This window comes from Streptomyces sp. NPDC102360 (assembly GCF_044766085.1).
Taxonomy (GTDB): domain Bacteria; phylum Actinomycetota; class Actinomycetes; order Streptomycetales; family Streptomycetaceae; genus Streptomyces.
On record NZ_JBIWLG010000002.1, the window covers coordinates 1 to 230,686 of the forward strand.

At 71.0% G+C, this 230,686-nt stretch carries 200 protein-coding genes, 1 tRNA gene, 2 pseudogenes and 1 riboswitch (1 of these 204 cut by a window edge); of the genes and pseudogenes, 67 read left to right on the forward strand and 136 right to left on the reverse strand.

Annotated elements, in window-relative coordinates:
* The 7 genes from ACIRHA_RS09635 to ACIRHA_RS09665 all read right to left on the reverse strand — a co-directional run.
* Positions 1–6,902: beta-ketoacyl synthase N-terminal-like domain-containing protein (locus ACIRHA_RS09635; protein ID WP_403842256.1), on the reverse strand; the 6,902-nt coding region annotated here is incomplete at its 3' end.
* A gap of 127 nt (positions 6,903–7,029) precedes the next feature.
* Entirely contained in the window at positions 7,030–7,932 is a 903-nt protein-coding gene (locus ACIRHA_RS09640) for a 3-hydroxybutyryl-CoA dehydrogenase (protein WP_403842258.1), read from the reverse strand.
* Positions 7,929–8,927: a 3-oxoacyl-ACP synthase III family protein gene (locus ACIRHA_RS09645; RefSeq protein ID WP_403842260.1), complete on the reverse strand. Its 999-nt coding sequence runs from the start codon at positions 8,925–8,927 to the stop codon at positions 7,929–7,931. Before ACIRHA_RS09645 ends, ACIRHA_RS09640 begins: the two co-directional genes overlap by 4 nt.
* 31 nt (positions 8,928–8,958) lie before the next feature.
* Positions 8,959–10,320: a crotonyl-CoA carboxylase/reductase gene (gene ccrA, locus ACIRHA_RS09650; protein ID WP_403842263.1), complete on the reverse strand. Its 1,362-nt coding sequence runs from the start codon at positions 10,318–10,320 to the stop codon at positions 8,959–8,961.
* A 334-nt stretch (positions 10,321–10,654) separates the two neighbouring features.
* Positions 10,655–11,752 carry an HAD family hydrolase gene (locus tag ACIRHA_RS09655; RefSeq protein WP_403842265.1) on the reverse strand — a complete coding sequence of 366 codons (1,098 nt, stop codon included), beginning with the start codon at positions 11,750–11,752 and terminating at the stop codon, positions 10,655–10,657.
* Positions 11,753–11,951: 199 nt separating this feature from the next.
* Positions 11,952–13,115, reverse strand: coding sequence for an acyl-CoA dehydrogenase family protein (locus ACIRHA_RS09660; RefSeq protein ID WP_403842267.1), 1,164 nt, complete (start codon positions 13,113–13,115; stop codon positions 11,952–11,954).
* On the reverse strand, positions 13,112–14,047 hold the full coding sequence (locus tag ACIRHA_RS09665; protein WP_403842269.1) for a ScbA/BarX family gamma-butyrolactone biosynthesis protein: 936 nt from the start codon (positions 14,045–14,047) through the stop codon (positions 13,112–13,114). The genes ACIRHA_RS09660 and ACIRHA_RS09665 overlap by 4 nt, the downstream gene beginning before the upstream one ends.
* Before the next feature lie 247 nt (positions 14,048–14,294).
* On the opposite strand from ACIRHA_RS09665, the gene ACIRHA_RS09670 reads away from it, so the two are divergent.
* Positions 14,295–14,933: a ScbR family autoregulator-binding transcription factor gene (locus tag ACIRHA_RS09670; RefSeq protein WP_403842271.1), complete on the forward strand. Its 639-nt coding sequence runs from the start codon at positions 14,295–14,297 to the stop codon at positions 14,931–14,933.
* A 331-nt stretch (positions 14,934–15,264) separates the two neighbouring features.
* Here ACIRHA_RS09670 and ACIRHA_RS09675 read toward each other — a convergent pair whose 3' ends face one another.
* The 5 genes from ACIRHA_RS09675 to ACIRHA_RS09695 all read right to left on the reverse strand — a co-directional run bounded on the left by ACIRHA_RS09675 (position 15,265) and on the right by ACIRHA_RS09695 (position 20,453).
* Complete coding sequence (locus ACIRHA_RS09675; RefSeq protein ID WP_403842273.1) at positions 15,265–16,875, reverse strand: tyrosine-type recombinase/integrase; 1,611 nt, start codon at positions 16,873–16,875, stop codon at positions 15,265–15,267.
* A 168-nt stretch (positions 16,876–17,043) separates the two neighbouring features.
* The gene (locus tag ACIRHA_RS09680) at positions 17,044–17,520 is read right to left on the reverse strand and encodes a helix-turn-helix domain-containing protein (RefSeq protein ID WP_403842276.1); all 477 of its coding nucleotides are present in this window, start codon (positions 17,518–17,520) and stop codon (positions 17,044–17,046) included.
* Positions 17,517–18,803: a DNA cytosine methyltransferase gene (locus ACIRHA_RS09685; RefSeq protein ID WP_403842278.1), complete on the reverse strand. Its 1,287-nt coding sequence runs from the start codon at positions 18,801–18,803 to the stop codon at positions 17,517–17,519. Before ACIRHA_RS09685 ends, ACIRHA_RS09680 begins: the two co-directional genes overlap by 4 nt.
* Positions 18,790–19,770, reverse strand: coding sequence for a TRM11 family SAM-dependent methyltransferase (locus ACIRHA_RS09690; protein ID WP_403842279.1), 981 nt, complete (start codon positions 19,768–19,770; stop codon positions 18,790–18,792). The genes ACIRHA_RS09685 and ACIRHA_RS09690 overlap by 14 nt, the downstream gene beginning before the upstream one ends.
* Entirely contained in the window at positions 19,767–20,453 is a 687-nt protein-coding gene (locus ACIRHA_RS09695; RefSeq protein ID WP_403842281.1) for a hypothetical protein, read from the reverse strand. The genes ACIRHA_RS09690 and ACIRHA_RS09695 overlap by 4 nt, the downstream gene beginning before the upstream one ends.
* Before the next feature lie 480 nt (positions 20,454–20,933).
* On the opposite strand from ACIRHA_RS09695, the gene ACIRHA_RS09700 reads away from it, so the two are divergent.
* From ACIRHA_RS09700 to ACIRHA_RS09745, 10 genes are all read left to right on the forward strand, one after another.
* Positions 20,934–21,749 carry a hypothetical protein gene (locus ACIRHA_RS09700; RefSeq protein ID WP_403842283.1) on the forward strand — a complete coding sequence of 272 codons (816 nt, stop codon included), beginning with the start codon at positions 20,934–20,936 and terminating at the stop codon, positions 21,747–21,749.
* A 330-nt stretch (positions 21,750–22,079) separates the two neighbouring features.
* Entirely contained in the window at positions 22,080–22,454 is a 375-nt protein-coding gene (locus ACIRHA_RS09705; protein ID WP_403842286.1) for a pilin, read from the forward strand.
* A 404-nt stretch (positions 22,455–22,858) separates the two neighbouring features.
* A complete protein-coding gene (locus tag ACIRHA_RS09710) occupies positions 22,859–24,412 on the forward strand; it encodes a hypothetical protein (RefSeq protein ID WP_403842288.1) in 1,554 nt (517 codons plus the stop codon).
* Positions 24,409–25,362 (forward strand): PrgI family protein, encoded by a 954-nt coding sequence (locus ACIRHA_RS09715; protein WP_403842291.1) that lies wholly within the window; start codon positions 24,409–24,411, stop codon positions 25,360–25,362. Before ACIRHA_RS09710 ends, ACIRHA_RS09715 begins: the two co-directional genes overlap by 4 nt.
* Entirely contained in the window at positions 25,359–27,242 is a 1,884-nt protein-coding gene (locus tag ACIRHA_RS09720; RefSeq protein ID WP_403842294.1) for a VirB4 family type IV secretion system protein, read from the forward strand. The genes ACIRHA_RS09715 and ACIRHA_RS09720 overlap by 4 nt, the downstream gene beginning before the upstream one ends.
* Positions 27,239–29,632, forward strand: a complete 2,394-nt coding sequence (locus tag ACIRHA_RS09725; RefSeq protein ID WP_403842296.1) for a type IV secretory system conjugative DNA transfer family protein — start codon at positions 27,239–27,241, stop codon at positions 29,630–29,632. The genes ACIRHA_RS09720 and ACIRHA_RS09725 overlap by 4 nt, the downstream gene beginning before the upstream one ends.
* 61 nt (positions 29,633–29,693) lie before the next feature.
* Positions 29,694–30,683: a replication-relaxation family protein gene (locus tag ACIRHA_RS09730; protein ID WP_403842299.1), complete on the forward strand. Its 990-nt coding sequence runs from the start codon at positions 29,694–29,696 to the stop codon at positions 30,681–30,683.
* Entirely contained in the window at positions 30,680–31,615 is a 936-nt protein-coding gene (locus ACIRHA_RS09735) for an NlpC/P60 family protein (protein WP_403842301.1), read from the forward strand. Before ACIRHA_RS09730 ends, ACIRHA_RS09735 begins: the two co-directional genes overlap by 4 nt.
* Positions 31,612–32,505 carry an extensin gene (locus ACIRHA_RS09740; protein WP_403842303.1) on the forward strand — a complete coding sequence of 298 codons (894 nt, stop codon included), beginning with the start codon at positions 31,612–31,614 and terminating at the stop codon, positions 32,503–32,505. Before ACIRHA_RS09735 ends, ACIRHA_RS09740 begins: the two co-directional genes overlap by 4 nt.
* Before the next feature lie 264 nt (positions 32,506–32,769).
* Positions 32,770–33,660, forward strand: a complete 891-nt coding sequence (locus ACIRHA_RS09745) for a MarR family transcriptional regulator (RefSeq protein WP_403842306.1) — start codon at positions 32,770–32,772, stop codon at positions 33,658–33,660.
* A gap of 260 nt (positions 33,661–33,920) precedes the next feature.
* Here ACIRHA_RS09745 and ACIRHA_RS09750 read toward each other — a convergent pair whose 3' ends face one another.
* From ACIRHA_RS09750 to ACIRHA_RS09850, 21 genes are all read right to left on the reverse strand, one after another.
* Positions 33,921–34,298 (reverse strand): hypothetical protein, encoded by a 378-nt coding sequence (locus ACIRHA_RS09750; protein WP_403842309.1) that lies wholly within the window; start codon positions 34,296–34,298, stop codon positions 33,921–33,923.
* Positions 34,299–34,654: 356 nt separating this feature from the next.
* On the reverse strand, positions 34,655–35,038 hold the full coding sequence (locus tag ACIRHA_RS09755; RefSeq protein ID WP_403842312.1) for a hypothetical protein: 384 nt from the start codon (positions 35,036–35,038) through the stop codon (positions 34,655–34,657).
* Between the two features lie 96 nt (positions 35,039–35,134).
* The gene (locus ACIRHA_RS09760) at positions 35,135–35,626 is read right to left on the reverse strand and encodes a hypothetical protein (protein ID WP_403842314.1); all 492 of its coding nucleotides are present in this window, start codon (positions 35,624–35,626) and stop codon (positions 35,135–35,137) included.
* Positions 35,627–35,735: 109 nt separating this feature from the next.
* Positions 35,736–36,458 carry a DUF317 domain-containing protein gene (locus ACIRHA_RS09765; protein ID WP_403842317.1) on the reverse strand — a complete coding sequence of 241 codons (723 nt, stop codon included), beginning with the start codon at positions 36,456–36,458 and terminating at the stop codon, positions 35,736–35,738.
* 67 nt (positions 36,459–36,525) lie between these two features.
* Positions 36,526–37,011, reverse strand: coding sequence for a hypothetical protein (locus tag ACIRHA_RS09770; RefSeq protein WP_403842320.1), 486 nt, complete (start codon positions 37,009–37,011; stop codon positions 36,526–36,528).
* 196 nt (positions 37,012–37,207) lie between these two features.
* A complete protein-coding gene (locus ACIRHA_RS09775) occupies positions 37,208–39,034 on the reverse strand; it encodes a hypothetical protein (protein WP_403842322.1) in 1,827 nt (608 codons plus the stop codon).
* A gap of 125 nt (positions 39,035–39,159) precedes the next feature.
* Positions 39,160–40,230: an AAA family ATPase gene (locus ACIRHA_RS09780; protein WP_403844383.1), complete on the reverse strand. Its 1,071-nt coding sequence runs from the start codon at positions 40,228–40,230 to the stop codon at positions 39,160–39,162.
* A gap of 858 nt (positions 40,231–41,088) precedes the next feature.
* Positions 41,089–44,004 (reverse strand): BTAD domain-containing putative transcriptional regulator, encoded by a 2,916-nt coding sequence (locus tag ACIRHA_RS09785; RefSeq protein ID WP_403842324.1) that lies wholly within the window; start codon positions 44,002–44,004, stop codon positions 41,089–41,091.
* A gap of 56 nt (positions 44,005–44,060) precedes the next feature.
* The gene (locus ACIRHA_RS09790; RefSeq protein WP_403842326.1) at positions 44,061–44,513 is read right to left on the reverse strand and encodes a pilus assembly protein TadG-related protein; all 453 of its coding nucleotides are present in this window, start codon (positions 44,511–44,513) and stop codon (positions 44,061–44,063) included.
* Entirely contained in the window at positions 44,510–44,941 is a 432-nt protein-coding gene (locus tag ACIRHA_RS09795; RefSeq protein WP_403842329.1) for a TadE/TadG family type IV pilus assembly protein, read from the reverse strand. The genes ACIRHA_RS09790 and ACIRHA_RS09795 overlap by 4 nt, the downstream gene beginning before the upstream one ends.
* Positions 44,938–45,324 (reverse strand): TadE family protein, encoded by a 387-nt coding sequence (locus tag ACIRHA_RS09800; RefSeq protein ID WP_403842331.1) that lies wholly within the window; start codon positions 45,322–45,324, stop codon positions 44,938–44,940. The genes ACIRHA_RS09795 and ACIRHA_RS09800 overlap by 4 nt, the downstream gene beginning before the upstream one ends.
* Before the next feature lie 24 nt (positions 45,325–45,348).
* Positions 45,349–45,552 (reverse strand): hypothetical protein, encoded by a 204-nt coding sequence (locus ACIRHA_RS09805; RefSeq protein WP_403842334.1) that lies wholly within the window; start codon positions 45,550–45,552, stop codon positions 45,349–45,351.
* A 78-nt stretch (positions 45,553–45,630) separates the two neighbouring features.
* Positions 45,631–46,530: a type II secretion system F family protein gene (locus tag ACIRHA_RS09810; protein ID WP_403842337.1), complete on the reverse strand. Its 900-nt coding sequence runs from the start codon at positions 46,528–46,530 to the stop codon at positions 45,631–45,633.
* Positions 46,527–47,468, reverse strand: coding sequence for a type II secretion system F family protein (locus ACIRHA_RS09815; protein WP_403842340.1), 942 nt, complete (start codon positions 47,466–47,468; stop codon positions 46,527–46,529). Before ACIRHA_RS09815 ends, ACIRHA_RS09810 begins: the two co-directional genes overlap by 4 nt.
* Positions 47,465–48,814: a CpaF family protein gene (locus ACIRHA_RS09820; RefSeq protein ID WP_403842343.1), complete on the reverse strand. Its 1,350-nt coding sequence runs from the start codon at positions 48,812–48,814 to the stop codon at positions 47,465–47,467. The genes ACIRHA_RS09815 and ACIRHA_RS09820 overlap by 4 nt, the downstream gene beginning before the upstream one ends.
* A complete protein-coding gene (locus ACIRHA_RS09825; RefSeq protein ID WP_403842345.1) occupies positions 48,811–49,668 on the reverse strand; it encodes a hypothetical protein in 858 nt (285 codons plus the stop codon). The genes ACIRHA_RS09820 and ACIRHA_RS09825 overlap by 4 nt, the downstream gene beginning before the upstream one ends.
* Positions 49,665–50,225: an SAF domain-containing protein gene (locus tag ACIRHA_RS09830; protein ID WP_403842347.1), complete on the reverse strand. Its 561-nt coding sequence runs from the start codon at positions 50,223–50,225 to the stop codon at positions 49,665–49,667. The genes ACIRHA_RS09825 and ACIRHA_RS09830 overlap by 4 nt, the downstream gene beginning before the upstream one ends.
* 223 nt (positions 50,226–50,448) lie before the next feature.
* Positions 50,449–51,006: a hypothetical protein gene (locus ACIRHA_RS09835; protein ID WP_403842349.1), complete on the reverse strand. Its 558-nt coding sequence runs from the start codon at positions 51,004–51,006 to the stop codon at positions 50,449–50,451.
* A 332-nt stretch (positions 51,007–51,338) separates the two neighbouring features.
* A complete protein-coding gene (locus tag ACIRHA_RS09840) occupies positions 51,339–51,713 on the reverse strand; it encodes a hypothetical protein (protein ID WP_403842352.1) in 375 nt (124 codons plus the stop codon).
* Positions 51,714–52,174: 461 nt separating this feature from the next.
* Positions 52,175–52,666, reverse strand: coding sequence for an ATP-binding protein (locus ACIRHA_RS09845; RefSeq protein WP_403842356.1), 492 nt, complete (start codon positions 52,664–52,666; stop codon positions 52,175–52,177).
* Positions 52,663–52,818, reverse strand: a complete 156-nt coding sequence (locus ACIRHA_RS09850) for a hypothetical protein (protein WP_403842359.1) — start codon at positions 52,816–52,818, stop codon at positions 52,663–52,665. Before ACIRHA_RS09850 ends, ACIRHA_RS09845 begins: the two co-directional genes overlap by 4 nt.
* 198 nt (positions 52,819–53,016) lie before the next feature.
* On the opposite strand from ACIRHA_RS09850, the gene ACIRHA_RS09855 reads away from it, so the two are divergent.
* A complete protein-coding gene (locus ACIRHA_RS09855; RefSeq protein ID WP_403842361.1) occupies positions 53,017–53,223 on the forward strand; it encodes a helix-turn-helix domain-containing protein in 207 nt (68 codons plus the stop codon).
* 117 nt (positions 53,224–53,340) lie between these two features.
* Here ACIRHA_RS09855 and ACIRHA_RS09860 read toward each other — a convergent pair whose 3' ends face one another.
* The 10 genes from ACIRHA_RS09860 to ACIRHA_RS09905 all read right to left on the reverse strand — a co-directional run bounded on the left by ACIRHA_RS09860 (position 53,341) and on the right by ACIRHA_RS09905 (position 64,359).
* Positions 53,341–54,201, reverse strand: a complete 861-nt coding sequence (locus ACIRHA_RS09860) for a phosphotransferase enzyme family protein (protein WP_403842364.1) — start codon at positions 54,199–54,201, stop codon at positions 53,341–53,343.
* Positions 54,191–54,631: an NUDIX pyrophosphatase gene (locus ACIRHA_RS09865; protein ID WP_403842367.1), complete on the reverse strand. Its 441-nt coding sequence runs from the start codon at positions 54,629–54,631 to the stop codon at positions 54,191–54,193. Before ACIRHA_RS09865 ends, ACIRHA_RS09860 begins: the two co-directional genes overlap by 11 nt.
* A gap of 37 nt (positions 54,632–54,668) precedes the next feature.
* A complete protein-coding gene (locus ACIRHA_RS09870; RefSeq protein ID WP_403842370.1) occupies positions 54,669–55,742 on the reverse strand; it encodes a hypothetical protein in 1,074 nt (357 codons plus the stop codon).
* Positions 55,743–55,748: 6 nt separating this feature from the next.
* Positions 55,749–57,434 carry an HAD-IA family hydrolase gene (locus tag ACIRHA_RS09875; protein ID WP_403842372.1) on the reverse strand — a complete coding sequence of 562 codons (1,686 nt, stop codon included), beginning with the start codon at positions 57,432–57,434 and terminating at the stop codon, positions 55,749–55,751.
* Complete coding sequence (locus ACIRHA_RS09880; protein ID WP_403842374.1) at positions 57,431–58,444, reverse strand: Gfo/Idh/MocA family protein; 1,014 nt, start codon at positions 58,442–58,444, stop codon at positions 57,431–57,433. The genes ACIRHA_RS09875 and ACIRHA_RS09880 overlap by 4 nt, the downstream gene beginning before the upstream one ends.
* Before the next feature lie 52 nt (positions 58,445–58,496).
* Positions 58,497–59,201, reverse strand: a complete 705-nt coding sequence (locus ACIRHA_RS09885) for an SDR family oxidoreductase (protein WP_403842376.1) — start codon at positions 59,199–59,201, stop codon at positions 58,497–58,499.
* On the reverse strand, positions 59,198–59,989 hold the full coding sequence (locus ACIRHA_RS09890; RefSeq protein ID WP_403842379.1) for an aminoglycoside phosphotransferase family protein: 792 nt from the start codon (positions 59,987–59,989) through the stop codon (positions 59,198–59,200). The genes ACIRHA_RS09885 and ACIRHA_RS09890 overlap by 4 nt, the downstream gene beginning before the upstream one ends.
* 119 nt (positions 59,990–60,108) lie before the next feature.
* Entirely contained in the window at positions 60,109–61,470 is a 1,362-nt protein-coding gene (locus ACIRHA_RS09895; RefSeq protein WP_403842381.1) for a hypothetical protein, read from the reverse strand.
* Entirely contained in the window at positions 61,454–63,412 is a 1,959-nt protein-coding gene (locus tag ACIRHA_RS09900) for a sugar phosphate nucleotidyltransferase (protein ID WP_403842383.1), read from the reverse strand. The genes ACIRHA_RS09895 and ACIRHA_RS09900 overlap by 17 nt, the downstream gene beginning before the upstream one ends.
* A gap of 248 nt (positions 63,413–63,660) precedes the next feature.
* Positions 63,661–64,359, reverse strand: a complete 699-nt coding sequence (locus ACIRHA_RS09905) for an HAD family hydrolase (RefSeq protein WP_403842386.1) — start codon at positions 64,357–64,359, stop codon at positions 63,661–63,663.
* 93 nt (positions 64,360–64,452) lie between these two features.
* Between ACIRHA_RS09905 and ACIRHA_RS09910 the strand changes: the two genes are divergently transcribed.
* Positions 64,453–65,226, forward strand: a complete 774-nt coding sequence (locus ACIRHA_RS09910; RefSeq protein WP_403842389.1) for a multiprotein-bridging factor 1 family protein — start codon at positions 64,453–64,455, stop codon at positions 65,224–65,226.
* Positions 65,227–65,230: 4 nt separating this feature from the next.
* On the forward strand, positions 65,231–65,698 hold the full coding sequence (locus ACIRHA_RS09915; protein WP_403842391.1) for an NUDIX hydrolase: 468 nt from the start codon (positions 65,231–65,233) through the stop codon (positions 65,696–65,698).
* 28 nt (positions 65,699–65,726) lie between these two features.
* Here ACIRHA_RS09915 and ACIRHA_RS09920 read toward each other — a convergent pair whose 3' ends face one another.
* Positions 65,727–66,296, reverse strand: coding sequence for an HD domain-containing protein (locus ACIRHA_RS09920; protein WP_403842394.1), 570 nt, complete (start codon positions 66,294–66,296; stop codon positions 65,727–65,729).
* Positions 66,297–66,547: 251 nt separating this feature from the next.
* On the opposite strand from ACIRHA_RS09920, the gene ACIRHA_RS09925 reads away from it, so the two are divergent.
* The 5 genes from ACIRHA_RS09925 (at position 66,548) to ACIRHA_RS09945 (ending at position 69,669) form a co-directional block, all read left to right on the forward strand.
* Positions 66,548–66,871: a WXG100 family type VII secretion target gene (locus tag ACIRHA_RS09925; protein WP_403842396.1), complete on the forward strand. Its 324-nt coding sequence runs from the start codon at positions 66,548–66,550 to the stop codon at positions 66,869–66,871.
* Between the two features lie 7 nt (positions 66,872–66,878).
* A complete protein-coding gene (locus tag ACIRHA_RS09930; protein ID WP_403842399.1) occupies positions 66,879–68,120 on the forward strand; it encodes an EndoU domain-containing protein in 1,242 nt (413 codons plus the stop codon).
* A 119-nt stretch (positions 68,121–68,239) separates the two neighbouring features.
* A complete protein-coding gene (locus tag ACIRHA_RS09935) occupies positions 68,240–68,545 on the forward strand; it encodes a hypothetical protein (protein ID WP_403842402.1) in 306 nt (101 codons plus the stop codon).
* A 186-nt stretch (positions 68,546–68,731) separates the two neighbouring features.
* Positions 68,732–69,262 (forward strand): hypothetical protein, encoded by a 531-nt coding sequence (locus ACIRHA_RS09940; RefSeq protein ID WP_403842405.1) that lies wholly within the window; start codon positions 68,732–68,734, stop codon positions 69,260–69,262.
* Between the two features lie 185 nt (positions 69,263–69,447).
* Positions 69,448–69,669 carry a hypothetical protein gene (locus ACIRHA_RS09945; RefSeq protein ID WP_403842407.1) on the forward strand — a complete coding sequence of 74 codons (222 nt, stop codon included), beginning with the start codon at positions 69,448–69,450 and terminating at the stop codon, positions 69,667–69,669.
* A gap of 78 nt (positions 69,670–69,747) precedes the next feature.
* Here the strand turns inward: ACIRHA_RS09945 and ACIRHA_RS09950 are convergent, their stop codons facing one another.
* The 9 genes from ACIRHA_RS09950 to ACIRHA_RS09990 form a co-directional block, all read right to left on the reverse strand.
* Positions 69,748–70,443 (reverse strand): hypothetical protein, encoded by a 696-nt coding sequence (locus ACIRHA_RS09950; protein ID WP_403842410.1) that lies wholly within the window; start codon positions 70,441–70,443, stop codon positions 69,748–69,750.
* 262 nt (positions 70,444–70,705) lie between these two features.
* Entirely contained in the window at positions 70,706–72,325 is a 1,620-nt protein-coding gene (locus ACIRHA_RS09955; RefSeq protein WP_403842412.1) for an N-6 DNA methylase, read from the reverse strand.
* Positions 72,322–73,761 (reverse strand): restriction endonuclease subunit S, encoded by a 1,440-nt coding sequence (locus tag ACIRHA_RS09960; RefSeq protein WP_403842415.1) that lies wholly within the window; start codon positions 73,759–73,761, stop codon positions 72,322–72,324. Before ACIRHA_RS09960 ends, ACIRHA_RS09955 begins: the two co-directional genes overlap by 4 nt.
* Positions 73,758–77,360 carry a DEAD/DEAH box helicase family protein gene (locus ACIRHA_RS09965; protein WP_403842417.1) on the reverse strand — a complete coding sequence of 1,201 codons (3,603 nt, stop codon included), beginning with the start codon at positions 77,358–77,360 and terminating at the stop codon, positions 73,758–73,760. The genes ACIRHA_RS09960 and ACIRHA_RS09965 overlap by 4 nt, the downstream gene beginning before the upstream one ends.
* A gap of 400 nt (positions 77,361–77,760) precedes the next feature.
* Complete coding sequence (locus tag ACIRHA_RS09970; protein WP_403842419.1) at positions 77,761–78,477, reverse strand: UPF0158 family protein; 717 nt, start codon at positions 78,475–78,477, stop codon at positions 77,761–77,763.
* A 63-nt stretch (positions 78,478–78,540) separates the two neighbouring features.
* On the reverse strand, positions 78,541–80,874 hold the full coding sequence (locus ACIRHA_RS09975; RefSeq protein ID WP_403842422.1) for an ATP-dependent RecD-like DNA helicase: 2,334 nt from the start codon (positions 80,872–80,874) through the stop codon (positions 78,541–78,543).
* Between the two features lie 190 nt (positions 80,875–81,064).
* Positions 81,065–81,520 carry a hypothetical protein gene (locus tag ACIRHA_RS09980; RefSeq protein WP_403842425.1) on the reverse strand — a complete coding sequence of 152 codons (456 nt, stop codon included), beginning with the start codon at positions 81,518–81,520 and terminating at the stop codon, positions 81,065–81,067.
* Positions 81,521–81,543: 23 nt separating this feature from the next.
* Positions 81,544–82,575: a DUF6192 family protein gene (locus ACIRHA_RS09985; RefSeq protein WP_403842428.1), complete on the reverse strand. Its 1,032-nt coding sequence runs from the start codon at positions 82,573–82,575 to the stop codon at positions 81,544–81,546.
* Between the two features lie 1,068 nt (positions 82,576–83,643).
* Positions 83,644–83,717, reverse strand: a tRNA-Pro gene (locus tag ACIRHA_RS09990).
* A gap of 312 nt (positions 83,718–84,029) precedes the next feature.
* On the opposite strand from ACIRHA_RS09990, the gene ACIRHA_RS09995 reads away from it, so the two are divergent.
* Complete coding sequence (locus ACIRHA_RS09995) at positions 84,030–84,680, forward strand: transketolase (RefSeq protein WP_403842431.1); 651 nt, start codon at positions 84,030–84,032, stop codon at positions 84,678–84,680.
* 106 nt (positions 84,681–84,786) lie between these two features.
* Positions 84,787–85,743 carry a transketolase family protein gene (locus tag ACIRHA_RS10000; RefSeq protein ID WP_403842434.1) on the forward strand — a complete coding sequence of 319 codons (957 nt, stop codon included), beginning with the start codon at positions 84,787–84,789 and terminating at the stop codon, positions 85,741–85,743.
* On the opposite strand, the gene ACIRHA_RS10005 is transcribed toward ACIRHA_RS10000, so the two are convergent.
* From ACIRHA_RS10005 to tdh, 8 genes are all read right to left on the reverse strand, one after another.
* Positions 85,682–87,019 carry an MFS transporter gene (locus ACIRHA_RS10005; protein ID WP_403842437.1) on the reverse strand — a complete coding sequence of 446 codons (1,338 nt, stop codon included), beginning with the start codon at positions 87,017–87,019 and terminating at the stop codon, positions 85,682–85,684. The two genes, ACIRHA_RS10000 and ACIRHA_RS10005, sit on opposite strands and share 62 nt — an antisense overlap.
* Positions 87,020–87,119: 100 nt before the next feature.
* Positions 87,120–87,479: an MmcQ/YjbR family DNA-binding protein gene (locus tag ACIRHA_RS10010; RefSeq protein ID WP_403842440.1), complete on the reverse strand. Its 360-nt coding sequence runs from the start codon at positions 87,477–87,479 to the stop codon at positions 87,120–87,122.
* A 77-nt stretch (positions 87,480–87,556) separates the two neighbouring features.
* Complete coding sequence (locus ACIRHA_RS10015; protein ID WP_403842443.1) at positions 87,557–88,513, reverse strand: alpha/beta fold hydrolase; 957 nt, start codon at positions 88,511–88,513, stop codon at positions 87,557–87,559.
* A gap of 115 nt (positions 88,514–88,628) precedes the next feature.
* The gene (locus ACIRHA_RS10020) at positions 88,629–89,210 is read right to left on the reverse strand and encodes a GNAT family N-acetyltransferase (RefSeq protein WP_403842445.1); all 582 of its coding nucleotides are present in this window, start codon (positions 89,208–89,210) and stop codon (positions 88,629–88,631) included.
* Positions 89,207–89,809 (reverse strand): helix-turn-helix domain-containing protein, encoded by a 603-nt coding sequence (locus tag ACIRHA_RS10025; protein ID WP_403842448.1) that lies wholly within the window; start codon positions 89,807–89,809, stop codon positions 89,207–89,209. The genes ACIRHA_RS10020 and ACIRHA_RS10025 overlap by 4 nt, the downstream gene beginning before the upstream one ends.
* 133 nt (positions 89,810–89,942) lie before the next feature.
* Positions 89,943–90,845: a LysR family transcriptional regulator gene (locus ACIRHA_RS10030; RefSeq protein WP_403842451.1), complete on the reverse strand. Its 903-nt coding sequence runs from the start codon at positions 90,843–90,845 to the stop codon at positions 89,943–89,945.
* Positions 90,846–90,906: 61 nt separating this feature from the next.
* Complete coding sequence (locus ACIRHA_RS10035; RefSeq protein WP_403844385.1) at positions 90,907–92,097, reverse strand: glycine C-acetyltransferase; 1,191 nt, start codon at positions 92,095–92,097, stop codon at positions 90,907–90,909.
* Between the two features lie 177 nt (positions 92,098–92,274).
* Positions 92,275–93,309, reverse strand: coding sequence for an L-threonine 3-dehydrogenase (gene tdh / locus ACIRHA_RS10040; protein ID WP_403842453.1), 1,035 nt, complete (start codon positions 93,307–93,309; stop codon positions 92,275–92,277).
* 297 nt (positions 93,310–93,606) lie between these two features.
* Here tdh and ACIRHA_RS10045 point away from each other — a divergent pair, with 297 nt between their 5' ends.
* Together ACIRHA_RS10045 and ACIRHA_RS10050 are read left to right on the forward strand one after the other, a co-directional pair.
* A complete protein-coding gene (locus ACIRHA_RS10045; protein ID WP_403842456.1) occupies positions 93,607–94,146 on the forward strand; it encodes a hypothetical protein in 540 nt (179 codons plus the stop codon).
* 150 nt (positions 94,147–94,296) lie between these two features.
* On the forward strand, positions 94,297–95,724 hold the full coding sequence (locus tag ACIRHA_RS10050; RefSeq protein WP_403842459.1) for an amino acid permease: 1,428 nt from the start codon (positions 94,297–94,299) through the stop codon (positions 95,722–95,724).
* A gap of 36 nt (positions 95,725–95,760) precedes the next feature.
* On the opposite strand, the gene ACIRHA_RS10055 is transcribed toward ACIRHA_RS10050, so the two are convergent.
* From ACIRHA_RS10055 to ACIRHA_RS10085, 7 genes are all read right to left on the reverse strand, one after another.
* Entirely contained in the window at positions 95,761–96,357 is a 597-nt protein-coding gene (locus tag ACIRHA_RS10055) for a GAF domain-containing protein (protein WP_403842462.1), read from the reverse strand.
* Positions 96,354–96,950 carry a GTP-binding protein gene (locus ACIRHA_RS10060; protein ID WP_403842465.1) on the reverse strand — a complete coding sequence of 199 codons (597 nt, stop codon included), beginning with the start codon at positions 96,948–96,950 and terminating at the stop codon, positions 96,354–96,356. The genes ACIRHA_RS10055 and ACIRHA_RS10060 overlap by 4 nt, the downstream gene beginning before the upstream one ends.
* Positions 96,928–97,299, reverse strand: a complete 372-nt coding sequence (locus tag ACIRHA_RS10065; RefSeq protein WP_266722432.1) for a DUF742 domain-containing protein — start codon at positions 97,297–97,299, stop codon at positions 96,928–96,930. Before ACIRHA_RS10065 ends, ACIRHA_RS10060 begins: the two co-directional genes overlap by 23 nt.
* A gap of 2 nt (positions 97,300–97,301) precedes the next feature.
* Positions 97,302–97,736 (reverse strand): roadblock/LC7 domain-containing protein, encoded by a 435-nt coding sequence (locus tag ACIRHA_RS10070; RefSeq protein WP_351334716.1) that lies wholly within the window; start codon positions 97,734–97,736, stop codon positions 97,302–97,304.
* Positions 97,737–97,921: 185 nt separating this feature from the next.
* Complete coding sequence (locus ACIRHA_RS10075) at positions 97,922–100,156, reverse strand: sensor histidine kinase (protein WP_403842469.1); 2,235 nt, start codon at positions 100,154–100,156, stop codon at positions 97,922–97,924.
* Between the two features lie 364 nt (positions 100,157–100,520).
* Positions 100,521–101,057, reverse strand: a complete 537-nt coding sequence (locus tag ACIRHA_RS10080) for a hypothetical protein (RefSeq protein ID WP_403842471.1) — start codon at positions 101,055–101,057, stop codon at positions 100,521–100,523.
* Between the two features lie 129 nt (positions 101,058–101,186).
* The gene (locus ACIRHA_RS10085) at positions 101,187–101,780 is read right to left on the reverse strand and encodes a helix-turn-helix domain-containing protein (RefSeq protein WP_403842474.1); all 594 of its coding nucleotides are present in this window, start codon (positions 101,778–101,780) and stop codon (positions 101,187–101,189) included.
* 120 nt (positions 101,781–101,900) lie between these two features.
* On the opposite strand from ACIRHA_RS10085, the gene ACIRHA_RS10090 reads away from it, so the two are divergent.
* Positions 101,901–102,620: a class I SAM-dependent methyltransferase gene (locus tag ACIRHA_RS10090; protein ID WP_403842477.1), complete on the forward strand. Its 720-nt coding sequence runs from the start codon at positions 101,901–101,903 to the stop codon at positions 102,618–102,620.
* A gap of 130 nt (positions 102,621–102,750) precedes the next feature.
* On the opposite strand, the gene ACIRHA_RS10095 is transcribed toward ACIRHA_RS10090, so the two are convergent.
* Positions 102,751–103,935, reverse strand: coding sequence for an MBL fold metallo-hydrolase (locus tag ACIRHA_RS10095; RefSeq protein ID WP_403842480.1), 1,185 nt, complete (start codon positions 103,933–103,935; stop codon positions 102,751–102,753).
* 241 nt (positions 103,936–104,176) lie between these two features.
* Between ACIRHA_RS10095 and ACIRHA_RS10100 the strand changes: the two genes are divergently transcribed.
* Genes ACIRHA_RS10100 through ACIRHA_RS10115 form a run of 4 tightly spaced genes read left to right on the forward strand, consistent with a single transcriptional unit; the run spans position 104,177 to position 110,368 of the window.
* Positions 104,177–105,334: an acyl-CoA dehydrogenase family protein gene (locus ACIRHA_RS10100; protein ID WP_403842483.1), complete on the forward strand. Its 1,158-nt coding sequence runs from the start codon at positions 104,177–104,179 to the stop codon at positions 105,332–105,334.
* The gene (locus ACIRHA_RS10105) at positions 105,331–106,989 is read left to right on the forward strand and encodes a 5-guanidino-2-oxopentanoate decarboxylase (protein ID WP_403842486.1); all 1,659 of its coding nucleotides are present in this window, start codon (positions 105,331–105,333) and stop codon (positions 106,987–106,989) included. The genes ACIRHA_RS10100 and ACIRHA_RS10105 overlap by 4 nt, the downstream gene beginning before the upstream one ends.
* On the forward strand, positions 106,986–108,239 hold the full coding sequence (locus ACIRHA_RS10110; protein WP_403842488.1) for a Glu/Leu/Phe/Val dehydrogenase dimerization domain-containing protein: 1,254 nt from the start codon (positions 106,986–106,988) through the stop codon (positions 108,237–108,239). Before ACIRHA_RS10105 ends, ACIRHA_RS10110 begins: the two co-directional genes overlap by 4 nt.
* Positions 108,236–110,368, forward strand: a complete 2,133-nt coding sequence (locus tag ACIRHA_RS10115; RefSeq protein WP_403842491.1) for an acetate--CoA ligase family protein — start codon at positions 108,236–108,238, stop codon at positions 110,366–110,368. The genes ACIRHA_RS10110 and ACIRHA_RS10115 overlap by 4 nt, the downstream gene beginning before the upstream one ends.
* A gap of 31 nt (positions 110,369–110,399) precedes the next feature.
* On the opposite strand, the gene ACIRHA_RS10120 is transcribed toward ACIRHA_RS10115, so the two are convergent.
* Positions 110,400–111,995 carry an APC family permease gene (locus ACIRHA_RS10120; RefSeq protein WP_403842494.1) on the reverse strand — a complete coding sequence of 532 codons (1,596 nt, stop codon included), beginning with the start codon at positions 111,993–111,995 and terminating at the stop codon, positions 110,400–110,402.
* A 233-nt stretch (positions 111,996–112,228) separates the two neighbouring features.
* Between ACIRHA_RS10120 and ACIRHA_RS10125 the strand changes: the two genes are divergently transcribed.
* Positions 112,229–112,867 carry a TetR family transcriptional regulator C-terminal domain-containing protein gene (locus ACIRHA_RS10125; protein WP_403842496.1) on the forward strand — a complete coding sequence of 213 codons (639 nt, stop codon included), beginning with the start codon at positions 112,229–112,231 and terminating at the stop codon, positions 112,865–112,867.
* Positions 112,868–112,909: 42 nt separating this feature from the next.
* Here ACIRHA_RS10125 and ACIRHA_RS10130 read toward each other — a convergent pair whose 3' ends face one another.
* Together ACIRHA_RS10130 and ACIRHA_RS10135 are read right to left on the reverse strand one after the other, a co-directional pair.
* Positions 112,910–113,692 carry an SGNH/GDSL hydrolase family protein gene (locus ACIRHA_RS10130; RefSeq protein WP_403844388.1) on the reverse strand — a complete coding sequence of 261 codons (783 nt, stop codon included), beginning with the start codon at positions 113,690–113,692 and terminating at the stop codon, positions 112,910–112,912.
* 230 nt (positions 113,693–113,922) lie between these two features.
* On the reverse strand, positions 113,923–114,705 hold the full coding sequence (locus tag ACIRHA_RS10135; RefSeq protein ID WP_403842499.1) for a peptidoglycan DD-metalloendopeptidase family protein: 783 nt from the start codon (positions 114,703–114,705) through the stop codon (positions 113,923–113,925).
* Between the two features lie 3 nt (positions 114,706–114,708).
* Positions 114,709–114,879, reverse strand: a riboswitch (cyclic di-AMP (ydaO/yuaA leader).
* 383 nt (positions 114,880–115,262) lie between these two features.
* On the opposite strand from ACIRHA_RS10135, the gene ACIRHA_RS10140 reads away from it, so the two are divergent.
* Positions 115,263–116,060 (forward strand): tyrosine-protein phosphatase, encoded by a 798-nt coding sequence (locus ACIRHA_RS10140; RefSeq protein WP_403842502.1) that lies wholly within the window; start codon positions 115,263–115,265, stop codon positions 116,058–116,060.
* Positions 116,061–116,142: 82 nt separating this feature from the next.
* On the opposite strand, the gene ACIRHA_RS10145 is transcribed toward ACIRHA_RS10140, so the two are convergent.
* The 22 genes from ACIRHA_RS10145 to ACIRHA_RS10250 all read right to left on the reverse strand — a co-directional run bounded on the left by ACIRHA_RS10145 (position 116,143) and on the right by ACIRHA_RS10250 (position 140,941).
* Positions 116,143–118,662 (reverse strand): ABC transporter permease, encoded by a 2,520-nt coding sequence (locus ACIRHA_RS10145; protein ID WP_403844391.1) that lies wholly within the window; start codon positions 118,660–118,662, stop codon positions 116,143–116,145.
* Positions 118,662–119,492, reverse strand: coding sequence for an ABC transporter ATP-binding protein (locus ACIRHA_RS10150; protein WP_403842505.1), 831 nt, complete (start codon positions 119,490–119,492; stop codon positions 118,662–118,664). Before ACIRHA_RS10150 ends, ACIRHA_RS10145 begins: the two co-directional genes overlap by 1 nt.
* Positions 119,493–119,634: 142 nt before the next feature.
* Positions 119,635–119,802, reverse strand: a complete 168-nt coding sequence (locus tag ACIRHA_RS10155) for a DUF6126 family protein (RefSeq protein WP_327660349.1) — start codon at positions 119,800–119,802, stop codon at positions 119,635–119,637.
* Positions 119,795–120,448, reverse strand: coding sequence for a helix-turn-helix domain-containing protein (locus ACIRHA_RS10160; protein WP_403842507.1), 654 nt, complete (start codon positions 120,446–120,448; stop codon positions 119,795–119,797). The genes ACIRHA_RS10155 and ACIRHA_RS10160 overlap by 8 nt, the downstream gene beginning before the upstream one ends.
* 129 nt (positions 120,449–120,577) lie before the next feature.
* The gene (locus ACIRHA_RS10165; protein ID WP_403842510.1) at positions 120,578–121,963 is read right to left on the reverse strand and encodes an aspartate aminotransferase family protein; all 1,386 of its coding nucleotides are present in this window, start codon (positions 121,961–121,963) and stop codon (positions 120,578–120,580) included.
* A gap of 22 nt (positions 121,964–121,985) precedes the next feature.
* The gene (gene dxs, locus ACIRHA_RS10170) at positions 121,986–123,875 is read right to left on the reverse strand and encodes a 1-deoxy-D-xylulose-5-phosphate synthase (protein ID WP_403842513.1); all 1,890 of its coding nucleotides are present in this window, start codon (positions 123,873–123,875) and stop codon (positions 121,986–121,988) included.
* A 33-nt stretch (positions 123,876–123,908) separates the two neighbouring features.
* A complete protein-coding gene (ispG, locus tag ACIRHA_RS10175; protein ID WP_403842516.1) occupies positions 123,909–125,072 on the reverse strand; it encodes a flavodoxin-dependent (E)-4-hydroxy-3-methylbut-2-enyl-diphosphate synthase in 1,164 nt (387 codons plus the stop codon).
* Between the two features lie 7 nt (positions 125,073–125,079).
* Complete coding sequence (gene hpnH / locus ACIRHA_RS10180; RefSeq protein ID WP_403842519.1) at positions 125,080–126,102, reverse strand: adenosyl-hopene transferase HpnH; 1,023 nt, start codon at positions 126,100–126,102, stop codon at positions 125,080–125,082.
* Between the two features lie 6 nt (positions 126,103–126,108).
* Positions 126,109–126,765, reverse strand: coding sequence for a 1-hydroxy-2-methyl-2-butenyl 4-diphosphate reductase (locus tag ACIRHA_RS10185; protein ID WP_403842522.1), 657 nt, complete (start codon positions 126,763–126,765; stop codon positions 126,109–126,111).
* A complete protein-coding gene (gene shc / locus ACIRHA_RS10190) occupies positions 126,765–128,771 on the reverse strand; it encodes a squalene--hopene cyclase (RefSeq protein WP_403842525.1) in 2,007 nt (668 codons plus the stop codon). Before shc ends, ACIRHA_RS10185 begins: the two co-directional genes overlap by 1 nt.
* A gap of 101 nt (positions 128,772–128,872) precedes the next feature.
* On the reverse strand, positions 128,873–129,988 hold the full coding sequence (locus tag ACIRHA_RS10195) for a polyprenyl synthetase family protein (RefSeq protein WP_403844393.1): 1,116 nt from the start codon (positions 129,986–129,988) through the stop codon (positions 128,873–128,875).
* Positions 129,989–130,038: 50 nt separating this feature from the next.
* Complete coding sequence (gene hpnE / locus ACIRHA_RS10200) at positions 130,039–131,484, reverse strand: hydroxysqualene dehydroxylase HpnE (protein WP_403842528.1); 1,446 nt, start codon at positions 131,482–131,484, stop codon at positions 130,039–130,041.
* Positions 131,481–131,654 carry a DUF6380 family protein gene (locus ACIRHA_RS10205; protein ID WP_385768160.1) on the reverse strand — a complete coding sequence of 58 codons (174 nt, stop codon included), beginning with the start codon at positions 131,652–131,654 and terminating at the stop codon, positions 131,481–131,483. Before ACIRHA_RS10205 ends, hpnE begins: the two co-directional genes overlap by 4 nt.
* On the reverse strand, positions 131,654–132,616 hold the full coding sequence (gene hpnD, locus ACIRHA_RS10210) for a presqualene diphosphate synthase HpnD (RefSeq protein WP_403842531.1): 963 nt from the start codon (positions 132,614–132,616) through the stop codon (positions 131,654–131,656). Before hpnD ends, ACIRHA_RS10205 begins: the two co-directional genes overlap by 1 nt.
* A complete protein-coding gene (gene hpnC, locus ACIRHA_RS10215) occupies positions 132,613–133,515 on the reverse strand; it encodes a squalene synthase HpnC (protein ID WP_403844395.1) in 903 nt (300 codons plus the stop codon). Before hpnC ends, hpnD begins: the two co-directional genes overlap by 4 nt.
* A gap of 434 nt (positions 133,516–133,949) precedes the next feature.
* Positions 133,950–134,735, reverse strand: a complete 786-nt coding sequence (locus ACIRHA_RS10220; protein WP_403842534.1) for an ABC transporter ATP-binding protein — start codon at positions 134,733–134,735, stop codon at positions 133,950–133,952.
* On the reverse strand, positions 134,728–135,657 hold the full coding sequence (locus tag ACIRHA_RS10225; protein WP_403842537.1) for an ABC transporter permease: 930 nt from the start codon (positions 135,655–135,657) through the stop codon (positions 134,728–134,730). The genes ACIRHA_RS10220 and ACIRHA_RS10225 overlap by 8 nt, the downstream gene beginning before the upstream one ends.
* 51 nt (positions 135,658–135,708) lie before the next feature.
* Complete coding sequence (locus ACIRHA_RS10230; protein WP_403844397.1) at positions 135,709–136,581, reverse strand: glycosyltransferase family 2 protein; 873 nt, start codon at positions 136,579–136,581, stop codon at positions 135,709–135,711.
* Between the two features lie 17 nt (positions 136,582–136,598).
* Positions 136,599–137,378, reverse strand: a complete 780-nt coding sequence (locus ACIRHA_RS10235; RefSeq protein ID WP_403842541.1) for a CDP-alcohol phosphatidyltransferase family protein — start codon at positions 137,376–137,378, stop codon at positions 136,599–136,601.
* Positions 137,356–138,423, reverse strand: a complete 1,068-nt coding sequence (locus tag ACIRHA_RS10240; RefSeq protein WP_403842544.1) for an iron-containing alcohol dehydrogenase family protein — start codon at positions 138,421–138,423, stop codon at positions 137,356–137,358. The genes ACIRHA_RS10235 and ACIRHA_RS10240 overlap by 23 nt, the downstream gene beginning before the upstream one ends.
* Entirely contained in the window at positions 138,411–139,163 is a 753-nt protein-coding gene (locus ACIRHA_RS10245) for a phosphocholine cytidylyltransferase family protein (RefSeq protein ID WP_326018009.1), read from the reverse strand. Before ACIRHA_RS10245 ends, ACIRHA_RS10240 begins: the two co-directional genes overlap by 13 nt.
* Positions 139,160–140,941 carry a DUF5941 domain-containing protein gene (locus ACIRHA_RS10250; RefSeq protein WP_403844400.1) on the reverse strand — a complete coding sequence of 594 codons (1,782 nt, stop codon included), beginning with the start codon at positions 140,939–140,941 and terminating at the stop codon, positions 139,160–139,162. Before ACIRHA_RS10250 ends, ACIRHA_RS10245 begins: the two co-directional genes overlap by 4 nt.
* A gap of 505 nt (positions 140,942–141,446) precedes the next feature.
* Between ACIRHA_RS10250 and galE the strand changes: the two genes are divergently transcribed.
* The 3 genes from galE to idi all read left to right on the forward strand — a co-directional run bounded on the left by galE (position 141,447) and on the right by idi (position 144,361).
* Entirely contained in the window at positions 141,447–142,430 is a 984-nt protein-coding gene (gene galE, locus ACIRHA_RS10255) for a UDP-glucose 4-epimerase GalE (protein WP_403842547.1), read from the forward strand.
* Between the two features lie 168 nt (positions 142,431–142,598).
* Entirely contained in the window at positions 142,599–143,540 is a 942-nt protein-coding gene (locus ACIRHA_RS10260) for a cation diffusion facilitator family transporter (protein WP_403842550.1), read from the forward strand.
* 227 nt (positions 143,541–143,767) lie between these two features.
* Positions 143,768–144,361 carry an isopentenyl-diphosphate Delta-isomerase gene (gene idi, locus ACIRHA_RS10265; RefSeq protein WP_403842553.1) on the forward strand — a complete coding sequence of 198 codons (594 nt, stop codon included), beginning with the start codon at positions 143,768–143,770 and terminating at the stop codon, positions 144,359–144,361.
* On the opposite strand, the gene ACIRHA_RS10270 is transcribed toward idi, so the two are convergent.
* The gene (locus tag ACIRHA_RS10270) at positions 144,327–144,863 is read right to left on the reverse strand and encodes an ATP-binding protein (protein WP_351334874.1); all 537 of its coding nucleotides are present in this window, start codon (positions 144,861–144,863) and stop codon (positions 144,327–144,329) included. The two genes, idi and ACIRHA_RS10270, sit on opposite strands and share 35 nt — an antisense overlap.
* 241 nt (positions 144,864–145,104) lie before the next feature.
* Here ACIRHA_RS10270 and ACIRHA_RS10275 point away from each other — a divergent pair, with 241 nt between their 5' ends.
* Positions 145,105–145,860 carry an enoyl-CoA hydratase/isomerase family protein gene (locus ACIRHA_RS10275; RefSeq protein ID WP_403842556.1) on the forward strand — a complete coding sequence of 252 codons (756 nt, stop codon included), beginning with the start codon at positions 145,105–145,107 and terminating at the stop codon, positions 145,858–145,860.
* A gap of 3 nt (positions 145,861–145,863) precedes the next feature.
* Here the strand turns inward: ACIRHA_RS10275 and ACIRHA_RS10280 are convergent, their stop codons facing one another.
* Both ACIRHA_RS10280 and ACIRHA_RS10285 read right to left on the reverse strand, forming a co-directional pair.
* On the reverse strand, positions 145,864–146,484 hold the full coding sequence (locus tag ACIRHA_RS10280) for a DJ-1/PfpI family protein (RefSeq protein ID WP_403842558.1): 621 nt from the start codon (positions 146,482–146,484) through the stop codon (positions 145,864–145,866).
* Between the two features lie 87 nt (positions 146,485–146,571).
* Positions 146,572–147,525: a GlxA family transcriptional regulator gene (locus ACIRHA_RS10285; RefSeq protein ID WP_403842561.1), complete on the reverse strand. Its 954-nt coding sequence runs from the start codon at positions 147,523–147,525 to the stop codon at positions 146,572–146,574.
* Between the two features lie 115 nt (positions 147,526–147,640).
* On the opposite strand from ACIRHA_RS10285, the gene ACIRHA_RS10290 reads away from it, so the two are divergent.
* The 3 genes from ACIRHA_RS10290 to ACIRHA_RS10300 all read left to right on the forward strand — a co-directional run bounded on the left by ACIRHA_RS10290 (position 147,641) and on the right by ACIRHA_RS10300 (position 151,323).
* The gene (locus tag ACIRHA_RS10290; RefSeq protein ID WP_403842564.1) at positions 147,641–148,516 is read left to right on the forward strand and encodes a hypothetical protein; all 876 of its coding nucleotides are present in this window, start codon (positions 147,641–147,643) and stop codon (positions 148,514–148,516) included.
* Positions 148,517–148,696: 180 nt separating this feature from the next.
* Positions 148,697–148,828 (forward strand): LPFR motif small protein, encoded by a 132-nt coding sequence (locus tag ACIRHA_RS10295; RefSeq protein ID WP_267068424.1) that lies wholly within the window; start codon positions 148,697–148,699, stop codon positions 148,826–148,828.
* A gap of 77 nt (positions 148,829–148,905) precedes the next feature.
* Entirely contained in the window at positions 148,906–151,323 is a 2,418-nt protein-coding gene (locus ACIRHA_RS10300) for a Tex family protein (RefSeq protein WP_403842567.1), read from the forward strand.
* A 78-nt stretch (positions 151,324–151,401) separates the two neighbouring features.
* Here ACIRHA_RS10300 and ACIRHA_RS10305 read toward each other — a convergent pair whose 3' ends face one another.
* Both ACIRHA_RS10305 and ACIRHA_RS10310 read right to left on the reverse strand, forming a co-directional pair.
* A complete protein-coding gene (locus ACIRHA_RS10305) occupies positions 151,402–153,039 on the reverse strand; it encodes an ABC-F family ATP-binding cassette domain-containing protein (RefSeq protein WP_403842569.1) in 1,638 nt (545 codons plus the stop codon).
* Positions 153,040–153,110: 71 nt separating this feature from the next.
* The gene (locus ACIRHA_RS10310) at positions 153,111–154,151 is read right to left on the reverse strand and encodes an oxidoreductase (protein WP_403842572.1); all 1,041 of its coding nucleotides are present in this window, start codon (positions 154,149–154,151) and stop codon (positions 153,111–153,113) included.
* 76 nt (positions 154,152–154,227) lie between these two features.
* On the opposite strand from ACIRHA_RS10310, the gene ACIRHA_RS10315 reads away from it, so the two are divergent.
* Positions 154,228–155,169 (forward strand): NAD(P)/FAD-dependent oxidoreductase, encoded by a 942-nt coding sequence (locus ACIRHA_RS10315; protein ID WP_403842575.1) that lies wholly within the window; start codon positions 154,228–154,230, stop codon positions 155,167–155,169.
* A 282-nt stretch (positions 155,170–155,451) separates the two neighbouring features.
* Here ACIRHA_RS10315 and ACIRHA_RS10320 read toward each other — a convergent pair whose 3' ends face one another.
* The 3 genes from ACIRHA_RS10320 to ACIRHA_RS10330 form a co-directional block, all read right to left on the reverse strand.
* A complete protein-coding gene (locus ACIRHA_RS10320) occupies positions 155,452–157,080 on the reverse strand; it encodes a BCCT family transporter (RefSeq protein ID WP_403844402.1) in 1,629 nt (542 codons plus the stop codon).
* Between the two features lie 135 nt (positions 157,081–157,215).
* Positions 157,216–158,505 carry a M14 family metallocarboxypeptidase gene (locus tag ACIRHA_RS10325; RefSeq protein WP_403842578.1) on the reverse strand — a complete coding sequence of 430 codons (1,290 nt, stop codon included), beginning with the start codon at positions 158,503–158,505 and terminating at the stop codon, positions 157,216–157,218.
* A 26-nt stretch (positions 158,506–158,531) separates the two neighbouring features.
* Complete coding sequence (locus ACIRHA_RS10330) at positions 158,532–160,508, reverse strand: Xaa-Pro dipeptidyl-peptidase (RefSeq protein WP_403842580.1); 1,977 nt, start codon at positions 160,506–160,508, stop codon at positions 158,532–158,534.
* A 228-nt stretch (positions 160,509–160,736) separates the two neighbouring features.
* Between ACIRHA_RS10330 and ACIRHA_RS10335 the strand changes: the two genes are divergently transcribed.
* Complete coding sequence (locus ACIRHA_RS10335; RefSeq protein ID WP_403842583.1) at positions 160,737–162,209, forward strand: M1 family metallopeptidase; 1,473 nt, start codon at positions 160,737–160,739, stop codon at positions 162,207–162,209.
* A 36-nt stretch (positions 162,210–162,245) separates the two neighbouring features.
* Here the strand turns inward: ACIRHA_RS10335 and ACIRHA_RS10340 are convergent, their stop codons facing one another.
* Positions 162,246–163,709, reverse strand: coding sequence for an MFS transporter (locus ACIRHA_RS10340; RefSeq protein ID WP_403842586.1), 1,464 nt, complete (start codon positions 163,707–163,709; stop codon positions 162,246–162,248).
* Positions 163,710–163,916: 207 nt separating this feature from the next.
* On the opposite strand from ACIRHA_RS10340, the gene ACIRHA_RS10345 reads away from it, so the two are divergent.
* Positions 163,917–164,573, forward strand: coding sequence for a TetR/AcrR family transcriptional regulator (locus ACIRHA_RS10345; RefSeq protein ID WP_403844404.1), 657 nt, complete (start codon positions 163,917–163,919; stop codon positions 164,571–164,573).
* Positions 164,574–164,644: 71 nt separating this feature from the next.
* Here ACIRHA_RS10345 and ACIRHA_RS10350 read toward each other — a convergent pair whose 3' ends face one another.
* From ACIRHA_RS10350 to ACIRHA_RS10360, 3 genes are all read right to left on the reverse strand, one after another.
* Positions 164,645–165,514: an oxygenase MpaB family protein gene (locus ACIRHA_RS10350; RefSeq protein ID WP_403842589.1), complete on the reverse strand. Its 870-nt coding sequence runs from the start codon at positions 165,512–165,514 to the stop codon at positions 164,645–164,647.
* A 51-nt stretch (positions 165,515–165,565) separates the two neighbouring features.
* Entirely contained in the window at positions 165,566–165,865 is a 300-nt protein-coding gene (locus tag ACIRHA_RS10355) for a hypothetical protein (protein WP_403842592.1), read from the reverse strand.
* A gap of 77 nt (positions 165,866–165,942) precedes the next feature.
* Positions 165,943–167,415 carry an amino acid permease gene (locus ACIRHA_RS10360; protein ID WP_403842595.1) on the reverse strand — a complete coding sequence of 491 codons (1,473 nt, stop codon included), beginning with the start codon at positions 167,413–167,415 and terminating at the stop codon, positions 165,943–165,945.
* Between the two features lie 293 nt (positions 167,416–167,708).
* On the opposite strand from ACIRHA_RS10360, the gene ACIRHA_RS10365 reads away from it, so the two are divergent.
* Positions 167,709–168,413 (forward strand): MerR family transcriptional regulator, encoded by a 705-nt coding sequence (locus ACIRHA_RS10365; RefSeq protein WP_403842598.1) that lies wholly within the window; start codon positions 167,709–167,711, stop codon positions 168,411–168,413.
* A gap of 18 nt (positions 168,414–168,431) precedes the next feature.
* Here the strand turns inward: ACIRHA_RS10365 and ACIRHA_RS10370 are convergent, their stop codons facing one another.
* Genes ACIRHA_RS10370 through ACIRHA_RS10385 form a run of 4 tightly spaced genes read right to left on the reverse strand, consistent with a single transcriptional unit; the run spans position 168,432 to position 174,218 of the window.
* On the reverse strand, positions 168,432–170,615 hold the full coding sequence (locus tag ACIRHA_RS10370) for a 3-hydroxyacyl-CoA dehydrogenase NAD-binding domain-containing protein (RefSeq protein WP_403842601.1): 2,184 nt from the start codon (positions 170,613–170,615) through the stop codon (positions 168,432–168,434).
* Between the two features lie 34 nt (positions 170,616–170,649).
* Positions 170,650–171,864, reverse strand: a complete 1,215-nt coding sequence (locus ACIRHA_RS10375; RefSeq protein WP_403842604.1) for an acetyl-CoA C-acetyltransferase — start codon at positions 171,862–171,864, stop codon at positions 170,650–170,652.
* A gap of 45 nt (positions 171,865–171,909) precedes the next feature.
* The gene (locus ACIRHA_RS10380; RefSeq protein ID WP_403842607.1) at positions 171,910–173,052 is read right to left on the reverse strand and encodes an acyl-CoA dehydrogenase family protein; all 1,143 of its coding nucleotides are present in this window, start codon (positions 173,050–173,052) and stop codon (positions 171,910–171,912) included.
* Between the two features lie 8 nt (positions 173,053–173,060).
* The gene (locus tag ACIRHA_RS10385; protein ID WP_403842609.1) at positions 173,061–174,218 is read right to left on the reverse strand and encodes a CaiB/BaiF CoA transferase family protein; all 1,158 of its coding nucleotides are present in this window, start codon (positions 174,216–174,218) and stop codon (positions 173,061–173,063) included.
* A 244-nt stretch (positions 174,219–174,462) separates the two neighbouring features.
* Between ACIRHA_RS10385 and ACIRHA_RS10390 the strand changes: the two genes are divergently transcribed.
* Positions 174,463–175,644, forward strand: a complete 1,182-nt coding sequence (locus ACIRHA_RS10390) for a saccharopine dehydrogenase family protein (RefSeq protein ID WP_403842612.1) — start codon at positions 174,463–174,465, stop codon at positions 175,642–175,644.
* Here ACIRHA_RS10390 and ACIRHA_RS10395 read toward each other — a convergent pair.
* From ACIRHA_RS10395 to tatA, 5 genes and pseudogenes are all read right to left on the reverse strand, one after another.
* Positions 175,616–176,338 carry an endonuclease V gene (locus tag ACIRHA_RS10395; RefSeq protein WP_403842615.1) on the reverse strand — a complete coding sequence of 241 codons (723 nt, stop codon included), beginning with the start codon at positions 176,336–176,338 and terminating at the stop codon, positions 175,616–175,618. The two genes, ACIRHA_RS10390 and ACIRHA_RS10395, sit on opposite strands and share 29 nt — an antisense overlap.
* A gap of 10 nt (positions 176,339–176,348) precedes the next feature.
* Positions 176,349–177,408: pseudogene (locus tag ACIRHA_RS10400) on the reverse strand (acyltransferase family protein).
* The gene (locus ACIRHA_RS10405) at positions 177,405–177,986 is read right to left on the reverse strand and encodes a TerD family protein (RefSeq protein WP_403842617.1); all 582 of its coding nucleotides are present in this window, start codon (positions 177,984–177,986) and stop codon (positions 177,405–177,407) included. Before ACIRHA_RS10405 ends, ACIRHA_RS10400 begins: the two are co-directional and overlap by 4 nt.
* A 97-nt stretch (positions 177,987–178,083) precedes the next feature.
* The gene (locus ACIRHA_RS10410) at positions 178,084–178,659 is read right to left on the reverse strand and encodes a TerD family protein (protein WP_403842620.1); all 576 of its coding nucleotides are present in this window, start codon (positions 178,657–178,659) and stop codon (positions 178,084–178,086) included.
* A 53-nt stretch (positions 178,660–178,712) separates the two neighbouring features.
* Positions 178,713–178,874: pseudogene (gene tatA / locus ACIRHA_RS10415) on the reverse strand (Sec-independent protein translocase subunit TatA); the annotation flags it as partial.
* A gap of 113 nt (positions 178,875–178,987) precedes the next feature.
* Between tatA and ACIRHA_RS10420 the strand changes: the two are divergent.
* A complete protein-coding gene (locus ACIRHA_RS10420; RefSeq protein WP_403842623.1) occupies positions 178,988–180,487 on the forward strand; it encodes an LCP family protein in 1,500 nt (499 codons plus the stop codon).
* A gap of 10 nt (positions 180,488–180,497) precedes the next feature.
* Here the strand turns inward: ACIRHA_RS10420 and mgtA are convergent, their stop codons facing one another.
* The 7 genes from mgtA to ACIRHA_RS10455 all read right to left on the reverse strand — a co-directional run bounded on the left by mgtA (position 180,498) and on the right by ACIRHA_RS10455 (position 188,372).
* Positions 180,498–183,134, reverse strand: coding sequence for a magnesium-translocating P-type ATPase (mgtA, locus tag ACIRHA_RS10425; protein WP_403842625.1), 2,637 nt, complete (start codon positions 183,132–183,134; stop codon positions 180,498–180,500).
* Positions 183,135–183,249: 115 nt separating this feature from the next.
* Positions 183,250–183,612, reverse strand: coding sequence for an ArsR/SmtB family transcription factor (locus tag ACIRHA_RS10430; protein ID WP_403842628.1), 363 nt, complete (start codon positions 183,610–183,612; stop codon positions 183,250–183,252).
* 68 nt (positions 183,613–183,680) lie between these two features.
* On the reverse strand, positions 183,681–184,232 hold the full coding sequence (locus ACIRHA_RS10435; protein WP_403842631.1) for an MSMEG_1061 family FMN-dependent PPOX-type flavoprotein: 552 nt from the start codon (positions 184,230–184,232) through the stop codon (positions 183,681–183,683).
* A 76-nt stretch (positions 184,233–184,308) separates the two neighbouring features.
* A complete protein-coding gene (locus tag ACIRHA_RS10440) occupies positions 184,309–185,124 on the reverse strand; it encodes an ABC transporter permease (RefSeq protein WP_403842634.1) in 816 nt (271 codons plus the stop codon).
* 12 nt (positions 185,125–185,136) lie between these two features.
* The gene (locus ACIRHA_RS10445; protein ID WP_403842638.1) at positions 185,137–186,045 is read right to left on the reverse strand and encodes an ABC transporter permease; all 909 of its coding nucleotides are present in this window, start codon (positions 186,043–186,045) and stop codon (positions 185,137–185,139) included.
* 1 nt (position 186,046) lies between these two features.
* Positions 186,047–187,261 (reverse strand): ABC transporter substrate-binding protein, encoded by a 1,215-nt coding sequence (locus ACIRHA_RS10450; RefSeq protein ID WP_403842641.1) that lies wholly within the window; start codon positions 187,259–187,261, stop codon positions 186,047–186,049.
* Between the two features lie 28 nt (positions 187,262–187,289).
* The gene (locus ACIRHA_RS10455; protein ID WP_403842644.1) at positions 187,290–188,372 is read right to left on the reverse strand and encodes an ABC transporter ATP-binding protein; all 1,083 of its coding nucleotides are present in this window, start codon (positions 188,370–188,372) and stop codon (positions 187,290–187,292) included.
* A 58-nt stretch (positions 188,373–188,430) separates the two neighbouring features.
* On the opposite strand from ACIRHA_RS10455, the gene ACIRHA_RS10460 reads away from it, so the two are divergent.
* From ACIRHA_RS10460 to ACIRHA_RS10485, 6 genes are all read left to right on the forward strand, one after another.
* Entirely contained in the window at positions 188,431–188,571 is a 141-nt protein-coding gene (locus ACIRHA_RS10460) for a hypothetical protein (protein ID WP_403844520.1), read from the forward strand.
* Positions 188,572–188,808: 237 nt separating this feature from the next.
* Complete coding sequence (locus ACIRHA_RS10465) at positions 188,809–189,168, forward strand: SsgA family sporulation/cell division regulator (RefSeq protein ID WP_327666043.1); 360 nt, start codon at positions 188,809–188,811, stop codon at positions 189,166–189,168.
* Positions 189,169–189,463: 295 nt separating this feature from the next.
* Positions 189,464–191,113, forward strand: coding sequence for an ABC-F family ATP-binding cassette domain-containing protein (locus ACIRHA_RS10470; RefSeq protein WP_403842647.1), 1,650 nt, complete (start codon positions 189,464–189,466; stop codon positions 191,111–191,113).
* 98 nt (positions 191,114–191,211) lie between these two features.
* A complete protein-coding gene (locus ACIRHA_RS10475; RefSeq protein ID WP_403842650.1) occupies positions 191,212–193,518 on the forward strand; it encodes an ATP-binding cassette domain-containing protein in 2,307 nt (768 codons plus the stop codon).
* 77 nt (positions 193,519–193,595) lie between these two features.
* On the forward strand, positions 193,596–194,372 hold the full coding sequence (gene ddaH, locus ACIRHA_RS10480; RefSeq protein WP_403842653.1) for a dimethylargininase: 777 nt from the start codon (positions 193,596–193,598) through the stop codon (positions 194,370–194,372).
* Between the two features lie 94 nt (positions 194,373–194,466).
* Complete coding sequence (locus tag ACIRHA_RS10485) at positions 194,467–195,444, forward strand: acyl-ACP desaturase (RefSeq protein WP_403842656.1); 978 nt, start codon at positions 194,467–194,469, stop codon at positions 195,442–195,444.
* Between the two features lie 15 nt (positions 195,445–195,459).
* Here ACIRHA_RS10485 and ACIRHA_RS10490 read toward each other — a convergent pair whose 3' ends face one another.
* The gene (locus tag ACIRHA_RS10490; protein WP_326018084.1) at positions 195,460–195,702 is read right to left on the reverse strand and encodes a WhiB family transcriptional regulator; all 243 of its coding nucleotides are present in this window, start codon (positions 195,700–195,702) and stop codon (positions 195,460–195,462) included.
* 149 nt (positions 195,703–195,851) lie between these two features.
* Entirely contained in the window at positions 195,852–196,643 is a 792-nt protein-coding gene (locus ACIRHA_RS10495) for a VOC family protein (protein ID WP_403842660.1), read from the reverse strand.
* Between the two features lie 246 nt (positions 196,644–196,889).
* On the opposite strand from ACIRHA_RS10495, the gene ACIRHA_RS10500 reads away from it, so the two are divergent.
* Positions 196,890–198,110: a glycoside hydrolase family 64 protein gene (locus ACIRHA_RS10500; protein ID WP_403842663.1), complete on the forward strand. Its 1,221-nt coding sequence runs from the start codon at positions 196,890–196,892 to the stop codon at positions 198,108–198,110.
* Between the two features lie 21 nt (positions 198,111–198,131).
* Here the strand turns inward: ACIRHA_RS10500 and ACIRHA_RS10505 are convergent, their stop codons facing one another.
* A complete protein-coding gene (locus ACIRHA_RS10505; RefSeq protein WP_403842665.1) occupies positions 198,132–199,754 on the reverse strand; it encodes a GMC family oxidoreductase in 1,623 nt (540 codons plus the stop codon).
* A gap of 76 nt (positions 199,755–199,830) precedes the next feature.
* The gene (locus ACIRHA_RS10510) at positions 199,831–201,303 is read right to left on the reverse strand and encodes a purine-cytosine permease family protein (RefSeq protein ID WP_403842668.1); all 1,473 of its coding nucleotides are present in this window, start codon (positions 201,301–201,303) and stop codon (positions 199,831–199,833) included.
* 73 nt (positions 201,304–201,376) lie between these two features.
* On the opposite strand from ACIRHA_RS10510, the gene ACIRHA_RS10515 reads away from it, so the two are divergent.
* Together ACIRHA_RS10515 and ACIRHA_RS10520 are read left to right on the forward strand one after the other, a co-directional pair.
* On the forward strand, positions 201,377–202,000 hold the full coding sequence (locus tag ACIRHA_RS10515) for a TetR/AcrR family transcriptional regulator (protein WP_403844407.1): 624 nt from the start codon (positions 201,377–201,379) through the stop codon (positions 201,998–202,000).
* 138 nt (positions 202,001–202,138) lie between these two features.
* A complete protein-coding gene (locus ACIRHA_RS10520) occupies positions 202,139–203,764 on the forward strand; it encodes an amidohydrolase (RefSeq protein ID WP_403842671.1) in 1,626 nt (541 codons plus the stop codon).
* A gap of 6 nt (positions 203,765–203,770) precedes the next feature.
* Here ACIRHA_RS10520 and ligD read toward each other — a convergent pair whose 3' ends face one another.
* Entirely contained in the window at positions 203,771–204,814 is a 1,044-nt protein-coding gene (gene ligD, locus ACIRHA_RS10525; protein WP_403842674.1) for a non-homologous end-joining DNA ligase, read from the reverse strand.
* A gap of 93 nt (positions 204,815–204,907) precedes the next feature.
* On the opposite strand from ligD, the gene ACIRHA_RS10530 reads away from it, so the two are divergent.
* On the forward strand, positions 204,908–205,972 hold the full coding sequence (locus ACIRHA_RS10530; protein WP_403842677.1) for an ATP-dependent DNA ligase: 1,065 nt from the start codon (positions 204,908–204,910) through the stop codon (positions 205,970–205,972).
* 50 nt (positions 205,973–206,022) lie between these two features.
* Positions 206,023–206,940 carry a DUF3048 domain-containing protein gene (locus ACIRHA_RS10535; protein ID WP_403842680.1) on the forward strand — a complete coding sequence of 306 codons (918 nt, stop codon included), beginning with the start codon at positions 206,023–206,025 and terminating at the stop codon, positions 206,938–206,940.
* Positions 206,941–207,169: 229 nt separating this feature from the next.
* Here ACIRHA_RS10535 and ACIRHA_RS10540 read toward each other — a convergent pair whose 3' ends face one another.
* Positions 207,170–207,634, reverse strand: a complete 465-nt coding sequence (locus ACIRHA_RS10540) for a MarR family winged helix-turn-helix transcriptional regulator (protein ID WP_403842683.1) — start codon at positions 207,632–207,634, stop codon at positions 207,170–207,172.
* 234 nt (positions 207,635–207,868) lie between these two features.
* On the opposite strand from ACIRHA_RS10540, the gene ACIRHA_RS10545 reads away from it, so the two are divergent.
* The 8 genes from ACIRHA_RS10545 (at position 207,869) to ACIRHA_RS10580 (ending at position 215,468) form a co-directional block, all read left to right on the forward strand.
* A complete protein-coding gene (locus ACIRHA_RS10545; protein ID WP_403842686.1) occupies positions 207,869–208,624 on the forward strand; it encodes a CoA transferase subunit A in 756 nt (251 codons plus the stop codon).
* Complete coding sequence (locus ACIRHA_RS10550; protein WP_403842689.1) at positions 208,624–209,280, forward strand: CoA transferase subunit B; 657 nt, start codon at positions 208,624–208,626, stop codon at positions 209,278–209,280. Before ACIRHA_RS10545 ends, ACIRHA_RS10550 begins: the two co-directional genes overlap by 1 nt.
* Entirely contained in the window at positions 209,277–210,494 is a 1,218-nt protein-coding gene (locus ACIRHA_RS10555) for a thiolase family protein (RefSeq protein WP_403842692.1), read from the forward strand. The genes ACIRHA_RS10550 and ACIRHA_RS10555 overlap by 4 nt, the downstream gene beginning before the upstream one ends.
* Positions 210,495–210,528: 34 nt before the next feature.
* The gene (gene pcaH / locus ACIRHA_RS10560) at positions 210,529–211,302 is read left to right on the forward strand and encodes a protocatechuate 3,4-dioxygenase subunit beta (RefSeq protein ID WP_403842695.1); all 774 of its coding nucleotides are present in this window, start codon (positions 210,529–210,531) and stop codon (positions 211,300–211,302) included.
* A gap of 6 nt (positions 211,303–211,308) precedes the next feature.
* Positions 211,309–211,917 (forward strand): protocatechuate 3,4-dioxygenase subunit alpha, encoded by a 609-nt coding sequence (gene pcaG / locus ACIRHA_RS10565; protein ID WP_403842698.1) that lies wholly within the window; start codon positions 211,309–211,311, stop codon positions 211,915–211,917.
* Positions 211,914–213,230, forward strand: a complete 1,317-nt coding sequence (pcaB, locus tag ACIRHA_RS10570; RefSeq protein ID WP_403842701.1) for a 3-carboxy-cis,cis-muconate cycloisomerase — start codon at positions 211,914–211,916, stop codon at positions 213,228–213,230. Before pcaG ends, pcaB begins: the two co-directional genes overlap by 4 nt.
* 242 nt (positions 213,231–213,472) lie before the next feature.
* Positions 213,473–214,591, forward strand: a complete 1,119-nt coding sequence (gene pcaD / locus ACIRHA_RS10575; protein WP_403842704.1) for a 3-oxoadipate enol-lactonase — start codon at positions 213,473–213,475, stop codon at positions 214,589–214,591.
* Between the two features lie 64 nt (positions 214,592–214,655).
* Positions 214,656–215,468 carry an SDR family NAD(P)-dependent oxidoreductase gene (locus ACIRHA_RS10580; RefSeq protein ID WP_403842707.1) on the forward strand — a complete coding sequence of 271 codons (813 nt, stop codon included), beginning with the start codon at positions 214,656–214,658 and terminating at the stop codon, positions 215,466–215,468.
* A gap of 16 nt (positions 215,469–215,484) precedes the next feature.
* Here ACIRHA_RS10580 and ACIRHA_RS10585 read toward each other — a convergent pair whose 3' ends face one another.
* A complete protein-coding gene (locus ACIRHA_RS10585; RefSeq protein ID WP_403842710.1) occupies positions 215,485–216,141 on the reverse strand; it encodes a hypothetical protein in 657 nt (218 codons plus the stop codon).
* 96 nt (positions 216,142–216,237) lie between these two features.
* A complete protein-coding gene (locus ACIRHA_RS10590; RefSeq protein ID WP_403842713.1) occupies positions 216,238–218,928 on the reverse strand; it encodes an ATP-binding protein in 2,691 nt (896 codons plus the stop codon).
* Positions 218,929–219,161: 233 nt separating this feature from the next.
* Between ACIRHA_RS10590 and ACIRHA_RS10595 the strand changes: the two genes are divergently transcribed.
* Positions 219,162–220,238 (forward strand): DUF2510 domain-containing protein, encoded by a 1,077-nt coding sequence (locus ACIRHA_RS10595; protein ID WP_403842716.1) that lies wholly within the window; start codon positions 219,162–219,164, stop codon positions 220,236–220,238.
* A gap of 153 nt (positions 220,239–220,391) precedes the next feature.
* On the opposite strand, the gene ACIRHA_RS10600 is transcribed toward ACIRHA_RS10595, so the two are convergent.
* A complete protein-coding gene (locus ACIRHA_RS10600; protein WP_403842719.1) occupies positions 220,392–221,024 on the reverse strand; it encodes a TetR/AcrR family transcriptional regulator in 633 nt (210 codons plus the stop codon).
* A 101-nt stretch (positions 221,025–221,125) separates the two neighbouring features.
* Between ACIRHA_RS10600 and ACIRHA_RS10605 the strand changes: the two genes are divergently transcribed.
* Entirely contained in the window at positions 221,126–222,091 is a 966-nt protein-coding gene (locus ACIRHA_RS10605) for a phosphatase PAP2 family protein (protein WP_403842722.1), read from the forward strand.
* Positions 222,088–223,029, forward strand: coding sequence for a hypothetical protein (locus tag ACIRHA_RS10610; RefSeq protein ID WP_403842725.1), 942 nt, complete (start codon positions 222,088–222,090; stop codon positions 223,027–223,029). Before ACIRHA_RS10605 ends, ACIRHA_RS10610 begins: the two co-directional genes overlap by 4 nt.
* A gap of 22 nt (positions 223,030–223,051) precedes the next feature.
* On the opposite strand, the gene ACIRHA_RS10615 is transcribed toward ACIRHA_RS10610, so the two are convergent.
* From ACIRHA_RS10615 to tgmA, 3 genes are read right to left on the reverse strand one after another with little or no spacing between them, the layout of a single operon-like run.
* Positions 223,052–224,500, reverse strand: coding sequence for a carboxylesterase/lipase family protein (locus tag ACIRHA_RS10615; RefSeq protein WP_403842728.1), 1,449 nt, complete (start codon positions 224,498–224,500; stop codon positions 223,052–223,054).
* Between the two features lie 53 nt (positions 224,501–224,553).
* Positions 224,554–225,573: an ATP-grasp ribosomal peptide maturase gene (tgmB, locus tag ACIRHA_RS10620; protein ID WP_403842731.1), complete on the reverse strand. Its 1,020-nt coding sequence runs from the start codon at positions 225,571–225,573 to the stop codon at positions 224,554–224,556.
* A 13-nt stretch (positions 225,574–225,586) separates the two neighbouring features.
* Complete coding sequence (gene tgmA / locus ACIRHA_RS10625) at positions 225,587–225,778, reverse strand: putative ATP-grasp-modified RiPP (RefSeq protein WP_403842734.1); 192 nt, start codon at positions 225,776–225,778, stop codon at positions 225,587–225,589.
* Between the two features lie 308 nt (positions 225,779–226,086).
* On the opposite strand from tgmA, the gene ACIRHA_RS10630 reads away from it, so the two are divergent.
* Positions 226,087–226,926: a hypothetical protein gene (locus ACIRHA_RS10630; RefSeq protein ID WP_403842737.1), complete on the forward strand. Its 840-nt coding sequence runs from the start codon at positions 226,087–226,089 to the stop codon at positions 226,924–226,926.
* A 71-nt stretch (positions 226,927–226,997) separates the two neighbouring features.
* On the opposite strand, the gene ACIRHA_RS10635 is transcribed toward ACIRHA_RS10630, so the two are convergent.
* Positions 226,998–227,636, reverse strand: coding sequence for a DUF1345 domain-containing protein (locus ACIRHA_RS10635; RefSeq protein ID WP_403842740.1), 639 nt, complete (start codon positions 227,634–227,636; stop codon positions 226,998–227,000).
* A gap of 147 nt (positions 227,637–227,783) precedes the next feature.
* Here ACIRHA_RS10635 and ACIRHA_RS10640 point away from each other — a divergent pair, with 147 nt between their 5' ends.
* On the forward strand, positions 227,784–229,001 hold the full coding sequence (locus ACIRHA_RS10640; protein ID WP_403842744.1) for a PucR family transcriptional regulator: 1,218 nt from the start codon (positions 227,784–227,786) through the stop codon (positions 228,999–229,001).
* A 12-nt stretch (positions 229,002–229,013) separates the two neighbouring features.
* Here the strand turns inward: ACIRHA_RS10640 and ACIRHA_RS10645 are convergent, their stop codons facing one another.
* On the reverse strand, positions 229,014–230,686 hold the 3' portion of the coding sequence (locus tag ACIRHA_RS10645; protein WP_403844410.1) for an FUSC family protein. Its footprint extends 49 nt past the window's final position; 1,673 of the gene's 1,722 nt are visible here — the last part of the coding sequence; its start codon lies beyond the right edge, outside the window; the stop codon is at positions 229,014–229,016.

Genomic DNA, 230,686 nt, shown 5'->3' on the forward strand with positions numbered 1-230,686 from the left:
CCCGCGAACACCCCATCCGTGTCCAGCAACTCCACCGCCATCCCCGCCCACTGCGAACCCTGACCAGGGAAAACAAACACACGACGACCGGAAGGTTCCGCCGTTCCCGTGACCGCGCCGGGCGCCGACCTGTCGTCGGCGACGGCGCGCAGCGCTGACGCCAGCTCGACGGGGTCGTGCCCCACGGCCACCGCACGGTGGTCGAAGACCGCCCGTGACACCGTCAGCGCGTGGCCGGCAGCCTCCAAGGGCAGACCGTCGTCCACCGCCGCGGCCAGTCGGGCGGCTAGCTCGCGCAACGCCGGCCCGGTCTTCGCGGACAGCACCAGGGGCAGTGTGGACGCCTCCCGCCCGGCGGTCGCGTCGGTCTCGGCGAACTCCACGGCACCCGGGGCCTGTTCGAGGATCACGTGGGCGTTGGTGCCGCTGATCCCGAAGGAGGAGATACCGGCCCGGCGCGGCCGGCCGGTCTCCGGCCACGGCCGCTGCTCGGTCAGCAACTCCACCGCACCGGCCGACCAGTCCACGTGCGTCGAGGGGGCCTCGACATGCAGGGTGCGCGGCAGCACACCGTGCCGCATCGCCTGGACCATCTTGATCACACCGGCCACACCGGCCGCGGACTGCGTGTGTCCGATGTTGGACTTCACCGAGCCGAGCCAGAGCGGCCGGCCCTCGGGACGGTTCTGCCCGTACGTGGCCAGCAGCGCGCCCGCTTCGATGGGGTCGCCGAGCCGGGTGCCGGTGCCGTGCGCCTCGACGGCGTCCACGTCCGCGGCGGCGAGGCCCGCATCGGCCAGCGTCTGCTGGATGACCCGCTGCTGGGCGGTACCGCTGGGAGCGGTCAGGCCGTTGCTCGCACCGTCCTGGTTGATCGCGGAGCCGCGGACGACCGCGAGCACCCGGTGGCCGCGCCTGCGGGCCTCCGAGAGCCGCTCGACGAGCAGCACGCCGACGCCCTCCGACCAGCCTGTGCCGTCGGCCGCGTCGGAGAAGGACTTGCAGCGTCCGTCCGCCGACAGCGCCCGCTGGCGGGTGAGTTCGACGAAGATGCCGGGCGTCGACATGACGGTCACGCCACCCGCGACGGCCATCGTGCACTCACCCTCCCGGATCGACCGGCAGGCCATGTGGAGGGCCACCAGCGACGCGGAGCACGCGGTGTCGACGGTGATCGCGGGGCCTTCAAGACCGAAGGTGTACGCGACCCGGCCCGAGGCGACGCTCGGCGTGCTGCCGGTCATCAGGTAGCCCTCGGTGGCCTGCGTGCCTTCGTCGAGACGGGGCCCGTAGTCCTGGAACGTGGTGCCGACGAACACGCCGGTGCGGCTGCCGGCCAGCGACTTCGGGTCGATCCCGGCCCGCTCGAAGACCTCCCACGATGCCTCCAGGAACAGCCGCTGCTGCGGGTCCATCGCCAGCGCCTCGCGCGGATTGACGCCGAAGAACTCGGCATCGAAGCCGGTCGCGTCGAGGAAGCCGCCCTCACGCACGTAGTGCTTGCCCGGGGTGTTGCCCTCGGGGTCGTACAGCTCCTCCAGGTCCCAGCCGCGGTCGATGGGGAAGGCGCCGACCAGGTCGGCACCGTCCGCGACGGCTCGCCACAGCTGCTCGGGGGTGTCGACACCGCCGGGGAAGCGGCAGCTCATCGCCACGATCGCGATGGGGTCGTCGTCCTCGTCCGGGACATCGGCGAGCTGTCGGGGCTGAAAGGCCGGGTCGGCCGGCTCCCGGTCGTCTGCGGGCGCTCTGCCCGTACGCTCCCACAGGTGGCGTACGACGGCGTCCGGGGTCGGGTGGTCGTAGACCAGGGTTGTCGGCAGGGCGAGACCGGTCCCGGTCACCAGGAGGTTGCGCAGCTCCACGGTCATGAGGGAGTCGAAGCCCAGGTCCTTGAAGCTGCGTGCCATGTCGACTCCCGCCGCCGAGCCGTACTCCAAGACGGCGGCGACGTGACCGCGGACCAGCTCCGTCAGCGCGGCGAGTGCCTCGGCCTCCGTCAGACCGGCCGTCAGTGAGGCCGCGGCGGACGTCTCGGTCCGCACCGCCGGCCGGTGGGCGGCCGGGAGGAACGCGGAGAGGGGGGTGGGGCGCCGTTCGGCGACGGGGGAGAATCCGCGGAGCACTGTCGGGACGGTCTCCGGTCTCTGCGCGCCGGAGAGCGCGCCGCGGTCCGGGCACACTGCCACCACTAGGGCGGCGGGGACGCGCGGGGCAAGGTCGAGCAGGGACAGTCCTTCCGCGACGGGCAGCGGGAGCACGCCAGCGGGGGCATCGGCGCCGTCCCCTTCCCACGGCCCCCAGACCACGGCCTGCGCGGCGCCACCCGAGGCCTGACGGCGCGTGGCGAGGGCGTGGGCGAACGCGCCGGCGGCGCAGTCGGCCCCGTCGGGCCCGCCCAGGACCGTATCGGCCGAGGTGAGCAGGACGAACGCGGACAGGGAGCGGTCCCGGGTCAGTTCGTCGAGGTGTACGGCGGCGGCCGTGCGTGCCCGCACATCCGCCTCGGGGCCAGCCGCGGCCACATCATGCACCACCGCCGTCAGGGGACGGTCCGCCGGGATCTCCGCGAGGAGGCGGGACAGGGCGTGCCGGTCCCCGAGGTCGCACGGGGCGGGTACGGCCTGCGCGCCGAGTGCGCAGAGACCGTCCACGGTCTCCGCGCTCCAGGTACCGGCGAGGACCAGGTGGCGCACCTTGTGCTCGGTCACGAGGTACCGGGCCAGGGCCGCGGACCGGCCGTCGGCCGAGCCGGTGACCAGGACGCTGCCGCCGGTCTCCCACACGGGGACGGAGGCGGCCGGCGGCAGGGCGCGCACCAGCCGCGGTGCGACGATCCGTCCGCCGCGCAGCGCCAGTTCCGCCTCGTCGCTGCCGAGGACCGACGGCACGGCCTGGAGGGAGTCCCCGGCCGCGCCGAGGTCGAGCAGCCCGATCCGTCCCGGGTGGGCGTGCTGGAGCGAGCGCACCAAGCCGCATACGGCGCCGGAGACGGGATCGGGCAGGAGTCCGTCGTCGCCCGTGGTTACGGCGGACCGGGTGACCACGACGAGCCGGGCCGCCGAGGACCGCTCGTCGGCGAGCCAGCTGGCCACCGCTTCGCCCGTCCGCGCCGCGGCGGCGGCCACGGCGTCGGCCACGGCGGCCCCGGTGGCGTCACCGGTGTCGTCGGGGCAAGTCAGCAGGACGATGTCCGGTGCCTGGCCGTCGGCGGTGACGCAGTTGAGCAGGCTCTGCATGTCTGGCAGGTGGGTGACGCCGCTGTGCCCGATCGTCAGCGCCAGCGAGAGGCCGAAGGTATCGGGGCCGACCAGGGCGACCCTGCTCTGTGCGGCCTGCCGCGGGACGGGGACGGGGTGCCAGTCGAGGCGGTACAGCGCGTCCCGGGCGGCGGTGCGGGCGGCGCGGACCTGCCGATCGGTGACCGGTCGCAAGGTGAGGGAGCCGATCCGGGCGACCGGCTCGTCGGCGCCATCGGTGAAGGTCAGGGCGTAGGTGGCGTCACCGGCCGGGATGATCCGTACGCGCAGGGCTGTCGCACCGGTGGCGCGCACTTCGAAGTCCTGCCAGTGGGCTGCCAATTCGCCCGTCGGGGCGACCAGGCGCAGGGCGCGGTCGACGAAGGCGGGGTGCAGGGCGTAGCGGGCGGCGTCCTCGTGTTCCTGCTCGGTGAGTTCGATCTCCGCGAGGAACTCGGCGCCGATCGACCAGGCCGCACGGACGCCGTCGGGCGCGGGAAGCCGATGGGCGTCGTCGAGCGGTACAGCCGTGTCGTTCGCCGATGGGCCCGACGGAAAGGAACTCTGAAGAATCGATCCCTCGACGAGGGTGCCGTCGGCATGCCGGGTCCAGACGGTTCCCGGGAGCTCGTCGTCGGGACGGGTATGCACGGTGACCCGGCGTGCGCCGGCCTCGTCGGGCGCGGCGACGACGACCTGGACACGGAACGCGCTGTCCCGCGGCAGCGCCGGCGGGGTGTCGACGGTCAGTTCTCCGACCCGGCCCGCTCCCACGGCGGCACCGGCCTGTCGGACCAGTTCGGCGAGTGCCGCGGCGGACAGCAGTCCGGTCTCCTCCCAGCCGGGGGCCTCAGCCGTCAGCCGCCCCGTCAGCAGGACACGGTCGGAGCCGGCGTCGTCCACCACCGCGCCGAGCAGCGGGTGGTGCAGTGCGGCGAGTCCGGCCGCAGCCACGTCCGCACGGCCGACACGGCCGGCCTCGCGGAGCCAGTACCGCTCGCGTTGGAAGGCGTAGGTCGGGAGGGGAACTCGGCGCGCGACGGCGCCCGGACCCGTGATGACCCGCTCCCAGGCCACGGTCGCGGCGCCGGCCGTGTGGAGTTCGGCGACCGCCGCGAGCAGCGTGCGCGGTTCCTCCCGGTTCCGGCGGGCGGCCGGCACCAGGAGGGTGTCGGAGATGAGGCAGTCGCGGCCCATCGCCGTGAGTACGGCGTCCGGGCCGATCTCCAGGTAGGAGGTGGCCCCCAGCCGTACCAAGGCGCGCATGCCGGGCAGGAAGAGGACCGCCTCACGGACGTGCCGCACCCAGTGGTCGGGCGTGGCGATCCGCGCCGGGTCGGCGGCCTCGCCGGTCAGGTTGGAGACGAGGGGGATGCGGGGCGGCCGGTAGCCGATGCTCTCCGCGATCTCGCGGAACTCGGCGAGCATCGGGTCCATGAGCGGCGAGTGAAAGGCGTGGCTGACCTGGAGGCGCTTGGTCTTCCGGCCCCGCTGCCCCCAGTACTCCGCTACGGCGAGGACGGCGTCGGTCTCTCCGGCCACGACGGTCGAAGCGGGTCCGTTGACGGCGGCCACGGAGACGAGCCGGGCGTCGCCCAGGGAGCTTCGCACCTCCTCCTCCGATGCCTGCACGGACACCATCGCGCCGCCCTCGGGCAGCGCCTGCATGAGCCGGCCGCGGGCCGCCACGAGCCGGGCGGCGTCGGGGAGCGTCAGCACCCCGGCGACATGTGCGGCGGCCAGCTCTCCAATGGAGTGGCCGAGCAGCAGATCGGGGGTGACGCCCCAGTGCTCCAGCAGCCGGAAGAGGGCGACCTCGTGGGCGAAGAGCGCGGGCTGTGTGTACACGGTGCGATCGAGGAGGCCCGCGTCGTCCTGGGCGGTGGAGTGGACCAGCTCGCGCAGAGAGCGGTCGAGCAGCGGATCGAACTGCGCGCACACCTCGTCGAAGGCCGCGGCGAACACCGGTTGTGAGGCGTGGAGTTCACGTCCCATTCCGGGTCGCTGGCTGCCTTGTCCGGTGAACAGGAACGCGAGCCTGCCGTTCCTCTCTCCGGTACCGGCGCCGACCTTTCTGGCCACGCCACGGACAAGGTGCTTGGCCGGGCGCCCCTCGGCCAGGTCGGTCAGCCCAGCCTCCAGGTCCGCCTGGTCGGTGGCGAGCAGTACGGCCCGGTGCTCGAAGTGGGTTCGGCTCACGGCCAGGGAGTGGGCGAGGTCGGCCACAGACGGCACGAGGGGCTCGGCGAGGGCCATGCGCAGCAGCTCCGCCTGGCCGCGCAACGCGGCTTCGGTCCTGCCGGAGACGAGGAACGGCAGCAGTTCGCCCGTGGGGATTCCACTCTCGACCTCCGGGTCGGGGTCGGGCCAACTGGACAGCACAACGTGGCAGTTGGTACCGCCCATGCCGAAGGAGCTCACGCCGGCGATCACGGTGCAGCCGTCGCGGTCCAGGGGCGTCGGGGCGGTGACGACGGCGATGCGGAGCTCGTCGAACGGGATCCGCGGGTTGGGCGTCTCGTGGTTGAGGCTCGGGACGAGTTCACCCTCGCGCAGGCACAGTACCGTCTTGATGAGTCCGGCGACGCCCGCAGCGCCTTCGAGGTGCCCGATGTTGGTCTTGACCGAGCCCACCCGCAGCGGCTCGCTGGCCGGCCGGCCAGCTCCCAGCACCGTGCCCAGGGCCTTGGCCTCGACCGGGTCGCCGACCGGCGTCCCGGTCCCGTGCAACTCGACGAAGGAGGCCTCGGTGGGGTCGGTGTCCGCCCGGGCGTAAGCGAGGCGCAGAACGTCCTCCTGCGCCTCGGGGCGCGGCGCCGTCAGGGTCAGACCGCCGCCGTCGTTGTTGACGGCGCCGCCGCGGATGACAGCGTGCACTCGGTCGCCGTCGTTAATCGCCCGGGCCAGCGGCTTGAGGACGACCAGGCCGCCGCCCTCGCCGCGTACGTAACCGTTGGCGCGTGCGTCGAAGGTGTACGCCCGGCCGTCCGGGGACAGCGCGCCGAACTCCTCGGCCAGGGTGAAGCCCTCCGGCGTGAGATTGAGGCTCACGCCGCCCGCGAGGGCGACGGTTGCCTGCCCGCTCAGCAGGCTCTCGCAGGCGCTGTGCACGGCGACGAGCGACGAGGACTGGCCCGTGTCCACCACCACGCTCGGGCCGCGGAGGCCGAGGGTGTACGAGATCCGGTTGGCGATGATGCCGCGGCTGAGTCCCGTGATGCTGGAGTGGTTGATGTTCTCCGCGCCCCGCTCGTGCGCGAGCTTGGCGTAGTCGTCCCAGATGGCGCCCAGGTAGACGGCGGTACGACTGTCCGTCAGCGCGGCCGGGACGATGCCCGCGTCCTCCAGGGCCTCCCAGGCCAGCTCCAGTGCGAGCCGCTGCTGCGGGTCCATGCCCGCCGCCTCGCGCGGCGAGATCCCGAAAAACTCAGGGTCGAAACGGTCCACCCGGCTGAGGTACCCGGCCGGCACCCTGCCCTCCGCGGCGAGGTCCGAGCGCTCCCCCGGCGGCTGGGAGAGCGCCTCCCGGCCCTCCTTCAGGAGCTGCCAGAAGGAGTCGATGTCCGGCGCGCCCGGAAAGCGGCAGGACATTCCGACAATGGCTATGCCGTCGACGGGAACGCCCTGCTGCTCGGCTGTTCCGCCCCCGGATTCGATGGGCATTTTCTTCCTTCCGGATGTGGGTTGCGCGACTGGATGGTGGGACGCGACGGAGCCCGGTACACGGACGCGCCGAAGGCGCCCCGTGTACCGCGGAGAAGGTGGACGCATGGCGGGGCGGATTCCTGGGCTAGCGATACGTGTAGAAGCCGCGGCCGCTCTTCTTTCCGAGCAGCCCGCACTCGACCATGCGCAGCAACAGCGGCGGCGGGGCGAAGAGGGGCTCCTTGGTCTCCTCGTACATCGCCCTGGCGATGGCGACCGTGGTGTCGAGGCCGATCAGGTCGGCGAGCTTGAGCGGGCCGAGCGGGTGCGAACAGCCCAGCTCCATACCACTGTCGACCACGTCGGCCGTCGCGGTCCCGGTGTCCACCATGCGAATGGCGGAGAGCAGATAGGGGAAAAGCAATGCGTTGACGACGAAACCGGCCCGGTCTGGGGTGTGGATCACGTGCTTGCCGAGCCCGTCCGTGACGAAGGCCTCGGCCCGCCTGACGGCCCGTCCATCGGTGAGCACCGAGCCCACGAGTTCTACCAACGGCAGCACCGGGACGGGGTTGAAGAAGTGGATGCCGAGCACCTGACCGGGACGTCCGGTGACCCGGGCGAGCCGGGCGACGGACAGCGACGAGGTGTTGGTGGCAAGGATCGCCTCAGGGTCCTCGACGACCTTGTCGAGGGTGCTGAATATCTCGTGCTTGACCGTCTCCTCCTCGGCGACGGACTCCACCACCAGCTGCCGGTCCGCGAGGTCGGCGAGGTCCGTGGTGAACGTGATCCGGGCGAGCGCGGAGTCCCGCGCATCCTCGTCGATCTTCCCCTTGGCCAGGGCCCGGTCGAGCGAGGTCGTGATCCGCCGGAGCCCAGCGGCGGCGGAGTCCTGGGAGCGGACCGCGAGCCGCACGTCGTGTCCAGCCCTGGCGCACAGCTCGCCGATCCCGGCGCCCATGGTGCCGGCGCCGACGACTCCCACACGTTCCACGCCGCCAGCCTCCGCCGCCCCGTCCACGCGCTCCGTGGTCGCGGTGCTCATGCGGTGACCGCCCAACGCAGCAGGGTGGTGCCCATCGCCATGCCGCCGCCGAACCCGGCCATCAGGACCAGGTCGCCGTCACGCAGCGCGCCCGACCGATTCGCGTCGTCGAGGGCGACCGGCACCGACGCGCTGCCGACGTTGCCGTACCGCTCCAGGGTGCGGTGGGTGTGGGCGCCCTGGAGGCCGGTGGTCGCGACCAGGTCGGTCAGCATGACCCCGTTGGCCTGGTGCGGCACGAAGTGGTGTACGTCGGCCATCTCGAAGCCGACCCGGTCGACGAGCCCGCGCAGCGCCCCCGGCACGTTGTCGGCCACGAAGTCCCGTACGCCGCGGCCGTTCATCTTGAAGTGGTGGCCGCCGCCGGCGACCGTCTCCGCCGAGGCCGGCTGCCGGCTGCCGCCCGCCTCGACCCGGATGAGGGCGTGGGCGTCACCGCGCGTCGTGAGCTCGGTGTCCAGGATCCCGTACGGCTGCGGCACGCGCCCGACCACGGCCGCGCCCGCGCCGTCCGCGAACAGCACGGCGGTGCGGCGGTCGGCGAGGTCGAGAATCCGGGAGTACGTGTCCGCCGCCACCACCAGCACGATGGCGTCGGGCTTCAGCTGGACCAGGCCCCGGGCCATCTCCAGGGCGAAGACGAAGCCGCTGCACACGACGTTGACGTCGAAGCAGGCGGCGTCGTACGTGCCCAGCAGGTCCTGTACCAGGGCCGACGTGGGCGGCTGGGGGTAGTCGCCCGTGGAGGTGGAGACGATGAGGTGGTCGACCCGTTCCGGTGGCACGCCGGCCTGGTCGAGAGCCCTGCGCGCGGCGTGGGCAGCGAGGTCCGAGGTGGCCTCGTCCGGCGCGGCGTACCGCCGGGAGGTGATCTGCGTCTTGCGCTCGATCCACTCGGCTGTCACGCCCGCCCGGAGTGCGACCTCTTGGTTGCTGATGACGTCCTTGGGCAGGTAGGAGCCGGTGCCCAGGATGCCGACGGCGGTCTGTGCCATGTCTGCTCCTTCGCTTCGCTGGTGTGGCCGCTCAGCCGGCGAGGGCCGGTGCGGGTGCGTCGTCGACGGTGCGGAAGGGGTTCAGGCGCTGGGCGCCGATGCGTTCGCGTAGGGCGGGATCGGTGACGCCGAGCCCGTTCCTGGGCGCGAGCCCGAGGATGCCGACCTTGCCGGTGTGCCGGTTGGTCTGGACGAGGCGGGCCGCCTCGGCGACGTCCTCGAGGGGGTGGACCTCGGAGAGCACCGGGACGAGCATGCCGAGCTGGAAGAGCCGGTTGCACTCCCACTGCTCCTGAAGGTTGGCCGCGTGGCTGCCGATGATCCGCTTGAGGTTCATCCACAGGTAGCGGTTGTCGAACTGGTGCTGGTAACCGGTACTCGACCCGCAGGTGACCACGGAGCCGCCGCGGCGGACCACGAACACGGATATGCCGAAGGTCGCCTGGCCGATGAAGTCGAAGACCACGTGCGGGTCCTCGCCGACCTCCTTCCGGATGATGCGGCCCAGGCGCTTGCCCAGCTCCACGGTCCGCTCGGGGGTCAGCGGCCCGCTGCTGTCGAGGCCGATGTCGGCACGGTTGATGACCACGTCGCAGCCGAGTTCTCGCAGCAGCCGGGCCTTGGCATCGGAGCTGACGACGCCGATCGGGATGCCGCCCGCGTTCTTGACGAGCTGGACCGCGAAGCCGCCCAGGCCGCCGGTGGCACCCCAGATGAGCACGATGTCGCCCTGCTTGATCCGGGCGCCGCGGTCGCTGATCAGCATCCGATAGGAGGTGGCAGCGGTCAGCATGGTGCTGGCTGACTCCTCCCAGGTCAGATGGGTCGGCTTGGAGAGCAGCTGACTCGCCCGAACCACCGTGTAGTGGGCGAGGCCGCCGAAGTTGGTCTCGTAGCCCCAGATCCGCTGCTCGCTGCCGAGCATGCCGTCGGCGTGGGTGGCCGGCTGCTGGTCGTCGACCTGTACGCAGCTGGTGACCACGTGGTCACCGACCTGCCAGCGCCGCACGCCCGCCCCGACCCGGACGATGACGCCGGAGGCGTCGGAGCCGAGCACGTGGTATGGCTGGTCGTGCCGTGCCGCCCAGCCGCCCTGCCGGCCCAGGCGCTCCAGGAAGCCGAAGGTTGACACCGGCTCGAACGTCGCCGACCAGACAGTGTTGTAGTTGATGGAGCTGGCCATGACCGCCACCAGGACCTCGTCCGGAGCCAGTTCGGGCATAGGGACATGTCCGAGCCGCAGGGACTTGCGTACGTCCTTGTCCTCGACGCCGCGGAACATGTCCACGTCCTCGATCCGGGTGTGCGCGGCGAGGTAGGTCTCGGGGAGTTCCGTCCGCTCCATCTGTTCGGGAGTGGCTCCGCTGAGCAGAGCTTCGGCCAATGAGTCCATGACATTCCTTCAGTGATCGGAAGTGCCGGGCAAAGGGAGCGGCGATCGGCTCCGGGCGGACAGGGCAGGCGCCGTGTGTCCGCGCTTCGGTGGGCGGATCGACAAAAGAACGGGGACTCTTCGGTCTCCCGGACACGGCCTGTCGTTTTCTCGCAGGAAGAACGTTACGAAGCGGGACACGGGCCACCAACCCTTATTTGCCCCTACTGCCACCCCAGTTGGTCGCGGAGGGTAAAACCCGGGGCAGGGGTGGACCGGCTGGTCGCGGCCCACAAGCGCTGAGCGCGGCAGGCCGGCTGTACGCCGGCCTGCCGCGCTCAGGGCTGCTCGTCCGTCAGGCGTGCAGGCGCTCCAGTACGCGGCCGAGCCGTTCGGCACCGGCTTCGCCGAGGGCACCTGCGTCGGCACGGGCCGCTGCGACGAGTTCCTCGACGGACAACGCCGGAACCTCGTAGGGGAAGGGGGCGGAGGTGCGCACCACCCATGCGAGCGCGGACTCGGACATCGTCCGCTGCCAGTTCGTCAGCGCTTCGAGTGCGGACAGGGCGTCGGGCACCCGGTCGATGTCGGTGGCGTCCTCGCTGCCCTCCTCCGGTCCCGCCCAGTGCCGGCAGATGACCCAGTAGGACTCGGGGGGCTCGGCGCCGGCTGCGGGCTGGTCCTGGGGAAGCTGGCTGGTCGTGATCGTGCGCTGCGTGACCGCCTCTCGTTGCTGTTCAGTGAAGTGTCGAAGGGGCGGGCGCCGGACGAGAGCTGGAGCGGACGACCCGGAACCGGGAAGCACCGGCCAGTCGTGAACGGCTGCGTGGGCCAGGAGCACGGCGCTCGAGCCGACGACCACCGGATGGCCGACGAGAGCGAGCATCTCCAGGTCGCTCTCGTGATCCCCGTAGGCGAAACAGTCGTCGGGTTCGACGCCGAGGCGTCGGATGGTCTCGCTCACCCCCGCGCGCTTGGCCGCGCCGATCATCGGAAGCCCCACTTCGCCGGTCAGCGACCCGCGGGAGTCGGCGACCAGTTGGGTCGACAGAACGCGGTCCGCCCCGACCTCCCGGGCGATCGGTTCGAGCAGGGCGTCGCACGAACCGGAGACGAGTACCACGCTGTCCCCGGCGGCGCGGTGCCGGTCGAGTGCGCGGCGCACCGCGGGGACGAACGCGTCGGACCGCTGCCGGTAGTCGCGCCACCAGGTCCGGCCCATGGCCAGCAGGTAGGCGTGGGGCACGCCGGCGAACCGCTCGAAATACGTGCGGTTGAGGGTCACGCGGTCGACTCCCGACGCCGCCAGCGCGCTGAAGCGGGCGCGCTCAGCCCGGTACGCGCAGCCGTCGTCGCCTTGCGATCTGAGCCAGTGGCGCAGGAAGTCGAGCATGCTCTTGGTCGTAATCAGGGTCTCGTCGACGTCGAAGAAGGCGGCACGGCGGGGTGACATGGAGCGGTTCCTCTCATGGAACATACCTTTGCGAAGGTATGTTCATCGGACGTGACCCCTGGACAGGGCCGATGGACGCGTAGGCCCCGGCCCCCAAGACGAGCGTCTCGGTCGCTCGGGCTGAACGTGAAAGGGCGCGGGGCGCGCGGGTGGACACGGCCACCCATGGGCGGCCGTGGATGAAGACGGGGCAGGGATGTCAGTGCGCGACAGGGACCCGACGCTGAGCGGGTACCCACGCTCGGGCATATCCAGCCGCTGCCGTGTCGAAGCAGAGCATTGCGTGCGCCGAGGCGGTCCGGATGTCCCGCCATCGCCGCTGAACCGGGTCGCCGCCACGCAGCACGCGCGAACCGCCCGCCGCCATCAGCCGGTCGGAAGAAGCCACGCACCACTCCGTGGCGACGACGGCGTCCCGGATAACCTCGGCCGTCACTCGCGGCTCGATCTCGCCGGTGTCGGCGCGCAGGGACGCCTCGGTCAACAGCAGTCCGGCGGCGCGGAGTTCGGCCGACGTCCGGCTGAGAGCCGCGGCCGTCTGCGGCCTTTCGATCCGGGCCTCCCCTTCCGGATCCCGTGCGGTGCCGATGTCCTGGGCCCAGGCATCGAGCATGCCGCGCGCCGCGCCGAGCACCGGAGCAGCGAACATCAGGGCCGCGACGAGGGGGAAGGGGACGCTGTGACAGCGGGCCCCGTCCGCTGCGGGCGCGGATGAGAGCAGCCGACCCTGAGTGACGGAGTGATACTCCGGTACGAATACCCCGTCGAGCGACACGGCGTTGCTGCCCGTGCCCCGCATACCCAGGGGGTCCCAGGTCTTCTCCACGGCGCAGTGGCGGGCCGGCACCAGGAAGATCCGGACCGTCCGACCCGCCGGCTCCGTCACCCACGCCGAGACGAGTACGAAGTCCGCGTACTCCACCGCGCTCACGTTGGGCCAGCGCCCGGTCAGCAGGTAGCCGTCCGCGAGCAACTCGGCCTCCTGCGTCGGGGCCGCCACGCCCGCCGCGATGAGGACGTCCGGAGAGATGCCCCAAAGCTCCAGCCGTGCCCGCTCCGGAAGGTACGCGGCGAGCCGCCCGTGCGCGGCGAACAGCATGCCGCACCAGGCGGCCGACGCGCAGGACGCGCCCACCTCCTCGACCGCGGCGACCAGTGAGGCGAAGCTCCCCGAAGAGCCTCCGTAGACGGAGGGAACGAAGTGGCGACTGAAGCCCGCCCGCACCAATTCGGACACTACCTCGGGCGCGAGCCTGCCCGCTTTGTCGGCGTAAGCCGCTCCACGCTCCGCCGCGCGTACGACGTCCGTCACGTCGAGCGGAGCGGGGGCCACAGCCGGGACCGCGGTCCGCCGCGTCCTCATCGCGCGTCCGAAGCCCGGAGGGCGACCCGCTCGACGGCCGCGGGTGCCGGCGCGGGTGCCCAGACGACATGGCCCGCGGCAGCGACTCTGCCGTCCTGCACGGCGGACACGTCGAACCGGACGTGGCCCCGGGGCTGTCGGTCGATCACCCGCTGGGCCCTGACGGCGACGGGGGCATCCAATTCGCAGTACGACACGAAGTCGGCGACCGCGCTCGTCATCGCCCACGTTCCCGGGCCGACGGCCGCGCGGCCGGCCTGCCGGAACGCCTCGAGCAGCAGCATGCCCGGCACGTGGTCACTGGGGTGGTCGAAGAACACGGGGTGCGAGGTGTCCACGCGAAGCCACCACAGTCGCGTGTCACTGAACATGGACGCCATCGTGGGGTCCTCGGAGAGCAGCACGTCCGAGACCCGTATCCTGCCCACACGTGCAGGGTGCAACGGCCTCCCGACGACGTCCCGCACCGGTTCGGGCAGCCTGCTCGACGGCTTACGCAGACGTCGGTATACCCGCGGGGCCAGCGCCTGCCAGGAGACGCCGCCCTCGGCGCAGACGACAGTGCCGTCGGTGATCCGCCCGCGCAGGGACAGCACGACGCGGGACGCACTCTGCGGCCTGCGCTCGGTGAGGGTGATGTCGAGCGTGAGGAGGTCGACCCCCGACCCGACCGCACCCGGGGCTCGCACGTTTAGCTCGATCCCCTCGAAGACAAATGGGTGGTCGAGTGGGGTCCCGTAGAACCCGTGCGTCAGATAGATGGCGGCCTGCCTCAACACTTCCATGAAGAAGGCGGGATCGCTCCGAACAGCAGGAACAGGGTGGTAGAGCACATGCCCCCGCGGCCGTTTGACCCGCAGTCGAAATCGGCCGGGCGCGACCTTCACCGCATCGGTCAGCAACACCTCCGACAAGGCGGCTTTGTGGACCATGCGCTGGACGTTACGTGCGCGCAACTCAGGATGTACTGTGCTTCTCTCGGTAGCTCTCGGTATTCCACTGAAGCTCATATCCCCCGACCCCCCTCATTGCAGCACTCAAGGCGTACTTCACGTACGCCTCCGTGCTATGACCGTGAGAAAATATACCTTCGCGAAGGTATTAGCAAGGCCCAGACCAGCCGACGCCTCAGCGCCCGTCCAGCACGCGCGATATGTACGGAAAGGCTTGACCTCTCGAATGTCTCTCACGTCACCCTCGTCACCCTCCGGCTCCGGCGAACCCCGAGCCCTCAAGCAGGACCGGGCCTACCGCACCCGCCGCCATGTGCTTCGTGCCGCAGCCGAGATGTTCGCAGAGCACGGTTACACGAACACATCCATCACCGGCATCGCGGAACACATCGGCATGACCAAGGGAGCCGTGTACTTCCACTACAAGAACAAGGACGCGATGGCGGCCGAAGTCGTGCAGGACTCCTATCGGATCTGGAGCGCCCTGACGGAGGAGGTCACTGCGGAGAGCCGTGATCCGGCCGCCTCGATCATGACCTTGCTCGACCGGACCGTACAGTCCTTCCTGGACGATGCCATCGTCCAGGCGGGATCCCGGCTGCAGGCCGAACGCTCCCTGATCGACGCCCGGCTCCCCGAGCCGTACGTCGGCTGGACGAACCGGCTGACCCAACTGTTCGCCCAGGCGGAGGAGGCAGGCGACCTCAGGCCGGGCGTCACCCCTCACGCCGCGGCCACCGTCGTCGTCGCCGCGGTGTTCGGGGTACAGCACATCTCCGACGTCCTGCACCAGCGCCGGGACCTGCCGGATCGGTGGGACGAGGTCCGCACAGTGCTCGTGGAGACACTCCTGACCGCTCAGTGACCGAGCCCTCGCCCACCCCGGCCCGGAGGCGCCACGGCGGAACCTCCGGGTCGGCCGCGACCCGCCCGCCGAGGCGATGGAACTCTGTCCCGCTCGGAAATGTGATTCCGGCTCTGGCCTGCAGCTTCCCCCCTGCTGCGTCGGGACGCCGTCAAGGACGCGGAACTGCTCGTGCTCCGCCACGAGAATGTGGTGCTGCGCAGCTGGCAGCGGAGGCGCACCGTCCGCTGCTGTGGCCGCCGACGGGGATCAGACCTCGCCGACTAGGCACAGCCGCACCCGGGTTCACTCCGCTCGCGTGAAGCCACAGGCTGCACCCCGCCCGCTCCCCTTACCCATTGCCTTCGCGGGTGTTGTCGGCCAGGGCGTGCTGGGTGAGGGAGCGGTGCCAGCGCGCTTCGAGGCCCTTGAGGAGGCGGGCGTCGACGCTGTCGGCGACGTGGGCGTAGACGTCGTCGATGCCTTTGAGGGTGTGGCCGAGGCGGCGGGCCTGGGCGACGTCGGGGATGTTGTCCTCGATGAGCCAGGTTTTGTGGGTGTGGCGGAGGTTGTGGAAGGTGAGGCCAGGTTTGAGTGGGGGCCAGGTGGTGGCGTCGGGCAGGGTGGTGCCGCGGGTGGCGGGGGCCCAGAGGCGGCGGGAGAAGGTGGAGCGGCGGATGTTGTTGCCGCGGGGGCTGGTGAAGAGGTGGTCGTGGGTGTGGCGCAGCTGGTCTTGCTGGAGAAGGGTGTTGAGGAATGGGGGGAGGGTGACGGTGCGGACGGAGGCGGCGGTTTTGGGCGGGCCGTAGGAGTGGTGGCCGTCGACTTCGAGGAGGTTGCCCATGTCGCGGTGGATGGTGAGGGTGGCGGCGGTGTGGTTGTGGGCGGTGCGGCGTAGGGCGGCGAGTTCGCCCCAGCGCATGCCGGTGTAGGCGGCGGTGATGATGAGGAGGCCTTGGGTGGGGCCGGCGAGGTGGGTGATGCGGCGGGCGAGGGTGATGACTTCGTGTTCGGTGGCCCACATCTGGTCTTCGGCTGCGTGGTCGCGTTCGCGGCCGCGGCGGCGTGGGAGGTGGACGGGGTTGGTGGCGAGGTGGCCTTCGATGACGGCTCCGGCGAGGACGAGGGCGAGGAGTTTGCCGATGGAGGTGGTGGTGGCGCGGGCGTAGTGCTGGTTGAGGGATTTGAGCCAGAGGGTGATGTCGCTGGGGGCGATGAGGTGCATGGGCATGGCGCCCCAGCGGGGCAGGATGTGGTTCTTGAGGAGGCTGCGGTAGTGGCTGGCGGTGTTGGGGCCGATGTCGAGGGTGAGCCACCAGCGTTGGACCCAGTCGGTGAGGAGGACTTCGCGGGCCGGCGGGTGGGAGAGCGTGTGGGCGGGCGGCACGAGCATGGGGGCAGGTGCGGGTGGGGTGGGGCGGGCGGGCACGGGAGTCAGGTGTGGGGTGTGGGCGGGGTGCGGGGTGACGTCGATGATCGGTGCGAGGGCCGGGTACTGGGCCGGGGTGGTGTACGTGGCCGGGAGGGTGGGGTGGTGGCTGGTCATGCGGGCAGGCAGGCCGCGGGGCGGGGGCGCCATCAGCGGTGCGGGCGTGGGCAGTTCGGGATGTCGCGGGGGTGGGGCCGTTGCGGGTGCGGGCCCGGGGTCTGATGGATGGGCTGCGGGGGTGAAGGGCGGGGCTGCGGGCGGTGCCGTGGGAGCGGTGAACAGGGCAGCGGGGGCGGTCGCGGACAGCGGGGGCAGCGAGGCACGTACGGGTGAGGCAGGAGCGGGGGCCGGTGTCGGTTCCGCTGCCGGTTGCGGGGGCTGCGCCGTGGGGTGGGGTGTGGCGGGCGGGGTGAGGGTGTCGGCGTGTGCTTGAGCGGCATCCCGGGTGGGGAAGACGCCGTCACAGGCGGCCTTGCCGTCGTCGTTCCAGAAGCGGACGCGGTAGCGGGTGCCGCGTCGTTCGACCCAGGCCATGGGATCACTCCAGTCGTGCAGGTTCGTGTCCGGCGGCGGGTGCCGCCGGACAGCATGGGAGGACAGGGGCTCCCGGCGGTGGGCGCGGGGTTATGTGCGCCCACCGCCGGGCGACCATCCAGGCTCGGTGCGGCCGGTGAGCGGAAGGGCGATGGTGTGTGCGAAGGGTCACCGGGACGGGTCGCGTACGGCTCGGTGGCCGTGGTGGATGAGGTGCTGGAGGTCGGATGCGGAGAAGCGCAGATGCCGGCCGATCCGGGTGTGGTGGATGAGGCCGGCGGCGGCCTTCTTGCGCAGCCAGGACGCCGGGATCTGGAGGAGGTCGGCGGCCTGGTCGGCGGTCAGCAGTCGCAGCGCCTCCGGATCGGCGGGCTCGCCGGGTGCGGGCATTCCGGCGGCGGGTGTCGCGGCGGGTTGGCGTGCGGAGGGGGCCGGTGTGGCCGGGCCGCGGTGGGCGGGTGCGGTGGGGTGCGGGCCGGGGCGGCTGTCGTCGGTGGCCGGGGCCGTGCTGCCGCCGGGCCGGGCGGGAATGTTGCCGGGCGGCGCGGGGCTGCCGCCCGGCAGTGCCAGCACGTCCTCCAGTCCCGGCGGGCGCGCGACCGGCGCCGCTGCGGTACTCGCCACCGTGGTGTGAGGGTGTGTCATGGCCGCTCCCCGTCCGAGGGACCGGCCACCACTGTCCGCGTGCACGGCCCGGTCGTGGGATGTGCCGGCTGCGGGACACTGTCGCGGGCGTGGGTCGGATGCAGGAGGTGGGTGAGGGCGTGGGCGGCCTGGGCGGGGACAACACTGTTGCCCAGCAGGCGGAGGCGGGCGGCCCTGGAGAGGCCGGGGACAGCGGTGACCCACCCCTGGGGCAGCATCATCCACTCCACGAACTCGGCTGCCAGGCGCCGGGTTCCCTCGATCGTGGGGCTGGGGGCGGGGCGGCCGGTGACGTGTTCCCAGCGGCGGACGGCCGGGGCGTACTCGCCCCACCAACTGGTAGGTGAGTGACGGCAGTTCGCAGGTTCATGCCGCCGCGACGTTTCGGGGTCGTACCGGCACCGCCGATGCCGTCCGACGTGGTCGGTGTGGGCAGCAGCCGCCCCGCGGGCGGCACGGCACCGGTCAGGGCGGCAGCCGTGGAGGCCAGAGTGAGGCCGCCATTGCGGTAGCGCTGATTCGGCGACCCTTTCGCTCCGTCGCTGGCCCGCGGGGTGGGCAGCAGGAATTCGACTTCGTCGGCGAGGGTGGGGCCGTGGCCGCCCGCTTTGCGTTTGTCCGGGTGCTGGGAGCCGCCGTTGGTGCCCAGGTTCGCCGTCGGCGTCTTGAGCAACGGTGGCTTCGTGGAGGACGGTGGCTTCGTGGGGTGTCGCGACGAGGATGACTCTCGCGCGCTGATGCGGGGCGCCGACGTCGCTTGCACGGAAGAGCCCCCATGCCGTGTTGTACCGAAGATCGGCCAGCGATCCGAGTACGGCGCCAAGTGCCCGCATTCCAGCACCCGTTCCGGGATCTCCCAGACACCGCGGGCAGGGTTCCACACCGCGAAGGGAGTCGGCTCCGGCTCGGGTGGACAGGATACCGTGCACATTCTCGATCACCACCAATGGTGGACGTAGCTGGTCAATTGCGGTGACGGCGTGGTGCCACAGGCTTGAGCGGGTGCCCTCGGTGAGTCCGGTGCGGGGGCCTGCGACGGACAGCGACTGGCAGGGGAAGCCGGCCGTGAGGACGTCGACGGGCTCGACGCGGGTCCAGTCGATGGTGCGTACGTCGCCGTGGTTCGGGATGCCGGGCATGTGGTGGGCCAGGACCGTGCTCGCGGCCGGGTCCGTCTCGGCGTGCCAGGCGGTCCGGCCGCCGAGGACGGAGAGGACTGCGAGGTCGAGGCCGCCCACTCCGGTGAACAGGCTGCCCAGCGTGAGCGTTTCAGTGGCGGGCATGGGCGGGCCTCCTGGTGCACGTACGCGAGCAGAAGGCCGTGCCCGGCCTGGCCTGTCCGGCGTCGGGGCGGGACGTGTGGCCGGTGTGTGCGCGGCTTGGTTGGCTCGATTCGTCGGCGAGCTTGCGGAGCACGAGGACGTCTTCGTGGGCGATGAGGTGTTGGGGGATGCCCTGGCGGCGTGCGTCGCCCACGTTCTTCATCTGGAAGAAGGAGGGGCGGGCGATGAGGCGGCCGGCGCGGATCCCGGCGAGGAGCGCGACGTTGCGTTCGACGGGGATGAGGCCCGCGGCTTCGCCGGCGGCGAGGGCGGCGGAGGGCAGGTCGATGAGTTCGCCGCGTTCGCGCCAGGGGCGGGTGGTGATGACGGCGTGGCCGCCGGGGCGCAGCATCTGGCGGCACTGGGTGAGGATCTCGGTGAAGGCTTCGATGAGGGCGTCGAGGCCGACGTGGGCGAGGTTGGCGCGGTCGTGGCTGTAGCGGTAGTGCGTCTTGGTGACACCGCGGGTCCCGGACTCGCGGGTGGAGCGGACCTGTCCGTGGACGCTGGGTCCGTACGGGGGTGAGGTGAGCACCAGATCGACGGTGTTGTGGAAGGCGGCGGGGGTGAGGCCGGTGAGGTGGCGGGCGTCGCCGAGGTAGACGGTGCCGGTGGTGGTGCCGCCTTCATGGACGGCGGAGGCGGCGTTCAGGCCGGCGAGGTGGGCCCAGCGGGGTTCGTACTCGACGCCGAGCGCGTGGCGGCCGAGGTGGACGGCTTCGACGAGGGTGGTGCCGATGCCGCACATCGGGTCCAGGACCAGGTCGCCAGGGTTCGTATACGTGCGGATGGCGTGGGCGGCGAGGGCGGGGAGCATCTTGGCGGGGTGGGCGGCGGAGCCGGGGACGTAGCGGCCCTTGCGCTGGGCGGGCGCGGAGGTGGGAGCGGTGTTCCACACCGACAGGCGGGGCGGGAGGTGGTGGGTCACGGCCGGGGTCCTTCCGCGCGCAGGACGAGGAGGTCGGAGTGGATGAGTTCGGGCGTGGCCGGGTCGGGCGGGGTGGGGCTGATGTCGTCGCCGTCGGGGTGGCCGTGGACGATCACGATGTGCTGGAGGTAGCGGAAGCCGGCGGTGCGGGCGGTCGCGATGAGCAGGCCGAGCGGGTCGGTGAGGTGGTCGGTGTCGCGGTGCTGGCGGGTGGCGAGCAGGAGCAGTCCGTCGGTGCGCAGGAGGCGGTGGGCGCGGTGGAAGAAGCCGGGCCAGCCGTCGTCGAGGGCACCTTGGGTGGTGCTGTCGTAGCCGGTGCGCGGGGTGGCGGCTGAGGTGGCGGGGAGGGTGTCGGGGTGGAGTTCGGCGAGGATCACCGGGGTGGGGCACCACTCGCCCGGGGCGGCGTCGTCGTGGGGGTGGGCGGCGCAGCGGGTGCGGGCGTCCATGCCGGGTTCGGTGTCGGTGAGGGTGAGGCGCAGCAGGGGCGCGGGCAGATCGCCGTCGCGGGAGTTCGTGAACTCGGTGCGGATGCGGTCCCTGGCCCAGGCGGGCAGCACCTCGGGGGGCTGGGGCTGGGTGGTGGTGTCGTCGGGTCCGGGGGTCCAGAGCGTGGTGGGCAGTGCCTGGCGTGAGCGTGTACCGGTGGTGGTGATCGGGTGGCGCGGCGGGGAGGTCGACATTGGCGGGTGGCGCCCGGAGGCGGGGTCCGGCCGTCTGCGTGCTGACGGAAGGTATGGAGATCTCCAGGCGCGAAATTGTCATCGCCCTGCGGCCGTTCGACCTCGGGCGGCGGGCAGCCAAGGAGAGCGTGGGCAGGGGTGGCACCCCTCGTACGGGCACATGGTCTTCGCAGCTCACAGAGCATACGAACCAGTCCCGGGCCAGTGCCGGGCCACTGGTGAGCCAGTGCCGGACCACCCGCTGCGGCGGCCTCACCGGGGCCTGAAGTTGCTTCAAGATTCTTTACGTTCGATTCGGTGTCGCCCCTCGCATGCTGTCGCCCTGGCCATGTGAGGCGGGCCGGTAGCGGGCCATCGCACAGGCCGGTCCAGGAGGTCGCGAGGGGTTCGGTGGTGGCACGCGGGTGGGCCGCTGGTGGCACGGGGCGATGGGAGTGATGGCGGTGGAAGTTGTCCGCCGCTGTTGTGGGGAGAAGCGCCATGCGCCACCACCGTCACCCTGTTCGCCGTACCGGCACCGTCCGTACGCACACCGCGGGTTCCTCGCCCCTCCAGGTTCTGGAGCAGGCGTTCCTCGGGCTCGCCCGCGATGCCGTTCCGCTCACCCTGCCCGCACACCTGGTGGGCGGGCCGGAGGCGGAGGGCGACTGGCCCGTCGACCGGGTCCGGGCCCGGCTCGCCCACCCCTGCACCCGTCCCGAGCTGCGCGAGCAGACCTGGGGCGAGGTCGTCCGGCGGGCGCAGACGCTCGGCGAACCGTGGACCGTCGTGGCACTGGCCATGGCCCTGCCCGCGCTGCACCGGATGCTCGCCCGGCTGCCCCGCCCCGCTCACCTGGAGCGTGCGGAGGTCGAGCAGGAAGCCCTGGCCGCACTGACCGGCGCACTGCACGACCTCGACCTCGGCCGACAAGGAGTGCGGCCGGACCTGGAGATGTTCAGGGCGGCCGACCGGGCCGTGCACCGGCTGGTGTATGCCGCGCGGCGGCGTGCCGTCGTGGAAGTCGACGACCGCGCGGTGCAGTTGGGGCGCATCAACCCGCTCGCGCCGGCGGCAGCGGGGTGCCCGGCAAGCAGTGACGTGGTCGATGAGCATGCCGTGCTGGCCCGGGCGGTGCAGGCGCGGGTGGTGGATGTGGCCGAGGCTCGGCTGATCGCCCGGACCCGGCTGGACGGGGAGAGGATGCAGGTCCTGGCCGTCGAGCGCCGGGTGAGCGTGCGCCAGCTCTACCGGCACCGCACCGCCGCCGAATCGCATCTGGCCGCGTATCTGCAGCGTCAACTCGACGGTCAGTGAGCCGGCTTGTCGCCGCAGCTCGGGGAATTCCTCGGCGTCGGGTGTCAATTCGCGGTCCCGAGTTCTCCATTACAGGTAGCGGTGGTCCCGTCTTCTGCGGGGCGCCGCGGCCGGCTCCGCTCGCTCGTCATCGGGTGCAGGGGGCCGGTCACCGCCGCTGGCGGGGGTGAGCAGCCGTCTCGTGCTGACACCCGAGTGCCCCGTCCCGTCGCCCTCGTGAAGGAGGCGGCCCCGGACCGGGATCCCGCTCACCTCCGCCAGCAGCGACCTCGCTCGCTCTCTTTCACTTTCGTTTGGTCCGTTTCCCTGTGCGCGTTGTGGAGGTGTGTCATGCGCATCGAGCCCCGTCGGCCGGCTGCCTTCCCGTTCGCGCTGTGCTGCCGATGGCTGCTGAGGGTCGGCTTCACCGCCGTCGTCACGTTCCTCGTGCTGGTGTCGGATCCGCCGCACGTGTGGGCGGTGGCCACCGTGCCGCAGGTGATCGCGAACGTACGGAACTGGGTGGTCGGTATCCTCGCCGCCCTCGCCACCTTGTTCCTCACCTTCGGTGGACTGCGCTACCTGATGGCCGGGGGTGATCCGGGTGAAGTCGAGGCGTCCAAGCGGGCGTTGAAGGCGGCCGCGATCGGGTACGGCTTGGCGGTCCTCGCTCCGGTTCTGGTGACCGTGCTGAAGGGCATCGTCGGCGCCGGGGGTGGACAGTGAGCCCCGGCAGGCGTCGCTGCAGCGCTCACCGCGTCCTCCGCGTTTTCGTATTCCTGCTGCTCGTCGCCGTGTTCGCTGGTGCGGCATCGGCTCCGGCTGCTGCCGTGGCGTCCGACGTGGTGAGGGCGCCCAGCGTTCCGCGGCCGGAACCGTCTCCCGGCCCGGGCCCCGGTCCGGGGCCCGGTCCGGGGCCCGGTCCGGGGCCCGGTCCGGGGCCCGCTCCCGCACCGGATCCCGAGCCCTCCCCCACTCCCGGCCCGGTCCCCTCGCCGGGCAGCGGGAAGGAGAGGCCGAAGAAGCCCGGGCCGCGCGAACCCTCCACCGGCGAGATCCCGCCCGCCTGCGAAGTCACCAACGGCGGCGACTGCTCGGGGGAGGGCGCGGGACTGTTCGACATCACCGGCATGATCACGGACGCGATCTCGTCGTTCCTGACGAGCATCGTCAAGCAGGTCATGAAGCCGGTACGGGACCTGCTCGCTGACACCCTGCTGTCCACGCCCGACGTCACCGGGCAGCGGGCCGTCGCCCGGCTGTGGACCGCCTGTCTGGCGCTGGCCGCCGGCTTCTACGTGCTGTTCGTGACGGCGGGCGGCGTCACCGTCATGGGCTACGAGACCGTGCAGAACCGGTACGCGCTCAAGCAGATCGCACCCCGACTGCTGGTGGGCATGGTCGCCGCCGCGACCTCCAAGACCGTAATCAGCATGGCGATCGGCCTGGCCAACGCGCTGTCCGCCGCCGTCATGGGAGCCGACCTGTCGGACGCCGAACACGGCCTGGTCGAGCAGTCACTGCGCTACGTCCTGGCCCCGGCGGCCGGCGGCGCCATGTATCTGGTGTTCCTGAACTGTCTGGCGGCCGTGATGGTGATCGCGGTGCTGATGGGCTACATCGTGCGCGTCGCGGTCATCGCGCTGCTCGCCGTCTCGGCGCCGTTGGTGCTGTCGTGCCATGCGCATCCGGTCACCGACGGTCTGGCCCGGATGTGGTGGCGGGCGCTGGCCGGCTGCCTGTCGATCCAGGTCGCGCAGTCGATGGTCTTCGTCCTCGGGCTGAAGCTGTTCTTCGCGCCGGGCAACACCGTGCTCGGCTTTCCGCGACCGAGCGCGTTGGGGACGCCGCTGGCCGGACTGGCCCTGTTCTGGGTGCTGTTCAAGATTCCGGGCTGGACCACGCAGCTGATCTTCCGGGCATCGCCGATCACTCCACCGCGGGGTGGGGGCGTGCTGCGGATGGTCAGGTCCGTCGCACTGTGGCAGCTCATGAACGTCGCCGCTCCGGGAGCCGGAGCGGCCCTGGCCGGACGGGGCCAAGGTGGCGGCGGGGGCGCGGGGCTGCACCGGCTGATCCGGCGGGCCGGGCCAGGCGGCGGTCGAGGTGGGGGCGGCGGGGGTGGCCCGCGGCCCGGGCCGGGAGGGCGTCCGCCGGGCCCCGGTCCCGGCTCCGCGCCTGGGCCTGGTCCCGGGCCTGGGCCTGGGCCTGGGCCTGGGACCGGTGCTGGTTCCGGAACGGGCCCCGGTCCTGGTCCTGGTGGCGGCCCGGCGCCCTCGCCACCCGGACCGGGACGGCCCCGCGGCCCGGACCCCAGGCCCGGCCCCGGAGTCCAACCCGCGGGCGGCACCCCGCCCTCGCCCCGTGGCCCGGCCCCCAGGCCGCCACGGCCAACTCCACCACCGGCGCCCGCCACGCCGTCCCCACCGCGCCGTGTCCCCCGCACCACCACACGTCCATCCGCCACGCAGCGACCGGCACCCGCCTCCGGAAGCACACCGCCCCTGTCCACTGCGGCGACGGCCACGCCACCGGCCCCACCAGCCCCGCCGTCACCAGCCCCTGGCCGCCTCCCGCGCACCCCGATCCCGCGCGCACAGATCCGCCCTGCACGCCCGATGCCGCTGCGGCTCCCACTGGAACCACCCCGTAACACCCCTACCCCCAGGAGGCCCACGCGATGAACACGTACGACGACGACATGGTCACCGCGGTCAAGATCCCCTCCGACATCAGCCGCTCGGACAAGATCCTCGGCCCCCTGACGGCCCGCCAGGCCGCCCTGCTCACCGTGGTAGCGCTGATCCTCTACGGCGGCTACTGGGCATCTCGGCCGTTCATGGCGCCGCTCGCCTATCTCGCGCTGATCACGCCGGTCGCCGGGGTGGCGGGCGCGATCGTCCTGGGCAGCCGGGAGGGCATCGGCCTGGACCGTTTCGCTCTGGCCGCCCTCGCCCACGCCCGCACCCCCAAACGCCGCGTCCACGCTCCCGAGGGCGTCCCGCCGCTGCCCGCGCTCGTCGACCGGTCACTGGCCAAGTCGGCCGGGCCGCCTCCCACCGCGATGCGGATGCCCTACGACGGGGTCACCCCCGCCGGGGTCCTGGACCTCGGCCCGGAGGGCGTCGCGGCGCTGGCCACGTGCTCCACGGTCAACTTCGACCTGCGCTCGGGCGCCGAACAGCAGGCCCTGACCGCGGCATTCGCCCGCTGGCTCAACTCACTGACCGGACCGGCCCAACTGCTGGTGCGCTGCCACCGCATCGACCTGGCCCCGCTCGCCAACCAGCTCCAGCACGAGGCACCGGCGCTCCCCCACCCGGCCCTGGAGGACGCGGCCCGCGCACACGCCGCCTTCCTGACCCAACTCGCGGCCGTCGGCGACCTGTTGGCCCGCCAGATCGTGCTGGTCGCCCGCGAACCGAAGCCGGCCCAGACCGCCCGCCGCCACAGCGGCGCGGCAGCGGGACGGGCCGAACAGCGCCTGAACGAAGCAGCCCGCACCCTCGCACCAGCCGACGTCACCGTCCGCGCCCTCGACGCACCGGCCGTCACCCACCTCATCCAGGCCGCATGCAACCCCGACACCCCCACACCGGCATCCGCACCCACACCCCCGGGAGCATCCACATGAAGCGCCACCGCCACCCCACACCCGCTCCCGTTCCCGCATCCGCATCCGCATCCGCATCCGAACTACTCCAGCCCCTCGGCCCGGAGTCCGTCGCCGTCCACGCCCGCATGCTCACCGTCGGCGCCCACCTGACCTCCACCCTGGTCGTCACCGGCTACCCGGCCGAGGTCACCCCCGGCTGGCTCGCACCACTGCTGAACTTCCCCGGCCACCTCGACATCGCCCTGCACATCGAACCCGTACCCAACGCCGTCGCGGCGGCCGGCCTGAAGAAACAGCGCGCCCGCCTGGAGTCCGGCCGCCGCACCGGCTTCGACAAGGGCCGCCTCGACGACCCCGAAGTAGAAGCCGCCGCGGCCGACGCCGCCGACCTCGCCTACCGCATCGCCCGCGGCGAAGGAAAACTCTTCCAACTCGCCCTGTATCTCACCGTGCACGCCGCCGACGAGACCACACTCGCCGAACAGACCGCCGCCGTGCGGGCGGTGGCCGAATCCCTACTCGTCTCGGTCGCACCCACGACCTACCGGGCACTGCCCGGCTGGCTCGCCACCCTCCCCCTCGGCCTGGACACACTGAAGATCCGCCGTACCTTCGACACCGCCGCGCTCGCCGCCTGCTTCCCCTTCACCAGCCCCGACCTGCCCCTCACCCTCGACCAGGACGACACACCGACAGGGGTGCTGTACGGGCTCAACAGCGTCTCCGGCGCGCCCGTGCTGTGGGACCGCTTCGCGCAGGACAACTACAACTCCATCACCCTGGCCCGCTCCGGCGCCGGCAAGTCGTATCTCACCAAGCTGGAGCTGCTGCGCCTGCTGTTCACCGGCGTCACCGCGAGCGTCATCGACCCGGAGAACGAGTACGTACGCCTCACCGAAACCGTCGGCGGCCACATCATCGCCCTGGGCACCGACGGGGTACGCCTCAACCCCTTCGACCTGCCCGCTACCTCCGACGCGGGCGAGGACGTGCTCACCCGCCGGGTGCTGTTCCTGCACACTTTCCTCGCCGTGCTCTTCAACACGGACCTGACGGGAGCCGAGAAGGCGGTCCTGGACCGCGGCATCCTGGCCACCTACCACGCCGCCGGCATCACCGGCGACCCGCGAACCTGGCCCCGCACCCCGCCCCAACTTGCCGATCTGGCTGCGGTGTTGGCAGCCGATACCGATCCGGCCGCGCTCGATCTTGCCCGCCGCCTGGAGCCCTACGTGACCGGCTCCCACGCCGGCCTGTTCAACGGCCCCACCACCACACCGCCCACCGGGCATCTCGTCGTCTTCGCGCTGCGCGGTCTGCCCGAGGAAGTCCGGGCCCCGGCCATGGTGCTCGCCCTGGACACCATCTGGCGGCACACCGCCTCGCGCGCCCGTACCGGCAGACACCTGGTCGTGGTGGACGAGGCGTGGACGCTGATGCGCGACGGCGCCGGCGCCCGGTTCCTGTTCCGCATGGCCAAGGCCGCCCGCAAGCACTGGACCGGCCTCGCGGTCGTCACCCAGGACGCCGACGACGTACTGGCCTCCGAACTGGGCCGGGCCATCGTCTCCAACTCCGCCACCCAGATCCTGCTGCGGCAGGCGCCCCAGGCCATCGACCAGATCACCGAACAGTTCCATCTCTCGCACGGAGAACGGGAATTCATCCTCTCCGCCGCCCGCGGAGAGGCCCTGCTCCTCACCGGCGACCGCCGCCACAAAGTCGCGATGATCAGTGTGGCGGCGCCGGGAGAGCACGCCGTCATCACCACGGACCCGGGAGAGCTCGCCGCCCAGCAGCACGCCCTGGACGACGAACCCACCGACCCGGACGACCCCGATGACCACTCCAGCGAATCCTCCGACGAGGACGGCCCCGAGGCGGGGTGGATTCGATGACCACCGCCACTCTGACGGTCGCCGACGGAATCCTGGTCGACTTCCTCACCGACCCGAGCACCTTCTGGAGCGCGCTCGGCCGCCACGTCCTGACCTGGGTCACCGCAGCCGCGCCCGTCCTCGCCCCTGCCGGCCTGCTGCTCGCCCTCGCCACCTCGGTGGGGCGCCGTTACGTGCACCGCGCCCGCCACGACCGGCTCGCCGACGGCGCCCGCTGCGTGGAGATCCTCGCCCCGCCCATGGTCGCCCCGCACGGCGGCGAAGTGCTGTGGGCCCAACTCTCCGGCCTGCTGCGCCCCTGGTGGCACAGACTGGCCACCGTCCAGCCGCACCTCGCCTTCGAATACGCCTGGAACCACACCGGGCTGCGCATCACCCTGTGGGTCCCCGCCACCGTCCCCCTCGCCCTGCTGCGCCGGGCCGTAGAAGCGGCGTGGCCCGGCGCCCACACCCGCGTCACCGAACCGCCCCCGCTCCTGCCGTCAGGACATCTGGCCAGCGCCGGACGGCTGCACCCGGCCCGCCCCGCCGTACTGCCGCTACGCACCGAGCACCCCGCCGACCCGCTGCGCGCCCTCCTCCAGGCCGCCACCGGCATGAGCGACGGCGAGAGCGCCTGCGTCCAGATCCTGGCCCGGCCCGCCACCGGAGCCGCGCTGCGCCGAGCCCGCCGCACCGCCCGCCGCCTCAAAGCCGGAGCCCCCACCCACCGGCTCCCCGCCCTCACCGCCCTGCTCACCCACCGCCCCCAACCGGCGGCCACCAACAAACAGGACCCCGAACACACCACCGCCGTACGCCAGTCAGCGACCAAACTCTCCGGCCCCCAGTGGCAGTGCGCCCTCACCTACGCCGCCACGACCACCCCGAAAACCGAGCGCGCGAACGACGTCGTACGCGGCCGCGCCCACACCCTCGCCTCCGCGTTCGGCCTGTACGCGGAACGCAACTGGCTCGCCCGCACCCGCCTGCCCCACCCCGAGCCCGCACTCACCCACCGCCGCATGCCCGCCCGCACCGCCCTGCTGTCCGTGCCCGAACTCGCCGCCCTCGCCCACCTTCCGCTCGACCCCGACGCCCCCGGTCTGCGACGGGCCGGCGCCCGCAGCGTCCTGCCGCCCCCGCAAATCCCCGAACCCGCCCCCGGCTCGGGCGTGAAACCGCTGGGATCCTCCGACACCGGGGCGCGCCGCGGCGTCGGCCTCGCCGCCGCCGACGCCCGCCACCACCTGCACCTGATGGGCGCCACCGGCTCCGGCAAATCCACCCTGATCGCCAACCTTGTCCTGGACGACGTACACAGCCGCCGCGGCGTCATCGTCATCGACCCCAAGGGCGACCTGATCACCGACCTCCTCGACCGGCTCCCCGACACCTGCGCCCACCGCCTCGTCCTCATCGACCCCGACGACCGCCACACCCCGCCCTGCCTCAACGTCCTGGACGGCGCCGACATCGACGTCGTCACCGACAACATCACCGGCATCTTCCGCCGCATCTTCTCCGCCTTCTGGGGACCGCGCACCGACGACGTCATGCGCGCCGCCTGCCTCACCCTCCTCAAACACCGCGAGGCCACCCGGCAACAAGTCACCCTCGCCGACATCCCCCGCCTGCTGGGCGAGACATCCTTTCGGCTGCGGATCGTGCCCGCCCTCAAGGACCCGGTGCTGCGCGGGTTCTGGGCCTGGTACGAGTCGATGTCCGAGCCCTCACGGGCCGCCGTCATCGGCCCCGTCATGAACAAGCTCCGCGCGTTCCTGCTACGGGACTTCGCCCGCCGCGCCATCGCCGCAGGCCCCTCCACCTTCGACCTCACCGGCGTCCTCGACGGCGGCATCCTGCTCGCCCGCCTCCCCAAGGGCGCGCTGGGCGAGGAGACGGCCCGGCTGCTCGGCTCGTTCATCGTCGCCGGAGCCTGGCAGGCCACCGCCGCCCGCGCCCGCACCCCCGAACGCACCCGCATCGACGCAAACCTGTATATGGACGAAGCGCACAATTTCCTGACTTTGCCGTATCCGCTGGAGGACATGCTCGCCGAGGCCCGCGGCTACCGCCTCGCCATGACCCTCGCGCACCAGCACCTCGCCCAGCTCCCCCGTGACCTGCGCGAAGGCATCTCCGCCAACGCCCGCAACAAGGTCTTCTTCAACGCCTCCCCCGAAGACGCGCACGCCCTGGAACGCCACACCCTGCCCACCCTGGCCGCGCACGACCTCGCCCACCTCGGCCCCTACCAGGCCGCCGCCCACCTCCTCACCGACGGCGCCGAGTCGGCGGCGTTCACACTCACCACCCGCCCGCTGCCCACGCCGGTGCCCGGCCGCGCCCGCGACCTGCGCGCCGCCGCGGCCGCGCGCACCGGCCCCCGCCCGGCCACCGGCCCCTGACCTCCTGCCCTCCACCCGAACCCACCTCAACTCGGCCCTGACGTACCGGCGGTGACCTGCCATGCCCTCCCTCCCCCGTCCCGCAACCGGCCCCGGCTCCCGCTACACCGCCCGCGCCGCCACCACCCGCCCACGCCCCACCCCACGCCACCTGAACATCGCGGCCCTCACCCGCCGCCTCACCCCCCGCGACCTGTGGCTCGCCCGCATGCTCCACGAACACCAGGTCCTGACCACCGACCAGATCACCCGCCTCCTCCACACCGGCCGCCGCTCCGCCCAGCGCCGCCTGCGCACCCTGCACCGATGCGCCGTCGTCGACTCCTTCCGCCCCCTCACGGCCACCGGCTCCGCCCCCGAGCACTACACCCTCGGCCCCGCCGGCGCCGCCCTGCTCGCCGCGCACGCCGGACTCGACCTCGCCGCCACCGGCTGGCGCCCCACCTCCACCGGCCGCATCGCCTACTCCCCCTGGCTCGGCCACGACCTCGGCACCAACGACGTCCTCACCCACCTCGCCGCCCACCACCACGAACACCCCGACATCCACCTGGAATTGTGGCTGTCGGAACGCTCCTGCGCCCGCCGCTGGGGCGACATCATCCGCCCCGACGCCTACGCCCACTGGCGCGACGGCGAGCACCTCCTGCCGTTCTTCCTCGAATACGACACCGGCAGCCAGCCCCTCGCCCGCGTCGAGGCGAAACTCACCGGCTACGCCGCCTTCCGCACCGCCACCGGCAGCACCCCCGCCCTCCTCATCCACACCCGCACCCACTCCCGCGACCAAGCCATCCGCCACCGACTCACCTCTGCGGCCCGCGAGTTGAACCTTCCCGTCGCCACCACCTCGGCCGACTTCACCACCGACTCCCCCTGGGGCCCCTGGTGGACCCCGCTCGGACCGAGCAGCCACCGCACCACCCTCACCCGCCTCCCCGTCCACTGGGCCGACCTCACCCCCGCCGCCGGCCTCGCGCCCACCGACGCCGACACCGCGCTCACCCTGCCCGTCCCGCCGCTGCCGCCCACCGAAGAACCCACGTCATGAGCACCCTCGCCAAGACCGCCACCGGCGCCGGCTGCGCCCTGATCGCGCTCCCCCTGATCGCCGTACTCGCCGTCGCCGCACAGCTGTCCAGCCTGCTCCCCTTCGGCACCTCGGCCGCCCCCAGCAAGCACGCACTCGCCGACATCCCGCCCTCCTACCTCACGCTCTACCAGCGCGCGGCCCCCGAATGCCCGGGCCTGTCCTGGACCATCGTCGCGGCGATCGGCAAGGTCGAGACGAACCACGGACGGCACCCCACGATGGTGTCACCGGCAGGCGCGGTGGGGCCGATGCAGTTCATGAAGGACACGTTTCCGGCGTACGCACACCCGGTGCCGCCCGGCGGGAAGAAACCGCCCACCCCCTGGGACCCCATCGACGCGGTCTACGCCGCCGTCCGCCTGCTGTGCGCCAACGGCGCCCGAAACAACAAGAACCTCAGACGCTCCATCTGGCACTACAACCACAGCGACGCCTACGTGAATCAAGTCCTCGACATCGCCTCCCAGTACGCAGCAGCCACACCCGCCCCCACCGACGCGGCCGCCAAGGCAGTCGCATACGCACGCTCCCAGCTCGGCGCCCCGTACGTATGGGGAGGCGACGGAGCGGCCGAGGGCGGATTCGACTGCTCGGGCCTGACCCAGGCCGCCTACCGCACCGCCGGCACCGCCCTGCCCCGCGTGGCACAGGCCCAGTACGAGGCAACACCCAAGGTCCCCCAGGGGCAACCTCTCCTCCCTGGCGACCTCGTCTTCTTCGGCACCCGCCACAACCTCCACCACGTCGGCCTCTACATCGGCGGCGGCCAGATGATCCACGCCCCCAACAGCCACTCCGTAGTGCGCCAAGACTCCCTCGCCTCCCAGGGACACCTCTTCGGTATCACGCGCCCGACCAAGCACCCCCGCGCTAACGGGAGTTCGCGGTGAACACGACACCGGACGCCCACGACGCGCGGCGACTGCTGCGCACGATGACCCGCGTGCTGTGCGCGGTCGGCATTCTCGCCCTGATCTTCACCACCACCAACGTCACCCTGTTCGCCACCTCGCGCGGCGTTCCCGGACCGATCGCGATCCTGCTCGACCCCATGCTCGCGTCCGCGCTGACGGTGGTGCTGCTCGCCGACTCCCGCCTGGCCTCCTGGGGCATCCGCCCACCGACCTGGTCGGCCGCTCTCCGCTGGTCCGCAGGCTGCACAGCGGCGCTGATGAACAGCTGGGCCTCGCTATGGCCGGACAGACAGATCGGCTGGCCACGCCACGCAGACCCGGCGGCGGTCCTGCTGCACCTCACACCAGCACTCCTACTGATCCTGCTGACAGAAACGATCGCCGCCTACCGACGCACCATCGGCGCACTCCTGGAACAGATCCACGCCACCGATCCGGGCCCGGAGACCGATCGGCCCCCTACCGACCACACCAGATCGACCCCACCGCACACCACGCCCACCGCAACTCGCCACAGTCCAGGCGCTGTTACGCCCGTCACCTCAATACCCAGCCTCGCCGGATGGCGAGACGCACCGTCCGCCGTCGACCCGCGCACACCGGTACCGACGGCGGCCGTTAACGGCGCCGACACGCCCCCGCGGCCGTCGTATGCCCCCACGTTCCCGCCGGCGGCGGACGACCCGGCAGACGGCGACCTATGGGCGCGCGCCGTCGCCCTGGACAATGCGGCCCGCGCCGCACGGGGACGGCCGGCGAGCGTGTGGCGGCTGCGCACCGATCTGCGCATCGGCCCCGAGCGTGCCGCACAGATCCGCGCCCGGCTTCTGCAGCGCAACCCCGATGAACCGAAGCCGCTCTCGTGACCAGCGGCGTTACCACTCGACGGGGCCGATCCCATCGATCTGCACCGCCCGCTTGACTTGTCGGCGGAGCTGGGGCGTCCATGGTCCCAACCGGCGACCCCGCCCACGATCAGATCGGTGAACTCACGGGCGGACAATCCGGATCCGACCGGGAAGAACGTGGTGCGCACACGCCCGATCGACCCCCGCGGCGCCACTGTAGCGCCGCGCCCCGGCCGGGCCCCCACCATCCGAACACCACGCCATCGGAGACGAGGCCCCACCATGTCCGACACCACCGGCAGCACCACGATCCGCGCACTTCGCCCGGTGCCCGCACCTGAACCGCTGGGCAACCTCAGCGGCACACCCGCCACCGCCTACACCCACCTGTCCGCGCACCCCGACGGGATCACCGTCGCCGAACTCGCACTCGCCGCAGGCCTCGGCCGCTCCACCACCGGCAAGGCCCTCACCACACTGGAGTCACACGGGCTGGCCGTACGCACCCCCGGCGGCCACGACGGCCCCCGCCGCACCCCCGACCGCTGGCACCCGGCCCCCGCGCCTGCCCAGGACTCGGGACCGGCGTCCCCGCCGAAGGCAACCACGGCCCCGACGCACCTCTCACCCCAGAACGCCACGGAACCCGCCGACCCAGCACCCCAGTCCCCGAACACCCAGGACGACGCGGCGCACGAGACCCTCACGCTCCAGCCGAAGACGCAGACGCAGACGCAGACGCAGGCGGAGGCGGAGGCGGAGGCGGAGACGCAGAGTTGCATCACCGGGGCCGAGGAAAGCCGCATCGAGGCCGATCCGGAGGAGGCGATGACACCGCCGAACGCGACACCCGGCGCCCCGGCGACCCCGGAAGAGCCCACTGAGCCGACGCCACTGTCTGCCGCTGCACCGCAGCAGCCGAAGCCCGTGCCGGTCGGCTCCACGGTACGGCTGGCGCCGGGCAGTCTGCGGCAGCTGGTCCTCGCCCATCTCACGGCCCACCCGGAGGAAGCGTTCACCGCGACCGGAGTCAGCCGGGTTCTGGAGAAGTCCTCGGGAGCCATTGCGAATTGCCTGGTCAAGCTGGCTGGTCTGGGCATCGCTGAGCAGGTGACCGAACGGCCCCGCACCTACCGGATCGTCCCCGGGGGCGCCGAACGCCCGCAGGAGTGACCGCCCCCGCACGGAGCCCCGAGGCCGGACCCGCCACACCACGGCGGGCCCGGCCTCGGGGCTCCGGCATTGCCACTCGGCCCGGGCCAGTGATCTGCAGGCTCTCCTGGGCGTGCCCGACATCCCACGCCGGCAGGTCCCCTGTCCACCGCGTCCTCGGCACATCCCCGACTGCCTACCGGCGCACGTTCCCGCAACCGACACGGGCACCGACGGGCCAGGCTGGGCACCGCTCATCGATGGAGTGGGCCTTGGCCCTGTCACTTCGCGCGTTCGAAGCGAGTGTTCAGGCCGCAGGGCAGGTCCGGGTCGTCCGTCGCACAGAGCGACTTGCCATGGTCGACGACCGTCAGATCTATATGGCAACTGGCCTCGGAAGGAGCACCGAACATGAGGCCGATCTCCGATCCGGAGTTGGCCTTCTTCGAAGTGGTGTAAGAGTCCGCGCCGTCGTGGGCGAAGAACGCCCAGTCCCCGCTGCCCCGGCCAACCGGGCACCCCGTCCCGGCCAGACCGCCGGAGGCCAAGCGTGCCGAGGTGAACGTGTGATCGGCGGCGAGGGAGAGCCTCGCACCGGACTCCGCCTCCCAGTCGCCGACGACCCGGTCGACGGAGGCCGTCGCCGGATCACCCTCCATGTCGCATGACGTCACAGCCAGCGCGGTGAGCGGAACAACGGCTGCCCAATGAAGGGAGCGCCGGAAAGGGGTATGGAACACAACTGCATCCTAAAGAGAGTCAACACGTGTAGCACCGAAGTCACCGTCCTCCAGCTCTTGTTGCCCGACGTTGAAGTTGGGCACGGTGGCGTCACGGGGGTTGAGGGCGCGGTGGGCGTGACAGGCCCCACCAGGCCGTGGCCGGGCGGGGGCCGGGTGCTCATGCTGTTGCCGTGGCCGTCACGGTGGCGTCGTGACCGGCCAGCCGGTGGAGTCGACTTCGGCGGCGGCGCGGGACGTGGTGGTGTCGACGAGCTTCTTCTTGCTCGTACGCGCTAACGCCGTGCCGCCAGGCCCTCGGTCCACAACAGGCGGTAGTTCTCTACCTGTTGCCACCATCGGGGGAAGTCCGGGCCGGGGCGGGCGGTGCCCGTCGTGTGGCAGAGCAGGGCGACGCGGAACGGGTCGGTTCCGGTCCACCCGAAGTCCAGCACGGTACTGTCGAGTTCGCCGTGTCGACGGTGAACGGCGCGCAGGCGCAGCCCGGTTGCCGTGGCCATGTGCGCCGTGCGGTGCACGCCGATCACGATGCGGATGTCGGCGGCCGGGCTGGGCGTGGCGTAGGCGCTGTGTCCGAGCACGGTCCACCTCCCGGAGTCGATCGGTTCGCCGGTCAGCAGGCCTACGAGGATGGTGTGGTCGGTTAGGGGTGTGGTCATGGCGGCTGCCCTTTCTCGGTCGTGGCGGCGGGCGGTGGCGGGCGTCCGTGGCACCCGGGACGGGTACGCAGCTGTCCCGGGCGCCACGGGGCGTGGCTACGGCTGCCGGGTGACCGCGCACTGGTAGGCGTGCAGCAGCCGGGTGAGGTGACGGGTCGCGTGGTCGCGTTCCGCACAGGCCCGGTCCAGCCGCGCGGCGATCTGGAGGGCGTGTTCGTGGTCGCGGTAGGGGCCGTCGAGACAGCGCTCGCCGTGAGCGGCACTGTCGGCCAGCCGAGCGCGCAGTCGTTCGGCGTCCCGGTCGAGGTCGTCCAGGTCGCGGGCGGCGTTCTTGATCAGCTGTGCGAATGGGGCGAGCACGGTGCCGTCGCCGCACACGGTCTCGATATGGGCGAGCACGTCGGATCGCCGCAGGATTTCTTGGGCCAGGCGGGTGCCGAGCCACTGTTCGGGCGCGTAGGACGTGACCGCCTGGTGCGTGCCCCGCCCCACGTCGGGTTCGAGGGGCGTGCCCGAACCGGTGTGGGTGGAGGAGGTGTTGGCGCGGGCTGCTGTGCCCGTGATGCGGCTGATGTGTGGTTCGGTCATGATCGGGCTCCTCGTGGCGGTTGTCGTGGCGGGGGCCGGGATGTTCGCGGCCCCGAAGGCGCTGCGCCCGAGCCCCGGGCCGCCCGTGGCGGGCGGCCTGGGGTGCGGGTCAGGTGCGGGGGGTCGTGGCGGCGCCGATGTCGGGGCCCGGCCGGGTCGGGCGGACTACCGGTGCCGGGTCGGTGAGGGCTGCACACAGGGCACGGATGAGGTGCGTGGGGGTGCCCGGGTGGGCGCTGGCGTGCCACAGGGAGGGGGCGTCGGCGGCGCGGCGGGCGGAGAGCAGCCAGTTGGTGGTGCCGGGGCCCGAGGGGCGGGGCAGGGTGGGGGTGACGACGACGGCCTGCTGACCGGGTGCGTACCAGGCCGACTCGTCCGTGCCCCGATCGCGCATCCAGCCCGCCGCCTCCAACGGCCCGGTCGCCGCCAGGGGCGCGACGGGAGGCCGCAGATAGTGCGGTGCCTGGCCGGGTTCATGCCCGGGCTCGGGGTCGGTGAGGGCGGTGGCCAGGGTGGTGATCAGTTCCGGCGGAGTGGCGGGCGCGAAGCACACCTTCCAGGCGGCCGGGGTGCCGGGGGCGGTGCGGGCGGTGAACTCCCAGCCCACGCCCGGGCCCGTGCCGCGCACGGCGGGCAGATGTGCGGGGACGTAGACGGCTTCCAGCAGACCGTCGGCCTCGCGCAGGTGGAAGGCGTACGCCTGACGCAGGTGCTCGACGTGCCACCCCATGGCGGGCAGCGCGTGCATCAGGGCGTGGGTGGCCTGCTCATCGGGGCCTGCCAGGTAGCGCGGGGCAATCAGGTATCCGGGGTGGGGGTACGGTGCGGTCATCGGTGAACTTCCCTTCGGTGACGGCTGGTTGATCTGTCTGCGTCGGTGGGGGTGGGGCGGCGTTCGGTTACGTGCTGGTGTGGCGGGTGCAGCCGGAGCGGTGGCCGGGGTCCTCGTCGAAGAGGTCGCTGAGCAGGTGCAGCACGTGGCGCATACGTACGAGGTCCGGGGTGTCGGTGAGGTAGGTGCCGAGGTCGGCGAGGGTGATGACCTGGACGAGGGGGACCTCGCCGCCGCAGGCCGGGCAGGGCCGGAGCAGGTGCAGGGGTTCGTCCGAATACGTCGGGTCGGGGTTGAGGAACACGTACTCCTCGCTGGTGGTGGGGCACGTGGCGGTGGCGCGGACGGGTTCGCCGAGCTGGTGGTGGCGGCGCAGCCCGTCGGGTGCGGCGGTGATGCGGGTGCGGTCGAAGCCGAGGAGGGCGGACAGCCGCAGGATGGTCAGGGCGTGGTCCTCGCCCCGGTAGGGGCCCCGGGGGTCGGTGGCGCGGGTGCGGGTGACGAACTCGGCGGCGGTTCGGGCCTGTTCGGCGATCGAGGGGGTCGCGGTCATGGCGGGGTACTCCTTCGGGTCGGCCCCTTCGGCGGGGCGAGGGTCGGCAATGTGCGCGCGGTTCACTGGGAATGGAGGTTTTCGGGGTGGTCTTCTGTCACGGCGCGGCGCGTGGCGGCTGTCGCGCGGTCCGGGGGCCGGGGGCCGGGGGCCGCCCGGGCGGTGCGGCGGGCGGCTTGGTGGGGCCGGTCGGTGGTCAGGTGGTGTGTGCGAGGGCCTGGGTGGCGGCGGTGGCGATCGCGGTGATCGCCTGGGCGGGGTCGGCCAGTTCGAGGAAGGTGACACCGGGCAGCGGGATGGCGTCGGGCTCGAAGGCGAGCCACAGCACCGCGCACCCGGCCGCGCGCAGCGCGGTGATCCGCTGGTGGGCGCGGGCGGCTTCGCCGGGCGCGTAGTGGCCGTCGGAGGCGATCACCAGCAGGCGGGCGGCGCCGGGCCGGTCAAGGGCCAGGGCGGCGGTGAGGGTGTCGGCCGCTTCGGCCAGGCGGTGGCCCAGGCCGTTGGCCTGGAACTCGGTGACCTGGGCCGGGGCGCGGCCCGGGGTGGTGATCGCGGTGAGCGCGCGGTCGTAGGCGAGCGTCGCGCTGCGCGAGTCGGGGTCGGTGAGCGTGGTGGCGCGGGCGAGGATCCAGGCGGCCGAGGCGATCGGGGCGGTGGCCGCGCACATCGACCCGGAGATGTCCACCGCGATGCCCACCCGCAGGGGCGGGGACGGGGTGGGGCGGTGTTCGGTGCGGGTGAACGGCGTCGCGGTCGGGGTGGCCCCGGCCGCCCGCTGGGCGTCCCGGGCCAACACCTGGCGCATGTTCAGCCGTCCCGGCGGGGTCGCCGACCGGGTGACGGTCGTGGTGCGTTCACGGTAGGCCGCCGCCTTCAGGGCGCGGGCCAGCCGCGCGGCTGCCGCCTTCTCGACGCCACTCGGCGCCCGGCGGCGGGTGACGGGACTGGACTGGGGGCGGCGGCCGGGGGCGGGCTTGACCCGCTGCGGGCGCCCGGGGGCGGCGAACACCTTCTTCCCGAACTCGGCGCCCTGGCGGGCGCGTTCGGCCTGCTCCGCCTTGGCTTGCTTCTGGGCTCGGCGATGCGCCTGCGCGGCGGCGATCTGCTCCTCCTGGGCGGATACCGCCGACACGGTGCGCCCGACCGCCTCGGCGAGACCGCCGCCACCGCCGCCTCCGGGGACCGGGATCGGGGGCGGTTCAGGGGCGGTCGGCTGCGTGCCGAGGGCCTGGCACCAGGCTTCGGCGTGGGCCGTCATCTGCGGGCCGTCGTCGTCGGCCACCTGCTGTACGGCCTGCCAGAGGGCGGCGAGGTCCTCGTACAGGTCGTCGCCGAGCCGGGCACGGACCACTTTCTCCAGGTCGGCGGTCTCGTCCGGGTCGAGGATTCCGGCGTCCCGGCGGGCCAGGAGCAGGGCGGCTGCGGTGGCCGCCGCCCACCGGTCGTTGACCGTTGAGGGCTGGAAGTTGGGCACGATGATGCCCAGTGCGCTGGCCCGCAGGTAGCGGCGGTCGGCGGGGCGGCGGCGCAGTTGGGCGCCTTCCGCCCGGGCCTCCTCCAGCAGCTCGGCGGCCTGCCCCTGGGCGGTGCCCCGCAGGGCGGGCGGGAGGGTCCAGCGGGTGTGGGCGGCGTGCGCGGCCTCGTGGGTGAACGCGCCCCAGGCGGCCGGGTAGCGCTCCTCGTCGCCCACGCGTGCGGGGCGCAGCGTGGCGGGCGGGTGCGGCGCGAACAGGGCGGCGTCGATCTCCAGTTGGGCCAGGGTCGGGAAGAAGGCGGCCGGGGCCCCGGACCGGGTGCCGGGTTCACAGGTGACGATCACGTCGTCGCGACCGGCCAACTCGGCCAGACGGCTGGCGAGTTCCGCCGAGACGCGCAGCCACTGCCGGGCCAGGCGGCCGGGCGGGATCTCGAAGGGCGGGGCGCCGTCGTCCTCCCAGCGCATCAGGTCGGCCTCGGTAGCGGTGACGGCGGGCGGGGTGTGCTGCACGTGGGAGGTGAGCGGGGCGGTGGTGGGTGCAGGCATGGCGGATCAACTCCGTTCCAGGAAAGGGTGCGTACGAAGCGGGGCGGGGCGGGGTGGGGTGGGGTGGGGTGGGGTGGGGGTGCCCGGGGGCGGCGCGGGCGGGCGGGCCGCCCCCGGGGGGTGGTTCAGAGTTGGCGGCCCAGGCTGAGGGCGGTCACGGGGCGGCCGATGGCCTTGGTGACGATCTCGGTGACCGCATCGCGGTCCTCCAGCGGCGCCACACCGACCAGGTTGGCGAAGGCGGCATCCGCGCCGAGCACGCTGGCGATCTTCTGGAAGGCGAGGAGTTCGCGCAGCTGCGGGGCCCAGCCGACCTCTCCGACCTGCTGGGCGATGGCCAGGTTCCGGGCAATGCGTACCGCTGCCGGGTTGATGTGCAGGGCAGCGGCAAGGTCGTAGTCGGAGCCCACCTGGATCTGCATGCTGAACCGGCTCGCGAGGGCCTCGGTGAGGACCGCGCCGTGCACGCCCGGGTTGTGCCCGGCGATCACGTAGAAGCCGTCCAAGGCGGTGATCGTCTCGCCTTTGTGCGCCTTGACCTGGATCTGGCGGCGGCCGTCCATCGCCGGGTACAGGGCGGCCAGCACCTTCGGCGAGATGAGCGTGGCGTCGTCCAGGAGGAGCGGGCGCCCTCCGGTCATGGCGCAGATCAGCGGCCCGTAGACGAACTCATAGCCGCCCGAAGGATCCTGGGTGTACTCGCCGACCAGGTCCCCGACCGTGGTGTCACCGTCTCCCGCCACCGTGACCAAGTCCGGGAAGGCGGCCTCGATCAGCGAGGTCTTGCCCGTACCCGGCGGCCCGTACAGCAATACGGGGACATGGGCGGCGCGCAGGCGGCGCAGCGCCTCCACATCGGGGAGGTTCGCCAACGCGCGCGGGTGATAGGCCTGCCCGTTCGGCCGCACGATCGGCTGCGGTGTCCCGCTCCCGCCCGTCGAGGTGATCGTCGTGGGCGGCGGGCCGGGTGCGGGTGGCGGCACTACGGGGGCCGGGCCGGGGCCGCCCGCTGCGGCGGCCCCCGTGGTGGCGGTGGCCCGGTACATACGGGGCTTGTCCTGTGAGCGTTCGGCCTCGCCCCGGGCAACCAGGGTCTCGCAGGCGTTGCCCACCGCCCCGCCCGAATGCCCGAGGATCCTGGCCAGTTCGGTGACGGTGTACTCGCCCGCCGGGCTGGCGGTGAGGATCTGCGCGATCCGCGCCCGGAGCTCGCCCGGCCGCGCCTTCCCGCCCCCGCCGGGCGGCGGTACCGCCCCCGGGGCCGGGGTCATCGAGGCAGGTGTGCTGCTACCGCTCATCACAGGGACCTTTCCGATCGCACTTTCCGCATTTGAATTCACCCCACCCCCGGACACACTCCTCCCGTCATTCGAATTAAAGGAGGAATGCCTTTCGGTGAGTTTTCCGTTCCCGCCCTTTCCGGGAATAGTTCAAATATAGCTCGCCCCGGGGGTGACCTGAAGCCCTGCTCCGGCTTGATAATGCTGGAATATCTCGAAATTCGCGACGGGAATTCAGGAGAATTCAATGCGCCAGGACGCCTTCGGTCGTGAAATACGGCGGTCGCGACCGATCCAGAGGCGACCAAAACGCCGGCACTCCGCATCATTCGAGTCGGCGTGCGAATCCACCGGCCCGGCACGGCGGCCCGGGCTCCGCCTCGCGCCGCCTCGACTCCGGCGCCTCCTCGGCGAGACCAGGCAAGGGGCGGCCGGCAGATGAAGGAAGCCGAAGGAGGGAGAGGGAAGGGGGAGAGGTGAGAAAGAGAGGTGAGGAGGCGGAGAGAGAAGAGGTGACCGGTTGGAGTGCGAAGCGAGGGGGCCGGGGCGCCGAGCAGTAGTAGATCGGGATGTGTTGCTACACCGATATACAGTCGCCCGCGCCCGCACGTGGCTCGCAGTGGCCCTGACCTGCCCCTACACCCCGGACTCGGGTGTCGTTTCCAAGGACGACACCAGAAACGACGTAAGAGACGACACCACGAACGACAGGGCAAACGACAGCGAGCCAGCTGCAGGTGATCGCCTGGTGAGAATGCGCCGCGACCTGCCCCTTTACCGGCCCTGACGCAACGCCGGGGCGAGGAGTGCCTGGGTGGCCTGGTCCGGTTCGAGGTCGAGTTCGGCGAGGTGGCGTTCCAGGCGGACGTAGGTGTGGCGGGCGGCGTCGTGACGGCCGGCCTGCTGGTACAGGCGGATGGCGTGCTGCGCCACCTGTTCATGGTCGGGATGGATCGTGCCCAGGTGTTCCAGCGACGCGAGCACCGCCTCACGGTCGCCCGCCTCACCGGCGTGTTCCCTCTGGTGGGCCAGGCGGAGGACGGCGTCGGTGGCCTGAGTGGTGAGGTGTTCGCGGATGGTGTCGGCCCACAGATAGTCGCGCCCCTGGGCGAACGGGCCGCGGTAGTGCGCGAGCGCCTGCTGGACGGCATCCAGGCAGGCGGCGTGTTCCGCGCCCATGGAGAGTCGGCCTGCGCGCTCGATGAGGCCGGTGAAGTCCGCGAGGTCGGTTTCCATCAGCTGCGGATGCAGTTTATGGAGTTCTCCTTGAAGGAGAATGAATTCCTGTTCTCCGATTCCGGTGGCGCCGCGCAGCGCTCGCCTCACGGCGCGGCGCAGGTTCTTCAGGGCGTTGTGGGTGGCGCCGTCTGCCAGGCGCAGCTTCTCGGCGATATCGGAGGCGAGAAGTCCGGCCGGGTGGGCGGCGAGCAGGGCGAGGAATTCATGGACTTCGCCGCGCAGGTTGGCGCCGACGGGCTCCGGGTTACCACGGGCGTGCAGGGTGATGGGGCCCAGGACATGCAGGCGTACAGGCTTGTGCTGCGGCTCGCGGCGGCGCACGACGGTCGGCTGCAGTGCGACGCGCAAGGAACCGCCGCCGTCACCGCCGGCATCGTCGGTGGCAGGGATCGCAGCCGAGCCGTCGTCCTGATCCGGCTGCTCCGGTTCCGGCACAGCGGACACGGGGACGGGAGCGGCGGGCCGGCGGTAGGCGACGCGCAGGCGCGGACTCTGGCCGTGGGCGCCGAGGAGGACGTCGACCATGTCGCCTCCTGCCTCGGCCGTGAGGCGGAACAGCCGTACCAACCCGGGGTGTTGGCCGGCCGGCGTGGGACGGCTGATGGTGCCGTCCGGGTCGATGTGCCATCGGCTCGCACCCTCCAGCCCGGCATCGAGCGTGAGGACGATCAGGGTGCCCGGTCGGCTCCGGGCGGCCAGGGCGCGCAACTGTCCCATGTGAGCGGCGTCGGGCGTGACCAGGAGCACCAGGGCGCCCGGGGCGATCCCTCCCTCGGCGCCTTCTGTAGCACTCGATGCACGGCCGCCGGTGGATGGAGTCGGTCCAAGTGGAGGCTCCGGGGCATCGGTGTCCTGGAGGTAGTGGTGACGGCCGTGGGCGATGAGGTGCTGTTCGGCGAGGCGGACGGCCTCGCCGAGGCCGCTGCTCTGGGTGAGCGCGGTGAACTGGGTGGGCAGCCCAGGCAGCAAGCGCTCGGCGAGTTCTTGTGGGACGACCATCCTGGCGTTGGGCAGGCCGGGACGGCATCGTTCGGCGGCAGTCAGTACGCCCACCAGCAAGGCGCGAGCGGCCTGTTCGGCTCCGGGCCCTTGCAGGCTGATGCCGCCGGGGACGGCCAGTTCGTCCAGTGGCGCCTCGTCGCCGTCTTCGTCGAGGCCGACGGTCACCGTGTCGGGGGCGCGTGGTGGCCGGGGCGGGGTACGTCGGGTGATCAGCGCCTCGGGGTCGTCACGGTCGGCGGGCAGGGAGGCCTCGTGTCCGGCGTGCATGGCCTTGACCACCAGCGGGCTGAGGCTCGGGCTCGGCCCTTGCTCGATTTCCTGATCGGCGCGGCGTCGGCGGGCTTGGTGGGTTCGCCAGGCGCGGCGCGTGGCGAGCAGTCCGGTGGCCGCGGTGATGCCGATCAGGCCGGCCGTGCCGAAGTCGACCTGCGCCGGGCCGCGCCCCGGGGAGAAACCTCTCGCATGAGCCTGGTGGCCTTCCCTTTCATCAGGCTGCCGCCCGTACCTGTCGTGGCCGCCTGCGTCCTGTCCGGCCGATGGCTGCTGGTGCGGTGTCGGCGACGTCTCGGTCGGGGTCGGTACGGGAGACGGTGACGGCCTGGCCGGCTTCGGGGTATGCGGAGCAGTCGGAGAGTTCGGAGCAGTCGACGGCGGGGCGGCGGCCTCGGGGACAGGGATGGTCAGTTGCCAGCCCGGCCTGATCAGGTCCGGGTCGGTGAGCCGTCCGCCGCCGGGCTGCGTGCGGTCCTTGCTGAGGGCGTAGATGCGCGGCCATCTCAGTCCGTCGCCCAGGTGCGTGCGCGCGATGTCCCACAGGGTGTCACCGTCCTGGACGACGTACTCGATGCGCCGTACGCGGCCCATACCGGCGGCGACCGGGCGTACCGGCCCGGCAGTGGAGTCCCCGGCCCCGGCCCTCCCACTGCCGAGCGTCCGCGCGGTCGGCGGGACAGCACGCGCCTGAACCCGCTCCACGCAGGCCGTCGCGGCGACCTGCGGCCTCATCTCCCCCTCTGCCCAGGACTGTTGGGCCTGTGAGGTGTACGGCCGCCACAGGGCCAGCATCGCCACCACGAAGGTGCCGATACAGAACGCGGCCACGGTGGCCTTGAACGGCAGCGCGGCGATGTGTACTTCGTGGGCGCGCCGATCACGCAGCAGTTCCGGGAGATGCGCCACGTACCAGACGGCTTCCCGGATCACGGACCAGGCGAAGGCGGCCCAGCACACCCAGCCGACCACCGCCAACAAGGCGATCATCAGCGGGTCGCTGATCGGTTGCATCAGCCGCTCACCCAGCTCGCTCCAGGACGCGACCCGGTCCGGCCATGGGTTTCCGGCCGCCCGCCACAGCACGTACGGCATGCCGGCGAGCAGGGCGAGCATGACGGCGGTCATGCCGAGCGCGGTGACCGCGGCGGCGATGCGCCTGGCGATGCTGCGGACCATTTCGGTGGTCCCTTCTGGGGGCTTCCGAGCGCGACCCGCGCTGTCGTGAACGGGGCTTACTGGGTGGCGCGTTCGGCGTGCGCGGTGGCACTCGCGTGCACGGTGAGGGTGTCGATGCCGATGAGTGACAGGATCTGGGTGGGCTGGCGGTGGGTGACCTGTACGGTGACCGCGTCCTGGTGCACGGCGGCCGTGCCCGAGTCGCCGGTGGCGGCCACGTGCGATCGGGCCGCGTGGGCGGCTTCGCCGTGCAGGAGGCGGACTTCGGCGCCGTGGGTACGGCGCAGGCGACCGACATCCAGCTGCTGGGCGCCGGTGCGTGCGGCTTCCTGTGCGACGTCCATGGCCTGGGACTTGCCGGCCAGGGCGAGGCCGCCGTCGACGACGATCCCGGCGAACAGCCACAACGCCGCGAGGATGCCGACGACGAACGCGGTGACCTGTCCCCGGTCGTCCCCGGCCGCGATCAGGCCACCGGCTGCACGCAGCCGGGCCCGAAGAGGGTTCATGAGATGGCGCTCCTATAGGTGTCGATGACTGAGTACGCGGTGCCGTCCACCGGCACGTGTCCAGGAAGCCCGGTGCCGCTCAGGTGGCCCAGATCCGCAGTACAGGTCACGTGGGCCGTGACCGTGGCACCGGGCTGGAGATGCCCCGTACGCACGCGCACCTGTGGGTGGGCGCAGGACGCTCCGGCCGCGTGCAATGCGGCGCGCGCCGCTTTCTGGGCGTCGCTCCTCGCCGCGCCTTCGGTACGGGCCAGGGAGGCGGCGCGGGCCGCCTGGTGAGCGGCGTCGTTCACCACCAGGCGGGCGTCGGCGAGCAGCCCGAAGGCCACCACGACCAGCATCACGAGCACCAACAGCGGTGTGAGCAGCACGAGTTCGACCGCTGCGGAGCCCCGGTCGCTGCCGGCCAGCCGCGTCCGCCCGGTCATGGCCGGGCTCCGGTGGGCAGGGTGATCTTCTCGGTGGCGCCGGAGGCCGTACCGGATGCGTGCAGATGCAGGCCCGGTACCACCGCCATCACGGTGCCGTTCACCCGCACCACGGTGTGCGCGGAGGTGCGGGTGACGGCGACGGACGGGCCGTTCAGCACGCGGCTGCCCAGTGCGTCGAGGCTGTGCCTCGCCTGCGCGTCGCCGTCGCCGGCGCTGCCGTCCTCCACCCGGGCTGCCGCCAGGCCGCGCTGGGCGGCGAACTCGGCGATGTGCCGGGCGTGCCAGGTCAGGGCGAGCTGCACGATGAGCAGGGCCGTGAGCATGAGTGCCGGGGTGACGAGGACGAGTTGCATCGACGCGGCCCCGCGGTCCTCCCGCATCCGGCGCCACAGTGCACGCACGGTCTACCGCCCGAGGTCGATGCCGTTGGCCTTGGCGGTGACCTTGGCGACGATGACGCCCACCACGGTCAGCCCCAGGATCGCCAGCAACGCGGTGACGATGATCGTCTCGGTGGTGTAGCCCGCGTCCCCGCGTTCCTTGATCTGGTGGCGCAGGTCGGCGAAGTGAGCGCGCAGCATCCGGGCCAGCGTGTCGAGTTGGGTCATGTCGGTGTTCTCCTCGGTGTCTTCGTGTGGTCTGGAGGTACGGCGATGACGGCTTCAGCGGTCGCTGTCCGCTATCCGCTATCCGATGGCGGTGACATGGGCGAGCGCCGGATACCCGATCAGCAGGAGGAACGCGGCGAACAGGCCCACCACGGGCAGCGACATCCGCTCGGTCGCCGCCTGCGCCTGCCCGTCGGCCTCCGAGATGCGGCGCCGTCGCATGGCACGAGCCTTCGCAGCGAGCGAGGCACGGATCTTGGCTCCTTCGCTGCCCGCGAGGTTGAGCGTGGAGGCGAGCTCGGTCAGGTCGGATACGCCCAACTGCTTCCCCAAATCCCCGAGATGGGGCCATGGGCTGGTCCGGGTGAGGCGCGAGACGCTGAGCGCGTGGCGCAGTTTGGCGGCCGCCCAGCTCTTGGGTGCCTCGATGGCCTGGGTCAGGGACTGCTGGATACCTGCCCCGCCGGCCAGTGCGATCACGGTGAGGTCGAGGACGAGGCTGAGGGTGTGCCGCATCTCGCGGCGTCGACGCAGCGCCTGCTGGCGGACGTCCAGGTCGGGGACGAAGAACAGGATCACGGCCAGGGCGAGCGAGCCGGCCAGCGGCACCCACCAGCCCGATCCCACCCCCGCGCCCAGCCGCAGCACCACGACGACCGCCCAGGGCGCGGCGAGGCCCGCGATCGCGGACACCGCCTTGCCCGCCAGGTGCTGTTCCTCGTCCAGGCCGCACACGGCCAGGTCCTGGCGCAGCGCGGCGGTCGGGAAGCCAAGTGCCCGCACCAGCGGAACCACCCGGCGCCCCAGCCGGGTAGCCCACTCCGCCTCGACGGCGGCCCGCGAAGGGGACGGCGTGACGGGTTCTTGTGTCCGGGTGACGGCCACCACGTCGGCGAGCGGGGCCCGCACCGGCCGCAGCCCGTAGGCGAGGGCGACCGCTCCGGCGCCGAAGAGTGCCCCGAGCAGCATGACGATCATCGTGTGCCTCCTGTCCCCGCCTCGCCGCTTGCCCCGTCACCGGCGCCCGCCGGGGCGGACGCTGGAGCGGGGGCGATGAGGCGTAGGGGTTCTTCGATACGGCTGATGGCGGTGAGGTAGGTGAAGCTGGCGGCGAACAGCGCCCCCACCACGGCCAGGACTAGCTGCCCGGTGACGGTGTCGAACGGGGCGAGGTAGGGGCGGTTGAAGACCACGAGACCGACGGCCATGGCCGCGGTGACACCGACGGTGACCCGTACGCCGGTGCGGATGCTCGCGCGGCCGGCGTCGATGCGCTGGCGCATGGCGACCTGTTCGCGAACGGAGTCGGCCAACTCGCCCAGGAGTGGTCCGAGTTTGCTGGCCTGCTGTTCGGCGGCCATCACCAGCGCGGCGACCACCACGTCGGCGAGCGGGTCGTCGGCCTGCTCGGCGAAGTCGCGCAGCGCCGCCGGCAGGGGCCGTCCGGCGCGGACGGCGGCGGCCAGTTCCCGCAGATTGTCTTCGAGGGCGGCCGGGGCGATGTCCGAGGTGGCGAGCACGGCCTGTTCCAGGCCCGCGGCGGCGGAGAGGGTGTCGCGCAGCATCTCCGTCCAGGCCGCGAGCGCCTCCATGCGCTCGGTGCGCCGGGCCGCCGCCCGGTCCGGGCCGAGCAGGCCCGGCAGGGTGAGCATGGCGACGGTGGTGAGCACGGCCGCCACCGGCCAGGTTGTCAGCGTGCCCGCCAGTGCCCCGCCGGTCACGGCGATGACGACGCGTCGGGCCGTCCAGCTCCGCGGCAGCCGCTCGGCGAAGGTACGCCGCACCCCGCCCCGGCTGTCGCGCACGTGGTGCCGCGTCGCTCCGTAGACCACCGCCACCGCGCCGAGCCCGCACAGCACACCGAGCCCCACGCTCACGCCGGTGAGCGGCAAGTCGGTTCCGATCAGTGTGCTCATGCCGATCCCCACCTTCGGTCGGCTGCCGCCTGCGCGTCCCAGCCGACCGCCACCAAGTCGGTGGCCGTCTCGCTGCGCAGCGGAGCGCCCGCGACCGCGCGCCCGTCAGGGCCGGGCCGGTAGACCTCGTTGGAGACGACCTGCGGCCCGTCCGCGTCGATCACCTCGCGCACCGAGTCGACGACCCGGCAGCCCTTCGTGTCCCAGCCCAGGTGCACCACGAAGTGCACCGCGGAGGCCACGAGCAGGTTCGTCGCCTCCAGCGACAGCCGTTCCGGTGACTGGGCCGCGTACGAGGCGAACTTGGTGAACACCCCGCGTGAGGTGGAGGCGTGGATGGTGGACAGGGAGCCGTCGTTGCCTTGCGACATGGCGTTGCACATCGGGATGACCTCGGCCCCGCGGATCTCGCCGACGATCACCCGGTCCGGGGACATTCGCAGCCCCCAGCGGACCAGCTCCGCCTGATCGATGCCACCCTGCCCCTCGATGTTCGGCTCGCGGGCCTGCATGGCCACCACGTTCGGATGCGTCACGTCGTCCGTGTCCAGGCCGAGTTCGAAGGTGTCCTCGATCGTCACCAGCCGCTCAACGGACGGAATCTCACTCGCCAGGGCACGCAGCACGGTGGTCTTGCCCACGTTCGTACCGCCGCCGACAACGACGTTCTTGCGCGCCCGCACCAGCGCACCCAGCAGACCGGCCATCTCCGGATCGCACACGCCCAGGCGGACCAGCTCGCCCATCGAGGTCGCCGGGAAGCGATGTCGCCGAATGGTCAGGGAGACCCGCCCGGTCACGGCCATGACCGCGAACAGCCGTGAACCGTCCGGTAGTTGCAGGTTGAGGCGCGGCATTCCGCGGTCGAAGCGCCGCTCCTCGCCGCCCGCATGCGCGGCGAGCGTACGCACCAGCTCCACCAGCTCGGCGTCCGAGGCGGCCACCGGGGCTTCCCTGCGCCATCGTCCGTCGGCGTTCTTGACCCACACCACGTCGCAGCCGTTGACGCAGATGTTCTCCAACGACTCGTCGGACAGGAGCCGTTGCAGTCCGCCGGTGCCGAACAGCGCATCCGTCACCGCCTGCGCGATCCGCTCCTCCACCGCCGTGTCGAGAACGCTGCCGCGCTGGGCCAGCCCGGTGCGGCGCTGCGCGTCGAGTTCCTCCGTCAGCATGCGCTCCACCGTGATGCGCCGCTCGGCTTCGCCCTCGGGTTCCAGGCCTGCCTGTTCGCGTTCACCCGCGTGCGCTTCAAGACGGGCCACCACCCGCTGGCGCACCACGGCCGCCAACGCGCTCTCCGTACCCCCATGACCCGAACCACCGGGCCCCCACTGTCCGTTCACCGGCTGCTCCCTTCTCCGGGGACCTCGACGAGCCCGACTCGCGACCAGTGAGCCTCGCCCGGCCCGCCGCCGCGTCCCTGCGCTTCCTGGGCGCGCCCGCCCACCCGGGCTGCCAGACCCTGTGCACCCGTCAGCCGGCGCACGAGCTCATCGGTGGCAGCCATGAGCGGCCGGGCACGCGGTCCCGCGGTCCTCGGCCGCATCCGCCCGGCCCCGCTCAGCGCGGCGACACTCCGGGCGTCCCACGGCCACACCACCACGCGCGGCATCCTCAGAACGTCGGCGATCTCCCCCGCCGGATACGGGCAGGGCCCGACGACGAGCAGGGTGAGCCGCCCGGCATACGCACGGGGGTCAAGGCCGCACGTGGACACCTGAGTCAGGGCCTCGGGCCCGCCCCGGGTCACGAGCACGACCTGGTCGGCGTCCTGTATCAGCGGCTCGGTGTCGTCGCCGGCCCGGCCGACATCCAGCAGCACAGTGCCCGTGTCCGTGTCGTCACCGCGCAGCACCCGCCGCCCGCTTTCCCCGGCCAGCAGGCGCACAGCTCCCCGGCAGGCACCGCGCCCGGGCACCGAGGCCACGACCCGTACGCCGCAAGGGAGTTCACTCACCGCACCGAGCAGCGAGCCCGGCTGATCCCGCCCCGCCGAAGAAGCAACGTCCAGCAGCGACGGCGCGTCGGGAAGCCCGAACCGGATCATGAGATCGCCGCCGGACACATCGGCCTCCACCACCACCGGACGCACCCCGCCATCCACCGCCACCGGCCACGCCGCCGCGAGCGCCACCGCGCACGTCGTCACTCCCGGCGCCCCCGCCATCGAGGCGACCACCACGATGCGTCGGCTCACGGCGCCTCACGCCCCTGAACCGAAAGGACCAGCACCCGCGGATGCTCCAACTGCGCGGCCCGCAGCGCGGCGGCGGTCTCCACCAGCACGCTCACCACCCGAGGCCCGCCCGCCGACTCGGCCGCCCGCACCCCGGCCACCGTGCCCACCACACTGTCGGGCCCCTTCGCGTCGTCCCCGCCGTCCGCCGCCCCGGCGGCATCCGGACCCGCCACCAGCGCGACCCTGTCCCCGCGCGTGACGCCCGGCGGCGCACCGCCCGCCTCCACGGCGACCGCCACCTGCGAAAGCCCCTTCGGCGGGAACTCCGACCGCGCCCCTACCTGACCGGAAGCAAGCAACGCCCCCTTCACCAGAGGGATCTGAGCTCGGCGCCCCAGCACCATGCCCCGGTCCGCGACGGGCACCACGCCCGTCTCGGCCGCCACCTCGACGACCCGTAGATCAGCCGGTCTGATCGCGTGCCCCGCCGGTACGTCCCGCCCGACCATCAGCACCTCCGTCCGCCCGCCGACCTCGGACGCGACCAGGGCGAAGCCGACAGCCGAGACCGTCACCGCCCCGATCCCGGCCCACAGCCACCCCAGGCGACGCCGCCCACCGCCCGTCGCCGGCCGGCTTCCCGGCCCCGCACCACGCGCCCTTGGCACACCGAATCGAGCACTCTGTTTCACTGAAGAAGGCATGGGGGTACCCACAACTCACCTCACGATCAAGGAAGTTTCCGCTGAACACCGGCCGCCCCGCCCTGTCGCGGGCCGCACCGTCACACCAGGAGCGTCAGCTCGTCACGACGCCCTGCACCTCATCCACGACCACCTCCCGCTGTGCGTCCATGACGAGCCCCGGCACGACCCCGCCCTGACCGCCCCCGTGCCAGGTCACATCCCAGACGGCCTGCACGGACAGCACGAACGCCGGACCCGGTACGGACGCCCGCCGATAGATGTGGCCACAGTCCGGCGACGGCGACTTCGGCGCGTACGAAGCCGAGTACGCGGTCCCCGGCCCGGTACACGTCACACGCGCCCCGTCCCCCATCGACCACACCGTGCGTCGGGGCCGAGCCGTCGCCGTGACCGTCAGCCCCTGCACGGAAGCCGAGGCACTGACCGGCTTCCACTGCTTGTGCTCCAGCCACATCCACGTCGGCACATGAACGATCTGGACGAAGTCCTCGTCCGGGCTGGTACGAATCTCCGGCCGAGGCAACTTCAGCTTGCCGACGGCCTGTTGAACAACAACCTCCACGGGGACGACCTTGCCCGCGTCACCCTCGCCCGCACGCTTCGGCGGAGCCTCGGCGTCCATGTCGTCGCCCCCAAACTGCGGCAACACGCACAGTCCTGCGGCAGGCCGGTACTCACACCCCGACGAATCAACGGTCGGCACCCCACCAGGAGCCCCACCCCCCGCCTTCCTCGCGTAGCCCCCACCAGAGGAGGACTGGCGTGCCCCCGCCGAACCACTCGGGGAACCGTGAGACCCCACCGACCGAGCCGGCTGCGTCTTCCGCACACTCTTGGCCTTCGGCGCACACTCCCCCTGTGCGCAGGGAGCCTCTACAAAGAATTCGGTGTCGCCGTCCGCAACCGCAGCTCCCGGCGCAACGGCCACCACCGCCCCCGCGAGAACCATCACCACGACTCCTCCCGCGACGCGGCGCGCGGTCAACACGACCCCGCCTTGCCCAGGTAGAACCGCGAAACGCGCCAGCTCCCGTCGACGTTCTCGACAGTGGCGTCCGCCTTGTGGTGGCCGCCCGGAACGTCATTCTTCAACCGGCCGTCGAGGCGGTACTGCAACCAGCGCCTACTGTCCACGCAGTCACGCAACGTCACCTTGCCCCCGGTGGCCGTCACCACCTCCGGAGCCAGCCGGACACGCCCCTTGCCGACGACCCCTTCGGCCTTCGACTTCTTCAGCCCGAACTTCATGAGCGCTACAGCGTCACCGCGCGCGTGATCATTGAGCAGCGAAGAGGAGGCATCCGAAGTCTCCGAGGCGACAGTCAAGTCGTGCCACATGGCCCGGTAGGCGGCCACCGCCTTGTCTCCCTGAACTGGACTTTCACTGCTGTCAGTTCCAGTCGACGCCGGGGACTCCGTCACCACCTCCGGCAGGCGCCGCGCCTCTGCCCCACCGTCCGAACAACCGCCCAACAGCGCGACACCGGCCGCAGCCACTCCCACCCCAGCCAGCAACGCATTCATCCGCAGACGAACCATGCCCACTCGCCCCCCCCCCAGTCACATCACGCGTCGGACCCAAGACGTACCGCCATGGAATGCCTCTGGAACCAGCCCGCGCTCCACCCAGCAACCACGACACGGAGGGTAATAATCTGCCCCGTGGCTTGACAGTCCTCCGCCTGAGCACCGGCCGTACGAAGAAAGCGGAACCTGTCGCTCGAACGAGCTACAGGCCCCGCCCGACAGGACAACACCCGCCCCACCCGCCACCCCGAAAGAGCTACCGACCCGATGACAGGGGCACAGCACCGGCGCTACGCGACTCCCCAACTCCCCCTGAAGGACGCGGGAATGGCGATCCAGCAGCACTTCCCGGAGCGCGTCTGCCGCGCTCCCCAGCAGCCACCGCTCAGCTCGTCAACGATCCGCAGACCTCGCCCGCGCTCGGCCAGCACCGCGCTGATCGCGTCGAGGCCTCCGCCACGCCCTTCCTCACAGGGCGCGAAGAGTTCATGGAGAGGCTCAGTGGCAGCCGGTCGCGGTAGGGACCGGCTCGTGTCGTGGACTTCACACAGGACGTCACGGCCCGTGCGACGCAGGTTCAGGACGTACGGGCCGGTGGCATGCTCCACCGCGTTCGCGATCAACTCGCCTACAGCCAGGGTGACATCGTCCGCGGGCTCCCCCGTGACGTGCAGCTCCGCGAGCGCTCCCTGGAGGGCCCGGCGGGCCGCGCCCGGCGCGTGCTCGTCGCCGTCGTTCCATGCGTGCAGGGTCACGGTGGTGCCCGGCGGCGGCGCGCTCATCGCGCTCCGCCCCAGGGGAGAATGCGGCGGGTACGGCGGTGGCGCCCGCCGCCGGGCGCGAGCGTGTCGTGCAGGGCGCTGGTGAGATAGCCGACAGAGGCCGAACCGGCGCAGAGCAGCAGGGTGCCGGTAAGCGGCAGGGACAGGAACACGGAGTACCTCCGATGATCGCGTCAACGGGTTCCGCCCCCATCCCGCCATCGACCACCGCAAGAGCGGAAGCCCTGGTCAGAGAGTTGATCGCGATTGTCGGAGTGGTGCGTGAACCTCTCCGGAGCACCTCCCTGTTCGGCGCAGTGCGCTGCTCGGTTCCGCTCACGGACGTCCCCCGCCAACGGTATGCCGGAAGCATGAGGCACTCGCAGGGAGGAGGGCTGACGCCGAAGCGGCAGGCAGCCCGGGAACAGTTGAGGCTGGAGGCAGCGGAGCGGTTCGCGCGCGGGGAGAAGACCGCGGACGGCGCGCGTGAATTGCAGGTCGGGGAGCGCCAGGTGGACAGGTGGCGCAGAGAGTGGCGCGAGGGCGGGATGGAAGCGCTGACACCCGTCGCGAGTTGAGTGGCAGGCGGGCGACCGTCGGCAGCGCCGTGGGGTCGGCGACAGTTGTGATGCATGTTCCAGATCGCTACGGCCTGTGCGCGTTAGCGAGCGCCCCAGCTCATCGCCTTGGGACCTTCATGGGCGTCCACTCACCTCCCGCTCCAGACGCTCAAGGATCAAGTACGCGTGCTGCTCGAAGTCTTGGTCATCGCGCGGGCGGGCGTACGGGAAGATTCCGGCGGCGGCCCAGAGGCGTACGGCTCCGATGGCAGCGGTGTCGATCGGGACCTCTCGCTGCTCTTTGCGGTAACCGTCGAGGAAGAGTGACCGGACCTGCGGGGAGTCGAGTTCGCGGTCCCACAGCTTGGCGAAGTCGAGGAGGGGGTGGCCGATGGCCGCGTGCTCGAAGTCGAAGATCCAGAGGCTGCCGTCGGCGTCCAGATGGAGGTTGCGCCAGCCCATGTCGCCGTGAAGGAGGCAGCGTTCATCGCCGAGGTGCGCTGCGGCAGGGGTGCTGAGGAGTTTGTCGCGAAGGGCTCTGATGCGTCGGGCGAGCGGGGCATCGAACTCGGCTACGAGAGCGATCTTCGCATCGATGAGGTTCGGGATCGCGTCGTGCGTGCGCAGATGCGGGCTGCTCTCGCCGCGGGTGGCGGTGTGGAGACGGCCGAGGAGGCGGCCTGCTTCTTCTACCGATTCGGGGGTCGCGGCGAAGGGGGTGAAGTCATGCCAGGCGTAGGCAAGCCAGTGTCGGTTCAGGCCGAGGTCGCCATGCGCGTGGAGGGTCGGCGTGGGGAGGTCCCGGGTGTGCAAGAGCGTGTGGGCGCCGACTTCGGTGGTGTAGCTGCGGGGGCTGTCGGTGACCTTGATGAACAGGGTCGGGACGCCGTCGCGGTCGCCGCGGAAGTGGGTGTTGTTGTGCTTCTGGTCGTGGGTGAGGGGTACGAGGTCGCAGCCGACGGCGGTGCCGATCTGCGCGCGGAGGTCACGCGTCATGGCCGGTTCCGGTGGCGGCGAGGTGCTTCTGGATCATGGCCCAGGTTTCGCGGTTGCTGTCCCAGTAGAGGGCTTCGGGGACCAGGGCGGGTTCGGTCCACTGGTGGTCCTGGTGCTCGTCGGGGTTGGTGACGACGTCCAGGGTGGGGGTCCGGGCGAGGAAGAGTGTCTTGCTGACCGTCAGGTCCGGGGAGATGACGACGTCGAGGCCAGTGGTGATCTCGCGTACGTCGTCGAGGGTGAGGCGCAGGCCGGTCTCTTCGGAGATTTCGCGGAGTACGGCCTGCTGAGGGCTCTCTCCGGCCTCGATGCCGCCGGTCACCGGCTGCCAGAACGCTGTGTGTTTGCCCGGCCGGGCAGGAACCTGGAGCAGGAGGACGCTCTGGTCGGGAGCGATGATCCAGCACTCGATGCTGTATTTGGTCGTCATGGTTCACCTTCCGGGATCTTGGTCTTTCATAGCGCACCTACGACGGGGTGGCCGGGAGGATGACGCGCTTGAGGTCGGTGAGCCATTCCTGGGGCAGCGGGTGGTCCGGACGGTAGTGGAGGGACCATCCGGCGTTGAGGCCGTCGAAGGCTGGTGGGGGCGGCGGGGTCCGAGGCGAGAGGCCGAGCCAGTCCGTCTGGTAGCCGGGGTCGGTGGCCGACGTGTCGGCAGTAGCCGCGGCGTCGGACGTTTCCTCCGACGACAGGGGGCGCCAGCGGGTACGGGTGGTCGACCGTACGACCTGCACGACGCAGGTGATCCGTGTCCAGGGGGTGCGTGTGATGCCGCACCAGAGTTCCGCGTCCTGTGGGGTGAGGTAGTGCTTACCCGCGATGGGCGGGTAGCGGGTGGCGAGCTCGGGGGCAGTGCAGTCGAGGTCGGTGAGGGTGGCGTGGTGGATGTTCATTCCGAAGGGCAGGGTTCCGATGCAGAGTCGGCCGTGGTGGTAGCCCATCGTTCCGCGGTCGACCGTCGCGATCGGGGCGGCGAGGGCGCGGGCCAGTTTCAGGGCCAGGTCGGTCTTGCCTGCTCCGCTCTCGCCGGTGATCAGCAGTCCGCCGTCGCCGAGTTCGAGGGCCGCACCATGGCACAGGCGGAAGCCGTAGCGACGGCCGCCGTGGATGAGGAGCTCACGCAGGATCCGGTCCGTCCATCGCCGGGCTTCGGTGGTGTCCGTGAATGAGACGACCAGGCGGTTGCCTTCGCGTACGGCGAATGGACCGTCGGCGTAGCGCGCCGTCCAGATCCGGCCTGGTGACCATCGCACGGGGAATGCTCCACGGCCGTTGTGGTCACTTCGCTGTGCGGACGGGGCGTCGAGGAGGCGGTCCGCTGCCCTCGGAGGCGGGTTGCTGGTAAGCGCCACGGTCGCGAAGGGCGGGCCGGCGCACCTGCGTGCCGCGGGCCAAGTGGACGGCGGCGCGGTCTGCACGTCGGACAGGATTTCCACCGAGCCCGCCATGGTGGCGAGGACGTACCGCGTCCCCGTGGCCCGTACTGTCTCCAGGTTCGTACGGAACCAGTCCTCGATCTCCGCCTCCGTCGTTCTCATCTCGTCTCACCTCCCGGGCCGAAGAGCGTCCAGCGCGAGCGCGACTTGTGCCAACGAGGTGTTCGCGTACTGCTCGACACGCGTGGTCCACGCCTCCGGCAGGTTCTGCGGTGCGAAGGCGTAGGCGAGGCCGCAGGCGATGGCGGTGACCGAGTCGAGGTCGCCTCCGCGCGGGCGGCGCAGGAGTACGGGTACGAAGTCGTGCGGCGGGATGCCGGACAGGCCGAGGCAGATGCCGGCGATCGCCGAGGAGCGGGCTCGTACGTCGAATCCGAGGGAGTCGTCCAGGCTGTCGATGTGGGCAGCTATGGAGCGCGGACCAGGCGGGTTGCTGTGGGCGAGGACCGCTTCGGCTGCGCTGCGGCCCCCGCCCGCGATGCGGACCAGGCTCGGCAGGTTGGTGCGGATGGCGTGGGTTGCCGCCTCGGGTGGTTCGCCCACGACGGCGTGGCTGACCGCGAGCGCGAAGAGCAGCGCGGCCATGACGGCGTCCGGGGCGGCGTGCGTGAGGGTGGCCGACTTGATGGTGTCGTAGCAGAGTTCGCCGGGTTCGTCGGGAGTGTGGAGGCAGGCGATGGCGGCCGCACGGGGGACGCAGCCGTTGGTGTCGCCGTCTGTGGCGACGTGGAACGGGGCGCCGGAAGCGCGGAGTTTGTATATCTGGCGGCCTCCGTTCGGGTTGAGGCGGCGGAGCTCGGCTTCGAGGGCGTCGCGGTGGGCGTGGCCGTGTTTGGCGATCGAGTGGGCGAAGGCCAAGGTCAGGACGGTGTCATCGGTGATGCGGCCGGTAAAGGCGGCCGGTGGGGCTTCGCCGGTGGCGAAGGCGTCCAGCAGGTGATGCGTCTCGGGGTCGAGTGCATCCCGGGCACGCTTGTCGATGATCTTTCCCAGGGCGTCGCCGAGGCCGATACCGGCGAGGCAGGACCGGATGCGGGGCACGGCGGGAGGCGGGACTGAGGGCGGACGCGGGCTCGGACTGGTTTCGAGGAGCACGAGCGCCCGGCTCATGGGGACGAGTTGGGGGTTCACGATCGCGGTGTCCGGGGTGGGGACGAGGAGTGTCGAGGTGACCTTGTTCGGTGTGATGAGCACGCGGAGACCGGCAGCTCGGGCGGCGGCGATGCCGTGCGGGGAGTCCTCGATGGCGATGGCCTTCCCAGCGTCCACGGCCAGGTCGGCGAGCGCGGCGAGGTAGCTGTCGGGCGCGGGCTTGGGCGCTCGTCCGGGCTTTCGGCCGACGATGTCCGTGACGGCATCCGTCAGGCCGAACTTGCCAAGGACCGCCGTCACATGTGCCTGTTCTCCATCGGTCACTACGGCGCATCGGACTCCGCGGCGGGCAGCGTCCATGATCCAGGCGGCGATTCCCGGCCGAAGGGGCAGGGCGTCGCGCAACGCGACGTAGCGCTCCCGTACTTGGCCGGTCACGGCGGCCGGGTGACCAAGTCGTCTCCCCAGGCGGGCCGCGAGTACGTCCGTGAACGGGGGCTTGGGGTCGGCGGCGGGTCCGCGTCCGGCGGCCCAGTGTTGGGCCCAGGTGTCGGTGGCGAGCCACAGGCCGTGCTCGCCGAACACCTCGCGCCACGCGAGGTAGTGGGCGTACTCGGTGTCGATGATGACGCCGTCGAAGTCCAGGAGGAGCGCGGAGATGCCGGCCCAGGGGTCTTCGGCTGGTGCCGGGAGGATGGTCATGCGACCGCTCCTCCCGAAGGCGCGAGACAGCGGCCGATTATCTCCAACGTGCGTGCGGTTCCTTCGAGTTCATCGCCCTCGGGGTCGCCGGTTGCGGTGCACGACTCGATGCGGTCGGCGAAGGCGGCGAGCTCTTCTGCGTACCCCTTCCTCGCCCATCCTCGGTAGAGCTGGCCGGCCTCCCAGCCGAGCGTTGCGCGGTCGCGCAGTGAGCCTTCGGTGCCGGACCAGGTGGGTGCGGTGGTCACGCGGAGGCGGTCCTTGGTGTCCACCTCGATGAGGTCGCCGGTGGTGGTGTGGAGCCAGGCGGAGACCTGGTAGGCGTGTGATCCGGTGGCTGCGTTGATGGTCGCGGCGGCGTCTCCGGCCGGGTTGAGGAGGCGGAGGGAGGTGGCGACTTCGCCGGGCCGGGTTGCGGCGAGACGTACGGCGTCGATGTGCCCGACGTCGCCGAGGAGATGGCGGGCCCAGTCGATGGGGTGGATGAACATGTCGTAGAAGGCGAGTTCCTCCGCGCCGAGGTCCCAGCCGTCGCGGGCGTACACGGCGGGGAACGTGACCGCGATGTCCAGGAGGCGGACGGTGGCCTGATGCTCGGTGAGCCACTGGTCGACCAGGCGGTGCGCGGGGGCGTGCCGCCACATGGTGCCGACCGCGACCACCTTGTTGGTCCGGCGGGCCAGAACGCCCAACTCTCGTACGGCCTGCGGGTCTGTACCGAGCGGCTTTTCCACGAAGACGTGCTTTCCGGCGTGCAGTGCGGCGCGGGTCAGTTCGACGTGGCCGGCGGGGTGGGTGCTGATCAGGACCGCGTCGACCTCACTGTCGAAGATCTCCTTCGCGTCGTTCAGTACGGGGAGATGGGGGAAGCAGGCGGTGGCCTCTGCGCGAGTCGCCAGGTCCTTCTCCGCGACGGCGGACAGGGCGAAACGCTCGCAGCCGAGGAGGTTGGGCAGGAGGCTGCGGCGGAAGTGGCGGCCGAAGCCGATGGCACCTATGGACAGGGGCATTTCGGGACTCCTGGGGAAGGGGGAGGCGTTGTACGGCTGGGCGCTCCGGCGGTCACGGGAGGCGGGCCTCGATCGTCTGGCCGGTGATGTGCGCGGCGTCGTCGCTGAGGAGCCAGCGGGCAAGCGGCAGGTTGTCCGCCACCGGTGGAAGGGGCGGGTGCGTACTCGGGCGGCCTCTGAGCTCGGCTTTCGCCGCTCGGTGGGTTTGCGCGAGATCGGTCTCGGCGGCGATGCCGATGACGTTGGCGCGTACGCCGGTGCCGTGCAGTTCGTGGGCGAGGCATCGGGTGTAGTGCTCCAGGCCGGCCTTGGCGGCGCCGTAGACGGAGAGGAGGCCGAGGCATGTGCGGGCGGCCTGGGAGCCGACGCACACGATGCTGCCTCGGCCGGAGTTCTTCATCGTGGGGACGAAGGCGTTGACGATCCGTACGAAGCCGAGGAGCGAGATATCGAGGAGGCGGGCAGCGTCCTCCGTGTTCACCTCCCAGGCTCGGGCCACGGCTCCGGAGTCGGATGCGCAGAAGACCAGGCCGTCGAGTTGCCCGCCGAGGTGGGCGTCGGCTGCCTGTGCGAAGTCGCTGACGGACTGCGCGCAGGAGACGTCGAGGCGGACGTGCCGTAACGATGTAGTCGAGGGGCGCTCGCGTCGTGAACCGGCGAGCACGCGGTGGTCGGCCGCGGCCAGGTGCTCGGCGAGGGCGGCGCCGAAGCCGCTGCTTGCGCCGATGATGACGGTGCGGGGTGAGTTCTGGTTCACCACGGACTCCTCTCCGGCTCCCGGGTTTCCAACGGGCAATGGGTGCCCGTGTGTTGGGTGATCAGGTGCGCGGCGGACCGCGCGTGGCGGAAGTACCGGGGGCGGGCGTAGTCGTGCCAGTAGGCCAGGGCACCGAGGCAGTGCACGACGAGGTAGAAGCGGATGGTGTCGTCGGCGTTTTCGCGGGCATCGGCGCCGTACGACTGCCGGAATGCCGACCACGCCCTGCCGGGGCGCGCGTCGAACGTGCGCCACCACAGCTTTCCCAGGTCGCTGAACGGGTCACCGCCTCGCGCCTGGTCGAAGTCGCACAGCATCACGCTGCCGCCGGGGCGTACAAGGATGTTGGCCGGCTTGAGGTCGTGGTGCAGCAGGCGCGGCGCCGGAGCCTGACCGGTCAGGTCGCCGATACGCTCGGCGAACCACGTCCGCAGCCTGTCAGCGCGGTGATCCGCAAGGTGCAGGGCCTCGATACGGCGGTCGAGATGCGGCAGGAGGAAGTCCTGCCAGGAGGCGGTCACCGGCGTGTTCAGCGGCCCGACGCCGCCGAGTGACGGCACCTCATGGAGCCGCCGCACGAGCCGCCCCAGCCGCTCCCCCACGCCCTCTTCACCGGGGCTTCCGACAACGAGCGGCCCTGCGAGGGTTTTCCCTGCCACACGCTCGATGCGGACTGCGCAATGTTCCGCACAGGCTTCTCTGAGCAGTGGGCTCAGGCCATGCGCATCGAGAATCCGCAGCGCACGCACCTCGCTCTCGAACCGTTCCCAACGCTGATACTGCTTCACCAGGTAATCCGGACTGCCGGACGGGAGGATCCGGTTCTCGTACTCGCCATCGCCGCGTGTCCCAATCGATCGGTGTGGCACGGCAGACGGTCCGGGGCACCAACTGCCGTGCAGCCCCGTCACGCCGGCCCCTGAAGCTCGGTGACCGCCCGGTCCGCCTTCCCGAAGGCGACCTGCCCACCGGTGAGCCGAGCCCGCACCGCATCCGCGCCCAGCCGCCACGCCCCGAAGGTCCGCCAGAATCGACGCCCGAGGCCCGCACTCACCAGGCCGACGGCCGGCACCCGCCATTCCTCAGCGTTCATCTCGTCCGCCAGGACCCGTCGCATCACCGCGGTCTGCACCAGCGGGAACGCCCACCACGCCGTGAACAACGCCCGCTCGTGCACCGGCCCCCGCAGGAGCACTCCCGGGGTCAGCGCGGCGGCGAGCCATGGCAACACGGTGATCTCAGCGGTGTCCGCGACGCCGAGCCCGGCCAGTCGCCAGCGATCGACGGCCCGCACGCCCCTGGTCTCACGCAGTACCTCGGGCCAGGTCGTGATCCCCCGGGCGATGAACTTGAGCGACGCGAGATGCGCGGACACCGTGTCCGGAAGGTCGACGCGATTGAGCACCGGAACCGTCGAGAACCTCGCCCGGCGAAGGAACAGCCTGTACCCCAGCGGGACATCGTCGACGTACGGGAAGCCCCCGACCTCGCGCAACACGTCCGCCCGTACGAACAGCCCCGCGCCGACGAGGTACTGCGGCATCAGCCGCCCCTCGGCCGCCCGGTCGAGCTTCCAGCGCTCCACCCCGAGACTCCGCACCGCCTGATGCAACGCCTCAACCCGCACCACCGCCCTCGGCCACGACCTCTCGGGCGCCCCCGAAAGGCATCCGGTCGCCAGCGGCACCGCCTGTACGACCTCCGGTTCCCGCTCGCCGGCCGCCTCCGCCGCGACCCACGCGGCCAGCTCCGGCGGCGGCTGAGAATCGAAATCGAAGACCCCGAACCACACCGGATCGCCGTCCTCTTGCGGTCCTGCAATGCGCTGGCGCTGGCCTGCGATGTGTTGTCCTTCGATGTGCTCGACGGCCCAGTTGAGCTGCGACGCCTTGTTCCCCACCGGGCGCGGGTCCTCGATCACGGCCATCCGCGCGGCGTCGCGCGCAGCAAGCTCCTTTTCCAGCAGCTCGCGGGTCGTCGGTCCCTCGCCCAATTCCCGTGCGGTCGTGACGAACCAGATGTGCGCGTACGGGTAACGGTCCCGTACGGCGGCGAACGCCTCGACGGTCCGCTGTACGTACGGCTGCTCGCGAAGCCCGGGCACCAGCAGGTGGAGCACGGCGTTCCCCGCGTCGTCGACCGGCGGCGCCTTCTTCAGGGCCGTACGTGCCGTGCGTCGGGCCCGGGCCAGGGTGACCGCCTCCCAGGTCAAGTGAGCCGCGACAGCGCCGACAGCGGCCTTCCGTAGGACGTCAGACACGGACGGCATGGGCTTGTCCTTCCAGTACGGATACGAGGAGTTGGAGACCGCGCGCGTACAGAGCGCACTGCCGGTCGGGGTTCTCGTGGTGGAGCGGAACCATCGACAGGAACTGCACCGCTTCGAGCAGACGTATCTCGTCGAGCGCGAACCCGGCCTCGGTGACCACCGCGTCACCCGCCGGTGCCAGCGCGCTGGGGCGGGGGAAGACGCGCAGGTCCCAATTCGTCGAGTTGGGGCGCCGCAAGGTGAACAGGTCCTCGCGCAAGGCGTCGTACCCGCCCGCGTACGACTGCCGGAGCTTGGCGAGGTCGTACCGAATGTCGCCGCCGACGGTGTCGCTGAACGTGGTCCCGGGGTCGAGCAGTTTGAACGTGCCGTAGCCGCGCGCGAGCAGAACGTTCGAGAACGTCATGTCGCCGTGCACCAGGCTGCCGTGCCCGGCGGTGGCGGCGAGTCCGCGCAGTGCGTCCACGGCGGCGGGCCACACCTCCCCGAATGCCGGGAGTTCCACCCCGTTGACGGTGAGCCGCTCGTCCCGGACCCGCGTCCAGCCTTTCCACGAGGCAAGCCGCTGCTCGGTCTTCTCGACGTACTTCCGCTCGCACCACGCGCGCAGGCCGGGATCCTCCCGCCGGGTCGGCGCCCACAGTCGGCTCTCCACCACGTCGATCAGCCGACGGAGCACCAAGCGCCAAGTCGCCTCCGGCAGCGGTTCGAAGAGGAGCAACTCGGCGAGGCTCGGGTAGTCGACCAGCTCGATCCGGTACCAGCCCTCGCCCTCCCCCAGGAGCCGCGGCGCGAGCCCAAGCGCGGTATCCGGGAGGGATCGGTACCAGCGGGCCTGGGCCGCCATCAGTGCACCGTCGCCTCGCTTGACCACGGTCCCGTCGTCCGTGACCGCGAAGCTGTGCCCGGCCCGGCCGGTCAGCGACAGGCGGTTCGCGGCGACATAGCGGTCGTACGAGCCGAGGTCCCACCACACGTCCACCGGCACCGCGGTGAGCGACCTCTGCGCGCCGTACTTGCGCAGCAGCGCGCTCAGTTCGGTGTCGCGGCCGGGATCGGGATCGGGATCGGCCAGGAGTGTGCGCAGCAGGCGGCAGTCTGCGAAACGGTAGACGCCGACCACCGCGCGCTCGGTCGCCGTGTCCTGGTCGGGCTTGTCGGTGTACGCGAGGATGCGGCCGTCGGCGTCGGTCCCGACGACGCAGAAGTCCCGGGCTGCACCTGCCCGGCCGACGGCCACGGAGTCGGCCGGCAGTTCCTCCAGATCACCGATGAGCGTGTCACCGAGAATGAGCGTCACGTCCCCGCCCGGCATCAGGTGCGGCGCGGCCTGCGCCAGTGCGTCCAACGGGCCGAGCGGCGTCGGCTGCGGCACCAGGCGGATATGTAGATCCGCTCCGGCGAAGACCTGGTCGACGAGCGCCTGGACGTGCCGGTCGTCACCCGGCGCGTGAACGACGGCTACGTGCCGGACCCCGGCCGCATACAACTGCCTGAGCTGCGACACGAGTACAGGCCGGGCACCGGTGGTCACGGTCGCCTTCGGCCGCCCGCGCGAAACGATCGCGATGCGCGTCCCGAGGCCGGCCGACAGGATCACGGCCTGCCGTTCGTGCACCTGCTCGTCCGGCAGCTCGATCTCGGCCCAGCACCGCTTCCCGCCCTCGGGCAGGACCGTCACCCCGCTGCGGGTGGCGAGAGCCTCGACCAGAAAGAGCCCTCTGCCTCCCTCTTGCCCGGTGTCCTGCGCGCATCTGCGCGGTACCACGTCACTCGCATCGCCGACCTCCAGTCGCACGACACCGCACCCGATGGCCACCGAAACGTCGATCTCGTCGCCGGCGGCGTGTCGTACCGCGTTGGTGACGAGCTCGCTGACCACGACCTGGATCGCGTCGACCACGGCCTCGTCGTCTATGCCACCGTCCATGCCGTCACTCACGCCGAGCATCTCGGCTACCCGTCGCCGTGCCTCGCCCGCTGCGACCGGTTGTCGCGAGAACCGGAGGGAGTACTCGACTGGCTCCATGGAGATCGTCCACCTCGCGCCGTCACGGCGGACCCGACCGGGCCCGAGAGCAGGCCGACATCCGCGGAAGACGGAAGTACGGCGGGCAACAGCGTGTCGTCGCGGGCCGGGACGTCGAACCTCGCGCGGGGACTTCTCCGGGACGTCCCGGGACGTCTTCCTCAGGGCATCGAGACGTCCAGCGCCCGAAGGTGTCGCATCAGCCCGGCCACGTCCTGAAGATCAGACAGGACCCACTCGGCCCCCGCGTCCCGTAGTTCGCCTTCACTGTGCTCTCCGGATGCCACGGCCACGACATGCGCGCCGGAACTCAACCCCGCCTCCACGTCCCGCGGCGTGTCCCCGACGAGCACCACCGGCGTCTTGAGTCCCAGCCCGTACCGGTCCTGGACCCGCCTCCGGGCGACATCAACCAGCGCCGCTCGTTCCACTCCGTCCGCCCCGTACGCACCGCACTCCAGGTCCAAGAGTCCATCGAGACCGAAGGGCGCGAGCTTCACCCGGGCATTGGCCCGGATGTTTCCTGTCAGTACGGACGACACCATCCGGGGTTCAGCGGCCACCGCCGCCAACGCCGCCTGCACGCCGGGCAATGCCCGTCCCCGCGTGGCGAGTTCGGCCTCCCGTCCGGATCCGGCCTCCTCCAAGGCCGACTCCAGCAGACTCCACTCGGGCGATTCCAGGCCGTGATCAAGGAACATCCCCGCCAGGATCAGCCGGTCCGTTCGCCCCTCCGTACGCGCCCGATGAACAGCGGGCCGTCCCGCCGCGATCGCAAAGGCGGACGCGTAGATCTCCTTGCTGACGCCGCCGTTCTCGATGAGCGTGTGATCGATGTCCCAGAGCACGATGAGTGGCACCCGCCCACCCTAAACAGGCCACCGCCGTTCCCTTTCGACTGAGATGATCGGATTCCTTGCGACGCAGTCATCGCCTCAGGTTGGATGACCAGCGTGAACGAGCGACTTCGCACCGCGATCACCGAACGCGGCCTGACGTTCGAAGCCCTGGCCGAAGCCTGCTCCGTCGATCCCAAGACGGTTGGCCGCTGGGTCGCAGGCCGCGTCCCGCACCGCCGCCACCGGTGGGCCGCGGCCAACTGCCTCGCGGTCGAGGAGACGCACCTCTGGCCCGAACAGCGAGCCGCCTCGTCCACGCCCGAGCACGTCCCATCCCCGCCCTCCGAGATCGTCGAGACGTACACGAACCGCGCCAGCGTCCCCCGGGATCTCTGGCTCTCCCTGCTCCGCGACGCCACCCAGCAGATCGACGTCCTCGTCTTCTCCGGAACCTTCTTCGCCCAGACCAACCCGCGCATCGCCCGCATGCTCCGCGAACGCGCCGAAGCCGGCGCCCGAATCCGCCTCTGCTTCGGCGACCCGGACGGCACAGCCGCCGTCACCCGCGGCCACGAAGAGGGCATCGGCGACACCCTCGCCGCCAAGATCCGCGCCTCACTCACGTACTACCGAGAGCTGCCGGGTGTGCCCGGCTGCGAGATGCGCCTCCACGACACCACCCTCTACAACTCCCTCTTCCGCTACGACGACCACCTCCTGGTCAACCCGCACATCTGGGGCCAACCGGCCAGCGCCAACCCGATACTCCGCCTCCGCAACTCCACCACCTCGGAGTGGTTCGAGCCGTACACCGCGAGCTTCGACGCCGTCTGGGCGACCGCCCGCCCCTGGCCCCCCGACCACCACCGCCCGCGCAAGGAGCACTGACCCCATGGGCCGCACCGAGTACTACCACGACCCCAAAGCCCCCAAGGCCAACACCCTGATCCCCGCCTGCAACCTCCTCGTCGTCGACAGCGACGGGGCCATCCTGTTGCAACGCCGCCGCGACACCGGCCAATGGGCCCTGCCCGGCGGCGCCATGGACATCGGCGAAACCCCCGCCCAGTGCGCGGTACGCGAATGCCTCGAAGAAACCGGCATCATCGCCGAAATCACCGGCTTCCTCGGCGTCTACTCCAACCCGGCGCACATCGTCGCCTACACCGACGGCGAGATCCGCCAGCAGTACGAGGTGGTGTACATCGGCCGCCCCGTCGGCGGCACCCCCACCACCAACGACGAAGCCGACGCCGTTTGTTGGGCCACCGAAACCGACCTCGACACCCTGGACATCCACGCCAGCATGCACGAACAGATCCGCCACTACCTCACGGGCACCTACCCCCACCTCGGCTGAACGCCGTCACCACCTCGGCTGAGCACCGTCATCCATCCCGGTCGCGGCCCGGCGCGGGCAGCAGGGCCTCGATACGCGCCACGCTCGCATGAATCTCGGGCGCTGCCCGCCGGATGAAACGGCCCACGACACTGTCCGCCCCGTACCGGCCGACGATCTCGTCCACCCGCCCTGCGGACGTGGTACGCCGCCCGTCCGGTGTCGTCGTCATGTCGCAGTACACCAGCGCGTCCACGAGCACCGCGTCGTCGAGCAGCGGAAACTCGGAGGCCAGCTCGTCGCGCAGGCCGCGTTCCTCCGCTTCCAGGAGCGCGCAGGAATGGTTGGCCACGAGCCTCACGATCCGCTCATCGATCGCGGTGTGGCCGCGCAGATAGCGGGCGCCGTCGAGCGGGTGGAAGCCGGTGGCGGCGAGCCGCGGCGCGTAGCCGATGTCGTGCAGCACGGCAGCCGACTCCAGCAGTGCCGCCCGCTCGCCGACGATCGGAGCGAGGCCGCGGGCACGAGCGCCGACGCCCTGCGTGTGCGCCCACCGACGGGGCAACACACCGCTCAGTAACGACTCTGCCAGCGCGTAGGCCCACATCACGGAACACATACCGCGATCGTAGACAAGCAAGAGACACGAGAATGCCTTCCCGTGTGGACCAGCCGCGCCCCGCCCGCGGCAACGTCGGACGGCGGCGTCGGGCGGCGGCGTCGGGCGGCGGCGTCGGGCGGCGGCGTCGGGCGGCGGCGTCGGGCCTGATGTGAGCCCCAGCACCTACGGGTTCCTAGGCCCGGCGCCGTGTCAGTGGCGTGCGATACGGTCGCACTCTTGACCGAGTGGGCTCGAGGGGAGCGAGTGGCGTGAGCGAACGCATGCGGGTGGACAGCGACGACCTCCGGGACGCCGCACCCACCTTCCACCGCCAAAGCAACCAGCTGCACGACGCGCTGGCGGCCCTGCACTCGCGCCTCGCCGCCCTCGGCGTTCCGTGGGGTGACGACGAGCAGGGCCACTCGTTCCACGCCAAGTACGGTCCGGCCAAGGACGGCATCGACACTGCCACCCAAACGCTCGTCACTGGCCTGGAGTCCATCGGCGACGCCCTGAAGTCGATGGCCGACAACCACGACGAGAACGAGCGCGCGACGAAGGACGTCTTCGACTCCGCCGGCAAGGAGCGCTGAACCGCCGGTGGATGTCGAGGAGATACTTAAGGACGCCCTGCTCAAGCTGGGTATGTGGTGGCCCGACGCGGACTCCGACCAGCTGCGTGAGGCCGCCGACGCCTGGCGCGCGTTCGCCGAGCAGGTCGACGACGTCACGGCGGCCACGCACAAGGCTGCCCGGAGCGTCATCGACGGCAACGAGGGCCGCTCCATCGAGGCGTTCGACGACTTCTGGGCGCGCTATCACAAGGGGGCGAAGACCGGCTGGCTCGACGACGTCGCCGAGTCCGCCCGATCGATCGCCAAGGGCCTCGATCAGTACGCCGACGCCGTCGACAAGGCGATCAGCCACCTGTGGACCGAGATCGGCATCGCCGCCGCCGCACTCGGGGCGGGCGTCCTGCTGGCCATCGTCACCGGCGGCGCGGGAGCCGTCGCAGGCTCCGCCGCAGCCGAAGGCGTCATCTCCGCCGCGGCGGGCATCGGCGTCACCGTCTCCGCCGAAATCGCGGGCGTCATCGGCGCGACCATGACCGGCGTGGCGTTCGGCGCCGTCGAATCCATCACCGTCGACCTGGCCGTCGCCCAGCCCCTGCACGTGGCCGCGGGCGACCAGAAGAGCGTCAGCCTCCACCACGCCCAGGAGGCCGGGATGGCCGGTGCTCTGCTGGGCGGTGTCCTCGGCGGTGCGGGCAGCGGGGCTGCGGCGATCAACAACGCGGGCGGCCTCAAGACCGCCCTCAACAGCATCAAGCTTCCCGATATCAACGTCGCGGGTCCTCGTCTGGCGCTGGCGGGTGAGGGCGGAGGGTTCCCGGCCTCCGGCATGCTGTGGATGAAGGGGAAGCCGAGCGGCCACATCCCCGACGACGTGTTTGAGCACATACACAAGGGCGGGATCAACAAGACCGGGCGTCCGACCGGATACCACCACCGCCCGGGCGGCAAGGACCCGGTTGGCACCAAGGTCCCCAAGATCACCGGCCGTGACAACAAGACCGGACTCACCCGCGGCCCGGTGTGGATGAAGAATCCCCGCAACGGCGAGTGGGTAAAGAAACGCGCGGACAGTACCTTCTTCCCGGACACATGGACGACGAAGGAAGTGAACCGGGCGATCGAGACCGCCTTCAAGGACTCCGAGGTCGTCGACGCCTCCATGAATAAGTGGCGGGGCATGTACAAGGGAATCAGGATCGAGGGCTATTTCGACTCGAGTACGGGCGACGCGATCACTGCATACCCAGTCCTGCCTGAGCCGAAGTAGTAGAACGGAAAGATCGGATGACTCCGAAGACCACATACTTCTCACGGGATTCCTGGGGGTACCCCTCCTATTCCGGGCCTGAGGAGTTCAAGGTACTGGGCGACTGGATCACTAGTGACGTGCAGCTGTCACCTCACTCCGTCCTGGACATGATCGACGTCATCCACGGAGTGAGTACAGGACGCGTCGAAGCACCCCAAATGCTCGACGGCAACGCGTACGCCACGGAAGCGCACCCCGAGACCGTCATCGTCCAGAACGAGTTCGTGGAGCACGTCAACGGCGAGTTCACCCCGCGCCAGGTACTCGATGTCCTGCTCGACTTCTGGAATTACTGCGAACTCGTCATGCCCGGGGAGAATGCCGAAGGTCGCGCCAGATTCGTTGAGGAGCATGGCCGTGACCCTCTGACCGCCTTCGGATGACGGCACACACCGAGAACTCACCGAAGCCACCGCAATCGTGCAGCAGTTGGTCGGGCACTGAGCGACTGGCAGTGCCACAGACGATCCTCGCCAGGCCGAGGCCCCAGCAGAAGCGGTCGTACCCGAGGTGCTGCGAGCCGGTCCGCTCCTGCATCCGGTCACGAGTGCAGTCGCAGGAGATACCCAGTGAACGAGCTTGAGCAACTGGCTGCTTTCCATGCGAACGGCACGACGGAACCGGTCCACAACGACTGGCAAACAGCGGAACAGACACTGAAGGTGACGGTCTCACCTGGCGTCAAGGCGTTCTTCGACGCCTTCGGCGGTGCGAGCTTCGACGACTTCCTGCATGTGTATCGGGCGGGCGCTTCGAACCCGCACCTGGATTTGGTCAAACACACACTCAGGTCGCGCGACACGCTACGCAAGACCCGTCCCCACATCCAGGAACTCCTTGCGGAACGCGGCTCTTCGCCAGATCAGCTCGTTTGCTGGGGCGGCACCGACAACGCCGACATGTGCTTCCTCGTCCCTCAGCCCGATCCACAGGATTGGTTCGTACTTACCGTGATCGGCCGTGGCCGGGAGTACGACCTCTACGAAGGTTCCGTTGAGAGCTACCTGCTGCGTGTCCTGCGCGGGGATCTGCTGAGCGACGTCTTCCCCGAGGACTTCCCTGACGAGGATCCCGGCTACGTACCCAACCCAACGGCATAGGCGAGGCGTCGCCTGAACCGTACTGAGTCCCCGATGGACGTACGACTACCGCTCCGCGCGAGGAGTACATGAGCGCCCACCAAGCTCTGCCCGTGGACTTCATCATCGACCCGCCGAACGGCGTCGCGCCGCTCCAGATCGGCATGACCTAACGAGCCGGCAGGATCCGACAGTGTCCTGTTGAATTGGAGAGTCTCGTCGCCTGGAACCAGTGGGACGAGAACCCGGTCTGCGCCTCGGCGACGGTCGTCTTCAACGGCCTCCCCCTCGGCGTCGGTCCGCTGGCTGCCGCCTCCAAGGCCGGCGAGGCCGGAGCAGCGGCGAAGACTGCAGGCGTCGCAGCCAAGGTCGGCGAGTTCATCGACCCCGTCCTGGAGTATCTGACCCAGCATCTGAAGCCGGCATAACGACGCTTTCTGCGCTGGATCGATGCGAGCGGTTCACGCCACTTGATGAGCTCATCCACGGGTGAAGGGAGTGCACGGTCAAGCTGACGCACTCTCCGGACGCCCTGAGTTCTTGGACGCGTCCCCCTCCAACGCATACGCGAGCGCGAGCGCAATCCGCTCAATCCAGTTGAGGGCGTCCGTGACATCAGCCTCGCCGATCTGGCGGCGCTGCTTGAGGTCGCCGTCGATCAGGTCCGCGTCGTGTGCGATCTGGTTGCGGCGGCGGAGCAGCAAGATGTACTGGCCGCGCAGCCGCTTCTCGTCGTATGAAGTGCGGTACTGGTTCCACCGATTGACCCACTTCGCCGCGTCCCGCCACACCTTGACGTCGGTGACGAGCGCCATCACCTTCGCTATGGCGTCCGGGTTCTGCAACGTCTGGCGGGCGATGTCCTGGCGGACGCGCTCCGCGACCAACTCGGCCATGGTCGTTTCGCCCCGCTGGACCCTCTCCACGCAGTGCAGCGGCAACGGGTAGTCACGGAGCTTCTTCGGCATGTCCGGGCCGTCCTTGGCGGATTCCTCGGCGACTCGGCGCAACACCTCCTCCTGCACCCAGTGTTCGAGGGCGGCGGTCGACTGTACCCAGGCGGCCCGGTAGAAATCGCCGGTGTCGATGCCCTTGGGACTGAGCACCTCCAAGGCCTGCCCGGCGCGAACCATCTGACGTGCGTACGACAGGTTCGTGACGAACGACTCGAACTGACGGGTCTGCGGGTGCGCGATGGTCATCCATACCTCTGTGCGGCGCGTGGGGACGGGGAACTCGGGACGTGAACTCCTGATGTTCCCTGCACCGCACAGAGGCCGGTCAAGCGGCTTTGCGGATCATGGTCTGTATGTGGCTTGATCTGATCGGTTCGGTTCCGGATCCGTCCATCGCTCTTGCACGGCAGGATTGCGGAGCCCTACGCGATACGCACGGGCCGGAGACGACTGACATCGCAGGATGTGCCCATATCCCTGCGTGGGGAAACGAACCTTCCGGCCGTCGTCAGACCTCTTCCGCCTCCGGTACGTCCACATCCGCACCCAGGGACTTCGCGATGGCGGTGAACTCGGCGAGAGCGGACTGGAGATCGCGCACGACCTCCTCGGCGATGACCTCCGGCTCCAGGTCACTGTCCGCGTCCTCCAGGGCGGGGTCCTTCATCCAGGTGATGTCGAGGTTGACCTTGTCCCGCCCGATCAAGTCCTCGTAGGTGTACGGCTTCCAGCGGCCGTTGTCGTCCTCGTCGGCGACGCGGGCGGTCAGCTCCTGTCCCGGCTTGTACTTGGCGACGAAGTCGTCGAGGTGGGGACGGGTCAGCGGGCGCTGCTTCATGGTGAAGTGCTGGCCTGTACGGAAGTCGTAGACCCAGGTGACGCTGGTGTGCGGCTTGCCGTCGGCGCGCGGGGGCTTCTTGTCGAAGAAGAGGACGTTGGCCTTGACGCCGCCCGCGTAGAAGATGCCGGTGGGCAGGCGCAAGATCGTGTGCAGGTCGAACTCGTCGAGCAGCTTGCGGCGGACCTTCTCGCCCGCGCCGCCCTCGAAGAGGACATTGTCCGGGAGGACAACGGCCGCCCGGCCGTTCACCGCGGTCAGCGACATGATGTGCTGAAGGAAGTTGAGTTGCTTATTGGTCGTGGTGGCGGTGAAGTCGTCACGGTCATACTGGACGTCCTCCTTCTCCAGGTCGCCGTCCTGGCCGATCACGGTGATCGCGGACTTTCGTCCGAAGGGCGGGTTGGCGAGGACGAGTGAGGCGTGCCGCCCGCTCGGCTGGTTGGCGAGCGCGTCGTCGACATCGATCAGGCTCGGGCCGTCGCTCTTGCCGATGCCGTGGAGGAGCATGTTCATGGCGGCGAGGCGGGCAGTGCCGGTGACCAGCTCATTGCCCCAGATCTTGCGGCCACTGTCGTACGCCTTGCGGGCATCAACGTCCATGTCCTTGACGTGGTGCCGGGTGATGTACGTGTGCGCGGCGATCAGGAACCCGCCGGTGCCGCAGGCGGGGTCGGTAATGGTGTCGTCCGGACCGGGCCGAGTCACGTCCACCATCGCGTCGATGAGCGCTCGCGGCGTGAAGTACTGGCCGGCGCCGGTCTTGGTGTCGGACGCCCCCTTGGCGAGCAGCCCCTCGTAAGCATCGCCCTTGAGGTCGGTGCCGGTGACCATCCACTCCTCGCGCCCGATCAACTCGACGACCAGCTTTTCGAGCAGCGCGGGCTTTGTAATCCGGTTCTGCGCGTCGGCGAAGATCGTGCCGATGGTGGTGTGAGGCTTACGACCCAAGTGCTCCAGGATGGCGCGGTAGTGGGCTTCGAGTTCCTCCCCACGCTTGCTGACAAGGGACTTCCAGTTGTAGTCCGCCGGCACCATGCCGCTGAGATCGCGACCCTCCCACGGGTCGTTCTCGGTCTCGTCGACCATCTTCAGGAACAGCAGAAACGAGAGCTGCTCCACGTACTCGATGGTCGACATGCCGTTGTCCCGGAGGACGTTGCAGTAGTTCCAGAGCTTGGCGACCAGAGTGTTGGTCTGCGCGGCGGCCTTCTTGGACTTGGGCGTCTCGGTGAGAGGGACGCCTTCGGCGGAGGGGGCGGCTGCGTCGTCTTGGGCGGGGGCGGTCACTGGAAGAGCTCCTGCTGAACGGTGGTGGAGGGGGCGGGGGTTGGGGCGGGGGCGGCAGACTCGTTCGCCTTGGTCGCGGCGTCATTTGTGCGGGCGCGCGCGGTGCGCTTGGGCTTGCGGGCCGGCTTGGCAGCGTCGCGCTCGGCGGCGATGCGAGCAAGGAGGGTGGCGGCCGGTTCGTCGGCGGGGTTCTGGGGGACCAGATTGCCGCTGAAGGCCTTACGGAACAGGGCCAACCGCAGAGCGTCTGCCCGCCGGGTAGCACGGTCAACTTCACGGCCAATCGCCTCAGTACCCGACAGCAACTCTTCGCAACGCTGGACGAGATCCTTCTGGATCTCCAGAGGAGGAATCGGGAACTCGACCACTTTCAATCGCTTTGACGACAAGTGGGCGATGTTCGTCGTGATACGCACCTCGCGCATGAACCTACGAGCATGCAAATGCCGCCGGAACACCATGAGCGCCCATTCAGGGAGAACATTCGGACCTGCCTGGAATCGCAACAGGCTGTTCGTAAACGCGACATTCTCTGGAACTCCGCGATACATGGCTGGACGTCCCACCAAATGCGGGCTCTGCCCTTCGTTCAGGAGGATGTCCCCTTTGTGGAGCCGGTACTTCTCAAAAATCCCCGAGAAATCCATTTCCATGATGCTGGAGGTGTCGATCCGGTCTTCGAAAACATTGGCCACGCGCAAGTAGGGGCGCATTTCGGGGCCGTGATGCCAGTCAGGGTGCCGGGCTCGCCCCAGCTCCAAAGTTCCAGCCTCACCGACAGTCGTAACTGTCCAACCGGCGGGGGCCGTCTCGGGAACCAAAGAAGTGAAGACCGACTTACGTAGAACCTCGATCCGCTTGCGCGCTTCTCGCAGCGTCTGCTCGGCCGCGTCGATCCGGGAGAGCTGCTCTTCGAGGGCCTCGACGATGCGGTGCTGTTCAGCCAAAGACGGAAGGTTCAGCCGGACCCGCTTCAGTTTCGCTGTGCTCAACGTGTACAAGCCGCTTGAGGACTGGGCCACACTCATCAGCTGATTCTTCACCACGGGCGAGTTCCAGAGGAGCTCCAGGAACTTTGGGTTGATCGCCTGTGTCGGGCGAACCCTGATCAGATGATTCTGGTGGACGGCATCAGGAATGACATCCTTCCACGTCGCGGCACGCCCAATCTGATCCGGGCTTCCGTTCCCTTCCACGACCAACAAGTCGCCAGCCTTCAGGCGGAATCGGTCGAGTTCCCCTTCGAACAGCTCAACTTCGTGGATTTCGGAGAGGTCTAGCGTGCCGCGCCCCACGTTCGCCACCCGCAGAAATGGGAACTTGTTGACGACCGGCCGACGCTTCGACTGCTTCTGGATTCCTCCGTTGACGTCGCAAACTTGGTCCAGGGAAGTGGCAACCCACCCCTCCGGCAACCCACCCATATCCGTACTCAAGCCAGTTCCTGATTCAGCTCGTCCAGCAGTTCCAGCGCCCGGTCCTTGTCACCGAAGGCGTTCGCGAAGCCGCGGCCGCCACCCTTGGCCGAGAAGGGAAGATGACTGAAGTCCTCACGTTCCATGCCCACGTCCACCGCGATGGCGTCCTTGATGCGGTGCAGCCACCACAACTGGTCCTCGGTGAATTCGACGCCCGCCTGCTGCTGCCGCAACAGCCAGCCCTCGAAGCGCTCCTCGACCACCGTACGGTAAGGGCGGAGTTCGTCGTCCGCGCCGAGCGTGTAGCGGACGAGGTTCATGAGGTCGCCGAGGCCGGCCGATTTCGACAGGGATGCCGACGCCTTACCGAGCAGGGCGTAGTGGTCCCAAATAACCTTCGGGGTCCACGTCCGGTTCGTGGCCTTGATGGTGGCGAGCAGCTCGCGAAGATGGGCTCGTGCCTCCTGCGGGCGGACCCGGGATCCGCTGCCGAGGATCACCTGGAGTGCGATCGCCTCCGCCGCCTGCTCGTCGCGCCGACGACTGTCCAACAACTGGCGCCACTGGGCGAGTTCCTTCTCCGCGCGTTCTTCGCGCGGAACCTCCCTCAGCTGTATCCCGACCTCGGTCGTCGCGTCATACGTCAGGTCGTGCTGCTGCTTGATGCCGACGATCAGCTTACGGAGCTCTGGGTGCGTGGTCAGAACCTCGACCGCGTCCTGGACGAGGCGCTGGGCCTGGTCCGCGCCGCCCTCACGGTACGCCCGGTCCTGGGTGTCGACATCCACCGCGTCCGAGATCTGGCGAACCAGGTCACCGAGTGGGACGCCGCCCGATACCTGCTTGATCTGCTCGCGCTCCTCCTCGGTGAGCTTGCGGTCCAGGCGGGCCAGGCGACGGCCGAGCGTCTCGGCCTGTTCGGCCGTGATGGAGCGGCTGCCCGCCTTGTCCAAGAGCTTGTCCGTGCTGAGGTTCCCAGTGTCCGGCGGCAGCATCGGCCGGGTATCGACCAGCGGCGACGCCGTGACACCCACCGCGTCGACCAGCACGAAACGGTCCTTGGCGAGGTCGTTCGCCGCCTCCGGCGTCACCGCCTTCAGCTCGTCGGCGTCGATGGTGCGTGAGCCGCGCCCCTTCATCTGTTCGAAGAGAACGGGGCTGCGTACGGCCCGCAGGAATATCACGCACTCCAGGGCGCGGACGTCCGTCCCCGTGGCGATCATGTCGACGGTGACGGCGACCCGGAGCGGCGACGAGTTCCGCAGGTCGTTGACGAGTTGCTCAGGGTCGTCGCCCTTGTCCCGGGACCGGTAGGTGATCTTCTTGGCGAAGGCCTCGCCACGTCCGAAGATCTCCTTGACCTGTTTCAGGACCTCGTCGGCGTGGTCATCGCTTGCCGCGAAGACAAGGGTCTTCGGTAGTTCGGCTCGGCCGGGGAACCAGCGCTGCCAGTTGTTCTTGTAGGCGGTGAGGACAGCCCTGATCTCGTCCTCGGTGATGACCGTGCGGCCGATCTGGCCGACCGTGTACGCGAAGTCTTCGTCCAGTTCCTCGTATCGCTGGGCGCGGGTCTTGCGGTCGCGGATACGGACCGTCGTGCCCTTGTCGATCTTTGCTCCGCCCGCTTCCCGTACCGAGGTGTCCATCGTGACCACGTCGAAGTCGACATTGACACCGTCGGCGACAGCCTGCTCGTAGGTGTACTCGGAGACCAGGTTGTTGTCGAAGAAGCCCTTGGTCTGGCGGGTGGGGGTGGCGGTGAGGCCGACCAGGTGGGCGTCGAAGTAGTCGAGGACGCCGCGCCACAGCCCGTAGATGGAGCGGTGGCACTCGTCGATGACGATCACGTCGAAGGACTCGATGGGAACGTCCGCGTTGTACTCGACACTGACCGGGCGGTCGGTCATGTAGTTCTCGTCGAGGGTGGAGGAGTCCTCGCGGTCCTCGGCCTCACTCGTGTCCTCCAGCGGCTCCCCCTTGAGGAGGGAGTACATGCGCTGGATCGTGGAGACGACGACGGCGGAGGTCTCCTGGAGTCCGGTCCGGCCGAGCGTGTCGACGTTGTACAGGTCGGTGAACTTACGGTTCTCGTCCGGGGCACGGTACTTGTCGAACTCGGCCTTGGCCTGGCGGCCGAGGTTGTTCCGGTCCACGAGGAAGAGGATGCGGCCCGCGCCCGCGTGTTTGAGCAGCCGGTAGGCCTCGGTGACGGCGGTGTAGGTCTTGCCCGCACCGGTGGCCATCTGGATCAAGGCACGCGGCTTGTCCTGGCCGAGGGAGTGTTCAAGGCCGGTGACCGCCTCCTCCTGCGCCGCGCGGAGGCCGTGGGTCTCCAGGACCGGGAGCCCGGTACGCAGGGCCGCACGGAAGGTGGGAGCGTCCGGGTGCTCGGTGGCCCGCCTCATCCAGGCGGCGAAGGTCTCGGGCCGGTGGAAGGCGAAGACCGGACGGGAACGGGCATGCGGGTCGAGGAGGTTGACGAAGAACGTCTCCGCGCCGGTGGTGGCATAGCGGAAGACGAACGGTTCCTGCTCGCGCCAGACCGCCAGGGAATGCTCCTTGAGGACACCGGCCGCGTACCGCTCGTTCTGAGCGAGGGCCCCGGCCAGGGCGGTGCCCTCGCGCTTGGCCTCGATGACGCCGACGATCATGCCGTCTACGTAGAGGACGTAGTCGGCGCGGCCGGTGGCCAGGGTGAACTCGCGGACCGCGACGCCCTGGGAGGCGCGCGGGTTGAGGTCGGCCTTGTCCTGGACAGTCCAGCCGGCCACGGCAAGCATTTCGTCGATACGGACGCGCGCCTGCACCTCGTTGAGCGGCTCAGGCCGCTGCGCACGGGCGACAATCGCCTCGCGGGCGGCGGCAGCAACCGGGCGGGGCTTGAGACGCTCCTGGTTGTAACGGCCCCGCTGCTCGCTCCTGAGTCGCTCGATCTCCTCCCGATAGCTCGCAGCCAGGGCTTCCGACTCGGCGCGGGCCTGCTCGGCGGCCGCGGTCAGCTTCTCCGCCTCCGCCCGGCCGCGCTGCTCGGCCTCCAGGCGGTCGCCGACCTCGCCGAGGCGGGTGCGGGACTCTGCGAGGGTGCGCTGGTGGTGGCCGAGCGCCTCGCGAAGCTCCTCAAGCTCCGCGGGCCCGGCCGTCACGTCACTCGGCAGCCGCGGCGGTACGAACGCGGAGATCTCGCGGACGCCGTCGACCGCGCGGGAGAAGAACTGCCCAAGCTGGAAGCAGAGCTCGACGGCCTTGAGGGCCTTACTGGTGTCGAAGAGGTGATTGTGCGCGGCGTCGTTCCGCCCCCGGCGCAGCGTGTCGAAGGCGTCCCGGGTGCGGCCCGGCAGCAGACCGGCCCGCTGGAGCCCGACGAGCCGGTCGATCTGGCGGGCCCCTTCAACCCGCACCCCTGCCCGCTGGACCAGCTCCTCGGCGAGAACCTCCCCGAACTGGCCGGACGCCACATACGAGACGTTGGGGTTGGTGAAGACCGACTGCTCGGCCTGGGAACCGTAGATCGCAAGCAGGGGCTGCATCGCGTAGAGCCGCCCGAAGTTGGGCGACTTCCGGGCCGCTGCCTTCAGCTGCTCCGGGACTTGCTCACGACGCCGTTCCTGCCCGCTCATACGCTGCCGCTCCTCGACCAGGCCGCATCCGGCCCTCACCTGTGACAAGTCCACTCAGCCTACGTCTGCCCCAGCACTCCACTCTGGTAAATGAACCGATCACGACAAGATCGACGTTCCTCCTGCCCCGCCGCCTTCACATGGTCAGATCGACACGTCCGTCGCGAGCACTTCGCACCAGCCGTGTGCCAGTGCGGCAATGCGGCCGTATCCCGCACCGCGCCATGGAGTGCGTCAAGCGGCCGAGTCACCATCGGCCTGACCACCTTGATCCGCTCCTGCCCCTCCCGGAGCTGGTGAACGAACAACTGGTCGAAGCTGCCCGACCCGAGGCTGGCCAAGAGGGGCCGGTTCCGTACACAAGCTCACCTGGCTCACCCGCACCGGGAAGGACAGTTACTCAGGCAGCCTCTTCCAACCGGTGCACCACCCGGATTCCTTCGCCCGCGAGCCAGGCCCGCGCCCTCCCACAACCCCGCTCTCCGGCGAACCAGAAGTACTGCTCGCGCAGATCTGGGTGGTCGGTGAGTACGTCCTTGAAGCGGCGGAAGGCACCCCGGCCGGCGAGAGCGTCCTCAAGGCGCCGCGCGAGGAGCGCGTCGGTCAGACCGTCGGTGAACTCGTGCATGTCGCGGTACGCATCCCGCGATCCCGCACATGGCACCGGCAGCCAGCGGTCCGGAGCCTCGTCCGCACCGGGCTCACCTCCGAAGTCGTCCAGCACGGCGGCGGGCCAGCACTCGCCGCTGTCCAGGTCGAGGTACCCGGCTCCGTCCACCGGGTCGCCGTCTCGCAGCCCGGTCAGCTCTTCCAGGTCGACCGCGACCGCTCGCAGCCCTGGTGCGGGCGGTCTGCCGTCGCCGGCGCGTGCCAGGTCGTCGGCGAGGGTTTCGTCCCCCGGCCAGTCCCGTGAACGCAGCAGCGTCACGCACACCCGCGCCTGCTTCGCGGCCCCGGGCACTCCCCGTACCACCGCGACGCGCAGGGCGTCCCCGACCGACTGCAGCACCGGCTGCGGATCGTGCGCCGTCAGGAGGCCCACGAGCGTGGGCCCGTCGGCCGTGTACACCGCCGCGCGCAGCCGGGCGAGTTCGCTGCCGTTCCAGTCACCGCTCATTCGGCCGACGTTACCGGTCCCGGAGGCGGCGCCGGGACGTGGCCGGTGTGGCTTGTGTCGCCGCTATTCCCAGGCGAGTTGGCCGACGGGGGCCTTGGCGCGCGGCGCCGGAACGATGGGCGTCTCATGGGTGATGCGGTGAGTGAGGGCGGTGTTGCGGTGCTGGGTGCGGTTGTTGGCGATGGCGCGTTCGACGGCCTCGGTCTGGCCGATGAGCAGGACGCCGTCGCGGGCTCGGGTGACGGCGGTATAGAGCAGGTTGCGCTGGAGCAGCAGCATCCCGGCCGCACTGATCATGGGGACGATGACGTACGGGTATTCGCTGCCCTGGGAGCGGTGCACGGTCAGGGCGTAGGCGTGGACCAGCTCGTCCAGGTCGGGGAAGGGGTAGGCGGCGGTCTCGCCGTCGGTGAAGGTGACGGTCAGCTGGTGGGCCTCTGGGTCGAGGGCGGTGACGGTGCCGCTGGTGCCGTTGAAAACGCCGTTTGCACCGCGGTGGGGGTTGTTGCGGATCTGCTGGACGCGGTCGCCGAGCCGGTAGGCGATGCCGGCGTGGTAGTGCTGCGGCTTGTCGTCGGCGGGCGGGTTGAGCCGTTCCTGGAGGCGCAGGTTGAGGTCCGTCATGCCGGCGGTGTTCTTCTTGCCCGGGCACAGGACCTGGATGTCCTCGGGGCGGACCTCCGTGAAGTGGCGGGGCATCAGGTCGCAGACGAGGTCGACCACGCGCTCGGCGATCTCCTCGGCCGTCGCCATGGGCCGGTTCCAGAACGCCTTGGGGTCGTCCTGAGGAAGGCCGCCGTGGAGGATGCGGTGGGCGTTGTTGACGATGGCTGCGCTGTCGTCGTGCTGGCGGAAGACCTGGGTGAGGCGGGTGCGCGGGACCGCGTCGACGTCGAGCAGGTCGCGCAGCACCCGGCCCGGGCCGACGCTGGGCAGTTGGTTGATGTCGCCGACCAGGAGCAGGTGGCAGCCGTCCGGGATCGCGGCGGCCAGGCGGCGGGCCAGGGCGAGGTCGAGCATCGACGCCTCGTCGACGACGACCAGGTCTGCGGTCTCCAGGATGCTCGCGTGGTCGAAGAGCGAGTCGCCCTCGGGCGGGCGGATGAGCCGGTGCACCGTCGTCGCCGCCTGCCCGCAGGTCTCCTCAAGGCGTTTGGCTGCCTTCCCGGTGGGGGCGGCCAGCGCGATGACGGCGCCCGCTTCGTCGGCGAGCTCGACCAGGGTGCGCAGGGTGTGGGTCTTGCCGCAGCCCGGTCCGCCGGTCAACACCGACAGCGGTCGGGTCAGCGCGGTGCGGATGGCCTGGTGCTGTTCGTCGGTCAGCCCGGCCGTCTCCGATCCGCGCAGAGCGGTCAGGCGCTCGCTCCACGGCGCCAGCTCGGCCAGGCGGGACATCGAGGCGAGCAAGCGGCGGACGTGGAAGGCGAGTTGGGTTTCGTCACGGTGACGGTGCGGCAGCATGGCGATCTCGGTGTCCGCGCACGCGTCGGTGCCGTCCAGCACGGGCACGGGCAGTGGCTCGGTGACCAGTTCGTCCTGCGCGCGCAGGGCGTTGATGGCGTGGCGCAGTACCGCGTCGTCGATGATCTCCGCAGTGGCCGGGTCGTCATCGCTCAGCAGGTGGCGGGTGCGGGCGAGCAGGACCCGCACGGGCAGGTGGCAGTGGCCGCTCGCGCCGGCCTGGTCTAGTTCGTGCACGAGTGCGGCCTGGATTCGGGCGTCACTGTGTTTCGGGATGCCTACCGCGAGGGCGATCGTGTCGGCGTTGCGGAACCCAATGCCGTGCACGTCCCGGCACAGCCGGTAGGGCGTGCGGCGCACGATGTGCATCGGGTCGTCGTCGGTGTCGGCGTAGGTGGTGTAGATCTTCACGGCGAGCGCCGGGGTGATCCCGAGCCCCTGCAGGAACACCATGATCTCGGCGATGGCCCTCTGCTCCCGCCAGGCCGCTTTGATGCGATCCAACCGCATCTCACCGATCCCGTACACCTCACGCAGGCGCTCCGGCTCCGCCTCCAGAACCTTCAACGTCTGCTCGGCGAAGGCGTCCACGATCGCCCCGGCCAGCACAGGCCCGATCCCGCGGATCATGCCCGACGCCAGATACAGACGAATCGCCCGCGCACCGGCCGGCAGGGTGCGCTCGCACCGCACGGTACGGAACTGCCGCCCGTAACGGGGGTGGTGGCGCCAGGATCCGGTCAGGCGCAGGCTCTCGCCCGGCTGTACCCCGAAGAGCGCGGTGCCGAAGGCGGTGACGCTCTCGGCGCTGTCCTCCTCCAGAGCAGAAGTGAGGCGAAGCACGGTGCGCTCGTCGTAGCTGACATGCAGTACGTGATCCACGACCCCCTCGACCAGGTCCGGGGCATCCAGAGGCAGCGGGACGGGATCGGTCACGCGCACCATCTCCAGCAAGACGTACGGCTGTTGCCTGCATGAGGCCGCCGCAGCGCGGCAAGATCAGCATGCTGCCCCGGCCGACGGCATGTCACGCACATGAAGGATTCTCCTCGCGTCGATGCCCCGGACGAGCGAACCACCGCGCCTCCTCACGACGGGGCCGGGCAATCCGTAGAGGTCAGTCGGGTCAGCTGCGTGTGCGCTTACGCTGGCCGCCTCCATTGGTGGACTGCGCGAGCCGTACGGCCGCGTCCGACGAATAGCCGGCCTCCTTGAGAAGCTTCATCCCGCTGATGATCTGTAGACACTGCGCCTTGAGCAGCCCCATGGCAGCGGTGCTCTGAGCCTCGGCCGGAAGCGGCTCGATCATGCCGTGGTAGATGCGGGTGACCCGCTGTTCGATCACCTTGAACTCCCTGATCACCACACTGGCGCAGACATCGGGATCGACCGTGGTGAGGTATTGCCCCTCGAACCGGACAAACGCCTTGCGCGCGAGCGCGCACTTGACGTCCTTGATCCAGGTCTTGGCCCGCTGGAACTGACTCTTGGACAGATCTCCCCGGGCCTCCTCGGTATTCAGACCCCCGCTGTCCTCCGCCGCCTCGATCCGTGCCCAGAGTTCCTCACCCATGTCGGCCACGGCCCGGGGCGCTGTACGCGCGCTCATTCGCCCCCACCCCGCTCACTACCGAGCATGCGGGCCAGAGCGTGATCCATTCCGCTGCGCCCGCTCTGCACGGACTCGTCGCACCAGTCACAGGCCTCGCGGACCTTGTCGAGGACCTCCCGCACGGCGGCCTGACCGGCCTCGTTCACGTCGATCTGCTGAAGATCTGGGATCGAGGCACGCAACGCGCGACTGAAAGTGGTGGCCAGGCCGATGACTTCGAGAACGACACTGGGCGACTCACGGAAGTCGACCCCCGCGGCCTCGACCTCGGCCGCCTCTGGCACATCCTCCTCCAGCGACAGCGGAACGTCCCCCGCCACGGGATCGCCGGGAGCGACATCGGCCAGGGCAGCCTCCCCGCCCGTCTGCACGTCCGTGCCGCTCTCCGGCGGTGCCTCCAGCGCCGCCATGTCGCGGGCGTCCACGGCCTCTTGGCGCAATTCCTCATGGCGCTCGGTCTCGGCATCGCGCAACGACCGCCGCGAGCCACGCGTGTTCACGACACGCTTGGCCACCAACGGCCTCTCCAGCAGCTTTCCGACGACCTCGGCGGCCAGGTCGTCGCTCCGCAACTCCCGGCGTACCCGCTCCACCTTTTCCTCACGGGTGACCGGCGTCTGCGGGATGCTTTCCATGGCACGTAACGCGTGATCGGTCGTCCAGCGTGTGGGCTTCCCGGTCACCGGGTCCAGCGGCAGCGTCCGGATCAGCTCGAAACGACCCGGGTGCGGGCAGAGGATCCTGTGCACGTTCCACGCAGCCTCCGGGTGACGCTCCATCTCGGGCCACGCCCGCGCAACCTGGCGATAGTCATGCAGCGATGAGCGCGTCGTTCCGATCTGACGGCCGAACTCATCGAGGACATCGTCTACACGGCTCTCCCCACGGCGTTTCAGCATCCTGTCCACCAAGTCACCGAGGGAGAACTTCGCGTCCATGATCCTGCCGATGGACCGCCTCCCCTCAGCCACGTACTCCCGCCACTCGGACTCCCCGTAGCCCGGCGGCACAACCTCCTCGACCATGACCTACTCCATCCTTCGCACTGCGACGGGCACCGGGCCCGCCTCGAACGCGAACCATGCTCGACCGCACGCAATATCGACTCCAGCCGCGACAGCACGCGCACGGAAGCACCCCTGGCAAAGCCCCTCGCCCCAGCGCACAGAAGCGCCCTCACACCACTCGCGCGCAGGACAGACGCGCCCGGAGCATGCGATGCCGCCCCAGCTCCGGCGCACCCCGCCGCAGACCTCACCGCTCCCCGCGCACGGCCTGAAAGACCCTCCCGCCAACCGCTTCGACGTTCAACGGAGTGACTCCAGCCGCCCTCCGCCCTCGACGCGACCGCCGCTCGAACTCACAGGCCAGCGCCGTGCGCACGGTCAGCCGTATCTGGCGACACCCGCCCAGGACTCGAACCTGCAGCCCATCACGGACGACCGCCCGTCACCGGGGCTTCCCCCGTTACGACCCCTACACCCCCGCCACGACCCCACTTCACTCCGACCCGCTCCCAGCCGATCCGGCAGACCGGACGCCCGACGCCTCATCAGCGGCGTCCCCCAACTTCCGTCAACCGCACGGAACCTCTCTCAACGCCACCGCCCGAACCCGCAACCGCTCCCACGCCCACCCTCCCGGCCGCCACCAACCGCGTACCGCTCCCACCCGCGTTCAACATCTCGATGCAGCCCCCAACATCCACCACCCCAAAACCCCTATACCACCCATTCCGATTCGGAACTGGGGTCAAAATTTCGCACGGCCCCATAACCCGGATTCCGGATATGGGCTCGCCGCTCCCGACCCCACTCCCACTGGGAGCGCCCATGAGCTGCGGGAAGAGCGGAAGCCCATAACCGAAAGGTCACCCATACGACGGGGAGCGGCGGGTCACAAACCGGGCACGGATGTGAACGTGCGCGCAAGGAACCGAATATGTGCGCATCGCCCCGAGTGGGAGCAAACAGACATGGGGACAGTGGGAGCCTGCTCCCACTCGCGTCGCTCCCACTGGGAGCGTGGGAGCAACAGAAAAAGGGCCGTTCGAAAACGGCCCTTCACCTGCGACGTTCGATCGTTCGAACTTGTCGGGACGACAGGATTTGAACCTGCGACCCCTTGACCCCCAGTCAAGTGCGCTACCAAGCTGCGCCACGTCCCGGTGCTCGTTGACCTGGGGTTTCCCCCTGGCCTCACGCGCAGAGAAACCATACCGCACTCGGAGCCGTGGTCGCGCATCCCTTCCGGTGAGCGGACGGGGTCCAGCACGCCGTGGGAGCGGGGTTGACCTCAAGCAAAGTTGAGGTTGCAGAGTGCGTGTATGACGACAACCACAGCGGATGACATCCCCACCAATCCGACCGGAGCCGACGCATCTGCCGGGGCCGATAGGACCGACGGGACCGACAGGGCCGACAGGGCCGACAGGGCCGACGGACTACCCGGCTATCGATACGAGGATCTGCCTCGGCTCATGAGTCTGATGACCGGGGACGAGAAGCACGGGCCCGCCGCCACCTCCACCCTCGATGTGTTGTGGGTGCTGTACGAACGCGTTCTGCGGGTCGGTCCGGAGAGTGTCGAGGAGGCCGGGCGTGATCGGTTTCTGTTGTCCAAGGGGCACGGGCCCATGGCGTACTACGCCGTGCTCGTCGCCAAGGGGTACGTGCCCGAGGCGTGGCTGAGTGGGTTCGGGGCGTATGAGTCGCGGCTCGGTCATCATCCCGATCGGGTGCTCGTGCCGGGCGTGGAGATCGGGAGCGGGTCCTTGGGGCACGGGTTGCCGATCGCCGTCGGGACCGCGCTCGGGCTGCGGGCCCGGGGGCTGAGCGAGCCGGCCGTCTGGACCCTGGTCGGTGACGCCGAGCTCGACGAGGGCAGCAATCACGAGGCCATCGCCTTCGCCGGGGCCGTCGGGCTGGAGCGGCTGCACACCGTCGTCGTCGACAACCTGTCCGCCACCTATGGCAGGGCCGGGGGCATCGCCGCCCGCTTCGAGGCTGCCGGGTGGTCGACGGTGACCGTCGACGGGCGGGATCACGGGGCCCTGTACGAGGCGTTCACCGCGCCGCATCCGGGGCGGCCGCACGTCGTCGTCGCCCGTGTCGAGCCCAAGTTTGAGTGAGCCCCCCCCTCTTTCCCCTAGTACTCCCTTGGTGCGCCCTGAGTACGTCCTTAGTACTCCCTGCACCGGTACGCCCTCTCGCTTCCCTTACTGGAAGGACATCCCCGTGGACACCATGCGTGATCGCTTCGCCCCCGTTCTCAGCCGGATCCTCGACGAGGATCCGCGCGTCGCCGTCGTACTCGCCGAGATCGGGGTCGCGCCCTTTGCGGGCGCCGCTCGGCGGCATCCGGAGCGGGTTATCAATGTCGGGATCCGGGAGCAGTTGCTCGTCGGGGCCGGGGCGGGGCTTGCGCTCGCCGGGATGCGGCCCGTGCTGCACACCTTCGCGAGTTTTCTCGTTGAACGGCCTTTTGAGCAGGTGAAGTTGGACTTCGGGCATCAGGCGGTCGGGGGTGTGCTCGTGAGTGCGGGCGCGTCGTACGACGTGTCTTCCGGGGGCTTTACGCACATGGCCCCCGGCGATGTGGCGCTGCTCGACACCCTCGACGGGTGGCGTGTGCATGTGCCTGGGCATCCCGATGAGGCCGAGACGCTGCTGCGGCGGGCCGTCGGGGCCGGTGGCGATGCCGTGAGTGACTCGCGGGAGTATGTGCGGCTCTCGGTGCAGAGCAATCGGGAGGCGTTGCCTGTGGACGGGGAGCGGTTCCTGGCCGTGCGGGAAGGGCGCCGTGGAGTCGTTGTCGCTGTGGGGCCCATGCTGGACAACGTGCTCGCCGCCACCGAAGGGCTTGATGTCAGTGTTCTCTACGCGACTACCGTTCGGCCTTTTGATGACGCTGGGCTGCGGCGGGCCGTGGATGCGAGTGGCAGCGCTGATGTCGTGATCGTCGAGCCCTGCCTCGCCGGGACCTCCACCGGCGCCGCCAACAACGCGCTCGCCGATCTGCCGCACCGGGTGCTCGGGCTCGGTGTCGGGCGGCGGGAGCTGCGGCGGTACGGGAGCGTCGAGGAGCACGTCGCCGGGCATGGGCTCGACGCGAGTGCGCTGCGGGAGCGGATCAGTGGGTTTCTGCTCTCCCGTGCCCCCTCTGCCGTTGCTCCTGCCGGGGCTCCGGCATAGGGACAGGGAAGGGGGCGTGAGGGGGTTGCGCATCCGCTCTCACCAGGCTCCTGATCGCCGGGACCGAGATCATCGTCGTCGCCACCATCAGCGTGACCACTCCTCCTGCCAGCAGGACCTGCTGAGTGCCGAACGTGGCCGCCGCTGGGCCCGCCAGGGCCTGGCCCACCGGCTGCATGGCGATGGAACCGGCCACCTCGTAGGCGTGGATGCGGTTGAGGACCTCGCGCGGGACCTGCGTCTGGACGCTCGTCGCCCACATCACGCCCCAGAACGACATGCAGGCCCCGGCCACCGCGCAGCCCGCCATCATCCACGGCACCCCCAGCCCTGCACCCGCCGTCGCGGGGAACAGGGCGAAACCGAACAGGGCCAGGGCGCCCGCGCGCAGCATCCGGCGCGGGCGCACGCGCAGGGCCAGTACGCCGCCGATGACCGTGCCCGCGCCGAGCGCCGAGTTCACCAGGCCGTACACGCCCGAGCCGTACTCCTGCGTTACGTGAACGGCCACCAGAGGGACGGCCGGGCCCCACGCTCCGATCATCAGCACGCACCAGATCGAGATCACTCCCCAGAGCCATCGTCTCGATCTGAACTCCCGCCAGCCCTCTACCAGTTCGGAGCGGAAGGCGCCTCGGGTGCGTGTCTTCCCCGTGACGTGTACTACCGGTGGCAGGTGCAGGAGGAGCAGGCACAGGGCGCTCAGGCCGTACGTTCCCGCGTGGGCCGCGAAGACCAGGCCCGGTGAGGCCAGCGCGACCAGCACGCCCGCCACCGCCGGGCCGGCCAGTTGTGCGCCGGACTCCGCCACGCGGATCGCGCCGTTCGCCGCCTGGACGTCGGACGCCAGGCGGGGCACCGTGCCGGCGACGCCGGGTTGGAAGATCGCCGCGGCCGATCCGTTGATCGCGCCGATGACGCAGATCTGCCAGAGCACGACATGGCCGGTGAAGAACATGACGGCCGCGAGGGACTGTGTGACCAGGCGTGCGAGGTCGGCGCCCGTCATCAGCAGGCGGGTGTTGAAACGGTCCGCCAGCACCCCGCCGAAGATGACCAGGCCGGCGAAGCAGGCCACCGACGAGGCCATGGCGAGGCCCACCGCACCTGCCCCGTAGCCGTGCTGCAGGAGGCCTGCAGCGAGTGCCACCGGCAGCATGCTGTCGCCGAGCTTGGCCACACCCCTCGCGGTGAAGAAGAGGCCGAAGTCGCGGGTCCAGATGCCGCGCCGGGGCGCGACCTCGGCGTTCTCGCCATCGACCCCATGGTCGACCATCCACGTTCCCCGTCCGCCGTCCCCGCGGCGCACCGCAACGTGCACGGCTCGCCCTCGCGGGCGGATCATGCCATGCGGACGTGCGACTCCTCACCTGATTTCATCCCGCCCGCGGAAGGCCCAACTCCGGGTGTGCGTCCAGGAGTCGGGACGGCGCCGCCTGGCGCCAGGAGTCGGCGAGGATGTCGCGCAGCTCGGCCGTGTCCTCCAGGGCCGCGAGGCGCGCCCGGACCCACGCAAAGGACGCCTCGTGGTCCGCGATCCAGAACTTGCCCGGCTCGGACAGGACGAGTTCGTCGCGCTCCTCCTTCGGGCAGCGCACCGCTATCGACGTCTCGTCCTCGGGCAACGTGGCGAACATCTTCCCCGCGACCCGGAACGTGGGCATGCTCCAGGCGACCTTCTCGGTCGTGTCCGGCAGGGACAGGGCTGCGGTGCGTACATCCTCGGCGTCCAGCATGCTACGAACCGTAACCAACGCCACTGACAACGCCACCGCTGACGCCAACGTCAACACACGCCCTCGCGGTCACCCACTCACGGCACCCGCTTGTCCAGCCATGCCACCAGGTCCGTCTGCACCTCGTCGCGGTTGGTCTCGTTGAGGATTTCGTGGCGGGCGCCCTCGTAGCCCTTCCAGGTGAGGTCGGTGACGCCCAAGTAGCGGAAGTCCTCCAGGAGTTCGTGGACCAGCGTCATGCGCTGGTTGCACGGGTCCTCCGTGCCGACCGCGACGTGGATCGGCAGGTCGGCCGGGATGCGGGCGAGGTTCGCCGGGTCGTTGATGCGGCGCACCGCGCGGACCCAGTCCAGGGACAGGCCCGCCGAGAAGTCGAAGCCGCAGCGTTCGTCGGCGACGTACTTGTCGACCTCCGCCTCGTCCCGCGAGAGCCATTCGAAGCCGGTGCGGTGCTCGTACGGGTCGTTGAAGGAGGAGAAGAGGTTGCCCACATAGGGCGACGTGGCGGCGCGGCCGCCCGACGCGATCTCGGCCTCCAGGGCCGCGATGTCACCTTCGTTGTCGGCGCCGGGCAGGGAGCGGAAGGTGCCGGAGAGGATCAGGGCCACCAGGTCGTCCGCGTACCGCTGCGCGTACTCGCGCGCGAGCAGGGAACCGAGACTGTGGCCCAGCAGTACGAACGGGACGTTCGGGTGCAGGGCGCGTGCCTGGTCGCCGATCGCCTTGAGGTCCTCGACGATCGACACCCACGCGTCGACGGTCTCGGGGTCGCCGTCGTCCGTGACTCCGTAGCCGCCCGTGGTCGAGGCCGTGGCGCCGTGGCCGCGGTGGTCGGAGGCGATGACCGCGTAGCCGTGGGAGGCGAGGTGGCGGGCGAAGCGGTCGTAGCGCAGACCGTGTTCGGCCGCGCCGTGGGCGATCTGGACGAAGGCGCGGGGCCTGCCGCCTTCGGGCAGCCAGGTGTACGTGGCCACGGCGGCGCCGTCTCCGGTGCTGAGCGCGCTCGTCGTGTACGTCGGATCTGTGGCGGTCATCTGGCGGCTTCCTCTCGGACGGTCCGTACGGCCCTGTGGGCGGGGCGGGGGCGATGCGGGTGCGGTTCGTGCTGGCCTGCACCTCCCCCGCACCGTAGGCCCTCATTCCTGGCAATCACCGACCGGCACGGGCGTGGCGACCACCGACCGGCACGAACGGTTCGAGGCGCTTGCAGAACAGGGTCGTGGGGCGCAGCACACCCGCCGGGTCGGCCGCGTAGTCCGGGATGACGCCGACCTCGTCCCAGCCCGCCTTGCGGTAGAAGTTCTCGGCCGGACTGCCGGTCTCCGTGTCGAGGATCAGCAGCGTCACGCCCGCCTCTGCCGCGGCGCGCTCCGCCGTCGCCAGCAGGGTGCGGCCGAGGCCGGTGCCGCGGGTGTCTCCGTGCACCATCAGCTTGACCACTTCGGCGCGGTGGCGGCCGTTGGGCTTCTCGGTGAAGGCGAGCGAGATCGTTCCGACGCAGCGGGTCCCGGCCGCGCCCTCCGTGTCGTTCGCCACCCACACGGCCGTGCTGCCGCGCTCCACAGACGGTCCTACGGAGTCGCGCCACCAGGTCGCCGCTTCGTAGGGTGTGAGTCCGTGGAGGAAACCGAGTGAGCTGCCTCCATGTACGACGTCGGCCAGGAGAGCCCCCAACTCATCTACGTAGGAGAGGAATTCCGAGGGCGCAAGACGTGTGCAGGTGAATGTCATGGGAGCACCACCATCAGCGCGTAGCGCACGGGTTCGGGGCCCGGGCAGTGGAAGTGGGTCGGCCCCCAGAGGCGGAAGCGCAGGCAGTCCCCCGTCTCCAGGTGGTGTGTCGTGCCCTGGACGGTCAGGTCGAGGAGGCCGTCGAGCACCCAGATGTGCTGTTCGAGGCCGGGGACGGGCGGGCGGTCGTAGGCGATGTCGGCGTACGGCTCGAGGGTGCCCTCCACCACCTCGCCGCGCAGTCCGGCCTGCGGCGGGGAAACGGAGCGGCGCGCGAAGCCGGTCGCGTCGTCGCGCCAGACGGGCTGGTCCGCGGCGCGCACGACCTGGGCGGGGGCCGACTCGACCTCGCTCAGGAGCTGCGACATGGTCCGCCCGTAGACCGCGCAGAGGCGGTTGAGGAGGGCGGCGGTCGGGCTGATCTCGGCGCGCTCGGCCCGCGACAGGGTGGACCGGCTCACCCCACTGCGTTCCGCCAACTCGCCCAGGGACCAGCCGTGTTCGGACCGCAGCTCGGCCAGCCGGGCGCCGAGGCGGGCGTCCACGGGGTCCGGTGCCAGGTCGGTGCCGCTCGGCGGAGTACCACTCTCGCGTCTCACATACGGCACGGTATCCCGGATATGAAACAGCGGTGTTACGTGGGCGGACCGCCTTCGACTCGCGGTCGGAGCGCCCTCGTCCCGCGACACCTCGGCCATCCCCTGTCCGGGGCCTGATCCAGACGAGAAGGCCTCAGCCCTCCGCCGCCTCCCCCAACGCTTCGAGCACCGGCCGGATCAGCGGATGCTCCTCCGCCCCGTGCCGGACCGCCGCGAAGACCTTCCGGGTCGGCGCCGCACCGCCGATCGGCCGGACCACCACCTCGCTCAGGTCCACGCCGTGCAGGGCCGAGCGCGGAACCAGCGCCACGCCCGCGCCCGCGGAGGCGAGGGCGACGACGGCGCGGAAGTCGTCCGACGAGTGCTCGAACTGCGGGGCGAACCCGGCGTGTTCGCAGGCCAGGACCACCACGTCGTGGCAGGGGTTGCCGGGGTACGGGCCGATCCAGGTGTCCTTGGCGAGGTCGGCGACCGGCACCCACTCCGCCGCCGCGAGGCGGTGCGTGACCGGCAGGACCGCGTCGAACGGCTCCGCGTACAGCGGCACGCGCGTGATCCGGTCGTCGTCGGCGGCCGGCGCGCCCCGGTAGTCGACGGCGACCGCCACATCGATCCGCCGGTCGAGCAGCATCGGCAGGCTGGCGTCGCCCTCGGCGTCCTGGACGCGGACGCGGATGCCGGGTGCCGTCTTCGACAGCAGGGCGAGCGCAGGCCCCACCACGAGGCCGATGCCCGTCGCGAAGGAGGCGAGCGTCACCGTGCCCGCCTCACCCGTGCTGTACGCGGCCAGCTCGGCCTCGGCCTTCTCCAGCTGGGCGAGGACCGCGTTGGTGTGGGTGAGGAGGATCTCGCCGGCCGACGTGAGGCGGACACCGCGCGCGCCGCGCTCGACCAGCTTGTGGCCCGTCTCCTGCTCAAGGGCCGTGAGCTGCTGCGAGACCGCCGAAGGGGTCAGGTACAGCGCGGCGGCAGCAGCCGTGACGGTGCGGTGGTCGGCCACCGCACGGAGGATGTGCAGCCGCCGCGCTTCGATCATGCGCTGATTCTCCCAAACGGGTCTGACAGTGCCCTGTACGGAACCTGGACCGCGCGGAACGTCAGCCCAGCTCCGCGCGGGCCGCCACGAACGCGTCCACCGCCCGATTCACGTCCTCCGTGGAGTGTGCCGCCGACAACTGGACGCGGATGCGCGCCTGGCCCTGCGGCACCACCGGGTACGAGAAGCCGATCACGTAGACGCCGCGCTCCAGAAGGAGTTCGGCCATCCGTCCCGCGACCGAAGCGTCACCGATCATCACCGGGGCGATCGCGTGGTCGCCGGGGAGGATGTCGAAGCCCTCCTCGGCCATCCGCGTACGGAACAGCTTGGTGTTCGCCGCGAGGTGCTCGCGCAGGTCGCCCGCCGACTCCAGGAGGTCCAGGACCTTCAGGGACGCCGCCGCGATCACCGGGGCGAGGCTGTTCGAGAACAGGTACGGGCGCGAACGCTGGCGCAGCAGCGCGACGATCTCCGCGCGCGCGGCGACGTAGCCGCCGGATGCCCCGCCCAGGGCCTTGCCGAGGGTGCCGGTGATGATGTCGACGCGGTCCATGACGCCGTGCAGCTCAGGGGTGCCGCGGCCGCCGGGTCCTACGAAGCCGACCGCGTGCGAGTCGTCGACCATGACCATGGCGTCGTAGCGCTCGGCGAGGTCGCAGATGTCCGCGAGCGGCGCCACGTAGCCGTCCATGGAGAAGACGCCGTCGGTGACGATCAGCTTCCTGCGGGCGTCGGACGCCGCCTTCAACTGCGCTTCCAGGTCGGCCATGTCGCGGTTGGCGTAGCGGAAGCGCTTCGCCTTGGACAGGCGGATGCCGTCGATGATCGACGCGTGGTTGAGGGCGTCGGAGATCACCGCGTCCTCCGGGCCGAGCACGGTCTCGAAGACGCCGCCGTTGGCGTCGAAGCAGGAGGAGTACAGGATCGTGTCCTCCTGACCGAGGAAGGCCGACAGGCGCGCCTCCAACTCCTTGTGGACCTCCTGCGTGCCACAGATGAAGCGGACGGACGCCATGCCGTAGCCCCAGCGGTCGAGGGCCGCGTGGCCCGCCGCGATCACGTCGGGGTGGTCGGCGAGGCCCAGATAGTTGTTGGCGCAGAAGTTGAGCACCTCGCCGGGGCGGCCTCCCGCGGTGACCTCGACGGTGGCGGACTGCGGGGTGCCGATGACCCGCTCGGGCTTGTGCAGGCCCGCGGCGGCGATCTCGTCGAGGGTGGCCTGGATGTCGGCGCGTACGTTGTCGAACATGGGGACTTCCTTACAGATACGGGTGACGTTGGCGGCGTTCCACGGTGCGGCGACGGCGAGTGAGCCGAAGGGGCCCGCCGGTGTCGAGTGGCCGAGCGCGCGGAGGCCCGACGAAGGAGGGTCGAGCACGGTCGGTCGCTCGACACCGGCTTTGGGGCCCCGGAGGCGAACCGAGCCCTAAAAAGAAGCCCCCCAGTCCAGGAGGACCTTGCCGCCCTTGCCGCTCGCCGCGTCCTCGAACGCCGCGTCGAAATCGGTGTACGCGTAGCGGCCGGTTATCACCGGCGAGAGGTCGAGGCCGCCCTCCAGGAGCACTGACATCGCGTACCAGGTCTCGAACATCTCGCGGCCGTAGATGCCCTTGATGGTGATCATCGAGGTGACGATGCGCGCCCAGTCGACGGCGAACTCCTCGGACGGCAGGCCGAGCATGGCGATCTTGCCGCCGTGGGTCATGTTCGCGAGCATGTCGCGCATCGCGACGGGGTTGCCGGACATCTCCAGGCCCACGTCGAAGCCCTCGCGCAGGCCGAGTTCGCGCTGGCCGTCGGCGACGGTCGAGGACGCCACGTTCAGGGCGAGGCTCACGCCCACCTTCCGCGCCAGTTCCAGACGCTCCTCGCTGACGTCGGTGACGACGACGTTGCGGGCGCCGGCGTGTTTGGCGACGGCCGCCGCCATCAGGCCGATGGGTCCGGCGCCCGTGATCAGTACGTCCTCGCCGACGAGCGGGAAGGACAGCGCGGTGTGCACGGCGTTGCCGAACGGGTCGAAGATCGCCGCGACATCGAGGTCGACGGGGACGCGGTGCACCCACACGTTGGAGGCGGGCAGCGCCACGTACTCGGCGAACGCGCCGTCGCGTCCGACGCCGAGGCCCACCGTAGCCCGGCACAAGTGGCGGCGGCCGGCAAGGCAGTTGCGGCACTTGCCGCACACCAGGTGGCCCTCGCCGCTGACCGTGTCGCCCACGGCGATGTCGCTCACGTCGCGCCCGGTTTCGACGACCTCGCCGACGAACTCGTGGCCCACGACCAGCGGCGCGCTGATGGTCGACTGCGCCCAGCCGTCCCAGCTGCGGATGTGCAGATCGGTGCCGCAGATCCCCGTGCGCAGGACCTTGATCAGTACGTCCCCGGGGCCGACGCCGGGTTCGGGAACGTCCGTCAGCCACAGACCCGGTTCGGCCTTCTCCTTGACCAGTGCCTTCAAGGGTTCGACTCCTGTCGTCGCGCACGCGGGCAGGGCGAACCGGCCCGCGTGCGAGGGAGAGTGGGTGGTGTGGGGTGTGCCGCGGCAGTCATCCGAATACGTCCCGTATGCGGTCCGCCGACACCGCAGACTCTTCCGTACGCGGCGCGTTCGGTCCATCGAGGTTTTCTTAAGCGGCGCCCCAGGTTTCCTACAGGCCCGCCCGCCGCCGCGCTCGGCGCGGACAACACGCTGCCCTCGCACATGTTTTCGCTATGCTCTGCGGTTTCACGGCGCCCACGTATTCACGGAGTTTCGATGACCACACCGCCGCCCCAGAACCCCGGCCCGTACGGACAGCAGCCCCCGTACGGACAACACCCCCCGTACGAACAGCAAGGCCAGTACGGGCAGTTCGGGCCGCCAGGTCAGCCTCAGCCGCAGGCGTACGGCCAGGCATACGGCTACGGATACGGGCCTGGCCCCGGTGTTCCGCCGATGCTGGAGATGCCGACAAGCGTGCGCGTCGCGCGCGTACTCGCCTTCGTCCTCGTGGGGCTGAGCATCGTCGGTTCGATCGCCATCGGCGCGCTGTTGGGCGCCGAGGCCGCCGGGATGGTGCTGGGCAGCAGCATTCTGGTCCTGGTGATCGGCGGCTTCGCCCTGAGCTTCCGGTCGGCGGGCAACGGCGCGCGCGTCACGGTGATCGTCCTGTCGGGCCTGCAGATCCTGTTGTTCCTCGGCAGCATGGGCAGGAGTGGCGGCGCGAGCGGAATCCTGTCGCTCGCCGGGATCATCGCTCTGATCGTGCTGCTGTCGCAGGGCTCGGCGGGCCGGTGGTTCAAGCGGCCGCGCTGATGAGCTCATCCACCGAAGGCGCACGTCAGGCCGGTTAGCCCGCTCAACGAACAGAGTGTCCGAATAACGGACGCCCGGCGCATCCCATCCCACTTGGTCGCATACTGTCGCCGCACTTCAACCCGTCTCAGACAGCGAACAGGCACGACCATGACACGGACCTCCGTCACGGACCGGCCCCAGGCCGGATCCGACGTCGGCGCCACGCCGGGCGACGTCGAGGACGCCTCCACCGGCACGGAACTCGGCCACGGCCTCAAGCAGCGGCACCTTTCGATGATCGCCCTCGGCGGTGTCATCGGTGCGGGCCTCTTCGTAGGGTCGGGGGCCGGGATCGCCGCCGCTGGGCCCGCGGTCGTCCTGCTCTTCGCGGGCGCCGGATTCGTGGTCATGCTGCTGATGCGGATGCTCGGCGAGATGTCCGCCGCCCGGCCGGCCACCGGCTCGTTCTCCGTGCACGCCGAGCGCGAACTCGGCGCGTGGGCCGGGGCGACCTCCGGCTGGATGTACTGGGTGATGCTGACCTGCGGCGTGGCCGCGGAGGCGACGGCGGCCGGGCAGATCATGCACGGCTGGGTGCCGTTCCTGCCCGCCTACGGGTGGGTCGCCGTCTTCATGGTGTTCTTCTGCCTGAGCAACCTGGCCGCCGTGCGCAACTTCGGCGAGTTCGAGTTCTTCTTCTCCGCCCTGAAGGTCACCGCGATCTGCGCGTTCCTCGTCCTGGGCGTCCTCGGCATCTGCGGCGTCTTCGGTGACGCCCCCGGCGCATCGAACCTCACCGGCCAGGGCGGCTTCTTCCCCACCGGCACCTCCGGCCTGATCGCCGGACTGCTCACCGCCGTCTTCGCGTACGGCGGCCTGGAGACGGTGTCCATCGCCGCCGCCGAGTCCGACAAGCCGCGCGAGAACGTGGCGCGCGCCGTACGCACCGCCGTGTGGCGCATCGCGCTCTTCTACGTAGGGTCGATGGCGCTGGTCGTCGCCCTGGTGCCGTGGAACGACCCGAACGTCGCCGCCGACGGCCCGTACGTCACCGTGCTCGACGAGTTCGGCATCCCGGCGGCCGGCACCATCATGCAGGCCGTCATCCTGGTCGCCCTGCTGTCGGCGATGAACGCCAACATCTACGGCTCGTCCCGCATGGCCTACTCGCTCGTCTCCCGCGGCCTCGGCCCGCGCTTCCTGGGCCGGGTGCGCCGCCGCGTGCCGGTGGCCGCGGTGCTCGCGTCCTGCCTCTTCGGCTTCTTCGCGGTGTTCGCCGGCGTCTGGTGGCCCGACACCGTCTTCACCTGGCTGATGAACACGACCGGCGTCGCCATCCTCGTCGGCTGGGTCTTCATCTGCCTCGCGCAGCTGAAGATGCGCCGCCGCCTGGAGCGGGAGTCGCCGGAGCTGCTCACTGTGAAGATGTGGGGCTTCCCGTATCTGACCTGGCTCGCCCTGGCGGCGATCGCGGGCGTCTTCGTCGTCATGGCCACCACAGCCGACGGCCGCGACCAACTGTTCGTCTCCGCGATCCTGGTGGTGGCGCTGGCCGCGGGCGGGTACGCCAAGCAGCGGCGGGACGCCCGCCGCTGACGGCTCCGGTGCGAGGCAGGGCGGGGCAGGGCAGGCTCAGCCCAGCAGATCCCCCCGCCCCCGTACCAGTTCCATCAGTTCACCCGCCATCGACTTGATGGTCGCGAGCCCCGCCTGTCCCCACGGGCGGGGCTCGGTCGCGACCGCGCACACGGTTCCGAGGGCGAGCCCCGTGCGTTCGTCGATCAAAGGCGCGCCCAAGTAGGAGCGGATTCCGATTTCGTCGACTACAGGGTTGCCCGCGAAGCGCGGGTAGTCGCACACGTCTTCAAGGACGAGTGCTTTGCGCCGCACCACTACATGTGGGCAGTAACCGTGATCGCGCGCCATGTAGCGCGCCACTTCACCTTCCGTAGACGTCGACTTGGCGGCCGAGGCGGCCACTGCGCCCAGTTCGCCGCCCCGGTGGTCCCCGCCGGGGGTGTGCAGTCCGGCGAAGAACTGCCGGTTGTCGTCAATGAAGTTGACCATGGCGTACGGCGCGCCCGTCACCTCGGCGAGCCGGTCCGCGAAGTGGTCGAACACCGGCTCGGCGCGCTGCCCCAGGTCGAGCCTGCGCAATCGGCCGGCGCGCTCGACGCCCTCCTGGTCCTGCGGAGTCAGCAGCAGCCTCCTGGTCGCGTCGTACGTCACGTGTGGGCTCCGAACCCCGTGGTCGCGGGCGCGTGCGCCAACAGGTGCCGTACGAGGGTGAGCAGCGTCTGGATGCCGGAGCTCGAGATGCGCGCGTCGCAGCGCACCACGGGCACCGCCGGGTCCAGGTCGATGGCGGCGCGGACCTCCTCGGCCTCGTAACGGTAGGAGCCGTCGAACTCGTTGACCGCCACGACGAAGCCCATGCCGCGCTCCTCGAAGAAGTCGACGGCGGCGAAGCAGTCTTCCAGGCGGCGCGTGTCCGCGAGGATGACCGCTCCGAGGGCGCCCTCGGACAGTTCGTCCCACATGAACCAGAAGCGCTCCTGGCCCGGCGTGCCGAACAGATAGAGCACATGCTCGGGGTCCAGGGTGATCCGCCCGAAGTCCATCGCGACCGTCGTCTCGACCTTGTTCTCGATGCCGTCGAGGTTGTCGGTATCGGCGCTGACCGTGGTGAGCAGCTCTTCCGTGCTGAGCGGAGCGATCTCGCTGACGGCCCCGACGAAGGTCGTCTTGCCGACCCCGAACCCACCCGCGACCAAGATCTTCAGTGCGGTGGGGAAAGGGTCAGAGCTGGCGTCGTAGTCCATCGAGCACTGCCTCCAGTAGGGACCGGTCAGTGGGGTTGTCGTGGAACGTGGGGGGCTTGGTGGTGATCGCTTGGCAGTCGACGAGGTCGGAGAGGAGCACCTTGGTCACGCCCGCCGGGAGCTTCAGATGGCCGGCGATCTCCGCGACCGATGTGGGCTGCGCACACAGGTCGAGCGCCTGGCTGTGTTCCGGACCCAGGTAGCCGAGGGGGGTCGCCCCTGTGGCCATCACATGGGTGAGCAGATCCATCGACGTGCTCGGCCGGGTGCGTCCGTTACTGATCGCGTACGGACGTACGAGCCGGCCCGCGGCGCCGTCCAGCCATGGCCCGTCCTGCGGGGCCGCCACCGTCAATTCCTCATCGCCGTGGGCTGGGCGGAGGGCTGCCGGGGTGCGGTGACCAGGTAGGGGCGCACGCTCTTGACGAGCATGGCCATCTCATAGCCGAGCACGGCCGCGTCCGCGTCGCGCCCGGCGAGGACCGCGAGGCAGGTGCCGGAGCCCGCGGTCGACACGAACAGCAGCGCGGAGTCGAGCTCCACCACCACCTGCCGTACGTCGCCGCCGTCGGCGAACCGGATGCCCGCGCTGCGGCCGAGCGAGTAGAGGCCCGAGGCGAGGGCCGCCATATGGTCGGCGCTGTCGGCGTCGAGACCGTGCACGGACTTGACGAGGCCGTCGGAGGACAGCAGCACGGCGCTGCTGGTGTGGGGAACGCGCTGGACGAGGCCGCTCATCAGCCAGTCGAGATCGGACACATGACCCGTCGGCACATCGCTCGCCATGGGGGATCGACTCCTTGGTGGACTGCTGGGTGTGGTGCGAAGAGGTGGGGGATCGGCTGGGGCGGGTGCGGTGCGGGTGCGGTGCGGGGGCGGGCTGCGGTGCGGGTCGGGTGCGTACGCGCGCGTGGTGGCGTGCGGGTGCGTGTACGGGGGTGGAGGCGGGCGCGTGTGCGGTGTCGGAGTGGTCATGCAGGGGCGCCGCCTTGGTCGTCGGGGCCAGGTTCCCGCTGCTGCGCGTTCGGGCCCTCGTCGCCGGGGGCGCGCGGTTCGGCCGACTCGGCGAGCGTGATGCCGCGCTGGAAGGCGGCCATGAGACCGGGGTCGTGCACGGAGGGGGCCGTGTCCTCATGGCGTGGCGCCGGCCCGCCACGCAGTTGTGGGGCGATGTGTTCCTGGGCCCTGCGGCGCGGCAGTTGGGGGCGGCCCATGGTGCCCCGCACGACTCCCTCGGGCCGGGCGACCGGCGCCTCTGCGTGCGCAGCGGCCACGCGGGCCTCGGGGCGGATGCCGGGGAGGGCGTCGGCGGGAGTGGGGCGGGAGCCACCGGCGACGCGCTGCGGGAGGGGGGCGGCGTGGGGGCCGGGGCGGGAGGTGTCGGGTGGTGCGCCGTCGGGCCCGGTGCCCGTGCGGGGGGTGTCGGTCGGCGGGCCGGCGGGAGGCGTGCCGGTAGGAGGCGTTGCCCTGAAAGGTGTGTCGTTCGGCGTGACGGCCGGAGACGTGCCGATAGGCGTGCCGGTAGAAGGCGTTTCCGTAGGAGGTGTTTCCGTAGGAGGCGTGCCCGTCAGAGGGCCGGCTAGAGACGCGCCCAGGGGCGTATTGGAGAGGGGTGTGTCCGTAAGGGATGTGTCCGTCGGCGTGCCTACCGGAGGCATGCCGACAGGCGCTCCCGTAACGGGTGTGTCGGTCGGAGGTGCTCCCATGGGCATGCCCGTAGGAGGTGTTGGCGTGAAGGGGGCAGTCGGTGTGCCCGCCGGAGGTGTTGCCGTGTGCGACTGGCGGGGCACCACGGAGACGGCTCCGTGCAGCGGGGCGGGCGAAGGGTGCGCCGGCGCGGGCCGCGGGCCGTTGGTGTCGGGGCCGGGCTGCGGCGGTGGCCCCGCCCGGTGGCCGTTCGCCGACGGCGCCGGCTCACCGCCGAGCACGCTGTTCGCGGTCGCCGCCGCGGCGGCCTTGCGCACGTGCGGGATGCGCACGCCCGCGCCGTCCGTGTCGCCGTCCCCGCCGAGCAGGTCCTGGGGCAGCACGAGGACCGCCTGCACTCCCCCGTAGATATTGGTCTGCAAACGTACGGTGATGCCGTGCCGCCGCGCGAGCTGCGACACCACGAACAGGCCGATGCGGCCGTCCGCGAGGAGGCTGGCCACGTTGACCTGGTCGGGGTCGGTGAGCAGCGTGTTCATTTTGTTCTGCTCGGTGACCGGCATGCCGAGGCCGCGGTCCTCCACCTCGATGGCGAGCCCGGAGGTCACCGGGTTGGCGCGGAGCAGGACTTGGGTGTGCGGGGCGGAGAACACCGTGGCGTTCTCGACGAGTTCGGCCAGCAGGTGGATGCAGTCGGCGACGGCGTGCCCGCGCAGCGTGCCGTCGATCGGCGGCACGAGTTTGACCCGCGAGTACTGCTCGACCTCGGCGATCGCGGAGCGCATCACCTCGGTCATGGACACGGGGTGGCTCCACTGACGGCGCGAGACGGCGCCGCCGAGCACGGCGAGGTTCTCGGCGTGCCGACGGGTGCGTGTGGCCATGTGGTCGACGTGGAAGAGCCCCTTGAGCAGGTCGGGGTCCTCGACCTGGTTCTCCAGCTCGTCGAGCAGGCTGATCTCCCGGTGCACGAGCGACTGCAGGCGCCGGGCGAGGTTCACGAACACCTCGACCTTCTGCCGGCTGCCTGCCTGGCTGGACAGCTGGGTGGCCTGGACGACGGCCGTCACCGCGATGTCGTGTCCGCGCGCGAGGTCGACGGCGAGCCGGTCGAAGTCGTCGCCTCCGGGCGCGCCGACGGTGGGCGCGCGGCGCGGCGGCGGAGCCTCACCTTTGCGCAACTGTTCGACCAGAGCGCGCAGTTCGGACTGGCGGTGTGCGGCGCCCTGGCGCAGCGCGAGCACACGGTCGCGTACGACGGCCGCGGTGCGCCGCGCGGCGATGGCGGCGATCACGATGCCCGCGACCGTCACCAGGCAGGCCCCGCCGAGCACCGCCCACAGTGCCGGACTGGGCCGCACTCCGGTGTGTTGGAGGACGAACAGCACGGCCGCGCTCGCACCGAGGGCCACCGCGAGCGGCGGAAGGACGGCGATGCGCAGGAGTTGGGAACGTATGTGGGTCTCGGTCGGCTGTGGCGCGGCCCGCCCGGCCGGCCTGCCGTGCCGACCGCCTTCACGGCGGTCTGCGCGGACGGCCGGCTGGCGGAGCTGGGACATACGGCGACCTCGTCCTCGGTTCTATGAGTTCAGGCTCTATGAGTTCAGGGGGACAACTCTGCACGTGAAGAGACAGCAGGCAGTGCGACCGGGCGTCGCACGACGAGCACACACGGTAGTCGCCAACGGCATATACGCGAGGGGCAGTTGACAAACTCTGACGGCCGAGGTCCCGCTCTGGTATGAGCCTTCGCACCTACGACCGAATAAGTGCCCACGTTGCGTCCGCACGCCCGTTCGCCAGGGCGGCTTCGAGAGCTGAGCGGGGGACTGTCGCGGTCGTACCTACTGCCTCATCCCGCCGCCAGGGCACCCCTGACCCCGCACCTTCGGCACCTTCGGCACCTTCGGCACCTTCGGCACCTCACGCGCTCACGTCACGCCCAGCGGTAAGGGCCGCCCCCGTGACGGTCCAGAGCGCCATGCCCCACAGGCACAGCGCGGAGATGAGACCCACCACGAGGCGAACGGTCTCGTCCGGGCCGCTCGTGAGCCACACGGCCAGGCCCGCCACTCCGGCCACGATCAGCAAAGCCGCCGGCACACGCAGACGGGATTGCTCGAACACCGCCGCGAGCGGGAGGAAGTGGACCCCGACGACCATGGCGATCAGCGGGGGAATGATCACGGGCACCCCGGCACGGTTGCACACCATCGCGATGACGACGATCAACAGCCACTGCGCGGCATTGATCTGAGCGAACCGACGACGCCTGTCGGCCGGGAACGGGCCTCCCGCCGAGGGCGGGAGGAAACGGCGCGCCGCGAGCATCAGCCCCAACGCGACGACACAGCCGACCACGATCGCGACGAACCGCACCGGACCGTCGAAGGCGCTCGTGGCCAGCAGCCACCAGCCGAGCCCGAACAACGCGAAGAACCCCACCCCTGACCTGAACATGATCGGCACCTTAGACGCCGGAACACCCCGTCAACCGGTGAACTCCCGAGCCCAGCCGACCGGGGAGTCTGCGGAGTACGGGGCGGTCAACACCTGAGGCGACCCCAGGCCTGTCGTTTGGATCAGGCCCTAACTCTCGTCCGGGCGGAAGCGGGCCTTGATGTGCATGCGTTCGCCCTGGGGCCCCAGGATGCTGAGGAATTCCACGGCGCGTTCATCGGCGTTGCCGAACCAGTGCGGGAGGTGGGTGTCGAACTCGGCGGCCTCGCCCTCCGCGAGGACGACGTCCTGGTCGCCGAGCAGGAGGCGCAGCCGGCCCTTGAGGACGTACAGCCAGTGGTACCCCTCGTGCGAGCGCGGCTCGGGATCCCGGCCGGCGGTGAGGCCCGCGGGAAGAGTCTGCTTGAACGCCTGGAGGCCGCCGGGCTTGCGGGTCAGCGGCACGATCGTCACGCCGTTGCGCGTCATCGGCTGCGGGTGCACGCGCGGGTCGAGGTCGGCCGGGGCGCCGACCAGCTCGTCGATCGACACCTGGTGGGCCCTGGCCAGCGGCAGCAGGAGTTCGAGCCCCGGCCTGCGGTGACCGGACTCGAGGCGGGACAGCGTGCTGATCGGGATTCCGGTGGACTTCGACAGGGCTGTCAGGGTGGCGCCCTTGCGCCGACGCAGCTCGCGCAGCCTCGGCCCGACCGCGGCCAGCACCCCGTCGACGTCGTCGCTCATCCGTCCACCGTGCCCGCGTTTTGCGTTTTCTGCAAAGAAGTTTGTCCGTACGCACGCGTGGCGCGACCTTTGCGTCGACGGGGTCACCGTCGAGTCGACAAGAGAGCAGGACCGGACGCCATGGACAACGACATCACCCAGTACGACACCCCTGAGTACGACGGCCCCAGGTACGACGTCCCCGAGCACGACAGCCCCCGGTCCGGCACCGCTCAGGAGTGGGACGAGCGGTACCGCGCCGCCGACCAGCTCTTCAGCGGCAACCCGAACGGTGTGCTGGTCGCCGAGGTCGGCGAGCTGCCGCCCGGCCGGGCGCTCGACGTCGGCTGCGGCGAGGGCGGCGACGCGCTCTGGCTGGCCCGGCGCGGCTGGCAGGTCACGGCGGTCGACGTCTCGGAGGTCGCCCTGCGCCGCGCCGCCGCGGCCGGCGCCGATGTGGAGGGCCGGGTCTCCTGGTCGCGGGCCGACCTGGCCGTCACTCCGCCGCCCGCGGGCGCCTTCGACCTGGTGACCGTCCAGTACTTCCCGCTGCTGCGCAGCGCGGGCCTGGCGGCGGCGCGCGGGCTCGTCGACGCGGTCGCGCCCGGCGGCACGCTGCTGTTCGTCACGCACGCGCTGGCGGACCTGGCGCACGACCACGCGGTGACCGCGGAGTTCAACCCCGCCGACTATTACTGGGCGGACGACGTCGCCGCACTGCTCGCAACGGACGGCGATGACGGCAACGGCGACCGCGCCTGGAAGATCGACGTCAACGAGACCCGCCCGCGCACCGCCCCGGCCCCGCCCGGCACACACCACCACCGGGACACGGTCCTGCGGGCCCAGCGCATCGCGTAACCGGAAATCGGAAACCGGAGCCGGGAGGGTCGGCACGCGCCGGACCGCACCCAGCCGACGACCGGCCACCGGCCACCGGCCACCGGCCACCGCCGACCGCCGACCGCCGACCGCCGACCGCCGACAACGTCTACCCCGCGACCACGATCTCCGTCCCCTCCGCCCCGGCCACGGGCCCTGCCACCGGCCACCCGCCCTGCGGCACGGCCGCGACCGCCCGCCACCAGTGCTCCGTGGGCAGCGCCTCGGCGTCCGGTTCGAAGGGCTCGCCGGGCCGCGGCAGCGCAATGCGCGCGGCGGAGCGGCGGGCCGCAGTCACGGTCCCCTCGCCGGGCTCCGTCCACGCGTGCGGCGCCAGGTTGAACGTGCCCCAGTGGATCGGCAGCATCGGCCCGGCCGCGGGCCCGCCCTGCAGATCGAGGTGGGCGCGCATGCCCTCCTCCGGGGTCATGTGGATGTCCGGCCAGTACTCCGAGTAGGCGCCGATCTGGATCATCGTCACGTCGAACGGTCCGTGCTCGGCGCCGATGTCGCCGAAGCCCGAGAAGTACCCGGTGTCGCCGCTGTGGAAGACGCTGTGCTCGGGCCCGGCGACCACCCAGGACGCCCACAGGGTGTGCTGCGCGTTGCGCAGGCCGCGGCCGCAGAAGTGCCGGGCGGGGGTGGCGGTCAGCGTCACCCCGGCGACCTTCGTCGACTCGTGCCAGTCCAGCTCGCGCAGCCGGTCCGCGGGCACGCCCCAGCGCTCCAGGTGTGCACCGACGCCGAGCGGCACGGCGAACACGGTGTCCGTGTGGGCGAGCGCCTTGATGGTGGGCATGTCCAGGTGGTCGTAGTGATCGTGCGAGATCACCACCACGTCGACCGGTCCCAGCGCGGCGAGCGGCAGCGGCGCCGGGTGCAGCCGCTTGGGCCCCGCGAAGGCGAACGGTGAACAGCGCTCGCCCCACACCGGGTCGAACAGCACCCGCACCCCGTCCATCTCGGCAAGGACGCTGGAGTGCCCCATCCATGTGATCCGCAGGCCGCTGACCGGCGGCTTCGCCAGGTCGGCGAGGGTCGTGGCGTGCACAGGAACGGTGCCCGTGGGGGCCCTGCGGGCGCGCTCGTCCTTCCGGAAATAGTTCTTCGCGAACTCGAGCATCGAACCGTCGGGCCGGACGCGGGCGCCCTCCGGGTTCTGGAAGGACCCGTCCGCGAAGTTCGGGGACCGGCGGATGCGGTCCAGACGTGCCCCTGCGGGCTCGGCGCCAAAGGCATCGGGCTGGAGCGAGCGCAGCCCGGAAGTCAGAGAACGTGACACGGCGCCTCCCATTGATCGATCAGGTTTCCCATTATGTGCGGCACCACTGACAACGCGCTGGGCGCCTCTTGTGTGCCCGAGTCCCCGGGCTTGTGACCGGCATCCCTTCGCCGCCGCCCCGCACCCCTGGCAGAAACTGATCCATCATTCAGTAACAGTTCGATTGACAGCGCTCTCGACGACTCCGGATACTGACCGACGATTCAGTAAAGCCAACTGGATCCAGCGAAGCCGGAAGCCGTATGGAGGCACCGTGTCGGAACTCCCCACCGAACTGGTCCCGCTCACTCCCGAACAGCACGCCGTCGTCGAGCTCGCCCGGACGTTCGCGGCCGAGGAGATCCGGCCACGCGCGCGTGCCGTCGACGAGGCCGACGTCGAGACTCCCTGGGATCTGTGGCACAAGGCGGCCAAGGTCGGCATCACCGGGTTCATGCTTCCCGAGGAGTTCGGCGGAGGCGGCTTCACCGACGTGTTCACGCAGGTCCTCGTGCAGGAGGAGCTGTGCGCCGGCGACCTGGGCATCGGCAACCTGCTCTGCTCGAACGGCTTCTTCGCGGACCCCGTGCTCGCCCTCGGCACCAAGGAGCAGCGGCGCACCTGGCTCACCCCGCTCGCCGGCCCCGACACCCCGATGACGTCGCTGGCGACCACCGAACCGGGCGCGGGTTCGGACGCCGCGTCGATCACGACGACGGCCCGCCGTACCGAGGGCGGCTACCTGCTCAACGGCCAGAAAGCCTGGATCTCGAACGCGGGCGAGGCCGACCGCTACGTGGTGTTCGCCAAAACGGATCCGACGCGGCGCTCGCGCGGCGTGAGCGCCTTCCTCCTGCGCAAGGACACCGAAGGTGTCACCTTCGGTGAGCCGATGCGCAAGATGGGTCAACGCGCCATCGTCTGCCGGGAGATCTTCCTCTCCGACGCGTTCGTCCCCGAGGCGAACCGGCTCGGCGACGAGGGCCAGGGCTTCATCGGCCTGATGCGCACCTTCGACATCTCGCGCGCCGTCCTGGGCGCCGCCGCCACCGGTGTCGCCCGCGCCGCCTACGAGTACGCACGCGACTACGCGCGCACGCGCGAACAGTTCGGCAAGCCCGTGATCGAGCACCAGGCGGTCGCGTTCCGCCTCGCCGACATGCGCACCCGCATCGAGCAGTCGCGCCTGATGACGTGGCGCGCGGCCCGCCGCCTGGACGCGGGCCTGAGCGCCACCACGGAGGCGGCCATGGCCAAGCTCACCGCTTCGGAGACGGCCGCGTACTGCACCTGGGCAGCCGTGCAGACGCTCGGCGGCTGGGGCTACTCGCGCGAGTTCCCGGTCGAACAGTGGATGCGCGACGCCAAGTTGGAGGAGATCGAAGAGGGCACCTCCGACATCATGCGCCTGATCATTGCGAGGTCACTGTGACGTCCCAGCACCAACCCGCCGCCATTGCCCGTCACAGTCCCACGCCACCGCCGGACCGCCACCACCTCACCGGCGGCGAAGCCCTCGTCCGCGCCCTGGCCGCCCACGGCGTCACCCGGGCCTTCGGTATCCCCGGCACCCACAACCTGGAGATCTACCGCCACTTGACGGCCTACGGTGTCGCACACGTCGCGCCGCGCCACGAACAGGGCGCCGGATACGCGGCGGACGCGTACGCGCGCGTGACGGGCACACCCGGAGTGGCGATCACCACCACGGGTCCCGCGCTCCTGAACATCGCTGCGGCCGTCGGCCAGGCGTACTCGGACAGCGTGCCGCTGCTGGTGATCTCACCGGGCATGCCGCTGCGCCACCCGCGCCAGTCGACGGGACTGCTGCACGAAATGCGCAGCCAGAGCGAAGCGTTGCGGAACGTGGCCGCCTTCAGCCACCGGGTGTCCTCGGTGGCTGAAATCGGAGCGGCGGTGGCGCGCGCGTTCACGCTGTTCCGCTCGGAGCGGCCGCGCCCGGCGCACATCGAGATCCCGCTCGACCTCCTGGAGGCGGCGGAGCCCGCGGGCCCGCCCCGCACCGCTCCCCCGGTCGCGCCGCGCGTCGCTGACGCCGCACACATCGAGCAGGCCGCCGCGCTTCTCGCCCACGCGCGGCGCCCGGCCCTCGTCCTCGGTGGCGGCGCCCGCGGCGCTGCGGCCCAATGCCTCACCCTGGCCGAGCAGTTGGCGGCACCGGTGGCCACCACGGCGAACGGCAAGGCGATCGTCGACGAGGAGCATCCGCTCTCCCTGGGCGTGTCCCTGCACAGCCCGGCGGTGCAGGAGTGGCTCACGAGCCGTGACATGGTCCTGGCCGTCGGAACGGAGCTCGCCGAGTCCGACATCTGGCTCACCGAACCCCTCCCCCTCCAGGGCCAGTTGATCCGGATGGATCTCGACCCGGCGCAGATGTACGCGGGCGTCCCGGCGGATGTCCCCCTGGTCGGCGACGCGGCCGCCACACTCGACGCGCTCACCACGGCACTCGCACGGTCCGCCTCGGACCCCACCCACGCCCACGCCGAAGCCGCCGCCCTCAAGGCCGCCCGCGACACCGAATCCCGCCCCCGCGACGCCCACTGGCTGCCCTACCTGGAGGCGATCCGCGGCACCCTCGCCCCGGACGCCGTCGTCACCTCGGACAGCGCCCAGTGCTGCTACTACGGCGCCCTGCCCCACCTCACCCTGGGCCCCCGCGCCCGCTACCTCCACCCCACCGGTTTCGGCACGCTCGGCTACGCCCTGCCCGCCGCCATCGGCGCGAAGGCCGCCCACCCGGACCGCCAGGTGGTGGCGCTCAGCGGCGACGGCGGTCTGCAGTTCTCGATCCAGGAGCTGGCCACGGCCACCGCGCTCCAACAGCCGCTCGCGGTCGTCGTGTTCGACAACTCGGGCTACGGCGAGATCCGCGACGAGATGAAGGCCCGCGGCGACGCACCGCTCGCGGTCGACCACGCGCGCATGGACCTGCCCGCCCTCGCCCGCGCCTACGGAGCGCACGGCGCGACCGCCCACTCCCCCGAGGAGCTCGCGAAGCTGCTGAGCACCGCCCTGACCACGCCCGCCCCCACCCTGATCGTCGTCCCTGAGGAGTCCGCATGACCACCGCCCCCACGCCCGCCGGCAGCGCCACACCCCCGACGGGCTCAACCGCCTCGACGACTGCGGGGACCACCACTGCTCCCCTCACCCAGCTCACCTGGACCGACCATGTCACCGGCCGCCACGGCTACTTGGTGATCGACCGCCTGGTCCGCGGCGTCTCCAGCGGAGGCCTGCGCATGCGGGCCGGCTGCACCCTCACGGAGGTGGCGGGGCTCGCACGCGGCATGACGATGAAGGAGGCCCTGCACTACAACCCGCAGGGCCGGTACATCCCGCTGGGCGGCGCCAAGGGCGGCATCGACTGCGACCCGCAGGACCCGGAGGCGTACGGCATCCTGGTGCGCTACCTGAAGGCGATGCGCCCGTACATCGAGTCCTTCTGGACGACGGGCGAGGACCTGGGCCTCACGCAGGACCTGGTCGACAAGGCGGCGGCCGAGGCGGGGCTCGTGTCGTCCATCCAGGCCGTGTACCCGCTCCTGGACGACGAGGAGACGGCCCGTCAGCGGCTCGCGGACGCCTTCGCGGTGGACGTCGACGGCATCGGTCTCGACGAACTGGTGGGGGGCTGCGGCGTCGCGGAGGCGGTCCTGGTCGCGCTGGACCGCGCCGGCCGCTCCTACGAAGGCACCCGTGTGTCCCTGCAGGGGCTGGGCACCATGGGCGGCGCCACGGCACGCTTCCTCGCGCGCGCGGGGCTCACGATCGTGGCGGTGGCCGACCTGAAGGGCACCATCGCCAACGACGCGGGCCTCGACGTGGAGGCGCTGCTCGCCGCCCGCGACGCCTACGGCACGGTCAACCGTGAGCGGCTGCGCGCGGAGGACCGTGAACTGCCGGGCGACGCCTGGCTGTCGGCGGACGCGGACGTACTGATCCCGGCCGCGGTCTCGTACGCGATCGACGCGGCGAACCAGGAGCGGATCACGGCCCGCTGGGTCGTCGAGGCGGCGAACATGCCGGTCCTCGCGGACGCCGAGCAGCTCCTGACCCGGCGCGGCATCACGGTCCTGCCGGACGTGGTCGTCAACTCCGGGACGAACGCCTGGTGGTGGTGGACCCTGTTCGGCGACATCGGCGCCGACGCGGACGAGGCCTTCGCCTACACGCGGCGCTCCATGCGCTCCCTGATCGACCAGATGCTCGCGCGCGCGGAGGGCGACGGAACGACCCCGAGGGCCGCGGCGCACGCCATCGTCGCCGACCGCCTGCCGATCCTCGCGGAGAGGTTCGGGTGGTACAGGTGACGACGACAACAAGCCTGGACGCGCTGTACGACCCGGCGTCCGTCGCGGTCGTCGGCGCGTCCGACAACCCGGAGAAGTGGGGCTACTGGCTCGCGGCGGGCGCCCTGACCGGCCGCGCCCGGCGCGCGGTCCACCTGGTCAACCACAAGGGCGGCCACCTCCAGGGCGAACCGTTCCGCCCCGGCCTCTCCGCACTGGCCGCGCCACCCGAGCACGTGGTGGTCGCGGTCCCGCCCCACCAGGTGCGCCCCGTGGTCCAGGAAGGCCTCGACACCGGCGCCCGCTGCTTCACGGTGATCACATCGGGCACCGCCGAGGAGGACTCCCTCGCGCACCTGGTCACCTCGCACGGTGCCCGTCTGCTGGGCCCGAACTGCATGGGCATCGTCGACACCAGCAGCCAACTCCGGCTCAGCTGGGGCGACTTCCCGACCGGCGCCCTCGGCCTGGTCTCGCAGAGCGGCAACCTGGCCCTGGAGATCGGCAGACATCTCGGCCGTGCGGGCGCCGGCTTCTCGCGCTTCGTCTCGCTCGGCAACCAGCGGGACATCGACGCCGCCGACGCCCTGGAGTCCCTGATCGCCCACGAGCCCACGAGAGCGATCGCGGCGTACGTGGAGGACTTCCGGGACGGCCGCCGCCTCGCGGACGTCCTGGCGGCCGCGCACGCCGCGGGAAAGCCGGTCCTGCTCCTCACGGTGGGCCGCAGCGCGGCATCGGGCCGCGCGGCCGCCTCCCACACAGGCGCCCTGGTCAGCCCGCACGCCACGGTCGCCGCGGTCTGCCGCGACGCCGGCGCCCTCCTCCTGGACTCGGCGGGCGAACTCGTCGACACAGCCCTCCACTTGATGTCCCCCACCCTCCCTCTCGTACGTTCCCGCCCCCACCCCCCACGCCACGAAACCACCCCCGCCCCCACCCCCGACCAAGCCAGCGCCACCCCAGCCCCACCGCACCGGATCGCCGTGATCGGGGACAGCGGCGGTCAGGGCGCGCTGGCGGCCGATTCGTTCGCCGCGTGCGGCTTCGATGTGCCCGCGCTCTCCCCGGCCACCGTCGAGGCCCTGGCCGCGCACCTGCCGCCGGGCGCGGGACGGGCGAACCCGGTCGACCTGGCCGGTGCGGGCGAGCGGGACCTGGCCGCCTACGCGCGCGTGGCGGCCACCCTGCTGCACAGCGGCGACGCGGACACGGTCGTACTCACCGGCTACTTCGGGGACTACGCGAGCGCGAACCCGGCCCAGGCGGGGCGCGAGTGCGAGATCGCGCACGCCCTCGCCGACGCCGCCGGCGCCGCGGGGCGGGCCCTTCTCGTGCACACGATGGCCCGCGACACCCCGGCACTCGCCGTTCTCAGGGAACGCGGCGTCCCCGTCCACGAGCGCGTCGAGCAGGCGGCGACGGCACTCGCGGGCACCGTGCGCCTGGCCTCCGCCACGCCGCGCCTGCCGCAGGAGCGGACCGCGCCCCCGGCGGCGTACGAGGTCGAGGACGGCGGCTACGAGCGGGTGCGGGAGCTGCTGGCGTCCTACGGAGTCGCGTTCCCCACGGCCGAGTTCGTGGCGGACGCGGACGCGGCGGCGGAGGCCGCCTACCGCACGGGCTACCCCCTGGTCCTCAAGGCGATGGGGCTCGCCCACAAGACCGAGGCCGGCGGTGTGGCGTTGCACATCGCCGACGAGGCCGCCCTGCGGACCGCGTTCGCGCGGATGCGGGAGGCCACGGGGGCGGCCCGGTACGCGGTCGAGGCGATGGCGACACCTCCGTACGCGCGCGAACTCATCGTCGGCGTACGCAAGGACGCGGCGTTCGGCCCGGTCGTCATGGTCGGCGCCGGGGGTGTCACCGCCGAGCTGCACGCCGACACGGCGTTGGCGCTTGCCCCGCTCACCCCGGCACGCGCGCGTGCCCTGCTCCTTGAGCTGCGGCACGCGCCGCTCCTGACAGGGTGGCGCGGCGCACCGGCCGTCCACCTGGAGGCGGCCGTGGCGGCGGTGTGCGCGGTGGCGCAGGCCGCAGCGGACCACCCGGAGCTGACCGACCTGGAGGTCAACCCGCTCCTGGTGCACCCCGGCGGCGCCATCGCCCTGGACGCGCACGCAGCCCTGTCAAGCCCCGCCGGCGATTGAGGCGCGGGGTCCGGGGCAGAGCCCCGAGACCTCAACCACTGTGGCCGGGCCCCTCCACGGACCCGACCACGGTGGTCCGCGCCCGCCGCCGCGCGGGCGCACCGCACGCGTAGAACACCAACCCGATCACGACGAAGAGCAGCAGCGGCAGCACCTGGCTGAGCGTGTACGGCAGCCGCTGTCCTGCGAACGACTCGGGGAGGGAGTCCGCCGGGTTGCCCGCCGTGCCGAACCACCCGACCCCGAAGCCGGGCCAGACGAGCACGACCACGGTGAACGCCACGAAACCGGTGGAGAGCGCGGTCACGAGCCAGGCGCCCGCCCGGCCGCCCGGCACGGCGTAGGGGCGCTCCTGGTCGGGGTACTTGCGGCGCAGCACGGCGAGGCTCGGGAACGTGATGACGTAGGAGATGAACGTCGTGCTGATGGTCAGGCCGAGGCCCGCCGCGAAGTACTTCTCGCCGTCGCCTCCGGTGAGGTTGAGGGCGACGACGAACAGGATCGAACCGAGCACGGCGGACAGGATGTTGACCCGTACCGGGGTGCCGTGCTTCTCGGAGATGCGGCCCAGCCAGGCCGGACCCGCGCCGTCCGCGCACGCCACGGCCTGCGCGCGGTGGGCGCCCATCGCCCAGGTGACACCGGAGGTGAGCAGGCCGATGATGAGGCCGGCCGCGGCGACCCCGCCGAACACGGAGCCGAGCCCGGTCAGCGTCACCGTGCCGTCGGCCGCGATGGAGCCGCCGTAGACGGTGAAGACGGCCTTGCAGGCGTCGATGAAGCCGCCCAGGCTGCCGATCTCCTCGCTGGGCAGAACGAACAGGATGCCGAGGATGGGCCCTCCGTAGAGGAGCACGGCGGCGAGGCCGGAGCGCAGGATCGACAGGGGGATGTCGCGGCGCGGGTTCTTCATCTCCTCGGCGGCGGAGCTGGGCAGTTCGAAGCCTACGTAGTTGAAGATGAGCACCGGGACGAGCGCGACGAAGCCCGCATACGTAGGCGTGAATTCGCCCGCGGGCAGGGCGTGCACGCCATGTTCGGCGGCGTACACGACGACGGACACGAGGAAGAAGCCGAGCAGCACGACGCGCGCGACGGCGCCCGCGATGGGCACCCACTTGCCGATGCGTACGGACTGCACCACGGCGAGCGCGCCGCCCCAGATGAACACGAACCCGGCGACGTACTTCCACACGCCCGGCAGCGGCGTGAAGAACTCCTCCCAGGTGGTCAGCGCGATGATGCACAGGCTGCCGCCCACCCAGACCGGATTGGATATCCAGTACAGGAGCTGGTTGACGCCCGCGACGAGCCGGCCGAAGGCGAGGCGCGTCCATACGTACGGGCCTCCCTGCACGGGGAAGGACGAACCAAGTTCCGCGACGAGCAGCCCGTAGGGGAGGAAGAAGACGACGGCCAGAATGACCATCCAGGTCAGGCCCTGCGGGCCCTGTGCGGCGACGGATCCGATGGTGTCCAGGCCGACCAGCGTGCAGATGAGGAAGAACAGCACGTCCAGCCGGCGCAGATCCTTGCGCAGCCGTGAGCGCTGCTCGCCCCAGCCTTCGGAGAGGTCGGGCTCGTCCCCGGCGGGCGGGGTCGGCGAGAGGGATGGCGCTTGGGTCACGATTGCTCCTGGCGAGAACAGCGAGAACGAACGAAAACAGCGAGAACGAAAGAGGACGGCACTGACGGCACTTCGGGTCTTGCTCGGGCCGCGCCTACCCCCGACCGACCGACTTATTGACTGAACAGCCAGTCAGTAGTGGAACGTGACGCGACTGTGACCCCTGCGACGGCGAGCCGTCAAGGGGCCTGCACGTGAACGAGTCGGCACGCGGGAACAACTAGGGTTGCGGCGTGACCAGAGTCCGGTTGAGCGTGGCCGAGCGGCGTGAAGAGCTGCTGGGGGCCGCCATCGAGCAGATCGAGGCGCGCGGAGTGGCCGCCGTGCGCATCGCCGACGTGGCATCGGCGCTCGGCGTGAGCAACGCGCTGGTGCTGTACCACTTCTCGACGAAGGAGAAGCTCGTCGCGGCCGCGTTCGCGCACGCCGCCGAGAGCGACCTGGCCCATCTGCGCAAGCTGCTCGGCCGGCGCACGACGGCACTGAAGCGGCTGCGCGCCGCGGTGCGCTGGTACGCGCCGACGGGTCAGGCCAAGGGGTGGCGGCTGTGGATCGAGGGCTGGGCGGCGGCGCTGCGCGAGCCCGCACTGCGGGAGGTCACACGGGACCTCGACCGGCAGTGGAAGGCGGCGCTCGCGGAGGTGATCGCCGAGGGTGTGGCGGCGGGCGAGTTCGGCTGCCCCGACCCGATGGCGGCGGCGCTGCGGCTCACGGCGCTGCTCGACGGGCTCGCCGTGCAGCTGACGGCGTACGAGGACAAGCGAGCCAAGCCGGGCGCGGTGTCGCGGGCCCGCATGCAGGAGTGGGTGGATGAGGCGCTCGCCCGCGAACTGGGTCTCGAGCGCGCCGAGTTGACCGGGGCGGGGCGCTGACGGGAGGCCGTCAGCACCACCGCGCCGCTTGGGATCAACGCGTCAGGACGCCGCCTCCAGGTGCGCCTTCACCGCGTGCGGGTCCACGAAGCCCTTGGCCTGCACCCGGTCGCCGGAGGACTCGCCGCGCAGTCGGCGCCCGATCCACGGCACCAGGAACTCCCGCGCCCAGTGGATGTCGTCGCGCCGTACCTCGAACGTGCCGCGCTGCGGCAGCGGCGGCCACGCCTGCTCGGGGTCGGCCGGCACCTCGACGCCGAGCGCCTGGGCGGCGCGCAGCGCCACCCGCGTGTGCCCCTCGGGCGACAGGTGGAGACGGTCGCCGTCCCAGGCCCTGCGGTCCTGGATGGACTTCAGGGACCACAGGTCGAGCATCAGGCAGCCGTGCCGGTCGGCGATCGCCCGCACATGCATGTTGTACGTGGCGATCTTGCCGCGCAGGTGCTTGAGCACGGCCACGTCACGGGTGTCGAACCCGGTGGCCACCATGACGGTGCCCGCCGCGTCGGCGAGCTTGGCGACGGCCTTCTCGAAGCGTTCGGCCACGTCGTCCGGGTCGGTGCCGGGGCGGATGATGTCGTTGCCGCCGGCGACCAGGGTCACCAGGTCGGGAGCGAGATCGACCGCCTTCGGGACCTGGTCCGCGACGATCTGGTCGAGGAGCTTGCCGCGCACGGCCAGGTTCGCGTACTGGAAGGTGTCCTCGGGGACACGGTCGTCCAGGAGGACGGCGAGCCGGTCGGCCCAGCCCGCGAACTTGCCGTCGGGGCCGGGGTCACCGACTCCTTCGGTGAAGCTGTCGCCCACGGCCGCGTAGGACCGGATCGTGCCGTTGAGTGAGTCCGTGAGTGCTCTCGATTCGTTTGCCACGACCACACATCTTTCACCCTCGGCTGTGACCTACGCGACCGTAGCCAGGGGTTGACGTGTGGTGAGATAACCCACTCGCCACCTGGGGAATAAGCGTGGAATAAGCGCACGAACGCATTTCGGCGCCCGGGGAACACCCCGGGCGCCGAAGCGAGCGGGCCGCCGAGCGGCCCCTACGTCACGTCTCAGGCGTTCACACCGTGCTCGCTCAGGTACGCGATCGGGTCGATGTCCGAGCCGTAGTCGGCGCCCGTGCGGATCTCGAAGTGCAGGTGCGGGCCGGTGACGTTGCCGGTCGCGCCGGACTTGGCGATCTCCTGGCCGACCGTCACCGTGTCGCCCTGGGCGACACCGATCGAGGACAGATGGCCGTACTGGGAGAAGTGGCCGTCGGCGTGCTCGATGACGACCTCGTTGCCGTACGCGCCGCCCGAGCCGGTCGAGACGACGGTGCCGTCGGCGACCGACTTCACGGAGGTGCCGGTGGGGATCGAGTAGTCGGCGCCGGTGTGGCTGCCGCTGGACCACATGGAGCCGGAGTTGCCGTAGCCGGTGCCCTTGGCGCCGTCGACCGGCGCCGTGTAGTCGCCGGAGGCGGGGGTCTTGGCGCTCGTCTGCGCGGCGGCGGCGCCGCCCTCGGAGCCGGAGTCGCCCTCGGCCGCGCCGCCGAGGTCGAGCTTGACGCCGATCTTGAGGTGGTCCGCGTTGGAGCCGACGGCGTCCTTGTTGTCCTCGTACAGCTTCTTCCAGCCGCCGTCGACGTCCTGCGCCTTGGCGATCTTCGAGAGCGTGTCACCGGCCTTGACGGTGTACGTCGTGGTGTCGGCGGTACCGCCGGACGTCGCGGCCTGCGCGCCGGTGGCGCCCATCAGCGGGAGCGCCACGGCGACTCCACCGGCGGAGGCGACGGCGGCGACACGGGCGATGCGCTGGGAGGTCGAAAGGCGGTGCTTTCCCTTTGCGGGCATGCTGAATTTCCTCTCCGTCGCCTACGAGGTGAGCTGTCGGGTTCGGGCTGGAGATGCCCGGCCGTGCCCGGGGTGCGGGCGCGGCTTCACCCCTAGCCGCTTCGGGAAATCCCTGCGCGGCGTACTGCGTGTGGGTCCCCCGCTCCTGCCGTGACGGGTAGTCGAAAGGAATCCGGACGGCGGCAGGACTAGGCGTTCCGACCGGATTGATTGGTGACCGTAGGCGAACCGCAATGGCTACGACAAACCCCGAATTCACCTGCGGCGGCAATTCCTTGGATTTCTGAGGCGGCCCTGCGTAACCCTGCGTCGACCTTCTTCGCTTTACCAACGCCATACCTTCGGGGATTACTGGGGAGGCAATCCGGGCCACCCGGCACGCAGCGTCACGAACATGAAGCCGGTCACGCACAGGCCCACAAGCCCCTCCGATCCATGCACAGTTGACACAGAACGGGGCGAATCGGACAGATGGTTGCCTGGGGAACCGATGTCGTATCGTCAGGAGCGCGCCCACCGGCGACCCAACGCCGGTGCACCGATTGGGAGGAGCCCCTGTGACGCAGCACGCACCGTCCACCGAGCCCGAGCTGACCGGAGTGCGCAACTTCCGAGACGTGGGCGGCCTGCCCACCGTGGACGGCCGGCGCGTGCGCCAGGGCGTACTGTTCCGCAGCGGCCACCTCGCCCACGCCACGGCCGAGGACTCGACCTTCCTCTCCTCCCTCGGCCTGCACACGGTCTTCGACTTCCGCAACAGCGCGGACCAGAAGCTGGAGGGCGCGGACGTCGCGCTGCCCGGCGTGCGCAATCTGAACCTGCCGCTCAACGACCCGGCCGACGGCGCCGAATTCTGGGCCATGGTCCGCGACGGCGACATCAATCAGCTGCGCCAGATCCTCTCCGAGGGCCGCGCGGCGAACCGGCTCGTCGATTCCTACCGCACCATGATCAAGGAGCGCACCGCCGAGCACAGCCGCGTGCTGCACTCCCTCGCCGAGGACAGCCTCCCCGCGCTGATGCACTGCGCGGCCGGCAAGGACCGCGCGGGTCTGTCGATCGCGGTGACGCTGCTCGCTGTGGGCGTGGAGCGCGACGCCATCGAGGCGGACTACCTCAAGTCCAACGAGAAGCACCGCCGCTACAACGTGCGCCGCACCGCCACCGCGAAGGATGCCTACTCCCCCGAGATCATGGAGCTGCTCAGCCCGCTCTTCGACGCCCGCATCGAGTACCTCAACGCGGGCCTCGAGACCATCGACGAGCACTGGGGCGGCACGGACCGCTACCTCGAAGAGGGCCTGAAGCTCACCGCGGCGACGCGCGAGCGGCTGCGCGAGCGCCTTCTCGACTGACCGCCGAGCGCCGTCCCCTGGTGCCGGGCGGCGCCGGGCGTCACATGGCGCCCGTTGCCGCGCACCTCTCCGAGGTCCGCCGTCACCCCTCCCTGTCGCGAAGTGCCGCGCGGGCGGGGAGGGTCACGGCGAGCAGACCGAGACACACCGCGCTCGCGGCGAACGTGCCGTACAGCAGCGGCGGTATGTACGGGGATTCTCCCGTCATGCCGCGCATCATCGGGGTCAGCGTGATCATCGCGATGGCGGTGCCGAGCAGCACCCCCGCCGCCGACACCAGCAGGCTCTCCCAGCGGAGCATCCGCAGCACCTGGCGACGCGTGGAACCGACGAGGCGGAGCACGGTCAGTTCGCGACGGCGGTCCAGGACCGTCATCACCAGCGTGTTGACCGCCGCGACGGCGGCGAAGCCACCCAGGACCGCGGCCATCGTGTAGTTGGACCAGGCGCCCATTTCGCTGTCCACGCTCCGCGCGACGGCGTAGCCCGAGGCGTCGGTGACCTTGCCGAGTGCGGTGAGCGGCCCGGCGTCGCCGCCGCGCACCAGCAGCGTGCTGTCGAAGCCCGATGTGACATGTCCGGCGAGGGAGGCGCGGTCCATCGTCACCGCCGCCAGGCCAAGGCCCCGGCCGTATACCGCGGCGACCTGCGGGCGGGCCTTCGTGCCGTCGGGGAGACGGAGCGGCAGCCTGTCGCCCACCTTCACCTTCACCTTCGCCGCCGTCGCGAGGGTCTTGTCGATGGCGATGCGACCCGCGCCCACGCGGTCCAGGCTGCCGCGGCGCACATCCAGGTCCTGCACCTTGGCGAGCTCGCCGCCCGAGCCCGAGATGCCCTGGGCCGCGGTCGCCTGCAGCGAGGTCTCCCCTCCCAAGTCGACCGGTACGAGCACCTGCGTGTCGAGCAGGCTCACGGCCGCGTCGACACCGGGAGCGCGGGCCGCCCGGTCGGCGGCGCCCGCCGGCAGGCCTGCCGGATCGGTGACGGCGTGGTCCGCCGTGATGCCCGCGCGCAGCTGGTCCGCGGAGACCTTGCTCTCGCTCGTGTGCATGAAGACCAGCGTCGAGGCGAAGGCCATCGCCAGCACGATCGGCGTGATCGCGGAGGCCGACCGGCGGGAATTCGTCCGGGAGTTGGCGGCCGCCAGCGAGGCCGAGGCCCCGCCGCCGCGCAGCAGCAGGCCGAAGGTCGCCGCGCACAGCCGGGCCAGCAGCGGGCCGAGCAGGGCGACGGCGAGCATGAAGAGCATGACGACGCCGAGCGAGGCGTTCGCCGCGTCGGCGCCTGCGGTGGAGGCCGCGACACCGGCGAGCACCGAGCCGCCGCCGAGCGCCGCGATGCCGAGCACGGTACGGACGACACCCGGCCGCAGCCGCTCCACCGAGGCCTCGGCGAGCGCCTGACCCGGCTTGATCTTCGCGGGCCTGCGCCCGGCGATCCAGCCCGCGCCGAGCGCAGTGAGCAGCCCGGTCCCGACGGCGGCGACCAGCGGGATCCACGACACGTGCAGCTCGACCGCCTGCGGGACGGCCCCACGATCCTTCAGCTGCCCGAACCACCAATGCGCGAGCCCGATGCCCGGCAGGCACCCGAGCACCCCGGCGAGCGGCGCGACGAGCAGCGCCTCCGCCGCGACCGCCCGGCGGATCTGCCGCGGGGTGGCGCCGACAGCACGCAGCAGCGCGAACTCCCGGCTGCGCTGGCCGACGGAGAGGGCTACCGTGCCGGCCGCGGTGAACACGGCCACCAGCGTGGCGATCCCCCCGAAGGAGCCGCCGAGCGCGGTGAGGGTCTCCTTGGCGTAAGCCAGGCCGTGATCCTCGACCTCGCCACGGTCGTCGCCGGTGAGCACCTGCGCGCCGGAGCCGGCCAGCGCCTTCTCGACGGCCGTGGCGAGAGCCCCGGTGTCGGCTCCTCCCTTGGCCAGTACCGCGATGGCGTCGGCCTTGCCGGGGTGCCCGGACAGCGCGGGGGCCTCCGCGTCGGCGAACCAGGCCGTGGCGCTGCTTCCGGTCGCTGTGCCTGCCGACGTGGTGTCCCCGGCCCCGGACCTGGCGATACCGGACACCCGGAACTCCGCGCGTCCCGCCGCCGTTTCGAGCGCGACGGTGTCGCCTACCTGGGCCTTCGCCGTTCGGGCCGCTGCGGCGTCGAGCACCGCTTCTCCCGTGTGCGGCGCGGCGCCCGCGGACAGCGCGGTTCCGGTGAAGGCGTGCGAGCCCCAGCCGTGGCCGGTGAGCGCGCCGCTCCCCTGCCGCACCGGGAAGGTGAAGTCCGCCACCGCGGCCTCGGCGCCCGGCGCGTGGGCCGCCTTCGCCGCGAGCCCGGCATCCACGCGCGCGGTGTCCGGGAGCGGGTACGCGGATTCCTCGGGGCCGTCGACGGTGTCGGCGACGATCCGCGCGGACTGGTCGGCCGCCGCCACGACCGGCACCTTCGCGTATCGCTCCGCCGGAACCGAAGCGCGCACCCCTGACTCCAGCAGCGTGCCGCAGGCCGCGACGATCAGCGCCGACATCAGCAGCGCGACGAAGGTGCCCGCGAACGAGGCGGGTTTGAAGCGTACGGCCGCTCGCGCGAGGCCGTTGGGAGCGAGGCTCATCATGCCGCCGCTCCCGCCATCGCGCCCGCGCGGGAGGTACGGGCGGCGAGCGTCGCCATCCGCGCCGCGATCTGCTCCGCCGAGCCGCGCTCCAGGCTGTCGGCGAAGGCGCCGTCGGCGAGGAACAGCACGCGGTCGGCCCAGGCGGCCGCGGCAGGGTCGTGCGTAACCATGACGACGGTGGCGCCGAGGTGGTCGACGGCGTTGCGGAGCAGGCCAAGGACCTCGGCGGCGGTGCCGGTGTCGAGGGCGCCGGTGGGCTCGTCGGCGAACACCACGTCGGGGCTCGTGACGAGGGCGCGGGCGACGGCCACCCGCTGCTGCTGGCCACCGGAGAGCTCGCCCGGCCGGCGCCGCGCCTTGTCCGCGAGCCCGACCTGCGCGAGCATCGCGGCCGCCCGGCCCCGGTCCTGGCGGCGCCCGGCCAGACGCATGGGCAACAGGACGTTCTGCTCCACCGTCAGCGACGGCAGCAGATTGAACGCCTGGAAGACGAAGCCGAGGCGGCTGCGGCGCAGCTCGGTGAGGCTGTTCTCGCTCATGCCGGTGATCTCCGTGCCGCCGAGGCGCACGGATCCCGCCGACAGCCGGTCGAGCCCGGCGGCGCACTGTAGGAAGGTGGACTTGCCGGACCCGGACGGCCCCATCACGGCCGTGAACGTGCCGCGCGGCAGAGCGAGATCGACGCCCGCGAGGGCGTGCACCGCACCGGCACCGCGCCCGTACTGCCGCCGCACACCGCGCAGTTCGACAGCGAGACCCGGCGTGCCGGCCCGTGCCTCCGGCCGGTTGTCCTCGATCGTCCGCTGCTTGCCCCTGCGTAGCCTCATGGCCCTGTCGCGCCCTCTCGCACTCTTCCTCGCTCTGACGGAGAGGAGTGTGCGAGAACGGCCGGGTACCTGGCGTCATACCCAGGAGCCAACATGGAGGTGCTACCGCAGTAGGGGGTCCCGCCTCACGCGGAGTACCGCCTCACTGATTCCCGCCCAGCGTGAACAGCAAGTAGATGAACCCGGCCAGCGCATGCCCCGCGAAGACGTACACGAGGACCCGAACGAGAATGCCGCGCGGGAGCTTGTCCTCTATGTCGCGGCGGGCCGGGGTCGGGGTCGGCTCGGCCGCATCGGACGTGTCAGCCATGACGGGTCTCCTTTACCGATCCCGCCGACGGCCCGAGGCACAACGCGGCCGTCGGACTCTGCAGCAAGGTGTGGACGAAGAGGAAGTCGACGCCGCCCTCGTCGACGGCGGCGATACGGTGCGGCGTGAGCGAGTCGAAGTGGGAGCTGTCGCCCGGATCGAGCCGGTAGGACGTGTCCCCGAGCCGCAGCCGCAGGCGGCCCGACAGGACGTACAGCCACTCCTCCCCCGGATGCACGCGGACGACATCGCCCTGGGACCCGTACGGCGCGTGGACCTGCAACGCCTGCATGCCGCGGCCCGGCGACCCGGCCTGCCGGTACGTCCAGCCCCCGGCCTCGGTGGCCTCCATCGTGCCGCCGCGCACGACCGCGTCACGGTCGGCGGGGGTCTCGCCAAGGAGTTCGGATACGGTCGTACCGTAGATGCGGGCCAGTGAGAGCAGCATCGGGAGCGAGGGCTGGCGCTGTCCGGTCTCCAGGCGTGAGAGGTGCGCCGGTGACAGACCGGCGGATCCGGCGGCGGCCTCCAGGGTGAGGGCCGCGCGGCGGCGCAGTTCGCGGAGCTGGGGTGCGACGGCGGGAAGTTCCGGGGGTTCCGGAACCTCCGCACCGTCCGCCTCGTCCGGCGAGAGGGCAGGGCTCATGCTGTCGATTCAGCCAGAGCCGTGCCCCTCCGGCAACTTTCTTGCCTCAGAGGCAAAGGCCGACGCGAGGGCAGTGGCGGAGGCAGCAGCCCCCGCCACCACCCGACGCCGGCCGAAGCCGCAGCGCCCTCAGCGGTTCGCCACCGCCTGCTTGATCAACGTCTTGCTGAAGTCCCACATCAGCCCGCCCCCACTGTGCGCGTCGTCCATGACCGCCGTGAACGCCTCGACGAACCGTTCGACGTCGTCCTCGTTCACCACCAGCGGCGGGATCAGTTTGATGACTTCGAGGTGGTCTCCGGACACCTGCGTCAGGATCCGGTGCTTCTGGAGCAGCGGCACCACGACCATCTGCGCGAACAGACCCTTCCGCGCGGCCTGCAGCATCGTCCAACGGCCGCGCAACTTGAGGGACTTGGGGCGGCCGAACTCGATGCCGATCATCAGGCCGCGGCCACGTACGTCGCTCAGCAGCTCGTAGCGGTCCACCAGCGCACCGAGCCGGGCCTTCAGCAGCTCGCCCATCACGCGCGCGTTCGCGACGGTCTCCTCGTCCTCCATGACGGACAGGACGGCGAGGCCCGCCGCCATCGCCTGCGCGTTGGAGCCGAAGCTCGCCGAGTGGACGAGGACCCGGTCCATGGATGAGTAGACCTTCTTGAAGATCCAGTCCTTGCCGAGCGTCGCGCCGACCGGCACATACCCGCCCGACAGTGCCTTCGCCACGCACACCAGGTCGGGTTCGACGCCCTCCTCGTGCTGGTAGGCGTAGAAGTCGCCGGTGCGGCCGAGGCCGGTCTGCACCTCGTCCGCGATCAGCAGCGCCTTGTGCGCCCGCAGCAGCTCCTGCGCGGACCGCAGATAGCCGGGCGGCGCCTCGTGCACACCCTTGCCCTGGATCGGTTCGACGATGAGTCCGGCGACGTCGCCCTTCTTCAACTCCCTTGCCAGCGCGTCGAGATCGCCGAGCGGCACCGGGGTGTCGGGCAGCAGCGGCGCGAAGCCGTCGCGGAACCCGTCCTCCCCGTTCACCGACAACGATCCCGTCGTCAGGCCGTGGAATGCGTGCGCGCAGTACAGGATCCGCGGCTTGCCGGTCGCGTACCGCGCGAACTTCAGCGCTGTCTCGACCGCCTCCGTACCGCTGTTGCCGAAGAACACCCGGTCCAGGTGCGGACTGTGCGCCAGCAGCTTCTCGGCGAGCAGGCCCGGCAGCGGCTGGCAGTCGAAGCGGGTCAGGTCGGCGAGCGAGGCGTCGAGGACGTCGTGCAGCGCCTTGCGTACGACGGGGTGGTGCCGGCCGAGGCCCATGACGCCGAATCCGGCGAGCATGTCCAGGTAGTCGTTGCCGTCCGCGTCCCAGAAGTGCGCGCCCTCGGCCCGCTCGTAGACCTTGTCGAAGCCGATGGTGTGGAGCATCTTCGGCAGCTGATGGTTGAGGTACTTGGCGTGCAGCTCGTACCGTTCGGCGCCGCGCTCGGCGAGCAGCGTGCCGAGGTCGAACTCCTTGCTCATACCTTGCTCTCCTTACCGGCCTTCATACCCTGCTCTCCTTACCCGCGATGAGATTCAAGCTGGTGCTGATCCGGCCCGCGATCTCCACGGGTGTCAGGCCGATGTCGGCGAGCACCTCGCCCCGTTTGGCGTGCTCCAGGAACTGCTCGGGAATGCCGAACCTCCGTACGGGCACGTCGACTTCGGCCTCGCCGAGCGCGAGCGCGACGGCCGAGCCGACGCCCGCCGCCTTGCTGTTGTCCTCGACGACGGCGACCAGCTCGTGCGCGGCGGCCAGCGGCGCGAGATCGGGGTCGACGGGTTTGACCCAACGCGGGTCGACGACCGTGCAGTTGATGCCGCGTGCCTCGAGCAGATCGGCGGTCTGCAGGCACACCGGCGCCATGACGCCGACCGACACGAGAAGCACCCGCGGCTCCTCGGTCCGGTGCAGTACGTCGATGCCGCCGACCCGGTCGACCGCGGCGATCGGCGCGCCCACCGACTCCTTGGGGAACCGCAGCATGGTCGGCGCGTCGTCCACGGCGACCGCTTCCCGCAGCTGCAAGCGGAGTTGGTCGGCGTCGCGCGGCGCGGCGATCCGCAGGCCCGGCACGACCTGGAGCACGGACATGTCCCACATACCGTTGTGGGAGGGCCCGTCGGCGCCGGTGACCCCGGCCCGGTCGAGCACGAACGTCACCCCGCACTTGTGCAGTGCGACGTCCATCAACAGCTGGTCGAAGGCCCGGTTGAGGAAGGTCGCGTACACCGCAACCACCGGATGCAGTCCGCCCGTTGCGAGTCCGGCGGCCGAGACGGCGGCGTGCTGTTCGGCGATCCCGACGTCCCACACCCGCTCGGGGAACTGCTCCGCGAACTTGGTGAGCCCCACCGGGTGCAGCATCGCCGCGGTGATCGCGACGACGTCCTCGCGCTCGCGCCCGATCGCCGCGATCTCGTCCCCGAACACTGACGTCCAGGAAGGCCCGTTGGAGGGTGCGAGCGGTTCACAGGTGAGCGGATCCATCACGCCGACCGTATGAAAACGGTCGGCCTCGTCGGCGAGCGCGGGCTCGTAGCCGCGCCCCTTCTCGGTGAGACAGTGCACAAGTACCGGGCCGTGGAAGCGCTTTGCCCGCCGCAGCGCGGATTCGACGGCGCCCACGTCATGGCCGTCGATGGGACCCACGTACTTCAGGCCCAGGTCCTCGAACATGCCCTGCGGCGCGAACGCGTCCTTGAAGCCCTTCTTCGCGCCGTGCAGCGACTCGTAGACCGTGTGCCCGACCACGGGGGTCTTCAGGAGCACGTCCTTGCCCCAGGCCAGCACCTTCTCGTACGAGTCGGTGGTGCGCAGCGTCGCCAGATGGTTGGCGAGGCCACCGATGGTGGGTGCGTAGGAGCGTTCGTTGTCGTTGACGACGATGATCAGCGGCCGGTCCTTCGCGGCCGCGATGTTGTTCAGGGCCTCCCAGGCCATGCCGCCGGTCAGCGCGCCGTCACCGATGACGGCGACGACGTGCCCGCTCTCCCGCTGCACCTGGCGCGCCTTGGCGAGTCCGTCGGCCCAGCCGAGCGCCGTGGAGGCGTGCGAGTTCTCCACGACGTCGTGCTCGGACTCCTCGCGCGAGGGGTAGCCGGACAGACCGCCCTTGCCGCGCAGCTTGGAGAAGTCCTGGCGGCCCGTCAGAAGCTTGTGCACATAGCTCTGGTGGCCGGTGTCCCACACGAGGCGGTCGACCGGCGATTCGAAGACCCGGTGCAGCGCGATGGACAGTTCCACCACGCCCAGGTTCGGCCCGAGGTGGCCCCCCGTCCTCGCGACCGCGTGAATCAGGAACTCCCTGACCTCATGGGCCAGTTCGGCGACCTCCTCCTCGCTCAGTGCCTTCAGGTCGCGCGGCCCCCGGATGCTTTCCAGAATCGTCACGCTCGAGCCCCCTTCCCCTCCGTACGTAAGAAATCAGCTCACGGTGACGTCGGGAGCTCCCGACGCGGCGCCGTCCTTCTCCATCTGTTCGGCGATCTTCATCGCCTCTTCGATCAGCGTCTCCACGATCTTCGACTCGGGGACGGTCTTGATGACCTCGCCCTTGACGAAGATCTGGCCCTTGCCGTTGCCGGACGCGACACCGAGGTCGGCCTCGCGCGCCTCGCCGGGACCGTTGACCACACACCCCATGACGGCCACCCGAAGCGGCACTTCCATGCCGTCGAGCCCGGCGGTCACCTCGTCGGCGAGCTTGTAGACGTCCACCTGTGCGCGCCCGCAGGACGGGCACGACACGATCTCCAGGCGCCGCTCCCTGAGGCCGAGCGACTCCAGGATCTGGATGCCGACCTTGCACTCCTCGGCGGGCGGCGCGGACAGCGAGACCCGGATGGTGTCACCGATGCCCTCGGAGAGCAGCGCTCCGAAGGCCACGGCGGACTTGATGGTCCCCTGGAACGCGGGACCTGCCTCGGTGACACCAAGGTGCAGCGGGTAGTCGCACGCGGCGGCGAGCTGCCGGTACGCGTTGACCATCACCACCGGGTCGTTGTGCTTCACCGAGATCTTGATGTCCCGGAAGCCGTGTTCCTCGAAGAGCGAGGCCTCCCACAGAGCGCTCTCCACCAGGGCTTCCGGTGTCGCCTTGCCGTACTTCTGGAGCAGCCGCCGGTCCAGCGAGCCGGCGTTGACCCCGATGCGGATCGGTGTGCCGGCGTCCGACGCCGCCCGCGCGATCTGCTTGACCTTGTCGTCGAACTGCTTGATGTTGCCCGGGTTCACGCGCACCGCAGCGCACCCCGCGTCGATGGCGGCGAACACGTACTTCGGCTGGAAGTGGATGTCCGCGATCACGGGGATCTGCGATTTGCGCGCGATGGTCGCGAGCGCGTCCGCGTCGTCCTGCGTGGGGCAGGCCACGCGCACGATCTGGCAGCCGGAGGCGGTCAGTTCGGCGATCTGCTGCAGCGTCGCGCCGATGTCGGACGTGCGGGTCGTGGTCATCGACTGCACGGAAACGGGCGCCCCGGCTCCCACGGCCACCGGTCCGACCTGGATCTGACGGCTGACTCGCCGTTCAGCGATGGGTCGGACCGGCACCTCGGGGAGGCCCAATGAAACAGGCTCTCCGTTCATGACGCGCTCACCCACGGTTCCCGGCGACGGTCTCGGACATGGCGCGAATGGACTCCTTCAGCGACCCCATCGTGGCGAGCACGGCGGTCGGCTCGTAGCCGCAGTGCGCCATGCAGTTGTCGCAGCGCGGGTCCTTGCCGCGGCCGTAGGCGTCCCAGTCGGTCTCCTCGATGAGCTTCTTGTACGTCGTCACGTACCCGTCGGCCATCAGATAGCAGGGCCTCTGCCACCCGAAGAGCGAGTAGTTGGGGATGGCCCACGCGGTGCACGGGAAGTCGACCTTGCCCTCGAGGAAGTCGAGGAACAGGGGCGAGTGGTTGAGCCGCCACCGGCGCCGGTTGCCGCCCGCGAAGGCCTTCTTGAACAGCTCGCGGGTCTGCGTGACGCCGAGGAAGTGGTCCTGGTCGGGCGCCTTCTCGTAGGCGTACGCGGGCGAGATCATCATCTCGTCGACCGCGAGGTCGTCGTTGAGGTAGTTGAGCACCTCGATGATGTTCTGCGGGGTGTCCGTGTTGAAGAACGTCGAGTTCGTGGTGACACGGAAGCCGCGCCGCTTGGCCTCCTTGATCGCCTCGATCGCCTCGTCGAAGACGCCTTCCTTGGCGACGGACTCGTCGTGCCGCTCCCGCATGCCGTCGATGTGCACGGTGAAGGCGAAGAACGGGGACGGCTTGAACTTGTCCATCTTCTTGCGCATCAGCAGCGCGTTGGTGCACAGGAAGACGTACTTCTTCTTGGCCACCAACTGCCGCACGATCTCATCGATCTGAGGGTGCATCAGCGGTTCACCACCGGCGATGGACACCATCGGGGCACCCGATTCGAGGACGGCGCCGACGGCCTGCGCGACGGGCATGCGCTGCTTCAGCACACCGGCCGGGTGCTGGATCTTTCCGCATCCCTCGCACGCCAGGTTGCAGGCGTACAGCGGCTCCAATTCGACGATGAGCGGAAACTTGTCCCGCCGGCGGATCTTCTGTTCAGCGAGATATGTCGCGACCTTGATGGATTGACGAAGCGGCATGGCCATCTGGGCTCACCTCCGAGGGAGCAGCAAAGAACGGTGCCATTCAAAAAAGGCGGGTAGGACGGCACGAAGGACACGGAAAGCCGATAGTCCACCGCGAACGGTGCCGATCCGGACGAGTTCATGTTCGGGAGCGTCCACGATCACCCGGACGGCCGCAACCGGGCGCTCGCGCGCCGTGCACGCCGTACGAAGGGTCGCGGCCGACTCCATGTCGACGGCGATCGCGCCGGTCGCGAGCAGGTCGGCGCGCTCGTGACCGCGCACCACGTGGTCCGAGCCGGTCAGCGGACCGGTGTGTACGGTCCTGCCGGGCACGGCCCTGACCAGCTCCTTGACGAGGAGGTCCGTGCCCGCGCACGGCGTGGCGCCGTGCGTGTCACGGGTCTCCTCGGCCACGACCAGGTCACCGGGGTGCATGCCGGGCGCGAGCCCGGCGCAGAACCCGGTGGCCACGACGGCGGCGTCGCGCAGCACGGCGTCACCGAGAGCGCGGGTCACCGCGTGCTCGGCGGCCTTGGGCCCCATGCCCGTACGCAGCACGGTCACGGGGCTCGTGGCCCCGGCCCGGTTGCCGCTGCGCAGCGCGAGGTGCTCGATGCCGAGCGCACAGGCGACCAGCAGCGGCGCGGCCTGCGGGGGCCGGTCCGTCGGCGATGCGGTCATCAGCTCCCCTTGGCGGCGGCGACCTTGTCACTGAAGGGCTCGCCGTTGACGTACCGGCCGAGCGCGGTCAGCGGGAACACCTGCCGGTACAGGTGGTAGTTGATCGAGAAGTCCCAGGGGAAGCCGGTCCCGGTGAAGTACGGCTCGTCCCAGGTGCCGTCCTCGGTCTGGGTGTCGGCGAGATACGTGACGCCGCGCTCGACGGCCTTCGACTCCCGCTCCCCCGCCGCGAGCAGCGCGAGCAGCGCCCAGCCGGTCTGTGAGGCGGTCGAGGCGCCGTGCCCCTTCCAGTCCTCGTAGCGGTACGAGCGCAGGTCCTCGCCCCAGCCGCCGTCCTCGTTCTGGACCGACTCCAGCCAGCTGACGGCCCGTCTGACCGCGGGGTGCGAGGCGGGCAGCCCGGCCGCGATCAGCGCGGGCACCACAGAGCCTGTGCCGTAGACGTAGTTGACGCCCCAGCGGCCGAACCAGGCGCCGTTCGCCTCCTGTTCGGCGAGCAGCCACTCGATGCCGCGCCGGGTGCGCGGGTCGCGCGTGTGCCCCTCGACGGCGAGCATCTCGACGACGTGCCCGGTGACGTCGGCGGACGGCGGGTCGATGACCTCGCCGAAGTCGCAGAACGGCAGCCGGTTGGGGAACGGGCTGGTGTTGTCGACGTCGAAGGCGCCCCAGGCGCCGTTCTTCGACTGCATCCCGAGGGTCCAGCGCATGCCGCGCTCGATGGCCCTCTCGACGCGCGCCTTGTCGGGGTGTTTCACCCGGCGCAGCGCGAGGACGACCTCGGCGGTGTCGTCGATGTCGGGGTAGTTGTCGTTGTCGAACTCGAACGCCCAACCGCCCGGCTCCAGTTGGGGCTTGCGCACGGACCAGTCACCGGGCCGGTCGATCTGCTCGGTGATCATCCACTCGGCCGCCCTGACGAGCGCCGGATGGTCGGCGGGCAGGCCCGCGTCGGCGAGCGCGATGGTCGCCAGGCACGTGTCCCACACCGGCGACTGGCAGGCCTCGATCATCCGGGCCCCGTCCTCGCGCCACACGACGAACCGGTCGAGGGACGCCAACCCGGCCTTGAGAACCGGGTGTTCGATGTCGTAGCCGAGCAGGTGGAGCGCGATGACGGAGTAGACGGCGGGCGGCTGGATGCCGCCCCAGCAGCCGTCGTTCTCCTGTCGCTCGATGATCCAGCGGGCCGCGGAGTTGACGGCCGCCTTGCGCAGCCGCTTCAGGGCCACCTTCTGGTAGCCGTGCATGATCTTGTCGAGCCGCTGGAACGCGCCGTCCCAACTGGCCACCGGGGCAAGGGGTTTGGCCGGGTTCGGGTCGCTCGGGTCGGTGTGCAGCTCGTCCAGCGGGAACGGCGCGGGACGCACCGGGCGCTTCGAGGACACCACCGTGAGCGGCACGATCGTCTGCCGGGCCCAGCAGCCGAAGTCGTAGATGTTGAGCGGCATCCATTTGGGGAAGTAGATGAGCTCCGGCGGGAGTTCGGGGAGGTCGTCCCACTTCCACCAGCCGAACAGGGCCAGCCAGATCCGGGTGAACACGCGGGACTCGGCGATGCCGCCGCGCTCGCGGATCCACGCCGAGGCCCTGGCCATGTGCGCGTCGTCCGGGGAGTCACCGGCCAGGCGCAGCGCGACGTACGCCTCGATGGTGGTGGACAGTTCGCCGGGCCCGCCGTAGAAGGTGGCCCAGGTGCCGTCCTCGCGCTGCTCGCCGCGGATGAACAGCGCGGCGGCGTCGGTGGTGGCCTTGTCCCTGATGCCGAGGAACTGGCGCAGCAGCAGGTCTTCGGCATCCATCGTCACGTTGGTGTCGAGGTCGCCCTTCCACCAGCCCCGGTCGTCCTGCCGCGCGAGCAGGAAGTCCGTGGCACGCTGTATGGCTCGTCCTGCGGCGGCTTGGGTCCCGGCCGCCCCGGGGGTCGTGTCGGTCAGTTGGGCAGTGGTGGCCGAGGTCGTCTGCGGTGCCGTGGCTCCGGAGCTTCCGTCGGTCGTCGCTGTCATGGCTATCCCTTCATGCAGTGGTTCTGATGCTGGGTAACCGTCGGCCGGAGCCCTGGCGGGACACCGGCCGGCGACTGCGAGTCATATGCGGCCGATAGTGATCATCTCTTTCGTACGACGACGAAGTCGGCGAGCGCCACGAACTGGGCGCGCACCGTGGCTGACATCTGGACGGAGTCCAGGGCTTCGAGGGCGACGGCGTACTGGCGCCGCGCTTCTTCCGCGGTCCACTCGCGCCCGCCGGCCTCCTCGATGAGGGCGGCGCGGGCGGCGAAGTCCGCCTCGGTGAAGGTGTCGAAGTCAACGTCCTTGGCATCGGCGGCGAGGAGCTCGCCGAGCTGCTCGGAGGCCGGGCCTCCGGCGCCGAGGGCGGCGACGACCGGGAGGGACTTCTTGCGCTGGCGCAGGTCGCTCCAGGTCTGCTTGCCGGTCGACTCGGGGTCGCCCCAGATGCCGAGCAGGTCGTCGACGGCCTGGAAGGCGAGGCCCAGGTGGTAGCCGTACTTCTCCAGGGCGTCGGCGGTGGCGTCGTCGGCGCCGCCGAGGACCGCGCCGATGGATGAGGCGCAGGCGAGCAGGGCGCCCGTCTTGTTGCCCTCCATCTCCAGGCACTCGACGACGCTGACGCGCTCGCGGTGCTCGAAGCCGATGTCCTGCGCCTGGCCGTCGATGAGGGCGCGGGTCGCGGTGGTCAGGCGGCGCGTGGCGCGGCCGGCGTCGACGGTCTCCAGCTCCAGGATGACCTCGTTGGCCAGCGCGAAGAGGGCGTCGCCGACGAGGATCGCCTGGGCGGGGCCGTGCACCTTCCACACGGTGTCGCGGTGGCGGCGCTGCTCGTCGCCGTCCATCAGGTCGTCGTGCAGCAGCGAGAAGTTGTGGACGAGCTCGACCGCGACGGCGCCCGGCACGCCGACCTCCGGGTCGGCGCCCGCGGCCTGCGCGGACAGCACGGCCAGGGCGGGGCGCACGGCCTTGCCGCCGTCACCGTCGGCCGGGTTGCCCTCGGCGTCGATCCAGCCGAAGTGGTAGGCGGCGACGGTGTCCATCGGTGCCGCCAGGCGGTCCACCGCCGCCTTCAGCACGGGGGTGGCCAGGGTTCGGCCGCGCTCCAAAAGCGCGGTCACGTCCACCGCGTCGGCAGCCTCTGGGGCCGAGGGCACAGGTGGCACAGTCTCTCCTTGATTTACCGGATTCACCGTTGTCGGTGTTGTCGGCATCTCCACCGACGGAAGTTCGCTGGTCACGTCGACCGTGGGAAGTTCGTACGTCACGCCGCCTCCCGGTACAGGTGGCCGCGGGGGCGGCCGAGCGCGGCGAGCGCCGCGTCGGCGGCACTGGTGCCGCTGCGGACAGCGCCTTCCATGGTCGCGGGCCACCCGGTGGCGGTCCACGCGCCGGCCAGGTACAGGCCGGGGGCATTGGTGAGGGCCGTGGGCCGCAGTTCGCCGACCCCGGGGGTCGGCGCGAAGGTCGCCGTCCGTTCCCGGGTGACGAAGAAGTCGTGGATGGTGGCACCGCGCGCGGCGGGCAGCAGCCGCTCCAGCTCCGGCAGGTACCGCTCGCGCAGGGTGGCGACCGGCGCGTCGATGTCGTCCCGCGCGGCCGACTGGGAGACGGCGAGGTACTGGGCGCCCGGCAGCGTACGGGCCAGGCCTGAGGCGTCCGTGCGGTCGAAGACCCACTGGACGGGTGAGCCGAGCGCGGTGAAGAAGGGCTGCTTGAGGACCTTGCGGCCGTAGACGACGTGCAGGTTGAGGATCGGCGCGGTGCCGATGTCGAGCAGCCGCTTCTTGTCGTCGAGCGCCTGGTCGGGCAGCAGGTCGTGCGCCTCGCGCTGGGGCACGGCGAGCACGACGGTGTCGGCGGCGAGAATCCGGCCGGAAGTATCCGGCCCTTCGGGAACCTCGACGGCCCAACGGCCGTTGTCCGTACGGGAGATGGAGGTGACGCGTGTACGGAGTCCGGTGCGTACGCCCGCGGAGTCGAGCGCCTTGCGGGCGAGAGTGTCGTGGAGTTCACCGAGGGGCACTTTGGCCCACCCGATGTCGGCGGCGCCGGGCTCGGACAGCAGCCCGGTCTTGAAGACCATGGCGGCAAGGCCCAGCGAGGACTCGCCCGCCACCGCGTTCAGCGTCGCGACGCCGACGAGGTCCCACAGCGCCTCGATGGCCCGCTGCGACTGACCGTGCTCGGCCAGCCAGGAGCCGAAGTCCCGCTTGTCGAGCGCCGGATCGGCGGGGTCGAGGCCCTTGAGGGCGAGCGCGGCCCGGCCGACGGCGGCGCGCTCGGCGAGCGACAGGTGCGGGTACGTGGCGAGGCTCTTGGCCAGGTGCAGCGGCACGGGCAGCGCGGTGCGCCGCAGTCTGCCGAGGCGGTTCTTCTCGGCGTCCAGTACGGGCACGTCGAGTCGTTCCTGCAGGGGCGCGAGCGAGGTGGCGTCGACGCGGTCGAGGAACCAGCGGTAGGCGGTGCAGCAGCGCAGGTACACGTGCTGGCCGTTGTCGACGGTGAGGTCGCCGCGCTTGAAGGAGAACGCGAGGCCGCCGAGCCGGGGGCGCCCTTCGAGGAGAGTGACGTCCATGCCGCCGTCGGCGAGGGCGAGCGCGGAGGTGATCCCCGCGAGCCCACCGCCGACGACCACCGCGGTGGGCCGGGCGCGGCCCCCGGCGGAGTCCGCCTCGCGCACGTCGTCAGCCGTGCTCCCCTCGCTCATGCGCCCTCCCCCTGGGTGGTGCCTTCGGTGGTGCGTACGGCCTGCGTGGGGCCGGGTTCGACGGGTGTGGCGAACACGCGACCGACCGTTGCATGCAGGGACGCGGCGCCGCGGCGGAGGGTTGCCCGCCGCTTGGTTCTCGCCATGTCACCCTGGCCCGCGGTGTCCATCAGGCGCGCCTCCTGGCGGTGCCGCGGGTGGCGCCGCGCACGACGGTGCGGGTGTCAAGGCCCGACAGGCCGCGCACGGCGACGTACGCCTTCTCGTGTCCGGGCAGCGAGACCCGGCCGCGCAGCACGGCCTCGGGGTCGCGCTCGATGCGGTCGAGCAGTCGGCGGTAGATGCCGGCCATGGCGGCGACGCAGGCGCCGGAGCGCCGGTCGAGCATGGGAAGGAGGCGGTAGCCCTCGGCGAACAGGGCGCGGGCGCGCCGCACTTCGAAGTGCACGAGTCCGGCGAAGTCCGAGCCTGCCGGGGGCACGGGTCCGTGGAACCCGGCCGAGCAGCCGAACTTCGCGAGGTCGTCGGCGGGCAGATAGGTGCGCCCGTCCTCGGCGTCCTCGCGCACATCGCGCAGGATGTTGGTGAGTTGCAGCGCGAGGCCGAGCGTGTCGGCGAGCTCCGGCGCCCGCTCGACGCCGCGCGCCCCCGGTTCCGTGCCGAACACGCCCAGCGAGACCCGCCCGATGGCGCCCGCGACGCACCGGCAGTAGACCTTCAGGTCGTCCCAGGTCTCATAGGTCTCGCCGCGCAGGTCCATCAGGACACCGTCGATCAGCTCGTCGAGCCCGTCCAGCGGGATCGGGAAGCGGCTCGCGGCGTCGGCCAGGGCGACGGCCACCGGGTCGGTGTCGTCCTCCTCGACCTTGCCGTCCTGGACCCGGGCGAGCAGCGTCCTGGTCTCGTCGAGCCGGTGCGCCTTGATGTCGGGTTCGAGGCCGCCGTCGCCGATGTCGTCCACGCGGCGCGAGAACGCGTACAGGGCCGACATGGCGCGCCGCTTCGAGGTCGGCAGCAGCCGGATCCCGTAGGCGAAGTTGCGGGCCTGCTGGCCGGTGACGGTCTCGCAGTAGCTGTATGCGGCGAGCACCGGCGCCGACACGGTCTGGTCTGACTCCACGGTCTTGCTCACCCCTCTCCTCGCAGAGTCGCTCCCACCTCGCGCAGCAATCGCGCCTTGGTGGGTTTGGGTGGTCCCGGAAGCACGTCGTACGAAACGGCGGTGATCGCGTGGACCGCCGCCTTCCCCCCTCCGACGAACCCTGCCAGCAGCAGCTTCAGCCTGCCGTGGACGCTACCCACCAAGGGGGTGCCTTCATTCAGCAGCTTCAGGGCGCGTTCGGCCTCGTACGCGACCAGCGCGCGCACCGATGCGCCGGCGGTCGGCGCGGCGAGATCGCTCTCGTCGACGTGGAACTTCTTCAGGTCTTCGGCCGGCAGGTAGATCCGGTCGCGGTCCAGGTCCTCGGCCACGTCCTGGAGGTGCTCGACGATCTGGAGCGCGGTGCAGACCGCGTCCGAGAGGCGGATGCGCTCGGGGGTCGCGGTGCCGGTGATGGCGAGGACGAGGCGGCCCACGGGGTTGGCGGACAGCTCGCAGTAGGCGAGCAGGTCGTCGTACGTCTCGTAGCGCGTGACCAGCTGGTCCTGGCGGTTCGCGGCGATGAGGCCGAGGAACGGCTCGGGGGTCAGCGAGCGGCGGCGGACGGTGGGCTGCAGCGCCTTCAGGAGCGGATGCCGGGGTGCCCCGTCGAAGACCTTCCGCAGGTCGGCCTCGAAGGCGTCCAGCATCGCGAGGCGGTCGTGCGCCCGATCGGGTGACACGCCCAGGAAGCGGGCGTCCGCGCCGCCGGGGGCGAGGTCGCCGTCGCCGATGTCGTCGACGAGGCGTGCGAACCCGTATACGGCCATCAGGTCGTCGCGCCAGGCGCGCGGCAGGAAGAAGGGGGCGACCGGGAAGTTCTCCTCGGCGGCCTTGTCGAGGGTGGCGCTCACCGGGCTCGCTGTGTCGTCAGGGCTCTCGGGGCGCACTCGGGCGTGTGCGCTCACCGGGTGCGGCCCACTTCCCCGAGGACGGCGAAAGCCCCGTGGAGCTGGAGAGTTTCCATAGCCATTGCCGTCACAACTCCCGTTCTACACTGCGGACCCAATGCATCTCATTTCGGACACGCCGCTTGGCCGACCGTGCGGCCGCCCAGCCCCGCAGGGGTCGGGATGTCGCGTCTTATCGCCCCACATGCCGCGATTGAGGCCGGTACAGCTTACGTTGTACAACGCCCGCCCTCGCGTCGGGGTGTTCTGCACATCACAACAACACACCGATTGACGCCAAGATTCCTTCAGGGCAAGGAAGTTGACCTGCCCTTGACCGTGATCGCCAATTACTTGGTACCTACAGGCATATCAGAGGCCCCACCGGACGGAAGCCGGTAGGGCCTCATATGACGTGGTCCAGAGGCGGGCGGTTACTTGCCCGTGAACTTCTCGTACTCCTTGAGTACCTCGGCCGTCGGACCGTCCATACGCAGTTCCCCGCGCTCCAGCCACAGGACACGTTCACAGGTGTCGCGGATGGACTTGTTGTTGTGACTCACCAGGAAGACCGTGCCGGCCTCCTTGCGCAGCTCGCGGATGCGGGCCTCGGACCGCTTCTGGAACTTGCGGTCACCCGTGGCCAGCGCCTCGTCGATCATCAGCACATCGTGGTCCTTGGCGGCCGCGATGGAGAAGCGCAGACGCGCGGCCATGCCGGACGAATACGTCCGCATCGGCAGCGTGATGAAGTCGCCCTTCTCGTTGATGCCGGAGAAGTCGACGATCTGCTGGTAGCGCTCCTTGATCTCCTCGCGGGACATACCCATGGCGAGACCGCCGAGGATGACGTTGCGCTCGCCCGTGAGGTCGTTCATCAGGGCCGCGTTCACACCGAGCAGCGAGGGCTGGCCGTTCGTGTAGACCTTGCCCTTCTCCGCCGGCAGCAGGCCCGCGATGGCCCGCAGCAGGGTCGACTTGCCGGAGCCGTTCGACCCGATGAGGCCGATGGCCTCGCCGCGGTACGAGGTGAAGGAGACGCCTCTGACGGCGTGCACCTTGCGCACGCCGCGCTCCTCGCCGCGCTTGATGATCCGGCTCAGCGCGGAGGTGGCGCTGCCCTTGCCGGTCTTGGCGCCGTTGACGCGGTACACGATGTGCAGCTCGTCGGCGATGACCGTGGGGACGGGCGCATCGGTGGTCTTGTCGAGATCAGCCACGGCCGTACCGCTCCTCTGACTTCCAGAAGTAGACGAAGCCGAGCACCGCGACGAGCACGGCCCAGCCAAGGGCGAGGGCCCACACGTGCGGCGGCAGGTTGTCCCTGCCGTAGCCGTCGATGAGCGCGAAGCGCATCAGGTCCATGTAGACCGCGACCGGGTTCCACTGGAGTACATCGGCGATCCACGCCGGCTTGTCCTTCAGCATGATCGGGATGGAGAACATGACGCCGGACGCGTACATCCACGTACGCATGACGAACGGCATCAGCTGCGCGAGGTCCGGGGTCTTCGAACCCGCCCGCGCCATGATCAGCGAGAGTCCGGTGTTGAACAGGAACTGGAGCGCGAGCGCCGGAACGATCAGCAGCCAGGACAGGCTCGGGTAGTTGCCGAACGCGCACGTGACGACGAACACCACGATCATCGAGAACAGCAGCTGCTGAAGCTGCTGCAGCGCGAACGAGATGGGCAGCGAGGCGCGCGGGAAGTGCAGCGCGCGCACCAGGCCGAGGTTGCCGGAGATCGCGCGGACGCCCGACATCACCGAGTTCTGGGTGAAGTGGAAGACGAACACGCCGGTCACCAGGAACGGGATGTAGACGTCGTGGTCCATGCCCCGGTTGGCGCCCAGGATGAGACCGAAGATCAAGTAGTAGACCGCCGCGTTCAGCAGCGGAGTCACCACCTGCCACAGCTGGCCGAGCTTGGCCTGGCTGTACTGGGCGGTCAGCTTCGCCTGCGAGAAGGCGAGGATGAAGTGGCGCCGGCCCCACAGCTGCCGCGCGTACTCGAAAAGACCCGGGCGGGCCCCGCTGACGGTCAAGCCGTACTTGGCGGCGAGTTCGCGCCCGGAGAGCCCGTCGTCGGGCGACGGGGGCGCGCTCACCGCGACACCGGCGTCATGCGTTGTCTCACTCACAAGAGGAACTTTCGTCTTCAAATGCACGGCCTGCCGTCAGGCACGAGCTTGTCAGATGACAGGGGGTCGGCCCAGTCGGGTCAGCCGCCACACGGTACGCCACTTCATGGGGCGCCTCGGCCCGCAGGGGGTCGTCCAGCCTTCCTTGAAGCCGCCGAGCCAGGCCTTCAGTGCCGGGCCCGATGGCCGGCGGGCCAGGGTGAGCAGCAGCCAGACGCCGAGGTACACGGGCACCAGGAGCGCGGGCAGATTGCGGCGGGCCAGCCAGACCCGGTTGCGGGCCACCATGCGGTGGTAGACCGCGTGCCTCGACGGGGCCGTGGTGGGGTGGTGCAGCACCATGTCGGCGCGGTAGTCGATCATCCAGCCCGCGTCGAGGGCCCGCCAGGCGAGGTCGGTCTCCTCGTGGGCGTAGAAGAACTCCGCGGGCAGCGGTCCGGCCTCGGCGATGACCCGCGTACGTACGGCGTTGGCGCCGCCGAGGAAGGTCGTCACGCGCGAGGAGCGCATCGGGTCGGCGGCGCGCAGCCGCGGCACGTGCCGGCGCTGGGTCTCGCCGGTGTCCGGGTCCGCGATGCGGAAGCTGACGATGCCGAGCTTCGGGTCGGCGGTGAAGGCGGCGCGGCACTTCTCGGCCGTGTCGGTGAGCGGCAGCAGCCCGTCGTCGTCCAGGAACATCAGGATGTCGACGTCGGAACCGGAGGGGCCGAAGGCCTCGATGCCCACGTTGCGCCCGCCGGGGATGCCGAGGTTCTCGGGCAGCTCGATGGTCCGTACGCCCTCGGGGACGTCCGGGACCGGGGAGCCGTTGCCGACCACGACCACCTCGACCGGGTCGCCGTCCTGCTTGGCGACCGAGTCGAGGAGGGCGCGCAGCTCGGCCGGCCGGTTGCCCATGGTGATGACAACCGCGCCGACCTTCAACTGCTGTGTGCCGCCGCTCACTTGAGCCTGCTCGAAGCGAGGATGGACACGAGGTGGAGCAGGGTCTGGAGGAGCGCGATGCCCGCCAGGACGGCCACGCCCAGGCGCGTGAAGAACAGGTCGCCGCGGATCTGGTCCACGACCGCGAGGACCACGATGAGGAGCGTCGCCTCGATGCCCAGGATGAGCCGGTGGAACTGCAGCGCGGCCGCGGCCTTGCGGGCCAGGGCCATGCCGGAGGAGCGCATCTCGGACGCGGACTCCTTGACCTGCTCCTTGCCGCCGGCCGCGCGGGCCAGGCCCACGAGGTCCGTCTCGGCCTTGATCAGGATGGCGCCGAGCGCGGCGAGCGTGCCGAGGAAGGCCCACAGCCAGTCGATCCGCCCCGAGCCGAACACGTCGGCCGCGCGCAGCCCGAAGCCGACCAGGACGGCGGCGTCGGTGAGGTACGCACCGACCCGGTCCATCCACACGCCGGTCAGCGAGTACTGCTTGCGCCAGCGCGCGATCTCGCCGTCGACGCAGTCGAGCAGCAAGTACAGCTGCACCGCGACGACGCCGAGGACCGCGCCCCAGATCCCCGGCACCAGGAGCGCCGGGGCCGCGAGGACACCGCAGACGGTCATCAGGTAGGTCAGCTGGTTGGGCGAGACCTTGGTGTTCACCAGGTGGCGGTCGACACGCAGCGAGACCTCGCGCATGTAGAGCCGGCCCATCCAGTGCTCACCGCTCCTGCGGTCCTTCACCCCTACGGGGTGAACTACCGGGCGGAGTTCAGCTACCGATGGCTTTTGCATAGTCGGCGTAGGCGTCCCTGATCTGATCGGTGGAGAGGTCGAGGTGCTCGAGGATCGTGAAGCGGCCCGGACGGGTCTGCGGAGCGAACTCCACGACCTTCACGAACTCGTCCACGGTGAAGCCGATCTCCTCGGGCAGCACGGGCAGCCCGTGCCGGCGCAGCACCTCGACCATGTACACGGACTGCTCGCGGGCACCGCGCAGGTGCATCGCGAACGCCGCGCCCAGGCCGCACTGCTCGCCGTGGCTGGCGGCGCGCTTGGGGTAGAGGAGGTCGAAGGCGTGGTTGATCTCGTGGCAGGCGCCGGAGGCGGGCCGCGAGTCACCGGAGACCGACATGGCGATACCGGTGAGGACCAGGCCCTCCGCGAGCACCTGCAGGAAGTCGTCGTCGCCGACGCCGCCGGGGTGCCGCAGGACCGCCTCGCCCGCCTGGCGGGCCATGGCGGCGGCCAGGCCGTCGATGTCCTCGCCGCGCTCGCGGGCGCCCAGCTCCCAGTCCGCGACCGCGGAGATGTTGGAGAGGGCGTCACCGATGCCGGAGCGCACGAAACGCACCGGGGCCTCGCGGATCACGTCGAGGTCGATGACGACGCCGATGGGGTTCGGCACACCGTACGAGCCGCGGCCCGCGTCGTTGTCGAGGGTCGCGACGGGCGAGCACAGGCCGTCGTGCGACAGGTTCGTCGCGACGGCGACCAGCGGCACGCCGACGCGCGCGGCCGCGAACTTGGCACAGTCGATGATCTTGCCGCCGCCGAGGCCGACCAGGGCGTCGTAGCGCCCGGCCTTCTTGACGTCGTCGGCGAGCTTGATCGCGTCGTCGATGGTGCCGCCGCCGACCTCGAACCACTCGGCGCGGGGCAGCGAGGGCTCGAGGCGAGCCCGCAGGGCGGCGCCCGAACCACCGCTGATCGCGATGGCCAGGCGCCCCGTGGACGACGAGATCCTCTGGTCGGCGAGGACCTTGGCCAGGTCGTCGAGCGCCCCCGGCCGAATGTCGACGACGACCGGCGAGGGAATGAGTCTCGTCAGTACTGGCACGCGATCTCCCGCCCCTTGGCCAGGTCGTCGTGGTTGTCGATCTCGACCCACGGGACGTCGCCGATGGGCGCGACGTCGACCTTGAAGCCGCGGTTCACGAGCTCCTGGTAGCCGTCCTCGTAGTACAGCTGCGGGTCACGCTCGTACGTGGCCTTCAGGGCGTCGGCCAGCTCGTCGGCGGCCTCGCCCTCGATGAGGGTGACACCGATGTACTCGCCGGTGGCCTCGGACGGGTCCATCAGCTTCGTGATCTTCTGGACGCCCTTGTCGGGGTCCACGACGACCTTCATCTCCTCGTCGCCCAGGTCCTTGACCGTGTCGAGCGCGAGGATGATCTTCTTGCCGTCGCCGCGGGCGGCGAGCAGCGTCTTCTCGACGGAGACCGGGTGCACGGTGTCGCCGTTGGCCAGGATCACCGTGTGCTTCATGGCGTCACGGCCGCACCACAGGGAGTAGGCGTTGTTCCACTTCTCGGCCACGTCGTTCTCGATGAGCGTGAGCTTCAGGCCGTACTTCGCCTCGAGCGCGGCCTGGCGCTCGTAGACGACCTCCTTGCGGTAGCCGACGATGATGCCGACCTCGGTGAGACCGATCTCCGCGAAGTTCTTCAGCGTGAGGTCGAGTACGGAGAGCTCGTTCTCGGTCCCCTCGCCCACGACGGGCACGAGCGCCTTGGGAAGCGTCTCGGTGTAGGGACGGAGCCGGCTGCCGGCGCCGGCGGCCAGGACGAGGCCGATCATGCGGGTTCTCCTTCATCGTGAACGGCGGGCTCTCCGCGACGAGCGGAGAGGACCCAGAAGCGGATGCTCTCGACGAGCACCACAAGTGCCACGGCCACGGCGAACGCCGTGAGCGCAGTGGCGAAATCTGTGGGGGTGAGCAGCGCCGCGAGGACCGTGACCACCAGGGTCCGGCCTTCGTGCCCGCCGATCGTCCGCACCAGCCAGTGCGGAGGTGCCCCGGCGTTGCCGCGAATGCGGTACACCGTGTCGTAATGATGGTAGGCGACCGCCGACACAAGCCCGAAAGCCGCGGGCAGGGCGCCCTGTACGTCCGCGCGGGCGGCGAGGACGAGGATCGTGAGGTACTCGGCGGCCCGGAAGACCGGGGGCACGAGCCAGTCGAGGGCGCCCTTCAGGGGGCGGGCGACGGCGAGGCCCGACGTGACGCAGTACACGACGGCGGCCACGATCGGCCAGACGCTGCCGAAGCCCGTGAGTCCGCTCACGGCGACGACGGCGACGGCTCCGACGGCGGCGACGACCGGGGCCGCCTTCGCCTTGAGGGCCTTGCCGATCAGCTCGGCGATCGGGCCGGAGTCGGCGAGGTCGCGCAGCGCCTGCGCGGCCCGGTCGGTACGTCGCGCCCTGCGGGTCAGCGAGCGCAGGACGCGGCCCGCGGTCGTGTAGCAGGCGGCGAGCGCGCAGCCGATGAGCAGCATGTAGAAAGTGATGCGCGGCGTGGTCAGAGCGGTGAACAGGGCGATCAGCGCCCAGCGTTCACCGATCGGCAGCACGATCATGCGGCGGGCCCAGACGGTCCAGCCGACGGAGTCGAGCTTGCCGGACAGGGATGCGGTGGGACTGGCCCCCGCCAATTCACCCAGCGCCTCGGCATCGTGGTTCGCCTCGTTGAACGAGAAGTCGATCACGTGCCGGCCGGTCTGAAGCACCATCGCGCCGAGCGCGAGCGCCCAGACATCGTCACCGCTCGCGTTGGCCGCGCCGAGCGCGAGGCCCGCGTAGTAGGCGTACTCCTTGGCCCGGTCGAACGTCGCGTCCAGCCAGGCGCCCATCGTCGAGTACTGCAGCGAGTAGCGGGCGAGCTGCCCGTCGGTGCAGTCCAGGACGAAGGAGGCGAGCAGCAGGACGCCCGCCGCGACGAAGCCGCCGCGGGTGCCGGTGGCCGCGCAGGCGGCCGCGATCAGCGCGACGAGCAGCGACGCGCTGGTGACCTGATTCGGCGTCAGGCCCCGGCGTGCGCACCAGCGCGCGATGTAACGGGAGTACGGGCTGATGCAGTAGGTGGTGAAGAAGCCGTCGCGCGCCTTGACCGCCGTACGCAGCCGGATCGCCTCGTCGTCGACGGAGGCGAGGGCCTGCCGCGCCTCGTTGCGGGCCTGCGGGTCGGCGGGCACCGCGGCGACGAGCTCACCGAGCTCGGGACGGTGCACGTCGGTGCCGTCCGCCTCCAGGCTCTTGGCCACGACGTCCGGGTCGACGCCGGTCCGCGCGACCGCGCGGGTCAGCGCCTGGCGGGCGGCGGGCTGCGCGGTGAGCGCGCCGGGGATCGCCGACGCGGGAAAGCGCGGGTCGGTCAGGCCGAGGCGCAGGGCGTGGACATGGCCCACGAAGCCCGCGTCGACGACCGCGACCCGCTGCTCGCCGGGGACGGCCGCGAGCGCCTCTTCGGCGGCCGCGGGGTCCGGGGCGAGCCGCACGTCGAAGCCGAGCGCCCGCAGATCTCCCTCCAGGGACGATCCGGGGACCGGCGATCCGGTGACGATGGCGGTCGACAGACGAACTCACTCCTTGGGTGCCGACGCGAGAGCGCGCCGGGCTCATGCATGGTGGGGCGCCCGGCGCCCAGGGGCTGCGCCGGGTGGCCCGTCGTCCGCCCGGAGGGCGGGCGTCGCGGCGTCTGGTACGTGCGATCGCAAGGCACCGGAAGGTCCCAGTAGCGGAGCTACTCGGGCCTTTCGGCAACAAAGCGAGCGCGCGTGCCAGGCGTCGCGACGCAGGCGGGTCACCCGGCGCAGTCCCTGGGACGCGGCCGGGCGGCATGTCGGCAGAGGCTATCGGATGGCGCAACCGGGTGTTCGCTGCCCGTTTACCGACCGATTGGCCCCTGTCTCATGCGGTCCGCGAGGTGCTGTCGTGTGAGACAGGACCTGGCCGACCGCGCGCTCATCATTGACGATCAAGCACTCGGGCCACAAACCAGGGGCGGTCCGGGTCCGTAACCGGCGGTAGCCGGCATCGACAAACCGGGACGAGCCCGGTTCGGTCATAGGGTGGTGCGCCATGACGTGGCTGATCACCGGCGGAGCCGGATACATCGGGGCCCATGTGGCGCGGGCTATGACGGAAGCGGGCGAGCGGGTCGTCGTCCTCGACAACGTGACCTCGGGGGTGCCCTCGCGGCTTCCCGAGGCGATCCCGCTGGTGCGCGGCTCGGCGCTGGACACCGAGTTGGTGGCCCGGGTGTGCGCGGAGCACGAGGTGACGGGCGTCGTCCATCTCGCCGCGCACAAGCAGGTCGGCGAGTCGGTGGAGAAGCCGGAGCTGTACTACCGGGACAACGTGGGCGGGCTCGCCGCGCTCCTGGAGACGGTCGCGGCGGCCGGGGTGCGGCGCTTCGTGTTCTCCTCGTCGGCGGCCGTCTACGGCAACCCGGATGTGGGCCTCATCACCGAGTCCACGGCCACCGCGCCCGTGAACCCGTACGGCGAGACGAAGCTCGCGGGCGAGTGGCTGGTGCGGGCGGCCGGGCACGCGCACGGCATGGCGACGGCCTGCCTGCGCTACTTCAACGTGGCGGGCGCCGCGGCGCCGGAGCTCGCGGACATCGGCGTCTACAACGTGATCCCGATGGTCTTCGACCGTCTGACGCGCGGCGAGGCTCCGCGGATCTTCGGCGACGACTACCCGACCCAGGACGGCACCTGCGTACGTGACTACATTCACGTCGCCGACCTCGCCGAGGCACACCTGGCGGCGGCCCGCCGACTGTCCGAACCCGACGCGGGCGGCGATCTGACGCTCAACATCGGCACCGGGCAGGGCGCCTCCGTGCGTGAGCTGATCGACCTGATCGCGGAGGTGTCCGGAAACGGCACCCCCGCGATCGTCGAACCGCGCCGCCCGGGCGACGCCCCGCGCGCGGTCGGCTCCTCCGCGCTCGCCGAGAAGGAGCTCGGCTGGAGCGCGCGCCGCGACGTGCGCGAGATGGTCGAGTCGGCCTGGGCCGGCTGGTGTCTGCGACACCCCGAGGCGACCGGTAAGTGATCACTGTGGCGTCCTGACCTGCGTACACGCGTTACATCGTTTACGCAGGTCAGGGCACATGACAACGGTGTTCACCGCCATGTTTGCGGATACCCCCTACCCGTAGTTCACTGTGATCGTCGCCCCCGACCAGGGCAACGCGCCGGATCGATACGTAGGGGGTTTTCGATGGGCCTCGGGCACGATCACGACCACGGACACAGTCACGGGCCGACGACCGGGACGGCCGCCGCCGCACACCGCGGACGGCTGCGCGTCGCGCTGTCGATCACGATGGCCGTGATGGTGGTGGAGATCATCGGCGGCATCGTCGCCGACTCGCTGGCCCTGATCGCCGACGCCGCCCACATGGCAACGGACGCGCTCGGCCTCGCGATGGCCCTGATCGCGATCCACTTCGCCAACCGCCCCGCGAGCGACCAGCGCACCTTCGGCTACGCGCGCGCCGAGATCCTCGCCGCGCTCGCCAACTGTCTGCTGCTGCTCGGCGTCGGCGGCTACGTCCTGTACGAGGCGATCCAGCGGTTCATGGAACCGGCCGAGACGGCGGGCGGGCAGACCATCGTCTTCGGCCTGATCGGCCTGGTCGCGAACATGATTTCGCTGTCCCTCCTGGTGAAGGGCCAGCAGGAGAGCCTGAACGTGCGCGGCGCCTTCCTGGAGGTGGCCGCCGACGCGCTCGGTTCCCTCGCGGTGCTGATCTCCGCCGCGGTCATCCTGACCACGGGCTGGCAGCCCGCCGACCCGATCGCCTCGCTCGTCATCGGCCTCATGATCGTCCCGCGTACGGTGAAGCTGCTGCGCGAGACGCTGAACGTGCTGCTCGAATCGGCCCCCAAGGGCGTCGACATGGCGGAGGTCAGGGCCCACATACTGGCGCTGCCCGGCGTCGAGGACGTGCACGACCTGCACGCCTGGACGATCACCTCGGGGATGCCGGTGCTCTCGGCGCACGTCGTCGTCAGCACGGAAATGCTGGGTTCGATCGGCCACGAGAAGATGCTCCACGAACTCCAGGGCTGCCTGGGCGACCACTTCGACGTGGAGCACTGCACGTTCCAACTGGAGCCCACCGGGCACGCCGAGCACGAGGTGCGGCTGTGCCACTGAGCGGGCCCTTTCGCCCAGATGACGGCCCTCGTTCTGGATGAAGGGGACGATTCCGGGCAGCTTTCGCGGGGCACGATCACCTACCCGGCCGCGTTCGGCGTCTCATCGGCGCCTACGGTTGTCCCGCCCGGCCTCGCGGTCGGGCGGGACTTGCGGGACACGGACAGCGCGGGGGTTGTCAGTCCCGTACGGCAGACTTGGTTCGAGGACCGAAACGAAGGATAGGTATGCCGATCACACCTGCCCCCACGACGAACAGCTCGTCGAACGGCACCGCGGAAGCGATCTTGCTGGAACTCGTCGACGAGGACGGCAGGACGATCGGCACGGCGGAGAAGCTCGCGGCGCACCAGCCGCCCGGGCAGCTGCACAGAGCGTTCTCCGTGTTCCTCTTCGACGAGCAGGGCCGGCTGCTGCTGCAGCAGCGGGCGCTCGGCAAGTACCACTCCCCCGGCGTCTGGTCGAACACCTGCTGCGGCCACCCCTACCCCGGCGAGGCCCCGTTCGCGGCGGCCGCGCGCCGCACCTTCGAGGAGCTCGGCGTCTCGCCGTCCCTGATGGCCGAGGCGGGCACGGTGCGCTACAACCACCCGGACCCGGAGTCGGGCCTGGTGGAGCAGGAGTACAACCACCTCTTCGTGGGCCTCGTGCAGGCGTCGATGAACCCCGACCCGGAGGAGGTCGGGGCGACGGCGTTCGTGACGGCCGACGAGCTGGCCGAGCGGCACGCCAAGGACCCGTTCTCCGCGTGGTTCATGACGGTCCTCGACGCGGCACGGCCCGCGGTCAGAGAGCTGACAGGCCAGTCGGCGGGCTGGTAGCCGTCTCGGGCTTGAGGGGCAGGGCGGCCCAGATCACCTTGCCCCCGCTCGCGGTGCTCGCGACATCGCAGACGCCGCCCGCCTCCGCGGTGATCTCGCGGACGAGCAGCAGGCCGCGGCCGCCGGTCTGACCGCTGGTGGCCTCGAGTGCCGTGGGTTTGTAGGGGTGTTCGTCCTCCACGGACACCCGCACCCACTCGGGCCCGACGGCGACCTCCACGGCGAGCATCGGCGAGACGACGGCGGCGTGCTTCACCGCGTTCGTGACGAGTTCGGAGACGATCACGAGCAGCCCGTGCACCAGGTCGTCCGGGGCGGGCACGCCCTGCCGGGTGAGCAACTCCCGCACCGCGCGCCGGGCCTGCGGCACGGAGGCGTCGACCGCCTGCGTCGTGAACCGCCACACTCCCTCGTACGGGAGCGGCCCGTCCGCGGGACGATCAGGGGGCGCTCCCCCGCTGCCCTGAGGACGTGGATGGGATCCCCACCCGTGGTCGCTCATTGTCAGGTCGCCGCCCTTGCGCTCGATTGTCACCACTCTTCGAGTGTTGGGAATCACCTGCGCCAGGCCGCGGAACTGACCAGAAGTCAGCCAGTATCGACGGCATTTGATCATTGACGGCCGAGCAAGCCGGGAAGATGCTCGTTCCTGACCTGATTATGTCCGACTTACACCTTCTTAAGCTTGTTCTACGAGCTGCCCGACACGCCGCCCTCACGATCGGCCCGGCTAGCATCCGCCCATGTCTTCCGTGTCCCCGCCGCAGCTCACGCACGCCGTCGCCGAGGGCGTCGCGACCGTCGTGATCGACCATCCGGCCAAGCGCAACGCCATGACCGACGCCATGTGGGCGTCCCTGCCGCCGCTCCTCGACCGGCTCGCGGCCGATCCGGAGGTACGGGTCCTCGTCCTCACCGGCGCCGGGGACACGTTCTGCGCCGGGGCCGACATATCGACTCTCGGTGAGGGGGCGGCGCAGGGGCTCGCGGTCGCTGCGGAGGACGCGCTCGCCGCTTTTCCCAAGCCGACGCTCGCCGTGGTGCGCGGGTTCTGCGTGGGCGGCGGCAGCCAGTTGGCGGCGGCCTGCGATCTGCGTTTCGCCGCCGACGACGCGCGGTTCGGGGTGACCCCGGCCAAGCTCGGGATCGTCTACCCGGCCTCCTCCACGCGGCGCCTCGCGGCGCTCGTGGGACCAGCCAGCGCCAAGTACCTGCTGTTCTCGGGCGAGTTGATCGGGGCCGAGCGGGCGCTGCGCACGGGGTTCGTGGACGAGGTGCTGCCCCCGGCCGAACTGGGCGGCCGGGTAGCCGAGTTCACCGGCACCCTCGCCGCCCGCTCGCAGCTGACGCAGGCCGCGGCGAAGGAGTTCGTGACCGGTCGCACGGACCGGGACGCGCACTGGGCCGAGCAGGCGCGCGCCGGGGGCGAGACCGCGGAGGGCGTCGCGGCGTTCCTGGAGCGGCGCGCGCCGCGGTTCGGGTGGACGGTGGGAGCCTGAGGCTCAGCCGACCGGCCGGAACATCGCCACGATGTGCGCGGGGGCCTTGTCCGGGGAACCGGCGTCGTAGGGTGGCTGCGGGTCGTACTCGGTCATCAGCTGGATGGCCTGAGCGGTCTCGTCGCCCGCGATCCGGCCCGCGAGGGCGAGGCCCATGTCGATGCCGGACGAGACGCCGGCCGCAGTGACGTACTTGCCGTCGAAGACCACGCGCCGCCCGGTCGACGTGGCGCCCAGCCGGTCCAGTTCCTCGAGGGCCAGCCAGTGCGAGGTGGCCTCGCGCCCCTTGAGCAGGCCCGCGGCGGCGAGCGCGAGGGAGCCCGTGCACACGGACGTCGTCCAGGTAGTGGTGGCGTCGACGGCGCGCAGCCACTCCAGGAGCGGCGCGTTGCCCGTCTGGTCGCTCTGTTCGGGACCGCCCGGCACGACGACCACGTCCGGGGAGCGCACCTCGGCGAAGGTCTTGTCCGCGACGAGCGCGAGCCGCCCCGAGTCGTCCCGCACCGGTCCGGTCCGCTCGGCCACGAAGACGACGTCGGCGTCCGGGATGCCGCCGAGGGTCTGGTACGGGCCGATGGCGTCGAGGGCGGTGAAGCGCTCGTAGAGGGCGATGGCTATCTGCATGGCAGGCCTTTCTGACGTGTCGGGCGGGTCTGATGTGTCGGACGGGTCTGATGCGTCGGACGGGCGGTGCTCAGCCCAGGAGAGCGCTCAGCCCAGGGGTGCGTGGAATCGGCGCCGGTACTCGGCGGGCGAGGTGCCGAGGGTCTTGAGGAAGGCGCGGCGCATCGCCTCCGGGGTGCCGTAGCCACTCGACCGGGAGATCTCCTCGACGCCGCCCTTCGTGTCCTCCAGGAGGCGGCGGGCGTGCTCCACGCGGACGCGCTCGACGTACCGGCCGGGAGTCAGGCCCGTCTCCGTACGGAAGGCGCGGGCGAAGTGGCGCGAGGAGAGCCGGGCGCGGGCCGCGAGCGTCTCGACGCAGAGGTCGGCTCCGGGATGCTCGGCGATCCACCGCTGCACCTCACCGAGCGGTTCCCTGCGGGCCGTCTGGGCCGCGAGCTGCGTGCTGAACTGGGCCTGGTTCCCCGGGCGTCGGAGGAACACGACGAGGGCCCGGGCGATCCGCAGCGCCACATCCCTGCCGTGGTCCTCCTCGACCAGGGCGAGCGCGAGGTCGATGCCCGCGGTCACCCCCGCCGACGTCGACACACCGCCGTCGCGTACGTAGACGGGGTCGGGGTCCACGGCCACCTCGGGGTACTGGCGGGCGAGGGTGTCGCAGAACGCCCAGTGCGTCGTGGCCCGGCGGCCGTCCAGGAGCCCCGCCCGCGCCAGCAGGAACGCGCCGGTGCACACCGAGACGGTGCGGCGGGCGTGCGGGGCGCGCTCCCGCAGCCAGGCGACCAGGCGCGGGTCCGGATCGCGGGTGCCCTCGCCGCCGGGGACCAGGAGCGTGTCCGCGGACGGCGCGTCGGCGAGGGCGTGGTCCGGCGTCAGGGTCAGGCCGCTCGATGTGCGGACCGGGGCGCCGTCGGGCGATGCGGTGCGCACCCGGTAGGCGTCGCCCGCACCGCAGAAGACCTCCACCGGCCCTGTGACGTCGAGGCTCTGTACGTTGTCGAAGAGGAGGACCAGCACGGTCGGAGCGCTACGGGGCGGCATGCGGCCGATTCTTCGGGGCTCGCCGCATGACCGCAACGACGAATTGCCCACCTTTCCTGCCATGGGCGGGCGCCCGGTACTGCCATCCGTACCGACTGGTCGGTAACGTAGCCGTATGACTTCGGACCCCCGCCTGCGCGCCGCCCGCCACTGCCACAACGTGCTCAACCCGTTCCACTCGACGCACTACTTCTCGCCCGACCTCGGCAAGGAGCTGGCCGCCATCGGCGTGAGCGACTCCCGCGCCGCCTACTTCGCGGCGCGTTCCGCACCCATGGGGGCCGTCGGGGCCGGGACCGTGACCGCCACGTTCTACAACTTCAAGCACGAGCTGGTGGCCAAGCACGTGCCGGCGGTGTGGGAGGCCGCGTCCCCGCAGGCGGTGCTCGCCGCACGCGCGCGTGCCGTCGACTCGACGCTGCGCCGTCTGCTCGGCGAGGAGGCGCTCGCCTCCCCGGAGATGGCCGAGGCCGCCGAGCTGGCCCTGCGCGCCACGGAGGCGTGTACCCGGCACGCCCGCCCCCTGTACGCCGCCCACGCCGACCTTGACGTGCCGGAGGCGCCTCACCTGGCGTACTGGCACGCCACGACGCTGTTGCGCGAGCACCGCGGCGACGGGCACATCGCGGCGCTGATCGGCGCCGAACTCGACCCGGTCGAGGCCCTCGTGAGCCATGTCGCGACCGGCAAGGGCATGGCCCCGAAGTGGCTGCTCGCCACCCGCGGCTGGGACAGGTCCGAGTACGACGCGGCCGCCGAGCGGCTTCGCGCGCGTGGACTGCTCACCGCCGACGAGGAGTTGACGCTCACCGAGCAGGGCGTGACGCTGCGCGCCGAGATCGAGCACCGCACCGACGCGCTCGACCGCGCCCCCTACGAGCACCTCGGCGAGACGGGCGTGGCCCGGCTCACCGAGCTGGCGACGAAGTTCGTCGGCGCGGCCCTCGGCAACGGCGCCTTCCCGGCGGACCTGATCGGCAAGGCGGCGTAGTCCGCGCCTCGGGGCTCCGCCCCGGACCCCGCTGCTCAATCTCCCCCAGCTAACGCTGGGAGGTGCCCCCTGCAGGGGCTTGAAATGGGCAATGGCGCCTGAGGTCTGACTGGCGCGCTGCGAGGTACTCGTGTGTCCCGGCCGTCTTGCACGGCCGGGACACACGAGAGGAGAACCCGCATGTTCCGCGCCATCGCCGACATTCTGCGCCAGATCGCCGGTGCCATCGCCACCGTCGTGACCTTGCCGTTCCGGGCACTCGCCCGGCTGTTCGGCGGCGCCTCCCGGTCCGGCCGCGCGCACCGTGTCTGACCTCCCTGATCCCCGAGTGTCGGTGCCACCTGCCACAATTGCCGCGCAACCTCAGTCGACATAGGCGGTACGGGATCGTGGCGACACCCACAGTTGGCACCACTGCTGGATCCGGGTTCGGATCCATCGAGAGCAGGATTGCCGAGGAACTAGGCGTACGGGAGCGGCAGGTGAAGTCCGCGGTCGAGCTGCTCGACGGCGGCTCGACCGTGCCCTTCATCGCCCGCTACCGCAAGGAGGCGACGGAGTCCCTCGACGATGCCCAGCTGCGCACCCTGGAAGAGCGGCTGCGGTATCTGCGCGAGCTGGAGGAGCGGCGCACCGCCGTCCTCGACTCGGTGCGCGAGCAGGGCAAGCTGACCGCGGAGCTGGAGGCGCAGATCCGCGCCGCCGACACCAAGGCGCGCCTGGAGGACATCTACCTGCCCTTCAAGCCCAAGCGCCGCACGAAGGCACAGATCGCGCGTGAGGCGGGGCTCGAGCCGCTGGCGGAGGGGCTGCTCGGCGACCCGTCGGTGGAGCCGCAGGCCGCCGCTGCCGCCTTCGTGGACGCCGAGAAGGGCGTCGCCGACGCCCAGGCCGCGCTCGACGGGGCCCGCGCGATCCTCACCGAGCGCTTCGGCGAGGACGCCGACCTGATCGGCGAGCTGCGCGAGCGCATGTGGGGGCGCGGCCGGCTCGCGGCGAAGGTGAAGTCCGGCAAGGAGGAGGCGGGCGCCAAGTTCGCCGACTACTTCGACTTCGCGGAGCCCTTCACCGAGCTGCCCTCGCACCGCGTCCTCGCGATGCTGCGCGGCGAGAAGGAGGACGTGCTGGAGCTCGTCCTGGAGCCGGAGGAGCCGGCCGCCGACGCCGACGCCCCGGCAGCGGCGGCCTCGTCCTCGTACGAGCCGATCATCGCCGACCGCTTCGGGGTCACCAACCAGGGCCGTCCCGGCGACAAGTGGCTCCAGGACACGGTTCGTTGGGCCTGGCGCACGCGCATCCTGGTGCACCTCGGCCTCGACCTGCGCACCCGGCTGCGCACGGCCGCCGAGGACGAGGCGGTCAAGGTGTTCGCGTCGAACCTGCGCGACCTGCTGCTCGCCGCCCCCGCGGGCACGCGCGCGACGCTGGGGCTCGACCCCGGTTTCCGTACGGGTGTGAAGGTCGCGGTCGTCGACGACACGGGCAAGGTCGTCGCCACCGACGTCATCCACCCGCACGTCCCGGCGAACCGCTGGGACGAGGCGATCGCCAAGCTGGCGAAGCTCTCCAAGGAGCACGCGGTCGACCTGATCGCGATCGGCAACGGGACGGCGTCCCGCGAGACCGACAAGCTCGCCGGTGAACTCATCACCAAGCACCCGGAGTTGAAGCTCACCAAGGTGATGGTGAGCGAGGCGGGCGCCTCGGTGTACTCGGCCTCCGCCTTCGCCTCGCAGGAGCTGCCCGACATGGACGTGTCGCTGCGCGGCGCCGTGTCGATCGCGCGGCGGTTGCAGGACCCCCTCGCCGAGCTCGTGAAGATCGACCCGAAGTCGATCGGCGTCGGCCAGTACCAGCACGACCTGAGCGAAGTGAAGCTGTCGCGCTCGCTGGACGCCGTGGTCGAGGACTGTGTGAACGGTGTCGGGGTGGACGTGAACACCGCCTCCGCGCCGCTCCTCGCGCGCGTGTCCGGCATCGGCGCGGGGCTCGCGGAGAACATCGTGACGCACCGCGACTCCAACGGTCCGTTCACCAACCGCAAGGGCCTCAAGGACGTGGCGCGCCTCGGCCCGAAGGCGTACGAGCAGTGCGCGGGCTTCCTGCGGATCCGTGGCGGCGACGACCCGCTGGACGCGTCCTCCGTGCACCCGGAGGCGTACCCGGTGGTGCGCCGGATGGCGAAGTCGACGGGCGGCGAGGTCGCCTCGCTCGTCGGTGACGCGGGGGCGCTGCGCTCGCTCAAGCCGGCCGACTACGTGGACGACACGTTCGGTCTGCCGACCGTCAGCGACATCCTGAAGGAGCTGGAGAAGCCGGGGCGCGACCCGCGGCCCGCGTTCAAGACGGCCACCTTCAAGGAGGGCGTCGAGAAGATCGGCGACCTGGAGTCGGGGATGGTCCTGGAGGGCGTGGTCACCAACGTGGCCGCCTTCGGGGCGTTCATCGACGTCGGCGTGCACCAGGACGGGCTCGCGCACGTCTCGGCGCTCTCCCGTACGTTCGTCAAGGACCCGCGGGACGTCGTGAAGCCCGGCGACATCGTCAAGGTGAAGGTCCTCGACGTCGACGTGCCGCGCAAGCGGATCTCGCTGACGCTGCGGCTCGACGACGAGAAGGCGAAGGCCTCCGGCGCTGACCGTGGCGGGCGGGGCGGCGATCGGCGTCCGCCGCAGCAGAAGTCCCGGCAGGGTGGCCGGGGCGGGGCCGGCGCCTCCGCAGGCAAGGGTGGCGGTAAGGGGCGGCCCGCGCCCGCACCGGACAATTCGGCGATGGCCGACGCGTTGCGCAAGGCGGGGTTGGCCTAGGCACCCCGGGGTTGAGGGCAGCGGGGACTGTGCGGCCGTTCGTGGCTGGGCGCGCAGTTCCCCGCGCCCCTGAAGGCCTCAGGCCTCCGTCAGCTTTCCGGAGGTCATTTCCAGGCGCCGCGTCGTGCGGACCGCGTCCAGCATCCTGCGGTCGTGCGTGACCAGAAGGAGAGTGCCCTCGTAGGTCGCCAGGGCCGACTCCAGTTGCTCGATCGCCGGGAGGTCGAGGTGGTTCGTCGGCTCGTCCAGGACCAGGAGGTTGACGCCCCGGCCCTGGAGGAGGGCGAGGGCCGCGCGGGTGCGTTCGCCCGGGGAGAGAGTGGCGGCGGGGCGCAGCACATGGTCCGCCTTCAGGCCGAACTTGGCGAGCAGCGTGCGGACTTCGGCCGGTTCGGTGTCGGGGACCGCCGCACCGAACGCGTCGAGCAGCGTCTCCTGTCCGTAGAAGAGCGCTCGGGCCTGGTCGACCTCGCCGACCACGACGCCCGAACCGAGCGTCGCGTGGCCCGAGTCGACCGGAAGGCGGCCGAGGAGCGCGGCGAGCAGGGTCGACTTGCCGGAGCCGTTGGCGCCGGTGATGGCGATGCGGTCCGCCCAGTCGACCTGGAGCGTCACGGGACCGAACTCGAAGTCGCCGCGCCGCAGTTGGGCATCGCGCAGTGACGCCACGACCGCCCCCGAGCGGGGGGCCGCCGCGATCTCCATGCGCAGCTCCCACTCCTTGCGGGGCTCGTCCACGACGTCGAGGCGCTCGATCATCTTCTGCGTCTGCCGGGCCTTCGCGGCCTGCTTCTCGCTCGCCTCGCTGCGGAACTTGCGGCCCAGCTTGTCGCTGTCGGTGGCCTTGCGCCGGGCGTTCTTGACACCCTTGTCCATCCAGGTGCGCTGCATCTGGGCGCGGCCCTCCAGGGCCGACTTCTTGTCCGCGAACTCTTCGTACTCCTCGCGCGCGTGACGGCGCGCGACCTCGCGCTCCTCCAAGTAGGCGGCGTAACCGCCTCCGTAGAGGTTGATCTCCTGCTGGGCCAGGTCGAGTTCGAGGACCTTGGTGACGGTACGGGTGAGGAACTCGCGGTCGTGGCTGACGACGACGGTGCCGGCGCGCAGGCCGCGTACGAACGTCTCCAGGCGGTCCAGGCCGTCCAGGTCGAGGTCGTTGGTCGGCTCGTCGAGGAGGAAGACGTCGTAGCGGGAGAGGAGGAGGGAGGCGAGTCCCGCGCGGGCCGCCTGGCCGCCGGACAGGGACGTCATCGCCTGGTCGAGGCCGACGTCCAGGCCGAGCTGTTCCGCGACCTCCTCGGCGCGCTCGTCGAGGTCGGCGCCGCCCAGGTTCAGCCACCGCTCCAGGCTCGTGGCGTACGCGTCGTCGGCGCCGGGGGTGCCGTCGACGAGTCCCTGCGTGGCCTCGTCCATGGTGCGCTGCGCCTCGGTCACGCCGGTGCGGCGGGCCAGGAACTCGCGGATCGTTTCGCCGGGGCGGCGGTCGGGCTCCTGCGGGAGGTGGCCGACGGTGGCGGTCGGCGGGGAGAGCCGTACGTCTCCCCCTTCGGGGGTGGTGAGGCCGGCGAGGAGGCGCAGGAGCGTGGACTTTCCGGCTCCGTTGGCGCCGACGAGCCCGATTACGTCACCGGGGGCGACGACGAGGTCGAGACCGGAGAAGAGGGTGCGGTCACCGTGTCCCGCGACGAGGTTCTTGGCTACGAGCGTTGCAGTCATCAGGAGGGTGATCCTAGTCGGGGCGCGGGGGCGGGGCCGTAGGCGGCTCGGCCGCGCCGGGGCCGGGACGGTCAGCGTTCCATTCGCGTCACCAGCACGCTCCCCGTTGTGCGGGCCACGAGGAAGGACTGGCCCTTCGTCGCCTTCGTGTCGAGGGACATGCGGTGCCGGCCCGGTTCCAGGACCGCGTCGAAGACGTCGTGCGTGTGCTCTCGGTGGAAGCGGTCGAGGCGGTAGGCCGTGATGCGGACGCGGCACGTGGAGGTGACCTCCACGCCCGCCTCGCCGTCGGCGGCGACCAGCCGCGTCAGCCGGCGCCGCGCCAACGGGACGCGGTCCAGGGCGCTCTCGATCTGGGCGACCAGGAGGGGGATGATCGGCGCGAGCCCGTCCACGTACGCGACGTCCGCCCCGGCCCGCTCGAACTCCCGCCGTACCAACGACCGTTGGCCCTCCTCCACCGCCCGCCCGAAGGCCACCACCCCGTACGTACGCAGCTCCTCGGGTGGTACGCCGGACGCGTCCTGCGTGATGTCCGCGCCGACGCCGATGGTGCGCAGCGCCGCCGCGAGCCGGGCGAGGACGGCGACGCGGGCCCCGATCAGCAGGACCTTGCGGCGGGGCCCCGGCGCGCCCGCCCCGTCCAGCAACTGCCCCAGCGCCGCCCGGTACTCGGCGGCGCGGAAGCGGAACGGGCCGATGCCGTGGTAACCGTTCAGCTCCAGGTCGACCCGCTCGTCGGTCTGCCAGGCGAAGTCCCGCCACACGTAATCCGAACCACCGGCCCCGTCCCGCTCGATCACCGCCGTCACCGCCCCGCACTCGATTCCCTCGCACTCCGGGCACCCGTAGATCACGCAGCGCCCGCCGGGCAGTGGTGCCTCCGCCTCCAGGAGCAGCCGCTTCACGTGGTGCGCGAAGATCGCGGGCGGGATGTCGGCGGCGAGCGGGGACACGGCGTCGAGGTCGGAGAGCTGGAAGAGCAGCGGGCGGCCGTCGACGATGAAGTCCACGAAGTCCCGGTGGACCTGGTAGTCCCCGCCCGCGAGGACTCCCCCGGCGCGCATCGCCGGTGCCAGGCCGAAGGTCGCGCAGTTGTCGGCAGCAGCCATGGTGCGAGTATTCCCACCTGTACCCGCCGTGAGCGCGGTATGACGTATTCCGCCTGCTTCCCGTTAGCGTCCATGGATGATCAGGGACAGCGGCAGTGAAGTGATCGTGGTCGGCGGCGGGGTCATCGGCATGACCACCGCCCTGGAACTCGCGCGGCGCGGGCGCCCGGTGCGCGTGTGGTCGCGGGACGTCGCCGAGCGGACGACGTCGGCGGTCGCGGGCGGGCTGTGGTGGCCGTACCGGATCGACCCGATAGCCAAGGTGGGCGCGTGGTCGCTGCGCTCGCTGAGGCGGTACGAGGAGTGGGCGGCGCGTCCCCAGGAGACCGGGGTGCGCCTCGTCGACGGCGTGCACGGGGACTCGCGTCTGGCCGGTCTCGGCGCGTGGGCCGCGGAGGTCGCGGGCCTGCACGACACCCCGCGGGGCCTCGCGGCGCGGCTGCCGGTGATCGACATGCCGGTCCATCTGGCGTGGCTGCGCGAGCAGTTGGCGCGCACCGGCATCACCGTCGAGGCGCGCACGGTGGCCTCCCTCGACGAGGCCCTCGACGCCGCGCCGACCGTCGTGAACTGCACCGGGCTCGCGGCCCGCGAACTGGTGCCGGACGACTCCGTGCGCCCGGTGCGCGGGCAGTTGGTGATCGTGGAGAACCCGGGCGTCGACACGTGGTTCACCACCGTCGACCCCGCCTCCGACGGGACGACGTACTTCCTGCCGCAGCCGGGGCGCCTGCTGCTGGGCGGCACCGCCGAGGACGACGCGTGGTCCCTCGAGCCGGATCCGGCCACCGCCGAGGAGATCGTGAAGCGCTGCGCCGCGGTGCGCCCCGAGATCGCGGGCGCGCGGATCCTCGACCACCGCGTGGGCCTGCGCCCGGCCCGCCCGGCGGTGCGCATCGAGCGCGAGGAAAGGGGCGCCGGCCGGGTGCTGGTGCACAACTACGGGCACGGCGGCGCCGGAGTGACCGTGGCATGGGGCTGCGCCGAGGAGACAGCCGAACTGGCCGAGGCCGAATAAAGCACCCCGGCCGACGGCCGGGACAAGCCGGCCCGGACGGCGGCCGGAGCGTGGACCGGCCCGAACAGCCGCCGAGGCGTGCGCCGGCCCAGACAGCCGCCGGGGCGGACCAGTCCGGACAGACCTCGGAGTGGATCAGCCCGGCCGACCGCCGAGGTGGACCGGCCCGGACGACCGCCGAAGTGGGCCGACCCGGACAGCCGCCAGGGCGGGACCGGAGCGGGTGTACGGGTGGGGGCGTGGTCCGTGTTGGACCACGCCCCCATCCGTACATGCCGTTTCTCAGTCCTCGTGGTGCTTGCCGATCGGGTCGCCCTCGGTCTCCAGGCTGCTGCCGGGGCCGATGCGGATCTCGAACTCGCCGCCGTACTTCTCGTGTCCTGCGACGACCGCCTGCTCGACGACCTCGATGCCCATCTCACCGCGGACCATGAGCGGGTCCTGCCGCAGGTCGCGCAGGAGCGACACGCACATGCCGATCATGACCAGGACGAAGGGTGCCGCCACCAGGATCGTCAGGTTCTGCAGACCGGTGAGCGCGTCCCCGGAACCGTTGCCGATCATCAGCATGATCGCGCCGACCGCGCCGGTCACGACGCCCCAGAAGACGACGACGAACTTGCCGGGCTCCAGCGCGCCCTTCTGCGAGAGGGTGCCCATGACGATCGACGCCGCGTCCGCGCCGGACACGAAGAAGATGCCGACGAGGATCATCACGAGCAGGCTCGTCACGGAGGCGATCGGGTACTCCTGGAGCACGCCGAAGAGCTGGGCCTCCTGAGTGTCGGCGCCCTTGAGGGCGCCCCCCTCCTTGAGGCTGATCGCCGAACCGCCGAAGACCGCGAACCAGATCAGGCTGACGGTCGAGGGCACGAGGATGACACCGCCGACGAACTGACGGATCGTCCGGCCCTTGCTGATGCGCGCGATGAACATGCCGACGAACGGCGACCAGGAGATCCACCAGGCCCAGTAGAAGACCGTCCAGCTGCTCAGCCAGTCGGCGACGCCCTTACCGCTGGACGCCTCGGTGCGGCCGATGAGTTGCGGGAAGTTGTCCATGTACGCACCGAGGGAGGTCGGCAGCAGGTCCAAGTTCATGATCGTCGGGCCTGCGATGAACACGAAGACCACCAGGAGCAGCGCGAGCACCATGTTGATGTTCGACAGCCACTGGACGCCCTTCTCCACACCGGAGACGGCGGAGAAGACGAACGCGACGGTCAGCACCGCGATGATCGACACGAGCAGCCCGGTGCTCACGTCGTCCATCCAGTTGGCCGCCTTGAACCCGGCCCCGATCTGCAGGGCGCCGAGTCCGAGGGAGGCGGCCGAGCCGAACAGCGTCGCGAAGATCGCGAGGATGTCGATCACGCGACCCCACGCGCCGTGCGCGTGCTTCTCGCCGATGAGCGGGACGAAGACCGAGGAGATGGTCTGCCGCCTGCGGCGCCGGAACGTGCTGTAGGCGATGGCGAGTCCGACGACCGCGTAGATCGCCCACGGGTGCAGGGTCCAGTGGAACAGCGTGGTGGCCATGGCGGTCTCCATGGCCTCGGCGGAGTCGGCCGGGTCGGTGCCCGGCGGCGGCGTCGTGAAGTGCGCGAGCGGCTCGCTCACCCCGTAGAACATGAGCCCGATGCCCATGCCCGCGCTGAACATCATGGCGATCCAGGAGACCGTGCGAAACTCCGGCTCCTCGCCCTCCTTGCCGAGGGGGATCTTCCCGTAGCGACTCATGGCGAGCCACAGGGCGAAGACCACGAAGCCGGTCGCGGTGAGCACGAACGCCCAGCCGCCGTTGTGCATCAGGCCGCCGAGAAGCGATTCGGAGACGCTCTCGAGGTTGTCCGTGGCGGTGGCGCCCCAGACCACGAAGGCCAGAGTGAGCACGGCGGTGACGCCGAACACGATCCGGTCGGTGGTGGGGCGCTCCTCCGCGGTCGTTGCGGTCGCTCCCTCCTCGGGGACGGGAGTATCGCTGGTTGGTTTCTGAGGGCTTGTCACCCACTACGACCTACCACACCTGACACTCCCGTAACCCGATCAGCAGTGTGTGTCGGGCTCCCCTTCCGTCAGGTGGTAGGTCGCGCGCGCGTCGAGGAGCAGCGCGACCAGGGCCCGTTCGGACTGCCGAAGGGGTACGAAGGCCCCGCTGCCCGACTTCTGGACGGTGATGCCGTGCAGCGCCAATTTGTCTTTGAATTCGGCGTATTGCGTCCCGCTCAGCCGGTACCCGCACGGCGGATCCTTGATGACCTCCGCGGCTTCGGCGGGGTCGTTGTCGGCGCCACCGGTATAGATCGGCCCGCGGTCGGCGAAGCCCTTGGCGCGGGCGGCCGTGGTGGCGGCCTCGATGGCTCCCCGGTTCTCGGACGTGTACCGGAACAGACCGCCCAGCGCGGCGAGTTGGGAGTCGCGGCGCCGCTGATTGACCAGCGCCAGGTCCTCCTCCTCCGCGGGCGTGCCGGGGTCGACGCGGCTCTCGATGAGCAGCCCGACGGAGTTCTTGACGCCGGAGACGTTGCGCAGGATCCGCTCCTGCCCGTCCCCCGCGGTCTGCTTGACCGGCTCGCCGGTCTCCGGGTCGGTCCAGATGCCGTACGTGCCCGTGGAGTACCCGGCGTCACCCGCGGCGGGCCGCACGTGGTCGAGCGACAGGGACTCGGCCTGGTCGTGCACGGCGGAGTCGGTGTTGAGGTTGCGGGGCCAGAGGTCGAACAGATCCTTGTCGTAGTACTTGGGGGTGGCCCCGTACTCGTGCAGGTCGTAGATGACATCGGGCCGCCGGTCGCGGATGACGGCGGCCATCGCCCGCGCCTCGGCGGTCTTGAGTGCGATGTGGTCGCGGTTGATGTCGATGCCGTCCGAGTTGCCGCGGGTGTCGGCGGCGTTGCCGTCGGGGTTGGCGGTGGGCACGACGAGGAGCGTCGTACGGGACAGGAAGCGCTGCGTCGCCCGGTCCTTGGCGTAGGCGAGGTCGCGGATCTTCGTCAGGCAGGCCTCGCGGCCCGAGGGTTCGTCGCCGTGCTGGGAGCAGATCAGCAGCACGGTGTTGGCCGTGCGGTGCGCCCCGACCCGGACGAGGTTCAGCGGGCGGCCCTGCTTCGTCTCGCCGATGCGGGAGACGGAGACCTGGTCGGAGGCCTTGTCGACGGTGGCGAGGAGCTGCTTCTCCTCGGGCTGGGTGGTCCAGCGGGCGCCGTCGGTCTCCTCGAAGCCGGTGCGGGGCCCGGTGGCGGCGGCGCTCGCGCCGGCCGGGGCCGCCACCACGAGGGGCACGGTGAGCGCGGCGACGGCGGCGGCCAGGGCGAGGGTGCGGGGACGTGCTCTCATCGGGTGCGCTGTCATCGAGTGCGCTGTCATCGGGTGCTGCCTCCCGGTACGGGGCGGTCCAGGCGGTACGGGCTCACGCCGTCGGCCGCGGACGGTTGGGGGGTGGCGGTGGTGGAGCCTGAGGTGGCGGCCGCGAAGGCGGCGGCGCCGCCGACGACGGGGACGCGGGCCGCGGTGCGGGCGAGGTCGACGGAGAGAGTCGGCTTGGTGGCCGGAGGGTCGATCAGGTCCTTGTCGGTGCCGGCCACGATGAGGGCGAGCCGGTGCCCCTTCGGTACGACGTGGTCGCTCGCGGCGAGGTCGATCGTCAGGGTATAGGGCTTGCCGGGCGTGAGCGCGGTGCCGTGCTCCGGGTTCGTGGCGGTGCCGAGGTCGGCCCAACCGCGGCTGAAGACCGTCGAGTTGACGTCGGTGGTCGCGGCCGCCGTGGTCAGGTAGCAGGAGCTGTCGCTGGCACTGCTCGGCCCCCAGCAGCTGCGGTCGGTGCCGGTGGTGATGCCTTCGCCCGCGCCCGCGTAGTCGCGGATCGTGGCGGGACCGACGTCGACGAGGACGGCGCTCAGGTGGGCGCTGGACGTCGTCGGGGTCGCGGTGACCGTGACCTTCGAGGAGCCGGACAGGCGCAGGTCCTTGGCCAGCGGGCGGCTGAGGAACCCGGCCTTCTCCGCGGTCGGCTGCTGGATGTGGTCGGCCCAGTCGAGTTCGCCGAGCGCCGGGTTGTCGGTGAAGGCCTCGCGGCCGGATCCGGTCTTCAGGCCCAGGGTGCCGACGCCGTCCTTGTCGCCCTTGGCGGGGCGCAGCGCGGCGGTTTCGGTGGCGCGCGGCGGCCACACCTTGTCGGTGGTCCAGCGGTCGGGGGCGCGCTCGATGTCGGCCATCGGCTCGCGGTCGATTCCGTTGGCGTAGCCGAGGAGTTCGTGGTCGAACCAGCGGTGCAGGGTGTCGACCCAGGCGCCGCGGCGGGAGTCGAAGGGGTCGACGTGGCCGGTCTGCGCCAGCCAGATCTTGCGGTCCACCCCGTTCTTGGCGAGCGCGTCCCACCACTGGCCGAAGTGCTTGGCGCGGACGTTCAGGTCCTGCATGCCGTGCACGACGAAGACGCTGGCGCGCACCTTGTCGGCGTTCTTGACGTAGTCGCGCTCCTGCCACAGTCGCGTGATGTCGCCGGTGCGGGGCGCTTCGTCGACAAGTCGTTTCTGTACGGCGGCGCAGCGCTCACGGGCCGCAGGACTCTCGACGTAGTCGGACAGCCACTCGGGGCCCGAGTCGTAGAGCGGGGCGCCCTGTTGGAAGTAGTAGTCGTACCAGGAGGAGATCCCGCCGATCGGCACGATGGTCTCCAGACCCTCGACGCCGGTCGCGGCGACGCCGTTGGCGACGGTGCCGTCGTAGCTCTTGCCGATCATTCCGGTGCGGCCGTTGGTCCAGTCGGCGCGGGCCCGTTCGCCGCCGGTGCGGGTGGTGTAGCCCTTGGCGCGGCCGTTCAGCCAGTCGACGACGGCCTTCGCGGAGCCGATGTCGTAGGCCCCGCCGACGTCGGCACAGCCGTCGGAGCGGTTGGTGCCGAGCAGGTCGACGCCGACGAACGCGTAGCCGCGGGGCACGAAGTAGTTGTCGTAGAAGAGCGGCATCTGTACGACGTTTCCGTCCGCGTCGTACGTCTTCTTCTGGCTCTCGTTTCCGCGCCCGCAGCAGGAGTAGTACGGGCTGGCGTCCATGATCACGGGGATCTTGCGGCCCTGGGCGGCGGGTTCGCGCGGGCGGACGATGTCGACGGCGACCCGGTCGGTCTTCCCGTTGTCGTCCCCGTCGAGCCGGGTGTCGACCCAGACGGACTCGCGGACGGCGTCGGCGTAGGAGTAGACGGGCTTGGACTCGGTCGGCCGGGCGGCCGCCCCCGCGGTGGTGGCGACGGGCACGACGAGTACGGACAGCAGAGCGGCGATGACCACCGCCGCCAGGGTTCTCCAGCGGCGGTGGCTGCGTCTGTCATGTATCGGCATGGCGCGGAAGGTACACCGGTGAACTGGCTTGCGACAGAGGGCCGCAGACATGGCGGACAGGCGCATGGGGCCGAAAGGCACATGTCGGCCAGATGACGATCGTGTGGCTGGTGCGGCCATGGACATGACCGGGGCACGGGGTGCTGAATAGGGTCGCTGTGTCGGCCACGGACGTGATCCGTACGGGGTCGGCCAACTGGATCTCGGCGTCTACGACTTGGAGTTTCCGTGTACCGCAGACTTATCGCCCCCGGCGCACTCGCGGCCTCTCTGCTGCTGGCGATCCCGGCATCGGCCGCGGACTTCGAACCGGGGGCGTCGGGCATCGGTGACCCCTACTACCCCGCGTACGGGAACGGCGGCTACGACGTCTCCCACTACGACCTGCGCCTCAAGTACCAGCCGAAGACGGACCAGTTGGAGGGCACGGCGACCATCCTCGCCTCCTCCACGCAGGACCTGTCACGCTTCGACCTCGACTTCGGGCTCACGGCGAGCGAGGTCCGGGTGAACGGCAAGAAGGCGAAGTTCGCCAGGTCCGACGTGCAGGAGCTGGAGGTGACTCCGGCGGCAGGGCTGCCGAAGGGGACGCCGTTCACCATTGTGGTCAAGTACGCGGGCAAGCCGTCCGATGTGAAGCTGTGGGGCTTCACATCCTGGCAGCGCACCCCGGACGGCGGCGTCGCGGCCAACGAGCCGGAGGCGGCGGCCTGGTGGTTCCCCTCCAACGACCACCCGCTCGACAAGGCCACGTACGACGTGTCCGTGGCGGTACCGGACGGTACGCAGGCGATCTCCAACGGGACATTGCAGTCGCAGAGTTCGAAGCTGGGGTGGACGCGGTTCAACTGGCGTTCGGCGCACCCGCAGGCCACGTATCTGGCCACGTTGGCGGTGGGCAAGTTCGACATCACCACCGACAAGACCGCCGACGGGCTGCCCGTCATCAACGCGTACAGCAAGGACCTCGGCGCGAACGAGGGCGCGGCGAAGGCGAGCGTGGAGCGGACGACCGAGGTCGCCGAGTGGCTGGAGTCGGTCTACGGGAAGTATCCGTTCGAGGCGCTCGGCGGGTATGTACCGAACGTGCCGTCGAGCTTTGCCCTGGAGACGCAGACGCGGCCGTTCTACTCTCCGAAGCAGTTCGCCAACGGGTCCAACGTGTCTGTCGTCGTTCACGAGTTGGCGCACCAGTGGTACGGCGACAGTGTCTCCGTGCGGGGCTGGAAGGACATCTGGATCAACGAGGGCTTCGCCCGGTACGCGCAGTGGCTGTGGTCGGAGAAGGAGGGCGAGGGCACGGCCCAGGAGCTCGCCGACTACACGTACGCGCAGCACCCCGCGGACGACGCGTTCTGGACGGTGAAGCCGGGCGACCCCGGACCGGAGAATCAGTTCGACGGGGCCGTCTACGACCGCGGGGCGATGGCGGTGCAGGCGCTGCGCAACAAGGTCGGCGAGAAGGACTTCTTCGCGATCCTGAAGGGGTGGCCGCAGGAGCACGCGTACGGCAACGCGAGCGTCTCCGACTTCCAGGCGTACGCGGAGAAGGTCTCCGGGGAGCGGCTGGGCGGGCTGTTCGACACGTGGCTGTACCAGCCGTCGAAGCCGGCCGCGTCCGCGTCCACGGTTTCGGCGCCGGTTCGGCCCAAGTCGTGGAAGCGGATCGCCGCCACGAACGAGGTGCACGGCGAGCACTGACCGGCCACGGGTCAGCGCTCACCCGCACCGGGCACCTCAGGCCGGCTCCTCCGTGGCGTGCGAGTCGGTGAGGGTGAGCGCGCCGCCCACCGCGATGAGGCCGACCAGCACGGCGAGCACGGCGTAGGTGATGCGCTCGCCGTGGAAGAAGGACTGCACCAGGTCGCTGCTCCAGACGCCCGCAGGCAGCTGGGTGGTGACCAGTGCGGCGATCAGGGTGCCGACGACGGCGGTGCCGACGCTGGTGCCGACCTCCTGGGCGGTGTCGTTGAGCGCGGTGCCGATCGAGGTGCGATTGGCCGGCATCGCCTCGACCAGGGCGATCGCGCAGATGGTCATGACCGTGCGCAGCCCGATGGTCATCACGACCATGCAGAGCGCGATGACGGCGTACCCGTGCTCGACACCCCAGGAGAGTCCGGCCAGCGAGACGGCCAGACAGGCCGCGCCGACGAGGCAGGCCACGCGGTGGCCGAACCGCTTGGCCAGCCACTCCGAGAGCGGGGTCGCCGCGATCATGGTCAGGATGAGCGGCAGGTTCGCGAGGCCGGCCCGCACGGGGCTCCACCCGTAGGCGTACTGGAAGTGCAGGATCAGCCCGAACATCACGCCGGCCATCGCGACGGACGTGCCGATCTGGGCGAGGGCCGCGCCGCGCACGGTGCCGTTCGAGAAGATCTTGAGGTCCAGCATGGGGGCCTTGCTGCGGCGCTCGTGCCGCACGAACGCGAGGCCCGCGACCACGGCACCCAGGACCGAGCCGAGCGTGGCCGCGGAGCCCCAGCCGTGCTCGACGCCGCTGGTCAGGGAGTAGCAGGCCAGGCCGATGGCGAGCACGCTCAGGACGGCGCCCGGCAGGTCGAGCTTGTCGCCGGTGAGGTCCTCGCGCCGGTCGGGCGCGACGCCGAGCCGCACGCCGATGGCCGCGATCAGCGCGATCGGAGCGTTGATCAGCAGCAGCCACTGCCAGCTCACGTGGGCGAGCGCGGTGCCGCCGAGCAGCGGGCCGAGGATGAACCCGGACATGCCGACGACGATCATCAGGGTCATCGCGCGCATCCGCAGCGCCTGGTCGTCGAAGAGCCGGAAGACGAGCGAGTTGGTGATGGGGGCCATGGCCGCGGCGGCGACGCCGAGTCCGGCCCGCAGGGCGATGAGCTGCCCGGTGGAGTCGACGGCGACGACGGCCAGGCTCAACACGCCGAAGGCGGCGAGGCCGACCAGCAGGACGCGACGGCGCCCGAGGCGGTCGGCCATGGACCCCGCCGTGAGCAGCAGGCCGCCGAACGTCAGCGAGTAGGCGCCGGTGACCCACTGCAGCGCGGTCGTGCCGCTGCCGAGGTCGCGGCCGATGGTGGGCAGCGCGATCGAGAGCAGCGTGTTGTCGACCATCTCGACGAAGAAGGCCAGGCAGAGCGCGGCCAGCGGGATCCACGCCGCCCGCAGTGATCCGTAGGTACGGGTGGTGGGAACGGGCCCGGTTTCGGTGGTGGCAGTCATGACCTGGCCTCCTTTCTCAGCGGAGAACACCGTCGAGCATCGAACGGCATTCGTTCATAGAACATAGTTCGATGTTCGAACGTGGTTCCACCATAGAACCATGTTCGATGAGAGGCAAGTTGTGCTTGGATGGATGTCATGACACCCCCGCCGACCCGCTCCGCCGCCGCAGCGACCCCCCGGGGGCGCCGGCGCGCTTCGCACTCGATGGAGGCCGTGCTCAACGCGGCCGTTGCCGTGCTCGACGAGGCCGGCGAGGCCGGTGGGCCCGCGCTGACGTTCCGCACCCTCGCCGCCCGGCTCGGCACGGGCGTCGGCACGATCTACTGGTACGTCCAGAACAAGGACGAGCTCCTCGACCGCGCCACCGACCACGCGATCGGCGGCGTGCTGGCCGCCGTGGAGGAGCTGCCCGACAGCGACGACCCCATCGCCGACCTGCGGGCGATGGCCGTCGCCCTGTTCGACGCGATCGTGGACCGGCCGTGGCTGTCCCGGTACTTCATGCGCAACACCGACGTGCAGGGCAACTCACTGCGGCTGTACGACCGGCTCGGCCGGCAGACGCTGCGGCTCGATCTCACGACGCGTCAGCGGTTCCACGCCGTTTCGGCGATCACTGGTGTGGTGGTCGGCACGGCGGCCGATCTGGGGATGGAGATTCCCCAGCGGCTGCTGGACGGGGAGGTGGACAGGGACGCGTACCTCGACCAGTTCGCCGAGACGTGGCGGCAGCTCGATGCGGAGGAGTTTCCGTTCGTGCAGGGGATCGCCGACGAGTTCGCCGGGCACGACGACCGGGAGCAGTTCCTGGCGGCGCTGGACCTGACGTTGGCGGGGTTGCGGCTTCAGGCGGGGGCCTGATCCCGGCGTGTCGATGCGCTGCGACGGGGGTGCGGTCGCGGGGCTCTGCCCCGGGCCCCGCCGGCTCTCGTTCAAAGTGCGGGGCTTGAGGATCCCCGGCTGCTTGATCTCGATGCCCGTGCCCGGCGTGCCAGAGGCAGGTACCGGAAGCGTTCCGGGAGATGCGGCGCCAGGAGCCTTACCAGTGCTGCGAAGTGGCGTAGGCGGCGTTCCTGTTTCGGGGTCCAGGGGAGGCCGATTGCCTCCCGTGCCTCTGGTGGGAGCAGGCCGATCGACAGGAAGCGCATCGTGCGGGTCAGAGCCGGGCGCAGGAGGGGCCAGAGCAGTTTGGTGAACGACGAGTGGTGGCCCGGCGGGGCGGGGAGTGCCCGGTCGGCCGCCGTCAGTTCGGTCACCACCGCGTTGCGCTCGACCTCCTGCGCGAGCGTCTTGCGGTAGTACGGCCAGAACTCCTCGACCGTCTGCGGCATGTCCCGGTCGTGGATGCCGAGGATGCGGCCGACCATCAGCCACTCCGCGTAGAACTGTCGCTCCTCCTCCGGCGTGAACGGCGTGGCGAAGTAGCGGCGCGCGTAGCGGGAGACGGGGAAGCCGGTGGCGTGCACCCACGCGTAGTAGGCCGGGGTGAGGGCGTGGTAGCGGCGACCGTGCGGGTCGGTGCCCTGGATGGTGCGGTGGAGCCGGCGCAGCCGGCGGCCCTCCTCGGCCGCGGCCTCACCCCCGTAGACCCAGAGCATGACCGAGGTCAGCGAGCGCTCGCCGCGGCCCCAGGGGTCGGTGCGGAACACCGAGTGCTCGTCGACACCCGCGCCGACGGCCGGGTGCGCGACCTGGAGCACGAACGCGGCGGGCAGGGCGAGCAGGGCGCGGATGTCGCCCGCGGTCTCCCAGAGGATGCCGCCGGGTGGGGGTGGGGGCGGGTCGGGGTCGTGCTGCTTCATGGGGATGCCGCTCCTCGTGGTGCGTCCGGAGCCTGCGGGTCCTGTCTCTGATCAAGTATGCGCGTCCGGTCCTGGTGGCCGGCGGCCGTCGTCCCCGTACCGCTTCGCCAGGTCCGAGGCCAGCTCTGAGACGCAGGTGCACAGGTCCGTGTCGGCGGCCGGGGACGGGGCCGGGCGGCAGGGGACGATGTGGGCCGGGAGGGGGGCCGGGCTCGGGGGTGGGGGTGGGTTCGGTGGGGCCGGGGCCGGGCGGTGTCGGCGGGCGGAGGTGAGCAGTGCCGTCGCCAGGGCCGCGGCGAGTGCGGCCAGCTGCCCGATCTTGACTTGTACGTCCCACGGAACCAGCGGCATGCCTGTGTCCTACCCGCACGGCACGGGGCCCCAACGCACCGTGTGCGTCGGGGCCCCGTGGCGGAAGGCGGGCAGGGTCAGTTGCCGTCGGCCACCTTCGTCAGCTCGTCCGACGCGATGCGGTCGACGTTGCGCCGCACCCGGAACCAGCCGATGAAGAGCAGCACACCGACGACCGGGATCAGCATGAGCGTCTTGCGGCCGGTCTCCTCGTCGTTCCACATGAGGACGAGGACCGACAGCAGGAAGACGATCGTGACGATCTCCGTGACCGGGGAGAACGGGAGGCGGAACTTCGGGCGTTCCACCAGTCCCTGCTTCGCTCGGCGGACGAAGGCCAGGTGGGCCACCATGATCATGACCCAGGTGCCGATGATGCCGATCGAGGAGACCTCGATGACGATCTCGAAGGCCTCGGCCGGAAGCAGGTAGTTCAGGCCGACACCGAGCACGCCGACGCCCGCGGTGAGCAGGATGCCGCCGAACGGCACCTGGCTCTTGTTCATCTTGGCGGTGAACTTCGGCGCGGAGCCCGACATGGCCATGGAGCGCAGGATGCGGCCCGTGGAGTAGAGCCCCGAGTTCAGCGAGGACATCGCGGCGGTGAGGACCACCATGTTCATGATGTCGCCCACGCCGCCGACGCCCAGCTTCGAGAACAGCGTCACGAACGGGCTCTCGCCCGAGGTGTACGAGGTGGACGGCAGCAGCAGCGCGAGCAGCAGCACCGAACCGCAGTAGAACAGGCCGACGCGCCACATGATCGAGTTCACCGCGCGCGGGACGACCTTCTGCGGCTCGGCGGTCTCGCCCGCCGCGACGCCGACCAGTTCGAGGGCCGCGTACGCGAAGACGACGCCTTGCATCACGAGGACCACGGCCATGGTGCCGCTCGGCATCCAGCCGCCGTTGTCCGTGATCATGTGCAGGCCTGGCGTGTGGCCGTCGACCGGGTGCTGCGTCGCCACCAGGAAGATGCCCACGAACAGGAAGGCCACCAGGGTGGCCACCTTGATGATCGAGAACCAGAACTCCATCTCGCCGAAGTACTTCACCGAGACGAGGTTCACCGCCAGCACGACCGCGAGCGCGATCAGCGCGAGCACCCACTGGGGGATGCTCGTGAAGGCGCTCCAGTACTGGGTATAGAGGGCGACCGCCGTGATGTCGGCGATGCCCGTCATCGACCAGTTCAGGAAGTACATCCAGCCGGCGACGTAGGCGCCCTTCTCGCCGAGGAACTCACGCGCGTACGACACGAAGGAACCGGACGAGGGCCGGTAGACGACCATTTCACCGAGGGCGCGCACCACGAAGTACGCGAAGATCCCGCAGATCAGATAGGCGAAGACGAGGGCGGGGCCCGCGTCGTGCAGCCGCCCGCCGGCGCCGAGGAAGAGTCCGGTGCCGATCGCGCCACCGATGGCGATCATGTTGATGTGGCGGCTCTTGAGGGCCTTGCTGTAGCCGGCGTCACCCGCGTCGGCGGGCGACTGGGAGGCATCTGTGCGGGATGCGTCCGTGGCCGTGTTGAGGGCGTCCTTGCTCACGAGGGGGTGTCCACTCTGTGGTGCCCGGCGGCGTGGGGGCCGCCGGGGTCCGGAACGTGCTTCGGCCCGCATCGCCCCTGACGGCGTGCGGACCGAGGGGCACCTTCCCCCAAAGATCGCCCCGACGCGGTGTCGTAGATCACATAGCGGCGCTTCTCACATGGCGACACACCTCTGGACGTGGAACCGGATGAGGCGTATGGGGCGTCGGAGCCGCCCACTGGCTGCTGCCGACCGCTTTCACACCACTGGTGTCTCAGCGATACTGTTGAACCCGAATCCGAGAGGCGGACATGACGACGGACATCGAGCACGACGACACGCTGACCGTCGACGAACTGGCGGCACGCGCGGGGGTCACGGTCCGCACCATCCGCTTCTACAGCACGCGGGGCCTGCTGCCGCCGCCCGTGATCGGGCCGCGCCGGGTGGGGCACTACGGCCCTGACCACGTCGCGCGGCTCGCGCTGATCGAGGAGTTGCAGCACCAGGGCATGACGCTGGCCGCGATCGAGCGCTATCTGGAGCAGCTGCCTGCCGATCTGAGCGCGAGCGATCTGGCCATCCACCGTGCGGTCGTGGCGAGTTGGGCCCCCGACGCGGTCGAGACACTGACCCGGAGCGAGCTGGATCGGCGCGCGGGCCGTGAGCTGACCGAGGAGAACCTCGCGCAGCTCGCGGCGATGGACGTGCTGACCGAGGAGGGCGACGGCACGTACCGGTGCGACACCGGGCAGTTGCGGCTCGGTGTCCAACTCCTCGACGTACCCCTGTCGTTGGACGCGATCCTGGCCTCGCGCGAGGTTCTGGTGGAGCACTCGCGGGGCGCGGCGCAGGAGCTGGCCCGGCTCTTCAGCGACGAGGTGTCACAAAGGGCCGAGCAGGACGTGAAGTCGCTGTCGGCCCATATGCAACCACTGGTCGTTCAGGCGCTGTTGACGGCGTTCCAGCGCTCGCTGAAGGAGGAGCTGCGGGAGGCGTTCCGCGCCGAGCGCTGAACGCCTCCCGCGCGGACGTCAGTCCTTGAAGGTCTCGCCCTTCTCGGCCTTCTCCACCAGCAGCGCGGGCGGCAGGAAGCGGTCACCGTAGCGGCCCGCCAACTCCCGTGCGCGGGCGACGAATCCGGGCAGGCCGCCCTCGTAGCCGTTGATGTACTGGAGGACGCCGCCGGTCCAGCCCGGGAAGCCGATGCCGAAGATGGAGCCGATGTTGGCGTCGGCGACGGACGTGAGGACGCCTTCCTCGATGAGCCGCACGGTGTCGAGCGCCTCCGAGAAGAGCATCCGCTCCTTCATGTCTTCGAAGGGGATCTCCGTGCCGGGCTTGCCGAAGTGCTCGCGCAGTCCCGGCCACAGGCCGGCCCGCTTGCCGTCCTCGCCGTACTCGTAGAAGCCCGCTCCCCCGCTGCGGCCCGGCCGCCCGAACTCGTCGACCATCCGGTCGATGACGGCCTCGGCCGGGTGCGTCTCCCAGGTGCCGCCTGCCTCGACGATCGCGGCCTTCGTCTCCTCGCGGATCTTGCGGGGCAGCGTGAGGGTCAGCTCGTCCATCAGGGAGAGCACCTTGGCCGGGTAGCCGGCCTGGCCCGCCGCCTGCTCGACCGACGCGGGCTCGACGCCCTCGCCGACCATGGCGACGCCCTCGTTGATGAAGTGCCCGATGACCCGCGAGGTGAAGAAGCCGCGCGAGTCGTTGACCACGATGGGCGTCTTGTTGATCTGCCGTACGAGGTCGAAGGCGCGGCCGAGGGCCTCGTCGCCGGTGCGCCCGCCCTTGATGATCTCGACGAGCGGCATCTTGTCGACGGGCGAGAAGAAGTGCAGCCCGATGAAGTCGCCCTGCCGCTCGACGCCCTCGGCGAGCGCGGTGATCGGCAGCGTGGAGGTGTTGGAGCAGAGCAGTGCGTCGGGCTCGACGATGTCCTGGATCTCCTGGAACACCTTGTGCTTGAGCGACGGATCCTCGAAGACGGCCTCGATGACGGCGTCGCAGCCGGCCACGGCCTGCGGGTCGGAGGCCGGGGTGATGCGGGCGAGCAGTGCGTCCGCCTTTTCCTGGCTGGTGCGGCCGCGCTTGACGGCCTTGGCGCACAGCTTCTCGGAGTAGGCCTTGCCCTTGGCGGCGGCCTCGGCGGACACGTCCTTCAGGACGACCTCGATGCCGGCGCGGGCGCAGGAGTAGGCGATGCCGGCGCCCATCATGCCGGCGCCGAGGACGGCGACCTTCCGGACCTTCTTCGGCTCGATTCCCTTGGGGCGGTTGGCGCCCGAGTTCACGGCCTGGAGGTCGAAGAAGAACGCCTGGATCATGTTCTTCGCGGTCTGCCCGGTGACCAGTTCGGTGAAGTAGCGGGCCTCGATGGCGAGGGCGTTCTCGAAGTCGACCTGGGAGCCCTCGACGGCGGCCGCGAGGATGTTGCGCGGGGCCGGGTACGGGGCGCCGTTCAGCTGCTTCTTCAGGTTGGCCGGGAAGGCGGGCAGGTTCGCGGCGAGCTTGGGGCTGGCCGGGGTGCCACCGGGGATGCGGTAGCCGGGCTTGTCCCAGGGCTGCTGCGACTCCGGGTTGGCGTCGATGAAGGCCCGCGCCTTCTCGATCATCTCTTCCCGGGTGGCGGCCACCTCGTGGATCAGGCCGTTCTCCAGGGCGCGCTTCGGGGCGTACTGCGTGCCCTGGAGCAGCACCTTGAGGAGCGCGTCGGCGATGCCCATGAGGCGTACGGTGCGGGTGACGCCGCCGCCTGCCGGGAGCAGGCCGAGCGTGACCTCGGGGAGGCCGATCTTCGAGCCCGGCGCGTCGAGGGCGACGCGGTGGTGGCTGGCCAGCGCGATCTCATAACCGCCGCCCAGGGCCGCGCCGTTGATGGCCGCGACGACGGGCTTGCCGAGGGTCTCGATGCGGCGCAGCGAGTTCTTGATGCCGATGCCGGTCTCGAAGACGGACCGGGCGTCCTCGGGGCCCGCCTTCATCATGTCCTTGAGGTCACCGCCCGCGAAGAAGGTCTTCTTGGCGGAGGTGTAGATGAACCCGCGGATCGAGTCCGGGGTCGCGGCCAGCTCGGCCTCCGCGCGGTCGGCGATCGCGGCGATGGAGTCCTTGAACGCCTGGTTCATGGTGTTCGCGGACTGGTTGGGGTCGTCGAGGACGAGCGTGACGATGCCGGTGTCGTCCTGCTCCCAGCGGATGGTGGTGCTCTGGGTCATCTGCGTAGCTCCGTAAGGGGGTTCGGGACGAGGATCAGACGCGCTCGACGACGGTGGCGATGCCCATGCCGCCGCCCACGCACAGCGTGGCCAGGCCGTACCGCTTGTCCTGGCGCTCCAGCTCGTCGACGAGGGTGCCGAGGATCATCGCGCCGGTCGCGCCCAGCGGGTGGCCGAGCGCGATCGCGCCGCCGTTGACGTTGACCTTGTCCAGGGACAGGCCCATGTCCCGCACGAAGCGCAGCACGACCGCCGCGAACGCCTCGTTGATCTCGACGAGGTCGATGTCGTCGATGGTCAGGCCCGCCTTGGCGAGCGCCTTGCGGCTGGCGGGCGCGGGACCGGTCAGCATGATCGTCGGCTCGGAGCCGGAGACCGCGACGGAGACGATGCGGGCGCGCGGGGTCAGGTCGTAGCGCTCGCCGACCTCACGGGAGCCGATGGCGACCAGCGAGGCGCCGTCGACGATGCCGGAGGAGTTGCCCGCGTGGTGCACGTGGTCGATCTTCTCGACCCAGTGGTACTTCTGCAGCGCCACCGCGTCGAAGCCGCCGAGGTCGCCGATGTCCTTGAACGACGGCTTCAGCTTGCCGAGCGAGTCGGCCGTCGTACCGGGGCGCAGGTGCTCGTCGTGGTCGAGCACGGTCAGTCCGCTGCGGTCCTTGACCGGCACGATCGAGCGCGTGAACCGGCCGTCCTTCACGGCGGCGGCCGCCCGCTCCTGCGACATGGCGGCGTACTCGTCGACGTCGCGGCGCGAGAAGCCCTCGATCGTCGCGATGAGGTCGGCGCCGATGCCCTGCGGCACGAATCCGGTCTCGTACGAGGTCATCGGGTCCATCGCCCAGGCGCCGCCGTCCGAGCCCATCGGGACGCGCGACATCGACTCGACGCCGCCGGCGAGGACGAGGTCCTCCCAGCCCGAACGGACCTTCATCGCCGCCAGGTTGACGGCCTCCAGGCCCGAGGCACAGAAGCGGTTCTCCTGCACGCCGGCCACCGTGTCGGGCAGTCCGGCCGCGATGGCGGCGATGCGCGCGATGTCGGAGCCCTGGTCGCCGATGGGCCCGACGACGCCGAGCACGATGTCGTCGATGGCGGCCGGGTCGAGGTCGGGGAAGCGGCTCCGGATCTCGTGGATCAGGCCGACGACCAGGTCGATCGGCTTGGTGCCGTGCAGGGAGCCGTTGGCCTTGCCGCGGCCGCGCGGGGTGCGGATCGCGTCGTATACGTACGCGTCTGTGGTCACGGGAGGTGCCTTTCGAAGCGGCGGAACAGGGGGTGAGGGTGGGCTTCAGGACAGCAGCGAGCGCCCGATGATCTCCTTCATGATCTCGGTCGTGCCGCCGTAGATGGTCTGGATGCGCCCGTCGGTGAATGCCTTCGCGACGCGGTACTCGGTCATGTACCCGTACCCGCCGTGCAGTTGGAGGCACCGGTCGGCGACCCGCTTCTGCAGTTCGGTCGCCCACCACTTGGCCATGGAGGCGTGCACGGCGTCGAGTCGCCCGTCCGAGTGGTCCTCGATGCAGCGGTCCAGGAACGTACGGGTGACGGCGCACTCGGTGGCCATCTCGGCGATCTCGAAGCGGATGTGCTGCTTCGTGGCGAGCGGCCGGCCGAAGGCCTCGCGCTCCTTCACGTACTGGGTGGTGATCTCCAGGAGGTGCTCGGATGCGGCGATCGCGGCGACGGCGATGCCCATGCGCTCCTGCGCGAGGTTCGTCATCAGGTGGATGAACGCGCCGTTGAGCTCGCCGAGCAGGTTCTCCTTCGGGACGCGGACGTCGTTGAAGAACAGCTCGGCGGTGTCCTGGGCCTTCTGGCCGATCTTGTCGAGGTTGCGGCCGCGCTCGAAGCCCTCCATGCCGCGCTCGACGACGAGGAGCGAGAGGCCGTGCGCGCCGCCCTCGGGGGTCGTCTTGGCGACGACGATGACGAGGTCGGCGAGGATCCCGTTGGAGATGAAGGTCTTCGACCCGTTGAGCAGCCAGTGGTCGCCCTTGTCCTCGGCGGTGGTGCGGATGCCCTGGAGGTCGGATCCGGCGCCGGGTTCGGTCATGGCGATGGCGCTGATGATCGAGCCCTCGCAGAAGCCGGGCAGCCAGCGCCGCTTCTGCTCCTCGGTGCCGAGCGAGGTCAAGTAGGGGCCGATGATGTCGTTGTGCAGGCCGACGGCGATTCCGGAGGCGCCCGCGCGCGTGAACTCCTCGGCGAGCACGGCGGGGTAGCGGAAGTCGGCGTTGCCGCCGCCCCCGAACTCCTCGGGCACGGCGAGCCCGAGCAGGCCCTGGCGCCCGGCGGCGAGCCAGGCCTCGCGGGAGACGACGCCGTCCTTCTCCCACTGCTCGTAGTGCGGCGTCACCTCCTTGGCGAGGAAGGTGCGCACGGTCTCGCGGAACGCCTCGTGCTCGGCGGTGAACAGGCGTCGTTCCATGCTCGCGATCAACTGCCTTTCGTGGTGGGCTCGTTCAGGGTCGGCACGTCCCAGTCGCGGGCGACGTCGGAGGTGTCGGCGCCGGGCTGGGCGGGGCCCGAGTGGATGCTGGTGGGGGTGGCGGAGAAGCGGGGCGCGGGCGCCGGCTGGGTGAGGCCGCCGTGGTCGACGAAGGTGCCGCGGGCGGCGAGGTGCGGGTGGTGCGGGGCCTCGCCGAGGGAGAGCACGGGCGCGACGCAGGCGTCCGAGCCCTCGAAGACGGCCGCCCACTCGTCCCGCGTACGTTCCTTGAAGCGGGCGGCGACGGCCGTGCGCAGCTCGTCCCAGCGCCCCAGGTCGCCCCGGGCATCGGCCACCTCGCCGAGTTCCAGAAGTTCGGCGAACTCACCGTAGAACCGCTGCTCGAGAGCGCCGACCGCCATGTGCTTGCCGTCGGCCGTCTCGTACGTGCCGTAGAACGGGGCGCCGCCGTCGAGGAGGTTGGCCCCGCGCCGGTCCTGCCAGCCGCCGGCCGCGAGCATGCCGTGGATCATCGTGCCGAGGTGGGCGGTGCCGTCGACGATCGCGGCGTCGACGACCTGTCCCGTACCGGTGTCGCGGGCGTGGTGCAGGGCGGCGAGGATGCCGACGACGAGGTAGAGGGAGCCGCCCGCGTAGTCGCCGAGCAGGTTCGCGGGGGCCACCGGCGGCCGGTCGGGGTCGCCCGTCATTCCGAGGGCGCCGGTCAGCGCGATGTAGCCGATGTCGTGGCCCGCGCGCTGGGCGAGCGGGCCCTCCTGGCCCCAGCCGGTCATCCGGCCGTAGACCAGCTTCGGGTTCCGGCGGCGGCAGTCCTCGGGGCCGACGCCGAGCCGCTCGGCGACACCGGGCCGGTAGCCCTCGATCAGCACGTCGGCGCGCGCGGCGAGGTGCAGCACCCGTTCGGCGCCGTCCTCGGCCTTCAGGTCGACGACCACGGAGCGCTTGTTGCGGTTCGTGACGTCGTACTCCGGGGGAACCCCGAGCGCCTGGCCACCGGGCCGGTCGACGCGTACGACGTCGGCCCCGAGGTCGGCGAGGAGCATCGCGGCGAAGGGGCCCGGACCGATCCCGGCCAGCTCCACCACGCGCACCCCGGCGAGCGGCCCGCCGCGCCGGCCATCGCTTTCGGTCCCTGCCACTGCCATCCCGCCACGCCCCCAGCTTGTGACACAACTGATGTAACACCAGTGATGCTATGAACCCGTCCCGCCCAGCACAAGCCCCCGGCAAGCAAGCGCTTAGCCAATTTTGCCGGTCCCGCCCCGCCGGTCCCACGTCACGGGGCTCCGCCCCGGACCCGGCGATTGAGGCGGCCCCGGTGCCGCGCGCCAGTGCGCAGGGGCTAGCCTCGGCCACCGGCAACGGCGCGCGACGAGGGTGAGGGGTGGCATGAACGAGTCGAGCAGGACGTACGACGTGGTGCTTTTCGGGGCGACGGGGTTCGTGGGGGTGCTCACCGCCGAGTACCTCGCGGCCCACGCGCCCGAGGGGCTGCGGTGGGCGATCGCCGGTCGCGACACCACGAAGCTGGAGCGGCTGCGCGAGCGGCTGACCGAGATCAACCCGGAGTGCGCGGTGCTCCCGCTGGTGCGCGTGGACGTCGCCGAGCGGGCGTCGCTGCGCGAACTGGCCGTCAACACGCGCGTGGTGGCGACGACCGTGGGCCCGTACCTGGAGTACGGCGAAGGGCTGGTCGCCGCGTGCGCGAGCGCGGGCACCGACTACGTGGACCTCACCGGTGAGCCGGAGTTCGTGGACCTCATGTACGTGCGGTACGACGCCCTCGCACGCGACACCGGCGCCCGCATCGTGCACGCCTGCGGCTTCGACTCCATCCCGCACGACCTGGGCGCCTACTACACCGTCAAGCAGCTGCCGGAGGGCGTACCGCTGCGTGTCGACGGCTTCGTACGGACGAAGGCGACGCTCTCCGGCGGCACGTTCGCGTCCGCCCTGAACCAGTTCTCGCGAGCCCGGCAGATGCTCGCCGCCCAGCAGGAGCGGCGCCGCCACGAGCCCCGCCCGATCGACCGCACGGCGTACGCGCCGACCGGCACCCCGCACTACGCCAAGGAGATCGGCGCGTGGGCCCTGCCGCTGCCGACGATCGACCCGCAGGTGGTGCAGCGCTCGGCGCGGGCCGTCGAGCGCTACGGCCCCGACTTCCGCTACCGGCACTACGCCGCCGTGAAGACGCTGCCGTTCGCGCTGGGCGGAGTGGTGGGCATGGGCACACTGTTCGCCGCGTCCCAAGTGCCGCCTGTCCGACGGTGGTTGAGCGGGCGGCTGAAGCCGGGCGACGGGCCCGACGAGGCGCGCCGGGCCAAGAGCCGGTTCTCGGTGCGGTTCGTGGGTGAGGGCGGCGGGCGCCGCGTCTACACGGAGGTGTCCGGCGGCGACCCCGGCTACGGCGAGACCGCGAAGATGCTCGCCGAGTCCGCGATGTGCCTCGTACGGGACGAACTGCCGGAGACGGCAGGGCAGGTGACGACCGCGGAGGCGATGGGCGACGCGCTCATCGAGCGGCTGCGGTCGGCCGGCATCACGTTCCGGGTCGCGGCCGAACGCTGACCGTGTCGCCGACGAGTTCGGCGAGCGCGTCCCGGCACAGGCGGTCGGCCCGGCGGGTCGTCTCCGGGACGCGGTACCTCGGCGTGAGCGACAACGCGTGCGCGCACGCGTTGTCGAGCGAGATCCGGTGGCCCACGGACACGTACACCGGTTTCACGCCGTCCTGGGTGCGCAGCGCGCGGCCGACCTCCTCGTCGCCGTCGAGCAGCGCCACCGCGCTCCCCCGCCGCGCGCCCAACTCGCCGTGGGAGAAGACGAACGGGTTCTTCGCGACGCCCATGGTGGGCAGCCCGGTGAGCACGCCGAGGTGACTCGCCAGGCCGAAGCGGCGCGGGTGAGCGAGCCCGTAGCCGTCGCAGACCACGAGTCCGGGGTCGGTGGTCAGCGCCTCCAGCGCGCCCACGACCGCCGGGATCTCGCGGAACGCCAACAGGCCTGGAACGTAAGGGAAGGCGACCTCACCGACGGCCGTCGCCTCCTCGACCACGTCGAGCGTCACCCCGTCGAGGACGACGGCGGCCGCGGCGACGACGCCCCGCTCGTCGTCGTACGCGACGTCGATCCCGGTGACCGGGCCGACACCCGGCGGCGGCCCTGCCTCGTCCCGTACGACACGATCGCGCAGCGCGTCCTGCACGCCGCGCGCCGCATCCTCATCCGCAGGCCGGCCCTCGGGCACCCCCGTGATCGTCATGCGCCCGACCCTAGCTCCTGCCTTTAGGCTCCCGCCTGAACGCCCACTCCATCTTCGGCTCCATCACGAACCGGAACATCCGCTGCACCGGTGGTGTGCACAGCACGGTGATCACGGCCGCCGCGATGAGCGTCACCACGATCTCGCCCCACGGGGTGTGCACCCAGGCGGCCTCGTACCAGTCCCAGAAGCGGGAGCCCTTGGCGAGGAAGCCGTGCAGCAGATAGCCGTAGAGCGTCCCCGCACCGAGCGCCGTGAACCAGAGCCTGCGCCCCGGCACCCACGCGAGGAAGCACGCGACGAGGATCGCCGAGCAGCCGAACATGGCCAGCGTCATGGCCACACCGGTCCAGCCGGGCGCCCCCAACTCCTGGGCGCTGTCCCGCCGGTAGAACCAGGCCGCGTTCATCCTCGGCACCGCCCAGTACGCGAACAGCAGGGCCGCCGCGAACACCGGCACCGCGAGGATCCGCGCCTCCTTGCGGCGCACCAGCTGGAAGTGTTCCGGCCTCAGGACCAGGCCGAGCACGAAGAACGGCAGGAACTGCAGGACCCGTTGCAGGTCCAGGTCGTCGCCCGATGCTGGGCGAGACCGAGGCGAGCGCCGCGATGGACAGCGCCACCGGCAGCGGCCAACGGATGACCTTCCACAGCGGCGTGGTCAGCCGCCACACGAAGAGCGCGATCAGGAACCAGGTGAGGTACCAGGGGTCGAGCAGGCTGATCGGATAGCCGGGGTCGTCGCCCGCCGTCCGCTTGAAGAAGGTGTAGACGACCTCGAACACCACGTACGGCACGGCCACGCCCGTGATCAGCCGCTTCAGCCGGCCGGGGCTCGCGTCGAAGGAACGCGAGAAGTAGCCGGAGATGACGATGAACGCGGGCATGTGGAACGCGTAGACCGTGGTGTAGAGCGCGGCCGCCGCACGGCTGTCGTCGCGCAGCGGCTCCCACGCGTGCCCCATCGCGACGAGCACGATCGCCAGGTACTTGGCGTTGTCGTAGAAGGCGTCCCGGCCCCCGGCCGCCCGCACCTCCGTGCGGGCGGCGGGGACCGCCGTCAGGCTCACAGGTGGCGGGTGATCGCGGGCATCAGGTCCTGGAAGGTCCGGCCCGCCGCCGGCTCCCCGATCGCTCTCAACTGCCACCCGGCGCCTTCGCGTTGGACCTTTGCCATGATCTGCGCGGTGTGCCTGCCACCGCCCTCGAGCGTGTGGCGGGCGAGTTCCTGCCCGGTGGTCTCGTCGACAAGTCGGCAGTACGCGCTGCCCACTTCGGCGAAGGTCTGCCCGGTGAACGAGTTCACGGTGAAGACGATCTGGTCCACCTCCCGTGGCACGCGCGGGAGTTCGACGGCGATGGACTCGTCGTCGGCCTGCCCGGTGCCGCCCACGAGGTTGTCGCCGCTGTGCCGCACCGAGCCGTCCTCGCTGACGAGGTGACGGAAGAAGACGACGTCGACGTAGCTCTGCCCGGAGAAGAGCACGGCGGACGCGTCGAGGTCGATCTCACGGGTGCCGGTCAGCTTGGCGAGGAAGCCCTTACGGGGCGCGGCCTGCCAGCCGAGTCCCATGCGCACGAGGGTGAGGGCGTCGCCGGTGTCCTTGCTGAGACTGATCTGCTGGCCCTTGGCCAGGTTCACGGACATGCGATGCTTTCTGATCGGGCGGTCGGGGGTCGGGGGGGCGTACGCGGCGCCGCCCGCCCGGATCCCCGGAGCGGGCGGCGCCGGTGCGGCGCGTGCCTCAGACGTTGACGCCGAAGTCCTGCGCGATGCCGGCCAGGCCCGAGGCATAGCCCTGGCCCACGGCGCGGAACTTCCACTCCGCCCCGTGCCGGTACAGCTCGCCGAAGACCATCGCGGTCTCGGTGGAGGCGTCCTCGGAGAGGTCGTAACGGGCGATCTCGGCGCCGCCCGCCTGGTTCACGACGCGCATGAACGCGTTGCGGACCTGGCCGAAGCTCTGGCCGCGCGTCTCGGCGTCGTGGATCGACACCGGGAAGACGATCTTGTCGACCTCGGCGGGCACCGCGGCGAGGTTCACCTTGACGCTCTCGTCGTCGCCCTCGCCCTCACCGGTGAGGTTGTCCCCGGTGTGCTCGACGGAGCCGTCCGGGCTGGTGAGGTTGTTGTAGAAGACGAAGTGCCGGTCCGAGACCACCTTCCCGGCCGCGTCGCACAGCAGGGCGCTCGCGTCGAGGTCGTAATCGGTACCGGTCGTCGTGCGCACGTCCCAGCCCAGGCCGACCGTTACCGCGGTCAGGCCCGGCGCCTCCTTGCTGAGCGAGACATTGCCGCCCTTGGCCAGGGAAACTCCCACAGCTGTTACCTCCATCATTTCCAACACTTGCGCAAAGCTTAAAGTGGTGCCGCGGTCTCGTCGCTCTCCTTCATGGCCTTCGTCTCACTCTTGAGGATGCGCAAAGACTTGCCCAGGGAGCGTGCGGTGTCCGGCAGCTTCTTGGATCCGAAGAGCACGATGATCACGACGCCCAGGACCAACAGGTGCCAGGGCTCCAGTGCGTTTCGGAACATGGCGTTCACCTCTTGTCGTGGTCGGACCGCGGCCGGGTGGGCGTGCCACCCTCACAGCCGCGCTTGCTACATTGCGCAACTGTACAACCAATGGGTGGACCGACAGCAAGGGCATGGGTATGGGGCGACGGCGTAAGCGCAGCCGACTGCGGGTCACACTCGTGACGGGCCTCGCGGTGCTCGTCCTGATCACGGCAGGCGCCGGGTGGCTGTACCTGAAGCTGAACGGCAACATCGACACGTTCGGCTCGGACGGACTGTCCAGGAACCGGCCCGCCGACACGTCCAAGGGCGAGAACGTGCTGGTGATCGGCACCGACGCGCGCACCGGCGGGAACAGCGACCTCGGCGGCGGCGACAGACACGACATCGGCCGCTCGGACACCGCGTTCCTGCTGCACGTCTACGCCGACCACCGGCACGCCGTCGGCGTCTCCATCCCCCGCGACACCCTGGTCACGATCCCGCCGTGCAAGCTGCCCGACGGTACGTGGAGCGCCGCGCGCGCCGACGTGATGTTCAACGCGGCCTATACGACGGGCCAGACCGCCCAGGGCAATCCGGCCTGCACGCAGAACACCGTCGAGCGGCTCACCGGGCTGCGCGTGGACCACACCGTCGTCGTCGACTTCAAGGGCTTCTCGCAGCTCACCGACGTGGTCGGCGGCGTCCGGGTCTGCCTGCCGAACGACGTCTACCAGAAGGACCTCAACCCGAACCGGCCCACGCAGGGCAAGCGCCTCTTCAAGAAGGGCGAGCAGACGGTCGCCGGGCAGCGGGCGCTCGACTACGTCCGTATTCGGCACGGCATCGGCGACGGCTCCGACATCGGCCGCATCCAGCGCCAGCAGTCCTTCGTCTCCAGCCTCATCAAGAAGATCAAGTCCGACGGCTTCACCCCCACGAAGCTGTTGCCGCTCGCCGACGCCGCCACGAAGTCGATGACGGTCGACCCCGGTCTCGGATCCGCGGACAGACTGCTCGCGTTCGCGATGTCCCTGAAGGACGTCGACCTGCACAACACCAAGTTCGTCACCATCCCCTGGAAGTACGAGGGTGATCGCGTCGCCGTCGTGCACCCGGACGCGGACGCGCTGTGGGCGGCGCTCAAGGAGGACCGCACGCTCGACGGCAAGGACGCGAGCGGGAAGAAGGGCGAAGGGGGTGGCGCCAAGTCCGGTGCCACGTCCGGCGCCAAGTCCGGTGCCTCGCCCAGCGCGAGCGCCACCGGGGAGGTCTCCGGCGAGGGCGTCTCCGTCAGCGTCTACAACGGCACCGCCACGCCGGGCCTCGCGGCCGACGCCGCCGCCGCGCTCACCGGCCGCGGCTTCACGGTTCCGGCGACGGGCAACGCCGCCGACCGGGCCCGCCCCACCACGACCATCACCTACGGCCCCGGCGAGAAGGCCCACGCCTCGGCCGTCGCCCGGCTGTTCCCCGACGCCGAGCTGACCGCGGGCACGGCCCCTGGCATCGGCGTGGTCCTCGGCGCGGACTACCGGCCGGGCAGCGCGGCCTCGCCGACGCCGACCCCGACGACGGTGCCCTCCGGCGTGGCCGACACCGCGCGCTCGGCGGACCAGGACATCTGCTCGCACCTGTCGTACGGGTGACTCGCGTGCCCTACGGGCGGTCCGCCCAGCTGCCCCTGCGCCGCAGCAGGACCAGCGCCAGCGCGTACGCCACGAGGATCGCCGCGAGCAGCGGATAGTAGAGCGGCGGCAGGCCCGAGACGCCGAGCCACGGGCCGAGCGGGGTCAGCGGCAGCAGGACGCCGACGGCCGCGAGGCCCGTCGCCGCCCAGCGCACGGGGCCCGGCGTGCGGCCCTCGGCGGTCCGGCGGCCCGTGCGCAGCAACAGCATCACGAGGGCCTGGGTCAGCAGGTTCTCCGTGAACCAGCCCGCGTGGAAACCCTGCTGGTCGCCGGGGCCGAGGGAGCCGGGCAGGCACAGGGCGAGCGCGCCGAAGGTCGCGATGTCCGCGAGCGCGCCCAGGGCGCCGAATCCGGTGATGAAGCGCAGGAAGGGCCGGGGCCGCAGCACGGTGGGGCGGCGCAGCGCGGCCGTGCGTGGCCGGTCGAAGGCGAGCGCGAGCTGGGCCACGTCGAAGCACAGGTTCTGGACGAGGACCTGCGGCGGAAGCATCGGCAGGAACGGCAGCAGCAGGCCCGCCGCGAGCATCGCGATCACGTTGCCGAGGTTGGAGGAGAGCGTGATCCGCAGGTACGAGGCGATGTTGGCGCTGGAGTGCCGGCCCGCCACGACGGCGTGTTCGAGGGCCGTGAGGTCCTTGTCGGCGAGCACCACGTGCGCGCTCTCGCGGGCGACGTCGACGCCCCCGGCGGGGCAGACGCCGACGTCGGCGGCGCGCAGCGCGGGCAGGTCGTTGACGCCGTCGCCGAGGAATCCGGCGGTGTGGCCGCGGCCGCGCAGGGCGGCGATGACGCGGGCCTTGTGCTCGGGGGTGCAGCGGGCGAACACGGTGGTGCGGGCAGCGAGCTCCCCCAGCCGCTCGTCGTCGAGGTGCTCGATGTCGGCGCCGACGACGACCTCGCCGGGCTCGATGCCCACGTCGCGGCAGACGCGGGTGGCGGTGGCCGGGTGGTCGCCGGTGAGCACCTTGACGGTGACGCCGCGCTCGCCGAGGGCGCGTACGGCGTCGTGCGCGGTGTCGGCCGGGGCGTCGTGGAAGGCGACGAAGCCCTGGAAGGTCAGGCCGCGTTCGTCGGCCGGGGTGTAACCACGGGCGCGGGCGGCACGCCTCGCGGTGGCCACGGCCAGCAGGCGCACGCCGTCCGCGGCGAGGTCGTCCGCCCGCTTGTGCGCCGCGGCCAGCTCGTCCTCGTCGAGCGCGCAGCGCTCCAGGACCTCCGCCACGGCGCCCTTCACCGCGAGGACGTGCACGCCCAGTGTGCCGGGTTCCTTGACGACGGCGGTGGCCAGGCGGCGTACCGGGTCGAAGGGCAGGGCGTCGACCCCGTCGTACGCGTCCCAGTCCTCGGGTCCCGTGGCCGCGAGCAGCGCCTCGTCGAGCGGGTCGGGGTCGGTGAGTTCGGCGGTCTGAAGCGTCCACCAGGCCGAGGCGCCCGCCCAGTGCAGGGCCTCGGGGTCGGTGCGGTCGGGGTCGACGGCGGGCTGGTCGCGGGTGAGGGTGCCGGTCTTGTCGACGCACAGCACGTCGACGGCGCCGAGGTCGTGCAAGGCGGGGAGGCGGCGCACGATGACGCCGTGCGAGCGGGCGAGGAGGGAGGCGCCGCGGGCCAGGCAGATGGTGACGATGACCGGCAGCATCTCCGGGGTGAGGCCGACCGCCACGGCCACCGCGAACGGCAGGGTCTCCAGGCCACGGCCGCGCACCGCCGCGTTCGCCATCAGGACCAGCGGCGGGGTGAGCAGCATGAAGCGGATCAGTACCCAGGAGATGCCGTGCACGCTGCGGTCGAAGGCGCTCGCGGGACGGTCGCGGCGCGCGCTGTGCACGGCGGCGAACCGGGTGTCGGCGCCGGTCGCGAGGACGACGGCGGTACCGCTGCCGGAGGCGATGCTGCTGCCCTGGAACAGCAGGTGCCCCTCGCCGTCCCCGTCCGGCAGGTCGGCCGGCTCCTTCGGCACGGGCGCGGACTCGCCGGTGTGGGCGGCCTGGTGCACGGTGAGGCCGCGCGCCTTCAGCAGGCGTACGTCGGCGGGGACCAGGGCGCCGGGGGCGAGGCGCACCACGTCGCCGGGCACGAGGTCGTCGACGGGTATCTCGCGCACCCGTGGTTCCTCGCCGGGGCCGTCCCTGCGCAGCGCGCTCGCGGTACCGGCGACCAGTTCGCGCAGCCCGGCGCCGGCCCGGTCGGCCCGGTACTCGCCGTGCGTGCGCAGCACGCTGCTGACGATGACCAGGGCGAGGATGACGCAGGCCGTGCCCCAGGAGGCGACGAGCGCGGAGACGAGTCCGAGGCAGAACAGCACGGTGGTGAACGGGTCGCGCAGGCTGCGCCACATCCGCAGCGGCCAGGAGGGCTGCCGGGCGGTGGGCAGCGTGTTGCCGCCGTGCCGGGCCAGGCGCTGTTCGGCCTCGTCCGTGGTCAGTCCGCGCGGACTCGTGTCCAGGGCGCGCAGCGTCTGCAGGGTGGTCGGTCCTTCGGGGGCGGTACGCGGCTGCGGCAGCGATCCGGTCCGCTCGGCCGGTTCGGGAGCAGCCGTGGGCCTGTCATCAGACTCCCGTCGTTGCCCGAAGGGCGGCGTCGCGGCGTCCGGTGCGTGCGATCGCAAGGCGCCGGGAAGTCCTGGTAGCGGAGCTACCTGGGCTTTTCGGTAACGCCGCGAGCGTGCGTGCCAGACGCCGCGACGCAGACGGGAGTCTGACGACAGGCCCACGGGCAGGCCTTCAGGCTCCCGCGCCACGCAGGCGGCGCACCGGCGCCTTGGCCTGCTCGGCGCGCTCGGTGAGCTGGCCGATCATGAGGTGGACCACGCTCACGACCTCGGGGTCGTCGACGTAGTACACCTGCCGGCGGCCCTCGCGCCGGGACCGTACGAGGCCGGCGAGCTTCAGCTTGGTCAGGTGCTGGCTGACGGCGGGCAGCGCGCCGCCCACCCGCTCGGCGAGCCCGCTCACATCGCTCTCGCCCTGCGCCAGGGCCCACACCATGTGCAGCCGCACCGGCGAGGCGAGCAGCGCGAACGCCTCGGCCGCCTCGGCGAGCACATCGGCGGACGGATCCTCGAACCGCCTGGCCCCTGCCACCACAGACCTTCTCCTGTCCCGCGCCGCGCTCCCCGGTGTACGTACGGGGCAAGTCTAGGCGGGCGCCGCCCTCACGTGTTTCGCGGTGCCCCGCCCTCCCACGTCTCCGGGCGCCACAGGCCCGCGCGGCGGAGGGACTGGGGGCAGTGGAGGTAGATCTCGTCGATGTGCAGGAGGAGCGCCAGGGTCGGGGGTTGGCCCTTGACCGCCATGGCCGGGAAGAAGGGGGCGTCGGTGAGGACGCGGGCGCGGCCGTTGATGCGCAGGACGTCCGTGGCGCCGGGTATCAGGAAGAGCAGGCCCGCGTGCGGGTTCTGGAGGATGTTGTGGAAGCTGTCGCCGCGGCGGTTGCCCGGGCGGTCCGGCAGGGCGATCGTGCGGTCGTCGACGACGTGCGCGAAGCCGGGGGCGTCGCCGCGCGGTGACGTGTCGCAGTTGCCGTCCGCGTCCGACGTGGAGACCAGGCAGAACGGGGAGCGGGCCAGCAACCCCCGGTCCTTCTCGGTGAGTTCCCCGTGCACCTTCTCGATCACGATGGGCCACGGCTCGCCGAGGATCTCGCGCAGTTGCTCCGGGGAGCGCAGCTCTTCGTAGGTGTCCGTGGCATGCGGGGCGTGCGACAAGCCGACTCCTGGGTCAGGGTGGTTGATTCCCGAACCCTATACGACGTTAACTAAGGGTCACCTTACAAGTCCCCGCTCACACCCGACTCCCGGCCGCCGTGTCCGACGACAGCCGCTGCGCCACGTACACGGGGATCACCGACAACAGGACCAGCACGACCGCCACCACATTGACCACGGGGGCCTGCTGGGGCCTGGCCATGTTGGAGAAGATCCAGACGGGGAGGGTCTGGACGCCCGCACCCGCCGTGAACGTCGTCACCACGATCTCGTCGAAGGACAGCGCGAACGCGAGGAGGCCGCCCGCCGCCAGCGCCGAGCGCATCAGCGGGAACGTGATGTCACGGAAGGTGCGGAAGGGGCCGGCCCCGAGGTCCATCGCCGCCTCCTCGTACGAGGAGGCGAGGCGGCGCAGCCGGGCCGCCACGTTGTTGAAGACGACCACGACGCAGAACGTGGCGTGACCGACGATCACCGTGAACAGGCCGAGGCCGATGCCGATCGGTTCGAGGACCGTACGGAAGGCCGTGTTGAGGGCGACACCGGTGACGATGCCCGGCAGCGCGATCGGCAGGACCACCGCGAAGGAGATCGCCTCGCGGCCGAAGAACCGGTAGCGGGAGACGGCGAAGGCGACGAGCGTGCCGAGGACGAGCGCGATCGCCGTGGCACCGATGCCCGCCTTCACCGACGTCCACAGCGCGTCCCGCGCGCCCGCGCTGTGCCAGGCGTCGCGCCACCAGTCGAAGGTGAGGCCGGGCGGCGGCCAGCCCGAACTCCGGTCGGGGTTCAGCGAGTTGATGACGACCAGGAGCAGCGGGACGTAGATGACGGCGAAGCCGAGGGCGGCGCCGGCGCGGAGCGCGATGCGTGCCGGGCGGGACAGGTGCATCTCTGGCCCCCTTCAGAGGCTGCTGAGCGCGCCCGTGCGGCGCACCGCCAGCAGGTACAAGACGATCACCACGACCGGTACGGTGCCGAGCGCCGCCGCCAGCGGCAGGTCGAGCGTGATATTCGCGTAGACGAGATTTCCGATCAACTGCGTCTTCCCGCCCACGATTTGGACAGCGATGTAGTCGCCGAGGCTGAGCGAGAACGTGAAGACCGAGCCGGCCGCCACCGACGGCAGGACGAGCGGGAACAGCACCGTGCGGAAGGTGCGCCAGGGGCGGGCGCCGAGGTCGGCGGAGGCGTCGAGCATGCTGTCGGGGACGCGTTCGAGGCCGGCGTGGATCGGCAGGATCATGTACGGGAGCCAGAGGTAGGTCAGGACGAGGACCGTCGCGACGAGCCCGTAGCCGGGTGCGTCGAGACCGAAGGGCTTCAACAGCCAGTCGAGCAGGCCCCCTTGGGCGAGCATGACGCGCCACGCGTATGCCTTGACGAGGTAGCTCGCCCACAGGGGTGTGAGGATCGCGACGACCAGGAGCGGGCGCCACCGCGGCTTGGCGACGCGCGCCGTGTAGAAGGCGATCGGGAAGGCGATGACGATGCACAGCGCCGTCACGCCGAGCGCGACTCCCACGCTGCGCAGGGCGACTTGGCGGTACACGCCGGTCGTGAACAGTGCCTTGAAGTTGTCGAGTGTCCAGGTGCGAACGATGTCCGACGTGAACGGGTCCGTGGTCCACAGCGCGGAGAGGAACAGGACCGCGAGCGAGCCGAGGTAGGCGACGACCAGCCAGGTCAGGGGTGCGGCGAGCAGCAGGGACAGGCGGAGCCGGGGGCTGCGGTGCAGCACCCCGGCGGCGCGCTTCGAGACTCCGGCGGCCCGCTTCGGGCCCCCGCCGGCCCGCTTCGAGGTCAGTGACACGTCACCCCTTGATCTCCGTCCACGCCTGCACCCACTTCGCGTACGGCACGCACTTGGTGTCGGTGCGGCCGTCGAGGCACTGCGGGATGGGTGTGGTCCAGAAGTGGACCTTCTTCCAGTACGCGGCGTCGTCGGCGTGATACGTCGCGCAGTGCTCGGGGTCGCTGGTCTCCTCGCAGGCCCTCGCGTTGGCGGGGGCCTCGCCGAAGTACTCGGCCACCTGGGCGTTCACCTTCGGTGAGACGATCCAGTCGAGCCATTTGTAGGCGCAGTTGGGGTGCTCGGCCTTGGCGGACACCATCCAGGTGTCGGACCAGCCGGTGGCACCCTCCTTCGGCAGGACCGCTTTCACGGGCGTCTTCTCGCCCTGCGCGGTGTTCAGGATGACCTGCCAGCTGGTGCCGACGACGGAGTCGCCGCTCTTGAACGCGGAGACCTCCTTGAGGTAGTCGCTCCAGTACTCGCCGACGTCGGCGTTCTGCTTCTTCAGCAGGCCGACCGCCGCGTCGAACTGCTTCTGGTCGAGGGCGTAGGGGTCCTTGATGCCGAGGTCCGGCTTGGTCTTCATCAGGTAGAGGGCGGCATCCGCGATGTAGATCGGCGAGTCGTACGCGGTGACGCGGCCCTTGTGCCGCCCGGCGTCGTCGAAGACGGCCTTCCAGGAGTCGGGCGCGGGTTTCACCTTGTCCGTGCGGTACATGAGGAGGTTGGCGCCGCGGCCGTGCGGGATGCCGTACGCGACCTTCTTGACCGAGTTCCAGGGCTGCATCTTCAACCCCGGGAAAACATCCCGGTAGTTGGGCACGAGATCGGTGTTGACGGGGGCCGCGTCGCCGGACGCGATCAGGCGCAGCGAGGCGTCGCCGGACGCGGAGACGGCGTCGTACTGGCCCGTCTTCATCAGGTTGACCATCTCGTCGGAGGTGCCGGCGACCTTCGTGGAGACCTGGCAGCCGGTCCGCTTCTCGAAGGGGTGCACCCAGTCGACCTTGGGGTCGTTGGAGCCGTCCTCGGCGTAGCCGGCCCAGGCGATGAGGTTGATCTTTCCCTCGGTCTTGCCGAGGGACTTCGGGGCGGACATCTTCGGCGGGGTGAAGCCCTGCCCGCCGGGCGCGCTCTTGGCACCACCGCCGTCGTCGTCGGAGGAACCGCAGGCGGTGGCGAGCAGGAGGCCGCCGAGCGCGGCGCCGGCCATCAGGGTTCGGGTTGCGCGCACGTGAACACTCCCAGATCGTCGGGGTGAGTCAACTTGGCTGGTGCAGAGGGACGTTGTGCCGATGATGCCAGCGCAGCAGGACGCGGGCGCCGGGCGGCGCGGGCGCGTCCGCCGTGTCGTCAGGGCCGCCCGTACCGCCCGTGCTGTCGGCGGGGCCGGTGTTCTGGCGTACGACGACGAAGCGCACGCCCGCGTCGGTGTCGACGACGACGCGGGTGCTGTCCCCCAGGTACACGGCGTCGGCCACGGTGCCGCGCACCTCGCTGTGGTCATCGCGGGCGTGCTCCGCACCGGGGTCGAGGACGCGGATCTTCTCGGGCCTGACACCGAACGTGCCCGCTCTCCCGACGAGCAGCTCTGCGGCGGCCCCGGTGAGCGTGTTGGAGGTGCCGACGAAGGACGCGACGAAGGCGGAGGCCGGGCTCTCGTACAACTCCCTTGGTGTGCCGACCTGTTCGACGCGTCCTGCGTTCATGACGGCGACGCGGTCGCTGAGGGCGAGGGCCTCGGCCTGGTCGTGGGTGACGAGGACGAAGGTGATGCCGACCTCGCGCTGCAACTCCTTCAGCTCGACCTGCATCTGTTCGCGCAGCTTGAGGTCGAGGGCGCCGAGGGGCTCGTCGAGCAGCAGGACGCGGGGGCGCACCACCAACGCCCTTGCCAGGGCGACGCGTTGGCGCTGTCCGCCGGAGAGCTGTCCCGGCCTGCGCCCGCCGAAGTCCTCGAGGCGTACGGACGCGAGGGCGGCGCGGACCCGCTCGACCTGTTCCCGGCGCGGGACGCCGCGCACCTTCAGGCCGTAGCCGACGTTCTGCTCGACGTTCATGTGGGGGAACAGGGCGTAGTCCTGGAAGACGGTGGTGACGTCGCGTTCGAAGGGCGCGCGCCTGGTCACGTCCTCGCCCGCGAGGTGGATCGTGCCGCCCGAGGGGGTCTCGAAACCGGCGACGAGCCGCAGCACGGTCGTCTTGCCGGATCCGGAAGGGCCGAGCAGCGAGAAGAACTCGCCCTCGGCGACGTCGAGTTCCAGCCCGTCGACGGCGCGCACTTCACCGAACGACTTGCACAGCCCCCGCAGCCCGATCGCTGCGCTCTCCTTGGCGGTAGCCATAGCAGTAGATCATGCACACTTCAACCACGGCCACAAGAGTGCGAGTAACCTGCCGATCATGTTTGTACTGGAATTGACGTACACGGCACCCGCCGATCGCGTCGACGTCCTTCTCCCGGCGCGTGTCGCCTGGCTCGACGAGCAGTACACGGCGGGGGCGGCCCCCGAACCGGAGAGGTTCCGGCGGCCGCTGAGCTGAAGGCCGCGCCCCTCCCCTGTTCCCGGAGGGTGCCGACGGTCACATCCGCACCACGGTTGAATCCGGTGACAGAGGTCACTCGAATTTCGACCGGCTTCAGGCGCACGGATTCCCTCATTCCGCCGTCTATTCATATGAGGCCGTGCAGTGGTCCACCGTCCAGCCGTCACAAGGGAGCAGGCGTTGTCCGTCATCGAGCAAGCCGTCGAGGCCCGTCTCGTCGCCGCCGCGCCGCGCATGGCGCACATTCCGGCGACTCTGCGTTACGACGTCCGCGACCCGTTCGCCGTGCGCATGTCCTTCCCGGCCCCGGCCACCCTCGAAGGCGTCGCCGTGAGCTGGACCTTCGCCCGTGAGCTGCTCGCCAGCGGGGTGAGCAGCCCGGCGGGGGCGGGTGACGTACGGGTGAAGCCGTACGGGTACGACCGCACGGTCCTGGAGTTCCACGCGACGGAGGGCACGGCGATCGTGCACATCCGCACCGGCGAGCTGCGCCACTTCCTGGCGGAGACGACGGAGCTGGTGCCGGTCGGCGAGGAGGCGTCGCACGTGGACGTGGACGCCGACCTGGAGGAGCTGCTGCGGGACGCCTGCTGAGTCAACCCGGCGCCCATTGAATCCGGCGCCGGTTAAATCCTTTGACGGCTCCGGCAGGTCCTTCTACCTTGGTTGACGGTTCTGTTGCCGCCGATAGGAGAAGGACGTTGCTCGACTGAGGTCCTGAGACACCGCGCAAGTGACGCAGTCGCGTCATGTCGTCGTGCGTGTGCGACCTCGGTACCCCGAGCCGTCCTCCCCGCCGGAACAGGCCCTTTTTTGTGGCCCTCGCCCCCGCGGTGTCTCGAACGCGTTGCATCCCACCGTTCACACCGAGCAACCGCGAGGCCACCTCATGTCACATCCCTCCACCCACCCGGGCTCCGCCCCCGCCTCCGTCGCCTGCACCGCCCTCGACTTCGCCTGGCCCGACGGCACCGGCGTCTTCGACGGCCTCCAGGTCTCCTTCGGCCCCGGCCGCACCGGACTCATCGGCCTCAACGGGTCGGGTAAATCAACCCTGTTGAAGCTGATCGCCGGTGACCTGAATCCGGTCGAAGGCACCGTGCGGGTGTCCGGCGAGGTCGGCCACCTGCCGCAGAACGTCACCCTCGACACGGCGCTCCGCGTCGACCAGGCGCTCGGCATCGCCGGCACCCGCGCCGCCCTGCACGCCATCGAGGCCGGCGACGTACGGGAGGAGCACTTCACCGCGGTCGGCGACGACTGGGACGTCGAGGAGCGGGCGGCAGCCATGCTCGGCGAGCTCGGTCTCGGCCACGTCGACCTCGACCGCACGATCGGCGAGGTCTCCGGCGGCGAGTCCGTGCTCCTGCGGCTCGCCGCACTCCTCCTGCGCCGCCCCGACGTCCTGCTGCTCGACGAGCCCACCAACAACCTCGACCTGCGCGCCAGGCAGCGTCTGTACGCCGCCGTGGAGGCCTGGTCCGGAGTGCTGATCGTGGTCAGCCACGACCGTGAACTCCTGGACCGCGTCGACCAGATCGCCGATCTGCGGGACGGCGAGGTCGCCTGGTACGGCGGGAACTTCTCCGCGTACGAGGAGGTGCTCGCCGCCGAGCAGGAGGCGGCGGAGCGGATGGTGCGGGTCGCCGAGTCCGATCTGAAGAAGCAGAAGCACGAACTGACCGAGGCCCACGTCAAGCTGGCCAGGCGCAAGCGGTACGGCCAGAAGATGTACGACATCAAACGCGAACCGAGGGCGGTGATGAAGCTGCGCAAACGGTCGGCCCAGGTCTCCGCGGGCAAGCACCGCATCCTGCACGAGGAGAAGCTCGCCGAGGCGAAGGAGCGGCTCGACGAGGCCGTGGAGGCGGTGCGCGACGACGACGAGATCCGCGTCGACCTGCCGTACACGGCCGTGCCGCCGGGCCGCTCCGTGCTCACCCTGCGCGAGCTCCAACTCGCTTACGGGGCACGGGTGGACGGCGAGTGGGAGCTGCGCGGCCCCGAACGCATCGCACTGGTCGGGCGCAACGGCTCGGGCAAGACGACGCTCCTGCGCACCATCGCGGGCGAGCTCGACCCGGTCGCGGGCGAGACCCTCGCGCACGTGCCCCTGCGGTTCCTGCCGCAGCGGCTCGATGTGCTCGACGAGGAGCTGAGCGTCGCCGAGAACGTGGCTCGGTTCGCGCCGGATGCCACGAACAACCGGGTCCGGGCGCGGCTCGCCCGCTTCCTGTTCAAGGGCGCCAAGGCCGACCAGCCGGCGGCCACCCTGTCGGGCGGCGAGCGCTTCCGTGCGGCGCTCGCCGCGCTGATGCTCGCCGAGCCCGCGCCGCAGCTGCTGATGCTGGACGAGCCGACGAACAACCTGGACATCGCGTCCGTGCACCAGCTGACGTCGGCCCTGGAGTCGTACGAGGGCGCGCTCGTCGTGGCCAGCCACGACCTGCCGTTCCTTGAGTCGATCGGCGTGACCCGGTGGCTGCTGATGGACGGGACGCTGCGGGACGCGACGCTGGAGGAGGTGCGGGCCGCGTAGTCCAGTAGTCCAGTAGTCGAAGTCCAGTAGCCCAGTAGACGGAAAAAGGGCGGGATACACGACAAAAGGTGTCGGGTATCCCGCTTAGCGTCGCTGACATGCAGCGCACCTACATCCGCATCGTCGGCGCCCGCGAGAACAACCTCCGGGACGTCACCCTGCGTATCCCCAAGGAACGGCTCACCGTCTTCACCGGAGTGTCGGGATCGGGCAAGTCGTCCGTCGTCTTCGACACCATCGCCGTGGAGTCGCAGCGACAGCTGAACGAGACGTACCCCTGGTTCGTCCGCAACCGGCTGCCCAAGCACGAGAAGCCGCAAGCGGAGGCGCTGGAGGAGCTCACTCCCGCGATCGTCGTCGACCAGCGGCCGATCGGCGGGCACTCCCGGTCCACGGTCGGCACCATGACCGACGTGTACTCGGTGATCCGCGTGCTGTTCTCGCGGCACGGGACACCGAGCGCGGGCGGCGCGACCGCGTACTCGTTCAACGACCCGAGCGGGATGTGCCCGGCGTGCGACGGGCTCGGGCGCGCCGTGCGCCCCGACTACGAGCGCATCCTCGACCCGTCGAAGTCCCTCGCGGGCGGCGCGGTGCTGTTCCCGCCGTTCGCCGCCGGGACCTGGCAGGGGCAGACGTACACGAACACCACCGACCTCGACACCGCCAAGCCCGTGGGCCAATTCACCGCTGCCGAGCGGGAGTTCCTGATGCGCGGGACCGGCACCAAGGTCAACGTGGACAACACGGGCGGCAGCCGCGACATCTCCTACGAAGGCCTCGCCGACCGCTTCGAGCGGCTGTACCTCAACCGCGACCTGTCGACGCTCAGCCAGCGAACGCGCGACCTGGTGAAGCAGTACCTGACCGAGGGCACCTGCCCGGCGTGCGGCGGGGCGCGCCTGAACGCCGCCGCGCTCACCACCCGCGTCGAGGGCCTGAGCATCGCCGAGTGCGCGCGCATGGAGGTCGGCGAGCTGATCCCGGTACTGCGCCGCATCAAGGGCGCCGTGGCCGGGCCGATCGCCGGGGCCGCCGTCACCGCGCTGGAGCGCATCGAGGCGATCGGCCTCGGCTATCTCAGCCTGGACCGGGAGACGTCGACGCTGTCCGGCGGCGAGGGGCAGCGCCTGAAGACGGTGCGGCACCTGGGCTCCAGCCTGACCGGGATGACGTACATCTTCGACGAGCCGAGCGTGGGCCTGCACCCGCGCGACGTGGGGCGGCTCAACGATCTGCTGCTGCGCCTGCGCGACAAGGGGAACACCGTCCTCGTCGTGGAGCACGATCCCGATGTGATCGCCGTCGCCGATCACGTCGTCGACATGGGTCCGGCGGGCGGCGCCGACGGCGGGCGCGTGGTGTTCGAGGGCACGCCGGGCGCGCTGCGGCGCGCGGACACGCTCACGGGACGGTGCCTGCGCCGCACGGGCGGGGTGAAGGAGCACCCGCGCACGGCGAGCGGCCATGTACGGGTCGAGGGCGCCCGGGTCCACAACCTCAAGGACGTCACCGTGCGGGTGCCGACCGGGGTGCTCACCGCCGTCACCGGGGTCGCCGGGTCCGGAAAGAGCTCCCTGGTGTCCGGAGCGTTGTGCGCCGCGCACCCGGAGGCCGTGGTCGTCGACCAGTCGTCCATCGGGATCTCGGGGCGCTCCACCCCGGCGACGTATCTCGGGATCATGGACACCGTACGGAAGGTGTTCGCGCGCGAGACCGGCACGGAGCCGGGCCTGTTCAGCTTCAACTCGGGCGGCGCCTGCGAGTCCTGCGAGGGACGCGGCGTGATCTTCAGCGATCTGGCGTTCATGGACCCGGTGACCACGGTGTGCGAGGCCTGCGGCGGGCGGCGTTTCAAGGAAGAGGTGCTCGGCCTCACCGTGCGCGGTCGCAGTGTCGCGGACGTGCTCGACATGACGGCAGCGCAGGCCCTCGACTATTTCGCGGACCTGGACGACAAGGGCGTACGCCGCCGGCTGCGCGCCCTGCGCGATGTCGGCCTCACGTATCTCACGCTCGGCCAGCCGCTGAGCACCCTGTCCGGCGGCGAGCGCCAGCGCATCAAGCTGGCCACGCAGCTGCACCGCCACGCCGCGACGTACGTCCTGGACGAGCCGACCACCGGCCTGCACATGGCGGACGTCGACGGGCTCGTGGCGCTGCTCGACCGGCTCGTCGACGCGGGCAACACCGTGGTCGTCGTCGAGCACAACCTCGATGTGGTCCGGCGGGCGGACTGGATCATCGATCTGGGCCCGGAGGGCGGCCGGCACGGCGGCGAGGTGCTCTTCGAGGGCACCCCGGCCCAACTGCTCGGCGCGGAGGGCTCGTTCACGGCGGAGCACCTGCGGCGAGCCGTCGCGGGCGCGGACGGAACGGGTGAGGGGGAGGTGACGGCCGCGTAACAGGGGATTCCGCGACACGTGTCGCCCTGTGCATGATGTGCGCACCGTCACTCTCGCTCTTCGTCATGGAGTACGTCGTGCCCAGCAAGAAGGCCCTCGTCCGCCGCCCCGGACCGCGCATCGCGGACGGGCTCGTCACCCACATCGAGCGGACCCCTGTCGACGCCGCGAAGGCGCAGCAGCAGTGGAAGGGGTACGTGGCCGCGCTGGAGGCGCACGGCTGGGAGACCTTCCTGGTGGAGCCGGTCGACCTGTGCCCGGACGCCGTGTTCGTGGAGGACGCGGTGGTGGTCTTCCGGAACGTGGCACTGATCACCCGGTCGGGGGCCGAGTCGCGGCGCCCGGAGACGCCGGGCGTCGAGGAGGCCGTGGCGCGGCTCGGCTGCTCCGTCAATTGGGTGTGGGAGCCGGGCACCCTGGACGGAGGCGACGTACTGAAGGTCGGTGACACGATCTACGTAGGGCGCGGCGGGCGCACCAACGCGGCGGGGGTGGCGCAATTGCGCGCCGTCTTCGAACCGCTCGGCGCGCGCGTGGTCGCCGTCCCCCTGTCCAAGGTGCTGCACCTGAAGACCGCGGTGACCGCACTGCCCGACGGCACCGTCATCGGCCATCCACCGCTGGTCGAGCACCCCTCGCTGTTCCCGCGCTTCCTGCCGGTGCCCGAGGAGTCGGGGGCGCACGTGGTGCTGCTCGGCGAGGACCGGCTGCTCATGGCGGAGAGCGCGCCGAAGTCGGCGGAGCGGCTCGCGGACCTCGGTTACGAGCCGGTTCTGGTCGACATTTCCGAGTTCGAGAAGCTGGAGGGGTGTGTGACCTGCCTCTCAGTTCGCCTGCGAGACCTCCACGCGTAACCGCCGTCTTTATTGGGCGCTTAACCTACGGCAACGTAACCTACGACACCGTAGGTATCTCCGCTCGTATTACCTCCGTCCCCCAGGAGCCTCCGTGACCGTCATCTCCCCCCGCCTCGGCTCGTCGACCACGTGGACCGACGCCCGCCTGCTCCACGCGCTGGAAGAAGTCGTCGAGCAGGAGCTCAACCGGCACCTCAAGGTCGCCAAGGACTGGATGCCGCACGACTACGTGCCGTGGTCCGACGCCCGCAACTTCCCCGAGTTCTTCGAGGACGGCGAGGCCTGGTCCAAGGAACAGTCCAAGGTCACCGAAGTCGGCCGCACCGCCCTCATCGTCAACCTGCTCACCGAGGACAACCTCCCCAGCTACCACCACGAGATCGCCTCGCTGTTCGGCCGCGACGGCGCGTGGGGCACCTGGGTGCACCGCTGGACGGCGGAGGAGGGGCGGCACGGCATCGTGATGCGCGACTACCTGCTCGCCTCGCGCGCCGTCGACCCCGACAAGCTGGAATCCTTCCGCATGTCGCACATGAGCGAGGGCTTCGAGTCGGACAACCGGCACTCGATGCTGCACTCGGTCGCCTACGTCTCCTTCCAGGAGCTGGCCACCCGCGTCTCGCACCGCAACACGGGCCACCAGTCCGGCGACCCGGTCTGCGACCGCATGCTCGCCCGTATCGCCACGGACGAGAACCTGCACATGGTCTTCTACCGCAACCTGCTCAAGGCCGCCTTCGAGCTCGCCCCCGACCTGACGATGCAGGCCGTGCGCGACGTCGTCGTGAACTTCCGGATGCCGGGGCACGGCATCCCCGGCTTCGAGCGGGCCGCCGCGCAGATGGCGATCGGCGAGGTCTACAACATGCGCATCCACCACGACGACGTGATCCAGCCCGTGCTGCGCTTCCTGAAGGTCATGGAGATCGACGGCCTGGGCCCCGAGGGCCTCAAGGCCCAGGAGGAACTCGGCCTGTTCATGAACGGTCTGGACACCGAGGCCTCGAAGTTCGACGAGAAGCTGGCGGCCCGCAAGGCACGGATGGCGGCGCGGGCGGCCGGCGCCTGACCGCGTCCGTAAGCGTCAGGTGCGCCTGAGCCGATGCCGTTCCTTCTCCGAGAGGCCGCCCCACACCCCGAACCGCTCGTCGTGGGTGAGGGCGTACTCGAGGCAGCTCTGCCGGATCGGGCACAGACCACAGATCGTCTTGGCCTCGCGGACGGAGCTGCCCGGCTCGGGGAAGAAGAACTCGGCACCGGTCTGGGCGCACAGGGCCTGGTCCTGCCAGGTGGGGCCGGCAGGCGTAAGGGTCGTGTTCGCGTACATGCCGGCCACTCTGCCGCCACCCGAAAAACGTTTGATCAACGCTCAATCAACGCGCAATCAAGCCCCACTATTAAGCCCCGCCGGCGATTGAGGCGCGGGGTCCGGGGCAGAGCCCCGCAACCCCACGCCCGACCGCCGACACGCAACGGTCACCGCTGCTCCGGGTCCCCCTTGAGCACGGCGAACGCCGCACCGTACGGATCCGTCAGCTTCGCGATCCGCCCGACGCCGGGGATACTGACCGGCTCCGACCGCACCGTGCCACCCAGCTCCTGCGTGCGGTCCGCCGTCGCGTCCACGTCCGGGACGTGGACGTACGGCTGCCAGTGCGGGCCCGCCGGCGCCTCCGCCGGGTCGGCGTCCAGCGGGACCACGCCACCGAACATCGCGTTCTCGTCCGTGCCCGGCGGGTTGATCGTCGTGTAGCTGCCGCCGGGGAACTCGACGTCGAACGCGCCCCAGTTGAAGACCGAGCCGTAGAACCGCTTCGCGGCGGCCACATCCGGGACGTACAACTCCACCCAGTTCAGCCCGCCGTCGTCCTTGATGTACTCGAGCCCCTTGTTCTTCCCCGGCTGCCAGATGCCGAAGTGGGCGCCCGCGGGGTCGGCGAAGACGGCCATGCGGCCCAGGTCGAAGACGTCCATCGGCCGCAGGGCCGCGGTGCCGCCGGCCTGCTCGACCGCCTTCGCCGTGGCATCCGCGTCCGCGCTCTGGAAGTACACGGTCCAGCCGGGCTCGCCCTGCTCCGCGGTGACCGTCATGGCACCGCCCACCGTCCTGCCTTCCAGCTGGAACATTCCGTACCCGCCGGCCTCCGGTCCTGCCGACTGGAAGGTCCAGCCGAAGAGGCCGCCGTAGAAGGAGATCGCACCGTCCATGTCGGGGGTGCTGAGGTCCATCCAGTTCGGCGCGCCGTCCACGAACTCCGTAGTGATCATGGGTCTTGCCCTCCTCGTCGAGGGTTTCTTTTTCCGGACTGCCGAGTCTTGCACCGGGCACTGACAACGCCCTCGCACCACGCTGACCTGCGCTGGTTCAGACCAAAGGAACCGAACGCTCCGCCTTCAACTGTTGAACCAAAACAAAACGTGGGAGCGCTCCCTGTGCGAAGTCTTGACGCCTCCGGCCTCTCTCGCCACAGTAGGGCTCCCCCACACACCCCCCACATTCAGGGAGTGCGCATCGTGATCTCGCGCAGAATATTTCTCGCCGGCGCCGGAGCGGGTATCGCCACGACGGCCGCAGCACTCACCCTCCCCTCATGGACCGCGGGCGCCGCCCCGGCCACGTGTGAACTGGCCCTGGAGAACAAGTCGTTGAGCGGCACGGTGCACGCGTACGTCACCGGCCACGAGAACGGGACCGGGAACTGGGTGCTGCTGCGCGCCGACGGCAGCGTCTACCACCCCGAGTCACCGAGCGCCCCGCAGACCCCGCTGCCCGTCGACTGCGCCATCCCGCTCGGCGCCGCGGGTTCCGCCCCGAAGGTCGTGACGCTGCCTCAGATGTACGGCGCCCGCGTCTACTTCGTGCGCGACGACAAGCTCGAGTTCTTCCTCAACCCCGGCCCCTCGCTCGTCGAGCCGGCCTTCGCCACGAAGGAGGACGCGAACTACGGCAAGACCTGGGCGTTCGCCGAATTCACCTTCAACTCCGAGCAGTTGTACTCCAACATCAGCTACGTCGACCTGATCACGGCCCTGCCCATCGGGATCAAGCTGGAGGGCGACGCCACGCACACCGTCGCCCCGTTCCCCGACGGCGCCATCGACAAGATCGCCTCGGATCTCGCGGCGCAGGCCGCCAAGGACGGACAGCCCTGGGACAAGCTCGCCATCAAGGGCGAGGACGGCAAGGTGCTGCGCGTGATCTCCCCGCAGAACCTCATGGCCCCGTACTTCGACAAGCCGGACGAGATGCCGTTCCGCGACGTGTGGGGCGCCTACGTCGACAAGGTGTGGGAGAAGTACGCCTCGACCGACCTGAAGATCGACCTGCAGGGCGGGCGCGGCGTGTTCACGGGCCGGGTCAGCGGCGACACCCTCACCTTCAACGGCGGGCACACCTTCTCCAAGCCCGCCTCGAAGGACATCTTCACCTGCAACCACGGGCCCTTCGCCAACAACCCGGACGACTCCGACGACAAGAAGGGCATCCTGTCCCGCCTCGCCGCCGGGTTCAACCGCAGCGTCATGCTCACACACGCCGAGCAGCCCAACGGCCTGACGTCCGCGGACTACTACCAGGACGCCACGACCAACCACTGGTCGCGCATCGTCCACGCCAACTCACCCATCGGCTACGCCTTCCCGTACGACGACGTGCAGGCCGAGGGGCAGCCGGACGTGTCCGGCGCGGCGCACGACGGCAATCCGCGCCGGTTCACGGTGAGCGTGGGTTCGTAGGCAACTACCGTTTGTGGCTAGTTACTTGGTGGCGTCCTCGCGGATCAGGTCGGCCGCCCGTTCCGCGAGGGCGACCGTGGGCGCGTGCGTGTGGCCGCGGGTGATGCGCGGCATGACGGAGGCGTCCACGACGCGCAGGCCCTCGGTGCCGCGCACGCGCAGGCGGGGGTCGGTGACCGAGCCCTCGTCGGAGCCCATCCGGCAGGTGCCGACCGGGTGGTACAGGGTCTCGGCCGTCGCCCGCACCGACCGGGTGAGCGCCTCGTCGTCGACGACTCCGGGGTAGCCGCCCATCGGCTCGGTGTGGTGCGCGGCGAGAGCACTCTGGGCGAGCAGCTCCTCGGCGCGGCGCACACCGGCGACGAGCGTGCGCACATCCTCGTCGTGGGCCAGGTAGTCCGGGTCGATCCGGGGCTGCGTGTCGCGGCCCGTCGGGGTGATCCGGCCCCTGCTCTCGGGCTGGAGCAGGATCACGCCGAGGGTCAGGCCGTGCTCGGTCGGCTCCTCCAGGCCGTGGTTCACGAACGGCACCGGCGCGTAGATCAACTCGATGTCGGGCGCTGCCAGTTCGGGCTTGGTGGCCAGGAAAGCGACGGCTTCGCCGACGTTCGACGTGAGCGGTCCGCGGCCGCCGAGCAGGAACCGGGCGATGTTGGCGGGCGAGTCCGCTCCGGTCAGCGTGATGGGCTTGGCAGCGCGCACGTTCAGCGCGTACATCAGGTGGTCCTGGAGGTGCCGGCCGACGTCGGGCGAGGCGACGAAGGTGTCGATGCCCGCCTCGGCGAGGGTCTCCGGGTCACCGATGCCCGCTTGTTGCAGCAGTTGCGGAGAGTTGATGGCACCCGCGGAGAGGATGACCTCGCGGGTGGCGCGCAGGGTGCCCGCGGGTATCCCGGAGGCGACGACACCGGCGGCGCGGGTGCCGTCGAAGTCGATGCGGGCGACGCGGGCACCGGTGTAGATGTCGAGGTTGGGCCGGCGCGCGGCGGACTTGAGGTAGCCGTCGGCGGCGCTCCAGCGGCGGCCGCGGTACTGGTTGAGCGGGGTCAGAGCGAAGCCGGAGTGGTCGGCCTGGTTCAACTCGTCGAGCTCGCGCAGCCCTTGGGCGCGGCAGGCGTCGAGGAACGCACCCGTGGTCGGGTTCGGGTGGCGCGGCGGCGAGATGTGCAGCGGCCCCGTCGTGCCGTACACCGTGTGCTCGCCGTCCGCGCGCGGGTCGCCCTGCCACCGCTCGGCACGCTGGAAGTAGCGCACGAACTCGTCGTAGGACCACGGCGATCCGGCGGCCTCACCCCAGGCGTCGTAGTCGGCGCGGTGGCCGCGCACCCACATCATGGCGTTGATGGCGGAGGAACCGCCGAGCGTGTGACCGCGCGGCCAGTACAACTCCCGGTCGTCCAGGGCGGTTTGCTTGGTGGTCGAGTAGTTCCAGTCGTACGGCGTCTTGAACAGCTTCGGGAACGCGGCCGGGATCCTGATCTCCGTCTTGCGGTCGCGCGGCCCCGACTCGACGAGGGCGACCTTGACGGAAGGGTCCTCGGAGAGCCGCCCGGCCAGCACGCAGCCGGCGGATCCGGCCCCGACGATGACGTAGTCGTACGTACGGTCCTTGCTCAACGCGGCTCCCTCGATGATCAATGCCATGTACAGGTGGCACCGATGCTCTACTTCCCGGTAGGCGCTGTCCAGAGCCGGTTGTGCGGGATGAGCGAGGATCGCGTCACGGCACGGTCACGTTCCGCAGTGCCACCGGGCGCCGCATCGTCAGCGCGTAACAGCCGCACGCCACCACCATGCCGACCGGCAGCGCGAGGTCCACGTGGCCGAGGGCGGCGGCGATCGGTCCGGTGAAGTAGAGGGTGTTCACGCAGAGGGCGGATGTCACGGCACCGGCCAACAGGGAAAGGGCGCCTGCCCAGTTGACGCCTCCTCGGTACCAGAACGGGCTGCCGCGCGACTCGTCGGTGAGGGCGATCCCGTCGTAGCGGTTGCGGCGCAGCACGATGTCGGTCGCGTAGATCGCCACGCTCGGGCCGAGCAGCACGACGGTCAGTTGCAGGACGTTGTTGACGGTGTCGAGGAAGTTCGAGACGAGGAGCCCGTACAGGGTCAGCGCGACGGCGGCCGTGCCGTCGAACAGGACGCTGACGGAGCGGCGGATGCGCAGCCCGACGGCCTGGAGTGCGAGGCCCGCGCTGTACGCGGTCAGGGCGTTGACGGCGATGGTGCCGAGGACGAGGGCGAACAGGAAGGCCGGTGTGAACCAACCGGGGAGGATCTTCTCCAGGGCTGCCTGCGGGTCGGACATGTCGACGGTCGTGGCGGCGAGCACGCCCAGGAGCGAGACCAGCACACCCGGCACGAAGCCGCCGAGCGCGGTCCAGCCGACGATCGCCCGCTTCGGCGTCGTGCGGGGCAGATAGCGGGAGAAGTCCGCGCTGGTGGTGTACGAGAGCGGGCCCGCGGCGATGAGGCTGACACCGGCGAGCACCGTGGCCCACAGGTCGATCCCGGTGAGGTGGTGCTCGGGTACGTAGCCGAAGTCGGCGTGCTGGACGACCACGACGGCCACGACGGCGAAGACCACCGCGAGCACGAGCGTGATCGGCAGGTACAGCTTCACGATCAGGGCGTGGCCATAGACGCTGATGGTCAGGGTGAGCGCCGCGATGACCACGATGACGGCGACCTTCACCCCCGTGTTCACGGGGATGCCGACCTTCGCGACCAGCGAGAACGCGGCGACGGCGGCGGCCGACAGGTTCAGCGCGAAGTAGCAGACGGAGATCACCCAGCCGACGATCGCGTTGTTCACGCGGTTTCCGATGACGCCGAAGAGGGCGCGGGTGATGACCTCGCTGGGGGCGCCGGCCGCGGGGCCGGAGACGGAGAGCCAGCCGGTGAGGATCCAGAACAGGTTGCCCACGACCAGCACGGCGAGGGCCTGCCACAGGTTCAGGCCCATCAGAACCAGGGCGCCGCCGACCACCAGGCCCAGGTAGTTGATGCCCCCCGCGGCCCAGACCGAGAACAACTCGCTGGCCCTTCCGTGGCGTTCGGAATCGGGGATGTGGTCGATGCCGTGGGCCTCGATGCGGGTGGCTGCCGCTGGGGGTTCGCCGGGTGGTCCGCCCGCGGTGTGCTCTGCCGCTCCGCCGGTGTCCGGGCAGGGGTCGGGAAGTGTGGACGCCATCGGGCCCTCCAGGGTGCTGGTCTCTCGTGCCACCTGCTTGCTTATTGGTCGCACACTCAATAGCGTGACCGGCATGCCGTCAAGCGTTGAGCGCAAGCGAATCCGAAAATCTCCGGCCGCCAGACGTGCGGAAATCGTTGCGAAGGCGGCTTCGATTGCGCTTTCCGAAGGTCTGGAGTGCATTACGCTGCGGCGCATCGGCGAGGATCTGGAGGTGCGTCCGGGCCTCGTGAGCCACTATTTCCCCTCGGTGGAGGAGCTCGTGGCGGAGGCGTTCGGGGACGCGGCCACGGCGGAACTGAATGCGTTGCTCCCCGAGGGGGGCGGTGACACGTCCGCCGTGGATCGGCTTGCCACGTTCCTCGCCCGGACCTCCGGGCCCGCGTGGGACGACATCAGCCGGCTGTGGCTCAACGCCCGTCATTTGCGGCGGTACCGGCCTGCGCTGCGGGTGCGCGTCGACGCGCAGGAGACGGACTGGCTGGGGCGGCTCACGGGGCTCCTCGCGGAGGGCGTGGCGAGCGGGGAGTTCCGGACGGGGGATCCGGAGGTCGTGGCGATGCAGATTCTGGTGGTACTGGATGGGCTCGGGGCCGATCCAGGCCATACGGAGGGCCTGCCGGCCGGGGTGGCGCGGATGGCGTTTCGGGTCGCCGAGCGTGAACTGGGGCTTGTTGAGGGGGCGTTGGATTCGTAGACGCGCGACGGCGTTGCGGGCGCGGGGCTCTGCCCCGGACCCCGCGCCTCAATCGCCGGCGGGGCTTGACAGTGGCCGGACCTGCTTGCCCCCTCCCTTTCAGCACACCAATTCTCGACGCAACTGGAGTTCCACCCCATGCATCACCCCGACCTGATACTCCTCAACGCCCGGTTTCTCGACCCCGTCGATGGTGGGAGCGGGCCGCACACTGCCCTTGCCGCCACCGACGGAGTCATCACCGCGCTCGGTGATGACCGGGAGGTGGGTGCGCTCGCCGGGGCCCGGACCGTCGTCGTCGATCTCAAGGGCGCCGTCGTGACACCCGGACTCGTCGACGGGCACATGCACCCCGTGCACGGCACCGAGCTCACGGCCGGGCTCGACCTGTCCCGTTGCACCGACCTGGAGGACGTGCGCGTGGCGCTCGCCCGCGCCGCGCGGGAACTGGCGCCCGGCGCCTGGCTGCACGCCTGGGGGCTCGACCCGAATGTGTTCGGGGAGCGGCCCGTGGAAGCGGCCGCGCTGTCGCCCGTGCTCGACGGAATCCCTGCACTGCTCCAACTCTTCGACGCGCACTCGACGTTGGCGAGCCCCCGCGCTCTCGAACTCGCCGGGGTCGACGGGCCGCGCACCTTCGACCAGGCCGCCGAGATCGTCTGCGACGCGGCGGGGAGGCCCACCGGGCTGCTCCTCGAGGACGCCGCCTGCGAACTGGTCGAGCGGCCCGCGCCGCAGCCCACCCGCGCCGAGCGCCGCGAACGGCTCGCGCGGACGCTGCGGGAGATGTCGGCGAGCGGGCTCACCGGCGGTCACGCCATGGACGCCAATGGCGACAGTCTTGAGCTGTACGAGGAGCTGGACGAGGCCGGCGAGCTGGCCGTGCGGCTGCGTGTCGCGCCGTGGTGTCAGCCGGGCGCGGACGCCGATGCCGTAGAGCGGCTGGTTCAACTTCAGGCACGGGGCGGCGAGTTGTGGCGCGTGGACGGCGTGAAGCTGTTCATGGACGGCACCATCGACAACGGCACCGCGTGGCTGGAGCACCCCGACTGCCACGGGGAGTCGACGCACGCGTTCTGGCCGGACCCGGACGCGTACACCGAGGTCATCGGCGCACTGCACCGTGCCGGTGTGCCCACCGCGACGCACGCCATCGGTGACGCGGCGGTGCGGCACACGCTCGACTCCGTGGCCAAAGCGCGGGCCGGAGCCCCCGGCGACGTACGGCATCGCGTCGAGCACATCGAGACGGTGCCGGACGACACGGTGCGGCGCTTCGCCGACCTTGGGGTGATCGCGTCGATGCAGCCCACGCACTGCTGCGACTTCACGCGGGCCGATCACAGCGACAACTGGTCGCGGCGGCTCGGCGAGGAGCGGGCGGGGCGGGCCTGGCGCTGCCGGGATCTGTGGGACACGGGGGCGACGGTCGTGCTCGGTTCGGACTGGCCGATCGCGCCGTATCCGCCGCTGAGCGTGCTGGCCGGGGCGCGACACCGTCGCCCGAGCCGGGATCTCGCGCTGCCGCCGCACGGGCCCGAGCAGGCGCTCACCGGTATGGAGGCGCTGCGGGCGATGACCGTGAACGCGGCCTACGCCGCCGGTGAGGAGCGGACCGCGGGGCGGATCGCGGTCGGGTTCCGGGCCGACCTCACGGCGTTCGCCGTGGATCCGGTCGCCGCACCGGCGACCGAACTCCCCGACGTACCAGTGCAGTTGACGGTACTCGGTGGCCGGGTGACACACCGGGCGGCAGCCGTGTAGGCGTGGTCAACTGCCCTCACCCTCCTCGTGCCTGGCGCGGCTCGGCTGGACGCGCTTGGGCTCGCCCGGCATCTTCGGATACTCGGGCGGGTACGGCAGGTCGCCGAGGCCGCGGTCCTTCTCGTCGCGCCCGGCCTGCTCCAGGAGGGCGTCGAGGGAGAACCGCTCCTTGTCCATGTCGGCGTGTACGTCGCCGAGTTCGGCGTACCGCTTCGGCATGGTGACGATGTCGAAGTCGCGGGGCAGCGCGTCGCCCAGCTCGTCCCAGGTGAGCGGGGCGGAGACGGGCGCGTGCGGGCGGGCGCGCACCGAGTACGCGGAGGCGATGGTGCGGTCGCGGGCCGTCTGGTTGTAGTCGACGAAGATGCGCTCGCCGCGCTCCTCCTTCCACCACGCCGTGGTGACGAACTCCGGCATGCGCCGCTCCAGTTCGCGGCCGCAGGCGATCGCCGCGCGGCGCACCTCGGTGAACGTCCAGCGCGGTTCGATGGGGACGAAGACGTGCAGTCCACGTCCGCCGGAGGTCTTGGGCCAGCCGCGCAGGCCGCCGAAGTCGTGCAGCACGGCGCGCAGTTCGCGTGCCGCGTGCACCGCGTCCGCGTAGTCGGTGCCGGGCTGCGGGTCGAGGTCGATGCGCAGCTCGTCGGGGCGGTCCGGGTCGTCGCGGCGCACCGGCCAGGGGTGGAAGGTGAGGGTGCCGTACTGGGCGGCCCAGATCACCGCGGCGATCTCCGTCGGGCACATCTCGTCGGCGGTGCGCCCCGAGGGGAAGGTGATCGTGGCGGTGGGGATCCAGTCGGGCAGGTTCTTCGGCGCGCGCTTCTGGTAAAAGGACTCGCCGGTCACGCCCTCGGGGTAGCGCTCAAGGGTGGTGGGCCGGTCACGCAGGGCGCGCAGAATGCCGTCGCCGACCGCGAGGAAGTAGTTCGCGAGGTCGAGCTTGGTGTACGTCACCTTCCCGCCGTCGGGGAAGAACACCTTGTCGGGGCTGGACAGCCGCACCGTCCGACCGCCCGCTTCCAGCTCCACTGCCGCGCCCTTGCCGCCCATGCGCTCACGCTAGGCCGAAAGGACGTAGCGCGCATACCGGACGATACATGGCAATACCGGGCGACATTGCACCGTAGAGGACAGAATCGGTACATGGATCTTCCCGTGATGCCACCGGTCAAGCCGATGCTCGCCAAGTCCGCCGCCAAGATCCCCGCCGGGATGCACTACGAGGCGAAGTGGGACGGCTTCCGGGCGATCGTATTCAGGGACGGTCCCGAGATCGAGCTCACCAGCCGTACCACCAAGTCGTTGACCAGGTACTTTCCCGAGCTGGTCGCGGCGCTCGCCGAGCGGCTCCCGGAGCGCTGCGTACTCGACGGCGAGATCGTGATCGCGCGCGACGGGCGGCTCGACTTCGACGCGCTCACCGAGCGGATCCACCCTGCGGCCTCCCGCGTGAAGACCCTCGCCGAGCGCACGCCCGCCTCCTTCGTGGCCTTCGACGTCCTCGCGCTCGGCTCCGAGTCCACGGTCGAGCTGCCGCTGTCCGACCGCAGACCGCTCCTGGAACAGGCCCTCGCGGACGCCTCGGCCCCGCTGCACCTGGCGCCGGCCACCACCGACGCGGAGCTCGCCCAGGTCTGGTTCGAGCAGTACGAGGGCGCGGGCCTCGACGGCGTCGTCGCCAAGCCGCTCACGCTGCGCTACCGGCAGGACGAACGCGTCATGCTCAAGATCAAGCACGAGCGGACCGCGGACTGCGTGGTCGCCGGGTACCGCGTCCACAAGAGCGGCCCGGTCGTCGGCTCCCTGCTCCTCGGCCTGTACGACGACGAGGGCATTCTTCAGCACGTCGGGGTGTGCGCCGCCTTCACGATGAAGCGCCGCACGGAGTTGGTGGCCGAGCTGGAACCGCTGCGCATGGAGCTGCCCGCCGAGGGCCACCCGTGGGCGGCCTGGACCGACGAGGCGGCGCACGAGGGCAGGCGGATGCCGGGCGCGACCAGCCGCTGGACCGGCAAGAAGGACCTCTCCTGGATCCCGTTGCGCCCCGAACTGGTGGCCGAGGTGGCGTACGAGCACATGGAGAACGGCGCCCGTTTCCGCCACACGGCCCGCTTCCGCCGCTGGCGCCCGGACCGCACGCCGGAGACCTGTACGTACGCGCAGTTGGAGGAACCGGTGTCGTTCGACCTGGCGGATGTGCTGCGCTGAGCGCGGGGTGAAGGGCGTGCGCCCGTGGGTATTCAAGGTGCGTGGACGAGATGCGCAGGCGTGCGGTCATGGTCGGGGCTCTCGGGGTGTTCGCCTCGGCTTGTACGGCGAACCGGCTGCCCGGGGGCGGGAGTTCGGCGACGGCGCGGGCGCCACTGCTCGCCGTGAAGGTCGACAATGTGGGGGCGGCGCGGCCGCAGACCGGGCTCGACGAGGCCGACCTCGTGTACGTGGAGCAGGTCGAGGCCGGGCTGAGCCGGCTGATGGCGGTATTCGGCTCGCGGCTGCCCGAGGTGGTCGGTCCTGTGCGCAGCGCCCGCGAGACCGATCTTGAGCTACTGCGTCAGTTCGACCGGCCGACGCTCGCGTACTCCGGGGCGCAGAGTGCACTGCGGCCCTCCATCGACGCGGCGCCACTGCGGGCGGCGGCGCCGGGCGAGGCGGGTGGCGCGTACTTCCGGGGCTCGGACAGGCCGGCGCCGCACAACCTGTATCTGCGGCCCGCGAAACTGGGCGATCCCGCGGCGGGGGTGCGGGCGGGGGAGGCGGCCGGGTTCGAGTTCGCCGAGCGCGTGCCCAAGGGTGGGCGGGCCGAGACGGAGCGCACGGTGCGCTTCCCCGCTGCCCGGTTCACCTTCAACTGGTCGGCGCGGGAGAGCCGTTGGCTCGTGAGTATGGACGGGCGCGCCGCGACGACCGCCTCCGGCAAGCGGCTCGGCGCGCCGACGGTCGTCGTCCAGTACGTCGACGTGGAGCCGTCCCGCTTCCACGACCGGTCGGGCAATACGTCGCCGCGGTCGCGCACGGTGGGGGATGGGAGGGCGATCGTCCTCCGGGACGGCCGGTCCCACGACGCGCGCTGGCGCCGTCCGGCGGCCACTTCCGGCACGACGTTCACGTCACCGGACACCGGCACGCCCCTACCGTTCGCACCGGGGCCGGTATGGCTGGTGCTGGCCAACCGCTGACCCGGCCACGGGGCTCCGCCCCGGACCCCGCGCCTCAATCGCCGGCGGGGCTTAAAAGGCCTGCTCAATCGCCGCAGGGGCTTGAAACGCAGATCCCTCCGTCGGCCAATGTGCACAGGCCCGCGCAATCAAGCCCCGCCGGCGATTGAGGCGCGTCTTTTAAGCCCCTGCGGCGATTGAGCAGCGGGGTCCGGGGCGGAGCCCCGAGAGCGCGACGCCGGGTGGGTGCCTAGGCCTCCGCCGCAACCACCTCACCCGGATCCCGAAGGCGCTCCGCCGCACCGCACACCCGTTGGATCACGTCGAAGAACACCCCCCGCTCCTCCGCATCGAGCGGCGCCAGGAAGACCTGGTTCATCCGGGCCGTGCGCACGGCCAGCTTCTTGTGCGTGCGCAGCCCCCCGGGCGTGAGCCGCAGCAGCCAGCGCCGCCCGTCCTGCGGGTCACGCACCTTGTCGACCAGCTCCCGACGGGTCAGCCGGGTGACAACCTCGGCGATAGTGGAACGGTCGAGCCCCACCCGCTCCCCCACGGTGCGCTGATCAAGACCCGGCTCGGCCACCAACGCGTTGAGGACCGCGAACTGCGGCGACGTGATCTCCTCGGAGACCATCGTGTTCCACAGCAGATAGTGCGCCTGCTGGAGCCGCCGGGCGAGGTGCCCGGGATGGGCGGTCAGATCCACCGCGGCCATGGCGGTCCTCCGTCTGCAGTCGTTGCGCCGCTGAAAACGGCCGTGCACTGAGCAAGGATCCGGCACCCCGTATCCGCTTGTCGAGTCCATACACGCATTTCCCTGGGAACTATTGACGGTTCACACACCCAGTGGCAACGTGAGCGGCACCCAGAAAATACTCAGTGCGCTGAGCAGTTCATGAGAACGTCATGAGCACCCACTGAGCACTTCGCGGAGATGAGGCTGGCAGGGATGGACAAGGTTGTCGCCACGGCCGCCGAGGCCGTCGCCGACGTGGGGGACGGTTCGTCCCTCGCGGTCGGCGGGTTCGGCTTGAGCGGCGTACCGAACACGTTGATCAAGGCGCTGTACGAGCAGGGCACAGGGAACCTGTCGGTGGTGTCGAACAACTGCGGCGCCATGGACTCCGGCCTCGCCGTCCTGCTGAGCGCCGGGCGGATCGCGCGCGTCACGGGCTCGTACATCGGCGGGAACAAGGAGTTCGCCCGGCAGTACCTGGCCGGCGAGATCGAGGTCGAGATGATCCCGCAGGGCACCCTCGCGGAGCGGCTGCGCTCGGGCGGCGCCGGCATCCCCGCCTTCTACACCCCGGCCGGCGTCGGCACCCAGGTCGCCGACGGCGGACTGCCCTGGCGCTACGACGGCACCGGCGGCGTCGCCAAGGCCTCGCCTCCCAAGGAGGTCCGCGAGTTCGACGGCGTCGAGTACGTCCTGGAGCGCGGCATCCGCACCGACTTCGCGCTCGTCCGGGCCGCCAAGGGCGACCGGCACGGCAACCTGGTCTTCAACAAGTCCACGCGGAACTTCAACCCCCTTGCCGCGCAGGCCGGAAAGATCACCATCGCCGAGGTGGAGGAGCTGGTGGAGCCGGGCGAGATCGAGCCGGACCAGGTCCACCTGCCGGGCATCTTCGTGCAGCGCGTCATCGCGCTGACGCCGGAGCAGGCCGTCGACAAGGGAATCGAGAAGCGGACGGTGAGCAACTGATGTCCTGGACCCGTGAAGAGATGGCCGCCCGCGCCGCCCGCGAGCTGCGCGACGGCCAGTACGTGAACCTCGGCATCGGCCTGCCGACGCTGATCCCCAACTACCTGGGCGGCGACGTCGAGGTGATCCTGGAGTCCGAGAACGGGATCCTGGGCACCGGCCCGTACCCCACCGACGACGCGGTCGACCCGGACCTGATCAACGCGGGCAAGGAGACGGTCACCGTCCTGCCCGGCGCCTCGTTCTTCGACTCCGCGCTCTCCTTCGGGATGATCCGCGGCGGCCACATCGACGTCGCCGTGCTCGGCGCCATGCAGGTCTCCGCGAACGGCGACCTCGCCAACTGGGCCGTACCCGGCAAGATGATCACCGGCATCGGCGGCGCCATGGACCTGGTGCACGGCGCCCGTACCGTCCTGGTCACCATGACGCACACGGCGAAGGACGGCTCCCCGAAGATCGTCGAGGAGTGCTCGCTGCCGCTCACCGGAAAGGGCTGCGTCGACCGGATCATCACCGACCTCGCCGTGCTCGACGTGACCGAAGACGGCCTGGAACTGGTCGAGTTGGCGCCGGGCGTGACCGCCGAGGAAGTCGTCGAGAAGACCGCCGCGAAGGTGCGCGTCCCAGAGGCAGCCAAGGAGGCAGCCAAGTGAGCAGGAACGTCAAGGACGTCTACATCGTCGATGCCGTACGCAGCCCGATCGGCCGCTACAACGGCGCCCTCGCGGCCGTCCGCCCGGACGACCTCGCCGCGCACGCGATCCGTGAACTGGTCGCCCGCACCCCGCAGTTGGACCCCTCCCGGATCGAGGACGTGTACTTCGGCAACGCCAACGGCGCGGGCGAGGAGAACCGCAACGTGGCCCGCATGGCGGGCCTGCTCGCCGGGCTGCCCACCTCCGTACCGGGTGTGACCGTGAACCGGCTGTGCGCCTCCGGCCTCGAAGCCGTGATCCAGGCGGCCCGCGCCATCGCGGTCGGCGACGCGTCCATCGCCGTCGCCGGTGGCGTCGAGTCGATGACCCGCGCGCCCTACGTGCTGCCGAAGAACGACAAGCCGTTCCCGGCCGCGAGCACCGAACTGTTCTCCACCACGCTGGGCTGGCGCATGGTCAACCCGAAGATGGAGCCGCAGTGGACGGTGTCCCTTGGTGAGTCGGCCGAACTCATCGCCGACAAGCACCACATCACGCGCGAGCAGCAGGACGAGTTCGCCCTCGCCAGCCACCAGAAGGCCGCCGCGGCGCAGAAGAACGGCCTGTTCGACGCCGAACTCGCGCCCGTCACCGTCCCGCAGCGCAAGGGCGACCCGTCCGCCGTCTCCGCCGACGAGTCCGTGCGCGCCACCACCACCCTCGAAGCGATGGCGAAGCTCAGGCCGTCGTTCCGCAAGGAGGGTGGCACGGTCACGGCGGGCAACGCCTCGCCGCTGAACGACGGCGCCGCCGCGCTGCTCCTCGTCGACGAGGAGGGCCTGAAGGCCACCGGGCGCGAGCCGCTCGCCCGGATCTCCGCCACTGGTGTCTCCGCGATCGACCCGCACTACTTCGGGCTCGCGCCAGTCGAGGCGACGAACCGGGCGCTCGCCAAGGCTGGCAAGGGATTTGGCGATCTGTCGACTCTGGAGCTGAACGAGGCGTTCGCCGCGCAGGTGCTCGGCTGCGTCGCCGAGTGGCCCGAGTTCGACGTCGACAACGTACTCAACCCGCAGGGCGGCGCCATCGCGCTCGGCCACCCGCTCGGCGCGTCCGGCGCCCGGCTCGCCGGCACGGTCGCCCACCAGCTCGCCCGCGAGGGCTCCGGCGTCGGCGTCGCCACGCTCTGCATCGGCGTGGGCCAGGGCCTCGCCCTCGTCCTGGAACGTTAGAGACCTCAGGAAGGTCAGGAAGGTCCCCTCCCCCATGGCTCTCACCCAGCACGACATCGACGCGGAGATCGCCGCCAACCGCGAGGCCTATTACAAGGGCCTCGCCGAGGGCGCACCCGTCGAACACCACCCGCGGCGCGACTACGCCCCGTACCGCTCCTCCACCTTCCGGCACCCCAAGCAGCCGCCGATCAACATCGACGTCGCCAAGGACCCGGAGCTGATCGAGCTCACCGCTCCCGCCTTCGGCGAGCGTGACATCACGAAGATCGACAACGATCTGACGATCCAGCACCCGGGCAAGCCGATCGGCGAGCGCATCACCGTCGAGGGCCGCCTGGTCGACCGCGACGGGCGGCCGCTGCGCGGTCAGCTGATCGAGCTGTGGCAGGCGAACTCGGCCGGCCGCTACGCGCACAAGGCGGAGGTGCACGACGCCCCGGTCGACCCCAACTTCACCGGCGTCGGCCGCACGCTCAGCGACGACGACGGCTGGTACAAGTTCACGACCATCCAGCCGGGCCCGTACCCGTGGGCCCAGCACACCAACGCCTGGCGCCCCGCGCACATCCACTTCTCCGTCTTCGGCCCGGCGTTCACCCAGCGCCTCGTGACGCAGATGTACTTCCCGAACGACCCGCTGTTCCCGTACGACCCGATCCTCCAGTCGGTGACCGACGACGCGGCGCGACAGCGCCTGATCGCCACCTACGTGCACGAGAAGTCGGTTCCGGAGTTCTCGATGGGCTACCAGTGGGACATCGTCCTCGACGGCCCGCACGCCACCTGGATGGAAGAGGGACGCTGACCAGCCATGACGAAGATCGACATCAACGACCCCGAGTCCGTCCTTCCCACGCCCTCGCACACCGTCGGCCCCTGGTACGGCTACGCGCTGCCCTTCGAGGGCGGCGGTGACATCGCCCCGGTCGGCCACCCGGACACGGTCGCCGTGCACGGCTACGTGTACGACGGCAACGGCGCCCCCGTCCCCGACGCGTTCGTCGAGATCTGGGGCGCGGACCCGGAGGGCAACGCGTCCACCGTCGACGGATCGATGCGCCGCCAGCCCTTCACCGGCGGGTACCTGGGCCGCAATGGCGTGGAGTTCACCGGCTGGGGCCGCATCGAGACCGACGCGAACGGGCACTGGGCGGTGCGCACGCTGCGCCCGGGAGCGCGAGGCGGGTCGGCGCCGTACCTCGCCGTGATGATCTTCTCCCGTGGCCTGCTCCACCACCTTTACACGCGGATCTACTTCGCCGATTCCTCCGAAGAGGCGCTGGCCGCGGATCCCGTCCTGGCGCAGGTCGGCGACGCGCGCCGCGACACGCTGATCGCGCGGGAGGAGCGGGACGGCACGTACCGTTTCGACATCCGCCTTCAGGGCGAGGGCGAGACGGTCTTCCTGGAGTTCACGTGACGTTGTTCGACCCCGGCAGCGAGGGTGCGCCCACCGAGCGCACCACGTCCGAAGAGGCTTTCCTTCAGGCCCTGTTGGACGCGGAGGCGGGCCTGACACGGGCCCAGTCCTCGCTCGGCCTGGCGCCCGCCGCCGCGGGTGAGGCCGTCACCGCGGCGGCCGTCGCCGAGCGGTTCGACGTGCGGGACCTCGCGGTCCGCGCGCGCGGTGGCGGTAATCCGGTGATCCCGCTGGTCGCGGATCTCACTTCCGCGGTGCCCGCCGAACATTCCCCCTACGTGCACCGGGGCGCGACCAGCCAGGACATCCTGGACTCGGCGCTGATGCTGGTCGCCGCGCGGACGCTGGACGTGGTGCTCGACGAACTCGTGGGTGTGGAGGGCGTGTTGGCGTCTCTCGCGCGAGAGCATCGGGACACCGTGATGCCCGGCCGTACGCTGACGCAGCACGCCGTGCCGACGACGTTCGGCCTCAAGGCGGCGGGCTGGCGCTCGCTGGTGCTGGACGCGCGGGACCGCGTGCGGGGCGTGCGGGCGGCGCTGCCGGTTCAACTGGGCGGTGCGGCGGGTACGTTGGCGGCGTTCGGGGCGTACGGGGCGGAGGACCCGGTCGCTGTGGTGTCGGTGTACGCGCGCGAACTCGGCCTGGCCGAGCCCGAGTTGCCGTGGCATGTACTGCGTACGCCGGTGGCGGACCTGGCGGGGGCGCTGGCCTTCACGGCGGGTGCGCTCGGCAAGATCGCGGCGGATGTGCTGGTGCTGTCCCGTACGGAGATCGGCGAGGTGGCCGAGGGTGCGGGCGGGGGGTCCTCCGTGATGCCGCACAAGGCCAACCCGGTCCGCTCCACGCTCGTCGCCGCGGCGGCCCGGCGTGCTCCCGCGCTCGCCGCGACGCTGTACGCCTCGCTGCCCGCGGAGGACGAGCGCCCTGCGGGGGCGTGGCACGCCGAATGGGCCACGGTGCGGGAGTTGTTGCGGGTGGTGGGCGGGGCGGCGCGGGACGCCTCCGAGCTGGTCTCCGGCCTGGTGGTGCGGGCGGATGTGATGCACGCGCACCTGTCGACGACCGGTGGGGCGATCGTGTCGGAGCGGCTGTCGGTGGAGTTGGCCGGGGTGCTCGGGCGGGGTCCGGCGAAGGAACTCCTGGCGGCTGCGTCGCGGCGGGCCCGGGAGGAGTCCCGGTCCCTGGCCGACGTTCTGGCGACGGAGCCGTCCCTCAAGGATGCCGCTGTGAACGTGTCCGACCTGACGGATCCGTCGCGGTACGTCGGGGTGGCGGGGGCGCTGGTGGATCGGGCGCTCACGCGTCAATGACATGCCCCCACCCCGCCCCTTCCCGAAATCCCTGCGGGCGCTTGGTAGGTGGCGGGGGTGGGGTACGTCGACTCTGCCTCCCTCGACCCGACGACACGCCACCCCGGGGTTGCGCTCGCGCAGTTCCCCGCGCCCCTGAAGGGGCGCGGGGAACTGCGCGCCCAGCCACGGGTGACCCGTAGCCGACGCCAACCACAACCCCGCCAGCCCAAGTCGAACCCCGACCCACCGGGAGCCCACCCATGCGTACGAACCTGAACCACCACACCGAGGGCTCGCCCACCGCTCCCCCGCTCATCCTCGGGCCCTCCCTCGGGACGAGCCTCGCCCTGTGGGACCAGGTCGCGCCCGAACTGTCCACCGCCCACCGCGTCGTACGGTGGGACCTCCCCGGCCACGGCGGATCGGACGCCGGCCTGATCGAGCCCGGCGCCACCGTCGGAGACCTCGCCGACCTCGTCCTCGCGCTCGCCGACGACCTCGGCATCGACCGCTTCGCCTACGCGGGCGTCTCCCTCGGCGGCGCCGTCGGCCTGCACCTCGCCGTGCACCACCCCGAACGCCTCACCAGCCTCACGGTCATCTGTTCCTCCGCCCACTTCGGCGGCGCCAAGAACTGGGAGGAGCGCGCCGCCCTCGTCCGCGAGGAGGGCACGGCGGGCGTCGCCGAGACCGCGCCGTCCCGCTGGTTCACCCCCGGCTTCCGCGTGGAACGCCTCGTACAGGACAACCGGGACGCCGACCCCGCGGGCTACGCCGCCTGCTGCGACGCCCTCGCCGCGTTCGACCTGAGGGACCGGCTCCCCGACATCACCGTGCCCACGCTCCTGATCGCCGGCCGCGAGGACCCCGCCACCCCGCCCGCCCACCTGCGCGAGATCGCCGACGCCGTCCCCAACGCCGAGCTGGCCGAGCTGTCGGGGGCGTCCCACCTCGCCCCCGCCGAACGGCCTGAGGCGGTCGTCGGACTGCTGCGCAGTCACCTCGGGCACGCCGCGAAGCGCGGCATGGATGTGCGCCGCGAGGTGCTCGGGGACGCGCACGTCGACCGGGCGCAGGCAAAGCAGACGCCGTTCACGGCCCGGTTCCAGGACTTCATCTCGCGCTACGCGTGGGGCGAGATCTGGACCGACCCGACGCTCAGCCGCCGCGAGCGCAGCATGATCACGATGACCGCGCTCGTCGCCCACGGCCACCTCGACGAGTTCGGCATGCACGTCCGCGCCGCCCTGCGCAACGGCCTCACCCCGGACGAGATCGGGGCGGTGGTGCAGCAGTGCGCCGTGTACGTGGGCGTACCCGCCGCCAACTCCGCGTTCGGCGTCGCCCAGCGCGTACTCGCCGAGGAGGGCCTGGCCTGACCCCGCCAGGCGTACGTCCAGGGGGGCCACTCCCAACACACCACCGGCCCCCTAGCCTGGACGCATGGCCACACTCCTGATCACCGGTGCCACCTCCGGCCTCGGCCGGTACCTCGCCTTCGAGCTCGTTCGCGGCGGGCACATCGTGCTCGTCCACGGCCGCGACGAGAAACGTACGGACGCCCTCGTCGAGGAACTGCGGGCCACCGGCGGACGCGCCGAGGGCTTCGTCGCGGACCTCGCCGCACTGGAACAGGTCCGCGACCTCGGCGCCCGCGTCGCCGCCGCCCACCCCGGGCTCGACGTCCTCGTCAACAACGCCGGCGTCGGCTCCGGGGCCCCCGGCTCGGGCCGCGAGCTGAGCGCCGACGGGCACGAGCTGCGGTTCGCCGTCGATCTGCTCGCCCCGGTCGCCCTCACCCGCGCCCTGCTGCCCACACTCCGGGACAACTCGCCTTCCCGCGTGGTGAATTGCGGCTCGCTCGGCCAGTCCCCGCTGAACTTCGACGACCTGGAGTTCAACACCGACTACAACGGCACCGAGGCGTACTGCCGCGCCAAGTTCGCCCTCGCCGCCCACACCTTCGCCCTCGCCCGCGAGCTGTCCGGCACGGGCATCCACGTCAACGTCATCCACCCGGCGACGTACATGGACACGGCGATGGTCCGGGAGGCCGGCGTCGGCCCGCTGAACACCGTCGAGGACGGCGCGGCCGGTGTACTGGCCCTGGCCGTCGGCGAGTTGGGCGGCGAGGCCACCGCGGGGTTCTTCGACGGCGAGCAGCCGACGCTCGCGCACGCGGAGACGTACGACCGCGAGGTCCAGGACCGCCTCGACGCCGAACTCGACCGCATCCTCGGGCCGTACGGGCCATAGAGCCCTGGTGCGGGTGCTATGACCGCGGTGTGCTGTGCCAGCGCCACATGGCCGGACGAGGGTGCCCCGGCAGGTCGGCGCGGCCGGTGGCCCAAAGCAGGGTGAGCCAGGGATCCGCGCCGCCCGGAGCCTGCGGGAACAGCCGGGTGAGCGCCCGCGAGCAGAGAGCGGAGGGCGGGGCCCAGGCAAGCCCGAGGCCTTCCGCCGCGTCGTGGGTGTGCACCAGCGTCTCCACCACCCCCATCGCCGCGAAGCCTTCGGGATCCGACACCCCGGAGGCATGGTGGGCGCGGACTTGGGGCGGCGTCGTACGCACCATGGCGGCCAGCAGCGCGCCGCACGCCTCCAGCACCTGCACCAGGCCGACCGGACCCGCGGCACGCTCCGCGCAGAGGAAGTACGCGGGCCCGTCCGGCCGCTTCTGGGTCAGCGCGAACGGCACATGGGTGTCCAGCGGCGGACTCTGCGGCCCCAACTGCACGGAGTAGTACAGCAGATCGTTGGCGAGGTGCTCGACGGTCTCCCAGCAGTCCCACTCCAGCGAACCCGCCTTGCCGTCCCACCCCTGCGGGGGCGCGTCCCGAAGGACGCCCACGGCGAGCCGCACGGCAAGGGCGACGTCGTCCGCCGTGACGGGAGACAGGACGGGCCCGGTTTCGAGTGATCGAGACATGGCAGGACCGTACCGCGAGGGAGAAGAGCGACTCCTCCGAGGAGGGCGACTCCTCCCGGCCGGGGCCGGGGGCCGGATCCGAAACGACAGGCCCCCCTAGCGCAGCCCCCGCCCCGTCTCCAGCACCTCCCGCGCCCGCGCCGTCAGGGCATCCGCCCCGCACGAACGGGCCAGTTGCAGACCGCGGTTGAGTTCGGTCAACGACCGCGCGGCGATGCCGTACTCGACCCGCGCCCGAGCGTGTTCGTACGCGCAGGGGGACGCTTCGAGGTACGTGACCGCCTTCGCGTACAGGGTGAGTTGCTCCCGCCCCGTGGCCAGCGCGGCGGCGCATCGCAACGCCTCACCGATCGCGGTGTCCGTGCCGAACCGCTCGGCCTGGACGCGGGCCTGGACGACGAGTTCGGCGGCGCGCCGCGGGTCGGTGTCGGCAAGGGCTATGGCGAGGTCACCGGCCCATGGCGCGACGATGGTGTTGTGCCCGCCGCGGGCCAGGGCGACCTTGCCGCCGGTCTCCAGTTCGTTGATGCCCTCTTCGGTGCGGCCGACGGCGAGCAGCAGCCGGCCGCGTACCGAGTGAGCGTCGGGCAGCAGGATCATCGACGGGTAGGGCGCGGCGAAGCCGTAGCGGTCGGCGATCAGGAGCGCTTCGTCGGGCTTGCCCCGGGCGAGCAGCGTGTCGATGAGCATGGCGGCCGCGTCCCAGTGCATGGGCAGGCCGTGGCCCACGCGGTCGGCCAGGCGCAACGCCTCGCGCAGGAACGCCTCCGCGTCGTTGAGCCGGCCGCGCCTGCGGTGGACGTATCCGACGAAGGCGTGCGCGAGCGAGAGGTGGCCGCCGCTCCAGCCGGCGGTCTCGTAGGCCCGCATGCTCTCCGTGAACAGGCTCTCGGCGCGGTCGAGCCGGTCGGCGAAGAGGTACGACAGGCCGAGCGCGATCAGGATCTCGAAGCCCCACTCGGCGTCGGTCCAGCCGAGGCCGGGGGCGAGTCGTCCGTTGACCAGGGAGCGGTCGCAGTACTCCGCGACCTCCTCGGCGTTCTCCCCGCGGTTCATCATGTCGAAGGCGCGCAGGATCAGCAGGACGCGCTCGGGGTTGTCACGCCCGGTGACCCGGCCGGCGAGCTCGGCAAGGGTGCGGGAACGGTCCTGCGGTCCGTGCTCACCCGCGTAGATGCACTGCCAGAAGAGGCGGGTGGCCCGCAGGCGCAGCCGCTGGTGCCCCTCCTCCAACTGGCCGGTCTCGGTGTCGAGGGCGGCGAGCGCGTCGTCCAGGCGGTTGGTGTGGACGAGGGCCTGGGCGAGGCGGCAGACCGCGTCGACGCGGTCCTCGCCGAAGAGCCCCGGCGCGGAGTCGAGAGCGGAGCGCAGGTGCGCGACGGTCGTGGACGGCGAGGTGAGCAGCGTGGCGCAGCCCAGCTCGTAGAGCACGTGCGGCCGCATCTCGGGCAGCGGCGGTTCCTGAAGGGCGCGCTCCAGGCAGCGCCGGGCCGCCGAGGGAGCACCGACGGCGAGGTGCTCGCGGGCGGCGGCGCGCAGTTGCTCGACGAGCTCGGGGTCGTCGTCCGGGTGCACCTCGAGGAGGTGCCGGGAGGCCGCGGCGGGGCCGTGCCCGGAGGCGGTGACCGCCCAGGCGGCCTGGCCGTGCATGGCGGTGCGGGTGGCCGCCGGGATCGCGTCGTACACGGCGGACGCGATCAGCGGGTGGACGAACTCCAGGGTGTCGGTGGCGCCGTACCCCGCCCCGGGGGACCCGGTGTCGGTCAGGATGCGGGCGGTGCGCAGGTTCTCGGCGCAGCGTCCGGCCTGCTCGGGGTTCATGCCGGCGAGCAGGGCCGCGAGGCCCGGTTCGATGCGGGTGCCGAGGATGGCGGCGGCCCAGGCGAACCGCGTCGCGTCGGTGCCGAGCCCTTCGAGCCGGGTGACCAGGCCGCGGCCGCGGGCCGAGCGGTTGAGCGCGCGCAGTTCGACGGCGGCCCGCTCGTCGGGCTGCAGCTCACTGTCCTGGACCTTGGCGAGCAACTCGACGGTCTCGTACGGGTTTCCGCCCGTGACGGCCCACACCTCGCGGCAGAACGGGTCGTCGGCGTGGTCGCCGACCGTGGCGCGGGTCAGGCCCGCGGTGGCGTCCGGGGTGAGGGCGCTCAGCCGGGAGACGCCGGGGCGGGCGGCGGCGGCCACCGCGTCCAGGCAGGCGGCGGCGCGCCCGTCCGCGGCCTCGCGCTGCGCCACGACGACGAACACCGGCAGCCCGTCGAGCCGCTCGGCGAACGCGGCGAGCCACTCCAGGGTCTCCAGGTCGGCCCAGTGGGCGTCGTCGATGAGCAGCACCAACGGCCAGTGCAGACGGGCCAGTCGGGACGCCGCGACGACGAGGCCGTCGCGCACGCCCTGCGGGTCGGCCTGCCGTCCGGTGGGCTCGGCGATACCGAGGGCGGGGCCCGCGATGTCGTACCAGTCACCGAAGTACTCGCGGGCCTCCTCCTCGGAGAGCGCCACGAAGGCGGGCTGCAGGAGTTGCCGTACGACGTTGAAGGGGACGGAGGTGACGGTCTCACCGCCGCGGGCCGACCACACGGTGGCCCGGCCCGCCGCCATCTCGCGCACCTGGGAGAGCAGCGCGGTCTTGCCGATGCCTGCCTCTCCCTTGTAGACGACGAGGCCGCCCGCGGCCTCGGATCCGCCGTACAGATCGTCGAGCGCGCGCGCCGCGACGTCGAGTTCGGACTCTCTCTCCCACAGGTGAGGGCCAGAGGGCGCGGCGTCGGCGTGCCGTCCCTGGGTCATCCCGCAGCCTCCCGTTGTCGTCCCCGGGCGTCGTCCCGGCGCCCGCTCACAGCCGATCACATGGGGCGATCGACGTACTGCTCACGACACTAGTCCGCGACCCCCGGCCTTCGTGGGGCGTCTCGGCAGCCGGTGCCTTTTGGCCGGAGATGGGTACCGCGGGCCGCCCGGGCAACGGCTTGGGGCCGGACCCTCTCATCCGCTTTTCAGCCGGGCCTCATACTGTTCCGTCCATGACGTCGCAGACTCCCGCAGGCTGGTACCCCGACCCGGGGCAGATACCCAACGGCCCGCGCACCGAACGCTGGTGGGACGGCGCACGCTGGACCGACCAGACCCGGCCCGCCACCGCCACCTCGCCGCCGGCGCCGCAGGCGCAGTCACAGCCACAGCCACAGCCCCAGGCGCCTTCGCAGCCCCCGGGGCAGTTCGCCCAGCAGCCGGCCGCGCCCGGATCCGGCCCGGCGTACCCGAATCACCCCGGCCCTCCAGGGCAGTTGCCGCCGAAGTCGCGCGGCCGGGGCCGGATCGCGATCGCCGCGGGGATCGCGGTCGTGGTGCTCGCGGGGATCGGCACCGGCGTCTACGCGCTCACGTCGGGCGGTACCGGCGAAGGCAAGAACGACAAGGCCGACTCCCGGTCGCAGAGCCCGAAGGAGGCGGATCCCGAGGGGCCCGGCGCTCCCGACGGCGGCGAGGGCGAGAGCCCGAACCCCGACGGGCCGGGCGCGAGCCCGCGGGCGCCGCTCGACCAGGGGTTCGCCACCGACGTCAGCAACGGGGTCGCGATCCCGGTCATCAAGAACTGGACCGGAACCGACGGCGCGGGTGTCGCCGGTGTCACGGTCGGCCCGTACCCCTGCCCCAACTCCAAGGGCGACGTCTGCGTGAAGGGCGGCGTGTCCACCTCGTCGGCGAAGCGCCTCAAGCTCGACGCGAAGACGGCGAAGGCGGCCGCGAAGGAGGACATCGCCAAGAACGCGAAGTCGTCCTACGGCGGAAAGACCTATCAGGGGATCACGGGTCACAAGCAGGTGTTCGCGAAGGCGGTCACGGTCGCCGGGCAGAAGGGCTACCGGGTCCGCTGGAGCGTCGAGACGAAGTCCGGCGTCGACGCGTGGGTGGAGTCGGCCGCGTTCCCCTCGCCCGCCAACCCCGGCAAGCTCGTCGTGCTGCGCGCCGGCGTCGACGTCCCGCGGAGCGCCGCGGACAAGGCGAAGGGCCCCGACGCCGGGGCGATCGACAAGATCCTCAAGGGCATCAAGAAGGCCACGGTCACCGGTGACGGCGACGCCGGCGAAAACGTCTGAGCACCGCCACGGCCCGCATACGAATACGGCCGGGCGGGCCCCCCTCCGCTCAAGGAGGAACCCGCCCGGCCGGGGGTGCGCGCCGCCCCCGTCCCCACGGTGCGGCGCGGGCAGACCGCCGGTCGGTCATCCCTGCGACCGGCGGCCTCCCGTTCAGGTGGCCCGACCCTCCAGGGTCAGGCCGAGTCCAGGGACCAGCGCGTGCTCGACAAAGCGGACCAGATAGTCCCCGTCGGCGTCGCGCCCTTCCAGGATCGGCCGGCTGCGCATGACTCCGAAGAGCTGCGCGGCCAGGTAGGGCAGCGCGGGATGGTCCGCGGCGATCTCGCCGCGCGCCACCGCGCGCTTCACGATCGCGTCGATCGACGCGAGCTCCGGCTCGATCAGCGCCTCGCGCAGGGCGCCCTTCAGCTCGTCGTCCTGGAGGGCGGCGTGCCCGAGGGCCTGCATGAGTACGGTGTCCGGCTTGGCCTGCGCCGCCGCGTTGCGCGCGGCGGCCACGAGGTCTCCCGCGAGCGTACCCGTGTCGGCCGCGAAGAACTTGCCGCAGCGTCCGGCCCGCAGCGCCGCGGCCACGAGCTGCGGCTTCGTCTTCCACTGCCGGTACAGCGTGGACTTGCTGCAACAGGCCTGTGCGGCGACGCCCTCCATGGTGAGCGCCCCGTACCCCTGCTCCCGCAGCTGATCGAGGACCACGTCGAAGAACTCCTGGGCCCGCTCGGGACTGATCTTCGAGCGGCGCGAGGCGGTGGGTGCGGCCTCGGTGGCCTTCTCTCGCGTCGTCATGGCCCTCACTCCTCGGTCGGCGGCAGTGTCGATGAGATCACACCGTCCTATCGATACGCCAGTGTACCGGTACGCCGCCGTATCGGTACACTGGCGTATCGATGAACGGGAACCTGCGGGAACCGGGGCAGCACGCCGCCCGGCCACCCCTGATACGCGAGCTCTTGCTGGTCGTGGGACTTTTCCTCGTCTACAAGCTCGGGCGGCAGCTGGCCAACGGCCACACCGCCGAGGCCTTCCACAACGCCGACCGCGTGTGGAGCTTCGAGCGTGCCGTGCACCTGCCCGGCGAGGGCGTGGTGCAGGACGCGCTGCTGAGCAGCGACACCCTGGTGCACATCGCGAACACCTATTACGCGTCCGTGCACTTCCCGGCCACGATCGCGCTGCTCGTCTTCCTCTACCTGCGCCGCCCGCGCCACTACCTGTGGACGCGGCGCGTGCTCGCGGCGCTCACCGCGGCGGCGCTCGTGCTGCATCTGACGTTCCCGCTGGCGCCGCCGCGGCTGCTTGCCGCCACGCACCTCGTCGACACGGCGCAGGTCTACGGCCCCTCGGTCTACGCCGCGAAGCCCGCCACGGACACGATGGCCAACCAGTTCGCCGCGATGCCCTCGCTGCACTTCGGCTGGGCCCTGATGGTGGCGATCGGCCTCGTCGCCGCGACCCGCTCGCGGTGGCGCCTGCTGTGGCTGCTGCACCCGCTGTTCACGCTCGTCGTGATCGTGGGCACCGCCAACCACTACTGGCTCGACACGATCGTGGCGACGCTGCTGCTCGGCGCCGCGCTCGCGGTGATCCGGCTGCCGCGCGCGGTCGACGCGACCGGCTTCTGGCGCCACCTGTTCCCGGTGCCGGCACCCTCGACCGCGCCGCACCCGGTCGAGTCCCGGCGCACCCCGACGCCGTGGACACCGGCTCCGGCCGCTTTCCGTACGCCGCCCGACGCGCTGACGGCCGCCGACGTACTCGCGGCGACACCGACGCACATACCGGCCGAGGTGATCGCCACGCCGGGCGCCCCCTCCACCCCCACCGCGGGCCTCGCGACCGGAGCGGCACGATGACCGCCACGCTTGTCGCCGTCGCGCTCTCCCTCGTCTCCGCGGTCGCCTACGCCGCCGCGGCGGTGGCCCAGCAACGGCTCGCCGCCAGATCAGGGGCGGGCGTGCTGCGGCTGCTCGGGACGGGGACCTGGTGGTGGTCGGTCGGGCTGAACGCATCGGCTGCGCTGCTGCACGTCGCCGCGCTCAAGTACGGGCCGCTCACCCTCGTCCAGCCGCTCGGCGCGCTCACCCTCGTGGCGGCGGTGCCGTTGGGGGCGCGGGTCGCGGGGCGGCACGTGACGGCGACCGAGTGGCGGGGCACGGCGCTCACCCTCGCGGGCCTCGCCGCCCTCCTCGTGACGGCGTCGGGCCCCGCCCCCGACGACACCCTCTCGCTGCCCGAGGCGCTCGGCGTGGCCGGGGCGACGGCGGCGCTCATCGGCGTGCTCTCACGGCGCGGCGCGAAGCCGGGCCTGCGGCACGCCACCGCCTCCGGCGTCGCCTCGGGCGTCGCGTCCGCACTCACGCAGACCGTGACGGTGGCGGCCACCGACCGCACGGGCCCCCTGCTCGACATCCGGGTGATCGCGGTCGCCCTCCTGGTCGCGGCCTTCGCCGCGGGCGGCCTCCTGCTCTCCCAGACGGCCTACCAGGGCGGCCTCGGCGCTCCCCTGGCGATGGTGACCCTGTCCAACCCGGTGGCGGCATCGGTCATCGGCCTGGCCCTCCTGGGCGAACACCTCCAGGGCGGAGCGGCGGGGTGGAGCCTCGCGGCGGCGGGCGCGGTCCTGGCAACGGGTGGCGTGGTGCTGCTGACACACACCCATCACGCTCAGATCGACCAGTCCACTCTTCCCGCCCCGGCGACGTCGGCCAATCAAACGGCTCCGATTAATCAAGCCCCGCCGGCGATTGAGGCGCGGGGCCCGGGGCAGAGCCCCGTGACCGCAACCCCGTAGACCCGCAAACCCACGAGGACCCTCAGCGCACGCCCTCCCAAAGGACCCGCTCCGCCGCCCGCGGATCCCCCTCGACCCGGCAGGCCCCCGCGTCGAACACCCTCGTCACCCGCTCCCCCGCCGGGTCATACGCCGCCCACCCCGGATCCCCGGACGCGGCGAACGCGACCCACGCCCCGTGCATCGCGCGGGCCAGATCCGCCGGGGCGCCCCCGCCCACGAGCGCCGCGTAGTCCGGATCGTCGACGTGGTCGAAGACGAAGCCGAGCTCCAGGGCGTGGCACGCGCCGAGCTCACCGCCGAACTGTGGGGACCGCCAGGCGAACTCGTACACGTACGAGCCCGGCACGCTCTCCGCCAGCCGCACCGCCGGAATCCGCCAGAACCAGTCCGTGACGATGGCATCCAGGAGTTCACCGGGGCTCGCGTCCGGCCGGCTCGCCCGGTACCCCTCGAGGTCCGCGCCGAAGGCCTCCGCGCCGCGCTTCACACGCCCCTCGCTGATCGTGCCGAAGCGCCCCGTCGGCACCATGTAGAGCCGGTTCTCCTCCCGGTTGCTGCCGACGAGGATGTCCACGCCGAGGTCGGGTCCCGGCAGCGTGCGCTCGTCGGCGACCGGCTCGAAGACCATCCCGTTCAGCGCCGCGTCGCCCCACACCGCCGGGTCGGGCCGCTGCCGGAACTCGTCCGACAACGCGCCCTGCGCCGCGACCAGTTCCGGCAGCGGCACCGCCGCGAACGCCTCGGCGGTGTGCGGCACCCCGAGTCGCTCCGCCATCCGCTCCCCGATGCGGCGCGCGGTGTCGGGCCGTACGAAGTGGTGACAGGCCCCGCTCTGCAGGATGGCGCGCCGGAACAGGCCGCGGGCGCGCGGCTCGACGAGCAGCCGGCCGATCGCCACCCCGCCCGCCGATTCGCCGAACACGGTCACCCGGTCCGGGTCCCCGCCGAACGCCGCGATGTTGTCGCGCACCCATTCCAGCGCGGCGATCATGTCGAGCAGGCCCCGGTTGTCGGGCGCCCCCGGCAGGTGCAGGAATCCGTCCACGCCGAGGCGGTAGTTGACGCCGACGAAGACGACGCCGTCGCGGGCGAAGGTGTCGCCGCGGTAGCCGGAGGAGTTCGCGGAGCCGTTGGAGAAGGACCCGCCGTGCAGCCACACCATGACGGGGAGGCCGGCGCCGGGGCCGGGCTCCGGCGTCCAGACGTTCAGGTTGAGGCAGTCCTGGCCGTCCTGGGACGTCTCCGGGATCAGCGCGTCGAACGGCGGGGCGTACGGGGCCTTGGGCGCGGTCGGCCCGTACTCCGTGGCGTCGCGCTTCCCGGTCCACGGCTCGGCGGGCGCGGGCGCGGCGAAGCGGTGCGGGCCGAACGGGGCGGCGGCGTAGGGCACTCCGAGGAAGGAGGCGATCCCGTCCTCGGTGCGGCCCCGGAGGGTTCCCTGCCTGGTGACTGCGATGGCGTCGGTCATGCTCCTCTCGTACCCCTCGCCCACCGCCACGTAAAGATCTTCGCGGAGTCGTGTCAGCCACACTCCGCGCCGAGGGGGTACTCGCCGTCCCCGCCCGCCTCGGATATCGGCCCGAGGGGCTCGCCCGCGAGCCACTGGGCGACGGCGCGGCCGATGGGCTGCCCCGTCTCGATCTCGATGAAGCCGAACTGGCCGGACTGGTTGCACTCCAGGAACCACCAGATGCCGTCGGCGTCCTCGGCGAAGTCGAATGCCCCGTAAGCCAGTTGGGCGCGGGTCAGATAGGTCCGCACCGCGTCCGCGACGCGCCGGGGCACGGGTATCGGGCGCCAGGGGCCCGCGGCGGCGTCGAACCGCACGTCGTCGACGGTCGCCCCGTCACTGTGCCGCGCGTCCTCGACGTCCGGCGAGCTCGCCGCGCGCGCCGCGAACAGCCGGTCGCCCACACAGGTCAGACGGATGTCCGCGGCCCTGCGCACCCGGCGCTGCAGCAACGTCGGCCCGTGCGCGACGTCCCGGTAGTCCTCACCCGGGCGCACGCGCGTGGTCGGCACGGCGAGCCCGGCGTCGTCGGGGTGCTTGCCGGAGACCGGCTTCACGATCAGGTCGGGGTAGCGCTCGGCGAACTCACGGGCGGCACGCGGGAATGTGGTGATCAACGTCGCGGGCACCGGGAGCCCGCAGGCGCGTGCCAGCCATAACTGCCACGGCTTGTGGCGGGCCTGGCGGGCGGAGTCGGGGTGGTTCATCCAGCGAGCCTCGGTGCACCGCAGCATTCCGTACAGGGCCTGTGAGGCCTCCTCGGTGAGCCAGGACGACGCGGCTTCCGCGTGGGCGGCGGGCACGCCGGGGCGGCGCACCCAGATGGAGCGCAGGCCGCTCATGCTGACGACCCGGCCACCGACCGAGAGATGCCCGTGGAACGCGCCGTGCGCGAACTCGCCCGACACGCCGACACCGCCGGGCAGTTCAGCGGGGTCGAGCCGCATGACAGGTATTGCATAGGCATTTAATTCGACGACGGCCATGTCGGCCGTCACATCCTGTTCACTCGTCAGGATCAGCACGGTCATTCCGCTCGGCCGTTCAGTCGTCGAAATGGGTTTTCGAACCCGCGGTGGAGGTGGTGGACGCGAACTCCCGCAACACTGCGTAGTCGCGTGCCGCCACTGCGCCGTCGGCCAGCACATTCAACTGCAGTGTCGCGTCGTACACATACGGCGCCCTGACCTCTGCCTCTCGCGCAGGGCGGGCATAGTTCAGTGCGAACGGTCGCATGGGCCCTCCTAGTTGGGGATTCGCCAAGTCAAGCGCATGGTGACTCTCCGGCGTCACATCTCCAGCGAATTCCTCCGTCCCGTTTCGAGTAAGACGCGTCACATCGCTGAGGAGTTCATTCCGCCACTCAGCGTGATGACGCAACGTCAGCCAGGTAATGACAGGGCATTGCAGGGGGCTTTGTGGTCACTGCACCTATACGTTGCCTTTACAACCCTTTACATCTCTGCCCGCGGGCATACGGCGACAATCCGCCACCCTCCCCGAACGCCCCCTGCACGCACCGATCATGGGGCAGGGTGGCCCTCATGACCCGGTACAAGAAGCGGCACAAGAGACGCTCCGCGCTGACCCTCGCCACCGCCCTGGGCGCCCTGACGCTCGGCGCGACCACCGCGTCCGCCGCGCCCACCTGGACCGAGACCGGCACCTCGCACGTGAACTCGCTGACGGGCAGCCAGGGCCTGGCGTCCCGCGCGGACGGCACGCTCGTGTACCGGGGCCTCGGTTCGGTCCCGCTGCCCCTGCGCGTCGCGGGCTGGACGCATGTCGGCGACCCGGACGTGGCGCGCGGCTACACCTTCGACGCGTACCAGGGCAGCGACAGCGCGACGAAGAAGATGTTCGCGGTGACCACGGCGGCCGGGAAGCGCACCATCTACGAACACGCCCTCGACCCGGGCGAATTGCTCAACAACTCGTTCGCGTCCGTGTCGCCCGACGGGCAGTGGCTGGTCTCCGGCGAATGGGGCACGCGGGACAGCCTCCAGGTCTTCCCCACGCCGGTCCTCAACGCCGCCGCGCCCCAGCCCGGCGCCAACCTCCCCCAGGCCGGCCGGATATCCCTCGACAAGCCGGTCACGAACATCCAGGGCTGCGACTTCACCGACGCCACCCACCTCCTGTGCTCGTCCGACGCCGCCGCCAAGGAGGTCCTCGACATCACGCTCGACCGCCCCCTGGACGGCAATCCGGTCACCGGTCACGTGGCCACCGCGTTCGCGATCCCCCAGCGCAGCGTCTGCAAGGGCGCCTTCGAGTCCGAGGGCATCGACTACGACGCGGCGCGGGGAACCCTGCGCGTCCAGATGGTGCCGCCGGCTCCGTGCCTGGTGACGACGGCCGTGATCGCGTACAAGCGGGGGTAGGACGCGCCGCGGCGACCCGGAGCGCATCGACCGGAAGAAACCCCTTGCCGCAGGGAACATTCGGTCGGATGTCAGACGCCGACCATCCCCGCGACCAGATTGATGGCGGTGGCCAGAAGGCTCGTGCCGAAGAGATACGAGAGCAGTGAGTGCCGCAGCACGACCGACCGGATCACCGAACTGGAGACATTGGTGTCGGAAACCTGGTAGGTCATGCCGAGGTTGTAACTGAAGTAGAAGAAGTCCCGGTACGCCGGAGGGTCCTCGGAGTTGAAGTCGATACCGCCCGCGGTCCCCTGGTGGTACAGGTAGGCGTAGCGCGCCGCATACATCAGGTGCAGCGCCGCCCACGCCAGGAACACACCACCCAGGCCCACCGCCGCCCCCGCGTTCCGGGCCCCGGAGCCACCGCCGAGGAGTAGCAGTACGACGATGGCCACCAGTGCGAACACCGCGGTGCCGACCACCACGAACTCCTCGGTGACGGGCGAGAAGTCCTCGCGCCGTGCCTCGCGGCGGGTGGCATCCGCGTCCATCGGCCACATCACAGCCCAGCCCGACACCACGAAGACCAGCTCGGTCACGGCGATGCCCGTGAGGACGCCCAGGGGCGCGCCGGCCGCGATGCCGACGGCCAGTGCGGCCAGCAGCCCCACCCCCACGGAGACGGTCAGACGGGGAACCGCGGACGACGGCAACCAGGCGCTCATGGCTCGTCACACTAGGCGGCCCGGCGTCACCTCGCTCCCGCTCGCCGCCCCGACACGGCCGGCACCCGACTTGACGCACGCGACGTGCCGGGGCAACTTCTGAGGCCCTGGCCCGACCGTCCCGCACTCACAGGGGGAGCACCGCCCATGGCCGACCACGTCACGGACAGACCCGGCCGGGTGCCGAACCCCCTCCTCACCGAGTTGGTCGCCTGGGCGGAGCAGCACCTGCCCGCACTGATCGACGACGTGTGTGCGGCCACCCGCGAGCGCATCGACCTCTACCGCGACGAAAGCATCGTCCCGGCCGACGAGGTGCGCGCCTCCATCGCGGCCAACCTCCGGTTCATCCTCACCGGCCTCGCCGAGCCCGACGTCGTGCCCGACCTGTCGGCGCCCTCCGACACGGGCCGGCGCCGCGCGCACCAGCAGGCGCCGCTGCCGGAGGTACTGCGCTGTTACCGCATCGCGTGCGCCATGCTCTGGGACCTGTTCGTCGAGCACGCCCGGCGCGTCGCCCGCCCGGACTTCCTGGACGCACTGCTCTCCACGTCGAGCACCCTGTGGCGGCTCTCCGACGAACACGCGCTGGCCCTCACGGAGGCCTACCGCTCGGCGACCGCGGAGCTGCTGGTCGCCCAGCAGCGGCGTCGATCGGCCCTCATGGAAGCGCTGTTCACCGGTCAGCTGGTGCCCGAGTCCGGTTCCTGGGAGGTCGGCAGGCTGCTGGGGCTGCCCCTGGACACGAAGCTGATGGTGGCGGCCGCGGAGACGGCCGGCCTCGCCGAGGAGAGCCTGGTCGGCGTGGAGCGCGTGCTGAGCAGGCTCGGCATCGTGTCGGCCTGGCATCTCACGCCCGTCCTCCAGGCCGGTGTGATCGCGCTGCGCGACGGGCAGCGCGAGGAAGCCCTGAGCGTGCTGCGCGCGGCCGCCACCTCCCGTACCGGTGTGAGTACCGCGTACGAGTCGTTGGCCGACACACCGCGCATGCTCCATCTCGCCCGGACGGCGCTCGCCGACCTCCCCGTCGGCAAGCCCGCCGTGCGGGAGTTCAGCACCAGCCCGCTGGCCGCCCTGATCGCCTACGACCCGGACGAGGGACGGCGCCTGGCCAAGGAGGTGCTCGGGCCGGTGCTCGCCCTGCCGGCGGAGGACCGGATCGCGCTGCTGCGGACGCTGCAGGCCTACGTCGATCATGCCGGGTCGGCCGAGAACGCGGGCCGGGTGCTGCACTGCCACCCCAACACCGTCCGGTACCGGCTGAACCGGGTCCGCGAACTGACCGGCCGCTCGCTCAACGACCCGCGTTCGCTGGCCGAGTTGGTGACCGCGACGGACGCCGTCCGGCTGGGCGCCGACGGCTGACAGCGGGGGCCGTCACTCCAGGCGCCGCAGGAGCCGGTGAGCGCGCTGTTCGGCGGCGGCGAGCTCAGTGGGGTCGAGCTCGGCGGGCCACAGTTCACCGGCCGCCGCGTCATCGGCCTCGCGCAGCTCGACGACGGCCCCGACCAGCCGCGAACGCAGCTCCGGCAGCGCGGCGGCGCCCGGGTTCTTGAGGGCCCGCTCTGCGAGTTCGCTCGCGGCGCCGCACGCGGTCAGCGCACGCCGCACCCGCTCCGCCGCCCGCCCGTGGATGAGGACGAGGGCGCACAGCAGGGCCACGACGATGCCGACGACGCTGCCCAACGCGCGGTCCTGGACGAGGTCTTCCGCCGGCACGGGGGTCGCGAGGTCGCTCATCAGCAGGGCCAGCGGGGTCAGGAACACCACCCCGATGCCGTAGTTGTGGGCCACCCCGTACTCCAGCAGGAACTCCAGGAGCACGATCACGAGGACGAGCGTCAGGGGCCCGGGGTGCAGCGCGAGCACGGCGAGGGCGAGGGCCAGTCCGGCCGCGGTGCCCAAGGTGCGCTGGACGGCGCGCTGCGCGGCGGTGCGCACGTTGATGGAGTGCAGCACGGCGGCCGCGGAGATCGCCGCCCAGTAGCCGTGGCCGAGGCCGAGCAGCAGGGCGACGCCGCCTGCGAGGCCGGTGCCCAGCGTCATGCGCAGGGCGGGCACGAACAGGACGGCGCGGCGGGCGGCACGACCTGCCGCGTCGGCGCGGCGTCCGACGGTCAGGGCGGAGGCCCGTCGTTCCAGGTCCAGGTCCGGCGCAGCTTGTGACGTTGCCCGCGCGGCGGGGTGCGGGCCAGGTACGCCGCACTCGACGACACCGGTCACCGTCGCGACCCCGGCCTCGCTCCCACTCCCGGTCCTGCTCCCGGCCTCGGTCCTGCTCCCGCTCCCGCTCCCGCTCCCGGTCTCGGCCAGCGCCGCAAGTTCGGGCAGCAGCTCCGGCTCCCCGCGACGGCGGCCCAGGAGGATGACCGCCTGGCCCCGCAGGTGCGCGGCCAGGCCCGTCGGCAGATCCGGTGGCCGGCTCGCGGAGCGGATCAGCACGGTCCAGGAGATGGCGGCCAGGCGTACGCACGGCCCGCCCCTCCGTCCGCATTCGGCCACGGTCGCGGGCGGCAGCCCGAGGGCCCGGTGTGCCTCAAGGACGGCGGCGGTCGCCTGGTGGCGCGCGAGCCGGCCCGCCCCGCCGTTGCCGGTGGCGGCGTCGAGCAACCCCGCGAGCTCACGCAATGCGACGGCCATGGCCAGCCGCTGCGGCCGCTCCGGGTGCGCGAGCCTGCCGACCATCGCCAGTCCCCAGGCCACGACCGCACCGATTGCCGCCGACGTGACGCGCGCCCAGACGTCGGACGGTGCCGGGACGCCGTAGGCGGACACCGCGAACGAGAACAGCAGCAGGACCGCACCGAGCCCCCGCAGCCGTGCCGCGTCGCAGCCGAACTTCGCGACGCCCGCGACGACCGCCATGGCGGCGACGACCACGACCGCGCCCGCTCCCCCGTCCTGCGGGCGGGCCCGGACGCCGAGCGCCGACCCGGCACCCACGCAGACCGTCATGGCGAGTCCGACGAGGGCGACCACTGCGGCCCGGCGGGCATACGGAAAGTTGCGGCCGAACGTCGTGGTGAACGCACCCAGCATGGCGTAGACGG

Coding starts and splice junctions, on each gene's coding strand:
- ACIRHA_RS10550 (WP_403842689.1), top strand. CDS start 208,624: ATGTCCTGGACCCGTGAAGAGATGGCCGCCCGCGCCGCCCGCGAGCTG.
- ACIRHA_RS10475 (WP_403842650.1), top strand. CDS start 191,212: ATGCAGCGCACCTACATCCGCATCGTCGGCGCCCGCGAGAACAACCTC.
- ACIRHA_RS10060 (WP_403842465.1), bottom strand. CDS start 96,950: ATGGACTACGACGCCAGCTCTGACCCTTTCCCCACCGCACTGAAGATC.
- ACIRHA_RS09950 (WP_403842410.1), bottom strand. CDS start 70,443: ATGACCATCGCGCACCCGCAGACCCGTCAGTTCGAGTCGTTCGTCACG.
- ACIRHA_RS10085 (WP_403842474.1), bottom strand. CDS start 101,780: ATGAGCGACGACGTCGACGGGGTGCTGGCCGCGGTCGGGCCGAGGCTG.
- ACIRHA_RS10050 (WP_403842459.1), top strand. CDS start 94,297: ATGACACGGACCTCCGTCACGGACCGGCCCCAGGCCGGATCCGACGTC.
- ACIRHA_RS09750 (WP_403842309.1), bottom strand. CDS start 34,298: ATGGAGGGTGATCCGGCGACGGCCTCCGTCGACCGGGTCGTCGGCGAC.
- ACIRHA_RS10045 (WP_403842456.1), top strand. CDS start 93,607: ATGACCACACCGCCGCCCCAGAACCCCGGCCCGTACGGACAGCAGCCC.
- ACIRHA_RS09710 (WP_403842288.1), top strand. CDS start 22,859: ATGATCACGGACGCGATCTCGTCGTTCCTGACGAGCATCGTCAAGCAG.
- ispG (WP_403842516.1), bottom strand. CDS start 125,072: ATGAACGGAGAGCCTGTTTCATTGGGCCTCCCCGAGGTGCCGGTCCGA.
- ACIRHA_RS10350 (WP_403842589.1), bottom strand. CDS start 165,514: ATGAAGCAGCACGACCCCGACCCGCCCCCACCCCCACCCGGCGGCATC.
- ACIRHA_RS10615 (WP_403842728.1), bottom strand. CDS start 224,500: ATGACCGACGCCATCGCAGTCACCAGGCAGGGAACCCTCCGGGGCCGC.
- ACIRHA_RS10285 (WP_403842561.1), bottom strand. CDS start 147,525: ATGCCGCCCCGTAGCGCTCCGACCGTGCTGGTCCTCCTCTTCGACAAC.
- ACIRHA_RS10420 (WP_403842623.1), top strand. CDS start 178,988: ATGGGTATGGGGCGACGGCGTAAGCGCAGCCGACTGCGGGTCACACTC.
- ACIRHA_RS10080 (WP_403842471.1), bottom strand. CDS start 101,057: ATGTTCAGGTCAGGGGTGGGGTTCTTCGCGTTGTTCGGGCTCGGCTGG.
- ACIRHA_RS10345 (WP_403844404.1), top strand. CDS start 163,917: ATGGAGGCCGTGCTCAACGCGGCCGTTGCCGTGCTCGACGAGGCCGGC.
- ACIRHA_RS10490 (WP_326018084.1), bottom strand. CDS start 195,702: ATGTACGCGAACACGACCCTTACGCCTGCCGGCCCCACCTGGCAGGAC.
- ACIRHA_RS10580 (WP_403842707.1), top strand. CDS start 214,656: ATGGCCACACTCCTGATCACCGGTGCCACCTCCGGCCTCGGCCGGTAC.
- ACIRHA_RS09860 (WP_403842364.1), bottom strand. CDS start 54,201: ATGACGCGTGACCTCCGCGCGCAGATCGGCACCGCCGTCGGCTGCGAC.
- ACIRHA_RS10260 (WP_403842550.1), top strand. CDS start 142,599: ATGGGCCTCGGGCACGATCACGACCACGGACACAGTCACGGGCCGACG.
- ACIRHA_RS10355 (WP_403842592.1), bottom strand. CDS start 165,865: ATGCCGCTGGTTCCGTGGGACGTACAAGTCAAGATCGGGCAGCTGGCC.
- ACIRHA_RS10090 (WP_403842477.1), top strand. CDS start 101,901: ATGGACAACGACATCACCCAGTACGACACCCCTGAGTACGACGGCCCC.
- ACIRHA_RS10605 (WP_403842722.1), top strand. CDS start 221,126: ATGAACGGGAACCTGCGGGAACCGGGGCAGCACGCCGCCCGGCCACCC.
- ACIRHA_RS10015 (WP_403842443.1), bottom strand. CDS start 88,513: ATGACCGCCACAGATCCGACGTACACGACGAGCGCGCTCAGCACCGGA.
- ACIRHA_RS10370 (WP_403842601.1), bottom strand. CDS start 170,615: ATGACCCAGAGCACCACCATCCGCTGGGAGCAGGACGACACCGGCATC.
- ACIRHA_RS10365 (WP_403842598.1), top strand. CDS start 167,709: ATGACGACGGACATCGAGCACGACGACACGCTGACCGTCGACGAACTG.
- galE (WP_403842547.1), top strand. CDS start 141,447: ATGACGTGGCTGATCACCGGCGGAGCCGGATACATCGGGGCCCATGTG.
- ACIRHA_RS10530 (WP_403842677.1), top strand. CDS start 204,908: ATGGATCTTCCCGTGATGCCACCGGTCAAGCCGATGCTCGCCAAGTCC.
- ACIRHA_RS09815 (WP_403842340.1), bottom strand. CDS start 47,468: ATGAGCACACTGATCGGAACCGACTTGCCGCTCACCGGCGTGAGCGTG.
- ACIRHA_RS10505 (WP_403842665.1), bottom strand. CDS start 199,754: ATGGCATTGATCATCGAGGGAGCCGCGTTGAGCAAGGACCGTACGTAC.
- ACIRHA_RS10270 (WP_351334874.1), bottom strand. CDS start 144,863: ATGAGCGACCACGGGTGGGGATCCCATCCACGTCCTCAGGGCAGCGGG.
- ccrA (WP_403842263.1), bottom strand. CDS start 10,320: ATGGACTCATTGGCCGAAGCTCTGCTCAGCGGAGCCACTCCCGAACAG.
- ACIRHA_RS10460 (WP_403844520.1), top strand. CDS start 188,431: ATGTTTGTACTGGAATTGACGTACACGGCACCCGCCGATCGCGTCGAC.
- ACIRHA_RS10495 (WP_403842660.1), bottom strand. CDS start 196,643: ATGATCACTACGGAGTTCGTGGACGGCGCGCCGAACTGGATGGACCTC.
- ACIRHA_RS09705 (WP_403842286.1), top strand. CDS start 22,080: ATGCGCATCGAGCCCCGTCGGCCGGCTGCCTTCCCGTTCGCGCTGTGC.
- ACIRHA_RS10535 (WP_403842680.1), top strand. CDS start 206,023: ATGCGCAGGCGTGCGGTCATGGTCGGGGCTCTCGGGGTGTTCGCCTCG.
- ACIRHA_RS10385 (WP_403842609.1), bottom strand. CDS start 174,218: ATGGCAGTGGCAGGGACCGAAAGCGATGGCCGGCGCGGCGGGCCGCTC.
- ACIRHA_RS10150 (WP_403842505.1), bottom strand. CDS start 119,492: ATGAGGCTACGCAGGGGCAAGCAGCGGACGATCGAGGACAACCGGCCG.
- ACIRHA_RS09645 (WP_403842260.1), bottom strand. CDS start 8,927: ATGGCACAGACCGCCGTCGGCATCCTGGGCACCGGCTCCTACCTGCCC.
- ACIRHA_RS09700 (WP_403842283.1), top strand. CDS start 20,934: ATGCGCCACCACCGTCACCCTGTTCGCCGTACCGGCACCGTCCGTACG.
- ACIRHA_RS09675 (WP_403842273.1), bottom strand. CDS start 16,875: ATGGCCTGGGTCGAACGACGCGGCACCCGCTACCGCGTCCGCTTCTGG.
- ACIRHA_RS10545 (WP_403842686.1), top strand. CDS start 207,869: ATGGACAAGGTTGTCGCCACGGCCGCCGAGGCCGTCGCCGACGTGGGG.
- ACIRHA_RS10135 (WP_403842499.1), bottom strand. CDS start 114,705: ATGCCCGCAAAGGGAAAGCACCGCCTTTCGACCTCCCAGCGCATCGCC.
- ACIRHA_RS10205 (WP_385768160.1), bottom strand. CDS start 131,654: ATGGACACCGCGGGCCAGGGTGACATGGCGAGAACCAAGCGGCGGGCA.
- ACIRHA_RS09695 (WP_403842281.1), bottom strand. CDS start 20,453: ATGTCGACCTCCCCGCCGCGCCACCCGATCACCACCACCGGTACACGC.
- shc (WP_403842525.1), bottom strand. CDS start 128,771: ATGACAGCGACGACCGACGGAAGCTCCGGAGCCACGGCACCGCAGACG.
- ACIRHA_RS10160 (WP_403842507.1), bottom strand. CDS start 120,448: ATGAGCCCTGCCCTCTCGCCGGACGAGGCGGACGGTGCGGAGGTTCCG.
- ACIRHA_RS10325 (WP_403842578.1), bottom strand. CDS start 158,505: ATGAGAGCACGTCCCCGCACCCTCGCCCTGGCCGCCGCCGTCGCCGCG.
- ACIRHA_RS10540 (WP_403842683.1), bottom strand. CDS start 207,634: ATGGCCGCGGTGGATCTGACCGCCCATCCCGGGCACCTCGCCCGGCGG.
- ligD (WP_403842674.1), bottom strand. CDS start 204,814: ATGGGCGGCAAGGGCGCGGCAGTGGAGCTGGAAGCGGGCGGTCGGACG.
- ACIRHA_RS10465 (WP_327666043.1), top strand. CDS start 188,809: ATGGCGCACATTCCGGCGACTCTGCGTTACGACGTCCGCGACCCGTTC.
- pcaG (WP_403842698.1), top strand. CDS start 211,309: ATGACGAAGATCGACATCAACGACCCCGAGTCCGTCCTTCCCACGCCC.
- ACIRHA_RS10470 (WP_403842647.1), top strand. CDS start 189,464: ATGTCACATCCCTCCACCCACCCGGGCTCCGCCCCCGCCTCCGTCGCC.
- ACIRHA_RS10390 (WP_403842612.1), top strand. CDS start 174,463: ATGAACGAGTCGAGCAGGACGTACGACGTGGTGCTTTTCGGGGCGACG.
- ACIRHA_RS10185 (WP_403842522.1), bottom strand. CDS start 126,765: ATGACCGCATCGCCGACGGACCGGCCCCCGCAGGCCGCGCCGCTGCTG.
- ACIRHA_RS10035 (WP_403844385.1), bottom strand. CDS start 92,097: ATGTTCGACAACGTACGCGCCGACATCCAGGCCACCCTCGACGAGATC.
- ACIRHA_RS09810 (WP_403842337.1), bottom strand. CDS start 46,530: ATGATCGTCATGCTGCTCGGGGCACTCTTCGGCGCCGGAGCGGTCGCC.
- ACIRHA_RS10275 (WP_403842556.1), top strand. CDS start 145,105: ATGTCTTCCGTGTCCCCGCCGCAGCTCACGCACGCCGTCGCCGAGGGC.
- ACIRHA_RS10295 (WP_267068424.1), top strand. CDS start 148,697: ATGTTCCGCGCCATCGCCGACATTCTGCGCCAGATCGCCGGTGCCATC.
- ACIRHA_RS09965 (WP_403842417.1), bottom strand. CDS start 77,360: ATGAGCGGGCAGGAACGGCGTCGTGAGCAAGTCCCGGAGCAGCTGAAG.
- tgmA (WP_403842734.1), bottom strand. CDS start 225,778: ATGCGACCGTTCGCACTGAACTATGCCCGCCCTGCGCGAGAGGCAGAG.
- ACIRHA_RS10585 (WP_403842710.1), bottom strand. CDS start 216,141: ATGTCTCGATCACTCGAAACCGGGCCCGTCCTGTCTCCCGTCACGGCG.
- ACIRHA_RS10440 (WP_403842634.1), bottom strand. CDS start 185,124: ATGCACCTGTCCCGCCCGGCACGCATCGCGCTCCGCGCCGGCGCCGCC.
- ACIRHA_RS09995 (WP_403842431.1), top strand. CDS start 84,030: ATGAGTCTGATGACCGGGGACGAGAAGCACGGGCCCGCCGCCACCTCC.
- ACIRHA_RS09970 (WP_403842419.1), bottom strand. CDS start 78,477: ATGAGCGGTGACTGGAACGGCAGCGAACTCGCCCGGCTGCGCGCGGCG.
- ACIRHA_RS10165 (WP_403842510.1), bottom strand. CDS start 121,963: ATGAGCAAGGAGTTCGACCTCGGCACGCTGCTCGCCGAGCGCGGCGCC.
- ACIRHA_RS10380 (WP_403842607.1), bottom strand. CDS start 173,052: ATGGAACGACGCCTGTTCACCGCCGAGCACGAGGCGTTCCGCGAGACC.
- ACIRHA_RS10155 (WP_327660349.1), bottom strand. CDS start 119,802: ATGGCTGACACGTCCGATGCGGCCGAGCCGACCCCGACCCCGGCCCGC.
- ACIRHA_RS09985 (WP_403842428.1), bottom strand. CDS start 82,575: ATGGTCGAGGAGGTTGTGCCGCCGGGCTACGGGGAGTCCGAGTGGCGG.
- ACIRHA_RS09785 (WP_403842324.1), bottom strand. CDS start 44,004: ATGGTCCGCAGCATCGCCAGGCGCATCGCCGCCGCGGTCACCGCGCTC.
- hpnE (WP_403842528.1), bottom strand. CDS start 131,484: ATGAGCGAGGGGAGCACGGCTGACGACGTGCGCGAGGCGGACTCCGCC.
- ACIRHA_RS10395 (WP_403842615.1), bottom strand. CDS start 176,338: ATGACGATCACGGGGGTGCCCGAGGGCCGGCCTGCGGATGAGGATGCG.
- ACIRHA_RS09895 (WP_403842381.1), bottom strand. CDS start 61,470: ATGCCGTCCGTGTCTGACGTCCTACGGAAGGCCGCTGTCGGCGCTGTC.
- ACIRHA_RS10075 (WP_403842469.1), bottom strand. CDS start 100,156: ATGTCCCAGCTCCGCCAGCCGGCCGTCCGCGCAGACCGCCGTGAAGGC.
- ACIRHA_RS09920 (WP_403842394.1), bottom strand. CDS start 66,296: ATGTGTTCCGTGATGTGGGCCTACGCGCTGGCAGAGTCGTTACTGAGC.
- ACIRHA_RS09745 (WP_403842306.1), top strand. CDS start 32,770: ATGTCCGACACCACCGGCAGCACCACGATCCGCGCACTTCGCCCGGTG.
- hpnH (WP_403842519.1), bottom strand. CDS start 126,102: ATGGCCATGCCGCTTCGTCAATCCATCAAGGTCGCGACATATCTCGCT.
- ACIRHA_RS10145 (WP_403844391.1), bottom strand. CDS start 118,662: ATGAGCCTCGCTCCCAACGGCCTCGCGCGAGCGGCCGTACGCTTCAAA.
- ACIRHA_RS09680 (WP_403842276.1), bottom strand. CDS start 17,520: ATGACACACCCTCACACCACGGTGGCGAGTACCGCAGCGGCGCCGGTC.
- ACIRHA_RS10235 (WP_403842541.1), bottom strand. CDS start 137,378: ATGCAAAAGCCATCGGTAGCTGAACTCCGCCCGGTAGTTCACCCCGTA.
- ACIRHA_RS09660 (WP_403842267.1), bottom strand. CDS start 13,115: ATGAGGACGCGGCGGACCGCGGTCCCGGCTGTGGCCCCCGCTCCGCTC.
- ACIRHA_RS09800 (WP_403842331.1), bottom strand. CDS start 45,324: ATGCGGGAGGACCGCGGGGCCGCGTCGATGCAACTCGTCCTCGTCACC.
- ACIRHA_RS09725 (WP_403842296.1), top strand. CDS start 27,239: ATGACCACCGCCACTCTGACGGTCGCCGACGGAATCCTGGTCGACTTC.
- ACIRHA_RS09730 (WP_403842299.1), top strand. CDS start 29,694: ATGCCCTCCCTCCCCCGTCCCGCAACCGGCCCCGGCTCCCGCTACACC.
- ACIRHA_RS09775 (WP_403842322.1), bottom strand. CDS start 39,034: ATGCCTGCACCCACCACCGCCCCGCTCACCTCCCACGTGCAGCACACC.
- ACIRHA_RS09640 (WP_403842258.1), bottom strand. CDS start 7,932: ATGAGCACCGCGACCACGGAGCGCGTGGACGGGGCGGCGGAGGCTGGC.
- ACIRHA_RS10520 (WP_403842671.1), top strand. CDS start 202,139: ATGCATCACCCCGACCTGATACTCCTCAACGCCCGGTTTCTCGACCCC.
- ACIRHA_RS10515 (WP_403844407.1), top strand. CDS start 201,377: ATGCCGTCAAGCGTTGAGCGCAAGCGAATCCGAAAATCTCCGGCCGCC.
- ACIRHA_RS10630 (WP_403842737.1), top strand. CDS start 226,087: ATGACCCGGTACAAGAAGCGGCACAAGAGACGCTCCGCGCTGACCCTC.
- ACIRHA_RS10590 (WP_403842713.1), bottom strand. CDS start 218,928: ATGACCCAGGGACGGCACGCCGACGCCGCGCCCTCTGGCCCTCACCTG.
- ACIRHA_RS09865 (WP_403842367.1), bottom strand. CDS start 54,631: ATGACGACCAAATACAGCATCGAGTGCTGGATCATCGCTCCCGACCAG.
- ACIRHA_RS09915 (WP_403842391.1), top strand. CDS start 65,231: ATGGGCCGCACCGAGTACTACCACGACCCCAAAGCCCCCAAGGCCAAC.
- ACIRHA_RS09770 (WP_403842320.1), bottom strand. CDS start 37,011: ATGACCGCGACCCCCTCGATCGCCGAACAGGCCCGAACCGCCGCCGAG.
- ACIRHA_RS09790 (WP_403842326.1), bottom strand. CDS start 44,513: ATGAACCCTCTTCGGGCCCGGCTGCGTGCAGCCGGTGGCCTGATCGCG.
- ACIRHA_RS09755 (WP_403842312.1), bottom strand. CDS start 35,038: ATGACCACACCCCTAACCGACCACACCATCCTCGTAGGCCTGCTGACC.
- ACIRHA_RS09720 (WP_403842294.1), top strand. CDS start 25,359: ATGAAGCGCCACCGCCACCCCACACCCGCTCCCGTTCCCGCATCCGCA.
- ACIRHA_RS10245 (WP_326018009.1), bottom strand. CDS start 139,163: ATGATCGGCCTCGTCCTGGCCGCCGGCGCCGGCAGCCGGCTCCGTCCC.
- ACIRHA_RS09875 (WP_403842372.1), bottom strand. CDS start 57,434: ATGACCATCCTCCCGGCACCAGCCGAAGACCCCTGGGCCGGCATCTCC.
- ACIRHA_RS09665 (WP_403842269.1), bottom strand. CDS start 14,047: ATGGTCCACAAAGCCGCCTTGTCGGAGGTGTTGCTGACCGATGCGGTG.
- ACIRHA_RS10600 (WP_403842719.1), bottom strand. CDS start 221,024: ATGACGACGCGAGAGAAGGCCACCGAGGCCGCACCCACCGCCTCGCGC.
- ACIRHA_RS09735 (WP_403842301.1), top strand. CDS start 30,680: ATGAGCACCCTCGCCAAGACCGCCACCGGCGCCGGCTGCGCCCTGATC.
- ACIRHA_RS10340 (WP_403842586.1), bottom strand. CDS start 163,709: ATGACTGCCACCACCGAAACCGGGCCCGTTCCCACCACCCGTACCTAC.
- ACIRHA_RS10330 (WP_403842580.1), bottom strand. CDS start 160,508: ATGCCGATACATGACAGACGCAGCCACCGCCGCTGGAGAACCCTGGCG.
- ACIRHA_RS10315 (WP_403842575.1), top strand. CDS start 154,228: ATGATCAGGGACAGCGGCAGTGAAGTGATCGTGGTCGGCGGCGGGGTC.
- ACIRHA_RS10290 (WP_403842564.1), top strand. CDS start 147,641: ATGACTTCGGACCCCCGCCTGCGCGCCGCCCGCCACTGCCACAACGTG.
- ACIRHA_RS10305 (WP_403842569.1), bottom strand. CDS start 153,039: ATGACTGCAACGCTCGTAGCCAAGAACCTCGTCGCGGGACACGGTGAC.
- ACIRHA_RS09855 (WP_403842361.1), top strand. CDS start 53,017: ATGAGGCACTCGCAGGGAGGAGGGCTGACGCCGAAGCGGCAGGCAGCC.
- ACIRHA_RS09795 (WP_403842329.1), bottom strand. CDS start 44,941: ATGACCGGGCGGACGCGGCTGGCCGGCAGCGACCGGGGCTCCGCAGCG.
- ACIRHA_RS09765 (WP_403842317.1), bottom strand. CDS start 36,458: ATGACCGCACCGTACCCCCACCCCGGATACCTGATTGCCCCGCGCTAC.
- ACIRHA_RS09880 (WP_403842374.1), bottom strand. CDS start 58,444: ATGCCCCTGTCCATAGGTGCCATCGGCTTCGGCCGCCACTTCCGCCGC.
- ACIRHA_RS10405 (WP_403842617.1), bottom strand. CDS start 177,986: ATGTCCGTGAACCTGGCCAAGGGCCAGCAGATCAGTCTCAGCAAGGAC.
- ACIRHA_RS09760 (WP_403842314.1), bottom strand. CDS start 35,626: ATGACCGAACCACACATCAGCCGCATCACGGGCACAGCAGCCCGCGCC.
- ACIRHA_RS10635 (WP_403842740.1), bottom strand. CDS start 227,636: ATGAGCGCCTGGTTGCCGTCGTCCGCGGTTCCCCGTCTGACCGTCTCC.
- ACIRHA_RS09685 (WP_403842278.1), bottom strand. CDS start 18,803: ATGCCCGCCACTGAAACGCTCACGCTGGGCAGCCTGTTCACCGGAGTG.
- ACIRHA_RS10510 (WP_403842668.1), bottom strand. CDS start 201,303: ATGGCGTCCACACTTCCCGACCCCTGCCCGGACACCGGCGGAGCGGCA.
- ACIRHA_RS10455 (WP_403842644.1), bottom strand. CDS start 188,372: ATGGCTACCGCCAAGGAGAGCGCAGCGATCGGGCTGCGGGGGCTGTGC.
- ACIRHA_RS09715 (WP_403842291.1), top strand. CDS start 24,409: ATGAACACGTACGACGACGACATGGTCACCGCGGTCAAGATCCCCTCC.
- ACIRHA_RS09655 (WP_403842265.1), bottom strand. CDS start 11,752: ATGTCACCCCGCCGTGCCGCCTTCTTCGACGTCGACGAGACCCTGATT.
- ACIRHA_RS09805 (WP_403842334.1), bottom strand. CDS start 45,552: ATGACCCAACTCGACACGCTGGCCCGGATGCTGCGCGCTCACTTCGCC.
- ACIRHA_RS10095 (WP_403842480.1), bottom strand. CDS start 103,935: ATGGGAGGCGCCGTGTCACGTTCTCTGACTTCCGGGCTGCGCTCGCTC.
- ACIRHA_RS10030 (WP_403842451.1), bottom strand. CDS start 90,845: ATGATCGAAGCGCGGCGGCTGCACATCCTCCGTGCGGTGGCCGACCAC.
- ACIRHA_RS10010 (WP_403842440.1), bottom strand. CDS start 87,479: ATGCTGGACGCCGAGGATGTACGCACCGCAGCCCTGTCCCTGCCGGAC.
- tgmB (WP_403842731.1), bottom strand. CDS start 225,573: ATGACCGTGCTGATCCTGACGAGTGAACAGGATGTGACGGCCGACATG.
- idi (WP_403842553.1), top strand. CDS start 143,768: ATGCCGATCACACCTGCCCCCACGACGAACAGCTCGTCGAACGGCACC.
- ACIRHA_RS10280 (WP_403842558.1), bottom strand. CDS start 146,484: ATGCAGATAGCCATCGCCCTCTACGAGCGCTTCACCGCCCTCGACGCC.
- ACIRHA_RS10610 (WP_403842725.1), top strand. CDS start 222,088: ATGACCGCCACGCTTGTCGCCGTCGCGCTCTCCCTCGTCTCCGCGGTC.
- ACIRHA_RS10070 (WP_351334716.1), bottom strand. CDS start 97,736: ATGGCGAGCGATGTGCCGACGGGTCATGTGTCCGATCTCGACTGGCTG.
- pcaH (WP_403842695.1), top strand. CDS start 210,529: ATGGCTCTCACCCAGCACGACATCGACGCGGAGATCGCCGCCAACCGC.
- ACIRHA_RS10310 (WP_403842572.1), bottom strand. CDS start 154,151: ATGGCTGCTGCCGACAACTGCGCGACCTTCGGCCTGGCACCGGCGATG.
- pcaD (WP_403842704.1), top strand. CDS start 213,473: ATGCGTACGAACCTGAACCACCACACCGAGGGCTCGCCCACCGCTCCC.
- ACIRHA_RS09670 (WP_403842271.1), top strand. CDS start 14,295: ATGTCTCTCACGTCACCCTCGTCACCCTCCGGCTCCGGCGAACCCCGA.
- ACIRHA_RS09870 (WP_403842370.1), bottom strand. CDS start 55,742: ATGAGAACGACGGAGGCGGAGATCGAGGACTGGTTCCGTACGAACCTG.
- ACIRHA_RS10020 (WP_403842445.1), bottom strand. CDS start 89,210: ATGACATTCACCTGCACACGTCTTGCGCCCTCGGAATTCCTCTCCTAC.
- ACIRHA_RS09845 (WP_403842356.1), bottom strand. CDS start 52,666: ATGAGCGCGCCGCCGCCGGGCACCACCGTGACCCTGCACGCATGGAAC.
- ACIRHA_RS10005 (WP_403842437.1), bottom strand. CDS start 87,019: ATGGTCGACCATGGGGTCGATGGCGAGAACGCCGAGGTCGCGCCCCGG.
- ACIRHA_RS10595 (WP_403842716.1), top strand. CDS start 219,162: ATGACGTCGCAGACTCCCGCAGGCTGGTACCCCGACCCGGGGCAGATA.
- ACIRHA_RS10195 (WP_403844393.1), bottom strand. CDS start 129,988: ATGCCGACAACACCGACAACGGTGAATCCGGTAAATCAAGGAGAGACT.
- ACIRHA_RS10640 (WP_403842744.1), top strand. CDS start 227,784: ATGGCCGACCACGTCACGGACAGACCCGGCCGGGTGCCGAACCCCCTC.
- ACIRHA_RS10110 (WP_403842488.1), top strand. CDS start 106,986: ATGACCACCGCCCCCACGCCCGCCGGCAGCGCCACACCCCCGACGGGC.